The 222635-nt window shown below is 62.0% G+C and carries 212 protein-coding genes, 28 pseudogenes and 2 other annotated features (2 of these 242 running past the window's edge); of the genes and pseudogenes, 116 read left to right on the top strand and 124 right to left on the bottom strand.

From position 1 onward, the window contains the following. From ACG10_RS22705 to ACG10_RS22685, 5 genes are all read left to right on the top strand, one after another. Nucleotides 1–554, top strand: partial view of a hypothetical protein gene (locus ACG10_RS22705; protein WP_157731518.1) — the 3' portion only. The gene continues 91 nt to the left of window position 1, outside the view; only the last 554 of its 645 coding nucleotides appear in the window; its start codon lies beyond the left edge, outside the window; it ends in the stop codon at nucleotides 552–554. Continuing rightward, nucleotides 551–1315 (top strand): PRTRC system ThiF family protein, encoded by a 765-nt coding sequence (locus ACG10_RS22700; RefSeq protein WP_089170130.1) that lies wholly within the window; start codon nucleotides 551–553, stop codon nucleotides 1313–1315. Before ACG10_RS22705 ends, ACG10_RS22700 begins: the two co-directional genes overlap by 4 nt. A 210-nt stretch (nucleotides 1316–1525) precedes the next feature. Continuing rightward, entirely contained in the window at nucleotides 1526–1948 is a 423-nt protein-coding gene (locus tag ACG10_RS22695) for a hypothetical protein (protein ID WP_089170129.1), read from the top strand. A gap of 133 nt (nucleotides 1949–2081) precedes the next feature. Continuing rightward, the gene (locus ACG10_RS22690) at nucleotides 2082–2756 is read left to right on the top strand and encodes a DUF4942 domain-containing protein (protein ID WP_089170128.1); all 675 of its coding nucleotides are present in this window, start codon (nucleotides 2082–2084) and stop codon (nucleotides 2754–2756) included. A 47-nt stretch (nucleotides 2757–2803) separates the two neighbouring features. Next, nucleotides 2804–4165 (top strand): IS701 family transposase, encoded by a 1362-nt coding sequence (locus ACG10_RS22685; protein ID WP_089166638.1) that lies wholly within the window; start codon nucleotides 2804–2806, stop codon nucleotides 4163–4165. Between the two features lie 253 nt (nucleotides 4166–4418). Here ACG10_RS22685 and ACG10_RS22680 read toward each other — a convergent pair whose 3' ends face one another. Beyond that, entirely contained in the window at nucleotides 4419–4985 is a 567-nt protein-coding gene (locus ACG10_RS22680; protein WP_089170127.1) for a TetR/AcrR family transcriptional regulator, read from the bottom strand. A gap of 118 nt (nucleotides 4986–5103) precedes the next feature. On the opposite strand from ACG10_RS22680, the gene ACG10_RS22675 reads away from it, so the two are divergent. Together ACG10_RS22675 and ACG10_RS24635 are read left to right on the top strand one after the other, a co-directional pair. After that, nucleotides 5104–5766: a glutathione S-transferase family protein gene (locus ACG10_RS22675; protein WP_089170126.1), complete on the top strand. Its 663-nt coding sequence runs from the start codon at nucleotides 5104–5106 to the stop codon at nucleotides 5764–5766. 105 nt (nucleotides 5767–5871) lie between these two features. Further along, nucleotides 5872–6374: pseudogene (locus ACG10_RS24635) on the top strand (AraC family ligand binding domain-containing protein); the annotation flags it as partial. 322 nt (nucleotides 6375–6696) lie between these two features. Here ACG10_RS24635 and ACG10_RS22665 read toward each other — a convergent pair. Beyond that, nucleotides 6697–7599, bottom strand: coding sequence for a LysR family transcriptional regulator (locus ACG10_RS22665; RefSeq protein WP_089170125.1), 903 nt, complete (start codon nucleotides 7597–7599; stop codon nucleotides 6697–6699). 374 nt (nucleotides 7600–7973) lie between these two features. Here ACG10_RS22665 and ACG10_RS22660 point away from each other — a divergent pair, with 374 nt between their 5' ends. From ACG10_RS22660 to ACG10_RS22645, 4 genes are all read left to right on the top strand, one after another. Then, complete coding sequence (locus ACG10_RS22660; RefSeq protein WP_232487306.1) at nucleotides 7974–9314, top strand: dicarboxylate/amino acid:cation symporter; 1341 nt, start codon at nucleotides 7974–7976, stop codon at nucleotides 9312–9314. 97 nt (nucleotides 9315–9411) lie between these two features. Further along, nucleotides 9412–10239, top strand: coding sequence for an FAS1-like dehydratase domain-containing protein (locus ACG10_RS22655; protein ID WP_089170124.1), 828 nt, complete (start codon nucleotides 9412–9414; stop codon nucleotides 10237–10239). Between the two features lie 127 nt (nucleotides 10240–10366). Beyond that, complete coding sequence (locus ACG10_RS22650; RefSeq protein WP_089170123.1) at nucleotides 10367–11569, top strand: CaiB/BaiF CoA transferase family protein; 1203 nt, start codon at nucleotides 10367–10369, stop codon at nucleotides 11567–11569. Nucleotides 11570–11583: 14 nt separating this feature from the next. Continuing rightward, the gene (locus ACG10_RS22645) at nucleotides 11584–12408 is read left to right on the top strand and encodes an HpcH/HpaI aldolase/citrate lyase family protein (RefSeq protein ID WP_089170122.1); all 825 of its coding nucleotides are present in this window, start codon (nucleotides 11584–11586) and stop codon (nucleotides 12406–12408) included. A 332-nt stretch (nucleotides 12409–12740) separates the two neighbouring features. Here the strand turns inward: ACG10_RS22645 and ACG10_RS22640 are convergent, their stop codons facing one another. Next, a complete protein-coding gene (locus ACG10_RS22640) occupies nucleotides 12741–14102 on the bottom strand; it encodes an IS701 family transposase (protein ID WP_089166638.1) in 1362 nt (453 codons plus the stop codon). Nucleotides 14103–14351: 249 nt separating this feature from the next. Between ACG10_RS22640 and ACG10_RS22630 the strand changes: the two genes are divergently transcribed. The 4 genes and pseudogenes from ACG10_RS22630 to ACG10_RS24630 all read left to right on the top strand — a co-directional run. Then, nucleotides 14352–15386, top strand: a complete 1035-nt coding sequence (locus tag ACG10_RS22630; protein WP_089167856.1) for an IS630 family transposase — start codon at nucleotides 14352–14354, stop codon at nucleotides 15384–15386. A 204-nt stretch (nucleotides 15387–15590) separates the two neighbouring features. Continuing rightward, complete coding sequence (locus tag ACG10_RS22625; protein ID WP_089170161.1) at nucleotides 15591–16307, top strand: AraC family transcriptional regulator; 717 nt, start codon at nucleotides 15591–15593, stop codon at nucleotides 16305–16307. A 136-nt stretch (nucleotides 16308–16443) separates the two neighbouring features. Then, on the top strand, nucleotides 16444–17382 hold the full coding sequence (locus tag ACG10_RS22620; protein WP_089170121.1) for a DMT family transporter: 939 nt from the start codon (nucleotides 16444–16446) through the stop codon (nucleotides 17380–17382). 161 nt (nucleotides 17383–17543) lie between these two features. Next, a pseudogene (locus tag ACG10_RS24630) lies at nucleotides 17544–17723 on the top strand (zinc ribbon domain-containing protein); the annotation flags it as partial. Between the two features lie 157 nt (nucleotides 17724–17880). Here the strand turns inward: ACG10_RS24630 and ACG10_RS22610 are convergent. After that, the gene (locus ACG10_RS22610; protein WP_089170120.1) at nucleotides 17881–18753 is read right to left on the bottom strand and encodes a LysR family transcriptional regulator; all 873 of its coding nucleotides are present in this window, start codon (nucleotides 18751–18753) and stop codon (nucleotides 17881–17883) included. A gap of 130 nt (nucleotides 18754–18883) precedes the next feature. Between ACG10_RS22610 and ACG10_RS22605 the strand changes: the two genes are divergently transcribed. Continuing rightward, nucleotides 18884–20110 (top strand): YbfB/YjiJ family MFS transporter, encoded by a 1227-nt coding sequence (locus ACG10_RS22605; protein ID WP_089170002.1) that lies wholly within the window; start codon nucleotides 18884–18886, stop codon nucleotides 20108–20110. 335 nt (nucleotides 20111–20445) lie between these two features. Here ACG10_RS22605 and ACG10_RS22600 read toward each other — a convergent pair whose 3' ends face one another. From ACG10_RS22600 to ACG10_RS22590, 3 genes are all read right to left on the bottom strand, one after another. Further along, nucleotides 20446–20718, bottom strand: coding sequence for an HU family DNA-binding protein (locus tag ACG10_RS22600; protein WP_040107271.1), 273 nt, complete (start codon nucleotides 20716–20718; stop codon nucleotides 20446–20448). Between the two features lie 131 nt (nucleotides 20719–20849). Then, nucleotides 20850–21053, bottom strand: a complete 204-nt coding sequence (locus ACG10_RS22595; RefSeq protein WP_089170001.1) for a hypothetical protein — start codon at nucleotides 21051–21053, stop codon at nucleotides 20850–20852. A 21-nt stretch (nucleotides 21054–21074) separates the two neighbouring features. Further along, complete coding sequence (locus ACG10_RS22590; RefSeq protein WP_089170000.1) at nucleotides 21075–21329, bottom strand: hypothetical protein; 255 nt, start codon at nucleotides 21327–21329, stop codon at nucleotides 21075–21077. Between the two features lie 272 nt (nucleotides 21330–21601). Between ACG10_RS22590 and ACG10_RS24950 the strand changes: the two genes are divergently transcribed. Both ACG10_RS24950 and ACG10_RS24945 read left to right on the top strand, forming a co-directional pair. Then, a complete protein-coding gene (locus ACG10_RS24950) occupies nucleotides 21602–21964 on the top strand; it encodes a transposase (RefSeq protein WP_157731520.1) in 363 nt (120 codons plus the stop codon). Continuing rightward, nucleotides 21877–22176: a transposase gene (locus ACG10_RS24945; RefSeq protein ID WP_408608451.1), complete on the top strand. Its 300-nt coding sequence runs from the start codon at nucleotides 21877–21879 to the stop codon at nucleotides 22174–22176. The genes ACG10_RS24950 and ACG10_RS24945 overlap by 88 nt, the downstream gene beginning before the upstream one ends. On the opposite strand, the gene ACG10_RS22580 is transcribed toward ACG10_RS24945, so the two are convergent. The 3 genes and pseudogenes from ACG10_RS22580 to ACG10_RS22570 all read right to left on the bottom strand — a co-directional run bounded on the left by ACG10_RS22580 (nucleotide 22177) and on the right by ACG10_RS22570 (nucleotide 25186). After that, nucleotides 22177–22992 (bottom strand): IS5 family transposase, encoded by an 816-nt coding sequence (locus ACG10_RS22580; protein WP_157731516.1) that lies wholly within the window; start codon nucleotides 22990–22992, stop codon nucleotides 22177–22179. 170 nt (nucleotides 22993–23162) lie between these two features. Continuing rightward, nucleotides 23163–23867, bottom strand: a complete 705-nt coding sequence (gene treR, locus ACG10_RS22575) for a trehalose operon repressor (RefSeq protein ID WP_089170118.1) — start codon at nucleotides 23865–23867, stop codon at nucleotides 23163–23165. Between the two features lie 125 nt (nucleotides 23868–23992). Then, nucleotides 23993–25186 (bottom strand): annotated as a pseudogene (locus tag ACG10_RS22570) (IS3 family transposase). Then, nucleotides 24793–24908 (bottom strand) — a sequence feature (AL1L pseudoknot). (Overlaps the previous pseudogene by 116 nt.) A gap of 217 nt (nucleotides 25187–25403) precedes the next feature. On the opposite strand from ACG10_RS22570, the gene treP reads away from it, so the two are divergent. From treP to ACG10_RS22495, 17 genes and pseudogenes are all read left to right on the top strand, one after another. After that, nucleotides 25404–26846 carry a PTS system trehalose-specific EIIBC component gene (gene treP, locus ACG10_RS22565; RefSeq protein ID WP_089170117.1) on the top strand — a complete coding sequence of 481 codons (1443 nt, stop codon included), beginning with the start codon at nucleotides 25404–25406 and terminating at the stop codon, nucleotides 26844–26846. Nucleotides 26847–26982: 136 nt separating this feature from the next. Next, entirely contained in the window at nucleotides 26983–28632 is a 1650-nt protein-coding gene (treC, locus tag ACG10_RS22560; protein WP_089170116.1) for an alpha,alpha-phosphotrehalase, read from the top strand. A 225-nt stretch (nucleotides 28633–28857) separates the two neighbouring features. After that, nucleotides 28858–29355: pseudogene (locus ACG10_RS22555) on the top strand (carbohydrate porin); the annotation flags it as partial. Between the two features lie 71 nt (nucleotides 29356–29426). Then, nucleotides 29427–31973, top strand: coding sequence for a phosphoenolpyruvate--protein phosphotransferase (gene ptsP / locus ACG10_RS22550; RefSeq protein WP_089170115.1), 2547 nt, complete (start codon nucleotides 29427–29429; stop codon nucleotides 31971–31973). A gap of 2 nt (nucleotides 31974–31975) precedes the next feature. Then, nucleotides 31976–32278 carry a PTS transporter subunit EIIB gene (locus ACG10_RS22545; RefSeq protein ID WP_089170114.1) on the top strand — a complete coding sequence of 101 codons (303 nt, stop codon included), beginning with the start codon at nucleotides 31976–31978 and terminating at the stop codon, nucleotides 32276–32278. Between the two features lie 103 nt (nucleotides 32279–32381). Further along, nucleotides 32382–32668, top strand: a pseudogene (locus tag ACG10_RS22540) (trehalase family glycosidase); the annotation flags it as partial. 136 nt (nucleotides 32669–32804) lie between these two features. Next, a pseudogene (locus ACG10_RS22535) lies at nucleotides 32805–33020 on the top strand (transposase); the annotation flags it as partial. Nucleotides 33021–33285: 265 nt separating this feature from the next. Beyond that, entirely contained in the window at nucleotides 33286–34677 is a 1392-nt protein-coding gene (locus ACG10_RS24215) for a glycosyltransferase family protein (RefSeq protein WP_232487305.1), read from the top strand. Beyond that, complete coding sequence (locus tag ACG10_RS24210) at nucleotides 34670–35947, top strand: glycosyltransferase family 2 protein (RefSeq protein WP_198319104.1); 1278 nt, start codon at nucleotides 34670–34672, stop codon at nucleotides 35945–35947. The genes ACG10_RS24215 and ACG10_RS24210 overlap by 8 nt, the downstream gene beginning before the upstream one ends. Then, nucleotides 35947–37386 carry a radical SAM protein gene (locus ACG10_RS22525; protein ID WP_089170113.1) on the top strand — a complete coding sequence of 480 codons (1440 nt, stop codon included), beginning with the start codon at nucleotides 35947–35949 and terminating at the stop codon, nucleotides 37384–37386. The genes ACG10_RS24210 and ACG10_RS22525 overlap by 1 nt, the downstream gene beginning before the upstream one ends. Before the next feature lie 12 nt (nucleotides 37387–37398). Beyond that, nucleotides 37399–38205, top strand: a complete 807-nt coding sequence (locus ACG10_RS22520; protein WP_089170112.1) for a hypothetical protein — start codon at nucleotides 37399–37401, stop codon at nucleotides 38203–38205. 132 nt (nucleotides 38206–38337) lie between these two features. Next, a complete protein-coding gene (locus ACG10_RS22515; RefSeq protein WP_089170111.1) occupies nucleotides 38338–39501 on the top strand; it encodes an MFS transporter in 1164 nt (387 codons plus the stop codon). A 109-nt stretch (nucleotides 39502–39610) separates the two neighbouring features. After that, nucleotides 39611–40408: a hypothetical protein gene (locus ACG10_RS22510; protein WP_089170110.1), complete on the top strand. Its 798-nt coding sequence runs from the start codon at nucleotides 39611–39613 to the stop codon at nucleotides 40406–40408. Between the two features lie 337 nt (nucleotides 40409–40745). Further along, a complete protein-coding gene (zwf, locus tag ACG10_RS22505) occupies nucleotides 40746–42215 on the top strand; it encodes a glucose-6-phosphate dehydrogenase (RefSeq protein WP_089170109.1) in 1470 nt (489 codons plus the stop codon). Next, nucleotides 42202–42915 (top strand): 6-phosphogluconolactonase, encoded by a 714-nt coding sequence (pgl, locus tag ACG10_RS22500; protein WP_089170108.1) that lies wholly within the window; start codon nucleotides 42202–42204, stop codon nucleotides 42913–42915. Before zwf ends, pgl begins: the two co-directional genes overlap by 14 nt. 124 nt (nucleotides 42916–43039) lie before the next feature. Next, nucleotides 43040–43192: a hypothetical protein gene (locus ACG10_RS23980; protein ID WP_157731515.1), complete on the top strand. Its 153-nt coding sequence runs from the start codon at nucleotides 43040–43042 to the stop codon at nucleotides 43190–43192. After that, nucleotides 43189–44187, top strand: coding sequence for a glucokinase (locus tag ACG10_RS22495; protein WP_089170107.1), 999 nt, complete (start codon nucleotides 43189–43191; stop codon nucleotides 44185–44187). The genes ACG10_RS23980 and ACG10_RS22495 overlap by 4 nt, the downstream gene beginning before the upstream one ends. A 159-nt stretch (nucleotides 44188–44346) precedes the next feature. On the opposite strand, the pseudogene ACG10_RS22490 reads toward ACG10_RS22495, so the two are convergent. Further along, a pseudogene (locus ACG10_RS22490) lies at nucleotides 44347–44641 on the bottom strand (IS4 family transposase); the annotation flags it as partial. A 430-nt stretch (nucleotides 44642–45071) separates the two neighbouring features. On the opposite strand from ACG10_RS22490, the gene ACG10_RS22480 reads away from it, so the two are divergent. After that, nucleotides 45072–46106: an IS630 family transposase gene (locus ACG10_RS22480; RefSeq protein WP_089170106.1), complete on the top strand. Its 1035-nt coding sequence runs from the start codon at nucleotides 45072–45074 to the stop codon at nucleotides 46104–46106. Between the two features lie 122 nt (nucleotides 46107–46228). Here the strand turns inward: ACG10_RS22480 and ACG10_RS22475 are convergent, their stop codons facing one another. The 3 genes and pseudogenes from ACG10_RS22475 to ACG10_RS22465 form a co-directional block, all read right to left on the bottom strand. Next, nucleotides 46229–47446 carry a maltoporin gene (locus ACG10_RS22475; RefSeq protein WP_089170105.1) on the bottom strand — a complete coding sequence of 406 codons (1218 nt, stop codon included), beginning with the start codon at nucleotides 47444–47446 and terminating at the stop codon, nucleotides 46229–46231. A 499-nt stretch (nucleotides 47447–47945) separates the two neighbouring features. Further along, entirely contained in the window at nucleotides 47946–48926 is a 981-nt protein-coding gene (locus ACG10_RS22470; protein WP_089166808.1) for an IS5 family transposase, read from the bottom strand. A 63-nt stretch (nucleotides 48927–48989) separates the two neighbouring features. After that, a pseudogene (locus ACG10_RS22465) lies at nucleotides 48990–49277 on the bottom strand (PTS transporter subunit EIIB); the annotation flags it as partial. A gap of 171 nt (nucleotides 49278–49448) precedes the next feature. Between ACG10_RS22465 and ACG10_RS23975 the strand changes: the two are divergent. Together ACG10_RS23975 and ACG10_RS22460 are read left to right on the top strand one after the other, a co-directional pair. Next, nucleotides 49449–49549, top strand: a pseudogene (locus ACG10_RS23975) (trehalose operon repressor); the annotation flags it as partial. 217 nt (nucleotides 49550–49766) lie between these two features. Next, nucleotides 49767–50537, top strand: a complete 771-nt coding sequence (locus ACG10_RS22460) for an ISAs1 family transposase (RefSeq protein WP_232487304.1) — start codon at nucleotides 49767–49769, stop codon at nucleotides 50535–50537. A gap of 17 nt (nucleotides 50538–50554) precedes the next feature. On the opposite strand, the pseudogene ACG10_RS23970 reads toward ACG10_RS22460, so the two are convergent. After that, nucleotides 50555–50710: pseudogene (locus ACG10_RS23970) on the bottom strand (IS4 family transposase); the annotation flags it as partial. A gap of 111 nt (nucleotides 50711–50821) precedes the next feature. On the opposite strand from ACG10_RS23970, the pseudogene ACG10_RS22455 reads away from it, so the two are divergent. From ACG10_RS22455 to ACG10_RS22445, 3 genes and pseudogenes are all read left to right on the top strand, one after another. Next, nucleotides 50822–52135 (top strand): annotated as a pseudogene (locus ACG10_RS22455) (IS4 family transposase). Nucleotides 52136–52480: 345 nt separating this feature from the next. Next, entirely contained in the window at nucleotides 52481–53572 is a 1092-nt protein-coding gene (locus ACG10_RS22450; RefSeq protein WP_089170104.1) for an MBL fold metallo-hydrolase, read from the top strand. A gap of 112 nt (nucleotides 53573–53684) precedes the next feature. Further along, entirely contained in the window at nucleotides 53685–55184 is a 1500-nt protein-coding gene (locus ACG10_RS22445; protein WP_089170159.1) for a UvrD-helicase domain-containing protein, read from the top strand. A gap of 4 nt (nucleotides 55185–55188) precedes the next feature. Here ACG10_RS22445 and ACG10_RS22440 read toward each other — a convergent pair whose 3' ends face one another. The 12 genes from ACG10_RS22440 to ssb form a co-directional block, all read right to left on the bottom strand. Further along, nucleotides 55189–56163, bottom strand: a complete 975-nt coding sequence (locus tag ACG10_RS22440) for an endonuclease (RefSeq protein WP_232487303.1) — start codon at nucleotides 56161–56163, stop codon at nucleotides 55189–55191. Between the two features lie 44 nt (nucleotides 56164–56207). Further along, on the bottom strand, nucleotides 56208–56954 hold the full coding sequence (locus ACG10_RS22435; protein ID WP_089170103.1) for a hypothetical protein: 747 nt from the start codon (nucleotides 56952–56954) through the stop codon (nucleotides 56208–56210). Between the two features lie 553 nt (nucleotides 56955–57507). Further along, on the bottom strand, nucleotides 57508–57750 hold the full coding sequence (locus ACG10_RS22430) for a hypothetical protein (protein ID WP_089170102.1): 243 nt from the start codon (nucleotides 57748–57750) through the stop codon (nucleotides 57508–57510). 14 nt (nucleotides 57751–57764) lie between these two features. Beyond that, entirely contained in the window at nucleotides 57765–58115 is a 351-nt protein-coding gene (locus ACG10_RS22425; RefSeq protein WP_157731514.1) for a nucleotidyltransferase family protein, read from the bottom strand. 115 nt (nucleotides 58116–58230) lie between these two features. Continuing rightward, complete coding sequence (locus tag ACG10_RS22420) at nucleotides 58231–58896, bottom strand: hypothetical protein (protein WP_232487302.1); 666 nt, start codon at nucleotides 58894–58896, stop codon at nucleotides 58231–58233. Nucleotides 58897–59031: 135 nt separating this feature from the next. After that, complete coding sequence (locus ACG10_RS22415) at nucleotides 59032–59694, bottom strand: site-specific integrase (protein WP_089170100.1); 663 nt, start codon at nucleotides 59692–59694, stop codon at nucleotides 59032–59034. Nucleotides 59695–59847: 153 nt separating this feature from the next. After that, a complete protein-coding gene (locus ACG10_RS22410) occupies nucleotides 59848–60888 on the bottom strand; it encodes a YqaJ viral recombinase family nuclease (protein ID WP_089170099.1) in 1041 nt (346 codons plus the stop codon). After that, nucleotides 60875–61348: a hypothetical protein gene (locus tag ACG10_RS22405; protein ID WP_089170098.1), complete on the bottom strand. Its 474-nt coding sequence runs from the start codon at nucleotides 61346–61348 to the stop codon at nucleotides 60875–60877. Before ACG10_RS22405 ends, ACG10_RS22410 begins: the two co-directional genes overlap by 14 nt. Nucleotides 61349–61498: 150 nt before the next feature. Continuing rightward, nucleotides 61499–61783, bottom strand: a complete 285-nt coding sequence (locus ACG10_RS22400) for a hypothetical protein (RefSeq protein ID WP_040107235.1) — start codon at nucleotides 61781–61783, stop codon at nucleotides 61499–61501. Between the two features lie 179 nt (nucleotides 61784–61962). Further along, nucleotides 61963–62142: a hypothetical protein gene (locus ACG10_RS22395; RefSeq protein WP_089170097.1), complete on the bottom strand. Its 180-nt coding sequence runs from the start codon at nucleotides 62140–62142 to the stop codon at nucleotides 61963–61965. 135 nt (nucleotides 62143–62277) lie between these two features. After that, entirely contained in the window at nucleotides 62278–63444 is a 1167-nt protein-coding gene (locus tag ACG10_RS22390) for a RecT family recombinase (protein ID WP_089170096.1), read from the bottom strand. Between the two features lie 151 nt (nucleotides 63445–63595). Continuing rightward, entirely contained in the window at nucleotides 63596–64072 is a 477-nt protein-coding gene (gene ssb, locus ACG10_RS22385; protein WP_089170095.1) for a single-stranded DNA-binding protein, read from the bottom strand. A gap of 453 nt (nucleotides 64073–64525) precedes the next feature. Between ssb and ACG10_RS22380 the strand changes: the two genes are divergently transcribed. The 3 genes from ACG10_RS22380 to ACG10_RS23965 all read left to right on the top strand — a co-directional run bounded on the left by ACG10_RS22380 (nucleotide 64526) and on the right by ACG10_RS23965 (nucleotide 67032). Next, nucleotides 64526–65212, top strand: coding sequence for a hypothetical protein (locus ACG10_RS22380; RefSeq protein ID WP_198319103.1), 687 nt, complete (start codon nucleotides 64526–64528; stop codon nucleotides 65210–65212). Beyond that, nucleotides 65206–66024: a DsbA family protein gene (locus tag ACG10_RS22375; protein ID WP_232487301.1), complete on the top strand. Its 819-nt coding sequence runs from the start codon at nucleotides 65206–65208 to the stop codon at nucleotides 66022–66024. The genes ACG10_RS22380 and ACG10_RS22375 overlap by 7 nt, the downstream gene beginning before the upstream one ends. 135 nt (nucleotides 66025–66159) lie before the next feature. Further along, a complete protein-coding gene (locus ACG10_RS23965) occupies nucleotides 66160–67032 on the top strand; it encodes a hypothetical protein (RefSeq protein WP_157731513.1) in 873 nt (290 codons plus the stop codon). 40 nt (nucleotides 67033–67072) lie between these two features. On the opposite strand, the gene traN is transcribed toward ACG10_RS23965, so the two are convergent. The 10 genes from traN to ACG10_RS22325 all read right to left on the bottom strand — a co-directional run bounded on the left by traN (nucleotide 67073) and on the right by ACG10_RS22325 (nucleotide 77300). Beyond that, nucleotides 67073–69694: a conjugal transfer mating pair stabilization protein TraN gene (gene traN, locus ACG10_RS22370; RefSeq protein ID WP_089170094.1), complete on the bottom strand. Its 2622-nt coding sequence runs from the start codon at nucleotides 69692–69694 to the stop codon at nucleotides 67073–67075. Between the two features lie 164 nt (nucleotides 69695–69858). Beyond that, entirely contained in the window at nucleotides 69859–70056 is a 198-nt protein-coding gene (locus ACG10_RS22365; RefSeq protein WP_089170093.1) for a hypothetical protein, read from the bottom strand. A gap of 235 nt (nucleotides 70057–70291) precedes the next feature. Further along, nucleotides 70292–70492 (bottom strand): hypothetical protein, encoded by a 201-nt coding sequence (locus ACG10_RS22360; protein WP_089170092.1) that lies wholly within the window; start codon nucleotides 70490–70492, stop codon nucleotides 70292–70294. A 109-nt stretch (nucleotides 70493–70601) separates the two neighbouring features. Continuing rightward, nucleotides 70602–71018 (bottom strand): hypothetical protein, encoded by a 417-nt coding sequence (locus ACG10_RS22355; RefSeq protein WP_089170091.1) that lies wholly within the window; start codon nucleotides 71016–71018, stop codon nucleotides 70602–70604. 70 nt (nucleotides 71019–71088) lie between these two features. After that, nucleotides 71089–72912, bottom strand: coding sequence for a VWA domain-containing protein (locus ACG10_RS22350; protein ID WP_089170090.1), 1824 nt, complete (start codon nucleotides 72910–72912; stop codon nucleotides 71089–71091). A 79-nt stretch (nucleotides 72913–72991) separates the two neighbouring features. After that, complete coding sequence (locus ACG10_RS22345) at nucleotides 72992–74134, bottom strand: DUF3150 domain-containing protein (protein ID WP_232487300.1); 1143 nt, start codon at nucleotides 74132–74134, stop codon at nucleotides 72992–72994. Nucleotides 74135–74230: 96 nt separating this feature from the next. After that, complete coding sequence (locus ACG10_RS22340; RefSeq protein ID WP_089170089.1) at nucleotides 74231–75226, bottom strand: AAA family ATPase; 996 nt, start codon at nucleotides 75224–75226, stop codon at nucleotides 74231–74233. Between the two features lie 93 nt (nucleotides 75227–75319). Beyond that, complete coding sequence (locus ACG10_RS22335; protein ID WP_089170088.1) at nucleotides 75320–75676, bottom strand: hypothetical protein; 357 nt, start codon at nucleotides 75674–75676, stop codon at nucleotides 75320–75322. 383 nt (nucleotides 75677–76059) lie between these two features. After that, nucleotides 76060–76332 (bottom strand): ATP-binding domain-containing protein, encoded by a 273-nt coding sequence (locus tag ACG10_RS22330; protein ID WP_089170087.1) that lies wholly within the window; start codon nucleotides 76330–76332, stop codon nucleotides 76060–76062. A 77-nt stretch (nucleotides 76333–76409) separates the two neighbouring features. Beyond that, nucleotides 76410–77300 carry an alpha/beta fold hydrolase gene (locus tag ACG10_RS22325; RefSeq protein WP_089170086.1) on the bottom strand — a complete coding sequence of 297 codons (891 nt, stop codon included), beginning with the start codon at nucleotides 77298–77300 and terminating at the stop codon, nucleotides 76410–76412. Between the two features lie 221 nt (nucleotides 77301–77521). On the opposite strand from ACG10_RS22325, the gene ACG10_RS22320 reads away from it, so the two are divergent. Then, complete coding sequence (locus ACG10_RS22320; RefSeq protein WP_089170085.1) at nucleotides 77522–78109, top strand: CGNR zinc finger domain-containing protein; 588 nt, start codon at nucleotides 77522–77524, stop codon at nucleotides 78107–78109. Between the two features lie 29 nt (nucleotides 78110–78138). Here ACG10_RS22320 and ACG10_RS22315 read toward each other — a convergent pair whose 3' ends face one another. Both ACG10_RS22315 and ACG10_RS22310 read right to left on the bottom strand, forming a co-directional pair. Next, nucleotides 78139–78345, bottom strand: a complete 207-nt coding sequence (locus ACG10_RS22315) for a tautomerase family protein (protein ID WP_089170084.1) — start codon at nucleotides 78343–78345, stop codon at nucleotides 78139–78141. Between the two features lie 27 nt (nucleotides 78346–78372). Beyond that, entirely contained in the window at nucleotides 78373–79107 is a 735-nt protein-coding gene (locus ACG10_RS22310) for an SDR family NAD(P)-dependent oxidoreductase (RefSeq protein WP_089170083.1), read from the bottom strand. Nucleotides 79108–79242: 135 nt separating this feature from the next. Here ACG10_RS22310 and ACG10_RS22305 point away from each other — a divergent pair, with 135 nt between their 5' ends. After that, nucleotides 79243–80169 carry a LysR family transcriptional regulator gene (locus ACG10_RS22305; protein ID WP_089170082.1) on the top strand — a complete coding sequence of 309 codons (927 nt, stop codon included), beginning with the start codon at nucleotides 79243–79245 and terminating at the stop codon, nucleotides 80167–80169. Nucleotides 80170–80220: 51 nt separating this feature from the next. Here ACG10_RS22305 and ACG10_RS22300 read toward each other — a convergent pair whose 3' ends face one another. Beyond that, complete coding sequence (locus ACG10_RS22300; RefSeq protein ID WP_089170081.1) at nucleotides 80221–80562, bottom strand: carboxymuconolactone decarboxylase family protein; 342 nt, start codon at nucleotides 80560–80562, stop codon at nucleotides 80221–80223. Nucleotides 80563–80676: 114 nt separating this feature from the next. Here ACG10_RS22300 and ACG10_RS22295 point away from each other — a divergent pair, with 114 nt between their 5' ends. After that, complete coding sequence (locus ACG10_RS22295; RefSeq protein ID WP_089170080.1) at nucleotides 80677–81585, top strand: AraC family transcriptional regulator; 909 nt, start codon at nucleotides 80677–80679, stop codon at nucleotides 81583–81585. A gap of 225 nt (nucleotides 81586–81810) precedes the next feature. On the opposite strand, the pseudogene ACG10_RS24625 reads toward ACG10_RS22295, so the two are convergent. From ACG10_RS24625 to ACG10_RS22270, 5 genes and pseudogenes are all read right to left on the bottom strand, one after another. Continuing rightward, nucleotides 81811–82019: pseudogene (locus ACG10_RS24625) on the bottom strand (transposase); the annotation flags it as partial. A gap of 102 nt (nucleotides 82020–82121) precedes the next feature. After that, nucleotides 82122–82673, bottom strand: coding sequence for a transposase (locus ACG10_RS22285; protein ID WP_089166796.1), 552 nt, complete (start codon nucleotides 82671–82673; stop codon nucleotides 82122–82124). Between the two features lie 29 nt (nucleotides 82674–82702). Then, on the bottom strand, nucleotides 82703–83221 hold the full coding sequence (locus tag ACG10_RS22280) for a helix-turn-helix domain-containing protein (RefSeq protein WP_089166797.1): 519 nt from the start codon (nucleotides 83219–83221) through the stop codon (nucleotides 82703–82705). 55 nt (nucleotides 83222–83276) lie between these two features. Continuing rightward, nucleotides 83277–84722 (bottom strand): 3'-5' exonuclease, encoded by a 1446-nt coding sequence (locus ACG10_RS22275; protein WP_089170079.1) that lies wholly within the window; start codon nucleotides 84720–84722, stop codon nucleotides 83277–83279. Between the two features lie 171 nt (nucleotides 84723–84893). Further along, on the bottom strand, nucleotides 84894–85823 hold the full coding sequence (locus ACG10_RS22270) for a LysR family transcriptional regulator (protein ID WP_089170078.1): 930 nt from the start codon (nucleotides 85821–85823) through the stop codon (nucleotides 84894–84896). Nucleotides 85824–85934: 111 nt separating this feature from the next. Here ACG10_RS22270 and ACG10_RS22265 point away from each other — a divergent pair, with 111 nt between their 5' ends. Together ACG10_RS22265 and ACG10_RS22260 are read left to right on the top strand one after the other, a co-directional pair. Beyond that, nucleotides 85935–86696: an SDR family oxidoreductase gene (locus ACG10_RS22265; protein WP_089170077.1), complete on the top strand. Its 762-nt coding sequence runs from the start codon at nucleotides 85935–85937 to the stop codon at nucleotides 86694–86696. 31 nt (nucleotides 86697–86727) lie between these two features. Further along, a complete protein-coding gene (locus ACG10_RS22260) occupies nucleotides 86728–87330 on the top strand; it encodes an NADPH-dependent F420 reductase (RefSeq protein WP_089170076.1) in 603 nt (200 codons plus the stop codon). Nucleotides 87331–87462: 132 nt separating this feature from the next. On the opposite strand, the gene ACG10_RS22255 is transcribed toward ACG10_RS22260, so the two are convergent. The 13 genes from ACG10_RS22255 to ACG10_RS22200 all read right to left on the bottom strand — a co-directional run bounded on the left by ACG10_RS22255 (nucleotide 87463) and on the right by ACG10_RS22200 (nucleotide 96872). Beyond that, complete coding sequence (locus tag ACG10_RS22255; protein ID WP_089170075.1) at nucleotides 87463–88959, bottom strand: DEAD/DEAH box helicase; 1497 nt, start codon at nucleotides 88957–88959, stop codon at nucleotides 87463–87465. 82 nt (nucleotides 88960–89041) lie between these two features. Continuing rightward, entirely contained in the window at nucleotides 89042–89773 is a 732-nt protein-coding gene (locus ACG10_RS22250; RefSeq protein WP_089170074.1) for a hypothetical protein, read from the bottom strand. Nucleotides 89774–89792: 19 nt separating this feature from the next. Continuing rightward, nucleotides 89793–90194 (bottom strand): histone-like nucleoid-structuring protein, MvaT/MvaU family, encoded by a 402-nt coding sequence (locus ACG10_RS22245; protein WP_052264088.1) that lies wholly within the window; start codon nucleotides 90192–90194, stop codon nucleotides 89793–89795. Between the two features lie 304 nt (nucleotides 90195–90498). Further along, on the bottom strand, nucleotides 90499–90636 hold the full coding sequence (locus tag ACG10_RS24205; RefSeq protein WP_198319102.1) for a hypothetical protein: 138 nt from the start codon (nucleotides 90634–90636) through the stop codon (nucleotides 90499–90501). Between the two features lie 3 nt (nucleotides 90637–90639). Continuing rightward, on the bottom strand, nucleotides 90640–91401 hold the full coding sequence (locus ACG10_RS22240) for a ParB/RepB/Spo0J family partition protein (protein ID WP_198319101.1): 762 nt from the start codon (nucleotides 91399–91401) through the stop codon (nucleotides 90640–90642). A gap of 200 nt (nucleotides 91402–91601) precedes the next feature. Continuing rightward, nucleotides 91602–91883 carry a hypothetical protein gene (locus tag ACG10_RS22235; protein ID WP_193388245.1) on the bottom strand — a complete coding sequence of 94 codons (282 nt, stop codon included), beginning with the start codon at nucleotides 91881–91883 and terminating at the stop codon, nucleotides 91602–91604. A 206-nt stretch (nucleotides 91884–92089) separates the two neighbouring features. Continuing rightward, the gene (locus ACG10_RS22230) at nucleotides 92090–92392 is read right to left on the bottom strand and encodes a hypothetical protein (protein ID WP_040107353.1); all 303 of its coding nucleotides are present in this window, start codon (nucleotides 92390–92392) and stop codon (nucleotides 92090–92092) included. Nucleotides 92393–92408: 16 nt separating this feature from the next. Further along, nucleotides 92409–92678 (bottom strand): hypothetical protein, encoded by a 270-nt coding sequence (locus ACG10_RS22225; RefSeq protein ID WP_089170072.1) that lies wholly within the window; start codon nucleotides 92676–92678, stop codon nucleotides 92409–92411. 160 nt (nucleotides 92679–92838) lie between these two features. Continuing rightward, the gene (locus ACG10_RS22220; protein WP_089170071.1) at nucleotides 92839–93330 is read right to left on the bottom strand and encodes a hypothetical protein; all 492 of its coding nucleotides are present in this window, start codon (nucleotides 93328–93330) and stop codon (nucleotides 92839–92841) included. Between the two features lie 139 nt (nucleotides 93331–93469). Further along, nucleotides 93470–94645, bottom strand: a complete 1176-nt coding sequence (locus tag ACG10_RS22215) for an RNA-guided endonuclease InsQ/TnpB family protein (RefSeq protein WP_040107351.1) — start codon at nucleotides 94643–94645, stop codon at nucleotides 93470–93472. Nucleotides 94646–95215: 570 nt separating this feature from the next. Continuing rightward, a complete protein-coding gene (locus tag ACG10_RS22210; protein ID WP_052264087.1) occupies nucleotides 95216–96064 on the bottom strand; it encodes a hypothetical protein in 849 nt (282 codons plus the stop codon). 196 nt (nucleotides 96065–96260) lie between these two features. Then, nucleotides 96261–96500 carry a hypothetical protein gene (locus ACG10_RS22205; RefSeq protein WP_040107350.1) on the bottom strand — a complete coding sequence of 80 codons (240 nt, stop codon included), beginning with the start codon at nucleotides 96498–96500 and terminating at the stop codon, nucleotides 96261–96263. A gap of 117 nt (nucleotides 96501–96617) precedes the next feature. After that, a complete protein-coding gene (locus ACG10_RS22200; RefSeq protein WP_193388244.1) occupies nucleotides 96618–96872 on the bottom strand; it encodes a hypothetical protein in 255 nt (84 codons plus the stop codon). A gap of 141 nt (nucleotides 96873–97013) precedes the next feature. Here ACG10_RS22200 and ACG10_RS22195 point away from each other — a divergent pair, with 141 nt between their 5' ends. The 6 genes from ACG10_RS22195 (at nucleotide 97014) to ACG10_RS22175 (ending at nucleotide 104713) form a co-directional block, all read left to right on the top strand. Continuing rightward, entirely contained in the window at nucleotides 97014–97454 is a 441-nt protein-coding gene (locus ACG10_RS22195; protein WP_040107349.1) for a LexA family protein, read from the top strand. Between the two features lie 5 nt (nucleotides 97455–97459). Beyond that, the gene (locus ACG10_RS24940) at nucleotides 97460–97585 is read left to right on the top strand and encodes a Y-family DNA polymerase (protein ID WP_408608449.1); all 126 of its coding nucleotides are present in this window, start codon (nucleotides 97460–97462) and stop codon (nucleotides 97583–97585) included. Next, on the top strand, nucleotides 97575–98774 hold the full coding sequence (locus ACG10_RS24935) for a DUF4113 domain-containing protein (protein ID WP_408608448.1): 1200 nt from the start codon (nucleotides 97575–97577) through the stop codon (nucleotides 98772–98774). The genes ACG10_RS24940 and ACG10_RS24935 overlap by 11 nt, the downstream gene beginning before the upstream one ends. A gap of 1871 nt (nucleotides 98775–100645) precedes the next feature. After that, nucleotides 100646–101785: a hypothetical protein gene (locus ACG10_RS22185; protein ID WP_040107348.1), complete on the top strand. Its 1140-nt coding sequence runs from the start codon at nucleotides 100646–100648 to the stop codon at nucleotides 101783–101785. A gap of 698 nt (nucleotides 101786–102483) precedes the next feature. Continuing rightward, complete coding sequence (locus ACG10_RS22180) at nucleotides 102484–103608, top strand: AAA family ATPase (RefSeq protein WP_052264086.1); 1125 nt, start codon at nucleotides 102484–102486, stop codon at nucleotides 103606–103608. Between the two features lie 232 nt (nucleotides 103609–103840). Next, nucleotides 103841–104713, top strand: a complete 873-nt coding sequence (locus ACG10_RS22175) for a ParB/RepB/Spo0J family partition protein (protein WP_198319100.1) — start codon at nucleotides 103841–103843, stop codon at nucleotides 104711–104713. 62 nt (nucleotides 104714–104775) lie between these two features. Here ACG10_RS22175 and ACG10_RS24990 read toward each other — a convergent pair. The 5 genes and pseudogenes from ACG10_RS24990 to ACG10_RS22155 all read right to left on the bottom strand — a co-directional run. After that, nucleotides 104776–104883, bottom strand: a pseudogene (locus ACG10_RS24990) (hypothetical protein); the annotation flags it as partial. A 76-nt stretch (nucleotides 104884–104959) separates the two neighbouring features. Beyond that, nucleotides 104960–105511: a transposase gene (locus ACG10_RS22170; RefSeq protein WP_089169677.1), complete on the bottom strand. Its 552-nt coding sequence runs from the start codon at nucleotides 105509–105511 to the stop codon at nucleotides 104960–104962. 29 nt (nucleotides 105512–105540) lie between these two features. Further along, entirely contained in the window at nucleotides 105541–106059 is a 519-nt protein-coding gene (locus tag ACG10_RS22165; protein ID WP_089170069.1) for a helix-turn-helix domain-containing protein, read from the bottom strand. An 839-nt stretch (nucleotides 106060–106898) separates the two neighbouring features. Continuing rightward, nucleotides 106899–107915 (bottom strand): IS30 family transposase, encoded by a 1017-nt coding sequence (locus tag ACG10_RS22160; protein ID WP_089170068.1) that lies wholly within the window; start codon nucleotides 107913–107915, stop codon nucleotides 106899–106901. A 170-nt stretch (nucleotides 107916–108085) separates the two neighbouring features. Then, nucleotides 108086–109042: a DNA replication terminus site-binding protein gene (locus ACG10_RS22155; RefSeq protein ID WP_040107346.1), complete on the bottom strand. Its 957-nt coding sequence runs from the start codon at nucleotides 109040–109042 to the stop codon at nucleotides 108086–108088. Nucleotides 109043–109301: 259 nt separating this feature from the next. Between ACG10_RS22155 and ACG10_RS24610 the strand changes: the two are divergent. Next, nucleotides 109302–109461: pseudogene (locus ACG10_RS24610) on the top strand (type II toxin-antitoxin system HigB family toxin); the annotation flags it as partial. A gap of 43 nt (nucleotides 109462–109504) precedes the next feature. On the opposite strand, the pseudogene ACG10_RS22150 reads toward ACG10_RS24610, so the two are convergent. After that, nucleotides 109505–110541: pseudogene (locus tag ACG10_RS22150) on the bottom strand (RNA-guided endonuclease InsQ/TnpB family protein); the annotation flags it as partial. Nucleotides 110542–110658: 117 nt separating this feature from the next. Here ACG10_RS22150 and ACG10_RS22145 point away from each other — a divergent pair. Together ACG10_RS22145 and ACG10_RS22140 are read left to right on the top strand one after the other, a co-directional pair. Continuing rightward, entirely contained in the window at nucleotides 110659–111060 is a 402-nt protein-coding gene (locus tag ACG10_RS22145) for a helix-turn-helix domain-containing protein (RefSeq protein ID WP_089170067.1), read from the top strand. A gap of 236 nt (nucleotides 111061–111296) precedes the next feature. Continuing rightward, a complete protein-coding gene (locus ACG10_RS22140) occupies nucleotides 111297–112340 on the top strand; it encodes an IS110 family RNA-guided transposase (protein ID WP_089170062.1) in 1044 nt (347 codons plus the stop codon). 264 nt (nucleotides 112341–112604) lie between these two features. Here the strand turns inward: ACG10_RS22140 and ACG10_RS22135 are convergent, their stop codons facing one another. From ACG10_RS22135 to ACG10_RS22120, 5 genes are all read right to left on the bottom strand, one after another. After that, the gene (locus tag ACG10_RS22135) at nucleotides 112605–113162 is read right to left on the bottom strand and encodes a recombinase family protein (RefSeq protein ID WP_089170066.1); all 558 of its coding nucleotides are present in this window, start codon (nucleotides 113160–113162) and stop codon (nucleotides 112605–112607) included. Then, on the bottom strand, nucleotides 113156–113317 hold the full coding sequence (locus tag ACG10_RS24200) for a hypothetical protein (RefSeq protein ID WP_169531485.1): 162 nt from the start codon (nucleotides 113315–113317) through the stop codon (nucleotides 113156–113158). The genes ACG10_RS22135 and ACG10_RS24200 overlap by 7 nt, the downstream gene beginning before the upstream one ends. Beyond that, complete coding sequence (locus ACG10_RS22130) at nucleotides 113314–113643, bottom strand: hypothetical protein (RefSeq protein WP_089170065.1); 330 nt, start codon at nucleotides 113641–113643, stop codon at nucleotides 113314–113316. The genes ACG10_RS24200 and ACG10_RS22130 overlap by 4 nt, the downstream gene beginning before the upstream one ends. 103 nt (nucleotides 113644–113746) lie before the next feature. Next, nucleotides 113747–114133 carry a HepT-like ribonuclease domain-containing protein gene (locus ACG10_RS22125; protein WP_089170064.1) on the bottom strand — a complete coding sequence of 129 codons (387 nt, stop codon included), beginning with the start codon at nucleotides 114131–114133 and terminating at the stop codon, nucleotides 113747–113749. Continuing rightward, complete coding sequence (locus tag ACG10_RS22120; protein WP_089170063.1) at nucleotides 114130–114420, bottom strand: nucleotidyltransferase family protein; 291 nt, start codon at nucleotides 114418–114420, stop codon at nucleotides 114130–114132. The genes ACG10_RS22125 and ACG10_RS22120 overlap by 4 nt, the downstream gene beginning before the upstream one ends. A 160-nt stretch (nucleotides 114421–114580) precedes the next feature. Between ACG10_RS22120 and ACG10_RS22115 the strand changes: the two are divergent. Next, nucleotides 114581–117557 (top strand): annotated as a pseudogene (locus tag ACG10_RS22115) (Tn3 family transposase). 264 nt (nucleotides 117558–117821) lie between these two features. Here ACG10_RS22115 and ACG10_RS22110 read toward each other — a convergent pair. From ACG10_RS22110 to ACG10_RS22095, 4 genes are all read right to left on the bottom strand, one after another. Beyond that, nucleotides 117822–118865 (bottom strand): IS110 family RNA-guided transposase, encoded by a 1044-nt coding sequence (locus tag ACG10_RS22110; RefSeq protein WP_089170062.1) that lies wholly within the window; start codon nucleotides 118863–118865, stop codon nucleotides 117822–117824. Nucleotides 118866–119185: 320 nt separating this feature from the next. Further along, nucleotides 119186–122359, bottom strand: a complete 3174-nt coding sequence (locus ACG10_RS22105) for an efflux RND transporter permease subunit (RefSeq protein ID WP_089170061.1) — start codon at nucleotides 122357–122359, stop codon at nucleotides 119186–119188. Beyond that, complete coding sequence (locus ACG10_RS22100) at nucleotides 122356–123594, bottom strand: efflux RND transporter periplasmic adaptor subunit (protein WP_089170060.1); 1239 nt, start codon at nucleotides 123592–123594, stop codon at nucleotides 122356–122358. The genes ACG10_RS22105 and ACG10_RS22100 overlap by 4 nt, the downstream gene beginning before the upstream one ends. An 87-nt stretch (nucleotides 123595–123681) precedes the next feature. Continuing rightward, entirely contained in the window at nucleotides 123682–124626 is a 945-nt protein-coding gene (locus ACG10_RS22095) for a LysR family transcriptional regulator (RefSeq protein ID WP_089170059.1), read from the bottom strand. A 131-nt stretch (nucleotides 124627–124757) separates the two neighbouring features. Here ACG10_RS22095 and ACG10_RS22090 point away from each other — a divergent pair, with 131 nt between their 5' ends. Next, entirely contained in the window at nucleotides 124758–125900 is a 1143-nt protein-coding gene (locus ACG10_RS22090; RefSeq protein WP_089170058.1) for an RNA-guided endonuclease InsQ/TnpB family protein, read from the top strand. 220 nt (nucleotides 125901–126120) lie between these two features. Then, on the top strand, nucleotides 126121–127143 hold the full coding sequence (locus ACG10_RS22085) for a zinc-dependent alcohol dehydrogenase family protein (protein WP_089170057.1): 1023 nt from the start codon (nucleotides 126121–126123) through the stop codon (nucleotides 127141–127143). A gap of 448 nt (nucleotides 127144–127591) precedes the next feature. Here the strand turns inward: ACG10_RS22085 and ACG10_RS22080 are convergent, their stop codons facing one another. The 3 genes from ACG10_RS22080 to ACG10_RS22070 form a co-directional block, all read right to left on the bottom strand. Further along, complete coding sequence (locus ACG10_RS22080; RefSeq protein ID WP_089170056.1) at nucleotides 127592–128548, bottom strand: quinone oxidoreductase family protein; 957 nt, start codon at nucleotides 128546–128548, stop codon at nucleotides 127592–127594. A 108-nt stretch (nucleotides 128549–128656) separates the two neighbouring features. Next, nucleotides 128657–129385 (bottom strand): pirin family protein, encoded by a 729-nt coding sequence (locus tag ACG10_RS22075; protein WP_089170055.1) that lies wholly within the window; start codon nucleotides 129383–129385, stop codon nucleotides 128657–128659. Between the two features lie 48 nt (nucleotides 129386–129433). After that, the gene (locus tag ACG10_RS22070) at nucleotides 129434–129856 is read right to left on the bottom strand and encodes a DoxX family protein (protein ID WP_089170054.1); all 423 of its coding nucleotides are present in this window, start codon (nucleotides 129854–129856) and stop codon (nucleotides 129434–129436) included. Nucleotides 129857–131201: 1345 nt separating this feature from the next. Between ACG10_RS22070 and ACG10_RS22065 the strand changes: the two genes are divergently transcribed. Together ACG10_RS22065 and ACG10_RS22060 are read left to right on the top strand one after the other, a co-directional pair. Further along, a complete protein-coding gene (locus ACG10_RS22065) occupies nucleotides 131202–131561 on the top strand; it encodes a type II toxin-antitoxin system MqsR family toxin (protein ID WP_089170053.1) in 360 nt (119 codons plus the stop codon). A 2-nt stretch (nucleotides 131562–131563) separates the two neighbouring features. Further along, nucleotides 131564–131955: pseudogene (locus ACG10_RS22060) on the top strand (type II TA system antitoxin MqsA family protein). A gap of 65 nt (nucleotides 131956–132020) precedes the next feature. Here ACG10_RS22060 and ACG10_RS22055 read toward each other — a convergent pair. Further along, a pseudogene (locus ACG10_RS22055) lies at nucleotides 132021–132305 on the bottom strand (tyrosine-type recombinase/integrase); the annotation flags it as partial. A 148-nt stretch (nucleotides 132306–132453) separates the two neighbouring features. Here ACG10_RS22055 and ACG10_RS22050 point away from each other — a divergent pair. Together ACG10_RS22050 and ACG10_RS22045 are read left to right on the top strand one after the other, a co-directional pair. After that, on the top strand, nucleotides 132454–132999 hold the full coding sequence (locus ACG10_RS22050) for a hypothetical protein (protein ID WP_089170052.1): 546 nt from the start codon (nucleotides 132454–132456) through the stop codon (nucleotides 132997–132999). Beyond that, nucleotides 132992–135361 carry a TOTE conflict system archaeo-eukaryotic primase domain-containing protein gene (locus ACG10_RS22045; protein WP_089170051.1) on the top strand — a complete coding sequence of 790 codons (2370 nt, stop codon included), beginning with the start codon at nucleotides 132992–132994 and terminating at the stop codon, nucleotides 135359–135361. Before ACG10_RS22050 ends, ACG10_RS22045 begins: the two co-directional genes overlap by 8 nt. Before the next feature lie 35 nt (nucleotides 135362–135396). Here ACG10_RS22045 and ACG10_RS22040 read toward each other — a convergent pair whose 3' ends face one another. The 4 genes from ACG10_RS22040 to ACG10_RS22025 form a co-directional block, all read right to left on the bottom strand. After that, nucleotides 135397–136947 carry an ATP-binding protein gene (locus ACG10_RS22040; protein ID WP_089170050.1) on the bottom strand — a complete coding sequence of 517 codons (1551 nt, stop codon included), beginning with the start codon at nucleotides 136945–136947 and terminating at the stop codon, nucleotides 135397–135399. Nucleotides 136948–137043: 96 nt separating this feature from the next. After that, entirely contained in the window at nucleotides 137044–138009 is a 966-nt protein-coding gene (locus tag ACG10_RS22035; RefSeq protein WP_089170049.1) for a tyrosine-type recombinase/integrase, read from the bottom strand. Beyond that, the gene (locus tag ACG10_RS22030) at nucleotides 138002–138235 is read right to left on the bottom strand and encodes an AbrB/MazE/SpoVT family DNA-binding domain-containing protein (RefSeq protein WP_089170048.1); all 234 of its coding nucleotides are present in this window, start codon (nucleotides 138233–138235) and stop codon (nucleotides 138002–138004) included. Before ACG10_RS22030 ends, ACG10_RS22035 begins: the two co-directional genes overlap by 8 nt. A 347-nt stretch (nucleotides 138236–138582) precedes the next feature. Beyond that, nucleotides 138583–139317, bottom strand: a complete 735-nt coding sequence (locus ACG10_RS22025; RefSeq protein ID WP_089170047.1) for an SDR family oxidoreductase — start codon at nucleotides 139315–139317, stop codon at nucleotides 138583–138585. Between the two features lie 446 nt (nucleotides 139318–139763). Between ACG10_RS22025 and ACG10_RS22020 the strand changes: the two genes are divergently transcribed. From ACG10_RS22020 to ACG10_RS22010, 3 genes and pseudogenes are all read left to right on the top strand, one after another. Next, nucleotides 139764–140192, top strand: coding sequence for a DoxX family protein (locus tag ACG10_RS22020; protein WP_089170046.1), 429 nt, complete (start codon nucleotides 139764–139766; stop codon nucleotides 140190–140192). Between the two features lie 60 nt (nucleotides 140193–140252). Beyond that, a complete protein-coding gene (locus ACG10_RS22015; protein ID WP_089170045.1) occupies nucleotides 140253–141176 on the top strand; it encodes an NADP-dependent oxidoreductase in 924 nt (307 codons plus the stop codon). Between the two features lie 178 nt (nucleotides 141177–141354). After that, nucleotides 141355–141843: pseudogene (locus tag ACG10_RS22010) on the top strand (flavin reductase family protein). Between the two features lie 15 nt (nucleotides 141844–141858). Here the strand turns inward: ACG10_RS22010 and ACG10_RS22005 are convergent. The 4 genes from ACG10_RS22005 to ACG10_RS21990 form a co-directional block, all read right to left on the bottom strand. Continuing rightward, nucleotides 141859–142728 carry a helix-turn-helix domain-containing protein gene (locus ACG10_RS22005; RefSeq protein WP_089170155.1) on the bottom strand — a complete coding sequence of 290 codons (870 nt, stop codon included), beginning with the start codon at nucleotides 142726–142728 and terminating at the stop codon, nucleotides 141859–141861. Between the two features lie 137 nt (nucleotides 142729–142865). Continuing rightward, nucleotides 142866–143297 (bottom strand): nuclear transport factor 2 family protein, encoded by a 432-nt coding sequence (locus ACG10_RS22000; RefSeq protein ID WP_332460702.1) that lies wholly within the window; start codon nucleotides 143295–143297, stop codon nucleotides 142866–142868. A 54-nt stretch (nucleotides 143298–143351) separates the two neighbouring features. Next, on the bottom strand, nucleotides 143352–143867 hold the full coding sequence (gene wrbA / locus ACG10_RS21995; RefSeq protein ID WP_089170044.1) for an NAD(P)H:quinone oxidoreductase: 516 nt from the start codon (nucleotides 143865–143867) through the stop codon (nucleotides 143352–143354). Between the two features lie 122 nt (nucleotides 143868–143989). Further along, complete coding sequence (locus ACG10_RS21990) at nucleotides 143990–144898, bottom strand: LysR family transcriptional regulator (protein WP_089170043.1); 909 nt, start codon at nucleotides 144896–144898, stop codon at nucleotides 143990–143992. 99 nt (nucleotides 144899–144997) lie between these two features. Between ACG10_RS21990 and ACG10_RS21985 the strand changes: the two are divergent. From ACG10_RS21985 to ACG10_RS21955, 9 genes and pseudogenes are all read left to right on the top strand, one after another. Then, nucleotides 144998–145919 (top strand): annotated as a pseudogene (locus ACG10_RS21985) (pirin family protein). 176 nt (nucleotides 145920–146095) lie between these two features. Further along, on the top strand, nucleotides 146096–146860 hold the full coding sequence (locus tag ACG10_RS21980; protein ID WP_089170042.1) for an SDR family NAD(P)-dependent oxidoreductase: 765 nt from the start codon (nucleotides 146096–146098) through the stop codon (nucleotides 146858–146860). Nucleotides 146861–146890: 30 nt separating this feature from the next. Next, nucleotides 146891–147187, top strand: a complete 297-nt coding sequence (locus ACG10_RS21975; RefSeq protein WP_232487299.1) for a putative quinol monooxygenase — start codon at nucleotides 146891–146893, stop codon at nucleotides 147185–147187. Nucleotides 147188–147216: 29 nt separating this feature from the next. Continuing rightward, the gene (locus ACG10_RS21970; protein ID WP_089170041.1) at nucleotides 147217–148056 is read left to right on the top strand and encodes an oxidoreductase; all 840 of its coding nucleotides are present in this window, start codon (nucleotides 147217–147219) and stop codon (nucleotides 148054–148056) included. Between the two features lie 63 nt (nucleotides 148057–148119). Next, complete coding sequence (locus ACG10_RS24605; RefSeq protein WP_232487298.1) at nucleotides 148120–148341, top strand: SDR family NAD(P)-dependent oxidoreductase; 222 nt, start codon at nucleotides 148120–148122, stop codon at nucleotides 148339–148341. Next, complete coding sequence (locus tag ACG10_RS21965; RefSeq protein ID WP_232487297.1) at nucleotides 148257–148886, top strand: SDR family NAD(P)-dependent oxidoreductase; 630 nt, start codon at nucleotides 148257–148259, stop codon at nucleotides 148884–148886. The genes ACG10_RS24605 and ACG10_RS21965 overlap by 85 nt, the downstream gene beginning before the upstream one ends. Nucleotides 148887–149063: 177 nt before the next feature. After that, complete coding sequence (locus ACG10_RS23945) at nucleotides 149064–149237, top strand: hypothetical protein (RefSeq protein WP_157731510.1); 174 nt, start codon at nucleotides 149064–149066, stop codon at nucleotides 149235–149237. Then, a pseudogene (locus ACG10_RS24925) lies at nucleotides 149164–149516 on the top strand (Atu4866 domain-containing protein). Before ACG10_RS23945 ends, ACG10_RS24925 begins: the two are co-directional and overlap by 74 nt. A gap of 127 nt (nucleotides 149517–149643) precedes the next feature. Further along, nucleotides 149644–150561, top strand: a complete 918-nt coding sequence (locus ACG10_RS21955) for an AraC family transcriptional regulator (protein WP_089170040.1) — start codon at nucleotides 149644–149646, stop codon at nucleotides 150559–150561. 633 nt (nucleotides 150562–151194) lie between these two features. On the opposite strand, the pseudogene ACG10_RS21950 reads toward ACG10_RS21955, so the two are convergent. Next, a pseudogene (locus ACG10_RS21950) lies at nucleotides 151195–151937 on the bottom strand (IS3 family transposase); the annotation flags it as partial. Further along, nucleotides 151537–151652 (bottom strand) — a sequence feature (AL1L pseudoknot). (Overlaps the previous pseudogene by 116 nt.) A 183-nt stretch (nucleotides 151938–152120) precedes the next feature. On the opposite strand from ACG10_RS21950, the gene ACG10_RS21945 reads away from it, so the two are divergent. From ACG10_RS21945 to ACG10_RS21935, 3 genes are read left to right on the top strand one after another with little or no spacing between them, the layout of a single operon-like run. Further along, nucleotides 152121–152900 carry a DeoR/GlpR family DNA-binding transcription regulator gene (locus ACG10_RS21945; RefSeq protein WP_089170039.1) on the top strand — a complete coding sequence of 260 codons (780 nt, stop codon included), beginning with the start codon at nucleotides 152121–152123 and terminating at the stop codon, nucleotides 152898–152900. After that, complete coding sequence (locus tag ACG10_RS21940; RefSeq protein WP_232487296.1) at nucleotides 152893–153918, top strand: oxidoreductase; 1026 nt, start codon at nucleotides 152893–152895, stop codon at nucleotides 153916–153918. The genes ACG10_RS21945 and ACG10_RS21940 overlap by 8 nt, the downstream gene beginning before the upstream one ends. Further along, nucleotides 153915–154379 carry a heme-degrading domain-containing protein gene (locus ACG10_RS21935; protein ID WP_089170037.1) on the top strand — a complete coding sequence of 155 codons (465 nt, stop codon included), beginning with the start codon at nucleotides 153915–153917 and terminating at the stop codon, nucleotides 154377–154379. The genes ACG10_RS21940 and ACG10_RS21935 overlap by 4 nt, the downstream gene beginning before the upstream one ends. A 69-nt stretch (nucleotides 154380–154448) precedes the next feature. Here ACG10_RS21935 and ACG10_RS23940 read toward each other — a convergent pair whose 3' ends face one another. The 6 genes and pseudogenes from ACG10_RS23940 to ACG10_RS21915 all read right to left on the bottom strand — a co-directional run bounded on the left by ACG10_RS23940 (nucleotide 154449) and on the right by ACG10_RS21915 (nucleotide 159617). Further along, nucleotides 154449–154643 (bottom strand): hypothetical protein, encoded by a 195-nt coding sequence (locus tag ACG10_RS23940; RefSeq protein WP_157731509.1) that lies wholly within the window; start codon nucleotides 154641–154643, stop codon nucleotides 154449–154451. Between the two features lie 89 nt (nucleotides 154644–154732). After that, nucleotides 154733–155171, bottom strand: a pseudogene (tnpA, locus tag ACG10_RS21930) (IS200/IS605 family transposase). Between the two features lie 125 nt (nucleotides 155172–155296). Continuing rightward, the gene (locus tag ACG10_RS21925; RefSeq protein WP_089170036.1) at nucleotides 155297–155536 is read right to left on the bottom strand and encodes a hypothetical protein; all 240 of its coding nucleotides are present in this window, start codon (nucleotides 155534–155536) and stop codon (nucleotides 155297–155299) included. Continuing rightward, on the bottom strand, nucleotides 155536–157182 hold the full coding sequence (locus tag ACG10_RS21920; protein WP_089170035.1) for a glycosyl hydrolase family 28-related protein: 1647 nt from the start codon (nucleotides 157180–157182) through the stop codon (nucleotides 155536–155538). The genes ACG10_RS21925 and ACG10_RS21920 overlap by 1 nt, the downstream gene beginning before the upstream one ends. 805 nt (nucleotides 157183–157987) lie before the next feature. Continuing rightward, nucleotides 157988–158150: pseudogene (locus ACG10_RS23935) on the bottom strand (IS4 family transposase); the annotation flags it as partial. 526 nt (nucleotides 158151–158676) lie between these two features. Next, nucleotides 158677–159617, bottom strand: a protein-coding gene (locus tag ACG10_RS21915; RefSeq protein ID WP_408608447.1) for an IS630 family transposase whose coding sequence is annotated in 2 segments (ribosomal slippage) — nucleotides 158677–159272 and nucleotides 159272–159617 — 942 coding nt in all. Because the reading frame shifts where the segments join, the coding sequence is not laid out codon by codon here. Between the two features lie 205 nt (nucleotides 159618–159822). On the opposite strand from ACG10_RS21915, the gene ACG10_RS21910 reads away from it, so the two are divergent. From ACG10_RS21910 to ACG10_RS21885, 6 genes and pseudogenes are all read left to right on the top strand, one after another. Next, complete coding sequence (locus tag ACG10_RS21910; protein ID WP_089170033.1) at nucleotides 159823–161184, top strand: IS701 family transposase; 1362 nt, start codon at nucleotides 159823–159825, stop codon at nucleotides 161182–161184. 194 nt (nucleotides 161185–161378) lie between these two features. Beyond that, complete coding sequence (locus ACG10_RS21905) at nucleotides 161379–162413, top strand: IS630 family transposase (RefSeq protein ID WP_089168053.1); 1035 nt, start codon at nucleotides 161379–161381, stop codon at nucleotides 162411–162413. Between the two features lie 109 nt (nucleotides 162414–162522). Continuing rightward, nucleotides 162523–163311 (top strand): class D beta-lactamase, encoded by a 789-nt coding sequence (gene blaOXA / locus ACG10_RS21900; RefSeq protein ID WP_089170032.1) that lies wholly within the window; start codon nucleotides 162523–162525, stop codon nucleotides 163309–163311. 96 nt (nucleotides 163312–163407) lie between these two features. Next, nucleotides 163408–163950 carry a hypothetical protein gene (locus ACG10_RS21895; RefSeq protein ID WP_089170031.1) on the top strand — a complete coding sequence of 181 codons (543 nt, stop codon included), beginning with the start codon at nucleotides 163408–163410 and terminating at the stop codon, nucleotides 163948–163950. 15 nt (nucleotides 163951–163965) lie between these two features. Beyond that, nucleotides 163966–164673 (top strand): annotated as a pseudogene (locus ACG10_RS21890) (DUF4942 domain-containing protein); the annotation flags it as partial. A 36-nt stretch (nucleotides 164674–164709) separates the two neighbouring features. Continuing rightward, entirely contained in the window at nucleotides 164710–165171 is a 462-nt protein-coding gene (locus ACG10_RS21885) for a hypothetical protein (RefSeq protein ID WP_089170029.1), read from the top strand. 319 nt (nucleotides 165172–165490) lie between these two features. Here the strand turns inward: ACG10_RS21885 and ACG10_RS21880 are convergent, their stop codons facing one another. Next, on the bottom strand, nucleotides 165491–166693 hold the full coding sequence (locus ACG10_RS21880) for an NAD(P)/FAD-dependent oxidoreductase (protein WP_089170152.1): 1203 nt from the start codon (nucleotides 166691–166693) through the stop codon (nucleotides 165491–165493). Between the two features lie 67 nt (nucleotides 166694–166760). Between ACG10_RS21880 and ACG10_RS21875 the strand changes: the two genes are divergently transcribed. Next, a complete protein-coding gene (locus ACG10_RS21875; RefSeq protein WP_089170028.1) occupies nucleotides 166761–167762 on the top strand; it encodes a GlxA family transcriptional regulator in 1002 nt (333 codons plus the stop codon). Nucleotides 167763–167880: 118 nt separating this feature from the next. On the opposite strand, the gene ACG10_RS21870 is transcribed toward ACG10_RS21875, so the two are convergent. From ACG10_RS21870 to ACG10_RS21840, 7 genes are all read right to left on the bottom strand, one after another. Next, on the bottom strand, nucleotides 167881–168450 hold the full coding sequence (locus ACG10_RS21870) for a thioredoxin family protein (RefSeq protein ID WP_089170027.1): 570 nt from the start codon (nucleotides 168448–168450) through the stop codon (nucleotides 167881–167883). A 2-nt stretch (nucleotides 168451–168452) separates the two neighbouring features. Beyond that, nucleotides 168453–169157, bottom strand: coding sequence for a cytochrome c biogenesis CcdA family protein (locus tag ACG10_RS21865; RefSeq protein ID WP_089170026.1), 705 nt, complete (start codon nucleotides 169155–169157; stop codon nucleotides 168453–168455). 135 nt (nucleotides 169158–169292) lie between these two features. Beyond that, nucleotides 169293–169661, bottom strand: coding sequence for an organic hydroperoxide resistance protein (locus ACG10_RS21860; protein ID WP_089170025.1), 369 nt, complete (start codon nucleotides 169659–169661; stop codon nucleotides 169293–169295). 41 nt (nucleotides 169662–169702) lie between these two features. Beyond that, nucleotides 169703–170209, bottom strand: coding sequence for a cytochrome P460 family protein (locus tag ACG10_RS21855; RefSeq protein ID WP_089170024.1), 507 nt, complete (start codon nucleotides 170207–170209; stop codon nucleotides 169703–169705). A 16-nt stretch (nucleotides 170210–170225) separates the two neighbouring features. Next, nucleotides 170226–171251 (bottom strand): alpha/beta fold hydrolase, encoded by a 1026-nt coding sequence (locus tag ACG10_RS21850; protein WP_089170023.1) that lies wholly within the window; start codon nucleotides 171249–171251, stop codon nucleotides 170226–170228. A gap of 40 nt (nucleotides 171252–171291) precedes the next feature. Beyond that, the gene (locus ACG10_RS21845) at nucleotides 171292–172647 is read right to left on the bottom strand and encodes an epoxide hydrolase family protein (RefSeq protein WP_232487295.1); all 1356 of its coding nucleotides are present in this window, start codon (nucleotides 172645–172647) and stop codon (nucleotides 171292–171294) included. A gap of 68 nt (nucleotides 172648–172715) precedes the next feature. Then, the gene (locus ACG10_RS21840) at nucleotides 172716–173456 is read right to left on the bottom strand and encodes an SDR family NAD(P)-dependent oxidoreductase (RefSeq protein ID WP_089170022.1); all 741 of its coding nucleotides are present in this window, start codon (nucleotides 173454–173456) and stop codon (nucleotides 172716–172718) included. A gap of 275 nt (nucleotides 173457–173731) precedes the next feature. On the opposite strand from ACG10_RS21840, the gene ACG10_RS21835 reads away from it, so the two are divergent. The 10 genes from ACG10_RS21835 to ACG10_RS21795 all read left to right on the top strand — a co-directional run bounded on the left by ACG10_RS21835 (nucleotide 173732) and on the right by ACG10_RS21795 (nucleotide 183541). Further along, nucleotides 173732–174529 carry an alpha/beta fold hydrolase gene (locus ACG10_RS21835; protein ID WP_089170021.1) on the top strand — a complete coding sequence of 266 codons (798 nt, stop codon included), beginning with the start codon at nucleotides 173732–173734 and terminating at the stop codon, nucleotides 174527–174529. A gap of 120 nt (nucleotides 174530–174649) precedes the next feature. Next, nucleotides 174650–175393: a response regulator gene (locus ACG10_RS21830; protein WP_089170020.1), complete on the top strand. Its 744-nt coding sequence runs from the start codon at nucleotides 174650–174652 to the stop codon at nucleotides 175391–175393. After that, nucleotides 175390–176718 carry a HAMP domain-containing sensor histidine kinase gene (locus ACG10_RS21825; protein WP_232487294.1) on the top strand — a complete coding sequence of 443 codons (1329 nt, stop codon included), beginning with the start codon at nucleotides 175390–175392 and terminating at the stop codon, nucleotides 176716–176718. The genes ACG10_RS21830 and ACG10_RS21825 overlap by 4 nt, the downstream gene beginning before the upstream one ends. A gap of 208 nt (nucleotides 176719–176926) precedes the next feature. After that, nucleotides 176927–178549: an ABC-F family ATP-binding cassette domain-containing protein gene (locus ACG10_RS21820; RefSeq protein WP_089170019.1), complete on the top strand. Its 1623-nt coding sequence runs from the start codon at nucleotides 176927–176929 to the stop codon at nucleotides 178547–178549. A gap of 271 nt (nucleotides 178550–178820) precedes the next feature. Further along, nucleotides 178821–179855: an IS630 family transposase gene (locus tag ACG10_RS21815; protein WP_089170018.1), complete on the top strand. Its 1035-nt coding sequence runs from the start codon at nucleotides 178821–178823 to the stop codon at nucleotides 179853–179855. After that, on the top strand, nucleotides 179852–180142 hold the full coding sequence (locus ACG10_RS23930; protein WP_198319099.1) for a hypothetical protein: 291 nt from the start codon (nucleotides 179852–179854) through the stop codon (nucleotides 180140–180142). The genes ACG10_RS21815 and ACG10_RS23930 overlap by 4 nt, the downstream gene beginning before the upstream one ends. Further along, nucleotides 180139–180765, top strand: coding sequence for a histidine phosphatase family protein (locus ACG10_RS23925; RefSeq protein WP_157731507.1), 627 nt, complete (start codon nucleotides 180139–180141; stop codon nucleotides 180763–180765). The genes ACG10_RS23930 and ACG10_RS23925 overlap by 4 nt, the downstream gene beginning before the upstream one ends. A 121-nt stretch (nucleotides 180766–180886) precedes the next feature. Beyond that, nucleotides 180887–182248 (top strand): IS701 family transposase, encoded by a 1362-nt coding sequence (locus ACG10_RS21805; RefSeq protein WP_089170016.1) that lies wholly within the window; start codon nucleotides 180887–180889, stop codon nucleotides 182246–182248. 225 nt (nucleotides 182249–182473) lie between these two features. Next, nucleotides 182474–182923, top strand: coding sequence for a GNAT family N-acetyltransferase (locus tag ACG10_RS21800; protein ID WP_089170015.1), 450 nt, complete (start codon nucleotides 182474–182476; stop codon nucleotides 182921–182923). Nucleotides 182924–182977: 54 nt separating this feature from the next. Next, on the top strand, nucleotides 182978–183541 hold the full coding sequence (locus ACG10_RS21795; RefSeq protein WP_089170014.1) for a GNAT family N-acetyltransferase: 564 nt from the start codon (nucleotides 182978–182980) through the stop codon (nucleotides 183539–183541). A 48-nt stretch (nucleotides 183542–183589) separates the two neighbouring features. On the opposite strand, the gene ACG10_RS21790 is transcribed toward ACG10_RS21795, so the two are convergent. Beyond that, nucleotides 183590–184624 (bottom strand): IS630 family transposase, encoded by a 1035-nt coding sequence (locus ACG10_RS21790; protein ID WP_089170013.1) that lies wholly within the window; start codon nucleotides 184622–184624, stop codon nucleotides 183590–183592. 442 nt (nucleotides 184625–185066) lie between these two features. Here ACG10_RS21790 and ACG10_RS21785 point away from each other — a divergent pair, with 442 nt between their 5' ends. The 6 genes from ACG10_RS21785 to ACG10_RS21760 all read left to right on the top strand — a co-directional run bounded on the left by ACG10_RS21785 (nucleotide 185067) and on the right by ACG10_RS21760 (nucleotide 190668). Then, nucleotides 185067–186026 carry a 2-hydroxyacid dehydrogenase gene (locus tag ACG10_RS21785; protein ID WP_089170012.1) on the top strand — a complete coding sequence of 320 codons (960 nt, stop codon included), beginning with the start codon at nucleotides 185067–185069 and terminating at the stop codon, nucleotides 186024–186026. A 213-nt stretch (nucleotides 186027–186239) separates the two neighbouring features. After that, the gene (locus ACG10_RS21780; protein WP_089170011.1) at nucleotides 186240–186908 is read left to right on the top strand and encodes a class I SAM-dependent methyltransferase; all 669 of its coding nucleotides are present in this window, start codon (nucleotides 186240–186242) and stop codon (nucleotides 186906–186908) included. Between the two features lie 179 nt (nucleotides 186909–187087). Further along, complete coding sequence (locus tag ACG10_RS21775; protein WP_089170010.1) at nucleotides 187088–188122, top strand: IS630 family transposase; 1035 nt, start codon at nucleotides 187088–187090, stop codon at nucleotides 188120–188122. Between the two features lie 175 nt (nucleotides 188123–188297). Further along, entirely contained in the window at nucleotides 188298–188636 is a 339-nt protein-coding gene (locus ACG10_RS21770; RefSeq protein WP_089170009.1) for a hypothetical protein, read from the top strand. Between the two features lie 277 nt (nucleotides 188637–188913). Next, nucleotides 188914–190137, top strand: a complete 1224-nt coding sequence (locus ACG10_RS21765) for a tyrosine-type recombinase/integrase (protein ID WP_089170008.1) — start codon at nucleotides 188914–188916, stop codon at nucleotides 190135–190137. A 180-nt stretch (nucleotides 190138–190317) separates the two neighbouring features. Beyond that, a complete protein-coding gene (locus ACG10_RS21760; protein ID WP_089170007.1) occupies nucleotides 190318–190668 on the top strand; it encodes a hypothetical protein in 351 nt (116 codons plus the stop codon). Nucleotides 190669–190721: 53 nt separating this feature from the next. Here ACG10_RS21760 and ACG10_RS21755 read toward each other — a convergent pair whose 3' ends face one another. After that, entirely contained in the window at nucleotides 190722–191399 is a 678-nt protein-coding gene (locus ACG10_RS21755; RefSeq protein ID WP_089170149.1) for a GNAT family N-acetyltransferase, read from the bottom strand. 22 nt (nucleotides 191400–191421) lie between these two features. Further along, nucleotides 191422–192054, bottom strand: a complete 633-nt coding sequence (locus ACG10_RS21750) for an FMN-binding negative transcriptional regulator (protein ID WP_089170006.1) — start codon at nucleotides 192052–192054, stop codon at nucleotides 191422–191424. 90 nt (nucleotides 192055–192144) lie between these two features. On the opposite strand from ACG10_RS21750, the gene pdxR reads away from it, so the two are divergent. Beyond that, nucleotides 192145–193626 (top strand): MocR-like pyridoxine biosynthesis transcription factor PdxR, encoded by a 1482-nt coding sequence (gene pdxR, locus ACG10_RS21745; RefSeq protein ID WP_089170005.1) that lies wholly within the window; start codon nucleotides 192145–192147, stop codon nucleotides 193624–193626. Here pdxR and ACG10_RS21740 read toward each other — a convergent pair. Together ACG10_RS21740 and ACG10_RS21735 are read right to left on the bottom strand one after the other, a co-directional pair. Then, complete coding sequence (locus ACG10_RS21740; RefSeq protein ID WP_089170004.1) at nucleotides 193619–194182, bottom strand: GNAT family N-acetyltransferase; 564 nt, start codon at nucleotides 194180–194182, stop codon at nucleotides 193619–193621. The genes pdxR and ACG10_RS21740 overlap by 8 nt on opposite strands. Nucleotides 194183–194266: 84 nt before the next feature. Next, nucleotides 194267–195139, bottom strand: coding sequence for a LysR family transcriptional regulator (locus ACG10_RS21735; RefSeq protein ID WP_089170003.1), 873 nt, complete (start codon nucleotides 195137–195139; stop codon nucleotides 194267–194269). A gap of 130 nt (nucleotides 195140–195269) precedes the next feature. Between ACG10_RS21735 and ACG10_RS21730 the strand changes: the two genes are divergently transcribed. Continuing rightward, entirely contained in the window at nucleotides 195270–196496 is a 1227-nt protein-coding gene (locus ACG10_RS21730; RefSeq protein ID WP_089170002.1) for a YbfB/YjiJ family MFS transporter, read from the top strand. Between the two features lie 335 nt (nucleotides 196497–196831). Here the strand turns inward: ACG10_RS21730 and ACG10_RS21725 are convergent, their stop codons facing one another. From ACG10_RS21725 to ACG10_RS21715, 3 genes are all read right to left on the bottom strand, one after another. After that, nucleotides 196832–197104, bottom strand: a complete 273-nt coding sequence (locus ACG10_RS21725; RefSeq protein WP_040107271.1) for an HU family DNA-binding protein — start codon at nucleotides 197102–197104, stop codon at nucleotides 196832–196834. 131 nt (nucleotides 197105–197235) lie between these two features. Beyond that, a complete protein-coding gene (locus tag ACG10_RS21720; protein WP_089170001.1) occupies nucleotides 197236–197439 on the bottom strand; it encodes a hypothetical protein in 204 nt (67 codons plus the stop codon). Nucleotides 197440–197460: 21 nt separating this feature from the next. Next, nucleotides 197461–197715 carry a hypothetical protein gene (locus ACG10_RS21715; RefSeq protein WP_089170000.1) on the bottom strand — a complete coding sequence of 85 codons (255 nt, stop codon included), beginning with the start codon at nucleotides 197713–197715 and terminating at the stop codon, nucleotides 197461–197463. A 270-nt stretch (nucleotides 197716–197985) separates the two neighbouring features. Here ACG10_RS21715 and ACG10_RS21710 point away from each other — a divergent pair, with 270 nt between their 5' ends. Then, nucleotides 197986–198156: a hypothetical protein gene (locus ACG10_RS21710; RefSeq protein WP_232487293.1), complete on the top strand. Its 171-nt coding sequence runs from the start codon at nucleotides 197986–197988 to the stop codon at nucleotides 198154–198156. A gap of 63 nt (nucleotides 198157–198219) precedes the next feature. Beyond that, entirely contained in the window at nucleotides 198220–198492 is a 273-nt protein-coding gene (locus ACG10_RS21705; protein ID WP_089169998.1) for an HU family DNA-binding protein, read from the top strand. Between the two features lie 261 nt (nucleotides 198493–198753). Here the strand turns inward: ACG10_RS21705 and ACG10_RS21700 are convergent, their stop codons facing one another. Then, nucleotides 198754–199227, bottom strand: a complete 474-nt coding sequence (locus tag ACG10_RS21700) for a hypothetical protein (protein WP_089169997.1) — start codon at nucleotides 199225–199227, stop codon at nucleotides 198754–198756. Nucleotides 199228–199525: 298 nt separating this feature from the next. Between ACG10_RS21700 and ACG10_RS21695 the strand changes: the two genes are divergently transcribed. Beyond that, nucleotides 199526–199783: a hypothetical protein gene (locus ACG10_RS21695; protein WP_089169996.1), complete on the top strand. Its 258-nt coding sequence runs from the start codon at nucleotides 199526–199528 to the stop codon at nucleotides 199781–199783. A gap of 90 nt (nucleotides 199784–199873) precedes the next feature. On the opposite strand, the gene ACG10_RS21690 is transcribed toward ACG10_RS21695, so the two are convergent. Next, nucleotides 199874–200620 carry an SDR family oxidoreductase gene (locus ACG10_RS21690; RefSeq protein ID WP_089169995.1) on the bottom strand — a complete coding sequence of 249 codons (747 nt, stop codon included), beginning with the start codon at nucleotides 200618–200620 and terminating at the stop codon, nucleotides 199874–199876. 108 nt (nucleotides 200621–200728) lie between these two features. Here ACG10_RS21690 and ACG10_RS21685 point away from each other — a divergent pair, with 108 nt between their 5' ends. Beyond that, the gene (locus ACG10_RS21685; RefSeq protein WP_089169994.1) at nucleotides 200729–201628 is read left to right on the top strand and encodes a LysR substrate-binding domain-containing protein; all 900 of its coding nucleotides are present in this window, start codon (nucleotides 200729–200731) and stop codon (nucleotides 201626–201628) included. Nucleotides 201629–202041: 413 nt separating this feature from the next. Here ACG10_RS21685 and ACG10_RS21680 read toward each other — a convergent pair whose 3' ends face one another. The 4 genes and pseudogenes from ACG10_RS21680 to ACG10_RS21665 form a co-directional block, all read right to left on the bottom strand. Continuing rightward, nucleotides 202042–202437, bottom strand: coding sequence for a hypothetical protein (locus ACG10_RS21680; protein WP_089169993.1), 396 nt, complete (start codon nucleotides 202435–202437; stop codon nucleotides 202042–202044). A gap of 11 nt (nucleotides 202438–202448) precedes the next feature. Further along, nucleotides 202449–202886, bottom strand: coding sequence for an RES family NAD+ phosphorylase (locus tag ACG10_RS21675; RefSeq protein ID WP_089169992.1), 438 nt, complete (start codon nucleotides 202884–202886; stop codon nucleotides 202449–202451). Continuing rightward, nucleotides 202883–203332, bottom strand: coding sequence for an antitoxin Xre/MbcA/ParS toxin-binding domain-containing protein (locus ACG10_RS21670; protein WP_089169991.1), 450 nt, complete (start codon nucleotides 203330–203332; stop codon nucleotides 202883–202885). Before ACG10_RS21670 ends, ACG10_RS21675 begins: the two co-directional genes overlap by 4 nt. 341 nt (nucleotides 203333–203673) lie before the next feature. Further along, a pseudogene (locus tag ACG10_RS21665) lies at nucleotides 203674–204288 on the bottom strand (ATP-binding cassette domain-containing protein); the annotation flags it as partial. Between the two features lie 354 nt (nucleotides 204289–204642). Between ACG10_RS21665 and ACG10_RS21660 the strand changes: the two are divergent. Beyond that, nucleotides 204643–204894: a hypothetical protein gene (locus tag ACG10_RS21660; protein WP_232487292.1), complete on the top strand. Its 252-nt coding sequence runs from the start codon at nucleotides 204643–204645 to the stop codon at nucleotides 204892–204894. Between the two features lie 28 nt (nucleotides 204895–204922). Here the strand turns inward: ACG10_RS21660 and ACG10_RS21655 are convergent, their stop codons facing one another. The 5 genes from ACG10_RS21655 to ACG10_RS21635 form a co-directional block, all read right to left on the bottom strand. Continuing rightward, complete coding sequence (locus tag ACG10_RS21655; RefSeq protein WP_089169660.1) at nucleotides 204923–206023, bottom strand: alkene reductase; 1101 nt, start codon at nucleotides 206021–206023, stop codon at nucleotides 204923–204925. A 57-nt stretch (nucleotides 206024–206080) separates the two neighbouring features. Beyond that, nucleotides 206081–207136 carry an aldo/keto reductase gene (locus ACG10_RS21650; protein WP_089169990.1) on the bottom strand — a complete coding sequence of 352 codons (1056 nt, stop codon included), beginning with the start codon at nucleotides 207134–207136 and terminating at the stop codon, nucleotides 206081–206083. 64 nt (nucleotides 207137–207200) lie between these two features. Continuing rightward, nucleotides 207201–207842 carry an isochorismatase family cysteine hydrolase gene (locus ACG10_RS21645; RefSeq protein WP_089169662.1) on the bottom strand — a complete coding sequence of 214 codons (642 nt, stop codon included), beginning with the start codon at nucleotides 207840–207842 and terminating at the stop codon, nucleotides 207201–207203. A 74-nt stretch (nucleotides 207843–207916) separates the two neighbouring features. Continuing rightward, nucleotides 207917–208495: a cysteine hydrolase family protein gene (locus ACG10_RS21640; RefSeq protein WP_089169663.1), complete on the bottom strand. Its 579-nt coding sequence runs from the start codon at nucleotides 208493–208495 to the stop codon at nucleotides 207917–207919. Between the two features lie 74 nt (nucleotides 208496–208569). After that, nucleotides 208570–209394, bottom strand: coding sequence for an alpha/beta fold hydrolase (locus tag ACG10_RS21635; RefSeq protein ID WP_039807035.1), 825 nt, complete (start codon nucleotides 209392–209394; stop codon nucleotides 208570–208572). Nucleotides 209395–209744: 350 nt separating this feature from the next. On the opposite strand from ACG10_RS21635, the gene ACG10_RS21630 reads away from it, so the two are divergent. Beyond that, on the top strand, nucleotides 209745–210101 hold the full coding sequence (locus ACG10_RS21630; protein ID WP_157731494.1) for a helix-turn-helix domain-containing protein: 357 nt from the start codon (nucleotides 209745–209747) through the stop codon (nucleotides 210099–210101). Here the strand turns inward: ACG10_RS21630 and ACG10_RS21625 are convergent. Then, nucleotides 210091–211065, bottom strand: coding sequence for a helix-turn-helix domain-containing protein (locus ACG10_RS21625; RefSeq protein ID WP_089169665.1), 975 nt, complete (start codon nucleotides 211063–211065; stop codon nucleotides 210091–210093). The two genes, ACG10_RS21630 and ACG10_RS21625, sit on opposite strands and share 11 nt — an antisense overlap. A 586-nt stretch (nucleotides 211066–211651) precedes the next feature. Here ACG10_RS21625 and ACG10_RS21620 point away from each other — a divergent pair. Further along, nucleotides 211652–214348, top strand: a complete 2697-nt coding sequence (locus ACG10_RS21620; RefSeq protein WP_089169989.1) for a M10 family metallopeptidase C-terminal domain-containing protein — start codon at nucleotides 211652–211654, stop codon at nucleotides 214346–214348. Nucleotides 214349–214413: 65 nt separating this feature from the next. Here ACG10_RS21620 and ACG10_RS21615 read toward each other — a convergent pair whose 3' ends face one another. From ACG10_RS21615 to ACG10_RS21600, 4 genes and pseudogenes are all read right to left on the bottom strand, one after another. Next, nucleotides 214414–214713, bottom strand: a complete 300-nt coding sequence (locus ACG10_RS21615) for a HigA family addiction module antitoxin (protein WP_089169988.1) — start codon at nucleotides 214711–214713, stop codon at nucleotides 214414–214416. 33 nt (nucleotides 214714–214746) lie between these two features. Then, nucleotides 214747–214994 (bottom strand): annotated as a pseudogene (locus ACG10_RS21610) (type II toxin-antitoxin system RelE/ParE family toxin). 94 nt (nucleotides 214995–215088) lie between these two features. Then, nucleotides 215089–216300 carry an RNA-guided endonuclease InsQ/TnpB family protein gene (locus ACG10_RS21605; RefSeq protein WP_089169987.1) on the bottom strand — a complete coding sequence of 404 codons (1212 nt, stop codon included), beginning with the start codon at nucleotides 216298–216300 and terminating at the stop codon, nucleotides 215089–215091. A gap of 551 nt (nucleotides 216301–216851) precedes the next feature. After that, nucleotides 216852–217554, bottom strand: a pseudogene (locus tag ACG10_RS21600) (alcohol dehydrogenase catalytic domain-containing protein); the annotation flags it as partial. A gap of 668 nt (nucleotides 217555–218222) precedes the next feature. Between ACG10_RS21600 and ACG10_RS21595 the strand changes: the two are divergent. From ACG10_RS21595 to ACG10_RS21580, 4 genes are all read left to right on the top strand, one after another. After that, nucleotides 218223–218933 (top strand): gluconate 2-dehydrogenase subunit 3 family protein, encoded by a 711-nt coding sequence (locus tag ACG10_RS21595; RefSeq protein WP_040107340.1) that lies wholly within the window; start codon nucleotides 218223–218225, stop codon nucleotides 218931–218933. Between the two features lie 2 nt (nucleotides 218934–218935). Continuing rightward, nucleotides 218936–220711, top strand: a complete 1776-nt coding sequence (locus ACG10_RS21590) for a GMC family oxidoreductase (RefSeq protein WP_040107339.1) — start codon at nucleotides 218936–218938, stop codon at nucleotides 220709–220711. An 11-nt stretch (nucleotides 220712–220722) separates the two neighbouring features. Next, nucleotides 220723–222069 carry a c-type cytochrome gene (locus ACG10_RS21585; protein WP_089169986.1) on the top strand — a complete coding sequence of 449 codons (1347 nt, stop codon included), beginning with the start codon at nucleotides 220723–220725 and terminating at the stop codon, nucleotides 222067–222069. Nucleotides 222070–222233: 164 nt separating this feature from the next. Further along, nucleotides 222234–222635, top strand: partial view of an OprD family porin gene (locus ACG10_RS21580; RefSeq protein WP_089169985.1) — the beginning only. The gene runs 873 nt beyond the window's last position; the window shows 402 of its 1275 coding nt (coding positions 1–402); the start codon lies at nucleotides 222234–222236; its stop codon lies off the right edge, out of view.

Raw genomic sequence — 222635 nt, 5'->3', positions numbered from 1 at the left:
TGGAAATCCTCAGCGGGAACAAGGAGTCCATCGCCTTCGTCCCCGATCAGGTGCTGGCCCGCGACGGCTCCGGCTTCAACATGGTCTGGTTCACGCCGCCCCAACAGGCCGAGGTGCATTTCCGCGAGGCGGATTACCGCGTGCCGCTGCCCCTGCTGATCTACGCCAAGTTCGAGGGCCAGCGGCTGCGGGTGTTCGCCGCCAAGGGGCGTGCCCGCCCCACGCCGGACACCAAGCTCTGGATCGCGCCGCTGGGCAACATTAACACCAGCGGGACCATGTGCGGCGGCAATGTGAGACAGGAGGAGTTTCGCGGGCGCGACGAGGACCGGGCCGCCTGCGAGGGCTTCGCCGTCGAGGCCCGCGCCACGCATTTGGGCGATACCCCGCCGGTGAAGGGCGTCGGCAGCCAAGCGGCCTACGAGGCGTTCATGGCCAAGCTGCATGAGGAGCAGGCCCGCACCTTCCCGGCCAGCCGCCTGCTGCCGGCCAAGGCCCGCAACGGCGAGCAGCACACCTTGGCCGACCTGATTCGCGCAGGAGGCCGCCCATGAGCGCTCAGGCCCTGCTGGCCCCACAGGAAGTCTGGTTCGAGGCGCCGGAGCGCTGGATGAGCGATGCGGTGCATCTGGTGGTGATCGGCGCCGGGGGCAACGGCAGCGAGGTGGTGGACTGTCTGGCCAGCTTCCATCATGCGCTCATCAGCCTCGGCCACCCCAAGGGCCTGAACGTCACGATCATCGACGACGCCCTGGTGCGGGAACCGAATCTGGTCCGCCAGCGCTTCTGGCCCTGCGACCTCGGCCAGTACAAGGCGGTGGCGCTGGCCAACCGCTACAACCTGATGCTCGGGCTGGACTGGACCGGCCTGCCCTATCGCTTTCCCGGCCCGGAAACCGAGAAGGCCATCGCCCGTGCCGACCTCATCATCACGGCGGTGGACCTGCCCTCGGCCAGACGGGCGCTCGCCCACTACGACGACTATTTCAAGCCGTCCTGCATGTGGCTCGACCTGGGCAACGGGCACCGGCATGGTCAAGCGGTGTTCGGCGCCCTCAGCCCCCGCCACCGGGAGCGCTACCCCTCGGTCATGGAGGTCTACCCGGAGCTGGCCAGCCTGCAGGACGATCCACGCAAGTCCTGCTCGGCCGCCGAGTCGCTGGGCACGCAGGATTGTCTCGTCAACCGCGCCATCACCACGGCGGGCATGGGCATCGTGTGGGAGCTGCTGCGCTATGGGCGCACGGCCAAGCACTGCCTGTCGATCAGCCTCGAAACCGGCGAGCAGATGGCCGCGAGCTTTCCCTCGGCCTAATGGCGGGAACGCCCCCTTCCCAACCAGAAGGCGCGGACTTCGCCTCTCGCCGCCGCGCCGATCCCCAGCGAAATAACCGCCCCTGGCTGGGAAAGCCGCTTCGCTTGGCGGGCTGTCCAACGCACAGCAGAAGCTGGAATTTGGGTTTGCCCAGACGTGGGGCAGCATCGGGGTGTTGCATACCTTCGTTGCCAAAGCAGGAGGCACGACATGACCGCGAAAAATGATTTCCCGAGCGAGCAGTTTGCACTCGAACTACCGCAGGCGGAGGATGAAAGGGCCGGGGATAATATGCTGGCCTCGTACTTCCGCCTGAAAGTTCCTTGTATCGAATGCCCACTGCTCAAGACTCGGCAGAATATAATTCCCCCCAAGGAGTTGGAGAAAATGATTGCCGATCTGTTGGCGCACGATTTCTCGACGCGGCAGTGTCAAAGAATCCGCCACTTCAGGGAATATGCGCTCTTGAACAAGAAGGGGAATTTTTCCTCGGATGCGGAGGCCATGTGTGCTGGCGCTGCCGCGTTCTTGCTCAAGCGCAATAGTCCGACGCTGGGGATGCGGGTGGCTATATCCACCGAAGCCATCCCGCTCGATCATTGGGACGAGGCCAAGCCTCTGGTGATCGACTGATAATTGCAGGGAATAAACTTTCCCTGGAAATAGATGCGGCAACTATCGACAACAAGTTGCAGGGATTGCATTGGCCGGCTTGGGATTTGTCGAAGGGATGAGAGTGTAGGGACATTCCCAGGAGGTTTGTCCCATGCAACTTTTCGAGCAAGACCGCAACAACTCCCAACCCATCCTCGGCGATATCGTCGATCAGTTCTTCGCACCGATACAGTTCGACACCCTCACCCAGCTGGCCAGCGAGTACCAACGGCTGAAGGCCCGTATCGTCGAGGTCCACGGCATCGTCACCGAGGAGAAGGTATCCGGCGTGATGGGCTATTTCTTCTCCGGCAACAGCTCGGACCAGTACGGCCACAGCGCCATGCTGCGCCACACCAGCTCCTTCGACGAGATATTCAACCTCGATGGCGCGCTGAACGACCTCACCGCGACGTTCTGGAGCCGGGCGCTCAGCCTGACCGACCTGCAGGAGCACATGCCCCAGGCCCGCCGCAACCAGTGGCATGAGTGCTTGAACGCCTGGCGCCAGCGCGGCTACCAGCGGGGCAAAAATCCCGAGCTGGACATGCCCGAGTTCAGCCTCGACAACCTGCGCGCCACGATCCAGGGGCTCATGGCCCGGCGGGCGGAATTCCTCGCCGAGCGGGTCGATGGCATTTTCCGCAACCTCTCGCGCTCGCATGTAACCAACACCCCGGAAGGCTTCTCGAAACGGATGATTCTGAGCCATATCTACTCGGATTTCGGGACCACCGATCACGACCGCGAGGGCTACATCCACGATCTAATCTTACTGTGTCACTAAATTGAGCTATCGTCAGTAGATCTTCGGCAGTTCGAAGGAGACCGACGATGGACTCGATGATCCGGTTCGACGAATACCTGGCGCATCTGGCGGCCGGCCTGGGACATGCCGACCGGGAAGCCGGGCTGCGCGGCTATTGCTCAGGCCTGATGCTGCCCTTGGCGCGCAAGAGCGTGGAGCCCATGGCGGCACACCTCGACCCCCTGCATGCCAGTGCCCGGCACCAGGCGTTGCATCATTTCGTGGCCAAGGCCGACTGGTCGGATACCGAAATGCTGCGCCGTGTGGCCCGGTGGGTCCTGCCGACAATGGATCTGTCCGCTGGCAGCTATTGGCTCGTGGACGACACCGGTTTCCCGAAGAAGGGACGGCACTCGGTGGGCGTGGCACGCCAGTACTGCGGGGTGCTGGGCAAGCAGGACAACTGCCAGGTGGCGGTCAGCGTCTCGTTGGCGTGCGAACAGGCCAGCCTGCCGGTAGCCTGGCGCTTGTACCTGCCCCGGGAGTGGGCCGAAGATGCCGGGCGGCGCCGCCAGGCCGGCGTACCCGAGGACGTCCGCTTTGCCACCAAGCCCCAGATAGCGCTTTCGCAGTTGCAGGCGTTGCTCGAAGCCGGGGAACCCCATCATTGGGTGGTGGCCGATGCCGGTTACGGCGTGGACAGCGCTTTTCGCCAGGGGTTGACGGCCATGGGGCTGCCCTATGTGGTTGGGATAACCTCGGTCGTGCGGGTATGGCCGCCCGGCCAGCAGCCGCTGCCGCCCAAGCCCTGGACGGGCAAGGGGCGCCCACCGGTAGCCACGCGGCGCTCGCCGGAGCATCGACCACTGTCGGTGAAGAAGCTGGCCCTGTCGCTGCCGCCCGAGCTCTTTACGGAACTCACCTGGCGCCAGGGAACCAACGAACCACTGAGCGGGCGTTTCGCTGCAGTACGGGTACGCCCTGCCGGCAGCGTGTCGGCAAAACAGCGGCTGCACCCGCAGCAATGGCTGCTGATCGAATGGCCCCTCACGCAGGCCGAGCCGACCCGTTACTGGTTGTCCACGCTCGAGGAGGACACGCCGCTATCGGAACTGGTGCGCATCGCCCACCTGCGTTGGCGTATCGAGCGCGACTATCAGGATCTCAAGCAGGACCTGGGGCTGGGACATTACGAGGGACGCGGTTGGCGGGGATTCCACCACCATGCCAGCCTGAGCATCGCCGCCTACGGTTTTCTGCTCGGGCAGCGCCTGCGCCGTGAGGCCCTGTCCGGACCGGATGGCCAAGGAAAAAAAAACCTCATGGGGTGCACGGTACCTGCGCTTCCCGCGGATTACCGCCCCCGCGGTCGGCCAGCGCGCACAGCGGCATGTGGCGGACTCGATCACGACGCTGCGTCATCAACTGGGTGTCTACCTGATGCTTGAGTATTGCCGGGACCTGTACGGCGGTTTGGGCTATCCACGTTTATGACACAGTAAGAATAAACGGATTTCTGAAACTCGGACGAACGGCCGTTCTTGGATGGCTTCTGCCGTTTGAGGCGGGTCGAAGTTGACTGCGCAATTTCCTGCAATTGCGCACCATGGCTAATGGTCAGGTTTATTCCCGAACACTCGGGATCGGAAAAAAATCCGCATCCGCGGTGCCCTGGGTGGCGTTCGACGGATTCCAGCGATCTCAAGGTTCTATGAGCTGCAAGCACCCGGCTTGGGAGGCCACGAGGATCTCCTCCGCCAGCCGGTCGTCGTCGACAGCGCGGGCTAGGGCTACTCCACCAATCATGGCCACGGCGATTTGCAGCGCCCGCTGCCGCGGGGTCATCGCCGCTGTCGCTGCCAGTCTGCTCTCCAGCCGCGCAACGAATGCCGTCAGAATTCGGGTATAGCTGTCTCGAATGATCTCGTCCTGTCGAGCTGCATCGTTGACCATGAAGGCTAGGGGGCAGTGCATCTGGCTGCCGTCCCGATGGCCCATTCGAAGGTAGCTCTTCACCATTTGTCGCAACCCCTCCGTGCCGGCCCGCTCGAGTAGCGCGCCGCCTGCCCGGGCCGCATTTCGAAGAGCTTCGTTGTAGAGCTCCTTCTTGGAGGCGAAGTGGTGATAGAAAGCTCCGCGGGTCAGTCCGGCATCCTGCATAATCGCGTCGATACTGACCTGTTCGAAGCCCTCCAGCGCGAATAACCGTGCGGCGCTATCCAGAATTTTCTGGCGGGTTGTTGTGCGTCGGGTACTGGGCCAAGACATGTGTTCTTCTCCTCGGGACGAGCGCTAGGCGCCAGTGTGCCAAAGCCCGAGTTTATGTTCTTGAACATAAGGTCATGCCCGTCAGTATAACAGCCTCAACTCCATGGAGGCGTTACCGATGAGCCTGCACATACTCGGTCCGGGATTCAGCACCTTCGTCCGCAGCGTTCGGCTGTATTGCGAGGAGAAGTCGCTGGACTACACGTATGGCCTCGAGATCGACGGCCACACGATCGCCCTGCGCAGCCCTGAACACCTGGCCCTGCATCCCTTCGGCAAGATCCCCGTGCTGCTGCATGGGGAACGGCGCATTTTTGAAACCACCGCCATCTGCCGCTACCTCGACGAGGCTTTTCCCCAATCCTCTCTTCAGCCTCTGGATCTGGCGCGGAAAGTCGAAGTGGACCAGTGGTCTGCCACCCTGGCCTTGTACGTCGACGACCGGTTGATCCGCCGTTACTTATTACTGCTGGTTTCGCCCATGCAGTCGTCACGACCTGTCGACCGGGAGGCTTTGGCCGCTTCCGAGCCCTTGGTCATCCAGACACTGGAGCTTCTAGAGCGGCAGTTGGGTAACTGCGCGTTCTTCTGTGGAGCGGATTACAGCATGGCTGATGCCATCCTCACCCCCATGCTCGACTATTTGCAGCGCCTACCCGACAGCTCGGTATGGCTGGAGCGAAAGCCAGGCCTTCACGATTATCTGCGGCGCATGCGACTGCGTCCGTCGGGGGGCAAGGTATTGGACGAACCGGGTTCCGGCCTCCGCAAGGGGGGATGACGATGCCTCTAGGGCGAGAAGGAAGGCAGCGCGACCGCCTTGGGGGCTTTGCCGTCGATCTGGGCATACTGGCCCGGGCTCCATCGCCAGCGATGCACCATCACCATGTTGTTCGACTCCCTCTATGCAAGCCCCGTTTGCGCCGTATCTCGGGACTACCGGCACGGCGAGCGTGTCGCTCCGCATCGGTACTCCCGTGCGTAGCTCATCCATGCCTTGAGCGGCGTGGTCACGGTCAACACTTCTCTGGGAAGCTGGATCGTACCGCCAGGCCGGGGCGTCTGGGTGCCGGCCGGCGTCGAGCACGACCTGAAGATTGCCGGCAGGGTGCGGAGCGAGCCCTGTTCGTCGATCTGCTAGCCCGTGCCGACCTGCCGCAGGGCTGCCGTGTGGTCGATATCCAGCCCCTGCTGCGCCACCTGATCATCGTCGCGATGGACATTCGCCAGGACTATCCCGCCGGTGGGCGCGACGAGCGGGCTATGGAGCTGATCCTCGAGGAACTGTGCGTCTTGCCGATCCTGGCACTGCATGTCCCTCTGCTGGCCGATGCGCTTCTGGCGAGCCTGTGCCAGGCGCTGCGCGGCGCCTCCCTTGCCGACCGTTCGCAACTCTACAAGGACGTCGCCAGCGGCCCCTTCTTCGGTTACAACCAGCCTGGCGCCAGGCAGCCTCAAGGCTTTCGCTGGCTGCGGCCTGGGTGAGTTGGTCGAGGGTGATGGTCATGGGCGCTTCCGCCTCCGTGTTTGCGCCCAGACTACGCCCGGGGCGCAGCAACCTAAGCGGGCCACTGCGGGGCGCACGATAGGGATTTCGCCGGTACTGCAGGGTTAGGGTTAATACTGGCGCTGAGTGCTCCATGATCCCAGGGACGAACTCGAGCATGTTGGCAGGGGTAAAGCTACCCAGGCATTTTCGCTGGCGGCACCGTTATGGAGCCGCCAACGGCTTCTCCAGGATCACGTTCACGAGGGTGCGGATGAAACTCGGCAGCGCCTCTAGATCACGCACGAGAATGCTGCGCTCGCGCAGCACCCAGGGTTCATCCAACTCGACCACCGCCAGTTGCATAGTGCGCTGGTGGCGCAGCGCCGCGGACTCCGGGAGGATGCCGATGCCCACTCCTGCCTCGATCATCCGGCACATGGCCTCGAAGCCATAGACCTGAATACGTAGGCTGAAGCTGTTGCCAAGTAGTTCGACCTTCTCGCGCAGGAAGTACTGTAGGGTGGCGCCTTCATGCAGGCCGATGTGTGGGTACTCCAAGGTGTCGGCCAGCTTGACACTGCCGCGCCGGGACAGCGGATGGTCGCGTGGAGTGGCCAACACCAGGCGGTCGGTGCTGAAGCGCAGCACCTGCAGACCTTGGGTCTGCACTGGGCCAGCGATGATCCCAAGGTCGGTCGAGCCGTCCAGTACTCCGCGCACGATGTCGCGGGCTAGACGTCGCTCCTGCAGATCGACCGTCACCCCAGGCCGTTCGACGAGGTAGCCAGCGAGGATTTCCGGAAGGAATTCAGTGACTGCCGTGGTATTGGCGAAGATACGCACATGTCCAGCAGCCTCGCTGCCGTAGTCGGTGAACTCGCTCTTCATGTACTCCACCTGGCGCAGAATTCTTCGCGCATGTTGCAACAGCAGATTGCCAGCAGGCGTCAACTCGACGCCGCGGCTGTCGCGGTAGAGCAGACGGCTACCGAGTTCCTCTTCCAGATGCTTGATCCGCGTGCTGGCCGCTGCCGGGGAGATGAACGCCTTGCGCGCGCCCTGGGTCAGGCTGGGTGACTCAGCTATATGCGCAAACAGGCGTAGGTCGGCCAGATCGAAATGCATGGTGGTGTTCTCTGTATGGCGTTAAGCAAATCCGAACGCCTCCTTCCGGAAATCCAGATTCACAGATCGCCCCCCGCTTGGCAATCATGCAATCAACAACAACAAAGCACGGAAAATTGCCGATGAAACACCTCGATTCTTCCTCGCCGACAGCCTGTACCTCAGACATACGCACGCTCTTGGCCGGCGTTCGTGAACTAGTCGCACCGCCGCGTCCTTAGCGCCGCAGAAGGAACGTCGCTCCCCGACGAGCCGCGGGCTCACTGAGCTCGATCTTCTTCCCTCACACAACAGGATTCCCGTGCGCCGCCGTCAGGCTGCGCGCCGTGGAGGCTTTTTTCCGCCGCAAGCGCGGCACCACCAGGGCAATAACAATGACAATCAAGAAGTTAGGGCGCACCCTTTACATTCAGGTAGTAATCGCCATCGTGCTGGGTGTTGCGATTGGCTACTTCTGGCCACAAACCGGTATCGAACTCAAGCCGCTGGGCGATGCTTTCATCAAGCTGATCAAGATGATCATCGGCCCGATCATCTTCTGTACCCTGGTTTCCGGCATCACCAGCATGCAGGACGTCAAGCGGGTCGGCCGGGTCGGCGGCAAGGCCCTGCTGTACTTCGAGCTGGTTTCCACTGTGGCATTGTTTATCGGCCTGTTGGCGGCACACCTGCTGCGTCCCGGCGAGGGCTTCAACGTCGACGTGCATAGCCTGGATGCCAGCGCTATCTCTGGCTATGTCAACCAGGCAGCGCATGGTGAAGGGTTCGTTGGCTTCCTGATGCACACGATACCCAGTACCTTCTTCGATGCTTTCGCCAAGGGCGAGGTCCTGCCGATCCTGATGGTCTCGGTGTTGTTCGGTATCGCCCTGCTGCTGATCGGCGAACCTGCCCGACCACTGATCGAGCTGATCAATCAGGCGTCCGAAGTATTTTTCCGCATTGTCGGCATGATCAGCCGGGTGGCACCGCTCGGTGCGCTGGGAGCCATCGCCTTCACCGTCGGCAAGTACGGCCTGGGTTCGCTGGTGCCTCTGCTCAAGTTGATCGGCACCTTCTACTTCACCGCCTTCCTCTTCGTCGCCTGTGTGCTCGGCAGCATTGCCCGGCAGGCCGGGTTCAGCATCTTCCGTCTATTGGGTTACCTCAAGGCCGAATTGCTGATCGTACTGGGCACCAGCTCCTCGGAGTCGGCACTGCCGCAACTGATGAAAAAACTGGAAGACGTCGGTTGTTCGAAAGGCGTGGTCGGCATCGTGGTACCCACCGGCTACACCTTCAACCTGGACGGCACCAACATCTACATGACCCTGGCGGTGCTGTTCCTGGCCCAGGCCTGCAACATTCCGCTGACCCTGGAACAGCAACTGACCCTGCTGGTGGTGACGATGCTCACCTCCAAGGGAGCGGCCGCGGTGGTCGGCGCCGGTTTCGTGGCCTTGGCCGCAAGCCTGGCCACAGTGCCGACGGTGCCGGTCGAAGCCATGGTGCTGATCCTGGGCGTAGACCGCTTCATGGCCGAATGCCGAGGACTGACCAACTTCATCGGCAATGCGGTGGCGGGAGTGGTGGTGGCCGCCTGGGAAGGCGAGCTGGATCGCTCACGGATGGGGCCGATCGCCCTGAGGCGCGACCGCCACTCACCGGCACCGACCAATGAGACCGAGCTTACCCGGAACACCAGACAGAACGGGTCAGAGGCCACTCGGCGTTAAGTCAATCAGAACGCATCCATACAGAAACTCGGATTCCAGATCTGCCATCGCTGGCGATCGTGCATACAAAAAGCGACATCTCTACGGAGTACTACCCATGAGTCAGATCGACCTTTCTACCTGGATCGGCCGCAGTGAAGAGATCCATGACCAGTTGAGCCTCAATCTGGTCAAACGCATCGCCGCAACCCTCGGCACACAGACGCCAGCCAGTGGCGAGCCGCTACCGCCCTTGTGGCAGTGGGCGTTCTTCCAAGAGCCGCTGCCCGAAGTTGGCCTCGGTACGGACGGCCATCCGGCACGCGGCGGCTTCTTGCCGCCAGCGGACAACCGCAACCGCATGTGGGCCGGCGGCCGCTTCGAGTTCTTTGCGCCGCTGCGGGTTGGCAGCGAGGCCACCTGCGTGTCGACCATCGCCCAGGTCGAGGAGAAGGTCGGCAAGACTGGCGCCCTGTTGTTCGTCACCGTGCGTCATGACTACCTGCAGGACGGCCGCCTAGCCGTGCGTGAGGAGCAGGACATCGTTTATCGCGAGCCCAGCCCGCCGAAGACCCGCAACGACGAGGCGGTGCCGCCGGGTGACTGGCGCGAGGCGGTCGAGCCGACCTCCACCTTGCTGTTCCGCTATTCGGCGGTGACCTTCAACGGCCATCGCATTCACTACGACTGGCCCTACGTGACCGGCACCGAGGGCTATGCCGGTCTGGTGGTGCACGGTCCGCTGATCGCCACCCTGGTGCTGGGCGCCTTCTGCCGTGCCAATCCTGCTGCGCGCCTACGGCGCTTCGCCTATCGCGGCCTGCGCCCGCTGATCGCGCCGGACGCCTTCGAGATCGGCGGGCGTATCGTCGCGCCGGGGCACGCCGAGCTCTGGGCCGGCAACGCCAACGGTATCGCCCAGAAGGGCGAGGTCTACTTCGACTGAGGGCCGGCTCCTGCGGGAGCCCTGCGATGTCGCGGCGCTCGACATGGGCGCCGCTCTCCACCAACCCGATCCTGTCCTGTGCGGCCGAGCACCCGCTCGCTGCCGCTCGCCTCTTGAGGAATCCGCTATGACAACCGCACCATCGTCCCGCCCGCTCGACGGCATCACTGTGGTCAGTCTCGAACACGCCATCGCCGCGCCCTTCTGCACCCGCCAGCTAGCCGACCTCGGCGCACGGGTGATCAAGATCGAACGCCCCGGCACCGGCGACTTTGCCCGTGGCTACGACGAGCGGGTCAAGGGCCTGGCCTCGCACTTCGTGTGGACCAACCGCTCCAAGGAAAGCCTGAGCCTCGACCTCAAGCAGAACGAGGCCGGGGAGATCCTCGACGCCCTGCTGGGCAAGGCCGACGTGCTGGTGCAGAACCTCGCGCCGGGCGCCGCGGCACGTCTGGGGCTGTCCTTCGAGGCGTTGCACGAACACTTTCCGCGGCTGATCGTTTGCGACATCTCCGGCTACGGCGAGGGCGGCCCCTACCAGGACAAGAAGGCCTACGACCTGCTGATCCAGAGCGAGGGCGGCTTCCTGTCGATCACCGGTGGGGCCGGTGACGACGAGATGGCCAAGGCCGGCTGCTCGATCGCCGACATCGCCGCTGGCATGTACGCCTATAGCAACATCCTCTCCGCCCTGCTACTGCGCGAAAGAACAGGCGAGGGCAGCCACATCGACCTGTCGATGCTGGAAAGCCTGGTGGAGTGGATGGGCTATCCGTTGTACTACGCCTTCGACGGTGCCACGCCGCCGCCGCGTGCCGGGGCGGCGCACGCCACCATCTACCCCTACGGCCCATTTCCGGTGGGTGACGGTGGCACCGTGATGCTCGGCCTGCAGAACGAGCGCGAGTGGCGGCTGTTCTGCGACAAGGTGCTTAGGCGCCCGGAGCTGGCGGACGACGAACGCTTCGACGGTAACTCCAAGCGTTCGGCTCAGCGCGAGATGCTGCGCGCGATCATCCTCGACTGTTTTGCCGCGCTGAGCACCGAAGAGGTCATCGCCCGGCTGGAGGCCGCACCCATCGCCAACGCCCGGGTCAACGACATGCAGGGTGTCTGGGAGCATCCGCAGCTCCAGGCGCGCCAGCGCTGGAGCGAGGTCGGCAGCCCGAGCGGCGTGCTGCCCGCCCTGCTGCCGCCTGGGCGCAACAGCGCCTTCACCCCGCGCATGGCGCCGATCCCGGCGCTGGGCGAGCACAGCGAGGCGCTGCTCGGCGAACTAGGCTACGCCCCGGCCGAGGTCGCCCGCCTGCGCGACGCCAGCGTGATCTGAGGGGAGATGCGCATATGAACCAAGCGATCATTCGCAGTGCCCTATTCGTCCCCGCCAGTTATCCCGAGCGCATTCCCAAAGCGCTGGTCAGCGGTGCCGATGCGGTTATCGTCGACCTTGAAGATGCCGTCGAGGAGACGCTCAAAGAACAGGCACGGGCCAACCTGGCTGCCTTCCTCGCCGCCCATCCCGAGGCACGGCTACTGGTACGGGTAAACGCTGCCGGGCATCCCGGCCACGCGGCCGACCTCGAACTCTGTGCTCGCCAGCCGGGGGTCTGTGGCGTACTGCTACCGAAGGCAGAAAGCGCTGAGCAAGTGGTGCGAGCTGCAGTCACTGGCAAGCCGATCTGGCCAATCATAGAGAGCGTGCGCGGCTTGCTCGCGCTGCCGGAAATCGCAGCCGTCAAGGGGATCGAGCGGTTGTCTTTCGGTGCCCTCGACCTCGGTCTGGACATCGGCTTGGCCAACGGTAGCGCTGCTGCCGGTCGCCTGCTCGACCAGGCGCGCTACGCTATTCTGCTGGCCAGCCGTGATGCCGGGCTGGCTCCCCCCTTGGACAGTGTGTTTCCGTCTATCCAAGATCTTGACGGACTTCGACAAGCCGCTCGCGACGCCCGCGATATGGGCTTCGGCGGTCTGCTATGCATCCATCCCGTACAAGTGCAGGTAGTACACGCGACTCTGATGCCAAGTGCCAGCGAGTTGGACTGGGCGCAGCGCGTGTTGAGCGTCGGTAACGGCAGCGGGGTATTCGTGGTAGACGGAGAGATGGTCGATGCGCCGGTACTCGGCCGCGCCCGTCGCTTGCTAGAGCAAGCAGGTCAGATATCCGCCTGAAAAACGCGCTGCCGCTGCGGCGGCAGCGCGTGACACAGTGTTTCACAAAGCAATAACCAGAGAGGGAGTCCCCTATTCATGAAGATTGGGCCCTCATTTATGCACTACATCTCACTAATCGTCGCCAGTCCGATTCAAGCCGCTGAAGCGGTTAAGTATCCAGAACATAAGGAACGCCAAGTCATAGCGGTTCCGCGATCGCGGCACCTTCATCTTGCACGTGGAAGACGAGCATCGTCACCGCTGACTATTCCCCCGGCCTGCGCCATCTCCTAGTCTTACTGTGTCATAAACGTGGATAGCCCAAACCGCCGTACAGGTCCCGGCAATACTCAAGCATCAGGTAGACACCCAGTTGATGACGCAGCGTCGTGATCGAGTCCGCCACATGCCGCTGTGCGCGCTGGCCGACCGCGGGGGCGGTAATCCGCGGGAAGCGCAGGTACCGTGCACCCCATGAGGTTTTTTTTTCCTTGGCCATCCGGTCCGGACAGGGCCTCACGGCGCAGGCGCTGCCCGAGCAGAAAACCGTAGGCGGCGATGCTCAGGCTGGCATGGTGGTGGAATCCCCGCCAACCGCGTCCCTCGTAATGTCCCAGCCCCAGGTCCTGCTTGAGATCCTGATAGTCGCGCTCGATACGCCAACGCAGGTGGGCGATGCGCACCAGTTCCGATAGCGGCGTGTCCTCCTCGAGCGTGGACAACCAGTAACGGGTCGGCTCGGCCTGCGTGAGGGGCCATTCGATCAGCAGCCATTGCTGCGGGTGCAGCCGCTGTTTTGCCGACACGCTGCCGGCAGGGCGTACCCGTACTGCAGCGAAACGCCCGCTCAGTGGTTCGTTGGTTCCCTGGCGCCAGGTGAGTTCCGTAAAGAGCTCGGGCGGCAGCGACAGGGCCAGCTTCTTCACCGACAGTGGTCGATGCTCCGGCGAGCGCCGCGTGGCTACCGGTGGGCGCCCCTTGCCCGTCCAGGGCTTGGGCGGCAGCGGCTGCTGGCCGGGCGGCCATACCCGCACGACCGAGGTTATCCCAACCACATAGGGCAGCCCCATGGCCGTCAACCCCTGGCGAAAAGCGCTGTCCACGCCGTAACCGGCATCGGCCACCACCCAATGATGGGGTTCCCCGGCTTCGAGCAACGCCTGCAACTGCGAAAGCGCTATCTGGGGCTTGGTGGCAAAGCGGACGTCCTCGGGTACGCCGGCCTGGCGGCGCCGCCCGGCATCTTCGGCCCACTCCCGGGGCAGGTACAAGCGCCAGGCTACCGGCAGGCTGGCCTGTTCGCACGCCAACGAGACGCTGACCGCCACCTGGCAGTTGTCCTGCTTGCCCAGCACCCCGCAGTACTGGCGTGCCACGCCCACCGAGTGCCGTCCCTTCTTCGGGAAACCGGTGTCGTCCACGAGCCAATAGCTGCCAGCGGACAGATCCATTGTCGGCAGGACCCACCGGGCCACACGGCGCAGCATTTCGGTATCCGACCAGTCGGCCTTGGCCACGAAATGATGCAACGCCTGGTGCCGGGCACTGGCATGCAGGGGGTCGAGGTGTGCCGCCATGGGCTCCACGCTCTTGCGCGCCAAGGGCAGCATCAGGCCTGAGCAATAGCCGCGCAGCCCGGCTTCCCGGTCGGCATGTCCCAGGCCGGCCGCCAGATGCGCCAGGTATTCGTCGAACCGGATCATCGAGTCCATCGTCGGTCTCCTTCGAACTGCCGAAGATCTACTGACGATAGCTCAATTTAGTGACACAGTAAGATTATGCTCTGTCAGGCCCGAACGCCAGGACGACCTGGTCGACAAAGCTGCGCAGCTTCGGCCAGGAGCTGCGCGACAAGACCTTGCCACTTGCACAGCACTCGGAGCTTGGCTCCACCGGGTGGCTCGGCCTGCCGAACTACTAAGTCTATCGAAAGTATTGTCATATTGAGAGACAATACCCCGATGAAATGCAAACGAAACTCCGATGGTCGGGCAATCGACCACCACTCCCTCCAGGTCATGCGTCAACAGGCGATCAAGGCCGTTCGCGAAGGGCAGACCGTCCAAAGCGTGGCGGCCGCCTTCGGCGTCAATATCCGCAGCGTCTTTCGCTGGCTGTCCGACTTTGCCAATGGCGGACAGAACGCCCTGCTCGCCAAGCCGGTTCCCGGACGTCCGCCCAGGATCACTGCCGAGGAAATGCGCTGGCTGGCACAGGCCGTTCGGGACCACTCGCCGCTGCAATACCGCTTCGAATTCGGCCTGTGGACCCTCTCGCTGATTGCCGAACTGATCCGCCGCCAGTTCGGCAAGACGCTGTCACTGTCCGCCGTGAGCCGAGTCATGAAGCTGCTCGGCTTCACCGCGCAAAAACCCTTGTATCGCGCCTGGCAGCAGGATGCGGCGCTGGTGCGCCAGTGGGAAAACGAGACCTACCCGGCGATTCGGGCCGAGGCCCGTGCAGCGGGGGCAAGGATCTACTTCGCGGACGAGTCGGGCCTGCGCTCCGACTACCATGCCGGCACGACCTGGGCACCGCAGGGGGAAACGCCGCTGGTCGAGGTGACCGGCCGACGCTTCTCGGTGAACATGCTGTCGGCGGTCGGGACGCGCGGCGAGTTCCGCTTCATGCTGCACGACGGGACGGTGACGGCCAGCGTGTTCCGCGAGTTTCTCAAGCGCCTGCTGATCGGTGCCGAGCAGCCGGTCTTCGTGATCGTCGATGGCCATCCGGTGCACAAGGCCCGGCTGGTCAGGGCGTTCGTCGAAGAACAGGCGGGGCGCCTGAAACTCTTCTATCTGCCCCCGTACTCGCCACAGCTGAACCCGGACGAGCAGGTCTGGGGGCACGTCAAGCGCAGTGTGTCCAGGCGTCTTGTGCAGAACCGGGAGGAAATGAAGAAGTTGGCCCTGGGCGCGCTGCGCAGAATCCAGAAGTTGCCGGAGCTGGTGAAATCGTTTTTCCGCCACCCGGACTGCCGATATACAGCAGCATGACATTACTTTTTAAAAGATTAGTATGTGCGCGAGCTGGTTGCTCATCGGAACTACATCAGTATCACAAGCGCTGCTTCGAGCAGACACCGTGAGGAGCCAGCGACTCCTTGCAGGCCCTTGAACGACCGCAATACGTGGATTTCCGTTTTGGCAAAAAGTATAGATAGGCGCGACTACGAAAGTGCAGATCGCCCCATCGTGGTCATGGCGAAGGACTATCCAGCGGGACATGTCGTGCCGCGGCACACCCATGCTTGTGGGCAGCTCATCTACGCAGTTTCCGGGATCATGGAAGTTCGCACGGACAGCGGCCTGTGGCTGGTGCCGCCGCAACGCGCCTTGTGGATGCCCGCAGGGATCGCCCACGCCATGCGCACACGAAGCAGCCCGGTGGCATTGCGCACGGCATATGTTCGAGTGAATCGGTGTCCCGCCGATGCACCTGAACAACCCAGCGCGGTACAGGTTTCGAACTTGCTGCGGGAACTCGTCCTGCGAGCAGCCGCGATTGCCCTTGACTACCCCGAGGACAGCCGGGATAGCCGCATCCTGGGTCTGATCCTGGAGGAAATCACTTGGTCGCCGGAACAGAGGCTGCATTTGCCCACGGGCCGGGATAGGCGGTTGGCAGCGATCTGCGAAGCAATCCTGGCCCACCCGCAGGACAACCGCACCTTGGACGACTGGGCCAGTCAACATGGCGCAACGGCGCGCACCCTGTCGCGCCTGTTTACGGCTGAACTTGGCGTGCCGTTTCGGGTATGGCGGCAGCAGGCGCGCGTCATGGCAGCGCTACCACGCCTAGCCGCCGGCGACCCCGTGACGGTCGTGGCGCTGGAGATGGGCTACGACACGCCAGGCGCATTTTCCTCCATGTTCAAGCGGCTGTTGGGGGAGTCGCCCAGCCGCTACTTCCCATAGGCAGGCTGGTAACGCCTTTGTCCTGTTCGGCGTAATTATTGTCTTTCCGAGCGAAGCTCGATGAGCTGCAGGGAAACACACTATCTGGTGATTCGGCGGCATACCGCCTACCACCATTCCAATAGGACCTGACTTCATGGATCCGCGTGTAGCGCAACGCCGCTATCTCCTGCTGATACTCTGCTCCACCTTTCTGCAAGGCTCGTCCTTTGTCGCCAGCAAGGTCGTCCTGACCGAGCTCCCCCCCGTGTGGTTGGCCACGCTACGTTTTTTCGTAGCGGCCCTATCGCTGCTGCCTTGGCTGTGGTTGCGGCACCGCAACCGTGTAGCTGCCGGCATCGCGGTTCCGATCACCGCCATGCCCTGGCTGCGGCTGGCTGTCATCGGCCTCCTGCAGACGGCAGGCGTCATGGCGTTCTTGACGACGGGTCTGACGCAGACCACTGCCTCCAAAGCGGCGATCCTGATGGCCAGTAATCCACTGCTGGTGGCGTTGCTGGCCGGCATTCTGCTCAAGGAGCGGGTGCGCCCCCAAACCTGGCTGGGCCTGCTGCTGGCCTTTGCGGGCGTGGTGGTCTGCATCGGTGTGCAGTCGGTGATGAGCGGCGCCATCGGCCATGGGGAAGTACTGGTCATGGCGGGTTCGGCCTGCTGGGCGTTCGCCACGTTGGCCTGCAAGCGCTTTCGCTTGGCCATCGACACCTGGACGCTGGCGTTCTGGCAAATGCTCATCGGCGCGGCCGCACTTACTCTGCTGGCAGCTTGGCGTGGCGAGCCGTTCGTCTTGCCAACTGATACGGCGGCCGCCTTCCTGTGGCTGGCCATTCCCGCCTCGACGGGCGCCATGGGGTTGTGGTTCGCTGCGTTGCATGCGGGTGGTGCTGTCCGCACCAGTGGCTTCCTGTTCCTGTGTCCCTTCTTTGCTGCACTCATCGCCTTTGCCACCGGGGGCGAAATGCTCTCCACCCACGAATTGCTGGGTGGTGTGATGATCGCCGTGGGCATTGTCCTACTGTCCCGGGCACCAGCCGCGAAGCCGGCTCATCAAGCGGCTTCCCTGGAGAACATGCCATGACGGGTTCTGTCGCAATAGCGCGGCCAGGTAAGCTGAACGCTCGAAACGAAACCGACCGAGGCGCCGATGACCCTGCTCAGCCCAGCGACGGCTCGCGCCCATGTCTCCACCGACCGCCTCATCAAGGCCTCGAAAGGCAAAAGACCTTGAAAGGGGGGGCCTCCCAAGCCTGTTCGAATTGTGGCTGTCTGCCCGATTCGAGGCCGAAAGGTATCGCAGGACTTGGAGTAAGGGAGTGGACTTGCAGTGAGTGTGGTGTCACTCACGACCGCGATGTGAACGCGGCCAGGAACATTCTCGCGGCCGGGCATGGCCGTCCAGTAGTGAGAATCCCCTTCCTTTCCGCCCTTGGGCGGCGAGCGTCAGCGAGAGGGAGGGGAGGATGTCAAGCGCTGAAGTGTTGAAGTTAATGCGTATTGAAGCAACCGAGCACTCACGCAAAGCCAGCCGATATTTTCTGCCTCGATCCGGTATAGCTGGCAGCCGGGTGACGAAGGCTCAGCCGGATACTGCAGCGAATGCTTTGGCGATGATGTCGATGACCGCACGGACCCTGGCGGTATGGCGCACGTCCTTGTGGGTCACCAGCCAGATGTCATAGGGCGGGCATGCGCGTGCGGGCCACAGACGCACCAGGCCGTCGGCCGCGCCGAACGGTAGCGGGATCTCGCCGATGCCCAGGCCGTTGACCAGCGCGCGGCGTACCAGCAAGCCGGAGGTGCAGGTCATGGCGATGCGGCCATGGGTGATCGGTTCGGACCCCAGCGTCACCTCCTTGCCGCTGTCCAGATACGGCTGATAGAGCACCAGGTCATGCCCGGCGAACGCCGTGCCGGGCTCGGGCACACCGCGGGCTTGCACGTAGTCCGCCGAGGCGAAGATGGCACTGCTCCAGCGCGCGACGCGGCGCACGATCAGATCGGGATTCTCCGGCTTGAGGGTGCGCACCGCGATGTCCGCTTCGCGCTTGCTCAGGTTGAGCATCTGGGTCGAGGCCTGCAGTTGCACCTCGATGCCGGGCTGCGCCTGGTGCAGGCGGGCGATCGCCGGGATGACGACATCGATGGCGAACGAGTCGGTGGTGGTGACCCGCACCACGCCGCTCATGCGGTCATCCATGCCGAGGATCTGTCGTTGCAGCTCGGCGGCCGAGGACTCCATGTTCAGCGCTGCGGCCATCGCCACTTCGCCAGCGGCCGTCAGGCTGTAACCGCCGGAGGTGCGCAGGAACAGGGTGGCACCCAAAGCGTGCTCCAGGGAGGCCAGACGGCGCCCGACGGTGGCCTGGTCGACGCCCAGCGCCCGGGCCGCGCCCCGCAAGGTCTGCTCGCGGCACAGGGCGAGAAAGATCCGCGTATCGTCCCAATTCATGTCGATCCCCCTGTGATGCAAATCTGCATCTGTACGAATGAAACTCGCTGCATTATTTCACTGCTCAGCGCTTCTATGATTCCCCCCATCGCTACCGAACGGCGCTTCTCGACAGACGCAAGGGGTCATCATGAATGCCGAATGCTCCAGCCTCACGGCCAACCGCACCTCCCCATGGCTACCGATCTGGGCCGGCCTGTGCGCCAGCCTGGTCGGCATCGGCCTCGCCCGCTTCGCCTACACCCCCCTGGTGTCCGCGCTGATCGACGCGCACTGGTTCTCCCCGTCGGCAGTGGTCTACCTGGGGGCGGCCAATCTCGCCGGCTACCTCATCGGAGCGCTGGGAGGACGGCCGCTCGCCGCCCGCGGGTCGAGCACCGGGGTGCTGCGCGCCATGATGGTACTGGTGGCCCTGTCGTTCTTCGCCTGCACCGTACCGCTGTCCATGGCCTGGTTTTTCGGCTGGCGGCTGCTGTCCGGCATCGCCGGCGGAGTGATCATGGTGCTCGCGGCAAGCGCCATCCTGCCGCATGTCGCGCCGAACCGTCGCGGCCTGGCCAGCGGCGCGATCTTCCTCGGCGTCGGCCTGGGCATCGCCGGCTCGGGCAGCCTGGTGCCGTTCCTGCTCTCCTTCGGCCTGTCGCAGGCCTGGCTGGGTCTGGGCGGGGTGGCGCTGCTGCTGACCGCCACCAGTTGGTTCGGCTGGCCTCAGGAGAGCCCGCATGCGCCGGCCAGCTCGAGCGCCGCCGACGTGCGTGGCTCGGCGGGCCTCTACGTGCTGTTCGCCCAGTACGCCCTGATGGCCGCCGGCCTGGTGGCGCCGATGATGTTCCTGGTCGATTACGTCAGCCGCGGCCTCGGCGCCGGCAGCCACAGCGGCGCGCTGATCTGGACGCTGTACGGGGTGGGCGCCATCGCCGGGCCGGTGGTATATGGTTTCCTGGCCGACCACTGGGGCGCGCGCTCGGCGATCCGCCTGGTGCTGCTGGCCCAGGCCGGTGCTCTCGCGGTACTGGCGACGGTCGCCGACCTGCGCCTGCTGGCCGTCGCGGCGCTGGTGATAGGGTCGTTTCCGCCCGGCATCGTGCCGCTGGCGCTGGCCCGCGTACATCAGCTGGTTGCCGACCACCACCGGCAGAACGCCACCTGGAGCCGTGCCACCGTGTCCTTCGCGAGCTTCCAGGCCCTGGCCGGCTACGCCTATTCGGCGCTGTTCTCCGCCAGCCACGGCCAGTACGCGCTGCTGTTTTCCGTCGCCATGGGCGCCATTGGCCTGGCCCTTGCCTTGGATCTGCTGCTGGTGTTCAAGGAAATCTTCCGCCCCTCCACTGGAGCCGACGTGGCACCGGAGCCATAAGAGGGCGTTCTGCCGCCGTTTTCCGGCCTCACCCTTGTTTCCACGTCAGTCCGGAGCCAATGGTGCACCGGTGCTCGCCCCCTACCGAATCGAGCCGAAAAATATCGGCTCGGTTTATCGGGCCACATGCATGCTTCAATACGCATTGGCTTCAATGCTTCATTACTTCAACGCGTGAGCGCTTCAACACTTCAATATCATGGGGTCGCAGCCAGAGTGGTAACCGACCTTTCTCGCCCGCCTGGCCCTTTCTGTTCAAGCCCGCCCTTCCCATCCAGGGATGGATGTCCCCGGTTGGGCGCCAGCACTCAATGCAGGGTTATGCCGGCAGGGAGTCAGTTCAGGGCGTCTTTCAGGCCCTTGCCTGGCTTGAAGCCCGGCAGCTTGGCGGCAGCGATCTGGATCGCGGCCCCGGTCTGCGGGTTACGACCTTCGCGGGCGGCGCGCTCCTTCACCTCGAAGGTGCCGAAACCAACCAGGGCGACATTCTCGCCCTGTTGCAAGGTGCTGGTGATAGCAGCGGTGAAGGCGTCCACTACCGCGGTGGCAGTCGTTTTTGGCAGATCCGCAGAGGCAGCAACGGCGGCGATCAGCTCAGCTTTGTTCATTATTCAATCCAGGTTGGAATTCGGCCCGCGAGTATAACCGGACAGGAAAGCGTCTTCTCGCAGACGTGAAAGCGAGCCTTCCCATCCAAGGCTGACTCCCCTCCCGGAGGGCGCCAGCGATCAATACATAATCACGACACCGACCCCATCAGGCTCACGGCACGGTGCCAGTGCTGGATCGCGTCGGCGAGCCGCTGCTCCCGTGTTCTCTTGGTGAACTCGACCAGATCGAGCGGAGCAGTACCTTTGTGCCCAAGGAAATCCAGGGCGAAATCGATTGCTCCATATTGGCTCTGGCGGGGGACCTGGCCGAAGACCACAGCACGATCGCACAACTCGAAGCTCCCCCACTGCTGTTAGGCATCCCGATAAATCCAGCAGATATTTTCCGCCTCGACTCGGTAGGGAGCGAGCAGCTTGCAGACATAGCCTGCGAACGACAACGCACCATCGGCGACGGTGATCTCAGTGCCGAGGTCGACCAGCATGGCCACTGCTTTGCGCTGGCGCTTCCAGATGAAGGCATCGGCCGTTGGGTCCTTGAGCGATTCCAGCACCGGGCCGGCCAGCGAGTAGAGTTTCAGGTAGGTGTGGAGTTGATTGGGGTTCATCGGGTGACCTCCTGGTAGTGGCGCATTCAGGATGCCAATAGCCGGGAAAATCCCAACCTGGCCATCAATCAACGCTTCAAATCAAACGCCCACGATCTCGCCGGCGGGCCACCAAGCGCCAGCTTGGGATTTCCTTAGCCCGCGATACCTTGAGTTTGTACCTGCTGCCGCGAGCCCAATGGCAATGCCGGAGCAGCATGTTAGGTTCCGTTGACGTAAGCCCATCGTTGAAACTGTGGCTTTTGCCATGACTGACAGAAGCCGTCTGAGCGATACCAACCCCAAGCCTGCCGAGCACCACGAAGGGCATTCGGCTGACCCGTACGTACCCTCGGCTGTCGCCGCTTTGTCGAGGGGGGCTCTGGATACTGCGCAGCGGCGCTCAATGGCGGATGCTGCCTCGCTGCTTCGGCTCATGGAACAGTGTTTTCAAGCGCTTTGCCCGCTGGGGTCGACTCGGCGTCTGGGACCGGCTTCACTCGGTATTGATCCGGAACGCCGGCCTTCAGCACGTCTGTATCGACAGTTCCATCGTTCGTGCCCATGCCTGTGCAGCCGGGGCGGTCAAAGCACAGCCGCCCAGGAGGCGCTGGGGCGTTCGCGAGGGGGCTTTGGTAGCAAGATCCATGTGCTGACCGATGCGTTGGGGTTGTCGATTCGTTTTATCCTGATGCCAGGCCAGGCGGCCGATATCACCCAGGCAATCCCTCTCATGGCGGGGATCGCTACGTCGGCAGTGCTAGCGGACAAAGACTATGATGCCAACCGGCTTCTCGCATGGCTGAAGGGACACCAGATCCAGGCCGTCATTCCACTAGAGCCTGTTATTAACCCGTTCGTTTCTTGATCAGTCTGGTGCTGCCAAGGCCTTGAGAGCAGTCGGCAACATCAGGCAAACAAAGGCTATGAAGTGAAAGCCTGCCAGCGTCGAGGCCAGCCGCTCGTAGTCCCGACTCAGCCGTCTGAAGCGGGCCATCCAGCCGAAGCTGCGCTCGACCACCCAGCGACGGGGTAGCAGGACGAAGCCTTTCTTCGCTTGCGTGTGTTTGATCACTTCCAGCCGGATGCCATGCGCCTCTGCCTGTCGGGCCGCCGACTCGCCACTGTAGCCCTGATCGACGAAGGCAATCTCCACCGACTCCCCCGTCACCCGCTGCACCTGTTCAGCAAGGGCTGCCACCTGGGCGCGGTCCTGTTCGTTGGCGGGCGTCACCTGCAGGGCGAGCAGTTGCCCCAGCGTATCCACGGCCATATGCACCTTCGAGCCCTTGCGGCGTTTGGCCCCGTCATAGCCGGCCCGTGCGCCGCTTTCCGGCGTCGATTGCAGGGTGCGGCTGTCGAGGATCACGGCGCTGGGCTGGGCCTTGCGCTTGTTGGCCACCCGGATCAACTCGCGCAAATCATGCAGCAGTTCTTCGAAGACGCCGGCCTCGATCCAGCGTCGGGTCTGCTGATACACCACCTGCCAGGGCGGCAGATCATGCGGCATCTGCCGCCAGAGCAGACCGCCGCGGGCGATGTAGCGCAGGGCATTGAAGACCTCGCGCAAGCTGTGGACGCGATGGGCGGAGGATTCGGGCATCAGCGCCAGATAGGGGGCCACGAAGGCCCACTCCTCATCGCTGACATCGGTGGGGTAGGGTTTTCGGGTTATCGTCTGCATAACTGCAAACGATAACCAAAGCAGTGGTTAATAACAGGCTCTAGGGACGATTCAATTCGATTGATCATCAAGTGGTTGTGGGATCTAAAGATCGACTCTCGTAAAACGTCGAAGGCACCTGTGGTGCTCTCCGGCGGTTTTGACCTGCCTGTGTCTGGTTTCTCGGCGTTTCAGCGCCTAGCCACATCCGAGAAATAGAACTTGTCCAGGGTGTGCCGCGACTCGGTGTACTCGAACTGCCGCCCATCCTGCAGAAAAGTCTGGTTACTGACCACGATCACATGGCTTTGGCCCTCAAGGTCCAGGTGCTGCTGGTCGTCCTTGCTTCGCGGGACGGCTTCGATGGTTCGTTGTGCGTAGCTGATCTGTAGCTGCAGCACCTGTTCGATGAAGGCATAGATCGAGTGTTCGGCGATTTCGCGATCAAGTCCCGGAACCAACTCGGCGACGAAGTGGTTGATGTCGAGGATGACCCGTTTGCCGTCGATTCGACGTACCCGCTTGATCCGCGTGATCAGGCTGCCTTCTTCGGCTTTGAGGTGTTCGAGCAGGGCGCCTTCGAGCGGTATCTGGCTGAACTCCACCACTTCGGTGCTGACGTCGTCGCCCAGCCGTGGGTAGGCTTCCTGGAAGCTGACGATGCCGCCGAGCTGGAATTCGATCGGGGGGGACGACAGCACGAAGGTGCCTTTGCCATGGACTTTTTGTGCGAAGCCGCGCTCCTGCAATTGTTCGATGGCCTTGCGCACGGTGCCGCGGCTGGTCTGGTAGCTGTCCATCAACTCGGTTTCGGAGGGCAGACGGGCACCGCGCTCCAGACGTTTGGTAGTGATGCTGGCAAGCAGATCGCTGTAGATCTGGTTGTATTTGCTCATGGGAATGGCTCAATGCCGGGTTGTGCTCAAGTCGGGAACCTTAGGGCGCGCGTGACGATTTGTCTATTGTGCACAGATGACGGGGTTGAACCGCCCCGGGAATCTCGGAGGCTCTTTGGTGTGAGTCATGCCGCCAAGGCTGACTCGTCGAGTTGTCGATAATACGTCGCTTCAGCTTCCGCCGGCGGGATGTTGCCGATCGGTTCCAGCAGTCGACGATGGTTGTACCAGTCCACCCAGGTCAGCGTGGCCAGCTCCACGGCCTCGCGGTTCTTCCAGGACTGGCGATGAATCACCTCCGCCTTGTACAAGCCATTGATCGTCTCGGCCAGGGCGTTGTCGTACGAGTCACCCACACTGCCCACCGACGGCTCGATGCCAGCCTCTGCCAGGCGCTCCGTATAGCGGATCGAGACATACTGCACCCCTCTGTCACTGTGATGGATCAGCCCGCCCTGTACCGGCTGACGGGCATACAGCGCCTGCTCCAGGACATCCAGCACGAAGTCGGTACGTGCCGAACTGGAGACCTTCCAGCCGACGATCCGCCGGGCGAAGACGTCGATGACGAAGGCCACGTAGACGAAGCCCTGCCAGGTCGACACATAGGTGAAATCCGATACCCACAATGCATTCGGCCGGCTGGCCTGGAACTGGCGATTGACATGATCCCGCGGGCACGGTGTCGCGCGGTCGCTGACCGTGGTTCGAGGCGTCCCAATCTGCGCATCAGCCGCTCGGCCGTGCAGCGCGCCACCTCGAAGCCTTCCCGGCGCAGCTGCCTCCAGAGCTTGCGCGCGCCATAGACCTGAAAATTTTCGTTCCAGACACGCTGACCATGCTCGCAGAGCAGTTCATCCCGGCGTGCTCGGGCTGACTGCCGTGCAGGGACGATTTTCCGGGCCACATGCTCATAGTAGGTCGACGGGGCAACGGCAGTACCTTGCAGATCGGCTCGACTCCGTAGACTTGGCGGTGATCGTCGATGAAAGCCTTCATCGCTTGAAGCGGCGGTCGAGCTCCGCCTGGGCAAAATACGCCGAGGCCTTGCGCAGGATCTCGTTGGCCTGGCGCAGCTTACGCACCTCCCGCTCGAGCGCCTTGATCCGTTCACGCTCGGGCGTCGTCTGCCCCTCACGAAGTCCGGTATCTCGTTCGGCCTGCCTTACCCAGCGGCGCAGCGTTTCGGCCGTGCAACCGATCTTCGCCGCGATGGAGTGGATCGCCGCCCACTGCGACTCGTGCTCGTCCTGATGCTCGAGCACCATGCGAACCGCCCGTTGCCGGACTTCAGGGGAGTACTTCGTTGCTGTCTTCATGGCTCCATCCTCTCAAAGGTTGGAGCCTCCGGGAAACCCGGGGCGGTTCAGGGTCGCCCTGGACGTCGGAAATGTCGCCATTTGTCTGGTCGTGGATAAGTAAAGTCAAACTCGTCTATACGAGTTGTTGATTTAACTCGTATAGACGAGTATTTTTCACTTCGGCATGCTGCCAATAACACTCTCCAAAAACAAAAGTCCCAAAAGGATAAAAAGCATGAGCCATGATTATTCGGCAATCGCTAGCGAGCTGCTGCACAGCCTTGGTGGCAGCGACAACCTTGAACAGGCCGCGCATTGCGTCACGCGTCTGCGCCTGGCCCTCAAAGACCCGGATCTAGTCGACAGCGCGACGCTGAACCAGATCGATCTGGTCAAAGGCTCGTTCTTCACCGGCGGCCTGTTCCAGGTGGTCATTGGCCCCGGCGAAGTAGAGAAGGTCTACGCCGCGTTGCGCCAGCAGACTGGTCTTACTGCCTTGACCATTGCCGACGTGACGCAAAAGGGCGCCGACAAGACCAATGCCATGCAACGGCTGGTGCGGGTGTTCTCTGATGTGTTCATGCCGATCCTGCCGGCGCTGATCATTGCCGGCCTGCTGATGGGCGTGAACAATCTGATTGGCGCCAAGGGCATGTTCATCGCGGGCAAGACTCTGCTTGAGGCCTATCCGACGCTGGATGGCGTCTGGAGCCTAATCAACCTGATGGCCAACACCTCGTTCGTATTCCTTCCGGCACTGGTCGGCTGGTCGGCGGCGAAGCGCTTTGGCGGCAGTGAAATCCTTGGCATCGTGCTGGGCTTGATGCTGGTTCACCCGGATTTGCTGAACGCCTGGAGCTACGGCAAGGCTGTGGCCGGTCTGGAGGGTCAGAGCCTGCCGTACTTCGATATTTTTGGTTGGTTCAAGATCGAGAAGGTCGGTTACCAGGGGCAAATCCTACCTATCCTGCTGGCGGCCTACATCATGAGCGTCATCGAAAAATGGCTGCGCGCGCGAGTGCCGAACGCCATTCAACTGCTGGTGGTGCCGATTACCACGATCGTCGTGACCGGGGTCTTGGCGCTGGCTGTGATCGGCCCGGTGACCCGCCATCTGGGGATTCTGATCACTGAAGGCGTGGTGACCTTGTTCGACCTGGCGCCGATGGTCGGTGGGTCGATTTTCGGTCTGCTCTTTGCGCCGCTGGTGATCACCGGCATGCACCACATGTTCCTCGCGGTGGACCTGCAGTTGATCTCGACCCAGAGCGGTACGTTCATCTGGCCGATGATTGTCATGTCCAACCTTGCCCAGGGTAGCGCCGCGCTGGCTGTGTTCTACATGACCCGTAATGCGCGGGATAAAAGCATGGCCTCAACCTCGGCGATTTCCGCCTATTTCGGCATCACCGAACCGGCCATGTTCGGCGTCAACCTGCGCTACAAGTATCCGTTCTACACCGCCCTAGCCGGCTCGGCGCTGGGCTGCATGTTCTTGTCGCTGAACAAGATCCAGGCCTCGGCGATTGGCGTCGGCGGCTTGCCCAGTTTTGTCTCGATCATTCCGCAGTTCATTCCGATGTTCATGGTCGGGATGGTCATCGCCATGGTTGTACCGTTCGTTTTGACCTGTGGCTTGACCATGAAGATCGTTAGACCGGGTTACCGCGTTGCCTGACAGATCGCTTTCGCGAGTAAGCCAAGTCCGCTCCCACAGTTGACCGCATTCCAATGTGGGAGCGGGTCGGACGGCGTTCCGATGCTCGCGAAGAGGTTCTCAGAGCCAGTACAAAACCAATTGAAGGAGTTGCGCCATGCAAGACTGGAAGTGTTCGGTGATCTACCAGATCTACCCGAAGAGTTTTCACAGCCACGCCGGCAACCCCACGGGCGATCTGCTCGGGGTGGTGGCCAAGCTCGATTACCTGCAATGGCTGGGTGTCGATTATCTGTGGATCACCCCGTTCCTGCGTTCGCCGCAGCGCGACAACGGCTACGACATTAGTGACTACTACGCCATCGATCCGAGCTACGGGACCATGGCTGACTGCGAGTTGCTGATCGCCGAGGCCGGTAAGCGTGGGATCAAGTTGATGCTCGATATCGTGGTTAACCACACTTCCACCGAGCACATCTGGTTTCAGCAGGCGTGCAGCAGCCTCGATAACCCGTACCGCGACTTCTACATCTGGCGCGATCAACCGAACAACTGGGAATCCAAGTTCGGCGGTTCGGCCTGGGAGTACGAGGCGCAAACCGGGCAATACTTTTTGCACCTGTTCGACCACACTCAGGCCGACCTGAACTGGGACAACCCACGGGTGCGCGCTGAAGTGTTCAAGATGATGCGCTTCTGGCGTGACAAGGGCGTGGGTGGTTTCCGGCTGGACGTGATCAACCTGATTTCCAAGCCAGCAGACTTTCCCGAGGATGCCAGCGATGGTCGGCGCTTTTATACCGACGGCCCGCACGTCCACGAATACTTGCAGCAAATGCACCGCGAAGTCTTCGAAGGCCATGACCTGATCAGCGTGGGCGAGATGTCCTCCACCAGCCTTGAGCACTGTATCCGTTATTCGCGGCCCGACTCGAAAGAGCTATCAATGACCTTCAATTTTCATCATTTGAAGGTTGATTATCCGAACCTGCAAAAATGGATTCGCGCCGATTTCGATTTCCTCGAACTCAAGCGTATTTTCTCCGACTGGCAGACTGGGATGCAGGCCGGTGGCGGCTGGAACGCGTTATTTTGGTGCAACCATGACCAGCCGCGAGTTGTATCGCGGTTTGGCGATGACGGCGAATACCGTGTGGTTTCGGCGAAAATGCTCGGCACCGCGCTGCACTTTTTGCAGGGCACGCCGTTCATCTATCAGGGTGAAGAGTTGGGCATGACCAATCCGGGGCTTGAACATATCGCGCAGTACCGCGATGTCGAGACCCTGAACATCTATCGCCTCAAGCAGGAAGCGGGCGAGCCAGAGGCGGCGATCATGGCAGCGATCATGCAGAAGTCCCGCGACAACGGGCGTACGCCCATGCACTGGAATGCCCTGTTGAACGCCGGTTTTAGCAGTGCCGAGCCGTGGATCGGCGTGCCCGCCAACGCCGCGCAGATTAATGTCGAAAACCAGCTCGACGATACAACTTCGGTGCTGCACCACTATCGCCAGTTGGTTGCCTTGCGCCGCCGCGAGCCGCTGATTCAGGATGGCGTGTATCGCCAGATCTTGCCCACGCATCCGCAGGTCTGGGTATATCTGCGTGAAGGTGAGGGCGAGCGTCTATTGGTGGTGAATAACTTCTATGGCTCAGCCTGTGAAATCGAGTTGCCGGAAGGGGTGATCGACGATAGCCGCTTGCAACGTCTGGTGATCAGCAACTACTCCGATTGCGAGCCGCGCAATCGGCAGCTGTTCCTGCGGCCTTACGAGTCGTTCGTTCTGCACTTGAGCGACCACTAACAACACCGCTTCCCCGCAGGCTGTGATCGTTTGATCTTTGCACCCACACTGGAGCTTAAAGATTGCAGGCTTCGCCAGCTCCTGCAGGAATTGTTTTGCCCGCAAATAAACTCAAGACAATAAAAGATAATGGGATGGCTCTTGAAAGCAACAATAAATCACTGCCTTGCAGCATCCAGCGTGTGCCTGGTATTGCCGTTCTCGGCCCAGGCGTTGGAGTTCGCCGAACTGGCGCTGCCATATGGCGAAGGGCCCGGTACCGGGCTGGGCTATACCGGCGATGTGGGGCTGGACGACAGCAACAAGAACTACCGGCTGGTGGAGTTCTTCAATTGGCAAGTGACGCCGCGTTTTAGTGGTCAGGTCGAAGCGATCTATCAGAAGGACATCCGCCCGGACGGTAACGGCCAGAACTGGATTTCCTTAGGCGTTCGCCCTGCATATGCGATCACCGAGCAATTCAAGTTGGTGACTGAGCTGGGTCACGATCAGGTCGAGGCCCCAGGCGGTACGCGCAAGTTGAGCAAATTCACCTTTGCCCTGACCTGGTCACCAAAAGGCCCGGGTTTCTGGGAACGTCCCGAGGTGCGTTTGTATTACATCTATGCCAGCTGGAACGAGGCGGCCAAGCGTGCGGCCAATGAACTGGCACAAGGTTCGGCGTTGTCCGATACCGGCGCGTTCGGCACGGCGCTGCATGGTGCGAACGTCGGATTGCAGGTGGTGGAAATAAGCGATGCTGTTGGAGCTCGCGCTCCATCGGCACTTCAAAGAACAAAACCGCAGGTGAAGTCATGACCATAACCCAACCATTGCAATTGCTGGCGCCGCTGTCCGGGGTGCTGGTGTCACTTGATCATGTACCGGACCCGGTATTCAGCAGTCGGACGATTGGCGACGGCCTGTGCATCGATCCGACCTCGCAGACCCTGTGTGCGCCGTTGGCCGGTGTGGTCAGCAACCTTCAACACAGTGGCCATGCGGTCAGCATCACCGATGAGCGCGGTGTGCAAGTGTTGCTGCACATTGGTCTGGACACTGTGAATCTGGCGGGGAAGGGATTTAGCGCCTTGGTTGAGCAGGGCCAGCATGTCGAGGCCGGGCAGCCGTTGATCGAGTTCGATGCCGACTATATTGCCCTGCATGCCCGCAGCCTGTTGACCTTGATGCTGGTGGTCAGCGGCGAGCCTTTCAGTCTGCTGGCACCGGATAATGGACGGGTGGCCTGTGCCCAGCCCGTGTTGCGCCTGAGCCTTGGCGATTCGCGGGCCAATGTGGCTCAGGAGGAGGGCGAGGCGCTGTTCTCCAAACCGGTCACTCTGCCCAACGTCAATGGTCTGCACGCACGGCCAGCGGCCATCTTTGCGCAGGCGGCGAAGGGTTTTGCGGCGAGCATTCACCTGCACAAGCAGCAGGATCGCGCCAACGCTAAGTCGCTGGTGGCGATCATGGCGTTACAGACGGCCCACGGCGATACGCTACAGATCAGTGCGGTGGGTGAAGATGCCGAATTGGCAATCAGCACGTTGACCCAATTATTGGTGGACGGCTGCGGTGAGGCAGTTGCGCCGGTTGCCGTCGTCGCGCCGGTGGTTCAGCCGGCGGAGCTGTCGAGCAAGCTGTTGCGCGGCGTCTGTGCTTCGGCGGGGTCGGCCTTCGGGCAGGTGGTGCAGGTGGCGGAGAGCACTCTGGAGATACCGGAGCTTGCGGCGGATCAAGGCGTGGAACGTGCGGCGCTGGAACGTGCGCTGAGCAATGCGACGCTGGCCCTGCAACGCTTGCGTGACACGGCGGCCAGCGAGACTCAGGCGGACATCTTCAAGGCGCATCAGGAGTTGCTGGAAGACCCGAGCCTGTTGGAGCAAGCCAAAGACCTGATCGCGGAGGGCAAGAGTGCGGCGTTTGCCTGGAACCGAGCCACTGAAACCACTGCTACGCTGTTCAAGACACAGGGCAGCACACTGTTGGCCGAGCGGGCGTTGGACCTGCTGGATGTCGGCCAGCGTGTGCTCAAGCTGATTCTCGGGGTGCCGGACGGTATCTGGGCGTTGCCGGATCAGGCGATTTTGATTGCCGAACAATTGACGCCATCGCAGACTGCTGCTCTGGATACCAGCAAGGTGCTGGGGTTTGCCACCGTAAGCGGCGGGGCCACCAGCCATGTGGCGATCCTCGCCCGAGCCTTGGGGTTGCCGGCGGTATGTGGTTTGCCGGTGCAGGCGCTGTCGCTGGCCAATGGCACTCAGGTGCTGCTCGATGCGGACAAGGGTGAGCTGCATCTGGAGCCGGATCCGTTGGCGATCGAACAGCTACACGCCAAACGCCAGCAGCAACAGCAGCGGCATCAGCGCGAACTTGAGCAGGCTTCGCTGGCGGCCTGTACCCGTGATGGCCATCACTTTGAGGTGACGGCCAACGTCGCCTCGCTACTTGAGGCCGAACAGGCGATGGCGCTAGGCGGTGAGGGGGTGGGGCTGCTGCGTTCGGAGTTTCTTTATCTGGAACGCAACACTGCGCCCAGCCATACCGAGCAAGCGGAGACCTACTGCGCCATTGCCCGGACCCTTGGGCCAGAGCGCAATCTGGTGGTGCGCACACTGGATGTTGGCGGCGACAAACCGCTGGCCTACGTGCCAATGGACAGCGAGGAAAATCCGTTTCTGGGGATGCGCGGGATTCGCTTGTGTCTGGAGCGCCCGCAGCTGCTGCGTGAGCAGTTCCGGGCCATTTTAAGTAGCGCAGGGTTGGCCCGTCTGCACATCATGCTGCCGATGGTCAGCCAGTTGTCGGAGTTGCGCCTGGCGCGGCAGATGCTGGAAGAGGAGGCGTTGAGCCTCGGGCTCAAGGAGTTGCCGAAGCTGGGCATCATGATCGAAGTCCCGTCTGCGGCTTTGCTGGCCGATCTGTTTGCCCCCGAGGTGGATTTCTTCTCCATCGGTACCAACGACCTGACCCAATACACCCTGGCCATGGACCGTGATCACCCGCGTTTGGCCAGTCAGGCCGACAGTTTTCATCCCTCGGTGCTGCGCTTGATCGCCAGTACCGTGAAGGCCGCCCATGCCCATGGCAAGTGGGTCGGGGTGTGTGGCGCGCTGGCGTCGGAGACCCTGGCGGTGCCGCTGTTGCTGGGGCTGAGGGTGGATGAGTTGTCGGTCAGCGTGCCGCTGATTCCAGCGATCAAGGCCGCGATTCGCGAGGTCGAGCTCAGCGACTGCCAGGCCATCGCCCATCAGGTGCTCGGGCTGGAAAGCGCTGAGCAGGTCCGTGAGGCCTTGGCTTTGCAGCAACAGGCGATGGTTGAAACGGCGCTCGAAACCACCCCGGTGTTGGAGAACTGAACATGTTTGAGAAAATACAACGTGCGTTCTGGAAGGCATTGACCCCGGATCTGCTGGTGGATGAGCCGAAGGAGACGGGGGCGGCCAAGTCGCCTGCGGACCTGCCGGCAAGCGTAGTCGCCGCGCTGGGCGGGCAGGATAACCTAGCATCGCAACAGCGCGTGGCGATAACCCGCGTGCGGGTCCAGTTGCGTGATGTAAGCCGACTGGACGAACCGGCTTTGCGGGCGGCGGATGTGCCGGGGGTGATGGTGCTGGCGGATGGCGTGGTGCATGTATTAACGCCGGCGCCCAAAATGGACTAACTGTCTGCGCGTGATCCGCGTAGGTGACCGATGCCGAGCAGCGAGGATCCTCTATCGATCAAAGCAGAGGTGCTGCGGTCGGCCTGTTGCCAGGGGGAGGCGTCTAAACACCTCGCAGATCGACACTGGCCAGCAGTTGGACGTCCCCAACGGCTGCAATGGATCGGCGTATCCGGCCTGCGCCGCTACGGCCAGGATCAGTTGGCGCAGACCATCGCCCAGAACTTCCCTGCCCAAGTGCAGGCGCTGTTCGACAAGAAGCACAAGCTAGTGGAGAAATATAGCGTGGAAGGGGAAAACCTTGGCGGTAGTGGCGGCGAATACAAACTGCAGGACGGCTTCGGCTGGACCAACGGTGTCGTCTTGAAATTGCTGAGCCTCTATCCATAGGAGAAGACTGCACCCTGAGAATTGATTTAGATTATCTAGGCACAGACACCGGACTAGAAAAATTAAATAAATAAGGTAATCCCCCGGCTAAGCCGGGGGACTCCTTGAGGTTTGACCGTGTGATACGGTCATCGGGAGCCTGTCGTATGTGGTGAGCTACATCAAGGGCAGGAGTGCGATTTCGATAGTTCGGCGTTTTATGGGAAAGACGAAGAACTTCACGGGTGAGAATTTCTGGGCTCGGGGATATTTCGTTTCAACCGTGGGGCTGGACAAGGAGGTGGTACGTGCATACATCCTGAACCAGGAAAAGGAAGACGAACAGTACGACCAGCTCAAATTTGGCCTGTAGCGATAGCCGCCTTCATGCGGCCAAACTACTTGCCCCTTTGAGGGGCGCTAACAGAATAAAGCCCCCGGCTTTGCCGGTGGATACTTACTTGACGAACTGCAAGCTAAAGTTGAGCTTTAAATATCTCTCCCCCATTTTTTGTAGTCAGTTCAATATTTTTGAATAAAGTATTCGGCGATCAGATACTCAATGTCTCACACCCTGCGAGAGGGTGGCTGTATCCATAAAAAGGATTGAATACCATCTATTTTTGAGATATATGGACATGCATACCGCAGCTATATTTATATCATTTGACGCAGTCGCCGTATCAGGCATTACAGTTGAAGCGTCAAAGGTAGCTAAAAGTCTTGAGCAGCATGGGGTCAAGTCTTATCTTGACGTTGGTTATGACATAAAAATTGACAAAGGCAATTTTAACAAGCCTTACGATCACGAAAAAGATATTTATCAGGGTATATTTACCCTGGTTCGCATCGATGATATTGATGCCGTCCCCCACTACAATGTCTATTTTATAGAGCATTCGCACAATGTTCTAATAAGTCAAAAGATATCCGCTTCTCCCGAAGAACAGGAAGAGCTTTTAACTGCAATTCGAGAGTCGTCACAGGAGTTGGCTCATCGAATTGTTCAGTTATGGGAAAAACTGAATATCAGTTATGTGATCGTTGAAAATGGAACACTCCCGGAAAATATTATTTATACCAAAGCGTTGTACCTGTCGATTGAAGCCTACGGGAAACGTCATAACTTGGGAAATTTCGTAATCTGGCGTGATCACGACCTGATGTGGAATAGCGAAAAGACTGTGATGAAATACGGTCCGGAGCCGTATCCCTACGCCATCAAGCCTGTTCAATCCGACCACATCACCTACGTTACACTCAATAATCACTTAAAAAACAAGCTCGAAGAGTGGTGTCATCACGAGGTTGAAATCAAGGTTAAGAAGAACACTTATGACTTCACTGGACAAGGCATCTATACGAGCATCAGGGAAAACCTGGATATCCGCGACAGCGACATCCTAATTGCCCGCACGACCCGTATTATTCCGCAAAAGCGGCATGATAGGGATATTTACTTGGTACAAAGGCTGAACCAGCTTTTTATTCAGAACGGTATTTATCGGAAAGTTTTTCTAGTCGTAGCTGGAGATCCACATGAAGACCACACATATTATCAGAAGCTGAATGAATTATCCAGAAAATTGAATGTTGAGCAATTTATTAAATTTATCGGATCACTTCCGCATGAGTATATGCCGTCGAAGGAGAAGTCCATTACCATTGAGGATTTATATTACTCGTGCGATCTGGTTTCTTTTCTTACCTCTTGGGATTACGACAGCTACGGGAATCCTGTAGGAGAAGCGATTAGCAGCCAACGCTGCTACATCACTACCAGCTACGAGTATTATCAGGAGGTCTATGGCCAGCATGGATTTGAAGCGCCGATTATGTCGATTTCAGAAGAACAGGATGATCTGCCTGATGACGTATTTATTAACGACATATACCAGCTTCTCAATAATAAGAAACTGATGAATGAAATTGCTCAGAGAAACTTTTCCATTGGCAAGCAGATACTTTCCAATAACGTAATTGATATGCTGGGATTGAGTTATTCTAAAGGAAGTATGTGTGATGCGTGACACTGTTTTTGTATCAGTTGTGCTGCCGGTTTACAACGAAAGCGACCGTATTTATGATGTATTAGCCTCTATATTTAATCAAAAAACATATAACGGCATGATTACTCATGGCAGTTATGAGTTGATTGTTGTGGATAATAATTCCACGGATAACTCAGTGGAAAAAATTAACGCCTTCAAAGCTAAAAATCCGTCCATGGATATTCATATTATCCAGGAGGCCATTCAGGGCGTGTCGTCTGCCAGAAAGCGCGGTATGGATTACGCCTCTTTGCGCTCAAAAACCCGCGACAGCCGTCTGGGTGTTAAAAACAAACACTACATTGTTTCCGCCGATGCGGACTGCACCGTAGACAATTACTGGTTGCACGCGCTGATTGAAAAAATGGTGGAGGAAAACGGGGATCTGGGCACCTGTAATTACTACTACAACGAAGAATCTTTTCGCAAACGCCCTAACCTGTTCAATGAGATCCAGAAAACCCTGCGCTGTCGCGACATGTCGTTTTCGCTGTTTGGCGGCTTTCCGGACGGCAAAGGTTTTGCCGTTGAGCGAGGCATCTACGACAAAGTGGGCGGCATCGAAATTTTCTACCAGCTGAACAACGGCCGCTTTGTGGAGCACCTCTCCGATGACTGGGATTTTGGGATCCGGGTTATCGCCTGGGGCGGCAAACCGGTTTACGCCCGTGATTCCCGCGTTGAGATTAACAGCCGTCGCGTGGATACCATCCTGGAAGAGGTGATCACTGGCATCGCCTACGGGCAAGACGGAATCATCATCATGAAAGACGTGCGCCCGGACGTGGAAGAGCAAACGCCAACGCTGTGCGACACCACACCCGAGCAGTCGCAGCAAGCCTGGGGCTACTCCATCAAAGACTTCGTTCCCAAAAATATCGTGCTGCCGGCGCTGCTCAACCCGCAGATTTTGCTGGAGAGCCCGGCGGTACGTGAGTTCTTTACCGGGCCGGTGGCTGACCGTTTGTACCAGCGTATCCATGAAATTAAGCACGAATCCCGCATCATCGACTTCAAACCGATTCACGCTTACAAAACCCCGGCCTATCGCCTCTATTTCGAGTTCCGCGAGGAAATTTTCAGCGCCATGCGACGCGCCGTTGGCGAGGGTATCGGCTTCCCGCCGCCACTGCCGAAGTGCTTCGATGTGGTCAAACCGGAAGATTTCGAGCGCTTTGTCTACTACTTCTGCGAAGACCGTGAGTCCGGCGAAGCCCATAACTACTTCGCGAACGGAGGGGTATTCTGATGAACAGCGAAGCTATGAACTCCCTGAACGATATTGATCCGAACTATCCGGTGCCGCGGGTATACGATTTTCTCTCCCGCCCGGAGAGCAGCGCATTTCTGGATTATGTATTTAAAGATCCGTTCGGCTGCCACGTTTTCCCCGGTGATATCTCCGATTATCCGCTCGCCTCTTTTTTTGAGGACATGGATCGCGATATCAAACAGGCAAAACAGATCCACCTGTGGGCCTATATTCCCACCTGCCGCTACCGCTGCCATTTCTGCCAGTATCCGACAGTTATCCTGAACCCACAGGCCGCCTCGTCGCAGGAGGTGTTCCGAGATCTGGTGGATTACAACATCAAAGAGGCCACCATGTGGCTTCAGAAAGTCCCTAGCCTTGCTCAGGCCGAAGTCGGCGAATTTAACATCTTCGGCGGCACACCATCGCTGCTGCCGGAGCCAGAGCTGCGCCGCCTGATGGATTTTTACCTGAGCCATTTTAATTTCTCTGCCGCCACCATGCGCTTTGAAGGTGAACCGGGCACCCTGACCAAAGAGTACCTGCGGTTGTTAAAAGAGCAGGGCTTTACCAAAATCAGCTTCGGCGCCCAGTCCTTCGATGACCGTATTATCTCAGCCTGCGGACGTATGCACTCCGCCGAAGAGTGCGTAGAAACCATCTATAATGCGCGTGAACTCGGCCTCGACTGGGTCAGCGTCGACCTTATCTACGGCATGCTCGGCCAGAGCGTGGATGATGTGAAATACGATATGGAGAAGACCCTCGAGTTGGAGCTTTCTCACGTGGTTTGCACCAAGCTGCACATGGAAGAATTTATGAAAACGCGTACCGGCGTTTCCGGTGAGCGACAAAGCCTGTGGCAGAAAAAAGGGCTGATTAATATCAATAACATGACCTTCCCGGGGCTGGGTAAGCAGTATCAAATGCGCGAGCTGGTCGAGCAGTACCTCTCATCCGGCTATCGCGAACACCCGACTATGTACTTCCACCAGAACCATCAGCAGCCGGAGAAATGGAAAGGGATCATCACTGATCTCGATAAACAGTACCCGGAAGTATCGATCGGCCTCGGTGGCAGCTCGAAATGTACTCGAGCCGAAGCCATCAACATCACCGGCTACAAAAAGTACAAAGAAGCGCTTGATGAAGACCGCCTGCCAATCGAAGGAAGCCGGGGCGTCTCGCCGCTTCAGCGCGAAGTAAACGCCTTCAAAATGGCGCTTTCCACGCTGATTCCAGTGGATGACAACGTATTCAGACAGCGTTTTGAAGGCAGAAGCTTTTTCGACAATCCGATTATCAGCCGCACGCTCAAAACGCTGGTTGATAAAGCGCTGGTCACCGCCGATGGGGACGTGGTTACCCTGACGCCCAACGGCATGACGCTGGTCGAAGCCGTTATTAACACCCAGTTCGTGACACCGGAAGCCTGAGGGGTACACCAGATGGAACAACAATACGCCTCATCCGCGCCGGTCTTCAGCCTGTACTACATTGCTATCGATACTGAAGCCGGTGTGACGCCGGAACAGTTCGAAACCTTTGTTCGTCAGAAAGGCGTGCATATTCCCTGCTATCCAGGCTGGTGCTGGACGCTGCTGCGAGGTCTGCGCGGCGAAAGAGCTGGGCAATACCTGATGCTGTTTGAAATCGACAGTGCCGAACAGCGCGATCGCTATCTGGCCGCGGACGGCAATAAAACGGAGTTGGCTCGCCAGTTCTGGCGCGAACATCCCGAAGCGTTGGACATTCTCAGTGAATGGGAGCGTTACGGCACCTTCAGCGAACTGCCAACAATTTACACCGACTTCCGGTTGCTGTCGGAAAATAAGAAAAGCACAGTGCCATATGGCCCGCGTTATCAGGAACGACCGGGTGAGGAGTCTGTCGCCCGGGTTATCGGCATCCACAATCTTGCGCTGCGCCCCGATGTCAAAGCGGAAACCTTCGAGACCTTTATCGCGGAAAATCACCACCGCATTGAGGACTATCCGGACTGGAAATTCCGCTTGCTGAAAGGCGAGCGGGGAAACCGTCTGGACCAGTACGTGGTGCTGATGGAGATAGCGAGTCTGGAGGCGCTCGATGTGTTTTATCCGGAACCGGATATCGCCACCGATGAGGCGGCGAAATTTGCCCGGGCACACAGGGACACCAAGCAGATGTACGAAGAGTGGAAGCAACTGGCCTCGTTTTCCGGCTCGCCGCAGATTTACACCGACTATCTGTCGGTGGCGGAAAGCCTGAACTGATCCGAAGCGGGGAATTTACCCTGTCCGGCGATAAACGCGGTGGCCAGAACCGCACTCCAGCCACGCTGGCCGCCGCTTCACGATGCTTCCGGCTCAGAGCGCCCTGTTGATAACAAGAAAGGTAATATTCCTGTGAATATAAATTTATCCCGCCCGCATGCCGGTTCGAATCTTCGCGAGCAGCACGCCACCCGTAGCATCTTTTTTATTGCCGGGCTGGGAATGGCGTCCTGGGCGCCGCTGATTCCGTTTGCCAAATCCCGGCTCAATATTGATGACGGCACACTGGGCCTGCTACTGTTCTGTATTGCGGCGGGTTCCATGCTGGTGATGCCGTTTACCGGACGCTTAATCGCAAAGCTCGGCTGCCGGAAGCTGATCCTCGCCTGCGCGCTTATCTTCTGCTTCGACCTCCCGTTCATGATGTACGTCACTTCTCCCGTGGAGATAGGAGTCGCATTACTCATTTTTGGCGCGGTGAACGGCCTGCTGGACGTGTCGATGAATGCCCAGGCGGTGATTGTTGAACGGGAGAGCGGGCAGGCTAGAATGTCCGGCTTCCACGGCTTTTACAGCCTCGGCTGCATCGCAGGGGCGGGGGGCATCAGCCTGCTGCTGTGGGCGGGCGTCATGCCACTGCACGCCATTCTGCTGATTGTGCTGCTTATCGCGCTTATCGTGATGCAGGCTTCCGGTCACCTGCTGGCAAAGCGTCCGCAGGAAGCCGGCGAGTCCGGAGGCACGTTACAGGCGCTCTCGCATCCCGGGCCTCTGTTTATTGCCCTGCTGTGCTTTTTCATCTTTCTGATTGAAGGCGCCATGCTGGACTGGTCAGCCGTCTTCCTGCACACGGAGCGCGGCATGGAAAAAAGCCAGGCCGGTTTTGGCTACACCTTTTATTCCATCGCCGTCGCGCTGGGCCGATTGTACGGCGATCGCCTCGTCAACGCTATCGGACGGCAGCGCATGCTGATGCTGGGCGGTTTTTGCGCCGCAGCCGGGCTGCTGCTTATCGTCTCAGTCGATCTCACTGGCGTCTCCCTCGCCGGATTCATTCTGGCAGGCATTGGTCTGTCCAATATCGTACCGATTCTGTTCACCGCTGCAGGCAACCAGCCAGATGTCCCGTCGAACTTCGCGCTTTCGGCAGTGACCCTTATCGGCTACGCGGGTTTGTTAAGCGGCCCGGCGCTGATTGGGTTTGTCGCCCGCCAGTTCAGCCTGACGGCGGCTTTTAGCGCGGGTGTCGTGATCCTGCTGCTGGTCGGCTCCAGCGCCCGACGAATCACGCGTTAAGGCACAGCCTGGTCTGCTTTTCTGACGTTACCGCCCCGGGAGCTTACGTCCCGTTTGAGGCAAAAACATGTTCATTCTGTCCCGATCTTGTCAATAAAATGGAGTCATTATGAGTCAATCACCCGGTCCGATTTTTAACCTGCACTATATCGGTCTCAATTTAAAAAAAGGCATTACGGCTGAACACTTCGAAAATTTCGTGCGCGAACACGGCGTCAGGATCCCGGCTTATCCGGGCTGGCGCTGGACATTATTAAAAGGGCTGCGCGGTGAGAGGGAAAATCAGTATCTGATGCTGTATGAGGCACCAGACGCAGAGCAGTACGCCCACTATATTGACCGCAACGGCGATCAGACCGCCCATGCACGGGATTTCTGGCAGCAGCATCCGCAGGCATGCGATCTGATTGCCGAGTGGAAAACCTTCTCCACCTTCGCCGAACTACCGACCATCTTCTCGTACTACTCACTGGTTGCTGAGAACACCAACAGCTCACTACCCGAAGGCCCGAACTATCAGGTCACTCCGGGTCAGAAACCGGTGGCCCGCGTGGTGGGGATCCACAATCTGGCCCTGCGCTCCGGCGTGGCGCCGGAAACCTTCGAAAACTTTATTACCAGCAATATTCACCGCGTGGAGGACTACCCGGGCTGGAAGTTCCATATGCTCAAAGGCCAGGGCGGTAGCCGCCTCGACCAGTACGCCGTTATGCTGGAAATTGAGAGCTTGGAGTCCCTGAACTCCTTCCACCCGGAACTGGACGTTTCAACGGAAAAAGCGCTGACTTTCGTACGCGAACACCAAGACACCGAACGCATGTACGACAAGTGGCGTGAGCTGGCGTCTTTCTCCGGCGCGCCGCAAATCTACACCGACTACATCACTATTGCGGGAAACGGACAATGACTGTAAGCGTCCAACCCGGAGACCCTTGCCATCACGTCTGGCGTAGTGGCAGCAACTCATCGAGCCGGCTGCTAAGCCAGGTCGGCAGCTTTTCCAGCGTGTCATTAACCGCTTAGTGTAATTGGCTTGTGAAGACTGGCATCATTTATAAATATCTCGCCTTACATAAGTAAAGTCTTCAAGAGACGATGATAAATCTAGGCAATGTTATTTAAGTGCTGCATTTTGTATTTATGGCCGCCATGTTTCATGCGGTTTTTTGAGTGCAATATCATTGCCAGTCTGATCGTTGTAAATATTTTGTCCTTATCTTAAATTTTAAGAAAGAATAGACCTCATGACATTAATAACAATTAATTCTTGTACTTTCACCATTTTTGGTGCACTGGGTGACCTGGCCTTGCGCAAGCTGTTCCCTGCTCTCTACCAACTGGAGCGTGCCGGCCTCCTGCATGCCGACATGCGCATTCTCGCCCTAGCCCTCGACTCTGGTGAGGAGTCCCGCCACCTCGCCACCATTGCCGAGCATCTGCGCCGCCACGTGCCGGGCGCGGAGCTGGAGGAGGGCGTCCTGCAGCGCTTCCTCGCTCGCCTGGACTACCTGTCGATGGATTTCCTCAACGCGGGCGACTACGCCGCGCTGGCCGACCGGGTCGGCGAGGCACAGCGGCTGATCGCCTACTTCGCCACCCCGGCGGCGCTCTACGAGCCGATCTGCGCCGGGCTGGCCGAGGTCGGCCTGGCCGAGCGCACCCGGGTGGTGCTGGAGAAGCCGATCGGCCATGACCTGGCGTCCTCGCGCAAGGTCAACGACGCGGTGGCGCGGCACTTCCCGGAAGACCGCACCTACCGGATCGACCACTACCTGGGCAAGGAGACGGTGCAGAACCTGATCGCCCTGCGCTTCGCCAACAGCCTGTTCGAGACCCAGTGGAACCAGAACCACATCTCCCACGTGGAAATCACCGTGGCCGAGCAGGTGGGCATCGAGGGTCGCTGGGGCTACTTCGACAAGGCCGGCCAGCTGCGCGACATGATCCAGAACCACCTGCTGCAGCTGCTCTGCCTGATCGCCATGGACCCGCCGAGCGACCTGTCGGCCGACAGCATCCGCGACGAGAAGGTCAAGGTGCTCAAGGCGCTGGCGCCGATCGACGCCGCCCAGCTGAGCCAGCAGGTGGTGCGCGGCCAGTACGTGGCCGGCAGCATCCTCGGCAAGCCGGTGCCCGGCTACCTGGAAGAGGACAACGCCAACGCGCAGAGCGACACCGAGACCTTCGTCGCCCTGCGCGCGGAGATCCGCAACTGGCGCTGGGCGGGGGTGCCGTTCTACCTGCGCACCGGCAAGCGCATGCCGCAGAAGCTGTCGCAGATCGTCATCCACTTCAAGGCGCCGCCGCACTACATCTTCGCCGCGGAGCAGCGCCCGTTGATCGGCAACAAGCTGATCATCCGCCTGCAGCCGAACGAGAGCATCGCCCTGCAGGTGATGACCAAGGAGCAGGGGCTGGACAAGGGCATGCAGCTGCGCAGCGGTCCGCTGCAGCTGAATTTCTCCGACACCTACCGCAGCGCGCGGATCCCCGACGCCTACGAGCGGCTGCTGCTGGAGGTGATGAAGGGCAACCAGAACCTGTTCGTGCGCAAGGACGAGATCGAGCACGCCTGGCTGTGGTGCGACCGGCTGATCGCCGGCTGGCGCCTGCAGGGCGAGGCGCCCAAGCCTTACGCGGCGGGCAGCTGGGGGCCGCTGTCTTCGATTGCACTGATCACCCGCGACGGGAGGAGCTGGTATGGGGATTTCTGAACTGGAGCTGCCCGCCGGGGTCGTGGCCCGACAATTGGCCGACGGCACCGCCCTGGCCGAGGGGCTTGCCGAGCATGTGGCCGAGGTGTTGCGCCAGGCCATCGAGGCCGACGGCCAGGCCAGCCTGCTGGTGTCGGGCGGGCGCAGCCCGATCCCCTTCTTCGAGGCGCTGTCCGCGCGTGAGCTGGACTGGCAGCGGGTGCAGGTCGGTCTGGTCGACGAGCGCTGGGTGGCGCCGGACCAGGACGGCAGCAACGAGGCGCTGGTGCGCCGCCATCTGCTGCAAGGCCCGGCCGCCGCGGCGACCTTCCTCGGCCTCTACCAGCCGGCGGCCAGCCTGGAAGAGGCGGCCCGCCTGGCCGGCCGGGCGCTGGCGGCGCTCAAGCGGCCGATCGATGCGGTGGTGCTGGGCATGGGCGAGGACGGCCACACGGCTTCGCTGTTCCCCGGCAGCCCGAACCTCGCCCTGGCGCTGGCCGGCACCTGCGCCGAGCCGTGCATGGCGATGCTCGCGCCGGTCGCCCCGCACCCGCGGATCAGCCTGACCTGGCCGCTGCTGGCCCGGGCGCGCCTGCGCTGCCTGGCCATCCAGGGCCCGGCCAAGCTGGAGACCCTGCGCCAGGCCCTGCGTGCCGATCCGCTGCGGATGCCGATCCGCACCTTCCTCGGCGACGGGCTGGAAATCCACTGGAGCCCCTGAAGGGGCTCGCGAGCAAGACAGACTGACACGAAGGAACGCCCCGCTCCGGACGCGGACTGCCAATCGGGATGGTCCTATTAGCCATAGGACAAGACCAAGACAACCCCTAAGGAAGCCGTACTCCATGAACCGCTACCCAAAAGCATTCAACGTCACCGACCTGATCGGCGACAGCCATAATAAGCCTTGGCGCAGCAATAGCGCCGGCTTATTGAAGCGACCAAGCGCCTGCGGAGTGTTTTCCTTACATTCATTATTTACGGAGGAGCTGAAATGAAACTGGCATTGGTCGGTGATATCGGGGGTACTAATGCGCGCTTCGCCTTGTGGCGCAATGAACAGATAGAGTCGGTGCAAACGTTGGCGGCTGCCGACTTTGCCAGACCGGAACTGGCGATAGAGCATTACCTGTCCTCCCTCGGGCTGGCGACAGATAGCCTCTCCAGCCTGTGCCTAGGCTGCGCCGGACCGGTATCCGGTGAAGACTTCCGCTTCACTAACAACCATTGGACCCTGAACCGCACTGTTTTTCGCCAGGCTATGGGGTTGGAAAATCTTTTGCTGATCAATGACTTCACCGCCATGGCGCTGGGAACGACGCGCCTGCGTGAAAACGAGCGTATCCAGATCTGCCCCGGCGTGGCGGAATCCGACCGACCGGCGCTGGTGATAGGCCCGGGCACCGGGCTCGGAGTCAGTACCCTGCTGCCCGACGGTAACCAGGGCTGGCGAGTGCTGCCCGGCGAGGGCGGGCATGTCGACCTGCCGATCGGCAGCCTGCGCGAGGCGGCCCTGTGGCAGCAGCTGTTCGTCGAGCTCGGCCACGTGCGCGCTGAGGATATCCTCAGCGGCAGCGGCCTGGTAAGGCTCTACCGCTCGATCTGCGCCCTGGACAACTATGCGCCACGCCTGAGCACGCCTGCTGAGATTAGTGCAGCTGCCTTGGCAGGGGATCCGGTCGCGGAGGAAGTGCTGAGTCTGTTCTGCGTTTGGCTTGGCCGGGTCGCAGGCAACGGCGTGCTGACCATGGGCGCTCGTGGCGGTGTTTATATAGTCGGTGGTGTGATTCCACGCTTTACCGCCTTCTTCCAGTCCAGCGGCTTCGCCGGCAGCCTATGCAGCAAGGGCTGTATGAGCCACTACCTCGAGGGTGTGCCGGTCTGGCTGGTGACATCCCAATATCCCGGCCTGGAAGGCGCTGGTGTTGCACTGCAGCAAGTACTGGGGCCAGCCAACGATCTCTCTCGCAGAGAAATCGTGTCCAAGGTTTAAATATGGGGTTGTCTCAGAACCTGTTATGACCCGAGCGACATTAGTCGCGAACAATTTGTATGCGTCCAGCCCAGACACGGGGGAGCAACGACAATCCGTACTCGGAATCCCTGTTTCGAACCCTGAAATACTGCCCGCAGTGGCCTCGGGACGGTTTTGCCAATCTGGAGGCCGCCCGGGGTGCCTTAGCGAGCCCAGCAGGGCTGCGGAGCATGACCCAGTAGAACAACCCCTGCTCGGTCTGCAGCTTCCAGTTGCCGAGCAGGCGGTCGACCCGCTTGATCGCATGCTTGGGCCAGGCCGAGCAGGGCATCGAACGGCCCAGCGCGGTCAAGCTCAGGCAGCGGCCCTGCAGCAGGGCGGCCACCGCCGCCATCAGGGCCTCGAGACGTCGGGCATGGATCGTGGGGAGTGCCTCGGCGAAGGCGGCGTGCAGGAATTGGACGATCTGTATGGGTAGGGGGATATCGGTGTGTTTGACGACAACCAACGTGCCCGCCCATGCAGCCCTCTTCAAGACCTACATATTTGATTTTTCTGGAAAATTTCTGTAGATCACTCAGGGTTTGAGGATATTTCAACTACCACGCCGTGCCGGGAAACCTGATACGTCTTGACGGTTTTCGGGTAGCGGTTTGCCGTCTTTGGCGGCAAGCCCTCAAACGGCGCAGCCAGCGTAACCGGCTCCAGTGGTCACGCTATGGACGCCTTGCAGACCTCTATATACCAAGACCCAGAAATACACATCCTTACCCCGAGGAGCGCTTCGCGTCATGTACCTGAGGCAGGAGCCGTATGCGGTAGTTCCGCACGCACGGATCTGTGCGGGGGTGGCAGGTACTAAGTCTATCGAAAGTATTGTCATATTGAGAGACAATACCCCGATGAAATGCAAACGAAACTCCGATGATCGGGCAATCGACCACCACTCCCTCCAGGTCATGCGTCAACAGGCGATCAAGGCCGTTCGCGAAGGGCAGACCGTCCAAAGCGTGGCGGCCGCCTTCGGCGTCAATATCCGCAGCGTCTTTCGCTGGCTGTCCGACTTTGCCAATGGCGGACAGAACGCCCTGCTCGCCAAGCCGGTTCCCGGACGTCCGCCCAGGATCACTGCCGAGGAAATGCGCTGGCTGGCACAGGCCGTTCGGGATCACTCGCCGCTGCAATACCGCTTCGAATTCGGCCTGTGGACCCTCTCGCTGATCGCCGAACTGATCCGCCGCCAGTTCGGCAAGACGCTGTCACTGTCCGCCGTGAGCCGAGTCATGAAGCTGCTCGGCTGCACCGCGCAAAAACCCTTGTATCGCGCCTGGCAGCAGGATGCGGCGCTGGTGCGCCAGTGGGAAAACGAGACCTACCCGGCGATTCGGGCCGAGGCCCGTGCAGCGGGGGCAAGGATCTACTTCGCGGACGAGTCGGGCCTGCGCTCCGACTACCATGCCGGCACGACCTGGGCACCGCAGGGGGAAACGCCGCTGGTCGAGGTGACCGGCCGACGCTTCTCGGTGAACATGCTGTCGGCGGTCGGGACGCGCGGCGAGTTCCGCTTCATGCTGCACGACGGGACGGTGACGGCCAGCGTGTTCCGCGAGTTTCTCAAGCGCCTGCTGATCGGTGCCGAGCAGCCGGTCTTCGTGATCGTCGATGGCCATCCGGTGCACAAGGCCCGGCTGGTCAGGGCGTTCGTCGAAGAACAGGCGGGGCGCCTGAAACTCTTCTATCTGCCCCCGTACTCGCCACAGCTGAACCCGGACGAGCAGGTCTGGGGGCACGTCAAGCGCAGTGTGTCCAGGCGTCTTGTGCAGAACCGGGAGGAAATGAAGAAGTTGGCCCTGGGCGCGCTGCGCAGAATCCAGAAGTTGCCGGAGCTGGTGAAATCGTTTTTCCGCCACCCGGACTGCCGATATACAGCAGCATGACATTACTTTTTAAAAGATTAGTAACTGCCATTCCTACCGCGACCGTTCGCTTTATATCTGGGATTGTCGCCGCATCTCTGTCAACCTGCCAACAACGTTGGCAGTACCGCTCCCGGAGCGGCTCACTTCCACCAATATTCAGCCTGTATGCCGAAGTTAGAGCCATGGCGATTAGAGCCGAAAGCACCGGTGTCGGAGAGCGTGGAATCGGGGGCAGCTGCCCGCTGTGCCGCCTCGTTCCAGGCGGCATAGGTGTAGTAAATACGAACTTCCGGACGAGCCCAAAAGGCCGGTCCGGATGGCGACCAAGCCGGAGCGATAGTGAATTTTGTCAGTTTGCGAGTGCCGCCGGGTGCCTTGATCTGATCGCGCCCTACCTCGACGGCCAGCTTGAAGTGCTCGGTGAAAGCGTAGACCGGTCGCACGCCAAGAGACAGCCATCGCGAATCGTCTCCATCAGGGCGGATATCCTTCTGATAGACGGCCATGAGCTGACCACCGAAGCGCGGCGTCACCTGCCAATCCAAGTTATTAACTAGGCGCCAGCTCTTATTGTCATTGTCCATGGTGGGATCGCCTGTGTAGCCTAGGCCTGTACCCGGGCCTTGGCCGTACTGCAGGGCCAGGGCGTTGTTCCCGCCGAGAACGCCCTTTTGTTTGTGCTGCACGGTTACTGCCCAGCCAGAATGAGCATTACGGCTGTCCGGCTCTTGAAGGTAGCTCAGGCCCACTTCCACTTCGCCAGCGGGATTTGTTTTAAAACCAGCGACATTGAAGTCGTGACGATTTATATAAGGATCCTGCCAGTAGTTATCCTTGCGCGAGAAGACGTAGCTGTAGCGGAGGTCGCCAATAGGTACCTCGTCGAAACCAAAACCAGTGGAGGTCTGGTTCCAGTAGTAGAAGTCAGCGATATGAATGTCATTCCGCTTGTAATAGCGTCTTCCTGCCCAGAAGTTACCACCGTTGAGTACCGACATGTGCTCCCATTCGACGAATAGCTGGACGATTCGTGTTGCGCCACCACCATGCTCGTTCGAATCATGAAATTTTGGCATATGACCAATGGGATTGTAATGACTCGTCATTCCCTCGACGCTGATCGTTGAGCCATCAGCAAGCCGGGCCACCTCTTGGCGCAGTCCAAGCTCAATATACTGTTCGCACTCGTTGCCGAGTCGGTATTTCGAGGGGGCGCCGGGCAGCTGGAAACAGGATTGTGTACTTCCCTTGCTAGATCCGCCAACACCCATACGGTAATATCCTTTGAACTGCCAGGCTTGAACTGAAAGAGGAGCGATGAGACAAGCACAAGAAATTGAAAGAAGTATTTTTTTCATGGTGTTCAATCCTTTTTATTTTTATGGATACAGCCACCCTCTCGCAGGGTGTGAGACATTGAGTATCTGATCGCCGAATACTTTATTCAAAAATATTGAACTGACTACAAAAAATGGGGGAGAGATATTTTGAGTTGTATTTAAGTATGATAAGCAGGGCAACCCAGCCTAGCTGTAGAGCTACAGGCCAACCTGGAAGAGCTGCAAGAAAAAGCTCAACTTTAGTTTGCAGTTCGTCAATTTAATTTTTCTAGTCCGGTGTCTGTGTCTAGGTGATCTAAATCGATTCTCAGGGTGCAGTCTTCTCCTGCGGATAGAGGCTCAGCAATTTCAAGATCAAGACGACACTTTGGGATGGTCTGAAGTAGTCATGTATTTCTGGCTGACTTCAGCCCCCGCCGACTTTGAAAGCGGAGAATCGATCAAAAACGATCGGATCACCCGCTCGTTTCTGCGTTTTTTAGCCACCGCGAGCACGTCGCAGCGACCGTTTCCCGCATTACAGGCGCACCTCTCCTGCATTCGCCAGTAAATGTCGGCGCGCCATCCACAGGTTCGACAGCGCGAAAAGCGTCACCAACTGCGCGGTGTTCTTGGCCAGGCCCCGGAAGCGTACCTTCACGTAACCGAACTGGCGCTTGATCACCCGGAACGGATGCTCGACCTTCGCTCGTACCTGCGCCTTGGCTCTCTCGATCTTGCGGATCTGCTGGTAGAGCACGCTGCGCTTGCCATGTTTCTTGTAGGTACTGCGCCGAGCCGCGACCTGCCAGATGACCTGACGACCTTCATGCTCGGGGCGCTTTTCGACCCCGGTATAACCGGCATCGGCACAGACCACGTTTTCCTCGCCATGCAGCAGTTGGTCGACTTGGGTGACATCTGCCACATTGGCCGCCGTGACCACCACGCTGTGCACCAGGCCCGATTCATCGTCGGCACCGATGTGCGCTTTCGCGCCGAAGTAGTACTGGTTGCCCTTCTTCGTCTGGTGCATCTCGGGGTCGCGCTTGCCGTCCTGGTTCTTGGTCGAGCTCGGCGCATGGATCAGCGTGGCATCGACGATGGTGCCCTGGCGCAGCGACAGGCCCCGGTCACCCAGGTAGCCATTGATCACCGCCAGAATCCCAGCCGCCAGCTCATGCTTCTCCAGCAGACGACGGAAGTTGAGGATGGTGGTTTCGTCAGGGATACGCTCCAGGCTCAATCCGGCAAACTGGCGCAGGAGAGTGGTCTCGTACAGCGCCTCCTCCATCGCAGGATCGCTGTAACCGAACCAGTTCTGCATCAGATGCACGCGCAGCATCGCCATCAGCGGATACGCCGGACGACCGCCTTCACCCTTCGGGTAATGCGGCTCGATCAGGGCGATCAGCCCAGACCACGGCACCACCTGATCCATCTCGATCAGGAACAACTCCTTACGGGTCTGCTTGCGCTTGCCGGCGTACTCGGCATCGGCAAAGGTCATCTGCTTCATCGGGAAACTCGGGCAACGGGATCGGCGTATTTCACCAGATTCAGAAAGTCTTCTTCAGGGTTTCCTTTGCGTCACGTCGGCAATGGTCAAGGCAGTAAGACCAGTCTGCTGGCGCAACGCGGCGTAGACCTTCTCTACTTCGCCGGGGCCAATGACCACCTGGAACAGGCCGCCGGTGAAGAACGAGCCTTTGACCAGATCGATCTGGTTCAGCGTCGCGCTGTCGACTAGATCCGGGTCTTTGAGGGCCAGGCGCAGACGCGTGACGCAATGCGCGGCCTGTTCAAGGTTGTCGCTGCCACCAAGGCTGTGCAGCAGCTCGCTAGCGATTGCCGAATAATCATGGCTCATGCTTTTTATCCTTTTGGGACTTTTGTTTTTGGAGAGTGTTATTGGCAGCATGCCGAAGTGAAAAATACTCGTCTATACGAGTTAAATCAACAACTCGTATAGACGAGTTTGACTTTACTTATCCACGACCAGACAAATGGCGACATTTCCGACGTCCAGGGCGACCCTGTACAAAAAGCCCATGGCAAAGGCACCTTCGTGCTGTCGCCCACCCCCAGCTCGGTGGCATCGTCAGCTTCCAGGAAGCCTACCCACGGCTGGGTAACGACGTCAGGCTTGGGGCACGTCCAGTGTGCATGGTTGAGTGCGGAGGACATCGGCGATGAACAAGCTTATTGCAGTGGATTTGGCCAAGTCCGTTTACCAGGTTGCCGAGAGCGCTGTGCCGGGCAGGTGAGTCAGCGCAGGGCAATCGCATGAAGGTCCGACCGTTGAGTCGATGCGACACAGGCAGGCATTCTGAAGCATTCGTTACTGTGGTTGCCCTCCATGTCGCATCACCTCCCCATTTCCGATGTATTCGTCTCGCTCAACGATCCGCGCCAGCAAGGCAAAATTCGCCATGATCCGGTCGAAACCCTGGTCGTTGCCGTCTGTGGCGTACTGGCTGGGGCTGATACCTTCATTGAGATCGAGTTATGGGCCGAGCAGCGGCTGGACCGGTTTCGCCGCTTTCTGACGCTGGCCCATGGCATTCCTTCGCATGACACCTTCGGACAGCCGTTCGGCCTGATCGATCCCGACGAATTCGAGGCGGCCTTTCGACGCTGGGTAGAAATGATCCTGCCCAGTCTTTCGCCTCGAGTCGTCGCTCTGGATGGCAAGACCCGTCGTCGATCCGGCAAGGCTGGGGGGCACCGCTGCATCTGGTCAGTGCTTTTGCCGCCGAGGCCGGTGTCGTGCTGGGGCAGCGTGCCACTGCCGAAAAGTCCAACGAAAGGACGGCAATCCCCGAGCTGCTGGCCACACTGGCGCTCGAAGCGCTGCATCGTGACGATCGATGCCATGGGGACGCAACCGAGCATTGCGCAGGCCGTCCGTGACCGTCAGGCCGACTACCTGCTGGCAGTCAAGGAAAATCAGCCGCGTCTGGCAGAGTCGATCAAAGACTTTTTCGAAACCTTCCTGAACGCATATCCCGACAAGACGCCGCATCGGTTCGTGCAGCAGATCGACAAGGATCATGGTCGCTTGGAAATCCGTCGCAGCCATGTGTTCGAGCAACTCCAGTGCCCGGCACAGCCAGAGCGCTGGCCCTGAACGATCCCCACAAACTCACCAAACTCCTGCGCTTGCCGGTGGACCTCCCGCCGCAGGGCCAACTCCAGCTCCCGCAGCCTCTCCCGGAAAATGTCCGCATAAGTGCGCGCATACTCCGGTCCCAGCCGCCACAGCGACAGCACGTGCTTGTCCTTGACGCTGTTGCTCTGAAAGCCAGCCCTTTCAAGGTGTTTGCGTAAACTCTCCCGATGATCAGGCGGGAGGGCAAGACGATGTGGGATGCGATTCTGGCGCGTTTCGAGAAGCAGGCACCGGCCAGCGTCATGGCACGGCTGGCGCTGGAGCGGGCGATGCCGGCCGCCTGGGTCGACGAAGTGTTCGAGACTCACCGGCAACGCCAGTATCCACGCGAACTGCTGTTTTCCACGGTGGTCGAACTGATGTCGCTGGTTTCCCTGGGGTTGCGCCCTTCGCTGCATGCCGCCGCGCGCCAGATGGACAACCTGCCCGTGTCGCTGGCGGCGCTGTACGACAAGGTCAAGCGTACCGAACCGCCCTTGCTGCGGGCCCTGGTACAGGGCAGCACCCAGCGCCTGGAGCCGGTCGTCTCGGCCCTGGGCACGGCGCCCTGCCTGCCCGGCTGGCAGGTGCGCATCGTCGACGGCAATCATCTGCCGGCCTCGGAGAAACGCCTGGCGCCGCTGCGCAACCAGCGCGCCGCCGCGCTGCCGGGGCATTCGCTGGTGGTCTACGACCCCGACCTCGACCTGGTGACCGATCTGGCAGCCTGCGAGGATGCCTACGAGAGCGAACGTACCGGCGTCCTGCCGCTACTGGACAGTGCCCGGCCGGGACAGCTGTGGATGGCCGACCGGCATTTCTGCACCCGCACGATTCTCCAGTCGCTCCAGCAGGGCCGGGCCGACTTCATCGTGCGCCAGAATGCCAGGCATCCGCGCATCGTTCATCAGGGGCCCTGGCACGACCGGGGCCGGGTGGAAACCGGTTGGGTCCTCGAACAGGACATCCGCATAGACGAGGGCCAGGCGCCCTGGCGGCGCATCGAGTTGCGCCTGGATCGGCCGACGGAGTCGGGCGAATCCGTGCTCTGGCTGTGGAGCAGTCTGCCGGCCGGGATCGGTGCGCAGCAGATTGCCGACCTGTACCGTCGGCGTTGGCGTATCGAGGGGATGTTCCAACGCCTGGAATCGGTCCTGCAGAGCGAGATCCGCCGCCTGGGCCATCCTCGGGCAGCGTTGCTGGGGTTTGCCGTGGCGGTGCTGGCCTGCAACCTCCTGGCCGTGCTCAAGCGCAGTGTCGAACAGGCCCATCGCGAACAGTTTCCCGAGGGCTGGGAGGCGTCCCCCTACCACCTGGCAGTCCAGGTCAGAAGCCGTTACGAGGGGATGCTCGTCGCACTGCCGGTGGAGCACTGGCCAACGTGGGCCGACGGTTCGGCCAGCACACTGGCGCAGCGCCTGCTGGAGTTGGCACGGCACATCAAGCCCGGCCAGGTGGCCACCAGCAAGCGTGGCCCCAAGGTGAAGAAGACCCGGGAGTAGGTCGATAGCGCCGCAGCCCGCGCTCATGTGTCTACGGCCCGTGTAATCGAGGCCTCGAAAGGTAAGAGACCTTGAAAGGGCTGGGTGTGAGAAGCCCTCCCAACCAGCAGAAGCCTGTTCTAGCCCGCCCCGTGCGGGCTTTTGCTGGCACGTTGGAGCAGGGCGGCGACTTGGGAGAGGCACCTGTGCGGCCCTTCCTTCCCCTCGCCTACCCGCTGCGACGGTACGGGGAGGCCCAGTCCCTGCCCAGCGGGCAAGCCGGTCGGGATACTCCGAGCGGGGCTGGCGCTGGCGCAGAGGTCCAATCCGGAACGCAGGAAATTATTCCCGCTCCGCCTGGCTGGGATGGCTGGGACACACGCAAACTTTCCCTTTCGAGCGGAAAACCCGGCTCGAACACCCCTTCACAGGAGATCTAGGATGGTTTTTTCGGCCCGACGTGCCAACGGATTGAGGCTGGAACGCATACAGGCTTCCAGACAGTATGCCGACGGCGGTTTCATGAACACCTACCAGCCCAGCGTACAGCGCGTGCCCGAGGGCCGGCCGACGCTGGCCGACTTTCTGTTCCGCGGCGAGGGCCGCACGCCGGCGAACCCCCACCCCATCATCGACCCACGCGCCAGCTGGGCCAGTCCCGTCGAAACCGGACTGCGGGCCACCTGGCTCGGCCATTCGACCGTGCTGCTGGAAATCGACGGCCACCGCATCCTGACCGATCCGGTGTGGGGCGCTCGCGTCTCGCCGCTGCCCTTTCTCGGCCCCAAGCGCTTCCATCCGATGCCGGTCGATATCGCGGCCCTGCCGCCGCTCGATGCGGTGCTGATTTCCCACGACCACTACGACCATCTGGACTACCCGAGCATCCGGGCGCTGGCCAAGCGGCGGGTGCCCTTCGTCACCTCGCTCGGTGTCGGCCTGCATCTGGAGGCCTGGGGCGTGCCGGCCGAGCGCATCGTCGAGCTCGACTGGTGGGAGCGCACCGTGCTGCCGGGAGGCCTGGCGATCACCGCCGCGCCAGCACATCACTACTCCGGACGTGGGCTGCGCGACCGTAACGTGACCCTCTGGTCGTCGTTTGCCCTGCGCGGCGAGCACCATGCGGTGTTCTTCAGCGGCGACACCGGGCTCTCGCCGGCCTTCGCCGACATCGGCCAGCGGCTCGGCCCCTTCGATCTGGTGATGCTCGAGGTCGGCGCCTTCCATCCGGCCTGGGGGAATGTGCACCTGGGCCCGGACAACGCCCTGCAGGCCTGGGCACAGCTGGGCAGCGGGCGTTTCCTGCCGGTGCACTGGGGCACTTTCAACCTGGCGATGCATCCCTGGGCCCAGCCGGCGGATGTGCTGCTGGCGCACGCCTCGGAGGGGCTGGTCATGCCGCGCCTGGGCGAGCCGGTCGAGCCGGCCCGGATCGAGGCGGTGGAGCCGTGGTGGCGTGGGGTGGCCGAGGGCGATTGGCAGGACGATGCGCCGCAGGAAGCCGGGCCTCTGGTGCAGCCCGTCCAGGACTAGCCGCACCGCGACACGCGCCCAAGGCGATGCCCGGCCAGCGCCTTGGGATTTTTCGGCTGGCAGGTAGCATGGCCTGCAACCACCATTGCAGCGCATGCGCGAGGCCAGACACATGCAATTCACCCACGAACAGGAGCCGGCGATCCGATCGCTGGCCAGAATCATCAAGCTCATCGCCTTCGCCGGCACCGGCAAGACCACGACCCTGGTCGGCTACGCCCAGGCCCGCCCGGAGGCCCGGATTCTGTACCTCTGCTACAACAAGAGCGTCGAGGTGGCCGCCAAACAGAAATTCCCCCTCAACGTGACCTGCAAGACCGCTCATGGCCTGGCCTACGGTGCTGTCGGTACGAAGTACAAGCACAAGCTCGGGAACCTGCGCCTCACCGACATCGCCCGGGCCATCAACTCCCAGAACTGGGAACTGGTCCGCAGCGTTCAGGACACCCTGAACAACTACCTCGCCAGCGCGGACGAGAAAATCGGACTGTTCCACTTCCCCGCAGAAAAACTGCAGAACGAGCGCATGCGGCGGGCTGTCGACAGTATCGTCGAAGCCACCCGCCGGCTCTGGGCGCAGATGTGCGACGTGAACAACCACGCCACGCCCATCCCCCACGATGGCTACCTGAAGCTCTGGGCACTGTCGAAGCCGAACCTGAGCACCCGCTTCGACATCGTGCTGGGCGACGAGGCCCAGGACATCAACCCGGTGATCGCCGGCCTCCTGGCGCAGCAGGCAGCCTACGGCATGGGCGTCGTCATCTGCGGCGATGGTCACCAGATGCTGTACCGCTTCCGGGGCGCCGTCGACGCCCTCGATGCCCCCTGGCTGGCCGACGCCGAGGTGCACTATCTCACCCAGTCCTTCCGCTTCGGACCGGCAGCGGCCCACGTCGCCAACATGCTCCTGCACTTCAAGGGCGAGCGCCGGCAGTTGGCAGGCCTTGGGCAGCAGACGCGCATTGCCAAGGCCCTGCCCGCCGATCTGGAGCACCGGGCGATCCTTTGCCGCACCGTGGTCGGTGTGATCGAGGAGGCACTGGCCTGGGTCGAAACCGGGGCGAAGATTTTCTGGGTGGGGGGAATCGAAGGCTACAACCTGCAGGACCTCGAAGACCTGCATGCCCTGTCGAAGGGCTGGCGCGAGCGAATCAAGGGAAAAAAACTCCTCCAGGATTACCCCGACTACGACCAGTACAAGGATGTCGCCTTCGAAAGCCAGGACTCGGAGATGACCCGCTCGGTCAAGATCGTCGAGCAGTACAGCCAGAACCTGCCGGAGCTGTTCGCCAAGCTGCGCCGCAATGCGGTCACCGACGAGCTGGAGGCCAGTATCACCCTGAGCACCGCGCACCGGGCCAAAGGGTTGGAGTGGGACGCCGTTCAGCTCGCCGAGGATTTCTCCTTCGAGCCGTTCGACCCGGACAACGACCCGGAGGCCTGGGTGGACGAGATGAACCTGCTGTACGTGGCCTGCACCCGGGCCATGCAGGTGCTGGCTGTCAACTCGACCGTACTGGAGATCATGAAGGAGTTCGTCGACCGCCGCGACGGCAGGAAACCGGACGCGCCGCTGGCCTTCCAGAAGAAAGCGCCAGCAGCGGCGTAATTGCCTATCGGCAGTTCCCAGCCCGGCGGAACCCGGCAGCCTCGGCATCCGCCGCCGACCCAAACGAGACACGATTTTTCTCCTGCACTTGCTCGTAGCTCGGGCAGCCGACCGGCAGGTGGTAGACCTTGCTGGCGCTGTTGCCGATCACCGGGGCGCTGCCGCTCTCCTCGGCAACCTGCACCGGCTGCTCTACCTGCCGGCGGGCGGGCGTAGACGTGCCCTGCCCGGCCAAGCCTTCCCGGCTCGGCTTGTGCCCCAGCGTCCAGGTGCGCTCGCCCGTCACGAACGGGTTGTGGTGTCCCATGACCTGCGCAATCCGCTGATCCCGCTCGCGCTCCCAGGCGTTGGCCGGGTACATGCGGTTCCAGGCCATGAACAACTGCTGCTGCTGGCGCGACATCGACAGCCCGTAGCGGTCGTGCATGTAGAACTGCACCCGGGCAACCAGGCCCTTCACCGCGTCTCGGGGCTCGGTCACCCGCTGCTTGAAGTCCGTCCTGGTTGGGCAGGCCCCGTACTGCGCCGGCGTCGAAGGCAGCATGCCGTAGCTGTAGTTGCTGCGGTCCGCGTTCACTTCCCCAATCGTGGGCGACAGGTTATGCATGTCCGCCTCCATCACGCGAAACACCGGATCGCTGGTCTTGCAGTTCTCCCTGCCGCCCTTCTGCCAACACTGCCGCTGGTGCCCAAGCACCCAGGCCGGAACGATGTGCTCCCACTCGATGCGCTGGGCGCGGTTGCTGTCGGCCCGGACTTCGTAGCCGCAGGACTTTAGGTCGATACGGCCACCCGAGCGCCCCATCCATGTCCATCGGCAACCGCAATACAGGTCCCCAACGTCGGATGTTTGCCGGTCGAAGTAGACTTTCTCGCGCAGGGCGATCTTGGCTTTCTCGAACGACTCCGGGGCGCCTGCCAGAACATGCTGGCCAGTCATGGCAATAACTGAAGCGAAAAACAGGACAATCTTTTTCACTGGATTTCCTTGGAAGTGTTGAATACAGAAGTGCTGTCGGGCACTCAATACCGGGCGCGATAATGTGATTGGAAAAGTCGTCCCATCCCTTCTACTAGGCAGCGCCACAATTCCGTGAGAAAGGTATATCCGGTGATCGGGTCCTCGATAGTGAGGCCTATACCATTTTCACCGTTCTCATTGCCTCTTTGAAGCCAGTCGTAAATCTGGGCCAAAAAGATATCCTCGACTTCTCTTTGGCTGAGATTGAAGTTCTTGATGGCTGGCGCAGAAGGAGATTTCCAAGCCAATCCTTTAATGGCTGGCATACCCAGGAGTTGCCATTGGCCGCCGACGATTTCTTTGAGGTGGCATTGGTAGCGCTCTTCATCTTCAGGCCTCCACCAATCGTGATATTTCAACGAGGCGCAAAAACTGTCGAATTCTGACTTGAGAGCCCACTCGAACTCCCCTCGCTCTTGGTCGCTGCTGGACTCCACCCACACCACTTCAGCACCCAGCAAGTCGAAGCGCAAAGCCGCTCGCATCAGCGCGGACTTGGAGTCCGCCAGGAAGATGGTTCCGTTCTGGCCGAGTCGGATCACATCACTCTCATTGGCGAGAACGACGGCCATATAGGGCTTGCTTTTGAAATGCGGGGCGATCAACTCCTCGCAACGGGAGGCCGATTCCAGAGAAAAAAGCTTGTCGCCCAATACGTAGTCGCTGGCCGGAATCATGACCGCATGGTCACTCACCGACGGCGGCAAGGGCAGTACTGCGATGGACGAAGCGAGAATAGGTGCGGGCATGAGTGGGCTTCCTGTGCCGTTTGGGAGGCCTTGACGCTACCTGCTTCTCGGCACGCTGTGCGTCGCTTTCCGGCGCTTTTGTGGCCGGAAAAGAGGCTGCTCGTGCACCACCTGGTTCGAGCGCCATCCCGGCCTCCAGTGATGCACGCAAGCGCAGTGAGGTGATCTGTCCTACGACGAGGGCCAAGCCGCCAGGAGGATGACCAGTTGCGTTTGGCCATAGGGGAAGGGGTGGCCTGTAGCGCCTTCGCTACTGCCCGGTGAGCTGGCTACGGGCTTGAGGACTTGGCGGCGGGAGGCACACCGCTCAAGGCAGAACTCGCCGGCCCTCCCTCGCAAATTTGCGATCCCCCTGCGCTCTGGTCAGTTTTTGACCACCCCATGCTGGCGCGCATCACGCGAGAGGCCGGCCGTGTTTTCCTCGATCTGTTTCGTGGTGGGTTCAGCCTCTCACGGGTTGCCGGAAACCCAAGGTCATCATCGGGCCTGCCAGCGCGTGCTACCAACCAAGGCGACACGGTGTTCCTATGGGCTCAGCCCCAAACCTCGGAGTTTAGGTGTCGCGGGCTTTTCCTTCTGTCTCCTCATCTTCAACAATAACCACCCCGGCGAACGTCAGAAGAAAATAGGTCAATATCCAAGCAGCCGGGAAGAAGGCGAGTGGTATCCACCATATAAATTCATCCCTATGTTGGAAGTACGTGCCAATAGAAGCTAAAAGACTCGTTAGAGTTGATATGACCAATTCCCAAAAGAGGAACTTTTTACCACTCCAAAATCTTTCTTCGTCATTCATCACATTTTCCATGATCATTTTAATTCGAAGGTGGGGTCTGTTGGATCAGAGTCATAAACCACTCGACTTCCGGCTTGAAGGCCCGCATGAACGCATGGCGTTTCATCAGCGCCTCCATACCAATTAAGATCAATGGCTACGGAAACAATTTGAGCAATAGAGTCTTTGAGTCGTTGCGCCTCCCTGTGCCAAGTAACGCCTGAATCTTCCTCACCAGACAAGGGCAAAAGCTCGATAGCAACGTCAAGATCGCTGTCCGGCCGATTAGTACCCTTCACCCGACTTCCGAAGATATATGCCTTCCGTACAAGCGGCTGTGATCTCGCCCACTCCTTCACAGCCATCGACATTAGTTCAATATCCACGCTGGCATCCTCTGGAGTTTGTTTCCTCGATCTGTTTGGTGATGGGCTCAGTGTCTCACTAGCTGCCTGAAACCCAAGGCCATCATCGCTATTACCCTACCTTCGTTGCCCTACCTCATGGTCGCGCCCCAAGCAGCTCGCGCACCGTCTCAACCTCATCCATCCAGGCCGCCGTTCGCGGACAGCGCCAACCAACGAGCCTTGCGATCCTGGCGTAATCGGCGGCCAGGTTTCGTTGAAAGATCGGCTCGTGGTGAGCAATCCGGTTTCGCAGCCCGCGTACCTTGTCCAGCTCTTCGTAGATCATCTGTCGGCATTGCTGAACCGGGAGCCCTGCCGGGAGGCCGTGAAACGCTCCGCGCAAGTGCGGCAGCCACAAACGACTGTCGAAGCGCTGGGTGAACAACTTTCCCCAGAACGCAAATTTCAGCTCTGGAATCACCTTGTTGGTATTCCCGGCAGGGGCCTTGCCTCTCGCTGAAGACAGCTCTTTCCGCAAGCTGAAGCCGAACTTTGGGTCTGGAAGGCTCCGCTCGAAGCCGAGTGCCCAAGGCCACTGGTGCCCGTACACGGCCTCTAACACCTCTCCTGCAGCATTGCGAATGGCTACCTCGCATATCTGCTGGGGAAGCATGAATGCACCTGCCACCTGGGCGTTCCAAGCGTACAGGTCAAGAGTCCTGCGCGCATTGCGCATACCTAGCGCCCCAGCATAGGTGCTGAGCCGTTGCCTCGTGATCACGCGCTCTATCGCCTGAATGTCTGCTGCCGATGCCAGCACGCTTTGACTCCTTGACTTCATCAATTCTGAGCAATACGATTGCTTCACTAGCTCTGGGACTTGTTGGCGAAAGCCTCCCCCCGGAGACACGCGAGAAGAAGGGCTCACCGTAAGGTGGGCCTTTCTCGTTTCTGGCTAGATGATCCTCTTCACGATCTCGCCCAGCCGGGCCGGATCGCCCGCACAGAGCCGCTTGACGGCCTCCAGACTCTCGATGCCCAGGATTTCGCTGATGTGCCGTAAGTCGATCCCCCGGCGCCTGAGCTTCACCGCCAGCGTGCGGCGGCCTGACTGTGCGCTCGCGCCCTCGATGCCGGCCTGCTCGAACAGCCGGGTGAACAGTCGGCTGAGCTGAGTCGCGCTGTAGTAGGTCTTGCCGTCCCGCTTCTTTGCGCTCAGCTTGAGCCCTTCGCCGGTACGCCCGGACACGAACAAAGGGGACTCAGAATCAAGGCCACGATAGGCCGCCTTCCGCGCCGACACCCCATGCCCGCGCTCCAGGCGCTCGGCCAGATGCGCGTCGATGGCGTTGGTCAGCTTCTTGTTCGTCCAGCACAGCGGGCGCGGCTTGCCGTTGTACGCGATCTCAGCGCGCACCAGGGAGTCGTGTAGAACGCCCCCGTCTTCGGCCAGATAGTCGCTCACCCGAAGCAAGCACAACTCGGTCACGGTCATCCCAGTGCCAAAGCACGCGAGCAGCAGCGCAGCATCGCGAGTGCCATTCTCGGCGCTGCTGATCTTGGCGACTCTCACCGCATGTTCGAGCTGGTCATCCTCCACAACGATGGCCTTCGACATATGTCACCTTTAAAGAGATATAGCTATCAATCCTGACATAGTAAAACAAAGAAAAGACCGGGGAAATACCCGGCCTCTCGCTGCTACTGGTGTTCACGGAAACTGAATAGCCAAAAAAAACCCGGCACGAAGGCCGGGTTGAGAGGTTGTGCATCAGAACCAGAAACCGGCCGCAAAGGGCGGCTGTTCCTCCGGTTCGGGTTGTGCCGGCTTGCGGATGCGAAGCACCGGTGCCGGCTGGTTCGGGTCAAAGCTGGGATCTACCGTCATGCGCGTCCGGCAGCCACTGTCGCCCTGGTGTTTCTGGATCAGGTCCGCCGGAATTTCCTTCCCTTGGGCCATCTCCTCGGCAATCGCCTTCCAGTCGACCGTTCCTGCCGTCTCGTAGACGGTGATCTTCACTCCGTAGGCGTCGGCCCGGCGGAACCCTGCCGCTCTCACGAGGAGCTTGAGCTGGGTGTCCAGCTCGCCGGCCTCCTTCTGCAGCGCGTTCAGCTGCGCCTTGAGGGCGACCACTCTGGCCTCCTGCTCGCGACGCTTTTCCGCCAACGCCTTCCAGGCGGCTTCGTCGGTCTGCTCCATCGGCAGCACATCCCGCAGGGGATCGGCTGCCGGGGGCGTCCCGGTTTCCACCTTTTTCCAGAAGATTTTTTCTGCCTCGATGATCCGCTGGATGAGCAGGTCATCCCGCTCGACCACCAGGCAGCACGGCTCGTGCTTCGGCGACCAGAACCACAGGTACCCGCGCCGCGCGCCGCAGACGATCAGCTGGTGCATGACCTGCCAGCGATAGAGCTGGAAGGCCGGGCTCTTGTCCCCCAGCGCCAGCACCTGCAGATGATTGTCCTCCGCGAGATTCTTGATCTCGACGGGGGCACCCTCACCCAGCAGGCCATCGAAGGAGGCCCGAATGAACGGGTGCTCCTGCGACTTGGCGCAGATCGGCAAGCCCAGCTGGCCGTATTTCTCCTCGAACATCTGCAGGGCCAGCGGCTCGAACTTCTGGCCACGCCTTACCTGCGGAACAACCGACAGGTCGGGCGGGGTCATCAGTCCGACCAGCTCCTTCCAGAGCTCGAGGGGCGTCTTGTCGGGGTGCTGCCCCATGATGACCGCGCAACTGGTTGCGCTGACACCTTCCTGACGCCATTGCTGCCACGCCGGGGTCCGCTGCTCGAGATCAACGACCTTCATCGTTCACCTCCTCGTCAACGAATCCCAGGCGAGCTTTTTCGTCTGGATCGAGGCTGAGGCCACCCGATCGGTACAGGTAACACCGTCTCAAATCCTCCGAGAGCACCTTTGGCTCCAGCCCCGAGGTCTTGTAGAACCCCCTGGCGAAGCGGTTGCCCTTCTTCAGCAGGCCACCGACCAGCCCGAACCCGTCGAGCTTGTTCTTGCGGGTCCGGCTGGCCGTGTCGAGCACCGCGGCGAGCCGCTGGTCGATGGGCCCCGGAAGGCTCAGGAACTCACGACCGGCCTGTTCGCCGAGGGCCTGCAAGGCGTTGAACAGTTGCGCATCGGTCGCCTCACGCAGCGTCTCGGTCTTCTCGCGGAAGGCCGAAGGCTTCATGGATGACGCGCCCAGCAACATCGACTCCTGTTCATGCCGCGCCAGGAGGTAGGCCTCTTGGCAGATGTCAAAAGCTTCCATTTCGTTCTCCTTTTCGAGTGCACCGCCCAGGCTCAAAAGCCCAAGCGGTCCCCTCGAGGCGAACGAGTCCCCCAGAGGGGCAGGTTCGCCCCTCGGGGAATTTTTTCTGGCTGGAAGGCCAGCCGTCATGCCGGTCTCAGAGCGCGACGTTCATCGCGCTTCAAGCCCGCACCAGTTGAGCAGTTCGGTTCTGTTCAAGCCGGAGCTCTCGTAGAAGCCTTCTGCAAACGGCCCCTCGTCGAACAGGCAGACATACCGCTGCCCATCGAGACGAACCCGGCGTGCCGCTGCACGGCTCAACGCCTCGATCACTCGCCGGTCCACCGGCAGCGTGCAGCTGAGCAGCAGGTCGTTGCCCGCCTGTCGTCCCAATGCCTTGAGCGCATCGAACGCGCTCGACTGGCCCTCGATCACACAAGCCATGCTGGATCGCATATCCGTTCTCCTTTTCGGTCATCCCGTCGAGGCGAACGAGCCCCAGGGGGCAGATTCGCCCCTCAGGGAATTTTTTTTGCTGGAATTCCAGCGCTCAGCCGGTATCAGCGCGCAGTGCGGCTCAAGTACCTGGCATTGATTTCATTTCCGGTCAGTCCTGCAGCGAAGCCTTCAGACGCTCAGGTGTCGATGGGCGCATGGTTGTGCCCCTCCTTGAACGCAGAACGCAGTGCCGCAAAAAAGCCGGGATGCTCCTTCTCGGCCATCTTCATCGCTGCCGCGAAGGTTCTGGCCCGACACCGAAACGAAACCCGCTGCCGGGTGCTCATGTCGGTGACGCTCAACAGGTAAGTCCGCATGGTGTGATTCCTTTCTCTCCCCGAGAAAGGCACACCCCCGGAGAGGGACATGCCCCCTCAGGGTGGGTTTCAAATGGCTGCAGGCCTTACGGCAACAGCAGCAACAGGATGGTCGCGATCAGATCGGCCATGGGTTCACTCCCCTTCGCTCGCCGCCAGGTATTCGCCGGCCTTGAGCTGTTGAAGCGCGTATTGCCGTGCTTCTTCCGGCCACGTGGAGACGTACTCCTTGGCCGCGGCCCAGCAACCCTGGTCCCGGGCACGGCGAACCAGTTCCGCCACCTTCTTCACCACCTTCTCAGGCAGTTCGGCAGGCTTGGGTTCCGGCTCTTTCGCGGGCATCACCTCGCCTTCGACGGCCTGCGGCTCAGGATCGGCAGCAGGTGCAGAATCGGCGGCAGGTTCGGCAGCAGGCGGGTCAGCCCTTTCAGGTTCACGATCGGCTTCCTCCGCCGGTTGAGCGGCGGCAACCGGCTCGTTCGCAGCCTCCTCCTGGTTGGAAGTGGGCAGCGGCTCGACCGGCTCGACCTCATCGTTCGCCCCGATCACCCGCTCGACGACTGCCAGCGGCACGTCTTGCGAAGCGAACCCCTCGCCACCGTTGGTGTTGAGGTACTGGATCAGTTCATCCAGCTTGGGTCCCGACTGAGGCCAGTATTTCCTGGCGATCTTGATGGCGCTCTTTTTCGCCATGGCGACGAAGAAGTCGACCCAGGGGCCTTTCTTCTTCCGCTTCCACAGCTCGGAAGCCTCGCGCGCCGCGTAGATTTCCTCGGCGGTGACGGCCTCCACATGGACACGCCCATCGGGCAGCAAGGCCTCGACAAAGGCCCCGACGAACTCCCCACGGTCGGCCTTCTTGTCGAAGGGGTTGAACGTGTGGCTTGGACTTTGCCGCTTGCCTCGATAGACGAATTCGTCGTTCGCGTAGACCAGCTCGACGATGCAGTCCTTGATGGCGCAATCGTTCACGGCCGCCTTGATCATGCCCCGGTAGGACACATCGAGGATGACCTGCCCCTCGCGAGGCACCAGGTACGCGAAACCCCGGGCGGGATTCAACGTCAGACCGCACGCGGCTACCTGGCTGAACGCATTACGCAGACTCAGCGAGTTGCTGAGCGCCACCTTGCAGAGATAGTCGTTATTCATCATCGCCTGCGAGGCATATAGCAACTCATTCTTGAAGGCGACATCCGTATTCGATGTCTTCACCAGCTCAATGAACTTGTCTTCAAGTTTGACCATGATTGCCACTGCATTTTGAAACTCTTTTTGAGTGTTTTTTTGAACTTCGCTCATAACCGTTCTCCTTTCAGAATATTCCTTCAGGGCGAACGGCCCCCAAAGGGACAAGTCGCCCCTCAGGGTTTGGATAGTGCCGGGAGTATTTCCGACGCTGGTTTTGTTTTACAGATCAGGAAGCGGGCATGAGTTCATGTCCGCCCTTTATTTAAAAAGGATAGTCGTCATCGGAAGCCGGCTGAGCAGCCGGAGTTGACTTGTCTCCTTGATTTTTGGATTTACGCGGGTTTCCGCTTTCACGCGGCTGAGGCTGCGGGGATTGCCCCTCACCTCCGTCTCTGCGCCCGCCCAGCAGTTGCAGGGTGCCATTCATGTCGACCACGATTTCCGTGGTATACCGGTCCTGACCGTCCTGCCCCTGCCACTTGCGGGTTTGCAGTTTGCCCTCGATATAAACCTGAGCGCCTTTCTTCAAATATTCTCCAGCGATTTCAGCAAGCTTGCCGAAGAACACTACGCGGTGCCATTCGGTGCGCTCCTGTTGCTGGCCAGTTTGCTTGTCTTTCCAGCTCTCGGAAGTTGCCAGCGTGATGTTGGTCACCGCATTGCCGTTGGGCAGGGAGCGAGTTTCCGGATCACCGCCGACATTGCCGAGCAGAATGACTTTATTGATACCGCGTGCCATAAGATTCTCCTTTCGAGATAATACGGGGCGGCATTTTCCCCAAGCGGGAGTCTGCGACCCCGATGGGTTGGTTTTTTAAGAGCATTTTTAAGGTGATTTATGAGACGGCACCACCCGTCCGCGTAATCACTACGCGACTAAATCAGCAGACACACGTCTGCCAATTTAATGGGGGGAATTCTTGACGGCTTTATTCATTCAGCCGATTAAGCCACCAGGGCTTGAAGGGCACTTGCCGGAGTTCCGGCAGGCCTATTTAGCGCCGCACAAGGGCGTGGCTGGAGTCTGCAACAGTCCGACGCCTATTGCAATCGAGCCTCCGCACGCAAATTTGCGGTCGTCCTTCGGTCTGTTCAGACCATCCAAAATCAAGCCATAAAGTGGCGCGAAATGGCCACACAGGAGCGGATTGGCTTTTCACAATGGGGCCGAATCCACCCATGAGGACTCCCCATGAAACATCCCAGTTTTCTGCTGGCGCTGACCCTCAGCGCGATCGCCGTCGCCGGCTGCTCCAAGGACAAGAAGCCGGAGGCACCACCCGTTCCCACCGGGCCGAAGTTCGCCGTCAGCGAATACGAGCCCGATCTGCGCGACTACCACACCAGCTGGGGGCACCAGGGCCGTGGCGGAGCGGCCCTGCGCAAACCCGCCTACCAGCACACGGTGAGCCCCCATGACCAGCTCGATACCCGTGCGGGCCGCCTGCACCCGGAGCTGCAGGTCGCCAGTACAGCGCCCCTGGCCATGGTCGCGGTCCCGTCCTCCACCTATGCCAGCAACTGCCAGCACGCCGGCACCCCCGTGGCTTACGCCGCTTCCGGCTACGCGGTGAACGCCTCGGCCCGCGAGGAAGTGAACGACTACATCCGCGTGCGCAACAAGCTGTGCCAGGGCCAATCGCGGCTGTCCTACGACGAGTGGCTGGTGCTGGTCAACGGCACGCCCAAGGACTTGCCGATGGCCATCCAGGCACGCCCCCCTGTCCGTGTTCCTGCCCACCCCATACAGCCCTTGCCCCCCGTCCGCATTTCCGCACAGCCCATACAGCCCTTGCCTCCCGTGCGCGTCCAAGCGCAGCAGGCGCCGGCCGTCTCGAAAACCCAACCCGAGGTCGAGGTCGAGGTCTTCCCATGGTGATCGCCAACACCCCCAGGCTGCGCTGCTACGCCAAGAAAGCCTTGTTCACTACGCTCGTCATGGCTGTAACGCTCGAGATCGCCCATTTTCGGGCGCAGTCCCAGATCGACGAGGCCCTGGCCGAGCGCCTGCCCGAGGCCATGAAGCAGATCCAGGCCGAGCAGGAAGAAGCCGCCCTGAAAGCGGAGCGCGAAGGCGTCCTGGCGTCATGGGCCGCGGCCCCGGTACAGGTGCCCGAGGGCCGACATATCTACGGCAATCCCAGCGCTGAGTTCACCCTTGTCGAGTTCGGCGACCTGGAATGCCAGTTCTGCAGGCGTTTCCACGAGATCCCGAAAACCCTGGTCGACCAGTCTGGCGGGAAAGTGAACTGGGAGTGGCTGCACTACCCGTTAGGCTTTCACAGCCTCAGCGCTGTACTTGGCGCGCAGTCCGTTGAATGTGTTGCCGATTTGGCGGGCAACCGGGCGTTCTGGGTCTTTATCGGTGAATGGTTCAAGCGCACCCAGAACGGAGGAAAGGTCGAGAATGTGGAGCAGTTGACCAGCTTGGTCGATGTCCCTGTCGACAAGCTCAAGCAATGCCTGGACGACGGGAAATACGAGGCCAAGGTCAACCAGCAGATGGCTAAGGGAAAGGAGTTGGGGGTCACCGGCACTCCCACGACCTTCGTCATCGACAACCAGACGGGTAACCAGATGATAGTGCGTGGTGCACAACCACCAAAAGCGTTGTTGAAGGCCATGAAGCAGCTGATTGGCATGCGCGACTCCAACCAAGACAAGCCGCCGGCGCAGACCGAAACCCATTGACCCGAACTCAAGCCCCCGTCGGGGGCTTTTCTTCTCAGCGCTGGCTATGGTCATGCCCCCAGGGAATTTCTCCTGCGCTTGGGGGCAGGGCGACAAGCCGGTACTCTTTTCCCCGATTTTTAAAGGGAATTTCATATGCTGGAACTGAAACACATCAACCGCCTGCTCTGCACTGCATTGGCCGCCGCCCTTCTGGTTGGGTGTGCGAGCAAGGAATCGCAGGGGCCCCAAATCACGCTCCAGGACCCGGAGCAGACGCCGCGCGAACGGTGGTCAGATGCCATGAAGATCCTGCGCGACGACCTGAACATCAAAGGCCAAAAAGATGTACCGGCTGAAACAGCCCGCCAATATGGCTTAATTACCGGAGTAGGTGAGCCAGCCAGAGGTAATCAAGGAGGACTCGATAAACTTGTGACAGGGATATCTGGCTACAACTCCCCACCAACTGGATTTAGCTCAGGTGCTGCATTAGGTATGGGCGTTTTTCTATTTCTGACTCCAACCGGAGAGGTAACACAGCCTTGGCAGGTACATCAAGCTGCCGCATGGGTTCCTGCTGAGAAAGCCAACAGTATGGAAGATGCAATTCAGTTTGTAATGAAAACTTGGAATGAATCAAGAGGTAGTACCTTCAGTAAGGCTACAACGATTAAAGTGTACCCCAGTATTGTTGCTGATTTCGCCAGGGGGCAATATGCCAACCCGAAGGATATGCTATTAAAGACGCCAATTCCTCCTTCAGGCATGCCAGTGGACGGCCCAAGTTTTGCTCCAAAAGGGAAGTATTATGGCCCTATTTTTCTAAGTGGACTTCAATCTCAATTGACGGTTGATGCATCCAAAAGTAGCACCGATAAAGATAAGGCACTCAGATTACTTAGTTCTAAATTACCTGACTGGTTTGTAATTTATAATTCAGGACAGCCAAAATTCGGAAGAAAAGTTAAACCATTCCCCCCATCAATTTTGGTTGCGGGGAAAGAGTATTTTTTCATTGGAAACTGATATTTTGAAGGAAAAGCCCCGCTTCACGCGGGGCCTTTAGTTACTGGAAGATATTTCCTTTGATCTCTTTTTCTGCTTGAGACTTTATCTGGTCGACATCGACGCCATCCAGTCGCTCCATATTCCGATTCAAGCTGTTCTGCCGTGTCGTATTATCAAATACATTTCCGAGCGAGCTACCGGAGCCTGTAAGGTTTTCCAGCGTGGCGGTATCGGGAGTATCGAGATGCCCCGTCGTATAAAGCATGCCTATCCACTCGGATAGATCGATTCGACTCCAATCGATCCGGCCCAGTTGCTCAACAGTCAACGCCTCGCAAACAGGGTTTTCGGGATCTCCGAAGTCCAAGCCCAGTTGGGGCCGCCCTTGCTCCTGAATGATGCGGCCAACGACAGAACTGAAGCAGCAGTAGGCTTCCCTCTTTTCCACGCAAGTGCCTAACACTTTGGAAGCACAGTAACTACCGACATAGGAGCACTGGCGGGTTTCCTTTTTCGCCCCGAGCTCGAACTCTTTTTTCTCGCACTCCCAGATGACTTTGATCATCATGTCTGTAACGACATATGCCGTATAGACCATGCCGACAAAGTTCACGAATGCTGTCGCTTGAGAGGTGAGCTGCATTCCGCCTTCAGCAGCAGGCTGAAAGACAACACTAGCCGCTTCAGTAGCTCCCATCTCTAGCATTGCATTATAAGTCTGTTCGTATAACCAACTCTGAATCGCTCCTACGGTATATTTACCCGTTACAGTGTTCTCAAAAGCCCCAGAAGCAGCATCAAGCACAGATCCCCATTCACCTTTTATTAGTTTTTCTGCGCCTGAAAAAACTGCATCTTTTGCAGCTTCCCAATATCCAGCACTAATAGCTCTACCATCCGACAGTGCTTCTACTGCAGAGGCCATCTTCAGAGCGCTCATGGTTAAATTTACATAGTCGAAGATACTGACTCCATCGGGTGCTTCACAGCAGTCGACATACCCGCCCAGGGCTTTCTTGCACTCCATGCCTTCGCCCTTGAAAACTTTGCAGGTATTGGATTCCGATACATCCGTTCCGTCCCCTCCGCATTCGAGGTCATGCTCGGCAAACTGGGCAGCCTGAAGCATGGCCACGGCATAGGCGAAGTCGGTGCTTTTCGTGTTGCTGGTATCGAAGCACTCGCCGCCCATGCAGTTCACGGGGCCGGGGCAATCGTATTTCACGCCCGTGTTGACCAGCGTGGGCACGGAAACGTCGTAACCGCAGTCCCAGACTTCTTCAAAGGCGTAACACTGCCCCGATGGCCCCTGAGCACCCTCGATGCACTTCTGCGAGATGAAGCCGCAGGAGGAGTTCTGTTCGTATTCCCGGCAGGTGTTGAGGTTGCCGCCGTCGTTCTGTGGGCACCTCTGAACACCCTGCGCGTCGGTGTAGCAGGCCATCTGCCCCTTGTAGAACGAACACTCGGCACTCACCGTGGCCCGCTTGCAGAAGGGATCGATATCCGGATGCGGCGAGGCCGGCATGTTTCCGGGGCAGAGCAGAACGCCGTTCTCCGTGATGCAGCCCTGCGCATCTTTCTCCGGCATGGAGGTACAGGCCATCGACGTGTTGCTGCAGAAGCCGTCGTTGATCATGCCGAAGATCGGCAGGCGGTCCTGCGGCCCCCAGCCGTTGTCGACAAAGGCCTTGGTCGGATCGTAGGTGATCTTGATGCGCGCATAGCCCTCGCCTTTGCGCGTGACCGAAGTGCGCGTTTTGAAGGTTATATATTCGCCGCCATTTTTGATTACATTGGTGACATCGGTGTTGGGGTTCACTTTCCAGCTGGTATTGCGCTCGCACTTGCCCTTCGTTTCCGGCGGAAAGACACCCGGCGTATGCGTCCAGAGCATCTGGTCGTTGAAATAAACCTCGAAGTAATCGTCGAACGCAGCATATTCAATCACGGCAGACTGGATCGCTTCTTTCGCAACTACTCGAAATCGCGTGTACTCCTCGAAGATGCTGCAGTTACCGTTCCAGTAGTTGTCGCCGACTGTACCCACCCACACATACAGGCAGCCTACGCCGCATGATTGATAGTTCGGCTGGCCGGAGTCATATTCGACAACCCCAGCACTGTAATCGTGGATGAACTCGACGGTTCCGCCCTGATCGACCAGGCGCTCGCAGGTCCGATACTTGGCGATGTGCGTGTCCCGCGTAGCGTTTTCGAAAATTTCCTGACTCGTGCAGTCGCCAAAGAATTTCTTGAAGGCGGACATGTAACTGGTGGAGCGTACTTCATCGGCCTGGCGAAACACCGGGTCGTTGGACAGGTCCGGCGACACGCGGTTGGCGCTCTGAATCATGGTCCGGTAGGCCTCGCCTTCTTCGGACTGCTCATCCTTCAGCCGAGCATTGGCCTCGAGCCCCAGCTGGATGGTCGCGGTGTCATTTCCGAATACCTCCTCAAGGGTCGCCGTAGAGCCGGTGCCCGGGAAGATGTCCTGCAGGGTTTTGTGCGGCTGGCTGTCCGGGAAGGCCTGGAGGACCTGCCTGCCGAGCTGCTGAGCCTGCGCCGCGCTGTCCGAAACAGCATCGGCCCAGGCGCTGTGGGACAGCAGGTTCAGGTGCAGGCCGATCAGGCCCACACAGAGCCAGCGGGCCAAGCGGGGGGAACGGAGGGTTTGCATAGGACGGTATCTCGTGATGGGGATACCGCGATGCTAGAAAGCCGGATAGGGGGTTGTGTGGGCTTTTCCGGCGATTTTATGGCTTGATTTGGCCTCTTGAAACGCGAAAAACGAAAGGCCCCGGCTGGAAATCCAGACCGGGGCCTCGGGTCTCTATCTGCTGCTCACGCCGACTGCAGGACGGTGACCTGCGCATGGGCCGGAATCAGGCCGAATATCACCGCCCAGGACTTCACAAATTGCGTGTCGGGCGCGTTGGCGCTGACCGTCCGTGCGATCTGCGGGGGGACCTTGAAGATCCTCCCCGAATCGATCATCAGCTCGTCGCGTTCGCGGCAGAAGATAGCGTGTACTGCATTCATGGGGTCTTTTCTCCTTAGGGTGATCCCCGGAATCCTCCCATTCGGAAGGACTCGGGTGGATCACCCCAAGGGGTGACCTCAATCAGGCGTCAGGCGCAGCCGGGCTGCGCCTGAACCGATTTATTTGTTTTCGGTCCCGTACTTTTTATCCAGCCAAATTGCAACCCTGTAGCCAATGGCTGCAACTATGCCGAGTGTCAGTACCACAGCGAAAACGGCTGTCTCCAGAGTCATGTCAGTCTCCTTTCGGAATAGCCTTCACTATAGAGACTACCAGATCCCCAACGATCATCATCACCCCCAGAACGAGGATGGTGACAACCTGACGCGGATTGGTATCCGGGGTGATTAAGCCCACGAAAGCCGTAGCCAAAAGGCTACAGCCGACTCCAATTAGGCATGACTGAAACCACCGGATCAGAATGTTCTTGAACATATATTCTCCTGTGTGAACAACCCGACAGGAGAATCCCCAACGGGATTTTCCCGTCAGGGGTTATGGGCGAAGAAACAGCCCGGCAGGAAAGCTTCCCGCCGGGGCTGGTTCAACGGATGTGTTTGCGCATGATCGCCAGGACGCCCTCGCGAACGTCTTCGTGATCGGCCTGCAAGGCCGCGCAGCACACTCTGAAGCTGAAGGGGTGCACTTCGTCCGACATCACCCATTCAACCGCTTCAAGCCGGTGCAACTCGCTCACCTGGGGGTGGACGAGCTGCCTCAGCGTCAGTTTCAGCAGGTACTCCCGCAGCCACTCGACGTACTCATCCGAGATGTCGTCGTGTACCCGCAGTCGCTCCAGCGCCTCGTCCGACATCTCGAGGATGTCGAGGAACCCCAGCTGGACCGGCTCCTGTCGTGCAGGGGCCGGCTTGCGCACGGGGCGCCGCTCGAACCAGCGGCGCCGAAGGATCACCTCCTCGCCGAACAGATCGAGAGGCAGTACTGCCAATGCCGTTTTCATTTCAGGCCTCCTCAAACCGACGGAGGCCGCCCGGTAGGGGAAGGCCCCTATCGGGTTGATTGGTGGTGGATCAGGCGACCAGGACTTCGCGCACGAGCTCGAAGAGCGTCTGCTTGAGTCTGGATACCTGGCCCACGGCACGGAACCGCGTGAACGTCCGGCTCAGGAGGTCGGCTGTCGCCCCTCCAAAGCCCAACGCGATCACGTCGATGCCGCTGTTTTCGCAGCGCTCGACCATTTCCTGGGCCAGCCAGGGACTGTCCGGCTCACCGTCGGTGATGACGAACAGGATCTTGCGCTCGCCCTTGGCCCTGAGCAGTTCGACTGCCGCCGGCCACAAGGCTTCTCCCAAGGGGGTGCAACCCTGGTGCATGGCACCGAAGCCCCCCAGTCGTACCGCCTGGTGCAACCGCTCCTTGTGCCCCTTGATGAGGGCGCAACGAGTGACGTCATCCACCCCTCTTTCGGGGAAGGCGAGCGCCCCGGTCGATACCAGCGGCAGGTTTTCCACGGCATGCAGCACCGCGTACAGTGCCGCCTCGGCCTCGTCCATCGCCGCCCGCATACTCCCCGACTTGTCGAGAAGGAACTGGATCGCGGCGGACTGGCGCTCGGCCCGGGCCTTGCTCCTGAACACCCGCGTCTCGCCCGCCTTGAGCAAGGCGATCCGTGAGGTATCCAGGCGCTTGCCCTGGCGCTTGAGGCTGACCCGGCAGTCGACCTGCGCTTGCAGCAGCCCGTTGAGGCACTGCCGCAGCCCGGAGGACTGCTCGAGACCGAGCTGAACCCGGCGCCTACTGGCCGCATCGCTGCGCAAGCAGGAGCGCCCAGCCAGGGAAAGCAGCCGTCTGGCGCAGGGATCGCGCCTAGCTTTCTGGCTCAGCAGCTCGGCCGCCTTGTCGCCCACCTCGGAGATCAACCCTTGCAAGTCGCCCGCGGTGGCTTGCATGGCCTGCTCGCGCAGGTCGTTCGCCTCCTGGCTGGGGTGATCGCCTGACTGGCTACCCGAATCACCGGCAGTATCGTCGCCTTCAGCCTCGGCCGGGGTGTCACCACCCTGGCTGCGACTGGAGCCGCCGTCCTGCCGATCGTCCTGGCCGTCACCGGCCTGATCCCCAGCGGAGTTTTTCGGCTCGGAATCGGGTTGCCCCGCTTCTTCGCCCTGGCTCTGGCCTTCGCCTTCGTCCGAGTCGGCCTCCGACGCCGAAGCGTCATCGCCCTCCTGCGGCTGGTTTTCTTGCTGCTCCTGATCCTGCTCGCCTTGTTCCTCCTCGTCCTGCTGGTCCTCCTGCGAGGGCAGCAGCGCAATGATGGCATCGGCCAGCGCGAGGACTTCCCGGGTGCTGTGGCACTGCAGGACCTCCCCGACCTTTTGCATGATCCGGGCACTCAGTTGAGCGCCCAGCAGCTTTTCTTGCGCCTGGAGCATCACCGTTGCCGGCTGCTCCAGATCCTGGCCGAGCATCTGCCAGCGGCCCGCCAGCAGCAGCGTGTCGTGAACGACATGCAGCGCCGGTTTTCGGGCCACGTCAGCCGGATCGAGCCGGTCGCCGAGAACAGCCTTCGCCAGATGGTTCAGGTCGCCTTCGGTGCCCGGGTACTGATCCATGCTCAGCCGCTCGATGCGGATGTCTTCGAGGATGTTCAGCACAGAGAGCCGGAACGGCACCGCCTGCGCCTCGCCGAAGTACTGCATGTCGGTGTTGCGGACATGCGAGCACTCGTGGGCGACATACCCGAAGGACAGCTCGGGATCGGTCTCCGTGAAGGGAACGACCACCTTGGTCCCATCCGTGTAGGCCTGGGAACCCTCGACCAGCACCTTCACGCCGGTCTGCTCGCTCAGGTGTTGGGCATAGACCGGCAGGGAACCCATCAGGGTTTTCTTTTGCATCGCGATTCTCCTTTCTCACACAGCGGAAAAAGGGAATCCCCCCACGCGGGAGGGGACTCCCGCAGGGGGTTGATGGGCGTTAGAACCAGAAGCCGGCAGCCTGGGGCAGCGGTTCGGGTTCGGTTTCTTCAGCCGGCGTGGCGACTTCCGGCTCCGGCGCAGGCTCTGGCGAGACTGCAACGGGGCTTTCGGTCACCTCGGCAGGCGTGTGGACGATTTCGGCCATTACCGGCTCGGATACCGGAGCATCCGGGCTGGCTGGGGCTTCTACCGCTTGTTCGACGGCCTCTACAGCTTCAACGACAGGCTCCTGGGGAGCCGCCGGCTCGGTCGGCCACTGAACCTCCACCGCCGGCGCGACAGCCTCGTCGGAGCCATTGGCGATGTTCAGGTGCTTGATCAGGCGCTTGATCGACTCCTCGGTCGAGAGCGACGAGATCAGCGTCACGACGGCGCCGTACTGCACGCCGTTGACCACGCCCGAGGTGGGCAGCGCCGCGAGGGTCGCCTCGATGTGATCGGACAGGCCTTTCACCTCCGAGGAGAGGAACATCAAGCCTTTCAGCTTGGCGTTCATCTTGCGCACCGTATTGAGCGTGTTTTGCGTGACATGGCCACGAGTGGCCAGGCCGGTTTCCAGCAGGCGTTCCGCCGTGTCGGCCGTCTCAGCGAAGAGCTGATCCGCCAGGCCACGGACTTGCCCGCCCAGCGTGCTGGACAGGTGCTTGTCGCCGTCCGGCGCCACGCGGCAGGCCGCGTAGCCGAACTGCAGGCCGGCATCGACTTCCGCCTTGGGCGTCGCCGACGACCGGATGGCTTCACGCCATTCGATTTTCTCCCAACCTTGGTTCACCCAGTCGCTGACCCAGCGGTCATAGTTGGGAAGAAAGCTGCTCTTCAGGTCGTAGAATTGCGTCTTCAGGGCCTCCAGGTGGTCGACGACCTCCTGGATCTTGTCCTGCGAAACGGCATAGCCGCCCAGGAACTTGACCCCGCACTCCTCGACGGCCTTGATCGCCTGCCGCTTGATCTTCTCGAACGGCTTGAGCCTCTCGGGGTCGATGACGCGCATCGAACCCAGCGAAGCCAGATCGGCCGGAGGAATCTTGCCCTCCAGCATTTCGGCCTTCAGTTTTTTCCGAGCTGTCCACAAATGGATGGCGGACAGGTCGACCAGCAGAATCTGATCCAGAATGCGGATCTCGTTCGTTTGGATGGTCATGGGTGATTCTCCTTTCTCGATAGCGAAATCAGGAGGAATCACCCCCACAGGGGAATGATTCCCCCTGAGGGTTTAATTGAAACTTGAAGTTAAAATTCAGAACGGGAGGCTATCCGGACTGCCATTCTGGATTTTCCAGTCACCGCCGAAGACGCTCTGGGCGATCTTCGTGATGGCCAGTTTCTGAGTCTTGTCACAGCGATTGAGCAGCGACTCGTTCAATGCATCCTGGATGGGATTCTTGCTGGCACCCAGTTGGGTGTAGCCGCAGGCGATCCGCGCCCAGCGCAGCACGGTCCGGGTGGACAGCGTGACGCTGAGGTAGTTACCGCCCAGTCCCTGGTGCTGACTGCGAACCGAGTTCGCGACCTGCACCATCCGCTTCGCCATGTCCTCCGGCAGTTGCGGAAGCGCGGACACGATGGTCTGCACTTCGTGCTCAGCCGCCAGATAGGGCACTTCCCAGACGCGGAAGCGATCCAGGGACGCCAGGTTCTGCTGCATCGTTGCCGTGTAATTGCCGTTGTCGTCACCCTGCCCTGCCGTGTTGCCGCAGGCGACAAACCGGAAGTTCGGGTGTGGCGGCACCACTTCGCCACCATTCTCCGCGATGACCAGAGGGCGTCCCTCCAGAACCGCATGCAAGCCCACCGTCACCGCCGGATCGAGCGTGTCGTACTCGTCGAGCACGAACACGAAGCCATGGCGCATGGCTCGCGTCAGCGGCCCGTCCACGAACTTCGTGTTCAGGTCGCCACTCACCGGGTCGGTGACCGGCAGGTTGTAGCCGGTCAACTCCGGCATCTCCATCCGGCTGTGCGCCGAGACGGTGAGGCAGGGCCAGTTCAGGCGGGCCGTCAGCTGCTCGACGAGCGAGGACTTGCCGGAGCCCGTAGGCCCGACGAGCAGAGCGCTATCCCCGCAGGGGGTATAGAGCCAGTTCATCAGCGGCCTCAACAGCTCCTGGCGGAAGAAATAATCCTTCTTGGGAGCCACGTATGGCATGAACTCGTGTCCGGCCTCGAAGGCGGGCGCTTGCGCGCTCGAAGCAAAACCGAACTCGCTCATGCTGACTTTGGCATTGAATTTCATGATGTTCTCCTTTCTCAAATGCGAAGCCCGAAAAAGGAGAATCCCCATAGGGGAATATCTCCCCCAAGGGCAGTTTTTAAGTTGATTATTTAATTAAGCAGCGTTGACCAGCGAAAGAACGGTCACGCCTTTATCGTTGTTGCTTTTCGTGAAGGTCACCACTGGCTGGATATTGAAATACAACAACTCCTTGCACAGCGGCGACAACATCCAGGGCGGGCAACTCACCAATACCTGAGTCGCGCCCGTTTTCTTGGCCTCGCGCAGGGCAATAGCCGTCAAGCGCTCGACGCGCTGATCGATTTGCTCTTTGGTCGGCGGGTCGGGGTAGTACAAGAGACCTCGAATCTCCTGAAACTCCCTCCAGTTGCTCAAGTCGTGCACACCGAAACTGGCGAGTTCCGGAGTGACCTTAAATTTCGTCAAGTTAATGACGGGTTCGGTTTTCATTTCTCGACTCCAATTGCTTGAAGCGAAGAAATCCCCAGACGGGGAAATCCCCGCAGGGTTTAAGTTTTTTTGAATTACCAGTTTTTAGGCTGAAAGTGTCGTCAGCCAACGACCCGTGCCGAGCACGGACAAACATCAGCGCACACGCGCGGATGAATGATTCTTTGGAGAAAGAGTGACATCGGTTGGATGCACTCTTTTTAGAAATAACGCCCTCATATTAATGAGCGTTATTTGGAAACAACGCCGTGGCATTGTTCGAGGATTTTTAGGCTGTAGAGCGTACAGCCAACGCACCTATCGGTGTGTCCAAGGATGCCCAATCGGACGGGGGCCTGCAAGCCTGGGCCTGCACGCAAATTTGCGAGCTCCCTTTCCACAGGCTAGCTATTGGCTGCCTTTGCCCTGGAGTGCGCCATCCGGACGATGGCCTGAACGATCCCGTTGACGACCAGGTGCAGCCTGGCCCGGGTGGTGGCCACGTAGAGCAGGTTCAACTCGTCGACCCGCTGCTCCGGGGAGATTTTCTCGTCGTCGAAGAGGTCCGGGAAATCCTCCTCCAGCACCACGATGTCCCATTCCAGTCCCTTGGCCCGGTGCACCGTGCTGACGGTGATGTCCGCCTCGTTGGGGTCATTCGTGGAATGGCGGCGCACTAAGCAGTATCGCGACCATGCGTCGTCCGTCCAATGAAAAGCGCCCCCTACGTGATGGCTTCGTTGGGCGCGCGTTGTTAGTGGGTCGAGTTCCCCACTACCTCATGGATACGTTTGGCGATGTATTCCACGTGGGTTTCAAGCGCGAAATGGCCGGTGTCCAGCAGTTCCACCACGGCGTCGGGGTTGTCGCGCTTGAACGCTTCGGCGCCTGGCGGAATGAAGAACGGATCGTGCCGGCCCCAGATCACCAGGGTCGGAACCCGGGTGTCGCGGAAGAACGCCTGGAAATCCGGGTAGCGCTCGAGGTTGTTGGCGTAATCGAGGAACAGGTCCAGCTGGATGTCCTTGTTGCCGGGGCGCTCCAGCAGCAGAGCGTCGAGGGTATAGGCCTCGGGGGCGACGAGCGCTGGATCGTCAACTCCGTGCAGATACTGCCAGCGGGTGCCTTCCAGGTGAAGGATGGCGTCGTGGATGACCTGGCGGTTTTCCGGGCTGGGCTCGTTCCAGTAGGCCCTGATCGGCGCCCAAGCATCACCCAGGCCCTCCAGGTAGGCGTTGCCATTCTGCGAGACGAGGCCGGTGACGCGCTCCGGGTGGGCCACGGCCAGGCGTAGTCCGGTCGGCGCGCCGTAGTCGAACACATACAGGGCGTATCGCTCCAGGCCGAGCACGTCGACGAAGGCGCCGAGGGTCCGGGCGAGGGCGTCGAAGCTGTAGCAGTAGTTGCGTTCGACCGGCACCTCGGTGAAGCCGAAGCCGGGCAGGTCCGGGGCGATGACGTGGAAGCGGTCGGCTAGCAGCGGAATCAGCGTGCGGAACTGATGGGACGAACTCGGAAAGCCGTGCAGCAGAAGCAAAACCGGCGCGGCGGGATCGCCAGCCTCACGATAGAACACTCGGACGCCGTCGGCATCGGCGAACTGGTGGCGGATGGCGGTTGCGGTGCTGAAGGGGGTGGTGGTCATCTGGGCGGTCCTGTGTAACTTTTTAAATTGCATTTAAAGGGTTACTGACGGGTTCATTCTGGCTCTTTTTTGTAACCTGTCAATTAAATTTTTATGGTTACATTGCCCTCGTCGTTTTTCCCCGCCAGCGGCGAAGAGAGCCGATGCTGGCTCTCGCCTGCATCGCGTAACTTGAAAAACGATGTATGAAGGTTACGATGGGCGTTGCGATGGAGGACGAAATGACCTCAAAACCTGGCGATACCTCGGCCGAGCCCTATGTCCTGGCCGACCATCCCGTGCTCGACATGCTCAATACCGTGGCCTGCGTCGACGGTGTTCCCCATGACTTCTGGCAATCCGACACGGATGTGCTGCGCTGGCTGGAACGCCTGGGAATAGCCGCCGCGAGCGAGGTGCCGAGCCTGCCGCCCGGAGCCTTGCTGGAAACGGCGCGAGCGCTGCGCGAAGTCGTTCGTGGCCTGGTCGAGCGGCGCAAGGCAGGCCAGCCCGGCGACCCAGCCGAACTCAACCGCTTCCTGAAGCAGGCTGCCAGCTACCGCCAGATGTGCTGGGATGTCGATGAAGGCCCCCGGCTGGAGAGGGTCGGCGAGTGCAAGTCCGCCGCCCAGTTCCTGGCGCCTCTGGCCGAGCAGGCGGCCGAACTGCTGTGCGCGGGCGACTTCTCGCTGATACGGGTCTGCGAGCACCCGCAATGCACCCTCTGGTTCTACGACCGGACCAAGTCCCACCGCCGGCGCTGGTGCAGCATGGCGCTGTGCGGAAACCGCTCCAAGGTGGCCGAGTTCCGCAAGCGCAAGCAGAGCTGACGACGGCGAGCCTCACCCGTTCCACTGCGTCATTCCGGTGTCCTGCCACGGTATTCCGTGGTGGTCATCCCCGCGTAGCCCCAGTTGTCGGTGTCGACTTCCTCGATGAGGATGTGAGTGAGCTCGGGGCGCTTGTCGAGCACCCGTTGCAGGGTTTCGGTGATTTCCCGGATCACCTGGGCCTTCTGTTCCCGGGTGATGCCGTCGCGGGTGAGGCGGATGCTGACGAAAGGCATGACGGATTTCCTTTGTCCTGAAAGGGCTCACCACTTGCCCGAGCTCATGCCGCCATCCACCGGCAGCACCGCGCCCGTGGTGAAGTCGGCGTCGGTCAGGTAAAGCACGGCGGCGGCGATCTCCTCGACCCGGCCGATCCGGCCGGCCGGTTGCAGGCCTTCGAGAAAACCCCGGGCTTCCGGATCGTGCATTGGCGTATCGACGATGCCAGGGGCGACGGCGTTGACCTTGATGTTGTGGGGCGAGAGCTCCAGCGCCAACGCCCGGGTCGCCTGGTTGATCCCTCCCTTGATCAACACCGGTAGGAGGGCGGGTACGCTGATGTTCGCTTGCAGGGCGACGCTGGCGGTGATGTTGACGATATGGCCCTGCCGGCGCGGGATCATGTGCCGGGCGGCGGCCTGGGAGGCATAGACGAAGCCCTTGAGATTGGTGGCCAGCAGGCTTTCGAGGTCCTCCTCGCTGTACTCGGTGAACGGCTTGGGCAGGAAGATGCCGGCATTGTTGATCAGGATGTCGGCCTGGCCGAAGCGGCGCACCGCCTGCTCGAAGAGGCGCCGGGAGGTTTCCGGCGCAGCGATGTCGCCGGCGACCCCGAGGAAGCGTTCGGGGTAGCCCAGGTCGGCGCCGACCTGGGCCAGGCGTTCTTCGGAGCGGGCGTTGCCGACGACGTTGAAGCCGCGGTCCAGATAGGCCTGGACCAGGCCCAGGCCGATGCCGCTGGAGGCGCCGGTGATGACGGCGGTGCGCGAGTTGTTCATGACGAATGCTCCTGTGGGAAGTGGGAAAGGTCAGCGGGCCGGAGGCATCGCGCTGATGGGAGCGACTTTATTTGTGCCCTTGTTTGGGATAAATACGGTGTAATGCACTTAAGTAATTACATGGTGTAATGAATCATGCGGCGCCATTTCGACGACATCCAACTGGGCAGCATCGAGCTGTTCTGCCTGGCGGCGGAGGCCGGCGGCTTCACGGCGGCGGCGCTCGCCGCCGGAGTGACGCCAGCTGCGGTCAGCCGGTCGGTCGCGCGGCTGGAGGAGCGACTGGGCATCCGACTGTTCGTCCGCACGACGCGCAGCATCCGCCTCACGGAACAGGGGCGCGCCTACTTCGAGCAGTGCCGCGAGGCCCTCGCCCAACTGGTGGAAGCCGAACGCGAGGTAACGGGCCAGCAGCTGGAACCGTCCGGGGTGCTGCGCATCAGTATCCCCACCACTTACGGGCACCACCGGATACTGCCGCTACTGCCGGCGTTCCGTGAGCGTTTCCCGAAGGTGAAGGTGGATATCCACCTGAGCAACCGCAACATCGATTTCGTCGACGAGGGCTACGACATGGCGATCCGCGTCCGCGCGCAGCCGGACTCGACGCTGATCGCCCGCCCGCTCGAGGATGCCGCGCTGGTGGTGGTCGCCGCGCCGGGCTATCTGGCCCGCGCCGGAGTTCCGCAAACGCTGGATGACCTCGCGCGTCACGAATGCATCCAGTTCGAGCTGCCCAGCAGCGGGCGGCGCATCGCCTGGCTGTTCCGGGAGGTGGGGCGGGACCGGGAGATCCTCGCCGATGGCGGCTATGTCTGTTCGGACGATGTGCTGGGTGGGGTCACCCTGGCCAGGCACGGCGCCGGGTTGTTCCAGACCTATCGCTTCATCGTGGAAAGAGAACTGGCCGAAGGCTCGCTGGTGGAGGTACTGCAGGCGTATGGCGGACGCTCGCGTCCTTTCACCCTGCTTTATCCGCACGGCCGGCACCTGCCGCTGCGGTTGCGCGCCTTCATCGATTTTCTCATGGAGCAGCGGGCACGCTGGGGCCGCGCCACCTGAATGGCCAGGCTGTCGGCAGGCGCCAGGCGGCACCTGCCACTCTTCGGCCGGTCAGGTCCGGTTCTGCTCGAAGGCTTCCAGGGCGCGCAGCGAGTAGACGTAGGCCGCGCCGGCGTTCATCGAGATGGCCGTGGCCAGCGCCTGGGCCACTTCCGCTTCGCTGGCGCCGGCCTTGTAGGCGGCTTCGGCGTGCACGCCGATGCAGCCGTCGCAGCGGGTGGTGACGGCCACCGCCAGGGCGATCAGCTCGCGGGTCTTGGCATCCAGTGCGGCGTCGGCGCTGGCGGCCTCGCCCAGCGCTTGGTAGGCGGCGAGCATCTTCGGATGGGTCTTGCCGAGCTTGCCGAAGGCTTGCTTCACGGCGGGAACGTATTCGGACCAGTTGAACAACATGATATTTTCTCCTCGCGTCGGATGATGGGCTGGCGGCGCCAGTGACACCAGTCTGTCCCGGAAGAGCGGGAAGGATTGCTCCGATCGGCCCGGTTTCTTGTCCCGAAGTCCCGAATGAATGCCATCGACAGACTGATCGGCCTGGCCGGTCTCAAGGGTACGCTCGACCTGCATTGCCGGCTCGAGGGTGACTGGTCCCTGGACCATCCGCCGCTGCCTCCCGGCGAGGCGGCCTATCACATCGTCCTGCGCGGCGAATGCCGGCTGGAGCTGCCGGACAGCTCCGTCCGGCACCTGAGCGCCGGGCAGATCCTCCTGCTGCCGCACGGCATGGCCCATGAGTTGCGCGGGGGGAGCGGGCGGGGCGAGGTGCTACGGGATACTTCGGGCTGGCTGCCGCGGCTGCGCCTGGGACGCCCCGACGAAGGGCTGGACATGCTCTGCGGCCGCTTCCTCCATGCACCGGGCGCCACGCTATTCGCCGCCTTGCCCGAACAGGTGCTGGTGCAGTTCCCGGCGCCGGGCGACGGTGACCCGCTGGGCGCGCTGGTGGGATTGCTGCGGGGTGAGGCCGAGGAAGAACGCCCCGGCACCGGTGCCGTCATCGACGCGCTGTCGTCCGCCCTGTTCACCCTGATACTCCGCGCTTACCTGGCGCAGCAGCAGGATCTCTCCGGCGTCGTCGCGCTGCTGCTGGACCGACGCCTTGGCCGGGCGGCGAGCGCCCTGCTCGAGGACCTGGCACGGAACTGGACTGTCGACGAACTGGCCCGGCAGGCCCGCATGTCGCGCTCCACTTTCATGCGCCGCTTCGCCCTGCTGGTGAGCATGTCGCCCCTGGCGCTGCTCACCCGGCTGCGCCTGGAGCGTGCCCGGGCGCTGCTGCTCGGCTCGAGCCTCGGCGCTGGTGCCATTGCTCTGGAGGTCGGCTACCAGTCTCAAGGCTCGTTCACCCGGGCGTTCCGCCAAGCGTTCGGCGTGGCGCCGGGGCAGTTTCGCCAAGCCGCCCGGACAGTCCGCTGAGTCGAGCATCCTTCCAAAACCCGGCCTGCCTCCCCCAGTGGGAGCCGAAAGCGTACCCTCCCGTCGTATTGGCCTCGACACTTGCACTCACTCAGACTCACTCAGGCCACCGTGGCCTGGCGTGCTGGGCGATCCGTTGGAGAGGGGCTGGCAAAGCGGCGAAAGCACCGCATGCGGTTTGCCGGGAGGGAAAGAGCAGCCCACCGGGCTCTGTGGAGTAAGCAAACCCGCCGACGACCAGGCATTGAAGCGCTTGTAGACCCGGTTCCAGCATTCGAAGGCGCTGGGCAGGTCTCTCCAGAGGCAGCCCACGCGCATCCGGTAGATGCATGCCCTCGACCATCATGCGCAGATCCAGTTTTGGTAGATGGATTGCTGAAGCAGTACTTTTTCCAGCTTCGACAAAGTTCGCCACTGAGCATCAATCGGGGCATTGCCAACCTGCAGGGTTATCGGTGTGGGAACTCCGATCCTGCAGGTTTGCCTTTCCTCATCGCCCCCTCTGGCTCGAAACGTCAACAGCCCCTAGTGCAGTTTCAACCAACATCCTGTTCAAGTGGCGGGAGCTGTTCACAACCGTAATAGGTGCAGACTCGCTCCATCACCTCAGCGCTGGTCAGCGGGCGTTCGGGTTCATGGATCGCCCGCTTGCCATGCACCCAGCGGGGCTCGATCCGGTTCAGCCAGGGGCTCTTGCTCGGCAGGCGGCAGGTTACGATCCGTACGCCACCCTCGGCCCTGGCCCGGCGGTTGTGCGCCCCGATCCAGGCCCGCACCCGGTGGCTGATATGCCAGCTGGCGTTGTCCCAGATCATCAGCAGCGCCTTCTTCCCCTCGCTCGCCAGGCGCTCGCAGACCCACTCCAGGAAGTCCTCGGTCACCTGGCTGACCGGGCGGCCCTTGACGAAGCGCAGCAGCATCTGCCCCGTGTCGGCGCGCAGCAGGCCATAGCAGCTCAGCGCCTTGGGTTCGGCATCCTGCGGATCCACCGACAACTGCTGCAGGCGCAAAGCCGGACCCGCGCTCCAGGCCTTCAGGAACGGGCGCGCGAAACGACTCCACCAGACCTCGTCCTGAAAACCCAGCACCCAGTCCGGGTGCGTTGTGGCCAGTTCGATCAGCCAGTCGCGTCGCTTTTTTTGCGCGCATAGTGCGGATCCGGACTGGTGATCCAGGTCTTGGCCCGCTTCCAGCCCACGCCCAGGCGCATCAGGGCCTGGCGGATCGACTCGTGGCTCAGCTGCCGTTCGGTCAGCCCCTGCTCGAAGGCCACTTCGGCGGCCAGGCTCAAGGTCCACAAGCGGGTGGGCTTGCCGAAATCGCGGGGGCTGCGATGCAGCAAGGCGCGCAAGCGCTCGGCCTGCGTGCCCGCAAGCAAGGGACGGACACGTTTGGGCCGATGCGACTTCTCCGTCAGGCAAGACACCCCCTCGGCGGCAAAGGCCCGCAGGGTGTTGCGTACGGTTTGCGTGGCGCAGCCGAACAGAGCGGCAATTTCCGTGGCGGTCTTGCCGTCAGCGCTGGCCAGCAGGATCTGGCAGCGCCGCAGCGTGAAGGCTTCCCGGGCACGCAAGCCAACCTGCAGGGCCTGCCGTTCCTCGGTAGTCAAAGGGCGAACGAATAGAGGTGCTTTCATGGGGCATAGCATCGCCTGATGCCATAATTTCCACAACTTCATCTATGAAACTGCACTAGCCATTGGCTGCCTTTGCCCTGGAGTGCGCCAGCCGGACGATAGCCTGAACGATCCCGTTGACGACCAGGTGCTGCTTGGCCCGGGTGCTGGCCACGTAGAGCAGGTTCAACTCGTCGACCCGCTGCTCCGGGGAGATTTTCTCGTCGTCGAAGAGGTCCGGGAAATCCTCCTCCAGCACCACGATGTCCCATTCCAGGCCCTTGGCCCGGTGCACCGTGCTGACGGTGATGTCCGCCTCGTTGGGGTCATCCGTGGAATGGCGGCGCAGCGCGGCGATCAACCGCGGGATGTCGTGGTGCTCCTCGAGGAGGCGGAGCATCCGCTTCATCTCCGGGTCCTTACTCTCCTCCGCGGCCTCGGTGAAGTCGGCGAAGGCCTTGAACTGCGTCAGCAGCCGCTTGTTGCGAATCCGGTCGACCTGCTCCTCCCGAAGGTAATGGACATCCTCCAGGTCGGAAAGCTGGTAGGCCTCGATTCCGCCGTTCCAGTACACGGCCTTGCCCAGGCTCACCGCGCCGATGGCGGTCATGATCACGCCCACCACCGTCCGGTTCAGCACCGTGTAGCGCTCGCACCCGAACGGCAGGCGCGTCGTCACCCGATCGCGCGGGCCGAACCCCAGCAGGGGGCGTGTCTCGCCCTGCAGCGCGAGGATGGCGTTGGCCACGCCGGCGATCAGCGGCCCGAAACGGAAGGACTGGGTCAGATAGAGGACATCGGCGCCCTCCTCGATCTGCCGGTCGAGGGCGTTCTCAGCACCGCGCCAGCGATAGATCTGCTGCCACTTGTCCCCGACGAAAATCTTCCGTGCCGATTGCCCGGCGACCAGGGCAGCAGTGACCGGGTTCGAGTCCTGGGCCTCGTCGAACAGGATCACGTCGTAGGGCAGCGTCGGCCGGCTCAACTGGTAGAGCTTGAGGTAGGCGTCGTGCTGGCAGGGAAAGCTGTGCTGGGGATCGATCATCGCCTCCCACAGCCGCTGGGCCGAGCCGATGGTTCGCTCGATATGGGCGTCCCCGCCGGTGGCGAAGCTCTCCCCGTCGAGTCCGGCGAGCGCATGGGCCAGGCCGATCTCCCGGTCGGCGCTCGAGAGATAGGCGGTGAGCACGGCCAGGGCATCACGCACACTGCACCAGTGGCGGGTCTCGAGCAGGCCCGCGGCATCGGTCAGACGGACGTTGCCCAGCTTGTGCTGGTAGCGCTGGCCGAAGCCAGGCCAGGCCAACTGGTGGGAGGTCTTGCAGACCACGTTGCGCGGGAACTTGGCCGCGCCCTCGTCGCGGATGGCGCGGTTGTAGGCCAGGTACAGCATGCGCAGATGGCGGTGCTGCTCGGCATAGGCCACCAGGGTGGTGGTCTTGCCGCAGCCGGCGTAGGCCTTCACCACCAGATGGTGGCCCTCGTACTGGATCACGGGAAGTTGTTCTGCTGTCGACTTCATCGGGGCGTTCCATGTTCTGCGATGTGGGGTCAACGATGGTGGCAAGCCTGGCGAGCGCTGTGTGGCCATTTCCGGCCAGTTTCTGGCTTGAATTCGGGGGGCGGCTCGCAGCCCTGCCCCCGCTACGGCTTCAAGTACCGTACTGGGCGTGGCTCTTGGCCCAGCGGATGTTTATCCGAGGCTTCCGGCAAACCGTTCGGCCAGGCGCTCGCGCTGGAACGCCTCGACGACGAAGTCGATGAAGGCGCGGGTCTTGGCCGGCATGAGGGTGCGGTTCGCGTAGTAGAGCGAGATCGCGCCGGCATCGGCGTACCAGCGGGGCAGCAGCCTCACCAGTTCGCCCCGCTCGATCCACGGCAGCACGTCCGGCACGGCGAGCAGCGTGACGCCGAGGCCGAGCAGCGCCGCCTCGCGCAGGGCGGCGGGGTCGTCGAGGGTGATCGTCTCGGCGAGCCTGGCCGGCATTTCGGCCCCGGCGGCGTCGCGCAGCGTCCACTGGCGCACCCGGCCGGTACGGCTGGAGCGCATGACGATGCCGGCGAATCCGCTCAGGCCGGCCGGGTCCGCCGGCGGCGTGCGTCCGGCCAGGTAGGCCGGCGAGGCGACCGCGACGATATGGGCGGGGGCGAGCGTGCGCGACACCACGCCCGGGGCGAGTTCGAAACCGCCGCCGATCGCCGCGTCGTAGCCTTCGGCGATCAGGTCCACCGGGCGGTTCTCGAAATGCCAGTCCGGGCGGATCAGCGGATGGCGGGCGAGAAAGTCCGGCAGCAGCGGCAGGACATGGGTGATGCCGAAGGTCGGCGGCATGCTGACCTTGAGCACGCCGGCCGGCTCGTCCCGCTCCGTCGCCAGCGTGGCGATCGCCGCCTGCAGCGCGTCGAGATTGCCGCCGATGGCTTCCAGGAAGCGCTCGCCGGCCTCGGTCAGGGTGAGCTTGCGCGTCGAGCGCTGGAACAGCCGCACGCCGAGGTTGCGCTCCAGCATGCCGACGTTGCGGCTGACCGCCGCCGGCGTCAGGGCGAGGCGGCGCGCGGCGGCGGAGAAGCTGCCGGTTTCGGCGCTGCGAACGAAGGATTCGAGGTTGGCGAGAGTTTCCATGGGTGAACTTTATACGGATGCTTGAAAATGATTCAAGCCATTGCCGGCTAATCAAGAGGTAATGACTGGGCCACCATTCACTCCACCGACAACGACCCCGGAGTGAATCCCATGACCACCTCTCCCACCGGCACTACTCCCCTGAGCGGCAAGACCGCCCTCGTCACCGGCGGCTCGCGCTCGATCGGCGCGGCCATCGCCAGGCGCCTGGCCGCCGACGGCGCGGCGGTCGCCCTCACCTACAGCGCCTCGCCGGAGAAGGCCGCCGAGGTCGTCCGGGCCATCGAGGCCGCCGGCGGCCGGGCGCTCGCCATCGCCGCCGACGCGGGCGATCCGGCTGCCGTGCGCGCCGCCGTCGCCGCGACCGTCGAAGCCTTCGGCGGCCTCGACATCCTGGTCAACAACGCCGGCCTGGGCCTCGGCGGGGCGATCGAGGAAATCGCCTTCGAGACCTACGAGCGGATGATCGCGGTCAACGTCACCGGCGTGTTCGTCGCCACCCAGGAGGCCGTGCGCCACATGCAGGCCGGCGGGCGCATCGTCCATATCGGCTCGTCGATGACGCGCTACGCGGCCTTTCCGACCGCCTCGCTGTACACCCTGACCAAGGGCGCGGTCGCCGGCTTCAACCGCAGCCTGGTGCGCGACCTGGGGCCGCGCGGCATCACGGTCAACACCGTGCATCCCGGCCCGACCGACACCGACATGAACCCCGACGGCGGCCCGGTCAGCCGGATCGTCGGCCCCGGCATCGCCCTCGGCCGCTACGGCCAGCCGGACGAGATCGCCAGCGTCGTCGCCTTCCTCGCCGGCCCGCAAGCGGCCTTCGTCACCGGCGCCGAGATCGTCGCCGACGGCGGCTTCACCGCCTGATCCAGCCCATCCCGACAACAGGAGCAGCAGCATGAACAGCATCGGTATCATCGGCGCCGGCGCCATCGGTTCAGCATTCGCCCGGGCGCTCGCCCGGCAGGGCATCCCCGCCGTCATCGCCAACAGCCGCGGCCCGGAGTCGCTGCAGGAGCTGGTTCGCGAACTCGGCCCCTCGATCCGGGCCGGAACCCGCGAAGAGGCGGCGGCGCAGGACATCGTCCTGGTCGCGGTCAACTGGTCGAAGCTGCCGGCGGCGCTCACCGGCCTGCCGGACTTCGGCGGACGCATCGTGATCGATGCCAACAACCCGATCGAGGCGCCGCTGTTCAGGCCGGTCGAACTGCACGGCCGCACCTCCAGCGAGGTCTTCGCCGAACTTGTGCCGGGCGCCCGCGTGGTCAAGGCCTTCAATCACCTTCAGCCGCAGCTGGTCTCCGGCGCGCCGGGAGCGGAGGGCGGCCGGCGGGTGCTGTTCCTCTCCGGCGACGACGCCCGCGCCAGGGTGGCGGTGGGCGCGCTGATCGAGCGACTGGGCTTCTTCGCCATCGATCTCGGCCCGCTCGCCGTCGGCGCCCGCCTGGTGCAGTTCCCCGGCGGCCCGCTGCCGGCGCTCAATCTGGTCAGGTTTGGCTGACAGGCCGGAGGAGACCCCATCCGGAGGCACAGTTCAAGCACTTGGCGGCCTCACATTGTCAGATCACATCCGTCCTACCCCTCCTGTGAAGTGGCTGAAGAGCAGGCCATATGAGTCACTGCCCAGTAGGCCTCAAGTACCGTACTGGACGTGGCTCTTGGCCCGGCGGATGTTGTAGCCCTTGATCCAGTCGCGCATCTCCGGCGTCAGGGGCTTGGACTGCAGGGAGCTGCTGCGCCAGGCGCGATCCGGCGGCTCTTTCAGGAAGGCCTGGTAGGCGTAGTAGGCCCAGCCCTCTTTCTTGCCCTTGGCGCGGGCATAGCCCAGCAGCTCCCGGTAGATGTCCTGCTTGCAGGTCGGCCCGAGCACCTTGCGGCGATCGTCGAGCTTGGCGAGCTTGCCCGGCGCCACAGCCACGCCATCGGGCAGCAGGATCTCGTGGGCGCATTTCGGGCAGCGCAGACCGCTGAACACGAAGCCGCAGTGCGGACAGGCCTTGGTCTTTTGCTCGTGGTCCTGCTTGGCCTGCTGGCGCCGATCGGCAGGCTCCCCCTCCCCCGTGTCGAGCCGGTCCGGCAGGGTGTCGGTGGGGCGGCCGTTGAGCAGCAGGTTGCCGGCATGGTCGATGATGACGCAGTTGGCCTTGTCGGTTTCCGGAGAGGGGCGCAGCCCACGGCCGAGCATCTGGTAATGCAGCATGAGTGACTGGGTGGGGCGGGCCAGCACCAGGCAGGCAATCTCCGGGTCGTCGAAGCCCTTGATGAGCATGGCCACCGAGACCAGCACCTTGATCCGGCCGGCCTTGTAGAGCCGCAGGATCTCGTCGACTTCGTGCGGCGGCATGTAGCCATCGATATGCGCGGCCATGACGCCGGCGGCGAAGAAGGCTTCCGCGAGGCGTTTCGAGTGCATCACGTTGCAGGCGAAGACCAGGGTCTTGCGGTTCTCGCCCAGCGCCTTCCAGTGGGACACGATATCGCCGAGTAGCTTGGCGTCACCCATCACCTCGGCCAGCTCGTCCTCGATCCAGTCGCCGTTGGCCTTGGTGCCCACGCCCTTGAGCGAGGGCACGAACGGGGCCCAGCACTGGGTCGGCACCAGATAGCCCTGCTCCGTCAACTCCTCGGTGGTGATGCAGCTGACCAGCCGGTCGAAGATCTTGCCCAGGCCGCGGCGAAACGGCGTGGCGCTCAGGCCGATCACTGGCACCCGGTTAGCCCGGCACCAGTCGATCAGCTCGAGGTGGGGCTTGTGGAGGATGTGCGCCTCGTCGATCAGCACCAGGTCCGGCGGCTGCGCGGCGAGCAGGTGCTGCAGCCTGGGCCGCAAGCTCTGCACCGTGCAGATCTGGATGGGCTTGCCGTAGTCGGTGCATGGGTGGTCCGCCTGAATGGCGCCGGCATACAGGCCGCTCTGGTGAAAGCGGCTCAGGGCCTGGTCAAGCAGGCTCACGCTGTCGACGACGAACCAGGCCCGGCGCCCTTTCGCCTGCGAGCCGGCGATGATGGCCTTGGCGACTTCGGTCTTGCCCGAGCCCGTGGGACTCATGAGCATCTGGACATACTGCTTCGCGGCAATGCCTTGCCGAAGCAGGTGAAGTTGGTCGTTCTGATAGGGGCGAAGTTGCATCGGTGTCCTCCTGCACGTTGTGCATTCAGGAAAACACCGCCGCCGAAAATCCCAAGCGAAGTCCCGGGCTAACTAACCAGCTTCAACTTTCCGGCATGGTCTGGGTCATTCTGATCAACTCGACCAGCGAGGCCGCATTCATCCAGGGGCAGGCCTTCTGAAGTTGCCGGATGAACAAGGCCGACACGAAGAAAAGATCGGCGGGAATGATCGGGACAGCTTTCACGCCTTGCTCCCTGGCGAACACCTTGACGTACACGCGACCGCCTTTCTGCCGCTCCAGCGAAAAGCCCTTGTCCTTGTCCTGGCCGTGATTCTTGAACTCGCATCCCGGCAATACGCCGAGCAACACAGCCGTCACGACAGGCATCTCGGCCCGGGTCAGTTGCAGGCGGATCTTCTGCGACCAGTTGTACTGCATGGGGCCGTCGGCGTTGGTCGCATCGAGCGCCACCGTAGGGAAGCCTTGGCGGGTGGTGTCGGCCTCGAAGCACAGCGCGAACCGGCCTCCGTAGACGTGCACGGCGGCATTGTCCATGCGAGGGTCCGGCTCTTCCGGCGCCGGGTTGGACGCTGTGTCGATGGCCGCTTCCGAGCCGATACCCGCAGCGCTCAGCACGTCGGCCAGAAAACGCCGGGCCTCCGCATCCTGGGGTGCCCGATCGATGGCGGCAACGATTCGCGCTCGGTCCTCGACCTGGAGAACCGAGGCGATTTTTTCCTGTGGGATTCGCGGGAGCCCGAGCCCGACCAGTGCCGCGTTGATCTCGGCCAGGGTGGGTCGGGCGGACAAGGCGCTGGGATGCGGCGGCATGACGAGCTACAGGCCGGCGTCAGCCGGCACTGGCCAGCGGCTCTTCTTGTTGCGCGCCTTCAAGCCAGCTCTCTACCACTTCGGCGCCGAACTGCTCCTTCCAGGCCTTGAGCGTGCGCTGGTTGCCGCCCTTGGTGACCACGACCTCATGGGTATAGGGGTTGCGGTAGCGTTTCGCCTCGCGCGGCCGGCGCGATTGCTGCGGCCTCTGGGAAGCTTGAGCAGCCTGCTGATACGTCTGCGGATCAAGGATCAAGTTGATGTCGCGCAGGGTCTTTCCATGCTCCTGCATCAACTGGCGGAGCTTTTGCTCGAACTCCAGCTCCTCTTGCAAACCCTGATTCCCCTTCAAGGCATCGAGTTTGGCTTGCAACTCGATGATCGCTTCTTCGGTAGCCCGAAACTCCAGGATCTTGGACATCTCAATTCCCTCGTCGATTAATTATGCCTGACGGCAACATATTACTACTGCTGTTGCCTCAAGCAAATAAAAGCTCACTTGATTATTCCACTGAGCTGCAACAGCAAGTGTCCCACGACATAGCCCGCACTGGGCCAGCCCAAATACCAGGCTATTGTTTTCAGGCGCTCGTACATGGTGTTTCTCCTCGAGGTCGATATTTTTTAAGCCGCTCACTCTGGCAGGGAACAACGCCTGGCCAAGAGTGAGCCCGTGAAGTCCATTTCAATGCAGGTTCGACAAAACCCAAATCCACATCGGCCTATCAATCCCGGGCTGTCACTCGGTCGCGAAGATGGATAGCCACCTCGATCGTGAAGATCAGGCGCTGGTGGTCGATGCCCTCCTCCAGCTCGGCCAGCAGCGCCTCGGCTACCGATTCCGGCTCGCGCCCTTCCTGCATCGCCTAGTCGGCCAGCTCGAACAGTTTCAGCGCGGTCGGTTTCTTGGCCAGTGCGTGCGCGGCGGCTGGTTGCGGGGCGGTTTGCTCGACCAGGAGCATGTCCTGCAACGTCGGAGTTGCGGCGGGTGCAGAGGGCATTTTGGCTGGCGCTGAGGGTTTGTCCTTCAGGCGGATCTCGCGGGCGGCCTTGGACAGGGCTCGTGCTCCTTTCGCACAGATCTCCTGCTGGAGCGTCCGGTCCAGCTTGGAGACGTGCTCGGCGGCGGACACGCTCACCTTGCCATTTCGCACCGCATCGACCAGCTCAGGGGCGCCCTCTCGGACGACGCGGCTGGCGGAGGAGACGGAACGCGGGCTGATCCCCAGCAGCTGGGCAGCCTGCTCTATCCCCATGGCGCTATCGTGCGAGGTCTCTCCCGGGGCCGAGGACTTCGCTTCTGCCTGAGCGATCTGTTCGCGCAGCGCGGACAGATCGGCGGCGATCACCGCCCGCTGGGCGATGGTCAGCTGCCGGCGGCGCAGGTTGAGGCTGAGCACGAATTCGAGGGCGTCGGCGCCTTCGAACGGGCGTGTGTCGGGCTCTCGGCCCAGCTCCAGGCAGGCTCGATAGCGGTTGCGGCCATCGAGGATCCGGCCTTCGAAAAGGATGATCGGTTCGCGCTGGCCGTGGAGTTCTATGTCTTTGGCGAGGTTGGTGAAGTCCTCGCCCTGCAGGAGCGGAAAGAGATTGGAGAATGGGTGAAACTCGAGTGCTTGAAGGTCCATGCCGGATGCCCTGAAGGAGCCTGGCTCGGGACAGCGTGCTTTAGGGCGCGCGGCCAGGCCAGACAGTGGATGTCGAATGCTCTGGCAGGACGTTAAACAAGAACGTTCGCGGTGTGTGGGCGTTTCAGGCCACAAAATGGCTGGAAATTAACTTTGGCAGGCCCCAAAAGCAGAAAGGCCACCGTGGGGTGGCCTTTCGCTTAGCACTGGCTTTCCAGGTGCTGGATCAGTTTTTCGAGATCTCTCTTGTTGGGGGGCTTACGGACAAAGCGGAGCGTATTGTCGGAAAGAACTTCCATGACCCCCCATTCGATATCCCGGAAGGTTTCATGAGGCTCGGGGGGAGCAACCCAGTAGGGGACGCTACGCACCACGTATACAGAGTCTTTCATAATCAAATTCCCTTTCTCAGCGGTGTCTGAGGAGGATGCACCATTTTCAGCGGTTTTGATGTGAGCGTCGTCATTGTACGGTTTGGTCATGTGGAGACCCCCGTCTCGCCCGTCATTTATTGTTCACTCGGTTAACAAGAAAGGCTGCCAATTACAGGCCTCCTTGAGAATTGTCGCAAATAAATTAAATGCACATTGCTACTGTTTCAATAGCCTTATGCTTGCCCTGGCAAGCTCCAGTGATCGGTTTAGCTTAACATGGCACTGAGGCGATAAGGAAAATCCTGCGGGCTAGGCTAGACGTGGTGCGGGGGTTGTTTCGGCATGAGCCACAGAGCAGTCCGGGCTGCGTTCAGGGCTTCGGCAAGGAAGGGTACATTGTCCAGGCTACCGCAGATCACGGGCTTCGCGCCTTCACGATCCGAGGGCAGCGTGAGGGTGACGTCCTCGGGAGCGTCCAAGTCGACGGTGAATGGGTAGTGAGGCAGAGTCGAGAGGACCACCGTTGCGATGGTTCCAGCAAATGTCACGGTCGCTTCAAAATGGCGCCTCTGGTGCTTGAAACGCACCTTCAGCACTTTTGCACCAGAGGCATCCATTTTTCAAACCTCCCCGTCAGTTCAAACGCACATTTGCGATCGTGCTCTGTGCTGTTTCCGCTGTCTGGCTCTGCTGGGCTGCCTCGCTGATGAGAGGCACCTGAGCCGACAGCAAGGCTTGCCGCGCACACTCCGCACACTTGCTCCACAGCGCGGTGGCAATCACGTACCGAGCCAATACATCCAGGTTCTCCAGATCGGACTTCATGATGATCGTCTGGTGGGAGACCGCAATGATACGCAGATCATAGACTTTGCTGGGTTCGACGTTATTTATCATTTCCATGGTTTTATCCTTAAATTTCCATGCAAGGCATTGCACATGGTGCAATGATCCTCTTCCAAAATTCTACCAATATTCAAAGAGTGTCTGAACAGGCGGACGGATCGGCTAGATAACCGCCTGTCCAATTCGAATGCCAGGCTTACGTTCCCTGTATTTTAAATTAGTCATGAAGTGCAAGGCAATAATCACTATTGTTTATCGCGCAGGTATAAGCTTCACGGGCTCGTTTGAAAGCGGGGCTGGTGTAACTTAGAAAACATGAACTGCCGGGTCTTTGAGGATCGAGGGTGATCTCGATAGGACCATTGCTGAAAATGGCTATGAAGTTGCCCTGGAGACTATCGCGCTGACTGACCCATGTGAAAACATTTTGCAAGTATTCCAACAGTGACGGGTACTGGACCTTTTCGAACTGGAAGTAGAGAGCGTCCAGACAATCGTTGTGGTTGAACGCCAGTTCCGCACCGAGAATGCCTAACTCTCTTAGTTCATAGGCAGCGACCCTGAATAGCGGTCCGCCTGTGTAGGAATGCCCAATCATTGAGTCCAGCGATTTGAACGTATTTCTGATGTCCGAAAGTGTTGCGCCAATATCCAGTCCGATTACCGCCGGGTTGGATAGGACACTGAAGCTCGTGCTCAGTGGGGTCACGGGGGGCTCCTTGATCTCGATTACGAGCCCTGAGTGTGCATGTCGATTTCGGCCGTGTGCGGTCATTTCAGGCCATTTTCTGGCTTGAATTCAGTGTTTGTGACTGCTCCCCGCCCTATCGGGCGAGGCTTCCCACTTCTCAGGCTGCAACCGGCGACACACCGGATTTATGCAAGCCTCGATGGGCAGAGACGGACAGTCCTTCCGCCTTCAACTTCAAAATGCCTTGCCGCTTGATGTTCAGAGCAGCATTGACGTCTCGGTCATGATGGCTGCCACAATCGGCACACTGCCATGCACGGACACCCAGCGGCATCGACTCTGCCTTGTAGCCGCATACGTGGCAGGTCTTCGAGCTGGCGAACCACTGGTCGATCTTGGCCAAGTGTCTGCCCTGTGCCTTGGCCTTGTACTCCAGCTTGATCAGCAGAGAGTGCCATGCGGCATCGGCAATGTGTTTGGCCAGCTTGCCGTTTTTCAGCATGTTCTTGACTTGCAGGGTCTCGACGATCACCGCTTGGTTGTCGCCAACGATCGTGTGAGACAGCTTGTGCTGGAAGTCATTTCTGGCGTTGGCCACGCGCTCGTGAGCCCTGGCCAGCTTGAGGCGAGCTTTCGCCCGATTGGAGCTGCCCTTCCGGCAGCGCGACAGCGCCTTCTGCTTGCGCCGAAGGTTCGCCCTGGCACGCCTGAGAAAGCGCGGGTTGTCGATCTTGGCACCGTTGGAGTCGATCAGCAGGTGGGTCAGACCCACATCGAGACCCAGCACCTTGCCTGCGTCGAGCGTCGTCAGCGGCGCCGGGGCTGCCTCACCGGTATCCACCAGGAGGGAAGCGTAGTACTGGCCGGTAACGGTGCGGGTCAGCGTGATGCTTTTCAGCTTGCCGCCCTGGGGCCGATGAATCCGCGCCTTGATCGGCCCCAGCTTGGGCACCTTGATCCAGTCGTCACCGACCTTCACCCCCACGCAGTGATAGCTGGACTGCTTGCCGCGTTTGCTCTTGAAGCGCGGATACCGGGCCTTGAGCCTGGGGTTGAAGAAGTTCTGGAAGGCCTTGTCGAGGTTGAGGCACGCCTGTTGGAGCGCCATCGAATCCGCCTCTTTCAGCCAGCCGTACTTTCGGGAGGTCTTGGCGACCGGCAGCAGCTTCTTGATGTCGTGTCTGGCACTCAGGGACTGGCCGTGGTGCTTGTAGCGGTGGGACAGGATGCGAAGAGCGCTGTTGTACACGAACCGCACGGCACCGAACTGGCGATGCAGAAATTCCGCCTGTTCGGAGGTCGGGTAGAGGCGTACCTTGGTGGCCTTCAGCATGATTCACACCAGAAAGCTGGATAAATATATAGTATTCAGCCCAACGGCTCCGTCAACCCTTGCGTCCCTCAGGCGTGCCCTGCACGCCCCGCTTTCCTCCCCGCCCGAATGGGCGAGGGTTCTCGCGGATTTTTGCTGAACGCTTCGTTTTTTGGCGGCTCGGTGCTGAGGGTCGATCGCCGATCCCCGATCAGCTTCTCCTGGTTGGGAGAAGGGGCCGAACCGTTACGCGACGGTGGCGAACGAGCGCAGTGGCTGTTTGGGAATGCTGTTCGATCCAAGGAAAAGGCTTTTCAACCTGAAAGGTTGGTACTGGAGGCTATTTAAAATTCGACTTATCGACGTGCCGTTTTTCGTGTCGCCGGTTTGTGCGCCGAGCGACCGGCTCGATGGGCTGGAATGGGGCTGTTCGGGGGCCGGTTGGAAGCCTTGCTGGCGGCTCTTTGGCCTTGGGGAGGGGGGAAAGGCGGGCTGTTCGATCGCCGGGTTTCCGCCAGGCACGACAACGCCTCGCCAGGCACGACGATAAAGGTGGGGGAGGTAGAGCCTTTTCGGTTTTGCCGGCGAGCGCTATCCGGCGCCGGAAAGGATGGCGTCCGCCATGGCATTCAGCTCGGCGGCCGGGAGCGAGGGATGCTCGGACTTGAGTTGGAGAATGAGGTCAAGTCGCAGCAACTGTTCGGGCATCCTGCTGTCGTCGAGGGGGGCGGTTCGGACCCGGAGTCTGTCGCTGAGCGCCGCCGCCGCTCCGCCCTGCCCTCGTGGGTTGCTCCTCCTGGCCGGCGTGCGGGCGGGGGCGGTTTGAGCCTTGGCGAGTTCGAGGGCATGCAGCGTGCGCAGGCGTTTCTTGCGTGCCGCTTTCCTGGATAGGGTATGGGCAAGCGAGAGTCGGAGGTGTCGCCAGAACAGGTCGGTGAACCTGATCATCACCCGGGTGCGCACGAGCTGGGTGCCATGCTCGCGAACTGCGATGCGTTCGAGCCGTCGGGTGAGGTAGCCGGTTTTTTCCAGCAGCTTGAACAGCCGGTTCAGGGTGGCGGGCTGAAGACCGGCGTCGTGGGCCAGGCCTTTCTGGTTGTTGAGGCGGAAATTCCCCGTCTCGTCGAGCCAGCCGAGCACGCCGGTGGCCAGATCCAGGCGGACCAGTATGGGTTCGGCGACGGCCGCCAGGTTTTTGTAGACCTCGACACGCGTGAGGCGCTCGTTGCCGTTGGTGTGGATCAGCCGGGGCAGCAGCTTGAAGCGCGTCTGGACAATCGACTCCAGGCACTCGAGGGCTTTCCGGAAGAACGGCAGCTTTAGCTGGGCCTCGGTGAGCTTTCGACGCGGCCCGTCATAACCCGGGTTATGACGGGCCGCTGCGGAGAGTCCGGCGACAGGCGTTGCGGGGTGTCGGAGTTTGTGTGCTGGTTTGCTCATCGTTCCCTCGCCGGCTTGGCAGCGAGGACAGGCGACGCTTCAAACTTGCACAAAATTTTGGGCGCAGTCATACTCAACTCACCAAATGGCTGGTTGTGTCATTGGGGGTAGGGACTCGTTCGAAAAAGTGACCTACCCATTGTTCTGGCAGAAGGCCCGGTTTCGCAGACCGGGCCTTCTGCTTTTCTGCGTTCGCTTAACTCATCAGCACTGTTACCTTCTTGATTCCCACGGCGTGAACATCGGTCAAGGCCGCATCGCAGTTCTTGTATGTTTTGACACAGGTTCGGCGTGCATAGGTCAGGCAATCCTTGTCGCCATCCACGCGTGCAAACTCGAGCACCCACGCCTCTTGATCGTCGGCAGGGCGGATAGTGGCATCGGCAATAAAACCAGCGCTGACGTGCGCTGATACGACCGTCCGGTCGAAGACCATGGCGCTCACTCCTTGAGTCTCGAAAGATGACGTTGAATCAATCTTGTCGATGATGCGTCATTTATAACCGTCAGTGCAAGATCACATCTTTTTTGTGCAATTTCGTACATAAAGCGGTTAGAAATTAACAAAATCGCCACTATTTTGCCTGCACGCCTCCCAATGCAGCGGGCGTAGCTGGGCTGCGTCCAGGTGTTCGGCTTCGAGAATGGCCTGTTCTTGGCTATTCCAGACGGCTTCCGAATGGCGCTCTACGCCGTTCTCCACATCGAGAAAGACGAGATCGAAGGTCGGCGCGCCGTAATGCGACGACAGGTCGCGGACCCGAAAACGGCGCCCAGAGGTGGATGGAACGGAAGGTGAAGACTGCATCAGGTTGCTCGTGGTGTGTGAAAGACGAATCCGTTCTCTCACGAGTTAGAGAAAACCCAAGCGAGCCTGCCGGTGGGCTTCACTGGCTGTGAATCTTGGGTTAGATTTTTTACTGTATAAAAATACAGTAAGCCATGGAAGATGAACGCCTCCTTAATCGCCAGCCTCTCCCAAAGCCTGCAACCTCAGCCTCTGCTGCTGGGCGGCCAAGCCAGCTGTGGCTTCCCCTCGCCGGCGGCGGACTACCAGGTCCCCGATCTGTCCCTTGATGAGCTAGTGGGTATTCGCCCCTCGTCCTCGATTTTCCTGCTGCGTGCCTGGGGCGAGTCCATGCAGGGCGCCGCTATCCATGACGGAGACATTCTCGTTGTCGACAAAGCCCGGCAGGCCCAGCCAGGGGATGTGGTGGTTGCGGTGATCGGCCCCGAATTCGTGGTGAAGCGTCTGGCTCTCGATGAAGAAGGCCGACCGCTGCTGTTGGCTGAGAACACGGGCTACGAGCCGATTCGCCTGGGCGAAGATGAGCCTCTGGAAATCTGGGGGGTGTGCATCTGGGTGTTGCATGACTTGGTGGGCCGGTAGGCGCCATGGCCATAGCGTTGATCGACGCCAACAGCTTCTACTGCTCGGCGGAGCTGCTGTTCCAACCTTGGCTTCGCAACAAACCAATAGTAGTGGCCATCGAACAACGATGGCTGCGTGGTGAGCCGTAACGACTCTGCGAAGGCCTTGGGCATCAAGATGGGGCAACCAGTGTTCGAGTTGCGTGTGCTGTTGGCACGAAACGAGGTGAAAGTTTTTTCCTCCAATTATGAGCTCTACCAGTCGCTCAGCAACCGGCTCATGGCCATCTTGGAGGAACTGACGCCTGGCAAGCTGTCCATCAACAGCATCGACGAGGCCTTCGCCGACCTGTCCGGGGTTCCTGACCCCGAGGTTTGGGGGCGATATGTGCGAAACGAGATCCAGCGCCGCCTCGGCTTACCGGTCGGAATCGGTATCGGTATCGGTTCGACAAAAACCCAAGCCAAGCTCGCCAACTGGGCTGCCAAGCGCTGGAAGGCCAAGACCGGTTGCGTGGTAGATCTGCGCGATCGCATACGCTTGGAGAAACTGCTCCGCTACGCCCCGGTGGGTGAGGTCTGGGGCATAGGGCCGCGCCTGAACAAGCGGCTGGCCGATGAGTTTGGCATCACGACTGCCTGGCAGCTGGCTAGTGCAGATCCCAAGCTGCTGCGCCGGCGTTTCAGCGCGACAGTGGAACGCACGGCCCGGGAGCTGCAGGGCATTGCGTGCTTTCCGTTCGCCGATGGCAGCCCGGAGCGCAAGCAGATGATCCTCTGTTCACGCTCTTTCGGAGAGAAAGTTTTTGTCCTTGAGCAGCTGGAGAGAGCAGTGGCCACATTCACTGCCCATGCTGCGGTCAAGCTGCGTCAGCAGGCGAGCCTCGCTAACTGCCTGCAGGTGTTTGCCCGGACCAGCCTGTTCAGCCCGGTCGACCCCTTCAGCGGCTCGCGAGTCATCGCCCTGCCCTATCCCACCGACGATACGCGCGATCTGGTTCAGGCAGCCATTGGAGGCCTGCGAGCGTTCTATCTATCTGGGCCTGCCTATGTGAAGGCAGGGGTCGTTCTTTCCCAGTTCGTCGAGCGGGGTGTAACCACAGGCGATCTTTTCGCCCCGAAACCGAGATCCAACAGCGAGCCGTTGATGGGTGTGATGGATGCGATCAACGCTAAGCATGGCCGTGGGACGGTGCGTTTCGGGAGGGAGAATGCTGAGGGATCCTGGGCTATGCGGCGGGAGCTGCTAAGCCCTGAGTACACCACCTCCTGGCAGGGATTACCGAGGGCAAGGTGTGGAAGTGGGAAGGTGTCCTTGCTTGGTGACCTTGGCATCTGACGGAACCGCAGAATCCCCTGAGCTCCAGGACACAATTCATGCCTTGGAAACGGATCCTGCCCTACGGGGACTCTGAGGCGGGAGATCAAAGCCCCGAAAGCGGCCAGTGGTCTCGCAGACTGCTGGCTGCGGAAGACGAAATGGCCAAAAACTCCTAGACCTAGGATCCGTGGGAACGCTTTCCCTGCTTAATAGAAGGAAAAGGATTAAAAGGATAAAAGCATTTAAGTTTAACTAATTGTTTTATAAGGATTTATCTCTTGGTTATGCCTGGTCTATCTCCCGCCTTTCTCGTGATTTATCTCCCACGTTTATGCTATTTCATCTCCCAAACGATGCGGCTTACTGCGGTTTAATCTCCCGCCTGATCACGTTTCTAGGCAAGGCATAGCAGGGTTGCTGTGAGGTTTCTTGGGTTTCATCTCCCAGCTTCTCAGGGCTTTTTGGGGGTTTATCTCCCACTGTAGAGGCTTTTGGGTGTGGATAACTCTACCTTTGGGTGCTCCAATTGGTTAATTTTTGACTTACTAGTGTTTCATCTCCCATTTGGTATCTGCCCTACCCTGCCTGTCACTGCCCGATCAAGGCAGTGACAATTGTCGGTGTGACCGGGCCATAGGGCTTGAGGCGGTTCAAAATGGCAAAAACTACCAGGACCTGCAGCCGCCGTGGGAGATGAAACCGCAGAATCCCCGAACTCCAGGGCACAACGCCTGTCCTGCTGAGGAAGTCCTACAGGGACTCCGGGGTGGGAGATCAAAGCCTCGAAAGTGGCCCGGAGCCTCGCAGACCGCTGGCTGTGGGAGACGAAACGGCAAAAGCAGCAGGGCCTGCAGCCGCCGTGGGAGATGAAACCGCAGAATCCCCCGGGCTCCAAGACACAACTCATGCCCTGGAGACCGAGCCAGCCCTATAGAGACTCTGGGGGCGGGAGATCGAAGCCTCGAAAGTGGCCCGAAGCCTCATAGACCGCTGGCTGTGGGAGACGAAACGGCAAAAGCAGCAGGACCTGCAGCCGCCGTGGGAGATGAAACCGCAGAATCCCCCGGGCTCCAAGACACAACTCATGCTCTGGAGACTGAGCCAGCCCTACAGAGACTCTGTGGCGGGAGATCAAAGCCTCGAAAGTGGCCCGGAGCCTCGTAGACCGCTGGCTGTGGGAGACGAAACGGCAAAAGCAGCAGGGCCTGCAGCCGCCGTGGGAGATGAAACCGCAGAATCCCCCGGGCTCCAGGGCACAACTCATGCCCTGGAGACTGAGCCAGCCCTACAGAGACTCTGTGGCGGGAGATCAAAGCCTCGAAAGTGGTCCGGAGCCTCGTAGACCGCTGGCTGTGGGAGACGAAACGGCAAAAGCAGCAGGGCCTGCAGCCGCCGTGGGAGATGAAACCGCAGAATCCCCCGGGCTCCAAGACACAACTCATGCCCTGGAGACTGAGCCAGCCCTACAGAGACTCTGTGGCGGGAGATCGAAGCCTCGAAAGTGGCCCGAAGCCTCATAGACCGCTGGCTGTGGGAGACGAAACGGCAAAAGCAGCAGGACCTGCAGCCGCCGTGGGAGATGAAACCGCAGAATGCCCCGGGCTCCAGGGCACAACTCATGCTTTGGAGACGGAGCCAGCCCTGCAGAGACTCTGGGTCCGGGAGATCAAAGCCCCGAAAGCGGCCTGCAATCTCGCAGATCGTTGGCAGCGGGAGACGAAACGGCCAAAAACTCCTAGACCTGCAACATCTTGGGGTATGAACCGTTCTGTGAAGCTCGAGGGGAGTTCTGTTGTTTTATCTCCCACCCTAGTTGCATAGATGAGGCGTCCAAAATATTGTTCTTGGCTTCCCTGAGGCTTGATTTGCGTGCTGCCAAGGAGTGTGTCATGCCATCTGCTGTGAAAACGGAAGAGAAGATTTTCCTCTGGGGGCCTGCCGGGTGCTTCGAGCCTGAGATTGTGCCACCTGGACAGCGGGACTTGGAGGCACTCCGATTGTTTCAGTCATTCCTTTGCAACAATGAAACGGAGCGGACTGGGTTGTCGAATGTGATCATGCTGTGGGAGCAAATCCCGAAGTTTTCGGCAGAGCACCTGAACGATAAATCCGGGATCGTCCCAAACGATTACAAGGTTGACTTCACCATAGCTGGTCACCCCTTCCGGTTGACCTTGTTCCCTGGTACTTACTATCCAAAGGTTTGCAAATCGGACCCGAAGCGCCGATTTCCAGGTGCACGCGAGCAAGCGGTAGAGCAGGCACTGAATCACATTGCATGCGCTCAAGCGGAAACGCATGAGGTCAATGGTGAGACTTTGTACCGTGTCTGTTTCACGACGCGGGAGGTTGCTCGCACGCTGAAAGGCATGGGCAGCACTCTCAGTCATGGCCAGATACGTGAAGCACTGGAAGTGCTTTCGTCAACGACCATGACCATCAGCTCCCGCTCTGAGGATGGGATCAAGCATGAAGCCCGGAGGCCAATTCTTCCAAGCTTCGAGCGGACCACAACGGATTCCGACATGGCTGTCGGGAAGGACGTGTGGTCAGCGCATCTCCATCCGCTCGTATCCAACGCAATCCGCAACGTCACTTACCGGCAGTACCCTGTTGCGCACACCTTGGGATTCGCACCATTTGCCGCATTCCTGATTCGGCAGATGCACTACATGGCGCCGAATATTTCAACCAACCACCCGTTTTCCTTCCGGTTGGTTGCCTTGAAGGAAATGACACCTGGCCTTCATCACAAGCGACTGCGCGATAGCATTCGGGCAATGATTCGCGAACTGGATAAGATGAAGGAGTCAGGCCTGCTGCATGACTACCAGTGTGAAGAGGTGTTTCCCGCTCGTAGGCTAAATGGGCGTCCTGCCCCAATCGATGCTGAGTTCACGCTTTACCCGGGTAAAGACTGGGTCAAGCATGTGATGGCTGGGTCGAAACGCATGTTGGTGGCTGAGAAGTCGCTTGGCTTGCCGCGTAGCCGCCGCAGTGAACGCCAGATGAACCTTCCTCTTCTTTAAGAGCTTCTCGCTCTAGCGATAGCTGCTAACTAGTGCTGGTGTTCACAGGGCATCGCCCTCCTCTTCTGTTTCACCAACACAGGCCCGGCTGGCTGGAGCCGACTCCAGCATCGCTTTCAACTGGCCCTAGCCGGCATTGAGCACCGACTTTGCCATCCTGGTTTGCGCGAGTTTTGCGGACAACACATTGCCCACATGGATTTCGCCGTACTGGTTCACCAGTTGCCGGCTGAATTGATGCAAGGCGTCTCTGTGGCGGTTGGCGATCCTGGTGTGGATCTCCAATTCGAGCTGGCTGCGCGAGGCCTTGCCGAAGCTAGCCGCCCTGCAGCGCCAGTCGGTGTGGCGCTCTCCGCTAACGGAACTGTCCCAACAGATGAATCGTCTGCACCAGCGGATAGATGACCGAAGCCGTGTTTATTTCTGCCAGCAGACGCCGGTGCCGGTGCCGGTGCTGACGCGGTGCGCTGATAGCCAGCCCTTATGGTGCTGCAACCCAGAGCTTGACCCTGAAGCGCGCTCTACAACCACCGAAGCGGTTTAGTGGAGGGAGAGTCATAGGTGGAGTGCGTCTGGCAAATGGATATGATTCGGTTCAGGAATTTCTATAAAAAACTCATTAAAACCAGAACTTGTCCTTTAAAAACTCAATAACCGTATTATCATCTCAACAACATCCATTCACGACCGAGACCGCAATGAACGTTCAGACTGAAATGCCGGAAGAAGGTGCTAATTTCGTTGATTTCGACTCCCTGCTCTATCCGCCTCAGTTCGCAGCCGAATGCTTTGGCCTGACGACCCGAAGGTTAAAAGACATTGAAGAAGAAAATGGAATCGAGATTCGCCGGGTACCTCGTGGCACCGCCACGGCCAGGGCCTATACGCTCGATGACATTTTCACAATCGCGGCCCTGCGCCGGGCAAAGGGGTATGCCAAAGGCTTGCAGAGGCAGATCGTGGTTTCCACTTTTGTTCAGAAAGGTGGTACTGGGAAAACCACTACGGCAGTCAACTTTGCCATTTATCTTCAGCTGGCCGGCCTGAAAACGCTCATTATCGATAATGATCCCCAAGGCGACTCGTCGTGCATGCTTGGCTACGACCCAGATTTGAGTGATGCAGACCTGAAAGTCATGGGAATTCCTGCTGACCGCCTTGTCGATGGTCATCTCGGTAACCTTGTTAGCCCTCTGCTTCGAATGCGCCCATTCCCAAGCAAGACCCTCAATGAGGTAATTAAAAAGCCCTTTGGTGAAAACGGTGTTCACCTCATTCCATCCGATGGTTACTTGGACGATCTTGGCGTTGCCCTGGATGCCGCGAACAATAGCGACTTCTGGTATGCGCAATGGATTGAGGCTGGCAACACAGGAGGACTGCCTGACTGTGATCTTTCCATCTACGACGTCATCATCTTTGACAATGCGCCTGCTGCATCCAGGTTAACCAAGAACTCCGTCGCTGCCTGCGACCTTCTGCTGTGTCCTATTCGTATGGACAAGTTTTCCTTCCGTGCGTTGATGCGATTACACGATTGGGTGGTTCGCTTTGCGCAGGACTATAAGCGCTCTCCTGCGCTTGCGGCTTTGCCGACAATGTTTATCAAAAACCGTAGGCGCCTTCTCGAGAACCTGGTGCTTCTCAATGAGCTTTTCCCTGATCGGGTTACGGACGAAAGGCTCTACTTTTCCGAGGATTACGGTAAAGCCCTGGACCAAGGGGTTCCATTGCTTCTCTGGAAAGGGGCGACATCCAAAACATTCGAATCTGCCAGGACTGTCTTCGGTGAGATTCTCGAGCGTATGCGAGCGATAGCATGATCCAGGGAGCGTTCAAGGTGTTGCTTGAAGCGACGCTGTTAGCCCTGTCGGGGTGTTGCTTGAAGCAACACCCTTACCCCCGAGTGACCTGTTGCTTCAAGCAACAGCTGGACATGGAGAATTTTGAGTGAGATCTGACGACTATCCAGGCCGTAAAAGAACGGCAGGAATGGTGGGGCTAAGGATGCCAGCAACTGCACCGCAACCGACGGAGCAGGTATCAAGAGCTCAAATGCTTGCCATGAGCAAAGAGGATGATGGCCCTGCTGAGACTGCTGTAGAGCTCGTGGCCAAAAGTGAGTCACAAACGACTTTGGTTGAGCTCCCTGTCGAGGCGATCAAGGCATCCCCCTACCAGCCACGTCTGACACTCAATGAGGCTGCCATCGAGGAGCTGGCGAACTCGATTCAATCCATCGGCCTGGTCAAGCCTTTGATTGTTCGCCCCATCGAATCGGGTGAGTATGAGCTGATCGGTGGAGAGCGGCGTTGGCGAGCCCACAAACTTGTGGGGCTCAAAACGGTGATGGCTTACGTTCGTCCAATGAGCGATGCCATGGCGAAAATTCTGGCCCTCACGGACAACGAGGGGCAGGAGCCACTGACAGAATATGAGCGTGGCCGCAGCTACGCTCATATTCTGTCCTCTGGGGATGAGTCCAGTCAGCGTGCCTTGGCTAGGCGGTTGGGCGTGAATGTTTCCATTGTCAGCCGTTGCCTGCTTCTTATGGAGTTGCCAGAGGAAGCACGCAAGATTCTGGACAAGAGCCCTGGCCTGATCGGCGGCCTGAAGGCCAAAGATTTCATTGAGTTTGGAAAAACTCATCCTGAATTACTGCTGGAGGCGATCACCTCGATGCGCGATGAGGGCCTCAGTCAGGTGCAGGCCCTACGCTGGATCAGCAAAAAAATTTCCGAGCAGCAGGGTAATCCGGATTTGTCTAAAGTCGTATCGAAATCATTCACTGGGCTCGGGACGATGAAAATTGACGGGCGGAAAATGGAGTTTCGCTGCGAAAAGAATGTGAACATGGAAGCGTTCAGTGAACAGCTGGCCGCGTTCCTGGAAACGATCAAGCCGGATAATCTTCAAACCAACGAATAGACGTTCTTGCCAAGAAAAGGGTTGTCGGAGATCGCGGAGAACCCTTTGAGATTCTCCCCGCCTTAAAAGGCGGGGGCTCCCAGGATTAGACGGCCATGGCAGGCTGCGATAATCTTCCTGGCCGCGTTCACATCGCGGTCGTGAGTGACAGCACACTCACTGCAGATCCATTCCCCTACTCAAAGTCCTGCGACACTCTTCGATTGGAACTCGAATCGGTGTAGCTGGGGTATTCCTAGTGCAGTTTCAATCAACATCCTGTTCAAGTGGCGGGAGCTGTTCACAACCGTAATAGGTGCAGACTCGCTCCATCACCTCGGCGATCGTCAATGGGCGTTCGGGCTCATGGATCGCCCGCTTGCCATGCACCCAGCAGGGCTCGATCCGGTTCAGCCAGGGGCTCTTGCTCGGCAGGCGGCAGGTTACGATCCGTACGCCACCCTCGGCCCTGGCCCGGCGGTTGTGCGCCCCGATCCAGGCTCGCACCCGGTGGCTGACATGCCAGCTGGCGTTGTCCCAGATCATCAGCAGCGCCTTCTTCCCTTCGCTCGCCAGGCGCTCGCAGACCCACTCCAGGAAGTCCTCGGTCACCTGGCTGACCGGGCGGCCCTTGACGAAGCGCAGCAGCATCTGCCCCGTGTCGGCGCGCAGCAGGCCATAGCAGCTCAGCGCCTTGGGTTCGGCATCCTGCGGATCCACCGACAACTGCTGCAGGCGCAAAGCCGGACCCGCGCTCCAGGCCTTCAGGAACGGGCGCGCGAAACGACTCCACCAGACCTCGTCCTGAAAACCCAGCACCCAGTCCGGGTGCGTTGTGGCCAGTTCGATCAGCCAGTCGCGTCGCTTTTTTTGCGCGCATAGTGCGGATCCGGACTGGTGATCCAGGTCTTGGCCCGCTTCCAGCCCACGCCCAGGCGCATCAGGGCCTGGCGGATCGACTCGTGGCTCAGCTGCCGTTCGGTCAGCCCCTGCTCGAAGGCCACTTCGGCGGCCAGGCTCAAGGTCCACAAGCGGGTGGGCTTGCCGAAATCGCGGGGGCTGCGATGCAGCAAGGCGCGCAAGCGCTCGGCCTGCGTGCCCGCAAGCAAGGGACGGACACGTTTGGGCCGATGCGACTTCTCCGTCAGGCAAGACAACCCCTCGGCGGCAAAGGCCCGCAGGGTTTTGCGTACGGTTTGCGTGGCGCAGCCGAACAGGGCGGCGATTTCCGTGGCGGTCTTGCCGTCGGCGCTGGCCAGCAGGATCTGGCAGCGCCGCAGCGTGAAGGCTTCCCGGGCACGCAGGCCAACCTGCAGGGCCTGCCGTTCCTCGGTAGTCAAAGGGCGAACGAATAGAGGTGCTTTCATGGGGCATAGCATCGCCTGATGCCATAATTTCCACAACTACACCTATGAAACTGCACTAGCGATCGCTGAAGACGATGCCTGCGCGAAAGCACTTCGACTACAGCCGGCTCCTGTATCGACTGGACAGTCCAGGTATGAACTCCACCACACCCTATGAGAGCACCAGCTTCCGGCTGATGTCGTTTAAGAAATCGTGTGGGCGGATGGTTACTTGTGTAGGGGCCCTTTGGTATGAACCTGCTTGCTGGTGCTATGGATGGGAAGATGGGAAGGCTTACGGCAGGCAAACAGCAAAACGCATTGGGGAGCTGCCTGCTCTGCATTGGGAGGCGAAACGCAAACCATCAAGAGCTTAGCTCGGCCATGGGAGATGAAACTGCATAACTTCTTGAGTTCGTCGGCATAGAATTACGTCTGCAGGCGGAGCCACTCCTAAAGAGACTCATGATGGGAGATCAAGGCGATAGTCCTGCAGGAGAGCCAATCGCGGGAGATGAAATAGCAAAACCATCGGGTCTTCCAGGGGGCTGGGAGATGAAGCCCAAAAAACTCACAAGTACCACAGATCCTCAGTGCATGGTCCTGGTGGCCATAGCTGTTCCCATGGCAAGAGAACTCTGGGAAATCAAAGCTTCAAAAGTGGCCGGTAGGTCTGCCGGACGTCTGACAGCGGGAGACGAAACAGCAAAACCACCAGAAATTCCAACCTGCTCTTGGGAGATGAAAGTTTAGAAACCCTTCGTCGACCACAGAGCTGCCTATACCGTGAGAGCTACTCCGATACTATTTAGAGTCGGGAAAGAGTAGAGGGGCGGTTGCAGAAGCTGAGTGCAACACGGTTACTGGATTGAAGCAGGCACTTCATGCTGCTTCGCCATTACTTCCGTCATGACTTCGATCGGACATTTGAAGTCGAAGCGTTTGCGCGGTCGGATGTTCAGCTCATAGGCAATCGCATCCAACTGCTCCTGGCTGTAGATCGACAGGTCCGTGCCTTTGGGCAGGTACTGGCGGATCAGGCCGTTGATGTTCTCGTTACTGCCGCGCTGCCAGGGGCTGTGCGGATCGCAGAAGTAGATCGCCACGCCGGTTTTCTGCGTGATTTGCGCATGGCGCACCATCTCCCGCCCCTGGTCGTAGGTCATGCTCTTGCGTACGGCCAGCGGCAGGCGGTTCAGCGCGGCGCTGAAACCTTCCACTGCCGAGGTCGCCGTCGCATCGTTCATCTTCACCAGCATCAGATAGCCGCTGGCGCGCTCGACCAGGGTGCCGACCGCCGAAGCGTTGGCCTTGCCCTTGATCAGGTCGCCCTCCCAGTGACCGGGCATCAGGCGGTCCTCGACCTCCGGCAGACGCACGTGGATGCTGACCATATCGGGGATCTGGTTGCGCCGGTCCACCCCACCGGAGCGCGGCTTGCGGGTTGTCTTGCCCTGGCGCAGGCAGATGATCAGCTCCTTGCGCAGTTCACCGACCGGCAGAGCATAGACTGCGTTGTAAATAGTCTCGCGGCAGACGTAGGCGTCTTCGAACTGGGGAAATTCCATGGAGCGCAGCTTGCCGGCAATCTGTTCGGGCGAAAAGCGTTTTCGCAGCAGGTAAGCCACCAGCTCGAACAGCTGATTGCCAGGCACCAGCTTTCTGTAGCGCCGACAGGCCTGGCGGCGAGCCGACATGGACTGTTGGGCCTCATGGGTGACGTAGTGCCCATGAGCTGTGCGGTTGCGCCGAATCTCGCGGCTGATGGTGGAGGGGCTGCGATTCAGCAGGCGGGCGATCCTGCGCTGGCTGAATTTGTTCAACAAACCAATCTGGATCGTGGCGCGCTCGGCGACGCTGAGTTCGTGATAGGACATGGCAACACCTTACCGAAACGGTCAGGTGTTGCACTCAGCTTCTGCAACCGCCAGGTCTGAAGCTGCAGAAGTTCGTCGAGCAGCACTGATAATCCAAGTCCAGAGGTTGAGCCGGTTCAGTCGAGAGGGAAAGGTGGGAGATCAAAGCCTCGAAACTGGTCGATAGCCATTCAGTATTCGGTGTTCCGATAGGTTGAGGCGACATTGGCTTCATCGACCTTATTGGCTGTAATGTCCTCGGTCTCCTTCCGACGACTGGATAGGAAGAGATCCCGGTTGGGTAAAACCTCTATCCGGCGCTTTTCATCAGGTCGCTTGGCTTGACGAGCATATCGGTCGAAATTTTTAAGCTCCCTTACTTCCATACCGTTGCCTCCAGCCTTGATGAACAGGGGGAGGTTGGCGTGGATCATTGCGTCATACCGTGACTCTTCAGTGAACCACAGCATGGCCCGCGGGTGAGGGGCTACCGATTTTCGCTGGGTAAGCATCTCGGTGTCGGCCATGTTCACCAGAGTGCGCAACTCTAGGAATTCTGGGGTTTCTTCGAGCTGTAGTCCTTCGCGACTGGCTCTAGCTTCGGCACTTGCCTGAAGTGTTTCGCGTACCTTGGCGGTGGAGACCTTGCCAGTGGCAGTGGTGTGGCCTGCCCAGGTGAAGGTGATCAGCCGCGGGGTTCCCTCAAAGCATTGAATGTGCCGTAGAAGCTGCTTGGTGTTGAACTTGGCGCCCAGTGCTCGGCGCATGAGGCGGGGGCGGGCGGCCGGTACGAGATTCAGCTCGATGCGCAGTTTTTCGATGGCTGTGGCCACTTCATCCTTGAGTCCATTGATCTGGCGGATCCGTTCCAGCAGCGATTTGCTGACTGCGAAGTAGCCTGGCAGGCGCATGACGGTTCCGGCGGCCTGGCCGATGTCGCGCTCGAATTCAACCAGTGCCATTTGCGTTGCGGCCACGGCTTCTTGCCCAACTAGGCGTTCGACCTGGATGGTATCGGGGGTCCGCTGTTCGGTGAGCAAGGGGAGACGCCAGACCATACCTGAGACAACGTGGTCGGGCCAGATGAGGTTGAAGTCGTGCAGTGCGCCGCGCAGTCGGGCAAATGTGCTCTGGATCTCTTCGTACATGGAGGGGCTCCTTGGCTGATAATACCATCCCTTCATATTCAATCTTAGCATGTCCCCTCACGCCTGATCCGTTTGGCTGTTCTTCTTGCTTGGCCAGCTTTTTTCTTGCTTCTTTCTCTTCTTTCTTCTTCTTTTTCCTTGAGTTGGGGCGTTGCTGTGGAGGAGGGGAGGCTGGGGGTATTACCCTTAATAGGCATATAGGGATGGTATTATAAGATAATGAAATCTCTTCCGCTCAGGTGGCCGTGAGCTGCTACAAATCCCTCAGGGTAGAAGCATCATCTGGGATGCCAAGGCCAAGTGGCCACATGCTGCCACCTTGGTATCGCTTGATCAAAGCCAGTGCTCCGCAGGACTTCGCGGAGATGAAGCGTCTGTTTCCAGCAACAGACAAGGTGGGGCCGCAGCATGTGCTCGATCGTGTCGAATACGACAGAGTTGACATCCTCCCCGCCCAACTGGACGGCCATGCCCGGCCGCGAGAATGTTCCTGGCCGCGTTCACGTCGCGGCCGGGCGTGACACCGCACGCACTGCAGGTCCACTCCCTCATTCCAAGTCCCGCGATACCTTTCGGCCGCGAATCAGGCAATGCGCCGCAATTCGAACAGGCTTGGGTGGTGTAGCGCTCGTCGACCACCTTGAAGACGATGCCTGCTGTAGGCTAGCATCGTCTTCAGTTGGCCCCAGCCGGCATCGAGCACCGACTTGGCCATCCGGGTCTTCACGAGTTTCGTGGACGACACGTCGCCCACCAGGATTTCGCCGTACCGGCTCACCAACTGCCGGCTGAATTTGTGCAGGGCATCCCGGCGCCGGTTGGCGATCCTGGAGTGGATCGCCCGGACGCGGGCCTTGTTGCCGGCCCGCTGGGCGGCGGCCAGGGCCGGCAACAAGGCCGCGGTAGAAGCGGCCGTTCTTCAGCCGGGTGCCATCGCTGCAGGTGGCCACGTCCTTGAGGCCAAGGTCGATACCGACCGCCCCCTGTCCGAGCGACGGCTGCAGCTCGACCTCGACGACGACATTGAAATACCAGCGGCCCCGGCTGTCCTCGCTGAAACTGCCCGAGCGAAACCGGTACCGGCCCAGGCCGTGGCTGTCCCAGACCTTGAAGTAGCGACCGTTGTGGTAGACCTGCCCGTGCTTCCAGCTGGCCGCTCCGGACTTGAATGGAATCCAGCCGAGCGAGCGCCGGGTGCTGCCCGACCTGCGCCAGTTAAGCCGGGCTTTCCCGAATTGCTTGCGGCGGGTGGCGTATTCCCGCGATACCTCTTGCAGCGTTTGCGAATGGAGCCCGAGTTCCTTGTTGGCACCTTTGGTGTAGCGATCCATGTCGTAGGCAGACAGGAAGACTCCACGCTCGCGGATCGAGCGATGGCTGAATTCGTTCAGGTAGTTCCAGACAAGATTGACGCTGCGGGCCATTTGCCGGAGCAGCGGAGCATGCTTGTCTCGAACGCGAACGCGAACGCGAACGCGCAGGGTCTTGGTGTGCTTCATGCAGTCAGGTTGCCATGGATTTTGGAAAACCCAAGGGCCGCTTCGCGCCCGTGCTCTACATCCCCGCACTCAAAGTACGGGGCTTTCCGCGCTTTTTGGTAAATGGAGGGAATAACCATGTCTATGCTGATCAAACAAGCCAGCGAGCACTGGCGCTATGTGGCCCCCTTGCTCACCAGGCCGGCCAACGAAGACGATTACGACGCCCTGGTCGAGGCACTGGACGAGTTGCTGGTTATCGTCGGCGACGACGATAACCACCCCCTTGCCACCTTGGCCTCACACATCGGCGATCTGATCGAAGCCTACGACGAAGCGCACCACCCCATGCCGAAGGTGAGTGGCGTGGAGATGCTGCGCTACCTGATGCAGGAACACGGCCTGACCCAGGCCGACCTGCCGGAGGTCGGCGCGCAGTCCGTCGTTTCCGAATTGCTCAGCGGCAAGCGCCAGCTCAACGTGCGCTATATCCGTGCTCTATCCGAGCGCTTTGGCGTGCCAGCGGATGTTTTCTTGTGACTGCTCCCCGCCCTATCGGGCGAGGCTTCCCACTTCTCAGGCTGCAACCGGCGACACACCGGATTTATGCAAGCCTCGATAGGCAGAAACGGACAGTCCTTCCGCCTTCAACTTGGGGTCGTCTCAAAAAACGGATCGCAAAGTAATGCAATGGACTCCACCCACCCTGACGCCGGAGCACACTCCGTCGACGGGTGACGAGGGTGTCACTCTCCATCTGAGACGAGGAGTCCGTCATGAATTGTGTAGCTACGGTGATTGGCCTGGACATTTCGAAAAACGTATTCGTTGCCGTGGGTCGTGACGATCAGGGTCGGGAGGCGTTCAGAAAGAAGTTTTCTCGACACCAGGTACTGGCCTTTTTCGCGAAAGCGGCACCGGCGAAAGTCGGCATCGAGGCGTGTGCCAGTGCGCATCATTGGGCACGGGCGCTTGCCGGCCAAGGTCATGAGGTGCGTCTGATCGCCGGGCAGCATGTCAAAGCGTATCTGACTGGGAACAAGAACGACGCAAACGATGCGGCGGCTATTGCGGAAGCACGCTCTCGCGCAATGACCAAATACGTTCCAGTAAACACTGAAGCGCAGCAGGATCTGCAGATGATGCATCGGGTCCGACAAAGTTTGATCGAGCGCCGAACCGGCGTTATCAACCAGGCTCGTGGCCTGCTTGGCGAGTATGGCGTTGTGATTGCCACTGGCGCACGAACCTTGCGCCGGGAATTGGTGGCCATACTGACCAGCGATGCGCGTGGTTTGTCGGCCACAGCACTGGATACATTCCGGGATCTGTCCCAACAGCTGGACGACTTGGAGGCTCGCATTACTCGATACGACGAGCGCATCCTGCAAGCAGCACGTGCTGACGAGCGCGCTCAACGCTTGATGGAGGTGCCGGGCGTCGGCGTCCTGACCGCAACGGCGCTGCTGGCATCGCTCAACGATGCGTCACACTTCGGCAATGGCAGGCACTTCGCCGCCAACCTCGGCCTGGTGCCCCATGAGCACAGCACAGGCGGCCGGCAACGCCTGTTTGGTATCAGCAAACGAGGTGACCGCTATCTGCGCATGCTGTTGATTCACGGCGCACGAAGTGCCCTGCAGTGGGCACACAAGCGGACCGACAACATCCTTCGTTGGGCCGCTGACCTTCAGCAACGCAAAGGCACGAACGTGGCTGCCGTTGCGTTGGCGAACAAACTCGCCCGCATCGTCTGGGCGCTGCTTGCTCACGGTCGCCGGTATGAGCCGATGCATATCACCAGTACACTGGTGCACTGAACGCCACGGCACAACGTTTTAACCTTCTACCGAGGTTGCGAAGGAACGAGAGGAAGATGCACCACTGGTAAGACCGACGTTGGGAAAATCCGATTAGCGTACTGGTACTCGAATGCCGTTATCGTATTTGGAACCCAACGCGCGCACTGCATTGTGGCCCGAGCATTCTGATGCTCACGCGAAGGCCGGATAGATACGTGCAACCTTTATCCAGTTGGTCACCGAGGATCGTTTCTTGCAAAACGGGTGGAGTCCATAGATACGCTAAGCGTGCGCTGAGGCCGGTATCCAGCGGTACAGCGTAGGAATGGACACACCCAGGTTCTTGGCCACGTCCTTGGGTGGGACGCCGCTGGCCAGCAGCTTCTTGGCCGACTCGATCTTGCTGTCGGTCATCTTGGGCTTGCGGCCGCCTTTGCGGCCGAGCTGCCGGGCGACTTCCAGCCCGGCGCGGGTGCGCTCGACGGTCAGCTCGCGCTCCATTTCGGCGAGGCTGGCCATGACGTGGAAGAAGAACCGGCCTGATGGCGTGCCGGTGTCGATGGCGTCGGTCAGGCTCCTGAACTGCACGCCTTGCTTGTGCAACTCGCCAACCAGATCGACCAGTTGCTTGACGCTGCGGCCCAGTCGATCCAGCTTCCAGACCACCAGGGTATCGCCTTCGCGCAGCATCTCCAGCGCCCTGGCCAGGCCGGGGCGATCGGCCCGCGCGCCGCTCACCTTATCCTCGAAAATCTTCTGGCATCCGGCCCTGGTCAGGGCTTCGCGCTGCAACTCGAGGTTCTGGTCCTGCGTCGAGACGCGCGCATAGCCGATCAACATGGCTGGTCTCTCGCCCGGTCGATGTGTGCCTGCATCGCTCGCATTACTTCTTCGTGCCTGTATGACCGGGCGTTGGGATCGTCGGCTTCCTGCAGGGCTTCCTCGGCGAGCTGTGACCAGGCGCTGGCCAGCGCCTCGATGCTGGAGGTGCTCATTTGCTCATCCACTTGCGCAGCAGGCGCTTTTTCAGGGAGGCGCGCTCTTGCGGGTTGCATCCCTTGCGGTTGGCGATGCGATCCGCTGTTGCGACCTGACGCTTGACGGGCCAGTAGGAGCGGCCGTCCTTGCCCATCGACCAGACATTGCTGACCTGGTTTTCCAGCAGGGGCAGATGGGCGTCCAAAGCGTCCTCCGGCGATGCGCTGGCCAGCGCAGTGCGTTCGTGGGTTCGCCAGCGCTGATGCCAGAGCTTCTTGTCCTCGCGCTCGCTGCGGCAGGTCGTGTGGCCCACGATAGGCGTTTTGCGTCGGCTACGGCTCATGATTCGGTGCTCCCTCACTCATTCAGGACTGGCCCCATGCCTCGATGGTAAGCACTTGGTCGGGCAGACAGGCGGCGATCCTGTCAGGGGGAAGATGAGCCAGTTACAGTTCCATCCCATAATCGTTACGGTCTTCGTCGTCGGCATCTTGGCGCACGGCGGGCAGTTGCTTCAGCAGCTCCGGCAGCGCCGCTTGCACGGTGTCCCACACCACATCGAGGTTGATGTCGAAATAGCCGTGGGCGATGCGGTTACGCATGCCGCGCATGTTGCGCCACGGTACTTCGGAGTGGGCCTGCACAAACTCGGCGTAGCCGTCCATCACCTTCGTCGCGGCCTCGCCGATGATGATGAGGCTCATGATGACGGCCTGCTGGGTGCGCTTGTCCTCGAGGAACTCCTCCTTGGCCAAGCCCTCTACGAAGCTGCACGCATCGGTTGCGGCCTGCTGCATGTGGTCAAGGTAGTCAGGCAGACGGTTCTCGCTCATACCGGCCGAGCCTCTGCGAGTACCTTGGCCCGGAACTTCGCTGGCAGGTCGGCGGGAGTGAGCAGATCGACGTGGACGCCGAGCAGCGATTCCAGCTCGTCTTGCAGGCCGCCCAAGTCAAACAGCGTCGCGCCGGGCAGCGCATCGACCAGCAGGTCGAGGTCGCTGCCGTCCCGGTCGGTGCCATGCAGCACCGAACCGAAGACACGCGGGTTGGCCACCCGGAAGCGGCTTGCCGCTTCGCGGACGGCACTTCGCTTGAGCTCAAGCACGAGCGATGGGCGCATGGGCATCTTTCCGTTATCGAAACTCGTTGAGATGCTAGGTTATCGAGAATAGTGTTTCAAGAAACATTTTCGAGAATGGCAATGCCTTGATTTCCCGTACTGTGCCGGAGGTCTTGGCGGGCTTGTCGCAAACCTACGTTTTCAAGAAGAAGGAGACTGCATGCCCCGCCGTTCGATCCTGTCCGTCACCGAGCGCGAAAGCCTGCTGGCGTTGCCGGACACCAAGGACGAGTTGATCCGTTATTACACGCTTAGCGAAACCGACCTCTCCATCATCCGGCAGCGACGAGGCCCCGCCAACCGGCTGGGCTTCGCTGTGCAGCTCTGCTACATGCGTTATCCCGGTGTGATGCTCGCGGTGGATGAGGAGCCATTCCCGCCGTTGCTGCGCCTGGTGGCCACGCAATTGAAGGTGCCGCCTGAAGCTTGGGGAGATTACGGCCAGCGGGCCGAGACTCGCCGTGAGCACCTGCTGGAATTGCAATCAGCCTTTGGCTACCAGCCGTTCACCACGCGGCACTATCGACCCAGCGTATACAGCCTCGATGAACTGGCATGGCAGGCCGACAAAGGCATCGTGCTGGCCACGGCTTTGGTGGACAGCCTGCGCCGTAAGGGCGTACTCCTTCCTACGCCTGGTGTCATCGAGCGCATCTGCGCCGAGGCAATCACCCGCGCCAACCGGCGTATCTACGAAGCATTGTCCGAACCGTTGTCGGACGCGCATCGCCGTCGCCTCGACGATCTTCTCAAGCGCCGCGACAACGGCAAGACGACCTGGCTGGCCTGGCTGCGCCAGTCGCCCGCCAAGCCGAACTCCCGGCACATACTCGAACACATCGAGCGCCTCAAAGCCTGGCAAGCGCTCGACCTGCCTTCTGGAATCGAGCGGCTGGTACACCAGAACCGACTGCTCAAGATCGCCCGCGAGGGCGGCCAGATGACGCCCGCCGATCTGGCCAAGTTCGAGTCGCAGCGCCGCTACGCCACTCTGGTAGCGCTCGCTGTCGAGGGCATGGCTACCGTCACCGACGAGATCATCGACCTGCACGACCGCATCCTCGGCAAGCTGTTCAACGCCGCCAAGAACAAGCATCAACAGCAGTTCCAGGCATCCGGCAAAGCGATCAATGCCAAGGTGCGCCTGTTCGGCCGCATCGGCCAGGCTCTGATCGAAGCCAAGCAAAGCGGCGGCGATCCGTTCGTTGCCATCGAGGCCGTCATGTCATGGGACGCCTTCGCCGAGAGTGTCAGTGAGGCGCAGAATCTCGCGCAGCCAGAGGACTTCGATTTCCTGCACCGCATCGGCGAGAGCTATGCCACGCTACGCCGCTACGCGCCGGAATTCCTCGACGTGCTCAAGCTGCGGGCCGCGCCAGCCGCCAAGAACGCGCTCGACGCTATCGAGGTGCTGCGCGGCATGAACGCCGACAACACCCGCAAGGTGCCCGCCGATGCCTCGACCGACTTTATCAAGCCGCGCTGGCAGAAACTGGTCATGACCGACACTGGCATCGACCGGCGCTACTACGAGTTGCGCGCGCTATCCGAACTCAAGAACGCCCTGCGTTCCGGCGACATCTGGGTGCAGGGTTCGCGCCAGTTCAAGGACTTCGAGGACTACCTGGTGCCGCCCGAGAAGTTCGCCAGCCTCAAGCAGTCCAGCGAATTGCCGCTGGGCGTGGCCACCGACTGCGACCAGTACCTGCATGACCGGCTGACGCTGCTGGAAACGCAGCTCGCCACCGTCAACCGCATGGCGCTGGCCAACGACCTTCCGGACGCCATCATCACCGAGTCGGGCTTGAAGATCACGCCGCTGGATGCCGTGGTGCCCGACACCGCGCAGGCGCTGATCGACCAGACGGCCATGATCCCGCCCCACGTCAAGATTACCCAAGATTACCGAACTACTGCTCGAAGTCGATGAGTGGACAGGCTTCACCCGGCACTTCACGCACTTGAAATCCGGCGACCTGGCCAAGGACAAGAACCTGTTGCTGACCACGATCCTGGCCGACGCGATCAACCTTGGCTTGACCAAGATGGCGGAGTCCTGCCCTGGCACGACCTACGCCAAGCTCGCCTGGCTGCAAGCCTGGCACATCCGCGACGAAACCTATTCGACGGCATTGGCAGAACTGATCAACACCCAGTTCCGGCATCCCTTCGCAGAGCACTGGGGCGACGGCACCACGTCATCGTCGGACGGCCAGAACTTCAGAACAGGCAGCAAGGCAGAAAGCACCGGCCATATCAACCCGAAGTATGGAAGCAGCCCAGGACGGACTTTCTACACCCACATCTCCGACCAGTACGCGCCGTTTCACACCAAGGTGGTCAACGTCGGCGTGCGCGACTCGACCTACGTGCTCGATGGCCTGCTGTACCACGAATCCGACCTGCGGATCGAGGAACATTACACCGACACGGCGGGCTTCACCGATCATGTCTTTGCCCTGATGCACCTGCTCGGTTTCCGCTTCGGGCCGCGCATCCGCGACTTGGGCGACACCAAGCTCTACATCCTCAAGGGCAATATTGCCTATGACGCGCTCAAGCCGATGATCGGCGGCACGCTCAACATCAAGCACGTGCGCACCCATTGGGACGAAATCCTGCGGCTAGCCACCTCGATCAAACAGGGCACGGTGACGGCCTCGCTGATGCTGCGCAAGCTCGGCAGCTATCCACGCCAGAACGGCCTGGCCGTCGCCCTGCGCGAGTTGGGGCGTATTGAGCGCACGCTGTTCATCCTAGACTGGCTGCAAAGCGTGGAGCTGCGCCGCCGCGTGCATGCCGGGCTGAACAAGGGCGAGGCGCGCAACGCCCTGGCTCGCGCGGTGTTCTTCAACCGCCAGGGCGAAATCCGCGACCGCAGTTTCGAGCAGCAGCGCTACCGGGCCAGCGGCCTCAACCTGGTGACGGCCGCCATCGTGCTGTGGAACACGGTCTACCTGGAGCGAGCTACCCACGCCTTGCCCAACCACAGCCAAACCGTCGATGACACCCTGTTGCAGTACCTGGCACCGCTGGGCTGGGAGCACATCAACCTGAGCGGGGATTACCTCTGGCGTAACAGTGCCAAGATCGGCGTTGGTAAGTTCAGGCCGCTACGGCCGCTGCAACCGGCTTAGCGTATCTATGGACTCCACCCGTTTTGCAAGAAACGATCCTCGGTGACCAACTGGATAAAGGTTGCACGTATCTATCCGGCCTTCGCGTGAGCATCAGAATGCTCGGGCCACAATGCAGTGCGCGCGTTGGGTTCCAAATACGATAACGGCATTCGAGTACCAGTACGCTAATCGGATTTTCCCAACGTCGGTCTTACCAGTGGTGCATCTTCCTCTCGTTCCTTCGCAACCTCGGTAGAAGGTTAAAACGTTGTGCCGTGGCGTTCAGTGCACCAGTGTACTGGTGATATGCATCGGCTCATACCGGCGACCGTGAGCAAGCAGCGCCCAGACGATGCGGGCGAGTTTGTTCGCCAACGCAACGGCAGCCACGTTCGTGCCTTTGCGTTGCTGAAGGTCAGCGGCCCAACGAAGGATGTTGTCGGTCCGCTTGTGTGCCCACTGCAGGGCACTTCGTGCGCCGTGAATCAACAGCATGCGCAGATAGCGGTCACCTCGTTTGCTGATACCAAACAGGCGTTGCCGGCCGCCTGTGCTGTGCTCATGGGGCACCAGGCCGAGGTTGGCGGCGAAGTGCCTGCCATTGCCGAAGTGTGACGCATCGTTGAGCGATGCCAGCAGCGCCGTTGCGGTCAGGACGCCGACGCCCGGCACCTCCATCAAGCGTTGAGCGCGCTCGTCAGCACGTGCTGCTTGCAGGATGCGCTCGTCGTATCGAGTAATGCGAGCCTCCAAGTCGTCCAGCTGTTGGGACAGATCCCGGAATGTATCCAGTGCTGTGGCCGACAAACCACGCGCATCGCTGGTCAGTATGGCCACCAATTCCCGGCGCAAGGTTCGTGCGCCAGTGGCAATCACAACGCCATACTCGCCAAGCAGGCCACGAGCCTGGTTGATAACGCCGGTTCGGCGCTCGATCAAACTTTGTCGGACCCGATGCATCATCTGCAGATCCTGCTGCGCTTCAGTGTTTACTGGAACGTATTTGGTCATTGCGCGAGAGCGTGCTTCCGCAATAGCCGCCGCATCGTTTGCGTCGTTCTTGTTCCCAGTCAGATACGCTTTGACATGCTGCCCGGCGATCAGACGCACCTCATGACCTTGGCCGGCAAGCGCCCGTGCCCAATGATGCGCACTGGCACACGCCTCGATGCCGACTTTCGCCGGTGCCGCTTTCGCGAAAAAGGCCAGTACCTGGTGTCGAGAAAACTTCTTTCTGAACGCCTCCCGACCCTGATCGTCACGACCCACGGCAACGAATACGTTTTTCGAAATGTCCAGGCCAATCACCGTAGCTACACAATTCATGACGGACTCCTCGTCTCAGATGGAGAGTGACACCCTCGTCACCCGTCGACGGAGTGTGCTCCGGCGTCAGGGTGGGTGGAGTCTATTGCATTACTTTGCGATCCGTTTTCTGAGACGACCCTAAGGGCGGGACACGCCCGGTTAGCCTGTGAAGTGAGCGGTGCGGTCAGGCCGCCAGCAGCAGGAACCCGCCGAGGTGAGTCAGCCCTGTCGGGCTGAACACGGTAGGAACCCCCTTCCTTTCCGCCCTTGGGCGGCGAGCGTCAGCGAGAGGGAGGGGAGGATGTCAACGGACTCCAGACTGACGGCGCGTTATAGTTTCACTCCCGCGCTACAAGTGCCTGCCGGCTCCCCCGAGCCTCGCGTCGTTCGACAAAAGCCCGTACTAACACAAAGAATACCGGGGTCAACAGCAGGCCGAAGAGCGTCACTCCGATCATTCCGGAGAACACTGCCACCCCCATGGCATGGCGCATCTCGGCACCGGCCCCGGAGGACAGCACCAGCGGCACCACGCCCATGATGAAGGCAATGGAAGTCATCAGGATTGGCCGCAGACGCAGGCGGCAAGCCTCCAGTACGGCGGCGATACGGTCCCGGCCCTCCGCCTGCTGGTCCTTGGCAAATTCGACGATGAGGATGGCGTTCTTGCAGGCCAGCCCCACCAGTACGATCAGGCCGATCTGGGTGAAGACGTTGTTGTCTCCGCCCGCGATCTTGATCCCGACGATGGCCGACAGCAGGGTCATGGGCACGATCAGGATCACCGCCAGTGGCAGGCCCCAGCTCTCGTACTGGGCGGCCAGTACCAGGAACGCCAGCAGCACGCAGAGCGGGAAGACGAAGATGGCGGTATTGCCGGCAAGGATCTGCTGGTAGGTCAACTCGGTCCACTCGAACGTCATGCCGCCCGGCAGTTCCTCACGCAGCAGCCGCTCCATCGCAGCCTCGGCTTGGCCGGAGCTGTAGCCGGGGGCGGCGGCGCCGTTGATCTCGGCGGTGAGGAAGCCGTTGTAGTGCATCACTCTATCGGGACCGGCGCTGCCTTCGATCCTGACGAAGGTCGACAGCGGCACCATCTCGCCACGGTTATTGCGCACCTTGAGCTGGCCGATCTGTGCCGGCTCCAGGCGAAACTGCTGCTCGGCCTGGACATTGACTTGATAGGTGCGGCCAAAGCGGTTGAAGTCGTTGGCGTACAGCGAACCCAGATACACCTGCAAAGTGTCGAAAATATCGCTGATGGCCACGCCGTGGATCTTGGCCTTTTCCCGGTCGATGTCGGCGTCGACCTGCGGCACGTTCACCTGGTAGCTGGTGAACAGGCCTGCCAGCTCTGGCACAGTGCGGCTCTTGGCGATGACGTTCTGCACCTGCCGATACAGCTCCTCGTAGCCGAGGCCACCACGGTCCTGGATCTGCACGCGGAAGCCGCCGATGGTGCCGAGGCCCTGCACCGGCGGCGGCGGGAAGATAGCGATGTAGGCGTCCTGGATTTCGGCGAACTGGCGATTCAGCTCGGAAGCGATGGCATCAGCCGACAGCGACGGATCCTTGCGTTCCTCAAAGGATTTGAGGGGGGTGAAGACGATGCCGCTGTTCGGACTGTTGGTGAAGCCATTGATCGACAGGCCGGGGAAGGCCACGGTGTCGGCCACCCCCCGATGCCGGCCGGCGATCTCCGACATACGCTGGATCACCGCATCGGTACGGTCGAGGGTCGCGCCGTTCGGCAACTGGGCGAAGGCAACCAGGTACTGCTTGTCCTGCGGCGGTACGAAGCCTGTCGGGGTGCTGGAAAAGCCCAGCCAAGTCAGGCCCATCAGCCCGCCGTAGACCAGCAGGGCGATGGCACTGCCTCGCAGCACGTGGCGCACGGTACCGACATAGCCGTGACTGGCACGCTCGAACAGGCGGTTGAAGGGGCCGAACAGCCAGCCACCGAGCAGTTTGTCGAGCACGTGGGAGAAGCGATCCTTGGGGGCATAATGGTCCTTGAGCAGCACGGCGGCCAGGGCCGGCGACAGGGTCAGCGAGTTGAATGCCGAGATTACTGTAGAGATGGCGATGGTCAGGGCGAACTGCTGGTAGAACTGCCCGGTCAGGCCGGAGATGAACGCCGTCGGCACGAACACCGCACAAAGCACCAGAGCGGTAGCGATGATGGGGCCGGTAACCTCCTGCATGGCCTGGCGGGTCGCCTCCAGAGGAGGTTTGCCGAGGGCGATGTTGCGCTCGACGTTCTCCACCACCACGATCGCATCGTCCACCACGATGCCAATGGCCAGCACCAGGCCAAACAGCGACAGGGCGTTGAGCGAGAAGCCGAACAGGTGCATCACCGCGAAGGTGCCGATCAGCGACACCGGTACCGCCGCCAGGGGGATGATCGAGGCGCGCCAAGTCTGCAGGAACAGGATCACCACCAGCACCACCAGGATGATCGCCTCGAACAGGGTGTGCACCACCGCCTCGATGGAGCCGCGTACGAACACGGTCGGGTCGTAGACGATGGAGTAGTCGACGCCCTGCGGAAAGCTCTGCTTCAGCTCGGCCATGCGCGCGCGCACGGCGTTGGAGATGTCGATGGCGTTGGAGCCGGGTCGCTGGAAGACCGGCATGGCCACAGCCGGCCGGTTGTTCAGTTGCGAGCGCAGGGCGTACTGGCTGGAGCCCAGCTCGATGCGGGCGATGTCCTTCAGGCGGGTGATCTCACCATCCTCGCCCGTACGAACAATGATGTTTTCGAACTCCTCCTCGCTGACCAGGCGGCCTTGGGTGTTGATCGACAGTTGAAAGCCGGTGTCGCCCGGTGCCGGCGGTGCGCCGAGGGAGCCGGCGGCGACCTGGCGATTCTGCTCGCGGATGGCGTTGACCACGTCCATGGCGGTGAGGCCGCGCGAGGCCACCCGGTGCGGATCAAGCCAGACGCGCAGGGAGTAGTTGCCGAGGCCGAACAGTTGCACGTCGCCCACGCCGTCGAGACGCGCCAGCTCGTCCTTGACGTTGAGCGCGGCGTAGTTGGACAGATAGAGCATGTCGTAGCGCTCGTCCGGCGAGGTCAGGTGAACCACCATGGTCAGGTCCGGCGAGGCCTTGTCGACGGTCACGCCGAGGCGCTGCACCTCGGTGGGCAGGGTCGGCATGGTGCGGGTCACGCGGTTCTGCACCTGCACTTGGGCGTTGTCCAGATCGGTGCCTAGAGCGAAGGTGATGGTCAGAGTCAGCTTGCCGTCAGAGGTTGCCTGGGACGACATGTAGAGCATTCCCTCGACGCCGACGATGGCTTGCTCCAACGGCGAAGCGACCGTTTCGCCAATCACCTTGGGGTTGGCGCCCGGGAAGTTGGCGCGCACCACTACAGTAGGGGGCACCACTTCTGGGTATTCGCTGATCGGCAACTGGAACAGTGCGATAGCGCCGCCGATCAAGGTCAGCAGCGAGAGCACGGCGGCGAAGATCGGCCGGTGGATGAAGAATTGCGAGAAGTTCATGGGCGTCCGTCCTTGACTGCGGTCGTGCGACTTGCCACATGAGATGCGGCATCGCCCTCTACCGCCTGACGCTGGCGGGCCAGGACGGCCAAGGTATCTGCATCGGCCATAGGCACGTCCTGCGCTTCCACGGTGACGCCGGGCAGGGCGCGCTGCAGGCCGTTGACCACGATTCGCTCGCCTTTGGCCAAGCCCTGGCGGACGATGCGCAGGCCTTCCAGCTTCGGCCCCAGCTCGACAGCACGGTAGCTCAGGGTGTTGTCCTCGCCGAGGACCAGGACGAATTTCTTGCCCAAATCGGTGCCGATCGCAGTGTCCTGGATCAGGGCGGCGGCGTAGGTGTCGCTGCCGACCAGCCGGATGCGTGCATACAGACCGGGCGTGAAGCGGCCATCGGCATTCTCGAACACCGCACGGCCGCGGATAGTGCCGGTGCGCGAATTGACCTGGTTGTCAAGAAAGTCCAGCCGCCCCAGGTACGGGTGGCCACTCTCGCCGGTCAGGCCAAGGTACACCGGTGCGGCGGCGCGGGCATCGCCGCCGTTGCGCCGGGCCCGCTCGGCATATTTGAGGAAGATGCGCTCATCGGCATCGAAATAAGCGTAGATACGATCGGTGGATACCACCGTGGTCAGCAGGGCCTGGCCGGCGTTGACCAGGTTGCCGGCGGTGATCTCGGCACGACCGACGCGGCCGTCGATAGGCGCGACGACACGGGTGAAGCCGAGGTCCAGACGGGCGTTGTCCAACTGTGCCTGGATCGCGGCGAGCACCGCGCGAGCCTCTTGGGCGGCGCTGGCTCGAGCATCGGCCAGCTCGGTGGAGATGGCCTTGCTGGCACGCAGGCGTTCGCCGCGCTGGGCCTCCTTGGCGGCGCGGGCAAGGCTGGTACGGGCCTGCTGCAGTTCGGCTTCCAGACGCTTGACTTCAGCTTCGAAGGGACGTGGGTCAATCTGGAACAGCAGTTCGCCTTTCTTCACCAAACCACCTTCGGTGAAGGCTACCCGGTCGATGTAACCGGACACCCGCGGGCGGACCGCCACCGATTCCGGCGCCTCGAGGCGTCCCGAGAGCTCGTCCCATTCGTTGATCGGCTGTTCGATGACCTCCGCGACGCGGACCTTGACAGGCGGCGCCGACGGGACGGTTTCCGGGGCCTTGCGGCAAGCGTTCAGGGTCAAAAGGGCAATGATGGCCAGAGCGAGATGCCGGGGCCGGGATAGGAACGGTTCCATGTATGATTCCGCCGGTCGTATGTATGCGTGTGCGGAGTCTGGGACGCGTGTCCGGCGGCGACGAATCGAATGTCGCGAAGTTGATTATCAGTCGGAGTGATGGGGCGGGTCTGTTTGGGTCAAACTGTCTGGATCGCCGCAGAAAATCTGGATACGCGAGCGCAGCCAGCGCTCGGCCGGGTCGTTGTCCTGAGCGCCCCGCCAGACCATGTGCAACTCGAAGGCGGGCGTCGCCAGGGGCAGCGCCTCGGCACGCAGACCGCCGACAGCGGTCAGGGCCGCGGCGGTGTAGTCGGGCACGCTGGCGACGATGTCGGTGCCGGCGAGCAGAGTGCCCAGACCGTTGAACTGGGGAACGGCCAGCACCACGCGGCGCGTACGGCCCAGTTTGGCCAACTCGTCGTCGATGAAACCGCAGAGGTCGCCGGCGAAGGACACCAGCGCATGGGGCCGCGCGCAGTAGTCGTCCAGGCTCAGCGCGCCGGGGATGGCATCGGCCCGCAGCAAGCGCGGCATGCTCCGGCGTAGCACCCGGCGTTTGGCATTGGCCGGCAACGCCTCCGTGTAGCCGACCCCCACCGAGATCTCGCCCGAAGCCAGTAACTGCGGCATCAGCAGGTAGTTGGCACGGCGCACCACCAGAGTGATGCTAGGTGCTTCGGCGCGCAGGCGGCGCAGTAGCGGTGGCAGCAAGGCGAACTCCACATCATCGGAGAGACCGATGCGAAACACGGTCGTACTGGTCGCCGGAGCGAAGTCGGCCGCCCGGCTGACGGCAGTGGAGATCGAGTCGAGAGCAGGGGAGAGCAGGGCGAAGATTTCCACGGCCCGGGTGGTCGGCTCCATGTTGCGGCCGGTACGGACGAAGAGCGGATCGTCGAACAGGTTGCGCAGGCGGGCCAGGGCTGCACTGATCGCCGGTTGGCCGAGAAAGAGCTTCTCCGCCGTGCGGGTCACACTGCGCTCGTGCATCAGCGTCTCGAAGACGATCAACAGGTTCAGATCGAGGCGACGCAGATCATTACGGTTCATCTGATTTTGCACGGGAAACCCCGGACTTCTAGTCCGGGGAGGGATAGCGCGGCGCTCGCAGAGCGCCCCTGTTCCCGCTTCCTCCGTTTCGGTGTGGCCATCTTCATATTGCGGATGGCAACATGTGATGCATGCACCGTGCGTACAAATACCGTTTCTACCCGACACCTGAGCAGGCGCAATTGCTGGCTCAGACGTTCGGCTGTACGCGCTTTGTCTATAACCATGTCCTGCGCTGGCGAACCGATGCATTCTTCCAGCGGCAGGAGAGGGGCGGGTATCTGGAAGCCAATGCGGAACTCACCAGGCTCAAGCGCTCCGGCGAGTTGCCGTGGCTGAACGAGGTGTCGTGCGTCCCGCTGCAGCAATGCCTTCGCCATCAGCAGGCCGCGTTCAGGAACTTCTTTGCGGGCCGCACGAAGTACCCGGCATTCAAAAGCAAGAAGCATCGCCAGTCCGCCGAGTTCACCCGGTCGGCGTTCAGCTACCGGGACGGCAAGCTGTACCTGGCCAAGTCCAGGACGCCGCTGGATATCCGCTGGAGCCGGCCGCTGCCTGGCGAGCCGTCCACCGTCACCGTTTCCAAAGACTCTGCAGGCCGGTACTTCGTGTCCTGCCTGTGCGAGTTCGAACCTGAGGCCTTGCCCGTCACGCCGCAGATGATCGGCATCGACCTGGGCCTGAAAGACCTGTTCGTCACCAGCGAGGGCGAACGCATCGGCAATCCCCGCCATATGGCCAGATACGCCACCCGGTTGGCCCTGGCGCAGCGCCGGCTGAGCAGGAAGAAGCTCGGCTCGAAGAACCGCGCCAAGGCCCGCCTGAAGGTGGCCCGTATTCACGCCAGAATCTCCGATTGCCGCATGGACCGCTTGCACAAGCTGTCCCGCAGACTGATCAACGAGAACCAAGTGGTCTGCGTCGAATCCCTCGCCGTGAAGAACCTGATCCGCAACCCGAAGCTGGGCAAAGCCATCGCCGATGCCGGCTGGGGCGAGTTCGCTCGCCAGCTGGAATACAAGGGTGGCTGGGCTGGAAGGCAGGTGGTCGGCATCGACCGCTGGTATCCCAGTTCCAAGCGTTGCTCGTGTTGCGGGCATATCCTTGAGCGACTGCCTCTGCAGGTCCGCTCCTGGAGCTGCCCGGAGTGCGGAACCGAACACGACCGCGACGTGAATGCCGCGATCAACATTAAAGCCGCCGGGCTGGCGGTGTTAGCCCTTGGAGAGAATGTAAGTGGCATTGGTCAAGTACCGCTGTCCGGTTCTCGGTGAATTGGGAATCCCCTTCCTTCAGGAAGGGGAGCAGTCAATCGTTTTGTCCGTTGGCTGGGGCAAAGGTGCAGGCCGGACCGCTACACGTCAAGGGTGGGGCCCGCCGGCACGGGGAGGCTGTGAATCAGCGGCGTGCATGTCGACTATCGAGGCGGGGTAGGTGGAGTTGCCTGGCCAGCCCGGCTAGAGTCGGGGTGATGACTTCGAGATGAGGTAGGCGATGTCCCGCATGATCCGTTTCCACGCGTTCGGCGATGCCGACGTGCTGCGTCTGGAGGAGTTGCCGACCCCGCGGCCGGGACCGGGCGAAGTGCTGGTGCAGGTGGAGGCGTTGGGCCTTGGCTGGCAGGACGTGCTGTGGCGGCAGAACCTCGCTCCGGAACGGGCGCGACTGCCGGCCGGCCTGGGTTATGAACTGGCCGGGCGCGTGGCGGCAATGGGCGAAGGCGTTGTCGATCTTGCGCTGGGCATGCCGGTCGCCAGTTTCCCGGCACACTCGCCGAACCGTTATCCGGCCTGTGGTGACTTGGTACTGATGCCCCGTACCAGCCTGACGGTCTATCCCGAGGTACTCTCGGCGCGAGAGGCAGCGGTGCACTACACACCTTACCTCTATGCCTACTTCGCCTTGGTCGGCCTGGCCCGGCTGCGCCCCGGCCAAAGGCTGCTGGTCACCGAGGCCGGACACTGCCTGGCGCCACAGGCAGTGCAACTGGCCAAGGCCCTTGGTGCCGAGGTGATCGCCGCCACCAGTAAGTCCGCGAGCCGGGAGTTTATCCGCCGGATGGGGGCCGACAAGGTCATCGTCACCGAGGAGCAGGATCTGGTGATGGAAGTGCAGCGCCATACGTGTGGCACGGGTGTCGAGGTGGTGCTGGACCAGTGTGGCGGGCCGCAGATGAAGCTGCTCGGTGATCTGGCTGCGCTGCGCGGCAAACTAATTCTCTATGGGCTCAATGGCGGCAACGATGCGAGCTTCCCGGCCTGCGCAGCCTTTCAGAAGCACCTGCAGTTCTTCCGCCACTGCATCCTGGATTTCACCGGCCATCCGGAGCTGGGCATAGAGCCCGACCGCGAGACCGTCCGGACGGCATTGCAGCAGCTCGACGAGCTGACTACGCAGGGATTGCTGCGGCCGCCCATCGATCGTGTATTCGCTTTTGAGGATTTCGTTGCAGCATATCGCTATCTGGAAAGCTGTCCTGATCGTGGGCGTGTGGTGCTCGAGTTGCCAGTTGGATGACTGCTCTCCGCCCTGGAGGGCGAGGCTTCTCACTTCTCAGGCTGCTGCAACCGGCGACACATCGGATTGACGCAAGCCTCGATGGGCAGAGACGGACAGTCCTTCCGCCTTAAACTTCAAAATGCCTTGCCGCTTGATGTTCAGGGCAGCAGCAACGATTCGCTTTGGTCCACGACCAGGTCGCCAACCTCCATCCTCGCGCGCCACATTTTCGGTCGGCTGCACATCAACAACGTGACAGTAGAGACATTCAGGCACCGCATCAGACTCATCACACGGCGCGTCGGCAGTCACAGCATGGCCCAGGCTGAACCGCCCCGGGTTTCCCGGAGGAAGAGAGGGGCTCCCGGGTTTAGGGGCAACGCCTTTACGCTCCGGTCGGCAAGCGCCTGCGCCGGGCCCGCGAAGCGCCTCGCAGGCCCGGCGGCGAGCGCCAAGCGGTCCTGGTTCAGGGAATCAGGATCACCTTCTCGCTGCGCCCTTCGTCGACGTCGGCATAACGCGCCGGGCCCTCGGCGAGGGAGGATTCGATCAATCCATCCGGAGCAGGCAGGGTACCGTCGTCGAAATGCCGGCCAAAGCGCTCCAGCATCCGCGCACATTCGGCGCAGCCATAGAGCAACGAGTTGACGCCGACCACCGAGCCGCCACGGCGATACAGGTCCAGCGCGGGCAACTGCACCTGGCCGTCGACCGGCGCCGCGATAATCGCGACGCGGCCAAAGGTCGCCAGCGCCGGAACCGCGGCGGCGAGCCAAAAGCCGGTGGTATCGAAGATCACCTGTGCGCCGCCCTCGAACACCTGTTCGACCTGGCTGGGCAGCGCTTCCGGAGTGGTCAGCGGCAGCGCTTCAAACCCCTTGGCCTGCAGAGCCCGCCGCTGTTCCTCACGGCGCGCCGCACCCAGCACGTGCGCACCACGCACCCTGGCCAGTGCCAGGGCCGCACGGCCCACCGCGCCAGCGCCGATCACCAGCAGCCGCGTGCCACGGCCCACGCCGCTACGTTCCAGGGCATCCCAGGCGGTGGTATAGGGCACGCCGAGGCCGGCGGCCTGGCTGAAACTCAGGGACGCAGGTTTGAGCGCCACGCCGTCGGCGGGCAGCTTCACGTAGGCGGCGTGGGCACCGTCGTTATAGAAGCCCAGCTCCTTGCCCGTCCCCCACACTGCTTTGCCCAGCAGATGCTGCGGACCTTGCACCACGACGCCGGCAAAGTCCCGGCCGGGAATCCGGGGCAGGGTGGTGTAGGGGAAACGTCCGAGCACGTTCTTCACGTCGCTCGGATTCAGTCCGCTGGCTCTGACCTCCACCAGCACCTCGCCGGCGGCGGGGACCGGTGTCGGCAGGTCGAGATAACGCAGCGCAGACAGATCGCCGGTTCGGGAAAATTGCAGTGCTTTCATGAGGACTCCTTCACGCTTCAAGGGGGCAGTGAGCGATGGGTGGCCGTTCCGGTTTTCGCCGGGCGCGGTATACCCGGCGCTGCCCGCAGGGGCCACTGTGGGTATTGTTCAGGGCATCCGCGGCAGTTCGTTGGGGCGCAGGTCGAAGACCAGCACCTCGGCCCGTTCGCCGTCGGCGAACTCCAGGCGCTCGGCGTGGCGGACGCGCAGGCCGTCGCCGGCTGCCAGGCGCTGGCCGTTGACTCTCAGCGCGCCGCGCGCCAGGTGCACGTAGGCGTGGCGCTGCCCGCCGAGTTCCAGGCTGGCCCGTTCCGCGCCGTCGAACAGCCCGGCGTAGACCCGGGCGTCCTGGTGGAGGCGCAGCGAGCCCCGCTCGCCGTCCGGCGAGAGGATCAGCCGCAGCCGGCCGCGCTTGTCCTCGGCGGCGAAGCGTTGCTGTTGATAGCCCGGCGTCACGCCCCGGACGGCCGGGACGATCCAGATCTGCAGGAAGTGCACCGGCTCGCGGGGCGAGGGGTTGTACTCGCTGTGGGCGATGCCGGTGCCGGCGCTCATCAGCTGGATGTCGCCCGGGCGGATCAGCGAGCCGTTGCCCAGGCTGTCCTGGTGCTCGAGGGCGCCGTCGAGCACGTAGGAGAGGATCTCCATGTCCCGGTGTGGATGCCGGCCGAAGCCCTGGCCGGCGGCGACGCGGTCGTCGTTGATCACCCGCAGGTCGGAGAAGCCGACCTGCTCGGGGTCGTGGTAGTCGGCGAAGGAGAAGCTGTGGCGGGATTGCAGCCAGCCGTGGTCGGCCTGGCCGCGCTCGCTGGAGCGGCGCAGTTCGTGGGTGTGCATGGCGGATTCCTCGGTCGGTGCGGCCCGGCCGGAGCCGGGCGGGAAGCTTCAGGCGTGGGCGATGCGGCGGCTGCGGTAGGCATCCAGGCTCAGGGCGCCGGCGCCGAAGGCGGCCACCTGCAGCAGGCCCCCGGCGATCGCCAGGTTCTTCAGGAAGTGGATGAACTGGTTCTGGTCGCCGAACTGGTTGTGGAAGGCCAGGGCTGTCGCCACCGTGAAGCCGGCCATCACGACGGCGACGAAGCGGGTGCGGTAGCCGAGCAGCAGCGCCGCGGCGAAGCCCAGCTCGATCAGCAGCGCGGCCGCCAGAGCCAGCGTGGGGAAGGGCATACCGGTGCTGCCGATGTAGCCGAGGGTGGCGGCCGGGGCGGCGGCCTTGCCCAGGCCGCTGACGATGAACAGCGAGCTCAGCAGGGCGCGGCCGGCGAAGGCAGTGGCGGTGTGGGTGGCGGTCGGGGTCGAAAGGGTCATGTCCGTGTCTCCGGGTAGGTAGGGGTGCCTTGTTCAGCACCATGAGCACAGACTAGTGTCTCCTCGCGATCCGATTAAGAGGCTGAAAAGTGCAATATTGTCCACTTAAAAGAGATAATAAGCCCGCGCGAGGACCTGTGCCGATTCGCCGCCGTGGCCGGGATGCGGGAGTGGGGACTCGTTTCGGCATGCGGAAAAACGGCCTGTCGAAGGCGAGCCGGGCTCAGGGGCTGGGGATGTTGGGATGGTGTCGGCGGCCCTGCCGTCTGGTTTTTCTTGTCAACACTCTTCTCGATGCAGCCGCCGTCCGTGGTCGGCCTGCGTCGTTCCGTCGACGCCTTGGGTCGGTTCAATCTGCCTATTGGGCGAACGCTCGATCTGCGGTAGGCGATGGCTGATGGATAGGGGCGCGCGCGTCCCGATCAGCGTTCAATCAGGGTAATCAGAAAGAGAGTCATCACCAGGCCAATGGGAAGGACGAGGAAATCCATAGCAAACCTCAACAGGTCCGCAACCATCGTTAATCATGGCCCCTCGTCGGCAGTGCGTCAGGCACGCCCCGTACAGCATGTTCGCGGCCCGCCGCCGCGAAGTACTTTTCGAGCGCGCACAAACAAAAACGGCGAGGGATCGCCTCGCCGTTCGTGTTCTTCCTTCCCTGAGCTCGTCATCCTGACGAAGTAGCCGCTTATCCTGCGACTGTCCCTTGGCCGCCATCCTGGTCAGCCTGCGTCGTTCTGTCGACGTCTTTGGGTGAGTTCAATCTACGCCGGTAGCCGTTTCGCGCCTATTGGGCGAATGCTCGATCTGCTGTAGGCGATGGCTTACAGGGCGCGCGGCTGGGCTGCTCACCAGCTTGCAGTGGCATTTTGCGATGCAAAAAAATCCCTCCGCATGAGGAGGGGAAAGGGTACTCGTGCAAGCCATGCACCTTCAATAATATGTATTTTATAGGGCATGCAGGCCGCGCTGGCAAATATTCAAAATATTTTTGCTATGCAAAAAAAATATCTATCTTTCCACCTCCTGGGTGGAGAGGCTGCATTAGCGAACGCACAGGCATGGTACTGCAACCGAAGCGGTGTTTACTCGCGACGCCAGATGCGAGTAATGTGCTCTGGCGTTCAGTAGCCGTAGGGAAACCTGTGCTGCCACGCCGTTGGGGCCCCCGGTTCTGTCGAAAGGCTGGCCGGGGGCTTTTCTTTTCAGTAGATGGCGTGAGCGGAGAGGCCGATGCACCGCCCCCGAGTAGGTGCAACGATCCTGGGGGGCCCGCAGAATGCGGACAAGATTGTTCGCCAAGGCAATTGGCCAACTTGCCAGATATATAACCTATTAGGTTAATTTGCGGTTATGGAGAAAAGAACGCCCCCACTGCAAGCTATCCGCCATCAAAGCTTTGATCGAGGTGGGCAAGGTACGTACCACGCATGCTGCGCGAGTTGGTGCGAATGAGTTGGGGCTTGGGCTTGGGCTTGGGCTTGGGCTTGGGCTTGGGCTTGGGCTTGGGCTTGGGCTTGGGCTTGCCGACATGCTGGCCGTGGTGATGGCGCTTACGCCAGCGGATTTCTACAAGAGCATGACCACTCACGCCGATCACACGGTCTGGCAAGACGTGTACCGCCCAAGTACGCAGGCCGGCGACGTATATCTGAAGCTGACGGTCATTGATGACGTGCTGATCGTTTCCTTCAAGGAGCTATGAACATGAAATGTCCCTTCTGCGGCGCGGCGGAACTGATCCACGACACCCGCGACCTGCCCTATACCTATAAGCCGTCCTTGCTGCGGTGACGGGCGATTTCTGCCCGGCCTGCGCCGAGCCTGTCCTGGACGCTGTAGAGTCGGATCGCGTCATGCGCGAAATGCGCGCTTTCTCGAAGCAGGTCAATGCAGCCATTGTCGATCCTGGTTTTATCGCTGCTGTGCGCAAGAAACTCGCGCTCGACCAGCGTGAAGCGGCCGAGATTTTCGGCGGCGGCGTCAATGCGTTCTCGCGATATGAGACTGGCAAGACCAAGCCGCCATTGGCGTTGGTAAAGCTGCTCAAGGTGCTTGATCGTCATCCGGAGCTACTGAACGAAGTCAGAACGGCATAAGTCATTTGCCCGGTTTAGGTACACCCTAAGCGGATGGCCTGATCATGGCCAGTACGCTGCTCTGTTCAGTACCGTATCTTGAAGGTGGGCGAATCCTCCGCCCGCATGTGCCGGCGGTTGTAGAGCCGGGTGGTGCTGATTTTGGCGCGGCCTAGCCACTGCTGGACCTTGGCGATGTCCGCCTCGTGCTCGAGGGCGGCGGTGGCGCGCAGGCCGTGGCCTTCGTCCGTGATGCCGGGGACCCAGGCGTAGGCGCCGACCAGGGCATAGATACCCTCGGCAGAGCTCCTGGCGCCGGTCCTTTTCCCGCGCAGCGGCAGGAACAGCGGCGCTTTGGGGTCCATGAGATGCGGGCAAGGTATCGGCCGAGATCATGCCGAGAGCGAGTTCGAAAAGTACCGCATCGTGCAGGACCGCTTGTGCGAGAGCGACTTCGACCGGGCGATCAAAACAGATTGAGGGTGGGAGCCCAGCCCGCGACGAGGGGGAATAACACCCATGGCCACCAAGAAAACCGCCCCGAGTTGGAGCGACGTTAAAGCCAAACTGGCCGATTTCGACCGCGCCGGACTGATCGGACTCATACAAGACCTGTACGCCGCCAACAAGGACAACCAGGCGTTCTTGCACGCGCGCTTCGCACTCGGCGGCGATGTGCTCAAGCCTTACAAAACGACTATAGCTCGCTGGCTGTGGCCTGATGTATTCAAGAATCAGGACACCTCGGTGGCCAAGGCCAAGAAAGCCATTTCGGACTACAAGAAGGCCATCGGCCCATCAGAGGGCTTGGCGGAGCTGATGGTGTTCTATTGCGAGCAAGCGGCCGGTTTCAGTAGCGACGTGGGCCTGCAGGACGAGGGCTATTTCAATGCGCTGGTGCTGATGTTTGAGCAAGCGCTGACGATCATTGCGACTTTGCCCGATGGGCAGCGACCAGCCCTTTGGGGGCGGCTGGATGAGGTGAGGCACATCAGCCACGATTTTGGCTATGGCGTCGGCGATGACATGGACAAATTGCTGATCGAGCACGGAGTCGATGGCTGAACAGGAGACGCTCGCAGCCGTGCTGGCCGAGAACGCTCGCCTGATCGCGCTGCTTGAATCACACGGCATCGAGTGGCGCCTTTCGCCGTCCCAGCCGGCTCCAGGGGTAGCAGCACCGGAGCCGTCCAGGCTGTCCACCACTGAAAAGGTGACCCTGTTCCGGCGACTGTTTCGCGGGCGCATGGATGTGTATCCGGTTCGCTGGGAAGGCAAAACCTCGGGCAAGTCGGGCTATGCGCCAGCCTGCGCCAACGAGTGGCGTGCCGGTGTGTGTGAGAAGCCCCGTATCAAGTGTGGTGACTGCGGCAAGCGACTGCTGATCCCGCTGTCCGACGCGGTGATCTATGACCATCTGGCCGGTGCGCACACGGTCGGCGTCTATCCGCTGCTGGAGGACGACACCTGCTACTTTCTGGCGGTCGATTTCGATGAGGCCGACTGGAGAGATGACGCGCGTGCTTTCATGCAGTCCTGCGAGGAGCTGGGCGTGCCGGCTGCGCTGGAAATTTCCCGCTCCGGGCAAGGCGCGCACGCATGGGTATTCTTCGCCAGCCGCGTTTCTGCCCGCGATTCCCGGCGACTGGGTACGGCCATCATCAGTCACACCTGCACGCGCACCCGGCAACTGAAGCTGGAGTCCTACGACCGGCTGTTCCCCAACCAGGACACTATGCCCAAAGGCGGCTTCGGCAACTTGATCGCGCTGCCGCTGCAAAAGTGGCCCAGGGAGAGCGGCTTCAGTGTGTTCGTTGATGCCGATCTGCGCCCGCATCCTGACCAGTGGGCTTTCCTGGCGGCGATCCGGCCGATGCCTGCTCACGACATCGAGCCGACCATCCTGCGTGCTACCGGTGGCGTCCATCCCTTGGATGTCACCTTCATCGACGATGAGGATCTGGCTACGCCGTGGAAGCGCGAGAGCGCATCGCCCAAGAAACTATCCGGTGCGATGCCGCCATCGCTCACGGTGACGTTGGCGAACCTGATCTATTTCGAGAAGGCGCAACTCCCCCAAGCGCTGGCCAATCGCCTGATCCGGCTGGCCGCCTTCCAAAACCCCGAGTTCTATAAGGCCCAGGCCATGCGCATGTCGGTGTGGGGCAAGCCGCGTGTCATAGGCAATGCTGAAAACTTCCCCCAACACATTGCTCTGCCTCGCGGCTGTCTTGATGCAGCAATGGACTTGCTGCGCGACAACAGCATCGCCTGCGATCTGCATGACGAGCGATTTGGCGGCGAGATCATCGATGTGGTCTTCGCTGGCACCTTGCACCTTGACCAGGAAACTGCCGTTTCGGCCATGCTGCATCACGACACCGGGGTCCTGTGCGCGCCAACAGCATTCGGCAAGACCGTTACCGCCGCCGCGCTGATCGCTCGCCGGGGCGTGAACACCCTGGTGCTGGTGCACCGCACCGAGTTGTTGAAACAATGGCAAGAGCGCCTGCAAGTCTTTCTCGGCGTAGGCAAGGGCGTGGTCGGCACCATCGGTGGTGGCAAGGCCAAACCCACCGGGAAGATCGATATCGCTGTGATGCAGTCGGTATCCCGGCAGGGCGAGGTCAATCCGCTGGTTGAGCACTACGGGCAGGTGATCGTGGACGAGTGCCATCACGTTGGCGCCGTGTCATTCGATGCCATCCTGAAGCGAACCAAGGCGAGGTTCGTGCTCGGCCTTACGGCAACCCCAATTCGCCGCGATGGTCAACAACCGATCATCTTCATGCAGTGCGGGCCGATCCGGTACACAGCAGCTAAGCCGGCAGGTGCACCCCATGACTTAGAGGTGCTGCCGCGAACACGTTTCTCACGGATCGACTTGCCGCACGAGGCGGGCATCCAGGATGTGTTCCGGCATCTGGCCGATGACCAGGCCAGGACCGAAGCTATTGCCACCGAAGTCCGTGACGCGTTTCAGCAGGGTCGCAAAGTGCTGGTGCTGACCGAGCGTACCGAACACCTCGACGCTATTCGGATTGCACTGGAAAAACAAATACCGGAGCTGTTTATGCTGCACGGCCGGATGTCCAAGAAACAGCGTGCAGCGCTGATCACGGCACTGGACGCCTTACCGCCCGACGCGCCGCGCGTACTGCTGGCCACGGGCAAACTGGTCGGCGAAGGCTTTGACCATCCGCCCCTCGACACACTGGTGCTGGCGATGCCCGTCTCCTGGAAAGGCACGCTGCAGCAATACGCCGGTCGTCTGCATCGAGAGCACGCCTGCAAGACCGATGTGCGCATCATCGATTTCGTCGATACTGGACATCCGGCACTGCTGCGGATGTGGGAGAAACGTCAGAGCGGGTACCGGGCGATGGGGTACCGCATGGGGATGGGAGCCGACCAGTTGGACAGTTGACCACTTGCCGTCTGGAGTGAGTCCCGCACAGAAGGTTACTTGTCCTGTTGTACCTCGAAACCCACCACGCTGCGCTGCCGATGGCTGAACTCCACGCCGATCAGATAGATCGGCTCGCCGCGGGCGCGGTACTTCTCAGCATAACCACGCTCTTGGATCTGCTGCAGCGCCTTGCCCTTGGCTACCAGTTCTACCACCTTGAACTCGAAGAGGTAGACGCTGCCGTTGAACAGCACCGTCATGTCGATGCGTCCGTGGCTGGTGGTGTCCTCCAGACGGATGTCGAGCCCCAGCGCAGCGAAGTGGCTGTAGAACACGCTGGCCCAGTAGCCCTCGAACTGGGCGATGGGGCTATTGCGATACCAGTCATGGGGAATGCTGGCGAAGAAGGCGGTGAACAGCTGCTGCAAGCCGGTGAAGTCGTTGGCCAGCAGCAGGCGGTAGAGCTGTCCGGTCTGTCGCCCAGGAAGTGAAGGGTCTCCGGTCAGTCCCTCCAGCAGGGCGCCGTTCAGGCTGGCCTGTACCTCGAGGTTGGGGTACTTCAGGGTGTACTCGGTGCGCGCGCCCATGGATAGGAGGCTGTCGACCGTCAGGTAGCCGGTCTGGAACATCAGGGCCTCGACCGGCATGCAGTCGACGTCAAAGCTGGAGAGCAGCGTTTCCATCGCCACCAGCCGGCCCAGGTCGGGAGAAAAGACGCGCTTGGCCAGCAGCTGGTCGATCAGGAAGGTCGGTGTGCCGGTCTCGAACCAGTAGGGGTGGAACTGGCGTTTCTGGAACAGCAGCAGAAGATCGAAGGGGTTGTAGACCGAGGTGCCGGCCCAATTGTAGCCGTTGTACCAAGTGCGGATCTCGTCGCGGTCCAGCCCTGCCAGCTCGGGGGCGAATACGGTATCCACGTCCTCGTCCGTGTAGCCACAGATCGCCGAGTAGCCCCCGTCCAGGGTGATGTCGTTGAGATTGTTTAGCCCGGAGAACAGGCTGACCTTGCTGAACTTGGACACGCCGGTGAGCATGGCGAAGCGGAGGTGCGCATCGCTGTCCTTGATCACCGAGTAGAGGTTGCGTAGGCCATCGCGCATCTCGCGGGCTGTCTCGGGCCGGGTGAAGTTGTCGAGAATCGGTTTATCGTATTCGTCGACCAGTACGACCACGCGCTGCCCGTGCACCCGCTCGGTTTCGCGGATCAGTTCGGCGAAGCGACTGGGGATGTCCGTCGCCTTGAAGGTAGCCAGCCCGAGGCGTTGGGCGTTGACCTCCAGCAGGTTGCCGATGCGGGTCTCCAGCGCGGCAAGGCTCTGCAGAACGCCCCCACCAAAGCTGATACGGATCACCGGGTAACGCCGGTTCCAGTCCCAATGCTCATGGATGGCCAGGCCACGAAACAGCGGTTCATTGCCGGCGAACAGCTCGGCGAGAGTGTCGAGAAACAGGCTCTTGCCGAAGCGCCGTGGGCGGGAGAGGAAGTAGTACTTGCCCTCATCGAGCAGCTGCTGGGCAATGCCGGTCTTGTCGACGTAGTAGTAGCCCTCCTCGCGAATCTCGCGGAAGGTCTGGATACCGATGGGCAGCTTCTTGCGGGACATGACAGGCAACCTGAAGACAGATGTGGCGATTGTAGACGCTGGAGGGCGACGGAGGTTGTCTGCGTCCCTGCCAGGAGAGCGCTTCCGCGGGCGTACTCAGTACCGCACCTTGAAGGTAGGCGAATCCTCCGCCCGCAGATGCCGGCGGTCATAGAGCCGGGTGGTGCTGATATTGGCGTGGCCCAGCCACTGCTGGACCTTGGCGATGTCGGCCTCGTGCTCGAGGGCGTTGGTGGCGGCGGTGGCGCGCAGGCCGTGGACGCCGAGGCCCTCGACCGTGATGCCGGCGGCCCTGGCGTAGGCGCCGACCAGGGCGTAGATGCCCTCGGCGGAGATCCCCACCCCGGTTTTCTTGCCGCGCAACGGCAGAAACAGCGGCGCCTGGGGTTCCACGCGGTGGTGTCCCGAGGCCTCGAGGTAAAGATGGATCCGCTCGGCGGCGACCGGGTGCAGCGGCAGGTAGCGCAGCTTGCCGCCCTTGCCGTGGACGCGCAGGTGCTTGAGGCCGCGGCGGTCCTGGAGGTCGTGGACCGCCAGGCGGGCGGCTTCCTCGCGGCGCAGGCCGTGATAGAGCAGTACGGCGAGCAGCGCCCGGTCGCGCTGGCCCTTCAGGGTGGCGGGATCGGGGGCGTCGAGCAGGGCGCGGGCCTGATGGTCGCCGAGAGCCGGAGTCTTGCCTTCATTCGTTTCGAGCTTAGGCCGCTTGACGCCATGCACTGGATTGCCGCCGGCGACGGCGTTGCAGTCGAACAGGCTGGTGAGGGCGGCGAGCTTGCGGCGGATCGTGGCTGCGGACAGACCGCGCGCCTCCAGGTGCTTGCGCCAGGCGAGGACATGGGCGCGGGTCACCTCGCGGAATTGCTCCGGTGCCTGCAGGCCGACGAAGGCGCAGAAGTCGGCGAGGTCGCCCCGGTAGGCGCGGCGGGTGCGCGGGTTGTCGAGGTTGGCGAACCACTCGGCGGCGGACGGCACCGTGGCGAGGCCCTGGAACTGGGCGGCGGTGAGGCGGCGTTCGGCCGGCGTGACGGACGACAGGCCGGTTTCGGGGGGCAGCTTATTCATGCCGGTCGTCCTTTTCGGCGCGATCCCATTGCTCGAGCAGCTCGTCGAGCCGGTCCGGAAGCTTCGGCGTCCTGGAGAGGACCCAGCAGCGGGTGGTGCCGACATACTCCTCGATCAGGTACAGCGAATCGCCGACATCCACGCCCAGTTCCTGCAGCGCCTCATCCGGGAGGCGGATGGCTCCGTCGCCGTCCCAGTCCTCGATCACAATCCGGCGGGTGTCCATGCGCTGCTCCTGGGACTGAAAAATTCACGATAAACGGTTTTATCACACATAGCCGGAGCGGCAAGCGGGGGGACGCGCCGGCCGGCAGAAGCGGGGAACGGGGACGCGGCAGGTGAGAAGGGCGTTCCGCCTTCGTCCTCCAGGAGTGAGAAGGATGCTTCAGCCCAAGCGAGGCGGCACCGTCCCAGACTCCGCAGCGGGCAGGAAGCGGCCCAAAGCGGACGTCTGGCTTTTAAGCATGTCTTCTTTATCTATGCTGGGATGCCGAGTAGACCGCCGCCCCTGCCGTTTCTTTGGAAGCGGCTTCCTGCCTGGCATGAGCGGTGAGGCACGGGTCGAGAGCGGTCTCAATGCGGACTCGCGGTAGGCCGAACCACGATTTCGCTCACATCCACGTCGTTGGGCTGATCGATTGCATAGACAAGCGCCCGCGCAATCGCATTCGGGGTCAACGCAACTCGGCGGAACGCCTTCATTTCCTCGCGCGCCGCTTCGTCGGAAATCGAGTCAGCCAGCTCGGACTCGACCACGCCCGGGCAGACTACCGTTACGCGGATTTTGTCTGTTTCCTGCCGCAGGCCATCCGAAATGGCTCTTACGGCGAACTTGGTGGCGCAATACACCGCGGCGGTAGGAAATACCGTGAGCCCGCCGATCGAAGAAATGTTGATGACCTGACCGTGCCCCTGGGCTTCCATCGTCGGCAGCACAGCGGCAATGCCGTGCAGCACGCCGCGGACGTTTACGTCCAGCATCCGGTTCCATTCAGCCACCTTCAGGGATGAGAGCGGTGACAGCGGCATGACCCCGGCGTTGTTGATGATGACGTCGATCTTGCCGAATTCTGCCTTGGCGAAATCGGCAAACGCCTGCATGTCGGTATGATCAGTGACATCCAGGGCGCGGCATCTCGCCGAGCCACCTTGCGCATTGATATCCGCCACAAGCATCTCCAGCCGATCGGTACGGCGCGCGCCTAGCACGACATGGGCGCCCTTGGCGGCGATGAGCCTTGCAGCAGCCTCGCCAATCCCGCTGCTTGCACCTGTGATCAATACGACCTTGCCTTGAATGTTCGACATAACCGGATCTCCTCGCTTGAAATCATCACTGTGGGCTCAGCTCCTTCCTCCTGCGCGATGTGCTGGTGGATCGAACTGAGTACGGTGCGATGCTAGGGAAGAGCGGCGAACGGGCGAATGCCGATACCTCCACGGCGCTTGCCTATTTCTGCCTGGCCGGTTGCTGGATAGCGAGGTGTCGGGGGCAGTGAGGCCAATGAACCAGGCGTGAGGGGCCTGCGTATCGTGCCGTCAGGTCAGCCTGTATGGGGTTGTGGGCCCATGCTGGATCGGATCTCTTGCAGTCCGGGTGGGGTCGTGCGAAAGCGAGTGTCGGGCCCTCTGCTAGTTCGAATTAATCGAATCTACTCTTCGATATTAGCCGTCTATTTAGATAAGAGAACTGCGCGCAGAATTCTCCTCATTGCGGCTCACCAGGGGGGTGAGTCCTTGAAGAGGAAACAGCCATGACGCAATCCATTGCACTCTCCAGCGCCACCGACAGCTCTGTCACGCTCTCCGCTTCGGTCTCACTTGCCGGTCGCGTGCTGCTGAGCGCCATCTTCGTGCTCTCGGGAATCTCCAAGGTCAGCGCCCCTGCTGGCATGATCGGCTATATCGAATCGGTCGGCCTGCCGTTTCCGACCCTGGCCCTCGCGATTGCCATCCTTGTGGAAGTGGTAGGCGGCATCGCCTTGATCCTGGGTTACCGCACTCGCCTGGTTGCCGCGGGGCTCGCGCTGTTCAGCGTCGCCACCGCCCTCGCGTTCCACAACGAGCTGGCCGACCAGAGCCAGTTCATCCACTTCTTCAAGAACATCGCCATGGCCGGTGGGCTGCTGCAGGTGGCCGCCTTCGGCGCCGGTCGTTTCAGCCTGGATGCACGTCGCACCTAATCCTGCGCCGGCTCCTGTTACCGGCTCCTTCAAGCAGCTCTCAACTTTTCGAGGTGACACATGAAAGCGATTCGCGTAGCGCAATACGGGCAACCAGAGGGTTTCGTGTTCGAGGAACTGCCTTCGCCGGTGCCGGGCAAGGGTGAGGTACTTATCGAAGTGGCAGGCAGTGGGGTCAATCCGATCGACTGGAAGGTTCTCTCCGGTGCAATGAAAGCCTTCATCCCGCTGGAGCTGCCCTACACGCCGGGCGTCGAGGTAGCCGGTCGAGTGGCGGCGGTAGGCGACGACGTTCGCGGCTTCTCCGTGGGTGACGAGGTGTTCAGTTTCATCAATATTGTCGGTGGTTACGCCACCGAGGTTCTGGCCAGCGCGGACCGTCTCGCCCATCGACCGGGCCGGTTGTCGGCCCTGCAGGCAAGTGGCGTTCCGGCTGTGGCGCTGACCGCCTGGCAAGCGCTGCATGAGCATGCGCAGATCAAGCCAGGGCAGACGGTGCTGATCCACGGCGCCGCTGGCGGGGTCGGCAGCATGGCGGTGCAGATGGCGCGGATCGCTGGCGCCACCATCATTGCCACGGCCTCGGCGCGCAACCATGAGTACCTGCGGGAGCTAGGTGCCTCTCAGGTGATCGACTACACCCAGACGCCGTTCGAGACCGTCGTGGACTCGGTCGATGTCGTGCTGGACCTGGTTGGTGGCGATACGCAGACACGTTCATGGTCGGTACTGAAACCTGGGGGTGTACTGGTTTCCCCAGTGAGCCCGCCTGACGCCGCACAGGCAGAGGCGGTCGGCGCAACGGGCAAGCATTTCGCGGCACGCTCCGATGGCGCTCAGCTTCAGAAGATCGCCGCGTTGTTCGAGACGGGCGACCTGGTGATCGAAGTGGAAGTGTTGCCCTTATCCCAAGCCGAAGGCGCGTTGCGCAAGAGCTGGGGGCGGCACACACGTGGCAAGCTGGTCCTCGATGCCAGTTTGTAAACGCGGCGCGTCGCAGACAGCTGGCCAAGCCGGGCGATTGCCCGGCTTTTTTCGTCCGCAATTTCGCGACATCGCCGGCAGGCCCGCAACAGACGGCAGGTCGAGCCTGCGAGAGACTGACCCTCATCGCGGGCCGCAAGGCGAACCGCGATATCCACGACGCGAGAGGAGATAGCTGATGTCCAGACTCGAAAAATCCGATTACCCGCTGACTGAGATTCGCCGCCATCTCGAGACCGGCCCCATCGTGCTGGTCACCTCCGCCTGGCAGGGCGAAACCAACATCATGACCATGGGCTGGCACCTGATGATGCAATTCAGCCCTGCGCTCTTTGACTGCTACATCTGAGAAGGCAACCACAGCTACGAGTTGATACGCCGCAGTCGCGAGTGCGTGATCAACGTGCCCACGGCTGACTTGGTCGATGCGGTCGTTTGCGTCGACAACAGCTCGGGAAGGTCGTCGAACACGTTCGAGACGTGCGGATTGAGCGCAGCGCTTGCCAGCCGTGTGGATGCGCCCCTGATCGAGGAGTGCTATGCGAATTTCGAATGCCGCTTGGCTGATGATCGGCAGATAGACGAGTACAGCCTGTTCATCTGGGAATTCCGGGTGGCCGGTCAGGTGCTAGCTCTGAGCGAGCGCTTCAGGCCGCAGAACCTGTAAGGCCCGGGGCGAGCATCACGCCTGGCGATAGGCCCTGGGCGTGACGCCCACCTCGCGGCGAAATACCTGGGAGAAATGGCTCGGGCTCGAGTAGCCGACCTCCATTCCGATGTCGATGATGCTGCGGTCCGTTTCGAGCAGCAGATGGCGGGCGCGCGCCATGCGCAGGCGGATGAAGTACTGCGAGGGCGACAAGCCGGTGGCGCGCTTGAACATCCGGCTGAAGTGGTACTCGCTCAGATCCGCGATTTCGGCCAGGTGTGTCAGGCTGAAGTCGTCGGCCAGGCGCTCACTCATCGCTTCGATGACGTGCCGCAGCTTGTACGCCTGCAGCGCATTGCCGCGCCTGGCAACGCTGTGCGGATCAAGGTAGGTGCGAACCAGATGCACGGCCAGCGCCTGCGCCAGGCTACGTGCGAACAGCGGGCTGGGCTGGCGCTCGCTGATCAGCTCGATGCGCAGCTGATCCAGCATGAACCTCACCCGTTCATCCCGTGCACCGGACACATCGAGAAAGGTCACCGGGGTGGCGTGTTTGCCCAGCAGATCCCGTGCAGCCTGATCGATCAGTGGCAGGCCGAGATACAGGTGCATCACCTCGAAGATATCGCCGTCCTGTGTTTGCCAGCGCATCTCATACGGCTCGCTGGTGTTGGTGAGGAAGAAATCGCCGGCCTGAACGTTGGCGGCTTCCCATTCCCCGCCGAGGGAGCGTTCTTCGATGTTGGCGGCGCCGGCCAGCACCAGCACCAGCAGCGGTTCCACCACGGCGGGAACCAATATCGGCTCGACGATGGTGTGATGGGTGAACAGCTGCACCACCACATCCTGCATCTGCGGGCGCGGCGGCAAGGCCTGCTGCTCGCCAGGCAGATAATGCAGCATCGATTCGGCGGTGATGCGTTGGGCATCACTCAGTGGCGGTACATCCGGTTCGGTCTGGTACACAGCATGCTCCCATCGGCAAAGCCCTCAAGCGAGGGCTGCGATCGATAGGGTAGCGCAGGGATGGGCAGCCTCGATTAGGTCGACCCGACCAGTGCAGGAATAGGCGCATCCAGCGCAATGGCGGCCCGGACCGGGTCGAAGTATTCGCGGATGAAGGCCAGCTTGCCGTTTTCGACGCGGACGAACAGCACGTAGTCCTGCTGGTAGAGACGTCCGGTCGGCTTGATCAAGCCCTCGGCCTTGACCTCGGCGCTCGCCTCGGAGGGGGCCGCGCCGGGGTGCACCTTCAGGTCATGGAAGCGGAAGTTCTCCACGGCGCCGACAAACCAGCCGACGTGGCCGAGCACCTGATCGCGCCCACTGAGGCGGGCCGGATGACCGAGCGCAGGCGCGAACGGCAGCTCCCACACCAGGTCGTCGGCGATCAGCGTCTTCCACCGTTCGTGGTCATCGACAAAGGTTTCGAAATGCAGGTGCAACAGCTGCTCAGCAGTATTCATGGTCATCGCTCGTTTCAGTAACAGAAGGGAAAGGGCTCGCCATTGGGCAAGTTTCGACCATCAGCCGAACAGCTTGGTGGCGGTCTTGGCGATCAGTTCACCCTGGTGGCGGGCGCCGGCCAGTTCGGTTTCGCTGGGCTGACGGGAGCCGTCGCCGCCGGTGATGGTGGTCGCGCCATAAGGTGCACCGCCGATCACTTCGGAAACGCCCATCTGGCCCTGGTGGCTATACGGCAGGCCGACAATGGTCATGCCGAAGTGCAGCAGGTTGGTGATGATCGAGAAGAGCGTGGTTTCCTGGCCGCCATGCTGGGTGGCGCTGGAGGTGAACGCGCCACCGACCTTGCCATTCAGCGCGCCGCGCGCCCAGAGCCCGCCGGCCTGATCGAGAAAGGCCGCCATCTGGCTGCTGATGCGACCGAAGCGCGTGCCGGTGCCGACGATGATCGCGTCGTACTGTTCCAGCTCGGCGACCGTCGCGACCGGCGCCCCCTGGTCCAGCTTGAAGTGCGCGCCCTTGGCGATTTCCTCGGGCACCGTTGCCGGGATGCGCTTGACGTCTACAACCTTAGCCATGTGATGCCTCCATTTAGGTAGTTGCCAACGGCGCCGTCGCCGAGATGGAGGCAATGTCGCACGGCAATATGATCGACAAAAGGCGACTAATTTCGACCGTTACGTTCAGCTTTATCGAACGGTCAGTATCCCGCTGTCGCTTGTGCCTTGAACCGCTCGATCAACCAGTTGGCCGCAGGACCGGGTGGCGTGTCGGTGCGGTAGATGATGTCGAACACATAGTCACCGCCGACGCAGTCGGGCAGGTCGAGACGCACCAGTCGGCCGCTGGCCAGATCGTCGCGCACCATGTCGATCGGCATGTTTCCCCAGCCGATGCCTTCGCGAAGCAGCATGTGCTTGGCGCCGAGATCGGCCAGTCGCCAGGTGCGAGTGCCAACGATGGCAAATTCCTGATCCTCAGTGAGCTTGGAACGATCGGTGAGTACCAACTGTACGTGCTCGCGGCCGGCGCCGGGCGCGTGCGGCCCGTGCTGGGCCAGGGGATGGTCGGGCGCGGCTACCGGTATCAACGCCACCTTGCCCACGCCGATGCGTTCGATGCCGTCGATGCTCGTGGTCAGCGGGCCGCTGAGCCCGAGGGTCGCGCCGCGTTCGAGCACCCGTTGCGTCACCGCGCCGAGGGCCTCGATATGCAGATGCAGCGACACGGTGGGGAACTGCTCGCGAAAGGCCTTGAGCGCATCGACCACCCGCTCACTGGGCAACATCACGTCGAGTACCAGGTGCACCTCGGCTTCCAGACCATGCAGCAGCCCGCGAACTTTGGCCCGCAAGCCGTCGATACCGGTGTATATCGTCCGGGCCTCGGCCAGCACCGTGCGCCCGGCGTCGGTCAGTTGTGGCTTGCGTGTGGTCTTGCGGTCGAAAAGGCTGACGCCCAACTGCATTTCCAGATTGGCGATGGAATAACTCACCACCGACGTGGCGCGATGCAGCTTGCGCGCCGCACCGGCAAAACTACCGATGTCGACCACCGTGAGAAACACGCGCAACTGGTCCAGCGTAGGGGTACCCGGCTCTGAAACCATTTCGAATTCCTCGAACGTTTCGGTGCATATTATCCGGGTTTTTCCGATAAGACAGCGGGCCTAGAGTGACGGCACTTCACTCATTCAGCGAGACCCGCCGTGACCGTCCAGACGTCCAGCCCCAGCGCTATCGAGCAGATCATTCTTCCCAACGTGCGTGACATCGGCGGTTTCGATGTGCGCCGTGCGCTGCCCTCGGCGCAGCGGCGGATGGTGGGGCCGTTCATTTTTCTCGACAGCTTTGGCCCGGTGGTCTTCGGACCGGGAGAGGGCGTGGACACCCGCCCGCACCCCCACATCGGCCTGTCTACCATCAGTTATCTGCTGCAGGGCGAGATGCTGCACCGCGACAGCGCCGGGCACATCCAGCAGCTTCGCGCCGGGGAGATCAACCTGATGACGGCTGGGCGCGGCATCGTCCACTCCGAGCGCTCCAGCGATCCGGTCCGGGCGAGCGGCGGCAGGCTAAAGGGCTTTCAAGCGTGGGTAGCGCTGCCCGAAGCGCACGAAGAAACCGACCCGGGCTTTCAGCACCTGCTCGCCGAGCGCATCCCGCTGATCCAAGGGGACGGTGCTTCGCTGAGCCTGCTGGCCGGATCTCTCGAAGGCGTCCAGTCGCCCACCCAGACGGTTTCTGATCTGTTCTACGCCGACCTCCAGTTGCAGGCGGGCGCGTGTTATCGCTTCGGCCGAGCACATTGAGCGCGCCCTCTATATGGTGAGCGGCGAGGTCGAGGTGATCGGTCAGCCGGGGCGCTTCGGCGCTGATCGTCTGGTGGTGCTTCGCCCGGATAGCGAGGTGGTGCTGCGCGCCGTCGGGCCCACCCGGCTCCTGCTGCTGGGTGGCGAGCCGCTGGAAGGTCGCCGACACATCTACTGGAACTTCGTCTCCAGCCGGCCCGAGCGAATCCTGCAGGCCGCCGAAGACTGGCGTGCCCGGCGCTTCCCTGACGTACCGGGCGATGACGAATTCATCCCGCTGCCCGCCGATTCGCAGGTGCGGTGGCGATTCAAGGCGTGATCGTCACGTGCTGACGCCTCGGTGATCGCACTTTCGCGCAAAACTCCGACAGTCTGGGCAAGCCCCCGAAAGCCCGGCGCTCCCCGTTGCGAGACAGTGCACTCGTCGATAACGACAGCGCCCGCGGGCGCAGGGCCAGCGAATGTCTCGTCTGGCTCGCCCAGGAGGAGACCACCATGACTGATATCAAGCACAGCATTCCCCAGGAAGTCGAAGGCAAAGTCGCTCTGGTCACCGGCGCTGCCAGCGGCATCGGCAAGGCCATTGCCCTGTTGCTGCATGCGCGCGGCGCGAAGGTCGTCGCCGAAGACCTGAACCCGGCGGTCGAGGCGCTCTCGCGCCCCGGGCTGGTGCCACTGGTAGCCAACATTACCGAGGACGGCGCCGCCGAGCGTGCGGTGGGCCTGGCTGTCGAGCAGTTCGGCCGGCTGGACATTCTGGTCAACAACGCCGGGATCATCATCAACAAGCTGGTCATCGACATGACCCGTGAGGATTGGGAGCGCATCCAGGCGGTCAACGCCACCGCTGCCTTCCTGCATTCGCGCGAAGCGGTCAAGGCGATGATGCCCAACAAGTCGGGGGCCATCGTCAACATCGCCTCCTACGCCTCGTATTTCGCCTTCCCGACCATCGCCGCCTACACCGCGTCCAAGGGCGCCCTGGCGCAGCTGACCCGCACGCTGGCGCTGGAGGCCATCGAGCATGGGATTCGCGTGAACGCCATCGGCGTCGGTGACGTGGTCACCAACATCCTCAACGACGTGGTCGACGACGGCCCGGGCTTTCTTGCCCGGCACGGCGAAGCCGCACCCATCGGCCGCGCCGCGCAGCCGGAAGAGATCGCTGAGGTGGTCGCCTTCCTCGCCTCGGACCGCGCCAGCTTCATGGTCGGCTCGGTCGTTATGGCCGACGGCGGCATGACCGTCATCGCCGGCTGATCGACCCATCACTCAGACAGGAGCCCCCTCATGAGCATGCTGACCAATGTGGCTTTCTTCACTGCACGCGATGCCCTTGGCCAGCGTCTGCTGGCGCTGGTCGGGCCCACCCGGCAGGAGCCTGGCTGTGTCCGTTACGACATCTACCGGGCAAGCGACTCGGCCGAGCGCTGGTTCGTTTATGAGGACTGGCGCTCGCCCGCCGACTTCGACGGGCACATGCAGACGCCCTACGTGCAGGCCTTCATGAAAGACCTCGACGCGCTCTGCAGCGAAGCCCCCGATATCCGCACCTTCAAGCGTCGCTCCGGAGCGGCTGAGCGCTGAACCTGACCCATTCACAGGAGGACCACCTCATGAGCAAGCAGAACACCTGGCTGGTAACCGGCTGCTCCACCGGTTTCGGCCGCTACATCGCAGCCCATCTGCTCGAGCGCGGCGAGCGCGTTGTCGTCACCGCACGTAAGACTGAGCAGGTGCAGGATCTCGCCAAGCTCGGCCAAGCCCTGGTGCTGCCGTTGGATGTCACCGATGCCGAGCAGGCCAAGGCCGTAGTAGCCGAAGCCGAGCGTGCGTTCGGCTCGGTGGATGTGCTGGTCAACAACGCCGGCATCGGCTACTTCGCCGCGGTCGAGGAGACTGACCCGCAAGCGGCGCGCCGCCTGTTCGAGGTCAACTTCTTCGGTACCACCAACATGGTCCACGCGGTGCTGCCTGGCATGCGCCAGCGGCGCCGGGGCATGATCGTCAACCTGACATCCATCGGCGGCCTCGCCGGCTTTCCCGCGGTGGGCTACTACTGCGCGAGCAAGTTCGCTGTCGAGGGGCTGTCGGAAACCCTGCGCGCCGAGGTCGGGCCGCTGGGCATCGGCGTCATGACGGTAGAGCCCAGCGCGTTTCGCACCGAATGGGCGGGCTCGGCGGACGAGGTGCCGGAGCCGATCGAGGACTACGATGCTACCGCCGGAGAGGCGCGTCGTGCCTATCACGCCTCGGTCGGCAAGCAGGTGGGCGACCCGGCCCGTGCCGCCGCGGCGATTCACACAGCGGTCACCGCAGCCCAGCCACCGCAGCGCCTGCTGCTTGGCAACAGGGCCTTCGATGTGGCGATGAGCAAGCTCTCGGCCATGCAGATTGAGTTTCGCGCCTGGGAAGCCACCGCTCGCGGGGCCGACTTTCCCGAAACCCAAGATTGATAGACCGGTCGGCGGCTCGCCGCGCGGGCTGCCGTCCGACAGAGATATCTGGAAGATCGCATTATGACTGACTATCAGAACAAGGTCGCACTTATCACGGGCGGTGGTTCCGGTATCGGCGCCGCAGCCGCCCACCGGCTCCTGCACGAGGGCGGATCGGTCGTTGTTGCCGGGCGCAACCGGCCCGGTTGGACGCCTTCGTGGCCGGCCTGCCGGCCAACCGCGTGTTGGCTCACGCTGCGGACGCTTCGCAGCGCGATGCCTGCAATGAACTGGTGCGTCTGACGATCGAGCGCTTTGGGCGTCTCGACACGCTGGTAAACGCGGCCGGCATGAACCTGGTCGTCACCCTCGACGAGACCTCGGACCAGGACTGGAGAGCGTGTATGGGCGCGGACCTAGACAGCGTGTTCTTCCTGTCACGCGGGGCAATGTCACATCTGAAGAAGACGCGCGGTTCGATCGTCAATGTCAGCTCGGTGTCGTCGCTCGGCGGCGGCTGGCCCCATACCGCGTACTGCGCCGCCAAGGCTGCGGTCGCCAACCTTACGCGCAGCATCGCCTGCGACTACGGACGCGACGGCGTGCGCGCCCACACCGTCTGCCCGGGGCTGACCATCACCGAAATGACCAAGACGATCATGGAAGACGAGGCGCTGCTGGCCAAGGCCTGGGAGCACATCCCGCTGCGCCGTGCCGGCACGCCCGACGAGGTGGCGGATGCCATCTATTTCCTGGCCAGCGACCAGGCAGCCTTCATCACTGGTACGACGCTGGCAGTCGACGGTGGGCAGACCGCGGCCGACAGCGGTCCCGAGTGGGGTAAGTGAGCCGTGTCAGCCGACAGGGAGGTCGGCACCGCCGCGCAGGATCAGGCAAACCCGCGGCACTTTCGACGTAACGGCCGAACCGCCCATCTCCCTAACCTGAACTCACGAAACGGATGACATCGATCTGGCCCGAAAAGGCCATCCCGAACCCGCTATTCGACTTGTGAGGAAACCAACATGAAAAACTTCAGCCACCTGTTGATCGGTACTGTATTGAGCGCCTTCATCGTTTCCGCCGCCAGCCTGTCACCGGTCGGCGCGTCCTGCGCCGAGGAGGGTGCCGAGCGCACTCCGGACTTTCGTGTCGCCGAAGACGGTTCCGACTGCACCGCGATTGGCCGCCCCGGCTGACCGCCCTGTTCATGGAGAGCCGCACATGCAAAGCTGTCAGATCACCGCCGGCAGTCACCCCTATGTCGGCATGTGGGTCACCGCCGATGAGTACATTCGCCACGAGCTGTTGCCCAATGGTCGGCGTGCGGTAGCTGCAAGAGCGCTTATCAGGGGCGCTATCGCTATGAAGTGGAGGTCGACTACATTCGGTACTGGAACGGCACCGGCTTCATCGCCGACAGGGAGTTTCATGACGGCATCCTGTATCACGCCGGCATGGTGCTGTACCGCCGCTGAATGCCCCGACTCGACAGAGATCCGGCCCCACGGTGGCCGGGCTTTTTTCGTCTCTGTTTGCAGCGGCGGGCTGCATGGCAACTGCCGTCCCTTTTGCTAATCTCCGACCACCAGCGAGAGTCTCCACATGGATGCGAACAACGCTCCCAGCCTTCAGGACACCGCTGCCTACCGGGCCGAGTTGGCGCGGATACTGATGCAGCGAATACCAGCCCCTGGCACCTACGAAACGGCCATCGCGCCGCTGCACGTCATCCGTTGCGACGCACCGTCCGAGCCCTTTCACGGCATGCACCGGCCGGCGCTCTGCCTGATCGTTCAGGGGCGCAAGGAGGTAGGGCTGTGGGACGAGCGGTACCTTTACGACCCGCTCAACTACCTGGTGGTGTCGGTGACGCTGCCGGTCTCCGGGCGGGTGATCGAGGCGAGTCCGGACGCGCCCTATCTGTGCATTCGCCTGGACCTCGACCCGGCGGAGATCGCCCAGCTGATCGCCGATGCGCCACCTGCTGGCGTTCCGGGCGAGCCGACGCGGGGCCTGTTTCTCGACCGGATCGACGCACCGCTGCTCGAGACCATGCTGCGGCTGGTGCGCCTGCTCGATACGCCGCGTGACATTGGCATGCTCGCGCCGCTGGCTTTGCGTGAGCTCTATTACCGACTGCTGCGCAGTAGCGAGGGCCGTCGGCTCTACGAGATCGCGCTCAGCAACACGCAGACGCACCGTGTGACGCGGGCGATCGACTGGCTGAACCGGCACTATGCCAAGCCACTGCGGATCGAGGAGCTCGCTCGCCTGGCCAACCTCAGCACCTCCACGCTGCACCATCGGTTCAAGGCTGTCACCGCGATGAGCCCGCTGCAGTACCAGAAGCAGCTGCGCCTACAGGAGGCGCGTCGGTTGATGATCAATGAAGGGCTCGACGTTTCGAGCGCCTGCTATCGTGTCGGCTACGAAAGCCCATCGCAGTTCAGCCGCGAGTACAGCCGCCACTTCGGGTGCCCGCCATCAAAGGATGTGAACCGGATGCGCCACATCGCTTGATGCACCGGTAGCGATTGTTCTCCAACAGGCCGGACGAGTTTTTGCCCAGAAAACAGCTCGGCAAGCGAAGGGGTAGAACTTCTGGGTGTACTCAAGTGGCGTTCGGCCAATGAATTTCCGATTATAGAACGAAGCCGAGTACATACTGCCCGGTATCATGCGTAATACACACCGAATCGACAGTCAACCTCCGGTGCGGGGACTGGCGGGCTTGCCCTTGATAAGGGCGCCTTATCCGTGGTGAGGGACAAAACCGCCGGATTGGCGGCGGCACTCCCGACGCGCAGGTGTACCGCGGCCGCTCCGCTTTATAGGGACAAGTCCAAGCCGAAAAACCCCGGACTGCACCGGGGGGGTGTTTGTGCTGTGCGGTGCCTGCGGGTCAATCCACATTTCGACACAGCGACGGGATCCGTGATGCCAAAAGGGCAGGGCAAGATGGGGGTCGCCAAGACTGCTATTTAACATAAGATAGATTATGCGAAGCGTTAGCTCAAGCCGAAGGCGAGGGCAGCGAGGGCCATTGCCTCGAAGAAAGCCAGATACCCCGGTGCAGTGGGCGCGGCCGGAAAGGCGAAGTCAGGCCACGTACTGCCACACGCCACCTATTGCAGGCAGATTTTTTCCGTCCGACGTTCGATCCGATACCCACAATGCATTCGGCCGGCTTGCCTGGAACTGGCGATTGACATGATCCCGCGGGCACGGTGTCACGCGGTCGCTGACCGTGGTTCGAGGCGTCTTGCCGCGCACCACGCCCTGCAGGCCCAGTCTGCGCATCAGCCGCTCGACCGTGCAGCGCGCCACCTCGAAGCCTTCCCGGCGCAGCTGCCTCCAGAGCTTGCGCGCGCCATAGACCTGAAAATTTTCGTCCCAGACACGCTGAACATGCTCGCAGAGCAGTTCATCCCGGCGTGCTCGGGCTGACTGCCGTGCAGGGACGATTTTCCGGGCCACATGCTCGTCGTAGGTCGACGGGGCAACGGCAGTACCTTGCAGATCGGCTCGACTCCGTAGACCTGGCGGTGATCGTCGATGAAGGCCTTCATCGCTTGAAGCGGCGGTCGAGCTCCGCCTGGGCAAAATACGCCGAGGCCTTGCGCAGGATCTCGTTGGCCTGTCGCAGCTTACGCACCTCCCGCTCGAGCGCCTTGATCCATTCACGCTCGGGCGTTGTCTGCCCCTCACGCAGTCCGGTATCGCGCTCGGCCTGCCTTACCCAGTGACGCAGCGTCTCGGCCGTGCAAACCAGCGACACCAGCTCGACCACCGTGGAAAACAGCAACTCGCGTGGATACTGGCGTTGCCGGTTGGCCTCGAACACTTCGTCAACCCAGGCGGCCTGGTATCGCCCGCTCCAGTCTCAGATGCGCCATGACACTGGCCGGTGCCTGCTTCTCGAACCGGGCCAGAGCCGCATCCCACATCGCCTTATCCTCCCGATCGATTATCGGGGGTTACGCAAAAGCCTTAAAACAGCTGAAACCCAGAGCGTTTGACCAAGGCATTTCAATCAATATATGCTTATAACCACTTACAATAACGTATTTTAACTTAGCATGATTACCGTAACTCAGGAAGAGCGACTCGATGTCATTGCCGGACTGCTGGAGCAGCAGCAGCGCATTACCTTGGACGAGATCTGCCAACACTTCGGTATTTCCCGTGATTCGGCCCGTCGGGATCTGATCAGACTGACTGAGCAGTCCCGCTTTCAGCGCATTCGGGGCGGGGCAAGATTGCTCGAGCCTGCCGTGGAACCGCTGCCCTTTCTGCAGCGCCCGCGCAATGAAATCAAAACAGCGCTCGCCCAACGCACCCTAGAGGTGCTGCAGCCGGGCACCAGCCTGTATCTGGACAGTGGCAGCACGCTGCTGGAGCTGGCCCGACTGCTGGCTGCACAGTCCCGGCCCTTCAGCTTGGTCAGCGCCGCGCTGGATGCGCTGCAGGTGCTGAGCCAGAACCCGGCGCTCAGCCTCCATGGCCTGGGCGGGGAGTTCGATCCGCTGCAGCGCATGATGCTGGGAGCGGAAACCGAACGGCAGTTGGGACAGTTCCGGCTGCAACACGCCGTCATGGGGATCTGCGCCCTGAACGAGTATGGACTGAGCGCCCCGACGGCCGCCGAAGCCGCGCTGAAACGTCGGGCGATCATCCAGTCCGAGCATCTGATCGCAGTCGGCGGCAGCGACAAGTTCGATCAGCAGCAGTTGCACCAGGTCTGCGACCTGGCTCGGCTGGATCTACTGATCTGCGATGCATTGCCCGCAGGGCCGCTGCACCAGGCACTCACCGATCTCGAGATTCCGATTGTCATACTGGAGGCTTCCGTTGATTAAGACCGCGGTTATCGGCTACGGGCTCTCAGCCCGGACTTTCCATCTGCCCTTTATTCAAAACCAGACGGAACTGCAGCTAGTGGCCATCAGCAGCTCCCAGGAACAGCTGCGTCAGGACCATCCGCAGCTGCAGCATTACCTGGATGGCAGCGAGCTGATCGCCAATAGCGATGCCGATCTGGTGGTCATCACCTCGCCGAACCACAGTCACTTTTCCTTGGCCCGGCAAGCCTTGCTGGCCGGCAAGGATGTGCTGGTGGAGAAGCCCTTTGTTGTTACCTCGCAGGAAGGCGAAGAGCTGATGGCCCTAGCCGCTCGGCAGCAGCGGGTTCTGGCGGTCTATCACAACCGCCGTTTCGATGGAGACTTCCTGACCCTGCAACACCTGTTGCGCAGCGGGCAGTTGGGGGGCATCCACTATTTCGAGTCTCACTTCGACCGCTTCCGCCCGACGCCAAGGACTCGCTGGCGCGAGCAGGCCGGCCCCGGCGGCGGCATTCTCTACGACCTCGGCCCCCACCTGATCGATCAGGCGCTGGTGCTGTTCGGCCTGCCCGAGGCGATCAGCGCCCGCTGTCGCGAATTGCGCAGCGGCGCCGAGGCCACCGACTATTTCCATCTGCAGCTGCATTATCCGGACAAGGAGGTGGTGCTGCATTCGAGCCCGTTCTGCGCCGCCCCCACCCTGCGTTTCGTGCTGCAGGGCACCCTGGGCAGTTACCATAAGTCCGGGCTAGATCCCCAGGAGGATGCGCTGCGTGCCGGCGAGTTGCCGGGCGGCCCAGACTGGGGGCTGGAACCGGCGAGCCACTATGGCATCGTCCACACGGAGCAGGAAACCCGAACGCTGACGACCTTGGCCGGCAATTACCAGCTGTTCTACCAGCAACTGGTGCAGGCCCTACAGCGTCGCCTGCCGCCGCCGGTCAGTCCCGCGGATGCCCTGCAGGGCATCCGGCTGATCGAACTGGCCTGCCGCAGCCATCAAAAGGGCCGAACCCTGGAGGTGACCCGATGACCCCGTCCGAGCTGCTGGAGCAGGAAGCGCACTTGCAGCTGCCCGCTTTCGATCTTGCCGCGGCCTGGCAACTGGGCCAACAGCTGTATCGGCTCGCGGCCGCCACCCAGGCCCCGGCCGTTCTGGAGATCCACGCCTATGGCCAAGTTGTCTTCAGCGCCGCCCTGCCGGGCTCCTGTGCCGACAACCATGACTGGATCCGGCGCAAGCGCAATACAGTGCTACGCTACGGGCACAGCTCGCTGTATCTGGGGGAGTACAACCGCGACAAGGGGCGGGAGTTCGAAACCCAGCCCCATATCGATGCGCGGGAGTATGCGGCCCACGGCGGCAGCTTTCCGCTACGCCTGAGCAACGGGGAACTGATCGGGGCCCTGACCCTGTCGGGCCTGCCGCAGTGGGAGGATCACGGGCTGGTGGTTAAGGCGCTGCAGTCCTGGCTGGAGGCGGACAGGGCCTGATCCGGAAAGGCTATGTCCAAGGGTACTGTCACGTTGTTGGCCAGGGCAATCGCACGAAGCCAAGCATTCTCATTTGAGTCCCAGCAACTCGGCCCGATAGTTATCCGAGGTGCTGGCGATGAGCCGACGAGTCTTGAGACTGCCTTTGCGCTGGCTGAGCCCTTGGCTGAACCGGATCGAACCCTGCTGGATGCAGGGCAAGCGGGCGATCCATGAACCCGAACGCCCATTGATGATCACCGAGGTGATGAAGCGAGTCTGCACCTAGTAAGTATCCCCCGGCAAAGCCGGGGGCTTTATTCTGTTAGCCCCTCAAAGGGGCAAGCAGTTGGGCCGCCTGAAGGCGGCCGTCGCTATAGGCCAAACTTGAGCTGGTCGTAATGCTCGTCTTCCTTTTCCTGGTTCCGGATGTATGCACGTACCATCTCCTCGTCCAGCCCCACGGTTGAAACGAAATATCCCCGGGCCCAGAAATTCTCACCTGTGAAGTTCCTCGTCTTCCCCATGAAACGCCGAGCTATCGAAATCGCACTCTTGCCCTTGATGTAGCCCACCACATACGACACCGAGTGTTTGGGCGGGATGCTGATGCACATGTGAACATTGAACATGGTCAGGCATCAAATGGCCCTCCACTATCCGGCACTCCCTCTGCCTCGCCAACTCATGCAACAGCTCGCCAAGGTGCTTGCGAATTGCCCCGAAGATCGCCTTTTTGCGCCTCTTCGGGATGAAAACAACGTGGTACTTACAGTCCCACTTCGTGTGCGCGAGACTCTGATAGTCTCTCATCGGGTACCTCCTATCTCTTGGTCGAGACAGAAGGCTCCCGATGACCGTATCACACGGTCAAACCTCCAGGAGTCCCCCGGCTTAGCCGGGGGATTACCTTATTTATTTACGGTTGTGAACAGCTCCTACTGCTTGAACAGGATGTTGGTTGAAACTGCACTATTAATCAGGCCCTTAAATTCACACCATGCATAGCGTGCTGCAGGATGCCGGAAATAGGCCATGACCTTGTCGGGCAAGGTGCCGAGTGTGTTCATGAAAGCCATCGCTTTGTCCAGCAGGCTGGCCTTGTCCTTGTCATGGCTGACCGGGCCGCTACGCAGCGCCGTCTTGAAATCCCGGTCAGGTACTGGCGGTGGAGGCATCAGGCGATCTGGTCGCTCTGAGAGCCGCTGCCGATCACCTCGAGCCCCGTGGCGCTGCCACTCTCGCCGAAAACGAAGCTTGCTTCGCTCAAGGCGGCATGGTTGCCGTCCAGGGCGACCTCGAAACGCTTGCCCTGCTCATCGGCCTCGTAGCTCTTGAGGTAGGTGCGTGTGCCGGTGCCGTTCAGCTGCACGGCCAAGGTGCCGTCGTAGCCGTCGCCCAAGCCGGAGAAGCTCAGCGCCGACAGGTCGATCAGGTCCTCGCCGGCATCGAAGTCGAGGATCAGGTCGGCCAGGCTGGAACTGCTGGTGCGGTAGCTGTCCTCGCGGGCGGAGAAGACGAAGGTGTCGGCGCCCGCGCCGCCGGTCAGCCGGTCGCGTCCGGCGCCGCCGTCGAGCACATCGTCGCCGGTCCCGCCGTCCAGGCGGTCGTCGCCGGCACTGCCGAGGAGCTGCTCGTCGGCATCGCCGCCGACCAGCACATCGTTGCCGTCGCCTCCCTGGATGAGCTTCGAGGACGAATCGGACACCGTCGAATGGGTCCCGGAGAGCTGCACCGCGGCGATCTTCCCGCCGCTGATGTCGTTGTCCTGGAGCGTGGTGTAGTCGCTGCCGTCGTTGCGCTCCTGCACGGCGTAGTCGGCGTTGGCCGAGGCGTCGATGACGTTGCCCTCGATCCAGGTGTTCAGGGTTTCGTACCGCTCCCCGGTGACCTGGCTGTCGTCGAAGGCTTGCAGCAGGACCTCCGGGTAGCTGCCGTTCTGCGAATTGCCGTGGATCCGGTTGTCGAGGATCTGCACGTCCTTCGCGCCGGAGAGGCGCACGCCGGAGGCGCCGTTGCCGTAGACCTCGGTGTTCTGCAGGGTGACGTCGTGGGTCATCTTGAGCAGCACGCCTTCCAAGGCGTTGTCGTGGTAGGAACCGCCATCGATCAGGATGTTGGCCGGCTGGGCGATATCCTCCATGCCCCGCTGGATCGCCAGGCCATTGCCGCCGTTGCTGTAGGCGACGTTGTTGGTCATGGTGAAGTCGTGGGTGCTGGTGACCACGTTGAAGCCGTGGCGGTCGTTGTTGTAGGAAACGTTGTTCTCGAAAGTGCTGTCGATCAGGTAGTCGGCGACGAAGCCGTCGAGGCCGTTGCCGTGGGCCAAGCTGTCGCGGATCGTCAGGTTGATGGTCTGCTCGTGGGGATCGAAGCCGTAGCCGGACATCTCGCGGACCTCGACCCGCTCGACGGTGACGTTGCGGTCGGCGCCGTCCTCGCCGGGGATGTAGCCGGTATAGAAGCCGTCGATCCGGCCGCCGGTGTTATCGCGGTTGCCGTCCAGGGTCAGGTCGCTGATGCCGTAGTCGTGGGTCTGCTCGCCATTGGCCGAGCGGATCATGCCGGTGACGTTCTGATCCCAGCCATCGACCAGCTTGATCACCGTCTCGCCCATGCCGGCGCCGACCAGGTAGACGTTGTTCTTGATCATCAGCGCGCCATCCGAAGACTTGTCGCCGCCGCTGACCCGGTATTCGCCGGCCGGCAGGTAGACGGTCCCCCCTCCGGCCTTGTAGGCGGCGTCGATCGCCGTCTGGATGGCATCCGTGTCATCCGTCCTGCCGTCGCCCTTTGCCCCGAAATCCTTGACGTTGAAATCCATTTGCTTCGCTTCCGTATCCAGAATGCGTACTTGGACGCAATGTGAGGGAGGGGGACGGAAACAGCCGACTGCCCGAACAAGCCATCCCGGCCCGTGACATCGTCGTGATTACCTGAATGTTATGTTGCACTTCCAGTGCGCGTCGAAGGCTTCCTTCCTTAGAGAAGCTTGGAAAGCGCTTCGGAGAAGCAGCCGACCTGCTGCCGCTTTCTTCCGACGGTCAGAAAGCGCCTGGGTTCTGAGGAGGTATCGGCGTAACTACAGCAGAATAGTAGCGATCCGGCGACAGTGGGCGGCTACCCATGGGGCAACCAGGATCTGACAGTCCAGCGGACCGTCACCCTGGGCGGGTGGCCTTTCAGTGGGCCATAGACGCGCTTTCTCGATCGCCCTATGGGGGGGTTGACCAACAGCGCGCTCTGCGGCCTCCTGGTGGCCTTGGTGCGATGCCTGCGCCCGAGCATTGCACAAGACACTGGCCGGCCGTTCCGCTGCCTGAGTGTTGCCGGCCTTATGCAGGGCGCGAAAGGCAGCCGGTGCAGCCCTTCCAAGACAAAGTGCCGGTTCTGGCTTACTCCTGATCGGAGTCGTCGCAGAAAACATCGTACGTTTAGCCTCAAACCGTCAGGTTGAGGCCATAGACCCAGATGCAGTTGCGTCAGGAAACATCAAAATGAGCCCTAACCTGACGCTGCTGGCTGGTCACGGCTGACATCCGGCGAGGTGTGCTCCAGCCAAACAGCCCAAGTGTGCTGCGGCCTCCAGCCAGTAGCGTACGATTTTTTCCGAACTCTGCGGGCTCCCTCAGCAGGGCGCGAAGCATAGCCCAGTAGAACAAGCCGCGCTCGGCCTGAAGGTGCCAGTTGCCGAGCAGGCGGCGATCCGCTTGATCGCATGCCGGGACCAGGCCGAGCGCCGGGCATGGAGTGCCTCAGTGCGGTCAGACTCAGGCGGCGACCTTGCAGGAGGAGTTGCAGGAAAAGCCCCCGGGCCTGCCTTTCGACAGAACCGGGGGCCCCAACGGCGCGGCAGCACGGGTTTCCCTACTGAACGCCAGAGCACATTACCCGCGCATTGAGTCGCGAGTAAACATCGCTTCGGTTACTGCTCCATGACGCAGCCAGGGTTTTGTACACAGGCCAAGATTACCGGTCCGCGAATAACCGGGGGGCGGTAACCCACGAGCCAGGCACTCGAGCAAAGTTGGTGGATCGCCAGTCCTACCGTTCTTCCCCACATCCGGGACGACTGGCGCCTCATCTGGATCACATGCGCTTCACATCAGCAACGCTCGGGAAGCGGCCTGAACGTAAAAAGCCCCCGGCCGACAGGCAGCGGCAGCGGGGGCACACAACGGCAGCAGCAACTGGCGTCCTGCCAGTTACAGCGGCAGGAACCCTAACACCATTTCGCCGCTTCGTTTACCGCACACCGGCTGAGCGGTCGCGCCTGGAGGATGGGCGGTTCGAATGGCGAACCTAGAGCATTTTTACCTTATCCCGATTCATATCCGGCTGCCTCGAAGTAGTGCCTGCAGTCCTGCGCCGAGAACTGCCCGATTGCCTCGCCAATGCTCTGCCACAGCTCCGGCACGGTCCGCGCCGCCGCCTTTCGCAGCAGCGCCTTGAGCTTGGAGAAGGCCATCTCGATCGGGTTCAGGTCGGGGCTATAGGGAGGCAGGTAGCGCAGTGTGGCTCCTACGCCTTCAATGGCGTACCCCGCGACCTTGTGGGCCGGCAGGTTGTCCATCACCACGATATCGCCGGGCGTCAGCTCGGGAACCAGGACCTGCCCGACATAGGCCAGGAAGGCCGGGCCGTTCATGGCGCCGTCGAGCACCAGCGGAGCAGTTAGCCCGTCCACGCGCAGGCCGGCGGTAAAGGTCGTGGTTTTCCAGTGACCGTGAGGGACCGCGGCCAGGCAGCGCTCGCCGCGAGGGGCCCAGCCTCGTAGGCGGGCCAGGTTGGTCGCGGCGGCGGTTTCGTCGACGAAGATCAGCTTGCGCCAGTCGAAGCCGGGTTGTTCCTCGAGCCACTCCTGTCGGGCTGCCTGGACGTCCGGCCGCTGCTGCTCGGCCGCATGCGCGGTCTTTTTTTGAATGTCATGCCGTGCCGGTCGAGAAACGTCCATACCGTCGCCAGGCTGACCCGAATACCGCGCTCCCGCTCGAGGGTTGCGGCGAGCTCGGCCAGCGTCAGGTCGGGAGTTTGCTTGAGCAGGCCGAGCAGATAGTCCGCATGGGGATCGAGCCGCAAGCCCCGGGGCTTGCCCTGTCGGCGGGCGACGAGTTCCCCGTCTTCCCGAAAGCGCCGCACCCAGACGATCGCCGTCGCCGTGCCGACGTCGAATCGCTCGGCGGCCTGCCGAGCCGACAGCCCGCCCATGGCCGCCTCGACGACGCGCCGGCGAAGATCCGCACTGTATGCCCGAGCCATTCTGGTCTCCTTGTTCGAGCGGGAGAGGAGGACCGAAATGACCGGGAAGAGCAACCCCTGTATGTCGAATTCGTGTTTTCAAAAAATGCTCTAGCTGGCGAGCGGCATGTCGGCCCAGCGCATACTACCGCCAGTGCCTATTCTTACTGTGTCATTAAATTGAGCTATTGTGAGTAGATCTTCTGCAGTTCGAGGAAGATCAACGATGGACTCCATGATCCGCTTCGACGAGTACCTGGCGCATCTGGCGGCCGGCCTGGGACATGCCGACCGGGAAGCCGGGCTGCGCGGCTATTGCTCAGGCCTGATGCTGCCCTTGGCGCGCAAGAGCGTGGAGCCCATGGCGGCACACCTCGACCCCCTGCATGCCAGTGCCCGGCACCAGGCGTTGCATCATTTCGTGGCCAAGGCCGACTGGTCGGATACCGAAATGCTGCGCCGTGTGGCCCGGTGGGTCCTGCCGACAATGGATCTGTCCGCTGGCAGCTATTGGCTCGTGGACGACACCGGTTTCCCGAAGAAGGGACGGCACTCGGTGGGCGTGGCACGCCAGTACTGCGGGGTGCTGGGCAAGCAGGACAACTGCCAGGTGGCGGTCAGCGTCTCGTTGGCGTGCGAACAGGCCAGCCTGCCGGTAGCCTGGCGCTTGTACCTGCCCCGGGAGTGGGCCGAAGATGCCGGGCGGCGCCGCCAGGCCGGCGTACCCGAAGACGTCCGCTTTGCCACCAAGCCCCAGATAGCGCTTTCGCAGTTGCAGGCGTTGCTCGAAGCCGGGGAACCCCATCATTGGGTGGTGGCCGATGCCGGTTACGGCGTGGACAGCGCTTTTCGCCAGGGGTTGACGGCCATGGGGCTGCCCTATGTGGTTGGGATAACCTCGGTCGTGCGGGTATGGCCGCCCGGCCAGCAGCCGCTGCCGCCCAAGCCCTGGACGGGCAAGGGCCGTCCGCCGGTAGCCACGCGGCGCTCGCCGGAGCATCGACCACTGTCGGTGAAGAAGCTGGCCCAGTCGCTGCCGCCCGAGGTGTTCACGGAGCTCACCTGGCGCCAGGGAACCAACGAGCCGCTGAGTGGGCGTTTCGCTGCCGTACGGGTACGCATTGCCGGCAGCGTGTCAGCAAAACAGCGGCTGCACCCGCAGCAATGGCTGCTGATCGAATGGCCCCCCACGCAGGCCGAGCCGACCCGTTACTGGTTGTCCACCCTCGAGGAGGACACGCCGCTATCGGAACTGGTGCGCATCGCCCACCTGCGTTGGCGTATCGAACGCGACTATCAGGATCTCAAGCAGGACCAGGGGCTGGGACATTACGAGGGACGTGGCTGGCGGGGATTCCACCACCATGCCAGCCTGAGTATCGCTGCCTACGGTTTTCTGCTCGGGCAGCGCCTGCGCTGTGGGGCCCTGTCCGGACCGGATGGCCAAGGAAAAAAAAACCTCATGGGGTGCACGGTACCTGCGCTTCCCGCGGATTACCGCCCCCGCGGTCGGCCAGCGCGCACAGCGGCATGTGGCGGACTCGATCACGACACTGCATCATCAACTGGGTGTCTACCTGATGCTTGAGTATTGCCGGGATCTGTACGGAGGCCTGGGGTATCTGCGCTTATGACACAGTAAGAATAGTCCGACGCTGGGGATGAGGGTTGCTCTATCTACCGAAGCCATCCCGCCCGATCATTGGGACGAAGCCAAGCCTCTGGTCATCGACTGATACTAAGTCTATCGAAAGTATTGTCATATTGAGAGACAATACCCCGATGAAATGCAAACGAAACTCCGATGGTCGGGCAATCGACCACCACTCCCTCCAGGTCATGCGTCAACAGGCGATCAAGGCCGTTCGCGAAGGGCAGACCGTCCAAAGCGTGGCGGCCGCCTTCGGCGTCAATATCCGCAGCGTCTTTCGCTGGCTGTCCGACTTCGCCAATGGCGGACAGAACGCCCTGCTCGCCAAGCCGGTTCCCGGACGTCCGCCCAGGATCAGTGCCGAGGAAGTGCGCTGGCTGGCACAGGCCGTTCGGGATCACTCGCCGCTGCAATACCGCTTCGAATTCGGCCTGTGGACCCTCTCGCTGATTGCCAAACTGATCCGCCGCCAGTTCGGCAAGACGCTGTCACTGTCCGCCGTGAGCCGAGTCATGAAGCTGCTCGGCTTCACCGCGCAAAAACCCTTGTATCGCGCCTGGCAGCAGGATGCAGCGCTGGTGCGCCAGTGGGAAAACGAGACCTACCCGGCGATTCGGGCCGAGGCCCGTGCAGCGGGGGCAAGGATCTACTTCGCGGACGAGTCGGGCCTGCGCTCCGACTACCATGCCGGCACGACCTGGGCACCGCAGGGGGAAACGCCGCTGGTCGAGGTGACCGGCCGACGCTTCTCGGTGAACATGCTGTCGGCGGTCGGGACGCGCGGCGAGTTCCGCTTCATGCTGCACGACGGGACGGTGACGGCCAGCGTGTTCCGCGAGTTTCTCAAGCGCCTGCTGATCGGTGCCGAGCAGCCGGTCTTCGTGATCGTCGATGGCCATCCGGTGCACAAGGCCCGGCTGGTCAGGGCGTTCGTCGAAGAACAGGCGGGGCGCCTGAAACTCTTCTATCTGCCCCCGTACTCGCCACAGCTGAACCCGGACGAGCAGGTCTGGGGGCACGTCAAGCGCAGTGTCTCCAGGCGTCTTGTGCAGAACCGGGAGGAAATGAAGAAGTTGGCCCTGGGCGCGCTGCGCAGAATCCAGAAGTTGCCGGAGCTGGTGAAATCGTTTTTCCGCCACCCGGACTGCCGATATACAGCAGCATGACATTACTTTTTAAAAGATTAGTAATTGCAGGAAATAAATTTCCCCTGGAATAGCTGCTGACAGCCATCGTCAACAAACCTGAACCTGAACATTAGGCAAAAGGAACAATATGAAACGCCTACTCACACTTACAGTTTTCCTATGTGCTCTCCAAGCTCAAGCTAGTGAATGGATAAAAAGCTCAGAAATAGAAGAGTTATTCAAAGCCGCACACGTTCAGGGCACATTTGTCCTTTATGACGTCGAGGCCGACCAATTTGTTGGCTATGACCGAATTCGTGCTGAGACAAGATTTGTTCCAGCCTCGACTTATAAAATTCCAAACACACTTATCGGGCTTTCAGTCGGTGCTGTTGACAATGTCGATGAGGTCCTTCCCTACGGCGGGCAACACCAGCCTTTCAAAGCATGGGAAAAAGATATGGGGCTGCGAGATGCCATTGCCATATCAAACGTTCCAATCTATCAGGAGCTTGCTCGACGGATTGGGCCCGAGCGCATGAGGGAGGGCGTCTCGAAAATTGGCTATGGAAATCAAGATATTGGCCCGAATACGAGTATTGGCACTTTTTGGTTGGTCGGGCCGCTCAAAATCAGCGCTCTTGAGCAAACCAAATTCCTTGCCAAGTTGGCTAAGGAAACATTGCCGCTCCCCCAGGATCAGCAGAAAAAAGTCCGTGAAATTATCACTTTAGAACAAGGTGATAACTGGAAGCTGTATGGAAAAACGGGGTGGGAAAATGTTCCAGACGCTGGCATTGGCTGGTGGGTCGGATGGGTTGAGAAAGACAATCGTATTTATCCTTTTGCATTGAATATAGATATTCGAGAAGCATCCGATGCAGCCAAACGTTTAGAGCTTGGTAAAGCAAGTCTCAAGGCGTTGAAGATACTTTGAAATTGAGCGCCTAATAGCCTCATCGAAGTTGAATCTGTCGGCTTGGGATTTATCGCAGCCATGAGAGCGTGGGGACATACCCAGGAGGTTTGTCCCATGCAACTTTTCGAGCAAGACCGCAACGATTCCCCCGTGATCCTCGGCGATGTGGTCGCCCAGTTTTTCGCGCCGGTACAGTTCGCCGCCATCACCCTGCTGGCCAGCGAGTACCTGCGCCTGAAGGCCCGTATCGTCGAGGTCCATGGCATCGTCACCGAGGAGAAGGTATCCGGTGTCATGGGCTACTTCTTCTCCGGCAACAGCTCCGACCAGTACGGCCACAGCGCCATGCTGCGCCACACCAGTTCCTTCAACGAGATTTTCAACCTCGATGGTGCCCTGAACGACCTTACCGCGACCTTCTGGAGCCGCGCGCTCAAGCAGACCGACCTGCTGGAACACATGCCCCAGGCCCGCCGGAACCAGTGGCACGAGTGCTTGAACGCCTGGCGCCAGCACGGCTATAAGCGCGGTACCAATCCCGAGCTGGACATGCCCGAGTTCAGCCTCGACAACCTGCGCGCTACGATCCAGGGGCTGATGGCCCGGCGTGCGGAGTTTCTGGCCGAGCGGGTCGACGGCATCTTTCGTAACCTCTAGCGCTCGCACGTTACCAACACGCCCGAAGGCTTCGCCAAGCGCATGATTCTGAGCCATATCTATACGGATTTTGGGACCACCGATCATGACCGTGAGGGCTACATCCATGACCTCCGGCTCGTTATCGCCAAGTTCATGGGGCGAGACGAGCCCAAGCGCGACACCACGACGACCCGTCTGCTCAACCTGGCCAAGGCCCACCGGGGCGAATGGATCGAGGCCGACTGCGGCAGCCTGCGGGTACGGGCCTACAAGGTGGGCACGGCGCATCTGGAGGTCCATCCCGACCTGGCCTGGCGTCTGAACGGCATCCTCGCCTTCCTGCACCCCATGGCCATCCCGGATAGCTTCCGCACCCGGCCCAAGCGTGCGAAGGCCTGCGGCTTCAAGAGCAAGGCCCTTTTCGACCGGCCGATTTCCAATGCGGCGGCCGGCGTCCTCGCCGCCATGGAGCAATATTTCACGCTGGAACCGTCCACCAGCTTCCGTCGCGAGTACGACCGCAAATTCGTGCCCAACACGCTCTGCGTGCGCTACGGCTCGGCCGAGCTGTCCAAGCACCTGCTCGACGAGGTAAGCGGAGTACTGGAAGCCCTGGGCGGCGTTGCGTGCAACGGCGGCAAGCACAAGAACCTGCGCTACTGGCAGTTCGACTACAACCCGGAGCAAGTCGTCAAGGAAGTGGCCGTGAGCGGCCAGCTCCCGGACGCCAAGTCTCACTAGTTCTATCCCACGCCGGCCCCGGTCGCCGAACGCCTGGTGCAGTGGCTGGACATCCAGCCGACCGAAACCTGCCTCGAACCGCAAGCCGGCCAGGGCGGCATCGCCGACCTGTTGCCGAAGGACCGGACCCTATGCGTCGAGGTCAGCCCGCTGCACAGCATGATCCTGCGCGAGAAAGGCCATACCGTGATCGAGGGAGATTTTCTCGCCTGGAATCCCGGCACCCTATTCGACGTGATCGCTTGCAATCCTCCATACAGCGAAGGCCGCTGGCAGGCGCACCTGCGCTACGCCGGCACCCTGGTCGAGGCAGGCGGCAGACTCGGCGCGGTGCTGCCGCTGAGCGCCCGCCAGCAGGCGGCCGAGCTGCTGCCGGGCTTCGATCTGGAGTTCTCCACCCCCATCGACAACGCCTTTGCCAGCACCTCGATCAGCGTCCTGCTGCTGAAGGCCACGAAAGCCAGGCCGAAAGACGTGCAGATGGGCCTTGGCCTGTAGGACGCCCGGTCTTCCGTGACTGCGCCGAGTTTGCGGGTATGGCTCGGCGCTGGCTCAAAGTGAGCCTGTCCCTCCCCCCTTGAGCGCCCTCCTTGCCGCACTGGACGCTACTCCTGTCGACCATCGCGAAATGATGTCTCGACCGGCTCAGAACGACCCAAAGCAGCTGGTGGTGGCCAGCAGAGATCGGCCACTTGCAGCCGGCCGCACACGCCCCACCCGATCAGTGAGCGGAGAAGTCTGTTATCTCTTTGCGTGCTGGCGGCCAGGACTACTCGGCAAACGCTCCTCTGGCCGTCATCACGGATCGGCTATCTCCTCAAGCCACCGGGATCGACGGGTCGGCGGCCGCCAGCGCCACGGCACGGTCCGCTGCCGGAGGGTAGATCCACTGGGTGTTGATCTGCGTTTTCAGCGTCTTGGCTTCGGCACCGATCAGTTTTTGTTGGCGGTCCCAACCTTCGGTGTACACCGCGCCCCAAGCTCCCAGGTCAAGGCAGGTGACATACTTGGGCTGGCTGTAGACCTGAGGCGCCACGCCGATCAGATCGGCAGCAGCGTTATTGCCGGCGTGTCGGCCTAGCGGAATGGCGTGCTGGCAGGACATGACGCTGAAGTTGCCCAGTTCGTCGGTGGCGGCGCGGGCGGTATCGCCGGCAGCATAGATGTCGGCCATGCCCTCGACCTTCAGGTAGCTATCCACCTGCAACCGGCCTGAGGCGTCACGCGGGGCGGAGATCTGTTCAGTGAGGCCGCTGGCGTGAAAGCCGGCAGTCCAGATCACTGTGCCAGCATCGATGCGCTGGTCGTCATCAAGCACCACACCCTGGGCGTCCACCGCAGCGACCGACCGCCCCAGCCGCCATTCGATGCCCAGTTCGCGAGAGGCCTCGAGGATGGCGGGGCGAATGTCATCGCCCAGTGCCGCGCCGACCTGCGCCCCGCGATCGATGACGATGACCCGGACTTCGGCATCGTCGCCCAAAATGGCGCGCAGGCGCGCAGGAAGTTCGGTGGCGGTCTCGATACCGGTGAAGCCGCCGCCGGCGACCACCACTGTATTACGGGAAATGGATTCTGGTTGACTGGCCAGGGCAAACAGATGCTGCTCGAGGCGCGCGGCCTGTTCGATCTGATCGACGTCGAAGGCATGCTCGGCAAGACCCGGCACCGCCAGGCGGAACAACTGGCTGCCTGAAGCGAGAATAAGGCGGTCGTAGCCCAGCGCGGCTTCGTCACCCTCGGCATTGCGGTAGGTAACCTTGCGCCCTTCGGCATCGATGTTCAACGCCAGCCCCTGGACGAAACAGACGCCGGTGACGGCAAACAAGTCCAGCAGTGGCGCGCGCATACCGTGTACGTTGGGTTCGTAGAAGCGCGGACGGATGCGCAGTTCGGCCTGGGGCGCAAGCAGTGTCACGCGTACGTCGGTACGGTCATGTTGGTCGAGCAGACGTACGGCACTCAATGCACTCCACAGCCCGGCGAATCCAGACCCTATGATCAATATGTTTTGTTCCATGATGGCTCCCGGCATGCGCCCGCTTCGTTTGATGGAGCCATGCTAAAACCGAAAGAATTTTCCAAAAATGACAGATAACCCTGAATTCATGCCAGCTACGCCGCGCACCATTCTGTTCATCGCTTACCCGCAGGTGGGCCTGCTGGACCTGACCGGCGCACAGACAGTGTTCTGGGCCGCCACCAAGGCCATGCACGAGCGCAATCTGCCGGGCTATGAACGGCTGACGGGCACCCTGTCGGGCGGCCCCGTGCAGACGGCGGAAGGCCTGACGGTGGAGACACAGCCGCTTTCCGGCTTCGCAGCAGATGCCATCGACACGCTGATCGTGCCGGGCTCGCCGGAGATTGAGCAGGTGGTGGACGAGTCGGGCGAATTGATTCAGTGGATCGCCGATCACTCCAGGCTAGCGCGGCGCATCGCGTCGGTGTGCAGCGGCACCTTCCTGCTGGCCGAGGCCGGGCTGCTGGAGGGCAAGCGCGCAGCAACCCACTGGGCCATGTGTGATCGGCTTGGTGCGCGTTTCCCGTCCATCGAGGTGGACAACGATGCGATCTTCGTCCAGCAGGACAGCGTCTGGACCTCCGCCGGCGTCAGCGCGGGGATCGATCTGGCTCTGGCCCTGGTGGAAGCCGACTGTGGCCGCGATGTGGCGATGCAGGTGGCACGGGAACTGGTGGTGTTCCTCAAGCGATCGGGTGGGCAGGCGCAGTTCAGCGAGTTGTTGAAGTCTCAGACTAGGGATGCGACGGTCTTCGACGAATTGCACCGCTGGCTCGCCGACAACCTTGGCCGCCCGAACCTCGGGGTGGAGGTCCTGGCCGATCGGTGCCACATGAGCCCGCGGAACTTCTCCCGGCTGTATAAGCAGAAGACCGGCCGCTCACCGGCCAAGGCGGTGGAGATTTTCCGACTGGAAGCGGCGCGTCGGTTACTGGAAGACTCAGAGCATAATATCGACCAGATCGCCCAGCTGTGCGGCTTTGGCGACGAGGAGCGGATGCGCGCGACCTTCCAGCGCCATTTGGCGATTTCACCCCGGGATTACCGCAAGCGCTTCTCGCGGTAGCTCCCGGGGAAGGTACTTCAGGAGAGTTTATTCTCCTCTTCACCGTCCACTTCAGGTCGCTCTTTACCAGTCACCACCGGCACAGCCCGACCCAAGGCGGACATCACTTGAGCGGTCCTTATCGTTTCTGAGCCGAATCGCTATGTCCGCGGGCCAGCAGCTGTCCGATCTTGGCCTCGGTAATCTCGTAGTCTCCTTCACCGAAATGCTGGTAGACAATCCGGCCTTCCTGATCGATCAGGTACAGCGCCGGCCAGTACCGGTTGCCGTACGCATTCCAAGTCCGATAGTCGTTATCCTGCGCTACAGGGTAAGTGATTCCGAAGCGTTTGACTGCCGCCTGCAGGTTGGACAGCTGCTTCTCGTAGCCGTATTCGGGCGTATGCACACCTACGACGACCAGACCCTGGTCGCGGTACTTCGCGTGCCACTGCTTGACGTGGGGCATGACGCGCACGCAGTTGATGCAGGAGTAGGTCCAGAATTCCACCAGTACCACCTTGCCGCGCAACTGGCTCAGTGTCAGCGACGGGCTGTTGAGCCAGTGGCCGATACCCTTGAACTCCGGTGCGACCGGTGCGGGGGACGTATGGGTGAACTCTACAGGATCGGCGGGCAGGTCCGGGGAGCAGGCGGCTGCGAACAGGCAGGCGGCCAGCAGCGTGAAGGCGGGTTTGATCAGGTTCATGGTCAGAGTCCTTGCGAGATGGGGGGAAGCCACTGCGTGGCCCAGGCCGATACGAGCACCTCGTACTGGAGCAGTTGCAGCACGGCGACGCCGACCGTCAACGCCCCGAAGACCTGCCGGAACAACGCCGCGCGGCGCTGGAGGAACGACAGCCGGGCGGTGACCCAGGCGCCACCGTAAGCGACGAGCAGCATCGGAATGCCGGCGCCTACTGCATACAGGCCGAGCAATGCGGTCGCCTTGCCAGGCGCTTGCGCGCTGGCTGCCAGCGACAGCACCGAAGCTAGCACCGGACCCGCGCACGGCGTCCACGCCAAGCCCAGCGATGCGCCGACCAGCACGGCGCCCACCATGCCGCCCACAGGCCGCCGAACAGGAACGGCCGTCGCGTGCGCTGCACGCCATCGACGCCACTGCAGTACCAGATGGTCGAACGGTGCCGGCCAGAAGCAGCTCAGGCCGGCCATCAGCAGCACTACGATCGAGGCAGTACGGATGGCGCCCTGTAACGCGCCGGAAGACGCAGACAGCGCGCCGATCAACAGGCCGCCTGCCGCGAACGTGGCCGCGAAGCCCGCGATCATCCACAGCGGCCGGGCTCGCCCGCGGCCGGCGCTGGTCGCCAGCACGATCGGCAAGACGGGCAGGATGCAGGGGGAGAGGATGGTGGCCATGCCGGCGGCGATGGCCAGTGCGTACTCGATCATGGTCGGGCCTGCGATGCGGTGGAGTGGCGGCCATTCCAGCGCGCGCACGTACCGGGAATGTGTGCCCGCACGCGGACTCCTGTAAGCGCGATCGTCCGGATGCGGGGATGGCAACACTTCGCTACAAAGCGGGCGTCACGCCACGCGGATCTGCACATCGATGTTGCCGCGCGTGGCCTTGGAATAAGGGCACGTGCGATGCGCCTCGTCGACCAGCGCCTGCAACTGGTAGCCGTCGCCGGTCAGGCCCAGATCGACCTCCGCATCGATGTCCGCATCCTTGGGGAAAGGAATCTGCAGCTTGCGCGCCGCCAGCCCCATCGCGCCCTCGAAGCAGGCCGACCAGCCGGCGGCGAACAATTGCTCCGGGTTGGTGCCGGGGCGGCCGCTGCCCGGCGGCGACAGGGCGATGTCGAGCTGGCCGTCGTCGCTGCGCGCGCGGCCTTCGCGGCCGCCGACGGTGCGGGTCTTGCCGGTGTAGAGGATCTCGTCGAGAGCAGTCACGGGAGTTTCCTTCTGTAGGTCGTGGGAGAGAGGCCCGGCGCTCACGGCGCCAGGCGGGTGAACACGTAGTCTCGGCCTTTCACGCGTCCGGCATGGCAGGCATGGCAGGTGCGGTGCTGCGCTTCGTCCACGGGCTGGCCGTCGATGAAGCGTCCGTAGCCCCAGCCGCCGGTGGCGGCGTAGCGCTTGGAATCCTTGACCATCACCTGCACGGTGGTGGCGTCGCCGGGGATGGACGCCGGCGCGAAATCGGGAGACGGCACATGCTTCCAGGCGCGCTTGACCAGCACCGTGCCATCGGGAAACGGCCGCACGTTGTCGCGGTAGGCGCGCACGGCCACCGGATTGCCGACGACGACACGCAGCTCGTCCAGCGGCGCCGCCTCCTGTGCCGGTGCGATCAGCGGCCAGTCCTCGTGGCCGACGGGCAGCTTGACGCCGTAGACCGGCGCGGCCGGCCGCCAGTCCTCGTCGTCACGGGCGGCGAAAAAGGCCAACCCCAGGGCGGCGGCTGCCGATGCCAGCACGATGTAGCGAATGCGGTTCATGGCCGGGCTTCCTCCGTCAGAGCCGCGTGGCGTCGACGACCGCTTGGACGAACTCGCGCGGCGCCTCCTGCGGCGGGTTGTGGCCGATGCCGCCGTGGAAGGTGCGGTGCTCGTACTTGCCGGTGAACTTGCCGGCATAGCTTTCCGGCGACGGATGCGGCGCGCCGTTGGCGTCGCCCTCGATGGTGATCGTCGGCACCGCGATCACCGGGGCCTGCGCCAGGCGCTGCTCGAGCGCGGCGTATCGGGGCTCGCCTTCGGCCAGGCCGAGTCGCCAGCGGTAGTTGTGCACGACGATGGCGACGTGGTCGGGATTGTCCAGCGCGGCCGCGCTGCGGTCGAAGGTGGCGTCGTCGAACTTCCAGGTCGGCGAAGCCAGCCGCCAGATCTGCTTGGCGAAATCGTGCGTGTACTGCGTGTAGCCGGCACGACCGCGCTCGGTGGCGAAGTAGTACTGGTACCACCATTGCAACTCGGCCGCCGGCGGCAAGGGCTTCTTGCCGGCTTCCTGGCTGCCGATGAGATAGCCGCTGACGGACACCAGCGCCTTCACCCGCTCGGGCCACAGCGCGGCGACAATGGCCGCGGAGCGCGCACCCCAGTCGTAGCCGGCGAGCGTGGCGCGTTCGATCTTCAGGGCGTCCATCAGGGCGACGACGTCCGCGGCCAGTGCCGCCGGTTCGCCGTTGCGCGGCGTGTCGGCCGAGCGGAAGCGCGTGCTGCCGTAGCCGCGCAGGTGCGGCACGATGACGCGATAGCCTCGGGCTGCCAGCAGCGGCGCCACTTCGGCATAGCTGTTGATGTCGTAGGGCCAGCCGTGCAGCAGGATGACGGCCTCGCCCTTCGCCGGCCCCAGTTCGGCATAGCCGACACTGAGATCGCCGGCGTCGATCCGCTTGTTCGCTACCAGCGGCGTGTGGTCGGTGGACGCGCTGGGCGTGGTCATGGGCTGTGCGGCACCGGCGACGCCGGCCAGCGCGAACTGCGCGGCCAACAGCCAGGGCGCCAGGCGGGCGACGGTACGACGGGCATGTGCTTGCATTGACGTTCTCCTCGGTCGTGTGGTTGAGGTGTAAGCGGGATCACAGCGCCCGGCGCAACGGCCGGAAGGCGGCGCGCAACTCGGCACTGAATAGTTGTGGCTGTTCCCAGGCGGCGAAGTGGCCGCCCTTGTCGGCCTCGTTGAAGTAGTACAGGGTGGGATAGGCTCGTTCGGTCCAGCTGCGCGGCGCGCGGTAAATCTCGCCGGGGAATACGGACACCGCCACCGGTACGGAGATCAGCGCGGTCTTCTGCGCGGCGGCGCTGAAGTTGTTGTTGTTGTTTTCCCAGTAGAAGCGGCCGGCCGAGGTGGCGGTGCCGGTGAGCCAGTACAGGCTGATGTCGTCCAGGATGGCGTCGCGGCCCAGCACGCGCTCCGGTACGCCGTCGCTGTCGGTCCACTGTGCGATCTTGTCGTACATCCAGGCGGCCAGGCCGAGCGGCGAATCGTTCAGCGCGTAGCCGATCGTCTGGGGACGCGTGACCATCATGGCGCCGTAGGCGGCATTGCGGCCGAAGAAGCGGCTCAGCGACTCGAAGGCGTCATGCTCGGCCGGCGCCAGTCCGGCGGGCGCGGGGGCTCCGCTGTTGATCGCACCCACCAGGTCACCCGGCACGGTCGCCGGCATGGTCAGGTGGATGCCCAGCAGGCCGGAGGGCGCCTGCCGGCCCATCACGTCGGAGATGACCGAGCCGTGATCGCCGCCCTGCGACACGTAGCGGTCGTAGCCTAGTCGCTGCATGAGCACGTGCCAGGCGCGACCGACGCGGTCCGGCCCCCAGCCCAGCTCGGACGGGATGCCAGAGAAGCCATAGCCGGGAATCGACGGGATGACGACGTCGAACGCATCCTCGGCGCGGCCGCCGTGCGCCGTGGGGTCGGTCAGCGGGCCGATGGCGCCCACGAACTCCAGGATCGAACCGGGCCAGCCGTGCGTGAGGATCACGGGCAGCGCGTTGCGATGCTGCGAGCGGACGTGGATGAAATGGATGTCCACGCCGTCGATCGTGGTGACGAACTGCGGCAGCGCGTTGAGCCTCGCTTCCAGCCGGCGCCAGTCGTAGCCGTTGCCCCAGTAGTCGGCCAGTGCCTTGAGCCGGGCCAGCTGCAGGCCTTGCGCTTCGTCCGCGACGAGTTCGCGGTCCGGCCAGCGTGCGGCCTGGATGCGCCGCCGCAGCTCGGCTAGGTCGCGCTCCGGCACGTGGATCCGGAAGGGGCGGATCGCGTCGCCGCCGCTGCCGGTTTCACGCTCATCGGTGAAGGCGCGTTCCAGGGCGGCGGACGCGCGTGCGGGCAGCATGGCCGACAGGCCGGCACTAGCGGCAGCCAGGACGGTCGCGCCGAGCAGGCGGCGGCGCGTGCGGTCGAAGCTGTCTTGCGAAGCAGAGGTTGACATCGTGTTCTCCCTGGGCGCAGCGCGCCGCACCGGATCGGAAGGGATCGGAAGACGTGCAGGGGACGGCGTCACACTACCCAGCCGCCGTCGAGGGTCAGGCTGGCGCCGGTCATGTAGCCGGCCTCGTCGCCGGCCAGGTAGGCCACCAGCGCGGCGACTTCTTCGGGACGGCCGACGCGTTTCATCGGGCTGCGCGCGGCCAGCATGTCGAGGAGATCGGCGGTGATGTCGGTCTCGATCGGGCCGGGCTGCACGTTGTTGATCGTGATCCGGCGCGGCGCCAGGTCCAGCGCCAGCTCGCGTACCAGCGTGGCCACCGCCGACTTGGTCATCGCGTAGACGCTGCTGCCGACGATGCCGCCGCGCACGGCGGCGTTGCTGCCGATGGTGACGATGCGTCCGCCGTCCTGCATGCGGGCCGCCGCCGCCTGGATCGCCAGGAACACCCCGCGCACGTTCACCGCGAGCATCTTGTCGAGCGTTTCCAGCGGGAATTCGTCGAGTGGGCTGCCACGATAGAGGCCGGCGTTGACCACGGCCACGTGCAGCGGGCCGAAGGCATCGGCGGTCTGTCCGACGGCCGAGGCGATCGCGCCGGCGTCGGCGCTGTCGGCCTGGATCGCCAGCGCCCGGCCGCCTTCGGCCTGGATCGCGGCGACGACGTCAGCGGCCTTGTCCGGACGCGATACATAGGTGAGGGCGACGGCGTGGCCTTCGCGGGCCAGCCGGCGGGCGACGGCGGCGCCGATGCCGCGGGAACCGCCGAAGACCAGGGCGGCATTCTTGGGGCTTGAGGATTCGGTGTGCATGGCATTCCTTCGAGGACGCATGCCGACGGGGTGTCGGCGACGGCGCCATTGCATGCCGCGGGCGTATCCGCCGTGTGTCGCCGACCGCGGCGATTTGTCAGCGAGCGGCAGGAAAGCCGCTGCGGATACAGACGCTTACAAACGGGGCCCTTTTGTATCGGAACGTACGCCCGGCGGACGCGGATGCGATCGGATACGAAGCCAGCCGTGCGGCGACAACAAGCCGATACATCGCGCCGGTGCAATGGGGCTCCACCCGACAAGGAGCTCCTTCCATGCTGCGTTCTTCCTTCCTGACCATGCTGATCGCCTTCGCCTCGCTGCCCGCGGCGGCCGACGCGCACGATTCCCGCACCAGCCCAGACGCCCCGACGGTCGTCCTGGTGCATGGCGCCTTCGCCGATGCCTCCAGCTGGGACAAGGTGATCGCACGCCTCCATAAGCGTGGCGTCCCGGTCGTCGCCGTGGACAACCCGCTGACCTCGCTCGAGGACGATGTCGCGGCCACGAAGCGCGTTATCGCCGCGGCACCGGGGAAGGTCGTGCTGGTGGGCCATTCCTGGGGCGGCACGGTCATCACTGAGGCCGGTAACGATCCCAAGGTGAAGGCGCTGGTGTACGTGGCCGCATTCGCACCCGACGTGGGACAGACATCGGCGCAGCAGGGCGAGCATTTCCCGGTCGCACCGGGCCTGCAACGGCTGCAGGAACACGATGGCTTCCTGTCTCTTTCGCAGGACACCATCGCCTCCGACTTCGCGCAAGACCTGCAGCCGAGCGCGGCACGAGAGGTCTACGCGCGACAGCTGCCGTTGAAGGCGAGCGCGCTGTCCGAACCCGTGACAACGGCCGCATGGCGATCACGGCCCAGCTGGTACGTGGTCTCGCGCAAGGACCGCATGCTGTCTCCCCAGCTCCAGGTGGCCACGGCGCAGCGCATCGGTGCCGAGCTGCGCTCGGTAGGCGCCAGCCATGCCTCGCCGCTGTCGGCACCGTGCGACGTCAGCGATGCCATCCTGGAAGCCAGCGGCCTGAAGCCGGTCGACCATCCGTCTCCGTCGGCCGGTAGTTGATGGCGAACTCCCCGTGTGCGCGCCGGCTTTTCCCGAGAACTCGCAAACGGATAACAGCGAGCGCTAACATCCTGTGTATCGGCCGGACTGCACCCGCAGTCCGCATGCCCGGAGATGAAGATGACGTCCCATGTAGACCACATCCTGATCGTCGACGACGACCGCGATATCCGTCAGATGGTCGGGGACTATCTGCGCCGGAACGGCCTCCGTGTCAGCCTCGCCGCGGATGGCCGGGAGATGCGCGCGGCGTTGGACACCAGCGACATCGATCTCATCGTGCTGGATGTGATGATGCCCGGAGAGGATGGCCTGACCCTGTGTCGCAACCTGCGCGCGGGCAAGCATCGCGCCGTGCCGGTGGTCATGCTGACCGCCCGTGACGACCAGACCGACCGGATCATCGGCCTGGAGATGGGCGCGGACGATTACGTCATCAAGCCATTTTCCTCGCGCGAGTTGCTGGCGCGCATCAACGCGGTGATCCGGCGCGCGCGCATGCTGCCGCCCAACTTTCAGGTGAGCGAGGCCGCGCGCCTGCTCGGTTTCGGCCAGTGGAAGCTCGACACCAGCGCGCGCCATCTGCTGGACGAGAGCGGCACCGCCTATCCCCTAAGCGGCGCCGAGTTCCGGCTGCTGCGCGTGTTCGTCGACCATCCGCAGCGCGTGCTCAGCCGCGACCAACTGCTCAACCTCACCCAGGGACGGGATGCGGAGGTGTTCGACCGCTCCATCGACCTGTTGGTCAGCCGCCTGCGCCAGCGCCTGGGCGATGGCGCGCGCGAGCAGACCTACATCAAGACCGTGCGCAGCGAGGGCTATGTATTCTGCCAGCCGGTCGTGCTGATCGGGGACGAAGCGTGAGCCCGGATGCGCCAAGCCCGGTGCCGCGCCTTCTGCCGCGGACGCTCGGCGCGCGTGTTCTGCTGATCCTGGCGGCTGGCCTGCTACTGGCGCACGGGTTGTCGTTCGCGCTGCTGTTCTACGAGCGCGCCGTGGCCACGCGCTCGATGATGCTGACGAACCTGGAGCAGGACATCCCGCTGAGCGTCGCCTTGCTCGAACGCCTGCGGCCGGAAGAGCGCATGCAGTGGCTGTCCCAGCTGGAACGCCGCACCTATCGGTATCTCCTACGCCCCGCCAGGCCGGGCACGCTGCTGCCCAGCGATCGTTCTCGGCAGGTGACGGCACTGATCGACGACTCCTTGCGGCATCGTTATGCGCTGCGGCCACGCGCCGTCTCCACCTCGCCCGAGCGTTACGAGGTGGAACTGACGCTGGCCGACGGGCAACCGGTCACCATTGAGGTGACGCCTTCGCTGTTGCCGATCGCGCGGTGGCTTCCCTGGGTACTGACGGCCCAGATCGCCTTGCTGCTGGCATGCGCCTGGCTGGCGGTCCGCCTTGCCACGCGACCGTTGGTGCGACTGGCCGAAGCCGCCGAACGGTTGGATCCGGCGCAGGCAGGCGAACCTTTGCCGCAGGACGGCCCGGTCGAGGTGGCGAAAGCCGCACGCGCGCTCAACGCGCTGCAGCAGCGCGTGTCGGCCCATGTCGCCGAGCGCATGCAGATCCTGGCCGCGATCTCGCACGACCTGCAAACGCCCATCACCCGCATGCGGCTGCGCCTGGAGGCCATGGACGAGAGCCCTGCCCAGGCGCGCCTGCTGGATGACGTCGGCCATATCAGCCAGTTGGTGCGCGAGGGCGTGAACTACGCCCGCAGCGCCAATGTGGCGATGGGGCCGTCGGCACGCCTCGATCTACGGGCCTTCCTCGACAGCGTGGTGGGCGACTACCAGGACATGGGCAAGTCCGTGCAGCGCGTCGAGGGCGACATCGCTTCCCTGCTGACCCATCCGCAGGTGCTGCGCCGCGTCGTGCAGAACCTCATCGACAACGCGCTGGCCTACGCGGGCAGTGCCGAAACGATGGTCCGAGTGGATGCCGAAGGCCGCGCGTGTATCGACGTGCTGGACCGCGGCCCCGGCATTCCCGAGGATCAGTTGGAGGCGGTGCTGCAACCGTTCCGGCGACTGGAGTCCTCGCGTAGCCGTTCCAGCGGTGGCACTGGCCTGGGGCTGGCTATCGCCCAGCAACTCACGCAGGCTCTCGACGGGCGTCTGCGCTTGAGCAATCGCGAGGGCGGCGGCCTGCGGGCGACGGTCGTGCTGGGCGCGAGGGCATAGGCCACTCGATCATTCATTCCGTAGCGCGGAACCATCTGTTACGATCCTGCCCTTCTTTCTTCCTGGCCGAGATCTCCGGACGTGTGAGCAAGGCGTTCCCCCCGTAGAACTTAGGACCGGCTCCTGATGCGGCTGAGCGCGCACGGACCGGTAGGTATCCGCACGCGGGCGTCCCATGCCCGGCGCGCGACCGACGGAGGAACCCCGCATGTCCGGAACTCGCATCAGCGTTTCCCAACTTTCCTTTTCCTGGCCGGACGGAACGCCCGTGCTGTCCGATCTTTCATTCAACCTGGGCGCGTCGCGCATCGGCCTGGTCGCGCCGAACGGCGCGGGCAAGAGCACATTGCTGAGACTCCTCGCCGGCGAACTTCAGCCTGTGTCCGGGTCGATCCGGTTGCATGGCGCGGTGGGCTATCTACAGCAGAATCTCGTTCTGGACGAGGATGCGAGCGTGGCCGACGTGCTGGGCGTGGCGACCAAGTTGCGTGCATTGGACGCGATCCTCGCCGGCGAGGCGGATGTGGCCGAATTCGACTTGCTGGACGGCGACTGGAACCTGCGCGAACGCATTGTCGCGGCGTTGGGGCGGCTGGGCATGGGCGAGGTATCGCTGCAACGTCGGCTGGCGACGTTCAGCGGTGGCGAGGCAATGTCGCTGGCACTTGCGGCGAAGCTGCTGCAAGGCCCGGACGTGCTGCTGCTCGACGAGCCGACCAACCATCTCGACCGGGGAGCACGCCGGCGTCTGCGGGATGCGCTCGCGAAATGGCCCGGGTGCGTGCTGGTCGCCAGTCATGACCGGGAGTTGCTGGATGACATGGACCAGATCGCGGAGCTGGAGCCGTCGAGCCTGCGGCTGTATGGCGGCGGATTCGGGCTCTATCGCCAGGCCGTCGAGACCGAACGGCAGGCTGCGGAGCAGCGGGTGCACCATCTGCGCGGCGAAGTGCGTCGCGAGAAACGGGAGATGCAGCAGGCACGCGAGCGCGCCGAGCGGCGTGCCGGCACCGCGTCGCGTAGCCTCGCCGATGCCGGTCTGGCGAGGATCGTGGCCGGCAACCGCGAGCGCGCCGCACAGGTCTCGGCAGGCAAGGCCGGGGAAATCCATGCGCGTCGACTAGCGCAGACACGCGCCCGTCTGCTCGATGCGGCGCGCTCGATCGACTCGACATCCATCCCGGACCTGTCGCTGCCTGCCACCCGTGTTCCGCTGGGCCGGTTGCTGATCACCTGCGAGGGGCTGCGCGTCGCCCATGGGCAGCGATCGCTCTTCGGCAGCAGCGGCGTATCGCTGTCGATCCGTGGACCGGAGCGCATCGCACTGCTAGGCGCCAACGGCGCCGGCAAGACGACCTTGCTCAGGATCCTGGCGGGGGAGGCGGTTCCCTTCGAAGGCACGCTGCGGCATGGCCCGGGCCGGGTCGCCTACCTGTCGCAACGGCTGGAGTTACTCGATCCTGCACGCTCCGTGGCGGAGAACTTAGCCGAGTCCGCCCCGAGCATGCCGGCGCACGAGCGTGCCGACCTGTTGGCGCGCCTGCAATTTCGCGGGTCACGCATGCACCTGCCGGCAAGTCAGTTGTCGGGTGGGGAACGCCTCAGGGCGGTGCTCGCCTGCGTGCTGCATGCAGACCCGGCACCGCAGTTGCTCCTACTCGATGAGCCGACGAACAACCTCGACCTGGGCGCGATCGGTCAGCTGGAACAGGCGCTGGGTGCCTACGAAGGGGCAATGGTGGTGATCAGCCATGACCAGGCATTTCTCGATGCCATCGGTGTGACCCGAAGGCTGATGCTGTCGCCTACCGGAATCCATGAAGTCGCCTGAGGGTGGAGGTCCGCTCCTGGCCGGCAGCCGCCCGTCGTTGCCTGATAGATCTACCCCCCTCCGATGCTGTAGTGCAGTCGGCTTCTGACATTCAGTGCCGCCATCTTCTGAAAACGACAGCTGAAGAGTCCTACGCGGCCGGCAGCTTCCAGCAATGGCATATATGTTTCAGCGTCCATTTTCGCCGCTATCCATTGGGATTCTGGACGCTCCGCTACTCGCAGTTACTAAGCCTATCGAAAGTATTGTCATATTGAGAGACAATACCCCGATGAAATGCAAACGAAACTCCGATGATCGGGCAATCGACCACCACTCCCTCCAGGTCATGCGTCAACAGGCGATCAAGGCCGTTCGCGAAGGGCAGACCGTCCAAAGCGTGGCGGCCGCCTTCGGCGTCAATATCCGCAGCGTCTTTCGCTGGCTGTCCGACTTTGCCAATGGCGGACAGAACGCCCTGCTCGCCAAGCCGGTTCCCGGACGTCCGCCCAGGATCACTGCCGAGGAAATGCGCTGGCTGGCACAGGCCGTTCGGGATCACTCGCCGCTGCAATACCGCTTCGAATTCGGCCTGTGGACCCTCTCGCTGATCGCCGAACTGATCCGCCGCCAGTTCGGCAAGACGCTGTCACTGTCCGCCGTGAGCCGAGTCATGAAGCTGCTCGGCTGCACCGCGCAAAAACCCTTGTATCGCGCCTGGCAGCAGGATGCGGCGCTGGTGCGCCAGTGGGAAAACGAGACCTACCCGGCGATTCGGGCCGAGGCCCGTGCAGCGGGGGCAAGGATCTACTTCGCGGACGAGTCGGGCCTGCGCTCCGACTACCATGCCGGCACGACCTGGGCACCGCAGGGGGAAACGCCGGTGGTCGAGGTGACCGGCCGACGCTTCTCGGTGAACATGCTGTCGGCGGTCGGGACGCGCGGCGAGTTCCGCTTCATGCTGCACGACGGGACGGTGACGGCCAGCGTGTTCCGCGAGTTTCTCAAGCGCCTGCTGATCGGTGCCGAGCAGCCGGTCTTCGTGATCGTCGATGGCCATCCGGTGCACAAGGCCCGGCTGGTCAGGGCGTTCGTCGAGGAGCAAGCGGGGCGCCTGAAACTCTTCTATCTGCCCCCGTACTCGCCACAGCTGAACCCGGACGAGCAGGTCTGGGGGCACGTCAAGCGCAGTGTCTCCAGGCGTCTTGTGCAGAGCCGGGAGGAAATGAAGAAGTTGGCCCTGGGCGCGCTGCGCAGAATCCAGAAGTTGCCGGAGTGGGTGAAATCGTTTTTCCGCCACCCGGACTGCCGATATACAGCAGCATGACATTACTTTTTAAAAGATTAGTAAAACCGGAGGGAATTTTTTGTGCTGGGGTTAATTACGCCTGGAGCGACTTGGGTGCCATATCCACTATCAATGACACGATCTGGATTCACAGCGAAAAATATTCGTCTGGGGGTTTGCGGTTCAAGGAGCATCCATTTTACCTGATTGATCCTTTTGGCGAGCGCTTCGATTATATCCATGGCTACCGGGCGGCCTGGTGTTTGGTGAACCGGGTAATGTATGAGCAGCAGCTTGCTGAGAGTGGCAAGAATGTTTTGGCATGAAAATGTGTCGCGAAGCGGATGATTATCTAAATCCCTGCAGGTGGTTAATGAGGATGGTGATGAGAATTGTGTTATTAAGACATGGCCGGCCGCATGTTCCGAATTATAATTTACTGAAGGCAGGCCAAGTCGGTCAGTGGATTGAAGCATATAATGCTGCTGGATTAACACCAGACCATAAGCCGCCTCAAAGAGCCATTGAAATAGCAGCCGCTTGTAATGCGGTGGTGTGTAGCGACTTGCCTCGCTCTATTGAGTCAGCAAAAGCGCTTGGAGTGAAGGAGATAAATATTATTGAGCCAGCACTCCGGGAAGTGGGTTTGCCATTTGGAAGTCTTCCGGCTCTTAAGATGCCGCCTCAGGCGTGGGCAGTTTTTTTCAGACTTGCTTGGTTTTGTGGTTATGCTTCAAATAGCGAATCAGTGTGGGAGGCAAAAGCAAAAGCATCTAGTGGGACCGCTAGGCTGAAAGATTTAGCCGCGACTAATGGAACCGTTCTTTTTGTCGGTCATGGGTTCCTGAATAAGTTTCTTGCAACGGAATTGCTGTCAAGCGGCTGGAAAGGCCCGAATAACCCAGGAGCGAAATATTGGGATTTCGGCACTTATGAATACGCAGAATAAAAGACTTTCGGTTTTTTATTAAGTGCTGTGGAGTCCTATTTTCGAGAGTGGCAATAGTCTTACTGTGTCATTAAATTGAGCTATTGTGAGTAGATCTTCTGCAGTTCGAGGAAGATCGACGATGGACTCCATGATCCGCTTCGACGAGTACCTGGCGCATCTGGCGGCAGGTCTTGGGCATGCCGACCGGGAAGCCGGGCTGCGCGGCTATTGCTCCGGCCTGATGCTGCCCTTGGCGCGCAAGAGCGTGGAGCCCATGGCGGCACACCTCGACCCCCTGCATGCCAGTGCCCGGCACCAGGCCTTGCATCATTTCGTGGCCAAGGCCGACTGGTCGGATACCGAACTACTGCGCCGCGTGGCCCGGTGGGTCCTGCCGACAGTGGATCTGTCCGCAGGCGGCTATTGGCTCGTGGACGACACCGGTTTCCCGAAGAAGGGGCGGCACTCGGTGGGCGTGGCGCGCCAGTACTGCGGGGTGCTGGGCAAACAGGACAACTGCCAGGTGGCGGTCAGCGTCTCGCTGGCCTGCGAACAGGCCAGCCTGCCGGTGGCCTGGCGCCTGTACCTGCCCCGGGAATGGGCCGAAGATGCCGGGCGGCGCCGCCAGGCCGGCGTACCCGAAGACGTCCGCTTTGCCACCAAGCCCCAGATAGCGCTTTCGCAGTTGCGGGCATTGCTCGAAGCCGGGGAGCCGCATCATTGTGTGGTGGCCGATGCCGGTTACGGCGTGGACAGCGCTTTTCGCCAGGGGTTGACGGCCATGGGGCTGCCCTATGTGGTTGGGATAACCTCGGTCGTGCGGGTATGGCCGCCCGGCCAGCAGCCGCTGCCGCCCAAGCCCTGGACGGGCAAGGGCCGTCCGCCGGTAGCCACGCGGCGCTCGCCGGAGCATCGACCACTGTCGGTGAAGAAGCTGGCCCAGTCGCTGCCGCCCGAGGTGTTCACGGAGCTCACCTGGCGCCAGGGAACCAACGAGCCGCTGAGTGGGCGTTTCGCTGCCGTACGGGTACGCATTGCCGGCAGCGTATCGGCAAAACAGCGGCTGCACCCGCAGCAATGGCTGCTGATCGAATGGCCCCTCACGCAGGCCGAGCCGACCCGTTACTGGTTGTCCACGCTCGAGGAGGACACGCCGCTATCGGAACTGGTGCGCATCGCCCACCTGCGTTGGCGTATCGAGCGCGACTATCAGGATCTCAAGCAGGACCTGGGGCTGGGACATTACGAGGGACGTGGCTGGCGGGGATTCCACCACCATGCCAGCCTGAGCATCGCCGCCTACGGTTTTCTGCTCGGGCAGCGCCTGCGCCGTGAGGCCCTGTCCGGACCGGATGGCCAAGGAAAAAAAAATCTCATGGCCTGCACGGTACCTGCGCTTCCCGCGGATTACCGCCCCCGCGGTCGGCCAGCGCGCGCAGCGGCATGTGGCGGACTCGATCACGACGCTGCGTCATCAACTGGGTGTCTACCTAATGCTTGAGTATTGCCGGGACCTGTACGGTGGTTTGGGACATCCACGTTTATGACACAGTAAGAATAGTGTTTTGGCGTGAAACTCTTTCGCAAGGCAGAGGGCTGTTTAGTAGGCAGTTACAAACTGCCTAGGTCTGATTTTATTAAATGTGCTGGCATGATTTCATGCTATAAATTTTTATATTTATCGAGAGCTTTTGTGGTTTGGGCTGACCTTTAAAGGGATTCATGTATGGAAGAGATTTGTGAGGTAACAGAAAGCCAGTTTGAAAGGCTTACGGATGTATGGGAGGCATCTGTTAAAGCAACTCATGATTTTTTAACTGAGCAGGATGTTTTATCTCTTCGGTCGAAGGTTTTAAATGTTTACCTTGCGGCAGTTACTCTGCGCGCATACAAAGATGAGCAAGGGGCGCTTCAAGGGTTTGTTGGTGTCTCGAATGGTAAAGTCGAAATGCTTTTTATATCCCCAGAATATCGAGGGCTGGGCATTGGAAAATTATTGCTGAACTACGCAATCAATCATTTAGGTGCTACAGAGCTTGATGTGAACGAGCAAAATCCCTTAGCGATTGCTTTTTACAAGCATATGGGCTTCAAAGTTATTGGTAGGTCCTTGGTTGACAGCCTGGGCAACCCTTTTCCATTGCTTCACATGAAGTTGGAGGTCTCTTATAAATAAAGGCAACAGAGCTAAAATATTCTGGCGGATTAGCATATCGAAAGGGGGACGCTTGTGACTGAGTTGATTCAGGTTGAGACTGGCCGCCTATTTCTTAGGCAGTGGAGATCTTCGGATCGCCTGCCGTTTGCAGAGCTCAATGCAGATCAGGAAGTAATGAGATATTTTCCGTCCACGCTTAGTCGACAGGAAAGCGACGCAATGGCTGATCTATGTGAGTCACTTATTGAGCAGCGTGGTTGGGGCTTCTGGGCTGTTGAAGCGAAAGCAGATAATTGCTTCATTGGCTTTGTGGGCTTGCATGTCCCAACTGCTGAGTTGCCTTTTTCGCCATGTGTTGAGATCGGTTGGCGGCTTTCATCGTTCTACTGGGGAAGGGGCTATGCCACTGAAGCGGCAAATGCCGCGCTTCAAGTTGGATTCGAAATGCTGAAACTACCAGAAATAGTAGCCTTCACGGCAGTCGGAAATTTTAGATCGCGTGCTGTAATGAAGCGTCTCGGTATGATTGAGAGAACTTCGACTTTTAAACACCCAGCAGTTCCAATTGATAGTTGGCTCCAAGAGCATTGCCTTTATCGAATTGCTCGTGAGCAATGGATAGCCAGAAATTCATAATAAGCTTCTTGGGCTCGAGCACTTTTACTAATCTTTTAAAAAGTAATGTCATGCTGCTGTATATCGGCAGTCCGGGTGGCGGAAAAACGATTTCACCCACTCCGGCAACTTCTGGATTCTGCGCAGCGCGCCCAGGGCCAACTTCTTCATTTCCTCCCGGTTCTGCACAAGACGCCTGGAGACACTGCGCTTGACGTGCCCCCAGACCTGCTCGTCCGGGTTCAGCTGTGGCGAGTACGGGGGCAGATAGAAGAGTTTCAGGCGCCCCGCCTGTTCTTCGACGAACGCCCTGACCAGCCGGGCCTTGTGCACCGGATGGCCATCGACGATCACGAAGACCGGCTGCTCGGCACCGATCAGCAGGCGCTTGAGAAACTCGCGGAACACGCTGGCCGTCACCGTCCCGTCGTGCAGCATGAAGCGGAACTCGCCGCGCGTCCCGACCGCCGACAGCATGTTCACCGAGAAGCGTCGGCCGGTCACCTCGACCACCGGCGTTTCCCCCTGCGGTGCCCAGGTCGTGCCGGCATGGTAGTCGGAGCGCAGGCCCGACTCGTCCGCGAAGTAGATCCTTGCCCCCGCTGCACGGGCCTCGGCCCGAATCGCCGGGTAGGTCTCGTTTTCCCACTGGCGCACCAGCGCCGCATCCTGCTGCCAGGCGCGATACAAGGGTTTTTGCGCGGTGAAGCCGAGCAGCTTCATGACTCGGCTCACGGCGGACAGTGACAGCGTCTTGCCGAACTGGCGGCGGATCAGTTCGGCAATCAGCGAGAGGGTCCACAGGCCGAATTCGAAGCGGTATTGCAGCGGCGAGTGGTCCCGAACGGCCTGTGCCAGCCAGCGCATTTCCTCGGCAGTGATCCTGGGCGGACGTCCGGGAACCGGCTTGGCGAGCAGGGCGTTCTGTCCGCCATTGGCGAAGTCGGACAGCCAGCGAAAGACGCTGCGGATATTGACGCCGAAGGCGGCCGCCACGCTTTGGACGGTCTGCCCTTCGCGAACGGCCTTGATCGCCTGTTGACGCATGACCTGGAGGGAGTGGTGGTCGATTGCCCGACCATCGGAGTTTCGTTTGCATTTCATCGGGGTATTGTCTCTCAATATGACAATACTTTCGATAGACTTAGTAATATTTGCAAGGTTTGGCAATAGGCAGTTGGATTGAATGCTTTTTCACCCACCAGTTCAATGAGGCTTTATCCCCAGCCGTGGTGAATAAGGCTGTGGAAAACGCGGCCGGCCTCACGTGGGATGCGCGCCAGCATGGGGCGGTCAAAAACTGAGCAGGGGGCAGGGGATCGCAAATTTGCGAGGGAGGTCCGGCGAGTTCTGCCTTGAGCGGCGGCATGGCATCCCAGCCTCCATGAGTGGCAGAGGCTTTGCCAACCACGTAGCTTGCGCCTCGACTGCTCTGCCGCGCGTGGTGCCGTCTATGCAAAGCGGTGACGGCAGGGGCGATGGGAGGGCATGCTATCAGTCGTCGTTTTGCACTCACCCTTGCAATCGCTCCCAACGAGAAACCTCCATGCAGCCCACCATTCTCCTTGCCTCACGTGTTTCCGAGCCATTTCATGAACACCTCAAAGCCCGCTTCAGGGTGATCGAGGCGGAGACCGCCGACTTCGACGCGGCGATCGCCGCGCTGCCGCCAGAGCTGGCCGGGGACATCCGCATCGTCGTCGCCTTCGGCTCGACGCGCATGCCGGCGGCGGCGCTGGCCCGGCTCCCGCGACTGGGACTGATCTGCTGCCTGGGCAGCGGCTACGACGGCATCGACCTGGATCACGCCAGGGAGCGCGGCATCGTCGTGACCAACAGTCCCGCGGCGAACGCCAGAAGCGTGGCCGATCTGGCGATGGGCCTGCTGATCTCGAGCATCAGGAACCTTTCCTCCGCCCGCGAATACCTGGAGGCCGGGCGCTGGCAAGGCAACGCCGGCGAGCGTATGCAACCCGTGCGCGGATTGACCGGTCGCAGGCTGGGCATCTGCGGCCTGGGCGCCATCGGCCTGAACGTCGCCAGGCGCGCCGCGGCCTTCGACATGGCGGTCGGCTACCACGGCAGGAAGGCCCGCCCGGAGGTTCCCTACCCGTATTTCGACTCCATCGTGCAACTGGCCACCTGGGCGGATGTGCTGGTCGTGTCCATGCGGGCAGACGCCAGCACCTACCATGCGATCGACGCTGCTGTGCTGCAGGCACTGGGCCCGCAAGGATTTTTGATCAACGTTTCTCGCGGGACGACCGTGGACGAGAGGGCCCTGGTGCATGCCTTGAAAACCGGCCAGATCGCCGGCGCGGGACTGGATGTCTACGAGCATGAGCCCTCGATACCCAGCGAACTCTTCGAGCTCCCCCACGTGGCCCTGACGCCGCATATCGGCGGCAGCACCCTCGAGGCGGCGCAGGAGCAGGAGGCCTGTGTCCTGGCCAATATCGAGGCGTTTACGGCAGGGCAGCCGCCGCATACTCCTGTGCTCTTGTAGTCACCCTCAGCCCGCCCTGGGCTGCAACTTGAAACAGGCCGGAGGCGCATGCGGCTTATCGGCCAGGGCAAACGCAACTGGCCGGCTCTCAAGAAGTGCGCTGAGCCTGTGCTCTTGTTGCCAAGTCCCGCTCGCTGTGGTTGCCTCACAGAGTAGGATTGGGGCTCTAAGAGATCGCAACCACCTTGATAGAGACGTGATGAGCATTAACCCTTGAGTGACCATAAAATCATCGACTCGTGGGAGCGCAATGCCTCACCTTGGGTGGAGGCTGTGCGCGGCGCTGAAATCGAGAGCCGCCGCTTGGTTACGGACCGCGCAATCACTGATGCCGTTCTGGCCTGCATGCCAGAGAGTGTCATCGACTTGGGCTGCGGTGAAGGCTGGCTCTGCCGCAAGCTGCGCAGCCACGGGATCAATACGCTAGGTGTCGATGCAGTAGGGGCGCTAGTGGAGGCCGCACGTCAAGCTGATCCAGGTGACTACCGCTGGTTGTCATACGAAGAAATTGCAGCAGGGTGCTTAGACGCACGCGCAGATGTCGTTGTGTGCAACTTCTCGCTGTTTGGCGACGAATCTGTGGATGGGCTGATCCGAAGCGTGCCGAATCTACTCCAGCGGCAGGGAACATTACTGGTGCAGACACTGCATCCTCTCGTCGCTTGTGGTGATGCCCCCTACGTCGATGGCTGGCGACCCGGCTCTTGGGCTGGATTCAGTGATGCCTTCAGCGACCCTGCGCCTTGGTACTTCAGAACGTTAGAAAGCTGGATCAAGCTTCTTTTGGCCAACGGCCTGTGCCTGTCGAGGCTTGTCGAAACAATACATCCACAACGCGGTAAACCAGTATCGCTAATCCTGGCCGCACAGACCGCCGCCTGATCTGCGGCGCTATGAGTGCTAGTGGTTTAAGTGAGTCCCCAACAAATATGAGCAAAACAGCAATTGTTCGAGCTTACAGCGATAAAGAGTTGATCAAAGAAGGTGAGTCGCCGGTAAAAATACAGCTGAACATTACTAAGCCTATCGAAAGTATTGTCATATTGAGAGACAATACCCCGATGAAATGCAAACGAAACTCCGATGGTCGGGCAATCGACCACCACTCCCTCCAGGTCATGCGTCAACAGGCGATCAAGGCCGTTCGCGAAGGGCAGACCGTCCAAAGCGTGGCGGCCGCCTTCGGCGTCAATATCCGCAGCGTCTTTCGCTGGCTGTCCGACTTCGCCAATGGCGGACAGAACGCCCTGCTCGCCAAGCCGGTTCCCGGACGTCCGCCCAGGATCAGTGCCGAGGAAATGCGCTGGCTGGCACAGGCCGTTCGGGATCACTCGCCGCTGCAATACCGCTTCGAATTCGGCCTGTGGACCCTCTCGCTGATCGCCGAACTGATCCGCCGCCAGTTCGGCAAGACGCTGTCACTGTCCGCCGTGAGCCGAGTCATGAAGCTGCTCGGCTTCACCGCGCAAAAACCCTTGTATCGCGCCTGGCAGCAGGATGCAGCGCTGGTGCGCCAGTGGGAAAACGAGACCTACCCGGCGATTCGGGCCGAGGCCCGTGCAGCGGGGGCAAGGATCTACTTCGCGGACGAGTCGGGCCTGCGCTCCGACTACCATGCCGGCACGACCTGGGCACCGCAGGGGGAAACGCCGGTGGTCGAGGTGACCGGCCGACGCTTCTCGGTGAACATGCTGTCGGCGGTCGGGACGCGCGGCGTGTTCCGCTTCATGCTGCACGACGGGACGGTGACGGCCAGCGTGTTCCGCGAGTTTCTCAAGCGCCTGCTGATCGGTGCCGAGCAGCCGGTCTTCGTGATCGTCGATGGCCATCCGGTGCACAAGGCCCGGCTGGTCAGGGCGTTCGTCGAAGAACAGGCGGGGCGCCTGAAACTCTTCTATCTGCCCCCGTACTCGCCACAGCTGAACCCGGACGAGCAGGTCTGGGGGCACGTCAAGCGCAGTGTGTCCAGGCGTCTTGTGCAGAACCGGGAGGAAATGAAGAAGTTGGCCCTGGGCGCGCTGCGCAGAATCCAGAAGTTGCCGGAGTGGGTGAAATCGTTTTTCCGCCACCCGGACTGCCGATATACAGCAGCATGACATTACTTTTTAAAAGATTAGTAAACTCGCACGGACAGCGAGGGCGTCAAAGTGTTTCACCTCATTATCAGTAGTTGCACCAGTTCGGTGCTTCGCCAATCGGTTGAAGTCCTGCATTTATGGAGCTGGTTATACTCCGCATGATATTTCCATCGGTACGGGTATTTGCGAACAGGTGCTCGCCGATTATGCCAATGGATCGACTCAGCCCATCCTTCCCGACATTGAAAAGATTGCCCGCTTTATTCAAGTAAATCCGGCCTGGCTGGCCTTTCGCATCGGTGAAAAGAAACTTCCGAGCGAGGTCGAGTTGATGACCCCCTATTTGAAAGATGCCGGCCTGACTGCCGAACAGTTGGAAGACAAGTACCGGCAATCCGGAAAAAACGAGCATCCGCTGTTCAACAAGACGACCTGGGCATTCTCGATCGGCGAGGACGATACGGTTCTCGACTACTGGGCCTGGGTGGCATTTCGGCTCGGCCGCGCCCTCGGCAAGCGCTCGCCCCACTGACCGAGGAGACCAGCTGGGAACCGGCTCCTCCTCCTGGTTGGGTGCCTGGCTCGCGCCAGCGGGCCGGCCCCGATGGGGGAAACCCAGCGTGGGGGAAAGTGTGGGACTGCCCTGCAGGCAGCGGATAGAATCTCAAGTTTCTAAGGCCTACAGGCGATTTGTACGCGGATAAAGGATCTGCGTACAGTACGCTGGGATCTGCGCCAGCCACCAATAGGATTTCCTGCAAACCCGTTCTCCACCGATTGCCATCGCCCACCAGCCCGGTTGAATCATCATGAGCAAACTGACACCGAAGCTCGTCAAGGAAACCAACAGTCCCGGAACCTACCAGGACGGCCGGGGCCTGTTTCTGAAGGTCACCGCCGGCGGCACGAAAAGCTGGGTGTTCCGCTACAGCTTCCAGAGTGACCGCCGCGACATGGGCCTGGGTTCCTTCCCGGCGGTCTCGCTGCGCGATGCCCGACTGGCCGCGGATAAAGCGCGCCTAGAATTGGCCCAAGGCATCGACCCGCTCGGCAAGCGTCACCAGTTGCAGCATGAGGCGCGGGCGAAGCGGCGCAAGGGCACGACCTTCAAGACCGAGGCCGAGCTGTTCCTGCGCACCCACGCCCCGTCCTGGAGCCCACGCCATGCCGTGCAGTGGCGCAACAGCCTGGGCACCCACGTCTACCCCCGGATCGGCGAGCTGCCGGTGGCGCAGGTCGACACCGACCTGGTGCTCGATGTGCTGGCGCCGATCTGGTCGACGACGCCGGTCACCGCCACCCGGGTGCGCAACCGCATCGAGCTGATCCTCGATGCCGCCAAGGCCCGCCAGCTCCGCACGGGAGAGAACCCGGCGCGCTGGCGTGGCCACCTCGACAAGCTCCTGCCGCGCCACAAGCGCAGCACCCTGCCCTTCCCCGCCCTGCCGGCCGAGCAGGTACCGGCGCTGCTGCACCGGCTCGATCGGATGCCGAGCCCGGCCGCCCGTGCCTGTGAACTGCTGATCCTCACGGCCACCCGCAGCGGCGAGGTGTGCGGCGCCCGCTGGGAGGAGTTCGATCTGGACGCCCGGATCTGGACCATCCCGGCGCAGCGGATGAAGGCCAAACGCACTCACCGGGTTCCGCTCACCGAGGCCATGCTCGAGGTCCTGGAACAGGTGCGGGGCAATCACCGGGATTTTGTTTTCCTCAATGCGCGGCGCACCGGCCCCCTCCCGGGCAACGCCCTGCGCCGCGTGCTCGATGCCGCCGGGGCCGAGAATTGCGTGCCCCACGGCTTCCGCTCGACCTTCCGGACCTGGGCCGCCGAGCAGACCAACCATCCGCGCGAGGTCTGCGAGATGGCGCTGGCGCACACCCTGGAGAGCAAGGTGGAGGCGGCCTACAACCGCGGCGATCTGCTGGACAAGCGCCGGGCGCTGATGGAGGAGTGGTCCGCCTTCCTGGGCACCTTCGAGCGCGAGGTGGTGTTCAAGGCGCTGTCGGTATCGGAGCCCGCCGGCGGCGAGTGAGGACAATCTTTCCCGCTGGCGCAGGCTCCACTACTCGAGCGCCAGCAGCACCAGGCCACCTGCCGGCCGCCCTGCGCGCCCAAGCCGGGCCGGGTGAACAGGCCCGACTTGGGTTCTCCCGTGACCATGGCAGCTTGAAGGCCTGCAGCAAGTGGCTGCCACTCACGAGGAGCGCAAGCGATGTACCTGATCAGCGAATCCGGCCTGAACGATAAGGCCCCCTACGATCCCGCCCTGCTGGCGTTCTTCCACCAAAGTGTCGAAATCCGCAATCCCTACCTCTCCCCCTGCGGCGGCTACGAGGTGGATCCTGCTGTCTACGGCTTCGGGGAAGTCTGGACCGGCGGTGACTGCAGGGCGCTGGACCTGACCCTGCCGGATGGGTGCGTGCTGCGCCTCACCAACGAGGACGGCCTCTGCATTCCCGATCCGGACGCGTGGGAAAGCGCAATCATCGGCCGCCTGAGCAGCGATCACGCCGAAATCGCCTGGTGCGTACTGGGGGAAGTCCCCTTGGCGACCGGCCAGTAACAGACACCCGCCACCGGGCTGGTGCAGTGCCGCCCGGCCATCCAAGGCTGTTCTCATTTACGCAGATCTTCCAGACGCCGCTTCTGTCGGCCCTTGGCATCGAAGTTGTCGGGGGCCAACCAACGCTCGAAAGCATTTCGGCAGCGTGGCCATTCTATGTCGAGGATGGAAAACCAGGCCGTATCACGGTTGCGCCCCTTGACCACCATGTGCTGGCGAAACAGCCCTTCGTAGACGAAGCCTAAACGCCTGGCCGCTCGCGTGGAGCGGTTATTGAGTGCGTTGCACTTCCATTCCAAGCGTCGATAACCCAGCTCCTCCATGGCGAGGCAAGCCAACAGCCAGATCGCCTCGGTGGAGCCTGGAGTGTGTTGCATAGCCTGGCCGAAAGCGACATGGCCGATCTCGATACTGCCATCCTTGGGGGCGATGCGCAGGAGGCTGAGCAGCCCCATAGCACGCTGTCTGGCAAGGTCGATGACGCTGAAGAACAGCGGATCGACACTAGATTGGTTGGTCGATAGCCAAGCGTCGAAGGAGATGCGCTCGGAGAAGGGACCGTAGGGCAAGTAGTTCCACAGCAATGGGTCGGAATCCGGCCCCTGCAGAGCCTGCCACAGGTCTCCACCATGGCGTGCGACATCCAAGGGTTCTAGCCGCACGTACAGGCCACTCAGGGGTGCACGGGAAGGGGCGCGCGCGGGTTGCCAGTCGAGTTGGGGCTCTTGAATCATAGCGATATCGTCGTGTTGTTCAGTGATCGATAGCCATGTGCCGAGCCAGTTCGCGGTCGCGTTCGTCGGAGCTGGCGCCTAGTTCTTTCCATACTCCCTGGCGGTCGACATCAGGGCGGTTCTGGCTGAGCTTCCACTTGCCCTCCAGGCGCCGGATCGGCAGGGCGAAACCGACGATGGCGCGGAGCATGCCGTCTAGGTAGTCGCTCGGGGCGTCATCGATTGCCCAAGGGTGCGGGCGGGCAGCCTCATGGTGGGCGCTGAGACGGCCAAGTAACTGCAGCAGCTGCCCAGGATCGTCGAACACCTCAGCCTGGCCCTGCGCGTGCACAGCGATATAGTTCCAAGTCGGCACCACCTTGCCGTGCTCGGCCTTGGTCGGATACCACGACGGGCTGATGTAGGCGTCCGGGCCACTGAAGATCACCAGCGCCTCGCTGCCTGTAGCCAAGTCGCACCAGTGCGGATTGGCCTTGGCAAAGTGGCCGTAGAGCGTGCCGTACTTGCCTTCGTCGGCGACCAACAGCAGCGGTAAGTGGCTAGCCTGCAGACCACCTGGGCCATGGCTGACCACAGTGGCGAGTCGGCTGTTAGTGATCTGTCGATGCAACTCAGTGAGGTCATCCTGGCGGAAGGCGGCGGGCAAGTACATGCTGGTTCTCCTGGCAAGCATGGAGCCATGCTAGACAGGATATTGGCCTGTTGTAAGATCCATTTACTGTGACTTTGATGGGTCCAATCCATGCCGCCTTCCCCGCCGTTGCCAGTCGATCTCTCCGGTATCCAGCTTGATCCTGGCGGCGGTCTGGCACGTCAGCTGTACCAGGCCCTGCGCGAGCGCATTCTCGATGGCCGTCTGCCGGGCGGCACACGGCTACCGGCAAGCCGCGACCTTTCGCAGCTGCTGGGTATTTCACGCAACACGGTAACCCGCGCCTTCGACCAGCTGTATGCTGAGGGCTATATAGAGGGGCATATCGGTAACGGCACCTATGTCGTTGAACTGGTCAGCGTGATTCGCCCAACTCCTATCCAGGCTCTCAGTCCCACACCGAGCAAGGCCCTGCAACGTCTGCAGGTGCACCATCTTCCCGCGCCTGCGGAGGGAGCACCCAGGGCCTTCCGCGTAGGGATTCCAGCCCTCGACCTATTTCCCTTCGAGATCTGGGCGCGGCTCTCGGCACGCTTCTGGCGCAAACCTTCACCGGCGCGCTTGGGCTACGGAGACCCAGCCGGGGATCCGCAACTGCGGGAGCTGATCGCCGCCTACCTGCGCAACAGCCGTGGCCTGCACTGCGACCCGGCACAGATAGTCGTGACTTGCGGGGCCCAGCAGGCCATCAGCCTATGTGCCCAATTGCTTGTAGAACCAGGCGATCAGGTGGCTATCGAGAATCCCGGTTACCGCGCGGCCGGGCATGCTTTCGCTATGGCTGGCGCACAGCTGAAAGGCATCGCAGTGGATGCCGAGGGATTGGATACCGCGGCTTTGGCGCAGGTCGGTAGCTGTCGCCTAGCCTATGTCACTCCTTCACACCAATACCCCACGGGAGTCACCCTGTCCCTGGCACGGCGCCTGGAACTGCTGGACTGGGCAGAGCGTGACAGCTGGATAGTCGAGGATGACTACGACGGGGAGTACCGCTACAGCGGCACCCCCTTAGCCCCATTGGCTGCTCTCGACCGCCAAGGCCGAGTGCTCTACGTTGGCACCTTCTGCAAGATTGCTTTTCCTGCGCTGCGCTTGGGCTATCTCGTGTTGCCTCTGGCCCTGGCACCACTCTTTGCCCGCCGCCGTGCTCTGGATATGCGTCATTCGGAGATCGGTACCCAGGCAGTGATGGCCGAATTCATCGCCACCGGGCATTTCCAGCGACATATTCGTACCATGCGCCGCGCCGCACGCAGTCGCCGCGATGCGCTGTTGGCCGGCTGGCCTGAGGACGTCCCCGGCTGTGCGCCAGTGCCGGCTGTGAATGCCGGCCTGCATCTCTGCGTACGGGTCGATAGCTTGGCACGAGAGCGCGCACTGATCGCCGCTGCGAACCAGGTAGGGGTGGAGTTGAACGGCTTGAGCAATTATTGGTTAGCCGACAGCGAAACGCCGTTGGATGATCGGGCCGGCTTGGTACTGGGCTTTGCCTCCGTGCCAGAGCCCGATATTGCCAAAGCTTTGCGGATGCTGCGCCAGGCTTGGGGAGCCAATCAGCAAGTGCTCAGTTGAGGAGGGCCGCGTCGTACCCTGACATCGGCTGGAGGGGCATGCCTTGCAGCTCACTCCACTCGTCCTGGGTCATGCGATACACGCGCACAGGCTTTCCATGAAACACCATCTCCTGGAAACCATGAAAACCGGCCTTCTCAGCGACTCGCAGTGAGGCAATGTGCTCAGGTTCGATAATTGCCACCACCGACCGGAACGCTTTAGTTCCAAACGCATAGGCGAGAGTAGCGCATGCTGCCTCCGTGGCGATGCCGATCCCCCAGTACCGCCGTGCAAGCCGATATCCGAGATTGATCTCCTCCGCATTTCCTACGCGCTCCGGCCCTACCCCGCAGAATCCGATGAGAGTGGACGATTCCTTTTCGATAAGAGCCCATGGACCTACGCCATGTGATTCGTAGCAGTCCAAGCACCATTCTACGAACCTTCGAGTGGCCGCCTCGTCACAAACCCCGCGCACGGAATGCTTCATAACCTCCGGATCGCTGAGAATCTCCGTCAGCGCAGACACGTCATCCAATGACAACGGCCTGATTAGTATTCGTGCTGTCTCCATTACCACTCCTCCTGTCTATCCCGATAAACCCAGCCGATATTTTCTGCCTCGATCCGGTATAGCTGGCAGCCGGGTGACGAAGGGTCAACCAGATACTGCAGCGAATGTCTCGGCGATGGCGTCGATGACCGCACGGACCCTGGCGGTATGGCGCACGTCCTTGTGGGTCACCAGCCAGATGTCGTAGGGCGGGCATGCGCGTGCGGGCCACAGACGCACCAGACCGTCGGCCGCGCCGAACGGTAGCGGGATCTCGCCGATGCCCAGACCGTTGACCAGCGCGCGGCGCACCAGCAGGCCGGAAGTGCAGGTCATGGCGATGCGGCCATGGGTGATCGGTTCGGACCCCAGCGTCACCTCCTTGCCGCTGTCCAGATACGGCTGATAGAGCACCAGGTCATGCCCGGCGAACGCCGTGCCGGGCTCGGGCACACCGCGGGCTTGCACGTAGTCCGCCGAGGCGAAGATGGCACTGCTCCAGCGCGCGACGCGGCGCACGATCAGATCGGGATTCTCCGGCTTGAGGGTGCGCACCGCGATGTCCGCTTCGCGCTTGCTCAGGTTGAGCATCTGGGTCGAGGCCTGCAGTTGCACCTCGATGCCGGGCTGCGCCTGGTGCAGGCGGGCGATCGCCGGGATGACGACATCGATGGCGAACGAGTCGGTGGTGGTGACCCGCACCACGCCGCTCATGCGGTCATCCATGCCGAGGATCTGTCGTTGCAGCTCGGCGGCCGAGGACTCCATGTTCAGCGCTGCGGCCATCGCCACTTCGCCAGCGGCCGTCAGGCTGTAACCGCCGGAGGTGCGCAGGAACAGGGTGGCACCCAAAGCGTGCTCCAGGGAGGCCAGACGGCGCCCGACGGTGGCCTGGTCGACGCCCAGCGCCCGGGCCGCGCCCCGCAAGGTCTGCTCGCGGCACAGGGCGAGAAAGATCCGCGTATCGTCCCAATTCATGTCGATCCCCCTGTGATGCAAATCTGCATCTGTACGAATGAAACTCGCTGCATTATTTCACTGCTCAGCGCTTCTATGATTCCCCCCATCGCTACCGAACGGCGCTTCTCGACAGACGCAAGGGGTCATCATGAATGCCGAATGCTCCAGCCTCACGGCCAACCGCACCTCCCCATGGCTACCGATCTGGGCCGGCCTGTGCGCCAGCCTGGTCGGCATCGGCCTCGCCCGCTTCGCCTACACCCCCCTGGTGTCCGCGCTGATCGACGCGCACTGGTTCTCCCCGTCGGCAGTGGTCTACCTGGGGGCGGCCAATCTCGCCGGCTACCTCATCGGAGCGCTGGGAGGACGGCCGCTCGCCGCCCGCGGGTCGAGCACCGGGGTGCTGCGCGCCATGATGGTACTGGTGGCCCTGTCGTTCTTCGCCTGCACCGTACCGCTGTCCATGGCCTGGTTTTTCGGCTGGCGGCTGCTGTCCGGCATCGCCGGCGGAGTGATCATGGTGCTCGCGGCAAGCGCCATCCTGCCGCATGTCGCGCCGAACCGTCGCGGCCTGGCCAGCGGCGCGATCTTCCTCGGCGTCGGCCTGGGCATCGCCGGCTCGGGCAGCCTGGTGCCGTTCCTGCTCTCCTTCGGCCTGTCGCAGGCCTGGCTGGGTCTGGGCGGGGTGGCGCTGCTGCTGACCGCCACCAGTTGGTTCGGCTGGCCTCAGGAGAGCCCGCATGCGCCGGCCAGCTCGAGCGCCGCCGACGTGCGTGGCTCGGCGGGCCTCTACGTGCTGTTCGCCCAGTACGCCCTGATGGCCGCCGGCCTGGTGGCGCCGATGATGTTCCTGGTCGATTACGTCAGCCGCGGCCTCGGCGCCGGCAGCCACAGCGGCGCGCTGATCTGGACGCTGTACGGGGTGGGCGCCATCGCCGGGCCGGTGGTATATGGTTTCCTGGCCGACCACTGGGGCGCGCGCTCGGCGATCCGCCTGGTGCTGCTGGCCCAGGCCGGTGCTCTCGCGGTACTGGCGACGGTCGCCGACCTGCGCCTGCTGGCCGTCGCGGCGCTGGTGATAGGGTCGTTTCCGCCCGGCATCGTGCCGCTGGCGCTGGCCCGCGTACATCAGCTGGTTGCCGACCACCACCGGCAGAACGCCACCTGGAGCCGTGCCACCGTGTCCTTCGCGAGCTTCCAGGCCCTGGCCGGCTACGCCTATTCGGCGCTGTTCTCCGCCAGCCACGGCCAGTACGCGCTGCTGTTTTCCGTCGCCATGGGCGCCATTGGCCTGGCCCTTGCCTTGGATCTGCTGCTGGTGTTCAAGGAAATCTTCCGCCCCTCCACTGGAGCCGACGTGGCACCGGAGCCATAAGAGGGCGTTCTGCCGCCGTTTTCCGGCCTCACCCTTGTTTCCACGTCAGTCCGGAGCCAATGGTGCACCGGTGCTCGCCCCCTACCGAATCGAGCCGAAAAATATCGGCTCGGTTTATCGGGCCACATGCATGCTTCAATACGCATTGGCTTCAATGCTTCATTACTTCAACGCGTGAGCGCTTCAACACTTCAATATCATGGGGTCGCAGCCAGAGTGGTAACCGACCTTTCTCGCCCGCCTGGCCCTTTCTGTTCAAGCCCGCCCTTCCCATCCAGGGATGGATGTCCCCGGTTGGGCGCCAGCACTCAATGCAGGGTTATGCCGGCAGGGAGTCAGTTCAGGGCGTCTTTCAGGCCCTTGCCTGGCTTGAAGCCCGGCAGCTTGGCGGCAGCGATCTGGATCGCGGCCCCGGTCTGCGGGTTACGACCTTCGCGGGCGGCGCGCTCCTTCACCTCGAAGGTGCCGAAACCAACCAGGGCGACATTCTCGCCCTGTTGCAAGGTGCTGGTGATAGCAGCGGTGAAGGCGTCCACTACCGCGGTGGCAGTCGTTTTTGGCAGATCCGCAGAGGCAGCAACGGCGGCGATCAGCTCAGCTTTGTTCATTATTCAATCCAGGTTGGAATTCGGCCCGCGAGTATAACCGGACAGGAAAGCGTCTTCTCGCAGACGTGAAAGCGAGCCTTCCCATCCAAGGCTGACTCCCCTCCCGGAGGGCGCCAGCGATCAATACATAATCACGACACCGACCCCATCAGGCTCACGGCACGGTGCCAGTGCTGGATCGCGTCGGCGAGCCGCTGCTCCCGTGTTCTCTTGGTGAACTCGACCAGATCGAGCGGAGCAGTACCTTTGTGCCCAAGGAAATCCAGGGCGAAATCGATTGCTCCATATTGGCTCTGGCGGGGGACCTGGCCGAAGACCACAGCACGATCGCACAACTCGAAGCTCCCCCACTGCTGTTAGGCATCCCGATAAATCCAGCAGATATTTTCCGCCTCGACTCGGTAGGGAGCGAGCAGCTTGCAGACATAGCCTGCGAACGACAACGCACCATCGGCGACGGTGATCTCAGTGCCGAGGTCGACCAGCATGGCCACTGCTTTGCGCTGGCGCTTCCAGATGAAGGCATCGGCCGTTGGGTCCTTGAGCGATTCCAGCACCGGGCCGGCCAGCGAGTAGAGTTTCAGGTAGGTGTGGAGTTGATTGGGGTTCATCGGGTGACCTCCTGTGTAGTGATGCTCCAAGGATGCCAGCGGCCCGGAGAATCCCAAGCACGCAATACTTCAATACGTACTCACATCCACGCATCAATGCACGCTCGCTTCAATACTTCAACGCGCAAGCACTTCATTGCTTACTTGCTGGCCTGAGTCCATGCCTCTGGCTGCCCGTCTTGTGGTTCGGTTGCGACTCGAAGGCTCGAAGCCCTGGGGCTTGCGCCCGCCAAACCCGTACCCGCCAAACCCAAACAGCGTCCCTCCTACATGCAGGTAGAACTGAGTGTTCGCAAATGCAGCGGCGGCCCAACCTTTTGCTTCGAGTACCAATCACGCTCGCTCAGCACGCTGGAGGCCCAGCTCGAAGCCGAAAAGATCGTGCGCAAAAAGGGCTGGGAGGTATGGGCCGTGCTGGACGTGCGCCAAGTTTCCGAATAACCCTCACCGAATAACCCCGCGCCCCGCTCTTTGGGCCTTCACATCCCTGCCATGGACCATGCCATGAACAAAGCCGAACTCATCGACGTCATCTCGATCGCCACCGACCTGCCCAAAGTCACTGCTGCCCGCGCTCTGGACGCTTTCACCGCCAGCATTACCACGGCTCTGCAACGGGGTAACGGGGTCTCCCTGGTGGGGTTCGGCACCTTTACCGTGAAGGCTCGTGCTGCCCGCGAAGGTCGCAACCCGCAGACCGGGGCCGCGATCCAGATCGCTGCCGCTAAGCTGCCGAGCTTCAAGCCAGACAAGGGCTTGAAAGACGCCCTGAACTGATTGAAGCAGCTGATCTGCAAGCCGATAGTCAACGAGCGCTGCGCGTAGTCTGCCGATTCGAGCCGGAAATATCGGCTGGCCAATACTTCAATACGTGCGTACTTCATTGCGTGAGCGCTTCATTGCTTGAACGCATAAGCGCTTCAGTAACGTAAGCGCCGCGGCCAGGCTGGTAACTGGCCGCTCCTGTTCGCCTGGCCCTTTCTGTTTCAAGCCGCCATTCCCATCCAGGATGGGGACGCCACCAGGATGGCACAGAGGTCAACGCAGGTGCAGGACTACGGCGAAGAGCCAATGCTGGTTCACCTCGGCAAGCCGCTGCTCCTGTCCTTTCATGGCGAGCCCAACCAGATCAATCGGGGCAGCGCCTTTGTGCCCAAGGAAATCCATGGCGAAATCGATGGCTCCATATTCGCTCTGACGGGGAACCTGGCCGAAGACAACGGCACGGTCACGCAATTCGAAGCTCCCCCACTGCCCCTCGGCATCCCGATAGGTCCAGCAGATATTTTCCGCCTCGACTCGGTAGGGAGCGAGCAGCTTGCAGACACAGCCCGCAAGCGACAACGCACCGTCGGCAACGCCGATTCCCGTGCCGAGGTCGACCAGCATGGCCGCCGCTTTGCGCTGGCACTTCCAGATGAAGGCATCGGCCGTTGGGGCCATGAGCGATTCCAGCACCGGGCCGGCTATCGAGCAGAGTTTAAGGAACGTGTGGAGTTGATCAGGTTTCATGGAATGACCTCCTGTGCAGTGTGCACCCAGGATGCCAGCGGCCCGGAGAATCCAAATTCAACACGTCAATGCTTCAACGAAGCAACCCGCGAGTACTTCCTTGCTTCAGCGCTTCAATACGTCAACGCTCACGACATCATCGGCTAGCCGCACCATCGCCGGCACTCGTCACAGCTTGGGATTCCTTCAACACGCGATAGCTTGGCTTGTACCTGCTGCACGCACGGCCAAACCGAATACCGAGCAGCACTCATCGCCACGTTCAACAACCGTTAAGCAAGCTGAAGGAGAAGAGCCAATGACCCACGAAACCACCGCCCCTGTGCAGAGCCTGGTGGATGATGCACTGATCGAGCTTGAGAGTCTGGTCGACGACTTAGGCGAGCAGGCAGCGCCCGCCCAGCCTGCCTCTCAGGTGGCCACAAGGCGCGAACACTACAAAGCTGCACTCGAAGATATCGCCGCGGTGCTGGGCCAGTCGCCAGAGTGGGGTGCGGACCAGTTGAACGAGATTGTCGCCATCCTCGGTCGCGAAGGGATACCTGTTTCAGAGTGAAGCACTTAAGTGCTTGCGCATTGATGTATTGAAGTATTGATTGATTTTCGCATGGCTCCCTGGCTGATGCCTTCGACCGTGTGGCGAGTTTCAGACCATGCCGCCGTTGGCGCGGATGACTTGGCCATTGATCCAGCCGCCCTGCGGGCCGGCAAGGAAGGACACGACCGCGGCGATGTCGGCCGGCGTGCCCAGACGTTCGAGCGGGTTCATTTTGGCCATCCGTTCGATGAGCTCGGGCGACTTGCCTTCCAGAAACAGGTCGGTGGCGGTGGGGCCCGGCGCTACGGCGTTGACAGTGATCGAGCGCCCACGCAACTCGCGGGACAGCACAGTGGTGAGCGCTTCCACCGCCGCCTTGGTGGCCGAGTACGCGCCGTAGGTTTCCAGGCGCAAGCCGATCACGCTGGAGGAGAAGTTGATGATGCGGCCGCCGCTACGCAGGCGATGCGCTGCCTCACGCATGCCGTTGAAGCTGCCCTTGAGGTTGATGGCGACCAGTCGGTCGAAGGCGGCATCGTCGACCTGGGCGACCGGCGCCAAGTCCATGACACCGGCATTGTTGACTAGCACGTCGACACCGCCGTAGCGGGCCTCGGTGGCGTCGAACAGCCGCTGCACCGCGACCGGATCGCTGACGTCGGCCTGTAGGGCGACGGCCTCGCCGCCTTGGGCAACGAGGCGGCTCGCCAAGGCCACGGCGTCGTCGCGCCGGCCGGCGTAGTTGATGACCACTGCGTAGCCATCGACGGTCAGGCGTTCGGAGATGGCGGCGCCGATGCCGCGCGAGCCGCCAGTGACGATGGCGACCGGACGGGAATGCGTTTGCGTGTTCATGAGGGAGGTCTCGAGTGGACCGCCGGATTGGCGGCGGAGAGACCTTATCCATTTGTGACACTCGGATAATCTGGCAGAATCCGTGAACACCATTCGGAAATCCGGACAATGGACCGCTTCGACGCCATGCGGGTCTTCGCCAGGATCGTGGAGCGCCGCAGCTTCACCCGGGCTGCGGACGACTTGGCGCTGCCACGGGCGACGGTCACTGATGCCATCAAGGCGCTGGAGTCGCGCCTGGGCGTGCGGCTGCTGCAGCGGACCACGCGCCAGGTCACGCCTACGCTGGAAGGCGAGGTCTTCTACGGCCGCTGCCTGCGTCTGATTGCCGATATGGAGGATGCCGAAGGCGCCTTCCGCGATACGCGCCCACGCGGGCCGTTGCGTATCGAGGTGCACGGCACGCTGGCGCGCCTCCTGCTGTTTCCCCGGCTTCCCGCGTTCCTGGACGCCTATCCGGACATCGAGCTGGACGTCAGCGAAGGCGATCGCTATGTCGACCTGGTGCGTGAAGGCGTGGACTGCGCCGTCCGCGTAGGCAAGTTACGCGACAGCGACCTAATCGCACGCCGCCTGACGCTGCTGGCCGAGGCCACAGCAGCCTCGCCGGACTACTGCAAACGGCACGGCACGCCGACGGACATCGACGCCCTCCAAGGGGACGGCCATGTGATGGTCGGCTTCAAATCCACCGCCATCGGCGCGTTGCTGCCGCTAGAGTTCCAGCACGAAAGGCGCGTCCGCCACGTCACCTTGCCCACGCGCGTGCGGGTCAGCGGTGCGGATTCCTATGTCGGTGCTGCGTTTGCCGGCTTCGGCATCATCCAGGCTCCGCGCTACCGGCTGGATGACTACTTTGCTACTGGCAAGCTCATCCCATTGCTGGAACTCTTTCCGCCATTGCCCAGCCCGGTCAATATTGTGTATACGCGTACCCGGCTGCCGTCCCCTCGGTTGCGTGCATTTATCGAATGGGCAAGCAACACATTTGCTGCAGAAGATAACTGAACCAACGCCCGCGTCAGCCGCGCGCGGGCCCGGGAGACATCTTGGAATTCGTCGACCATCACCAGCTCGTAGGGGGAAACCCAGCGGCGGGCTTCCTGATGCTCCTTCTGCTTGCTCGCCGGCCGGCGAAATCTGGCTGCGGCCATGTCACGGCGTTTACAACGTATCACAAAGGAGGCTGAAGATACTGCGCCCTGGCGAATCGAGGCAGAAAATATCGGCTGGGTCTGGCTCTGTCAGAACACGTAAATGCTTCAATGCTCGCGCGCTTCAACACGTCAATGCGTAAGCGCTTCAATGCTTCACAATGGTCAGGCCGGTCACGCTGCGCCGGCGGCCGCCTCGCTGCCAGTTTGGAATGAGAAAGAAATCCTCTCACGCGCTTCTCGGGGCCAATTGGCCGGCACCCGGACTCACCCATTCTCGTCTGGGGCGCCATCCGCTTCCTTGGCTTCCGCCAGGCGCTCCCCGCCCAACTCCAGCGCATCCTCAAAGGATCGCAGCACCAGATCCTCGGCATCGAGGGCCAAGCCAGCTGCCTCCGAGCCAACCTCGGCCCGTACTCCCAGGTCGATGAGTTGGATCAAGACCTCCAGCGCCCGGGCCGGTATCGGGCTAATCCAAGCCTCACCGGACAAAGCACAGCGCGTCACAAACTCGGCAGCGCGCTCCAACGCCTCGATGGACTCCAGTGCTTCGGTGACCATCGTCACCAAGGCATCCTTTCCGAGGATGCCGTTGCTGTAGTCGGCAGGCTGATCTTCGAGCCAGCGTAGGTGCTCGCGCAGGAGTTGCAAATGGCTGCTCATAGGGGCCTCGGTCAAAGGAGACGGGAATCGAGGGGGAATTTTTCTACGTGAATGCTCGCCCCGCTGGCCTCGGGGTGCGCCGGGTTGAACAGGTAGTTGGTCGTGCAAGGGATGATGGCGCTCGGCACCGGGAGCAGCAGAGCGCTCCGCCCATCCAGAAAGTGGTCTCCCAAGGCGCGCGTGACTTCCGGGTCAGACTTCCAGTGCTCCGGCAGCGGCGGAAGCTCGGCCCGCGAAACCGGGTCTGGAAGCTCGATGCGGATCAACTGGAGCGTTGTGGGGAAGTCCTCGGGGTCGATTTCCAGGTGGACCAGTACCTCCAGCATCGCACCGGCAGGACTGTCCGCCGCGTAAACGACCGGCCTGCCAAGGTGGTGCCACCGGCCACTGGCGCGCAGGCCACCGATTCCGCTGAGGTCCGCGTAGGCGCTGATCCGCCACAGAATCACAGGGCCAGGCCTTCGACGATCTGCAGCAGCATTTCCTCCACCTGGCTGGTGCCCTGCTGGGTGGTGAGCATCTGCATGGGCGTCAGGCCGGAAAACCGCTCCTTGGGCTTGGAGAGCCAACGTTTGGCCTTCTCGCGGTCGCCGAAGACAGCCTCGGCCATTGCCGTGATATGGGCAGCGCGAAAAAACCGGTCGCTTTCCTCCACGGTCAACGGCTGATCGCGCTCGATACGGCTCTTGAGGGTTCTCAGGGGGATGATCTGATCGCGCTCGAGCGGCGTGACCACCCCGGCCTCGGTCAGTTGCACCAGGCGGGTCGCAGGAAAGCCCTTGGTGATTCGGGTGTGGATTTCAAAGTCGGTTGCCGACTCCGGGATGTCCAGCAGGCTTTGAAGACGTGCCCGGTATGCGGTGTAGCCATGGTCACGCAGGACTTCAGCAAGCATGGGGGTAGCCTCCTAATTCGGTATTTACCGGATTGTATCCGGCATTTACCGAAAGAAACAACAGCCCCAACTGCCATACCATCCCGAGGCGATTTTGCCTGCTGGGAATGAGCGCCCGCAGGCATTTGCCGGCAGCAGCAGGGAGAAATTTTCTCCTGCGTTGGGCCGATCCGGCCGAGAATCTCCCATCGGCGCGTCCTTCCTCCGTGCTGACACCACCTGCCAGCCACAGTCCTCCTCGTCCCAGTCCTGGCCATCGCCGATCATGGCGAACGAGCTGATCGCCGTGCGCCATTCGTGCGGTATACCCCGAATGCGCTTTCCTCTGGGGCTGTAACCAGAACAGCGGCCAGCAGCGATTTTTTATGGCTGACCACCAGCAGGCCATTCGGCCAGCGCTGCAATTGCTCGATCAGTGCCTGGCGGTTCGGACGGTCGAGATGGTTGCTGGGCTCGTCGAGAATCAGAAAATCGGCGTCCGAGAGAACGGCTCCAATCAAGGCGATATGCATGGCCTCGCCGCCGCTGAGGGTGCTCGCCGGAGACTGGGGATTCAGATGCCCTAATCCATTTCGCTCCAACTCATGCTGCAGGCGCTGACGAACATCTCAACAATCACCCACGGCATCAAAATCAATCTGCGCCGTGCTACCGGCCTCGATGCGCTCCAGCGCATTCAACGTGGCCTGTACACCCGCTAGGCTGGCGACGGAGACATGATTCAGGCGGGAAACCTGCTGGGACAGGTAATGTACGGTGCCAGAGCGCAAGCAGCGTCCGGTGGCGGATTCCAGCTCTCCGGCCAAGATGCGCGCCAGCACGGTTTTGCCGATGCCATTGCGCCCGACCAAGCCAGTGGGCTGTTGGTCGAATTGCTCGGTGAGATTGGAGAAAAGCGTTCTGCCATCGGACAGAACGTAGGAAAGGCTGTCCAGCGCCAGATAAGGATTCATCATGCGTCATTCCAGGGATGCCAAGATCTCCCCCTGCTTGTAGGGGTAGGTAGAGACAGGCCGTCATACAGACGGTGGCATCAAAGGCGCATTGGATGAATACCTCGTGAGTTTTGGCGATTGGCGTCGAGTATAGAAAATCGTTTGAGATAGAAAATCGTTTGAGACGGATGCAAACAGAGCATGCGAGGCCGTGCCAGCGTTGGAATGCTATCGACCGATGGCTCTATCAGATGGCGGCAAAAGACCGCTCTTGGCCGACTCTGTTGAAAAACGGATTTGCGGTAGGCATGTTGCGGCGAACCGGTTGGGGGCGCGGCACCACGCCTGTGCGCACGCCCTCTACATCGATTCAGGATGAAACTCAATTTTCAATCGCTGCGGATCTTCGAGCTGGCAACGTACGCCAGTGGTAAGCGGTACAACTGTGACCTCAACGCCAGCTACAACATCGCGGTCCCCTATTGGGCCTGGAAACTCAAGCTGACCCGCCGTAAGGATGGGCAGTTGCCGGAGGACAGAAGCTCCCTTGGCAAACCGGGAATGCCGGTCACGCTCTCAACGCTCTGGCTGCGAGAGCGGGAAGCCTCTCATCAGTGCGCAGCATGATGAGGGGAGCATTCACAGGTAACCGAGTTCAACCAGCCCAAGCCGGATAATCGGTATAGCCTTCGGTGCCACCGCCGTAGAAGGTCGCCTGATCCGCCTCGGCAAGGGGCGCCCCCTGGGCGAAGCGCTGCACCAGGTCGGGGTTGGCGATGTAGGGCCTGCCGAAGGCCACTGCGTCGGCCAGCCCGGTTTGCAGCAGGGCTTCCGCGCGGGCCGCGGTGTAGCCGCCGCAGACCACGATGGCGCCGGGGAAGCGGGCGCGGACGGCTTCGCGAAAGCCCTCGGGGTAGCCCGGCACGCCCATCCATTCGGCCTCGTGCAGGTGCAGGTAGGCGAGGCCGCGCCGGCCCAGCTGCTCGGCCAGGTACAGCGCCATCGGTCCGGCTTCGGCGTCCTCGATGTCGTTGTAGGGCATCCAGGGCGACAGTCGGATGCCGACCCGTTCGGCACCCACCGCGGCGACCACCGCATCGACGACTTCCAGCACCAGGCGCGCGCGGTTCTCCAGGGAGCCGCCGTAGGCGTCGTCGCGCCGGTTGGTGGCGGTGGCGAGGAACTGGTGCAGCAGGTAGCCGTTGGCGGCATGGATCTCCACCAGGTCGAAGCCGGCGGCGATGGCGTTGCGGGCGCCCTGGGCGTAGTCGGCGACGATGCCGGGGAGTTCCTCGCCGCGCAGGGCGCGCGGCTCGTCGCATGGCGGATGGGCGGGCGTGCCGTCGGCCTGGATGATGAAGGTCTGCATGTTGGCACGGATCGCCGAGGGCGCGACCGGCTGACCGCCGCCGGGCTGCAGCGAGGCGTGGGAGATGCGCCCCACGTGCCAGAGCTGCAGCGCGATGTGCCCGCCCTGGCGGTGCACCGCGTCGGTCACCCGGCGCCAGCCGTCGATCTGCGCGCCCGAGTAGATGCCCGGGGTCAGTGCATAGCCCTGGCCCTGGCGGGAGATCTGCACCGCCTCGGTGACGATCAGCCCGGCGCCGGCGCGCTGCGCGTAGTACTCGGCGTTGAGGGCGGTCGGCACGTCGCCCGGCTGGGCAGCCCGGGAGCGCGTCAGCGGCGCCATGACGACGCGGTTGGGCAGGGTCAGCGTGCCGAGGCGGAGGGGGGACAGCAGCTTGTCGATGGCCATGCTTGCTCCTTGTCGAGGTCGACGGATGTTTCGATAAGTGATGGAGGCGCAGGTTGCTCAGGCGACGGGAATGGTTGGCATCCGGAAATCCGGGTGGCCGCCCAGGACGGCCGGGAGCTGCCCGGCGATCTGCTCGTGGGGCGTTCCCGGGGCGACGGCGCTGGCGGCCTCCAGGCGGGCGAGCTGTTCCGCGCTCGGGGCGAGCTGCAGCGCGCCGAGGGTCGCGTCGAGCTGCTCGCGGGTGCGCGGCCCGAGGATGGGGATCAGGCTGGTGCTCGAGCGGGCCGCCCGCTCGCGCAGCCAGGCGATGGCCACCTGGGTCGGCGAGGCTTCCAGTTCCGTGGCCACCGCCTGCAGGGCATCGAGGATCGCCGTCTCGCGCGGCGAGTTCTCGGTACGCACCAGGGTGCCGAGGCCGCTCAGGCGGCCTTCCGTCGTGCCCGCACGGTACTTGCCGGTCAGCAGCCCGCCGCCGAGCGGCGACCAGAGCGCCGCGCCCAGGCCCAGCGCCTCGGCCATCGGCAGCAGTTCGCGTTCGGCGCTGCGCTCGGCCAGGCTGTACTCGAACTGGATGCCGGCCAGCGGCGCCCAGCCGCGCAACTCGGCCAGCAGGTCCGCGCGGGCGATGCGCCAGGCGGGAAAGTTGGACAGGCCGGCGTGGAGGATCTTGCCGGCGCGCAGCAGATCGTCGAAGGCGCGGAGGATTTCCTCGAGCGGCGTCACGCCGTCGGCGGTATGCGCCCAGTACAGGTCGAGGTAGTCGGTGCCGAGCCGCTTCAGGCTGTCCTCCAGCGAGCGCACCATGTTCTTGCGGCCGTTGCCGGTGCGCGAGACTCCGGCGTCGGGCGAGGCGCCCAGGCCGTACTTGCTGGCGACGACGAAGCGCTCGCGGTCGCTGGCGATGAACTCGCCGAGCAGCGTCTCCGCCTGGCCGAACTGGTAGATGTCGGCGGTGTCGATGAAGTTGCCGCCGGCCTCCACGTAGCCGTCGAACACCCGCCGCGCCTCGTCGCGCTCGGTGCCGTAGCCCCAGCCCGTGCCGAAGTTGCCGGTGCCCAGCGCCAGCTCGGAAACGCGCAGGCCGGTGTTCCGGCCGAAGGTCATGTAACGCATGCAACTCTCTCCCTGATTGTCGGCACACCGGGGCGCGCCTGCATTTATATTGCGATCATGATTTTTAAAACCGGGATGCTGAATCCTGGTGCAATGCGGCAAGAAGCTCGGAAGTGCTGACAATCGCGTGAGCGTAGGTCGGTCCGTTGATCTCATGGGCGGCGTGCATGGCTTCGGCGCTGAATGCCGCCGTGGCGTCGCGAACCAGGGTCACGTGATAGCCCAGCTCCGCCGCGAACTTGCCGGTGGACTCGATACAGGTGTTGGCCAGCATCCCAACCACCACAACCTTCTCGATGCCATGCTGCTTTAGCTGGAAATCGAGGTCGGTATTGGCGAAGCCGCTTGCGCCCCAGTGCTCATGGACCACGATATCGCCCGGTTGGGGCTGGAAGTCCGGATGCCACTCTCCGCCCCAGCTGTCGACCGCGAACACCTGTGCATGACTCGCATTCAGCTGGTAGGGGCTCGGATGCTTCCAGCTCTGCAAGTCGTTGGGCCGGGCCCGGTGGTGCGGCACATAGAAAATCCGGATGCCGGCCCGGCGCATGGCGTCGACCACCGCGCGCAGGTTGGCCAGCGTACCCACGGCATCGGCGACCGGCTTGGCCAAGCCGTTCAGCTTGCCGCCATCGCTGAGAAAGTCGTTATAGGGGTCGACGAGCAGCAAGGCTGCGTCGTCTCTGGAGTAGAGGCTTGCGGTCATTACGCGCTCCTGCAAGTAGGGTAAGGGACAGCAGCCCCTGGGTTCGTCCTTGGCGCTCCCGATGGCCGTTGGGGTCAGGTCGCCGGACACGATGTCCCGCATATCTTCAGATAGTCGGCGGTGGACACGACCGAGGCGTAGCCGAAGGCGAGTGCAGCCATGAAGGCGGCATGCACCTGGGCCGCCGGAACTTTCACGCCATTGAACTCCAGGTCGAGCGTGGCGCAGGCGTCATGCAGCACTGTGGTCCGGTAGCCGAAATCGACCGCCGCACGGGTAATGCCATCCACGCACATATGGCTCATGTTGCCGACCACCACCACTTCATCGATGTCATGGCGGTCGAGCACTTCCTTGAGGTCGGTCTCGCGGAAGGAGTTGATATGGTGCTTCAGCACCACGTGCTCGCCCGGGCGGTTGAGCACACTGGGATGGATCTGCGCACCTTCGGACCCGGGCCGGAAGAATGGCGCATCGTCGCTGGGGAATTCGTGGCGTATGTGCACCACCAGGTTTCCGCTTTCCCGGAAGGCATCGATCATCAGCGCCGCTTTGCCGGCGGCCTGCTCGACATGGCTGAGCGTCCATCTGCCGCCGGGGAAATAGTCGTTCTGGATGTCGACGACGATCAGTGCCTTCCTGCTGGCGTTCATGCTACTCATGACCTTCTCCTGCTGCTGAGGGGCCGATGGACAAGGCTATCGGCACGAATGGAAGGCAGGGATATTCAACCCTGCAGGAACGCCAGCATGTCGGCGTTGAGCTTTTCCTTGTGCGTATCGGTGATGCCGTGCGGCGCACCCGGGTAGATCACCAGTCTGGCATGACTGACCAGCTTTGCTGCGGCCCGGGCGGCCGCATCCACCGGCACGATCTGGTCATCGTCGCCATGCAGGATCAGAGTCGGAATGTCGAACTTCTTTAGATCTTCGGTGAAATCGGTCTCCGAAAATGCCCTGATGCAGTCGTAGGCATTCTTGTGCCCGGCCATCATACCCTGCAGCCAGAACGCATCGATCACGCCTTGGGAGGGCTTGGCGCCCGGCCGGTTGTAGCCGAAGAAGGGGCCGCTGGCGACAGCCTTGTAGAGCTGCGAACGGTCGGCAAGAGAGGCGGCACGCATCTCGTCGAATACCGCAATGGGCAGCCCGCCGGGATTGGCCTCGCTCCTGACCATCAGCGGCGGCACGGCGGAAATCAGCCCCGCCCTGGCGACACGTCGGGTTCCATGGCGGCCGATGTAGCGGGCCACTTCGCCGCCGCCGGTGGAAAAGCCGAACAGCGAGGCATCTTCGACGTCCAGGGTGTCGAGGAGTTGCGCCAGGTCGTCGGCGTAGGTGTCCATCTCGTTGCCGTTCCAGGGTTGACTCGAGCGTCCGTGCCCGCGCCGGTCGTGGGCGATCACGCGATAGCCGTTGGAGGCCAGGAAAAACATCTGGGATTCCCAGCTATCGGCGTTCAGTGGCCAGCCATGACTGAGGACGACCACGGGACCCGATCCCCAGTCCTTGTAATAGATCTGCGTGCCGTCGCGGGTGGTGATGGTACTCATGATCTTTCTCTCTCCATTGCGTCGTTGAGGAGCGGGAGTGGGAACGGCTGTTCCATACCCCCCAGAGTGCCGATTGACGATGCAGCGAATAGCGAGCCGTGGGGGATTCTTGCGGAGACTGCTGCCCAGCGGCTACGTAAAATCGGCAAGCGAATGTCATGGTCTGGGCTGGGCACCGGGCGGTTCAAACGTTCCGTATGCCTCTGGTCGGTCATCTCTTCTCTTTGCCTGTTTTACGTAGTGCGCCAAGCAGGCTTGGCGCAGCCTGAAGGCCTATACCAACCCACCCGATCAAGGACATGACCAAGGCTAAGGTTCCGTTACCTCGAACCAGGCTTACCCCATCCCGCATGAGCAGACGCCACCCCTCGCGGGAAGCGATCATTGGCAAGGTGCTCGAGCTGCTTCCAGACAGGGAAGGCAAACCCTTGCGACTGGCTGACCTGTGCAAGGCGACAGGCGTCAGCGAGCGGACATTGCGTTCGGCTTTCAGTGAGGCTTTTGGCATGGGACCTAGCCGCTACTTGAGGCTGCGTCGCTTGCACCTGCTACGAGCCGCGCTCGCCGTTGCCGATCACCGGCACGACACTGTGATGGCGATAGCCATGCGCTTTGGCTATTCGGATTGTGGTCGCATGGCCTCGGAGTACTATGCCCTCTTCGGCGAGTACCCCAGTGCGACGCTTCTTCGCGGTGTCAACGGATAATGGAATGGAGGGGAAGGGTGCCAGCCGTCCGCAGCCGGCCATGCAGCGATTGCGAGGGGAGCTCTCCGAAGTAGGTTCTGTAATGGCCGGCGAAGCGGCCGAAATCCCATACTCCGTATTGCGCACAGATGTCGGTGATCGTGTCCCCGGGCCTCGCCTGAAGGATTGCGCCGCGTATCGTGTGCAGCCTGTGCATCATCAGGTAGCGATGCGGACTCATCCCGAGATAACGGTTGAAGACATTGCGCAGCGTACGTTCCGATGCGCCGGCCGCGACGCACAAGTCTTCCATATGGACCGGGGCCTCCTTGATCGACGCCAGCAACTCCAGAGCCTTGCGCAGAATCTGCTGGTGATCCAGGCGAGCGCGCGGTGTCCGGCCTGGCGTTGCAAGCGGGAGCAGCGTGCGGAACACCCGGTCCATCAACTCTGTCCGGGCGGCGTGCTCGGCGGCAGGGTTGTGCAAGTCCTCCGGCGCCTGCTGATCGATGCGAAACAGGCGGCGTGCGAGCCAGATGAGTGGCGCGATATCCCTCTGGGCGACATTGACCAGGTTGCGCGACAGTATTGAAGGATCGAACTCGTCCTCGTGCACCTTTGCCCAGCGCAGCACCAGTTCGCATGACATGGCCACCGTCATCCAGGTCGCCGGTTGGCTGGCATCGATGTGGAACATCGCATCGGGAACCATCCAGGCCAGCAGGCGGCGATCGAAGCGATGCCCGTTCACTACGGTGCATTCGTGTCGATTCAGCGGCAGAAAGATATTGAAGAAGCCGGGAAGACCGACGCCGCTGTAGACGGTCCCGGCACCCTCCCGGCCGAACATCAGGGCAACCCCGTTCAGTTCTACGACCCGCAGCCGCCAGTCGCGCTGCTGCCGTGAACGCAATACATAACGTCCCTGCACGCCATACAGCGCTTCTTCGAACTCGTCGAAGTCCGCACAGACAAGCCGGCTCATTGGCAATCCCCTGAAGAAAAAGTGCTCATCTTTCCTTGGGCCGAAGTTCGAAAGCGCGCTTCAGGCATAGAAGATCATGTGAAGAAGCGGTGCTCAAGGACAAACGAAAGGTCAGGCAGTGTTCCGCCCTGTCCGCAAATATCTACTCAAGTGCGACACAAGTCGCGATAGGTACAGTTGCTGGCACAAGCCTCGGAGGAGCTGGTGATGCCGCGCCTCGGCGAGCCGGTCGAGCCGGCTTGGATCGGGGCGGTAGATCCCTGTGGCGAAGGGAGCCGGAGGCGACTGGCGGGACGCTACGGAGCAGGACGCCGAGCTTCTGGTGCTTCCCGTGAAGGAATAGGTTCTGCTGGCGCAAGCCCAGTGCCGAATCGGGCTTTTGCCATGAACAACAAAGGCCGTTTGAACAATACCGAGGGTCTTACATACACAGCCTGCAGAGCACCACAAAAAGCATTCGGCTCACAAGAACTCTCACCTCTTGCCATTTAAAGCTTTGTTCTTTTCCCTCTGTCTGCAACAAAGTGGAAGCGGATCGCCTCTAAAACGCTCGTTAAAACGCCCCAAAACCCAAAAGGATTGTTGAATGGAAACCCCGACACCGAGCAATGACGCGCCAAGCCCTACTTCCCGCACAGCCACAGGCAAGATGCTGATAGACATAGCAGGGCATAGCGATCTCAACTATGACTTGGCCCCGCAACCGGACGGCAAGATCCTGCTGGCCGGACAGAGCTATAACCCCGCCAGCAGTAATGATGACTTCAGCGTGGCCCGGCTGAATGCTGACGGCACTCTCGATACCAGCCTCGATAGCGACGGCAAGGCCATCGTCGATATCGGAGGAAGCAACCAAGGCCGTAGCCTGACCGTGCTGCCCGACGGCAAGATCCTGCTGAGCGGCAGCAGTAATGGCGACTTCAGCGTAATCCGGCTGAATACCGACGGCAGTCTCGATACCAGCTTCGGCAGCGACGGCAAGGCTACCTTCGATCTCGGGAGGGACGATTACGTCTATAGCATGGCCATGCAGCCCGACGGCAAGATCCTGGTGACTGGACGGAGCGATAACGGCAGCGATGACAACTTCGGCGTAATCCGGCTGAACGCCGACGGCACCCTCGACACCAGCTTCGGCAGCGATGGCAAGGCCATCTTCGAGCTCGGATATAGCGACGACCAGGGCCATAGCGTGACCGTATTGCCCGACGGCAAGATCCTGATGGCGGGATCCAGCTATGACTATTCCGAGAACAGCACCTATTTCGACCTCAGCGTGATCCAGCTGAACGCCGACGGCACGCTCGATACCAGCTTCGGTAGTGGTGGCGAGGCCACCGCCGATATCGATGGGAACGACGATCTCGGCAATAGCCTGCTCGTGCAGCCCGACGGCAAGATCCTGGTGGCCGGACGGAGCTATAACCCTGACTATGACACCGAATTCAGCGTGGCTCGACTGAATGCCAACGGCAGTCTCGATGCCAGCTTCGGTAGCGACGGCAAGGCCAGCTTCGCTCTCGGGAAAGGCTACGCCCAAGTCAATAGCCTGGCCCTGCAACCGGACGGCAAGATCCTGCTGGCTGGACAGAGCTATAACCCCGACAACGCTACTTACGACTTCAGCGTGATCCGGCTGAACGTCGACGGCTCGCTCGACACCGGCTTCAGCGGCGACGGCAAGGCCATCTTCGATATCGCGTGGGGCAACGATGAAGGGCACAGCCTGACCGTGCAGCCCGACGGCAAGATCCTGGTGTCGGGATATAGCTATAATCCCAGCGGCAATGGTTACGACTCGAGCAGGTACGATTTCAGCGTGATCCGGCTGAACGCCGACGGCACCCTCGATAAGACTTTTGGGGCACTGCCCGAGGATTTGCTCTTAACGCTCGAGGGCAACCACGACAACAACGACGTACTGATCGGCAGCGACGCCTACGAGCGGCTCCTTGGCAAGAGCGGCAACGACGTCCTCGATGGCGCCGCCGGGCGCGACAGCCTGAGCGGCGGCAGCGGCGCCGACCTGTTCCGCGTCTCGGCCCGCGACGACAGCTACCGCACCGACAGTGAAAACCTCAGCGACCGGATCATCGACTTCGATCCCAGCCAGGATCGGATCGATCTTTCGGCGCTGGGCTTCACCGGGCTGGGCGACGGCCACGACGGCACCCTGGCCGTGCAGGAGAACAGTGCCGGCACCCTCACCTACCTCAAGAGCTTCGAGGCGGATGCCGAGGGACGACGCTTCGAGATCGCCCTGCAGGGCAACTTCGCCGGCCTGCTCGACAGCGGCAATCTGATCTTCGAGCCTGTCGCTCTTGAGGGCACCGAAGACAGCGACAACCTGCAGGGCAGCCCGGTGGCCGAGATCCTCGCTGGCAAGGACGGCGACGACCGCCTGCATGGCGCCGGCGGCGACGACCTGCTCGACGGCGGTGCCGGGCGCGACACCTTGAGCGGAGGTACGGGCGCCGACGTGTTCCGCTTCTCGGCCCGCAACGACAGCTACCGCACCGACAGCGAGGGTTTCAGCGACCGGATCCTCGACTTCGATCCCGGCGAGGACCGCATCGACCTCTCGGCGCTGGGCTTCACCGGCTTTGGCGACGGCCACGACGGCACCCTGGCCGTGCGGGTGAACGAGGCCGGCACGCGCACTTACCTCAAGAGCTTCGAGACGGATGCCGAAGGACGGCGTTTCGAGATCGCCCTGGATGGCGACCTCGTCGGTCGGCTCGACAGCGACAATGTGCTCTTCGCACCGGTGGCCATCGAGGGCACCGAGGCCGGCGACAGCCTGATCGGCAGCGCGGCGGCGGAAAGCCTCGCCGGCAGGGACGGCGACGACTATCTGCATGGCGGCGCCGGCGACGACAGCCTCGACGGCGGCCTCGGGCGCGACACCCTGGCCGGAGGCAGCGGCGCCGACCTGTTCCGCTTTTCGAGCCTCGAGGACAGCTACCGCACCGATAGCGAAGGCTTCAGCGACCTGATCCTTGATTTCGAGGCCGGCGAGGACCGCATCGATTTGTCGGCATTGGGCTTCAGCGGCCTGGGCGACGGCCACGGCGGCACCCTGGCGGTGCAGGTGAACAGCGCCGGCACCCTCACCTACCTCAAGAGCTTCGAGGCGAATGCCGAAGGACAGCGCTTCGAGATCGCCCTGCAGGGCGATTACGACGATCAGCTCTCCACCGATGCTTTCCTCTTTACCCCGGTGGGCAACTCGACCGGCCAGCTCCAAATCATCGGCACCACGCAGATCGAGCAGGTCAGCTGAAAGTGTAGGGCGCTGTCCGTTAGAAGCAGAAGCGGATAGCGTTCCTGTCACTCCGTTGCCAGTTTTCAGGCGGCATGCCTGGGGATTCCGTCGTAGTCTACTGCCCGACGGGCTTCCTCCAGATCGTAGGCATTCTGCAAAGCCAGCCAGTAGCCTTCACTAGTACCGAAGAAGCGTGATAGGCGCAGATCGGTGTCCGCCGTGATTGAGCGGGAGCCACGCACAATCTCGCCGATACGATTGGCCGGAACCCCGATGGCTGTCGCCACCGCGTTCTTGGTCAGCCCCAGCGGCTCGATGAAATCCTCCATCAGGATCTCGCCCGGATGAATGTTCGGCAACAGTTCGCCGGTTGCCTCGGCCATCAAATCTTCACGGACCCTCATGCTCCACCTCACTTAGTGGTAATCCACTATTTCAACGTCGTGTGCATTACCATCGACCCAGCGGAAGCAGATCCGCCATTGATCGTTGATGCGAATGCTGTGCTGCCCCTCACGATCCTCGTGCAACGCTTCCAGCCGATTTCCTGGCGGTATCCGCAGGTCATCAGAACCTTGGCGGCACCGAGCTGGCGAAGCTTGCGTAGAGCAGCCCTCTGCATGTCTTGCGGCAGCTTCCGGGCCGCCAGCCCATTCGCTATCACTTCCGTCTGCTTGTCCTTGTAGCTTTTGTTGACATCCTCCCCGCCCTCTCGCTTCGCTCGCAGCCAAGCTGGAAGGACGGGGATTCCTACGGCGCTAGGCGGCTTTCGCCGCGTCGTCGCTTCGGCGGGTTCCTGCTGCTGACGGCCTGACAGCACCGTTCACTTCACAGGCGAACCGGGCATCGTCCTGCCCTTCGAGCGTTTTCAATCCGCGCTCACGGATGTTCCTTGCCGCAACCCGGTCGGCGTTCTCGCTGTGGCCGCAGGCCACACAGAGAAACAACGATTGGGTCTGGCGATTGTCGGCGTCAGTATGTCCGCACTCGGGGCACTGCTGGCTGGTGTGCTGGGGCGGCACGGCCACCAGCCAGCCACCGGCCCACTGAGCCTTGTAGTCGAGCTGGCGGCGAAACTCGCCCCAGCCCTGGTCCAGGATCGAGCGGTTGAGCCCGGTTTTCTGCCGGACATTGCGCCCTGGTTGCTCGGCGCTGCCCTTGGCCGACCGGCTCATGTTGCTGACCTGCAGGTTTTCGACACACGCCAGCGCGTGGCTTTTGCTGATGGCGTGTGACGCTTTGTGCAGGTAGTCGTGGCGGGCGTTGCCGATCTGGCGGTGGAGACGCCGGACCCGAGCCTTGGCCTTGAGCCAGTTGCGGCCGAACTTGTTCTTGCGGGCCATCTGCCGCTGTGCCCTGGCCAGCCGATGCTGGTGCCGGGCGAAGCTGCCCAGCGGTTCCAGCACGGTTTCCTTGTGGCCGTCCCAGAGCGTGGCGAAGCGCACCACGCCCAAGTCGATGCCGACCGCCAGCCGAGAGGCGTGGAGCGGACTCGCTACCTCGCGTTCGGTCTGGATCGAGACGTACCAGTGGCAGGCGCTCAGGCTGACGGTGACGTTCTTCAGCGTCCCGCGCACGGGCCGGCTGTGGCGGTAACGCAACCAGCCCAGCTTCGGGAGGAAAATCCGGCGGTTGCCCTGGTCGAGCTTGATCTGTTTCGGGAAGCGGGGAAAGTCGGCGCGTTTGGCGAAGAAGTTCTGGTAGGCCCGGTCGAGGTCTTTGAGGGCGTGTTGCAGTGGATGTACTGGAGCCTCTTTCAGCCACGGCGTTTCATCGCTGTTGCGCCAGGCCGTGAGCTGCTTGGCCATCGGGACATAGCCGATGTACTTCTCGCCGGCCTCTCGGTTGGCCTGCTGGAGTGCCAGCGCCTTGTTGAACACGAACCGGGTCATGCCTGCGAATTGCCGCAGCTTGCGCTGCTGCTCGCCGGTTGGCTCGATGCGGAACTTGAAGGGTTGGCGTCTAAGCATGAAAAATACTGGCTCTGCGTACAGGGCAGAGTATAGGGCCGCTTCGCAGCCGCGCTATCCTTCCCCGCACTGAAAGTACGGGGTTTGTCACGCTACTGGATCATCACGCAGGCTTGCTCAAGTTTGAGTAGAATATAACGCGATACGTCATATGACGCAATACGTCATTATAATCGGCGCGGGCGGCGGCAGCGGCTCAAGCCAGCTCTTCCCCTGCCAGGGATAGGGAGGCTCCCGACTGATAAGGTGCAACCGGCGCTGATTACTGGCACTCAAGCCAAGAGCCTGGGTGCAGCTGGGCAGTGGGCGTTTCCTTCCGGTGCACTGGGGCACCTTCAACCTGGCGATGCCCTCTGGTCCCAGCCGGCAGATGTGGTGCTGGCGCAAGCCTCGGAGGGGCTGGCGATGCGGCAGCTGGGCGAACCTGTCGAGCCGTCCCGGGTCGAGGCAGTAGAGCCATGATGACGTGGGGTGGTCGGGGGCGACTGGCAGGACGCTACGAAGCAGGATGTCGGGCTTCTGGTGCTTTCCGGGACCAAACAGCTAGGCTCCGCCGGCACCAGCTCGCCGGCCGGCGCGTAGAGGATCGCCGCATCCAGCGGCTCGGGCGACAGCTGGTCCGAGCCGACGGCCCAGAGCGTGCCGAGCGAGCGGGCGAAGTCCTGGCGGCGAGGTCGCCCGGCCGGCTGAAGGCGTACGCCGCGCGGCCCTGCCAGCGCGCCACCTGCATGACGATGTGCGCCGCGGCGCCGAAGCCGTAGAGGCCCAGGCGCCGGACCGGGCCGGCCTTGACCAGCGAGCGCCGGCCGATCAGTCCAGCGCAGAGCAGCGGCGCCAGGGCCACGTCGTCGCCGTCCTTGCCCAGGCCGAAGGCGAAGCGGGCGTTGGCCACCCCCCGTTCGGCGTAGCCGCCGGGACGAGTGTAACCGGTGAACTGCGGCGCGTCGCAGAGGTTTTCCGCGTCGTGCCGGCAGTACCAGCACTGGCCGCAGGTGTGCCCCAGCCAGGGGATGCCGACCCGCTGGCCGAGCGCGAAACCCTCGACGCTCGGCCCGACGGCGTCCACCCGGCCGACGATCTCGTGGCCGGGGATGACGCGCACCGCCGGCAGTTCGCCGTCGACCACGTGCAGGTCGGTGCGGCACACCCCGCAGGCGGCGCCCGCACGCGCAGCTCGCCCGGCCCCAGCTGCGGATCGGGCAGCTCACGCAGTACCAGGGGTTGATCGAGCGCTTCGAGCAGCATGGCGCGCATCGGCGATCGCCTCCCTTCTTTTCGTTCTCATCAGCATAGGGGGATGGGCAGGCCACACGGCAGCTTTGCAGACGATCGCTACCCAAAGGCTGTATTCCGAGCATTTTTCAAAGACAGCGCTGTCTTGGCTGTGTAGGGCGGCACATCCGCCGATTTATGCGCGGCATGCCGATCTTGGCAAATTTGTTGCTTGGTAAATCGATTTATTGTTCAATGAAATCGGTTTCAATCCTGGACGAAGCCTCCGCTGCCAGAAAGAAGAGGCTCAGATCCATGCACGATCATCGCCTGTTCGTCTGCGGCTAGAGCGCTTTTGGCGACGCGGCATCCGCCACGGCCCGCTGCGGATGCTGTACGGCCCACTTGGAAAATCCGTTTTCGCCCCCGGCTATCGGCACGCTCGCGGCGAGAACCGCGCAGCAGCGCTGCGGCGTGCCGTGGGCGAGCTAACCGACGGGGCCTCCGGGCCAATCCGTTCCTTCCAGAACGAGCGTCGCGCGGCGGAGCTACCAAGGATCTCTATCGGAAACAGTGCGCACGCGGTCAGCGGGCCGCGCCGCGCCGTTTCCTGGCTGAAACCTTTCGTCATGCAGGGATGCGCAACGAGTTCGTTCAACTTGACCAGTCCAGACCGCGACTGGGATTTACCGCGAGCAATGAGGTGTCCCATGCCCGACGACAAAGCCTTCAATGGCCGACGCGACTTCCTGCGTAAAACCCTGGCCGTGATTCCGGCGATCACCGTGGCCGGCTATGGCGTAGCGACGACGGCCGCCAGCCAGGCCGCCCCCACCCTGCAGAACCCTTACCGGCCGCGCTTCTTCACCGCCGCCGAGTGGGCCTTCGTCAACGCCGCAGTGGCCCGCTTGATTCCCAGCGATGCCAACGGCCCCGGCGCAGTCGAGGCCGGCGTGCCGGAGTTCATCGACCGCCAGCTGGAAACCGCCTACGGCCACGGCAACCTCTGGTACATGCAGGCGCCCTTCTCCGCTGACGCCGCGCCGGAGTTCGGCCACCAGTTGAAGCTGGTGCCGCGTGACATCTACCGCATCGGCATCGCCGCGCTGGATCGCTGGTGCCAGAGCCAGCACGGCAAGGTCTTCGCCGAGCTGGAGCCGGCCGGCCAGGACGATCTGCTGCGTCAGCTGGAAGGCGGTCACCTCGACCTGCAGGATCTGCCGTCCACCCTGCTGTTCAGCCAGCTCTGGCAGAACACCCGCGAGGGCTTCTTCGCCGACCCGATCCACGGCGGCAACCGCGGCCTGGTCGGCTGGAAGCTGGTGGGCTTCCCCGGCGCCCGCGCCGACTTCATGGACTGGGTGGACCGTGGCGAGAAGTATCCCTTCCCGCCGGTTTCGATTTCCGGAGAGAGGGGCTGAACATGGCGACGACACTCAAACCCGTGAACGCCGTGGTGGTCGGCTTCGGCTGGGCCGGCTCGATCCTCGCCAAGGAGCTGACCGAGGCGGGCCTGCAGGTGGTCGCCCTGGAGCGCGGCCCGCACCAGGACACCTATCCCGATGGCGCCTACCCCAACACCCTCGACGAGCTGACCTACAACAGCCGCGGCAAGCTGTTCCAGGACCTGTCGAAGAGCACCGTGAGCATCCGCCACGGAGTCAACGACACCGCGCTGCCCTATCGCCAGCTCTCCGCCTTCCTGCCCGGCAACGGCGTCGGCGGCGCCGGCCTGCACTGGTCCGGCGTGCACTTTCGCATCATGCCGGAGGAGCTGCGCCTGCGCAGTCACTACGAGGAGCGCTACGGCAAGGGCTTCATCCCCGAAGGCATGACCATCCAGGACTACGGCGTCAGCTATGAGGAACTGGAGCCGCACTTCGACTTCGCCGAGAAGGTCTTCGGCACTTCCGGCACCGCCTACAAGGTCAAGGGCCAGGTGGTCGGCGATGGCAATCCCTTCGCCCCGGACCGCTCCGACCACTTCCCGCTGCCCGCGCTGAAGGACGTCTACTCCGCCCAGCTGTTCCGCAAGGCGGCCGAGGAAGTCGGCATGCGCCCCTACGCCATGCCCGCGGCCAACGCCTCGGGTCCCTGGACCAACCCCTACGGCGTGCAGATGGGCCCGTGCAACTTCTGCGGCTTCTGCAGCGGCTATGCCTGCTACATGTATTCCAAGGCCTCCCCGAACCTGAACATCCTGCCGGCGCTGAAGCAGAGCGAACTGTTCGAGCTGCGCGTCAACAGCAACGTGCTTCGGGTCAACCTGGACAGCGACGGCAAGCGCGCCACCGGCGTCACCTACGTCGACGCCCAGGGCCGCGAGATCGTCCAGCCGGCCGATCTGGTGATCGTCAGCGCCTTCCAGTTCCACAACGTGCACCTGATGCTGCTATCCGGGATCGGTAAGCCGTACGACCCGCGCACCGGCGAAGGCGTGGTGGGCAAGAACTTCGCCTACCAGAACATGGCCACCATCAAGGCCTTCTTCGACCGCGATGTGCATACCAACCCCTTCATCGGCACCGGTGGCGGCGGCGTGGCGGTGGACGACTTCAACGCCGACAACTTCGACCACGGCCCGCTAGGCTTCGTCGGTGGTTCGCCGTTCTGGGTCAACCAGGCCGGCAGCAAGCCGATCCGCGGCCTGAGCCTGCCGCCCGGCGCGCCGAGCTGGGGCAGCGGCTGGAAGCAGGCGGCGAAGGACGCCTATACCCACACCCTGTCGATGGACGCCCACGGTAGCAACATGAGCTACCGCGACAACTACCTGGACCTCGACCCCACCTACAAGGACGCCTACGGCCAGCCGCTGCTGCGCATGACCTTCGACTGGAAGGAAAACGAGTACAAGATGACGCGCTACGTCACCGAGCAGATGCGCAAGATTGCCGAGGCGATGAATCCCAAGGCCATCGCCGTCCACGTCAAGAACTTCGGCGACCACTTCAACACCCGCGTCTACCAGACCACCCACCTGCTCGGCGGCGCGATCATGGGCAGCGACCCGAAGACCAGCGCCGTCAACCGCTATCTGCAGAGCTGGGACGTGCACAACGTCTTCGTCATCGGCGCCTCGGCGTTCCCCCAGGGCACCGGCTACAACCCCACCGGCCTGGTGGCGGCGCTGGCCTACTGGTCGGCTAAGGCGATCCGCGAGCAGTACCTGAAGAACCCCGGCCCGCTGGTCCAGGCGTGAGGAGCGCGACGATGAAACTGACCCCATACCTGTTCGGCCTGTCGGCCCTGTTCACGCTCGGTGCCGCGGCCGCCGAGACGGCCGACCCGGAACTACTGAAGAAAGGCGAGTACCTGGCCCGCGCCGGCGACTGCGTGGCCTGCCACACCGCCAAGGGCGGCCAGCCGTTCGCCGGCGGCCTGCCGATGGAGACGCCGATCGGCATTCTGTATTCCACCAACATCACTCCGGACCGGGAGAGCGGCATCGGCGCCTACAGCTTCGAGGACTTCGACCTGGCGGTACGCCACGGCATCGCCAAGCAGGGCTATACCCTCTATCCGGCCATGCCCTATCCGTCCTACGCGCGGGTTACCGAGCCGGACATGCGCGCGCTCTACGCCTACTTCATGCAGGGCGTCGCACCGGTTCGGCAGGCCAACAAAGACAGCGCTATCCCATGGCCGCTGTCGATGCGCCTGCCGCTGACCTTCTGGCGTTGGGCCTTCGCGCCCGCGGTGAAGGACTTCGTGCCGGCCGGGGGCCAAGGCGCGGCGCCTGCCAAGGGCCAGGACCCGCTGCTGGAGCGTGGCGCCTACCTGGTCGACGGGCTCGGCCACTGCGGCGCCTGCCACACTCCGCGCGGCATCGGTATGCAGGAGAAGGCCCTGAGCGCCAGCGACGGCCCGGACTTCCTGGCTGGCAGCGCGCCCTTGGAGGGCTGGATCGCCAAGAGTCTGCGCGGCGACCATCGGACCGGCATCGGCAGCTGGAGCGAGGCCGAGCTGGTGCAGTTCCTGCGCACCGGGCGCACCAACCGCACGGCGGTGTTCGGCGGCATGTCCGAAGTGGTGGTGCACAGCATGCAATACATGACCGATGCGGACCTCACCGCCATCGCCCGCTACCTGAAGTCGCTGCCGGCGAGCAATCCCGGCGAACCGGCATACGCCTACGACGACAAGGTGAGCAAGGCGCTGTATCACGGCGACGACAGCAAGACCGGCGCGGCGCTCTACGTCGACAACTGCGCAGCCTGCCACCGCACCGACGGCCAGGGCTACGTCCGGGTGTTCCCGGCGCTGGCCGGCAACCCGGTGGTCAACGGCGACGACGCCACCTCGCTGATCCACATCGTGCTCAAGGGCGACACCCTGCCGGCCACCCATCAAGCGCCCTCGACCTTCACTATGCCGCCGTTCAGCTGGCGGCTCAACGACCAGCAGGTTGCCGACGTAGTGAACTTCATCCGCACCAGTTGGGGTAACCAGGCGCCGCCGGTGAGCGCCGAGCAGGTCGGGTATCTGCGCGAGGAGCTCGACGTGCCGGCCTTGGGGCAGATCCCCGATCCCCATACGGCGCTAGCGCCGCAGCACTGAGGCGGCTTCCGGGCGTCCGGCCGGGCGTCCGGAGCGCTTCGCGCTCGACCACGGCTCCGGCAGCAACTGTCGGGCCTTTCCCTGCCGCACAACATATCCGCCACCGCGGAGGGGATCGCTCGAGCTTTTTTTCGTCATCGAACCCGCACTGGAACATCACGATAATGCTGAAGAACAGGAATGACTCCTCGCGCTCCGGCCTCCTCGCTTCCGCACTGCTCTTGGTTATCGCTGGCTTGCTTCCCGGCGAGCCTGTCCAGGCCGACTTCCTGGAAGACGGCCAGGGCACCCTGACCCTGCGCAATTTTTATATTCATCGTAATTTCGTCGAAGACAGCGCTACCCGCAGCAAGGCCGAGGAATGGACACAGAGCTTCATCCTCGACCTGCAGTCGGGCTACACCGAAGGGCCCATCGGCTTCGGCATCGACGTGCTCGGCCTCTGGTCGGTCAAGCTCGACGGCGGCAAGGGCACCAGCGGCACCCAGCTGCTCCCCGTCGGCAAGGACGGCGAGCCAGCCGACCAGTTCGGCCGCCTCGCCGTGGCCGGCAAGCTGCGCTTTTCC

The sequence above is a fragment of the Azotobacter chroococcum genome (assembly GCF_002220155.1).
GTDB lineage: Bacteria > Pseudomonadota > Gammaproteobacteria > Pseudomonadales > Pseudomonadaceae > Azotobacter > Azotobacter chroococcum.
The sequence above is the reverse complement of the archived record's forward strand: the minus strand, read 5'-3'. Positions and strand labels throughout refer to the sequence as shown.

Excerpts from the sequence above, each read along its gene's own strand:
- ACG10_RS22700 (WP_089170130.1), top strand. The coding sequence starts at position 551 with ATGAGCGCTCAGGCCCTGCTGGCCCCACAGGAAGTCTGGTTCGAGGCG.
- ACG10_RS22695 (WP_089170129.1), top strand. The coding sequence starts at position 1,526 with ATGACCGCGAAAAATGATTTCCCGAGCGAGCAGTTTGCACTCGAACTA.
- ACG10_RS22690 (WP_089170128.1), top strand. The coding sequence starts at position 2,082 with ATGCAACTTTTCGAGCAAGACCGCAACAACTCCCAACCCATCCTCGGC.
- ACG10_RS22685 (WP_089166638.1), top strand. The coding sequence starts at position 2,804 with ATGGACTCGATGATCCGGTTCGACGAATACCTGGCGCATCTGGCGGCC.
- ACG10_RS22680 (WP_089170127.1), bottom strand. The coding sequence starts at position 4,985 with ATGTCTTGGCCCAGTACCCGACGCACAACAACCCGCCAGAAAATTCTG.
- ACG10_RS22675 (WP_089170126.1), top strand. The coding sequence starts at position 5,104 with ATGAGCCTGCACATACTCGGTCCGGGATTCAGCACCTTCGTCCGCAGC.
- ACG10_RS22665 (WP_089170125.1), bottom strand. The coding sequence starts at position 7,599 with ATGCATTTCGATCTGGCCGACCTACGCCTGTTTGCGCATATAGCTGAG.
- ACG10_RS22660 (WP_232487306.1), top strand. The coding sequence starts at position 7,974 with ATGACAATCAAGAAGTTAGGGCGCACCCTTTACATTCAGGTAGTAATC.
- ACG10_RS22655 (WP_089170124.1), top strand. The coding sequence starts at position 9,412 with ATGAGTCAGATCGACCTTTCTACCTGGATCGGCCGCAGTGAAGAGATC.
- ACG10_RS22650 (WP_089170123.1), top strand. The coding sequence starts at position 10,367 with ATGACAACCGCACCATCGTCCCGCCCGCTCGACGGCATCACTGTGGTC.
- ACG10_RS22645 (WP_089170122.1), top strand. The coding sequence starts at position 11,584 with ATGAACCAAGCGATCATTCGCAGTGCCCTATTCGTCCCCGCCAGTTAT.
- ACG10_RS22640 (WP_089166638.1), bottom strand. The coding sequence starts at position 14,102 with ATGGACTCGATGATCCGGTTCGACGAATACCTGGCGCATCTGGCGGCC.
- ACG10_RS22630 (WP_089167856.1), top strand. The coding sequence starts at position 14,352 with ATGAAATGCAAACGAAACTCCGATGGTCGGGCAATCGACCACCACTCC.
- ACG10_RS22625 (WP_089170161.1), top strand. The coding sequence starts at position 15,591 with ATGGCGAAGGACTATCCAGCGGGACATGTCGTGCCGCGGCACACCCAT.
- ACG10_RS22620 (WP_089170121.1), top strand. The coding sequence starts at position 16,444 with ATGGATCCGCGTGTAGCGCAACGCCGCTATCTCCTGCTGATACTCTGC.
- ACG10_RS22610 (WP_089170120.1), bottom strand. The coding sequence starts at position 18,753 with ATGAATTGGGACGATACGCGGATCTTTCTCGCCCTGTGCCGCGAGCAG.
- ACG10_RS22605 (WP_089170002.1), top strand. The coding sequence starts at position 18,884 with ATGAATGCCGAATGCTCCAGCCTCACGGCCAACCGCACCTCCCCATGG.
- ACG10_RS22600 (WP_040107271.1), bottom strand. The coding sequence starts at position 20,718 with ATGAACAAAGCTGAGCTGATCGCCGCCGTTGCTGCCTCTGCGGATCTG.
- ACG10_RS22590 (WP_089170000.1), bottom strand. The coding sequence starts at position 21,329 with ATGAACCCCAATCAACTCCACACCTACCTGAAACTCTACTCGCTGGCC.
- ACG10_RS22580 (WP_157731516.1), bottom strand. The coding sequence starts at position 22,992 with ATGCAGACGATAACCCGAAAACCCTACCCCACCGATGTCAGCGATGAG.
- treR (WP_089170118.1), bottom strand. The coding sequence starts at position 23,867 with ATGAGCAAATACAACCAGATCTACAGCGATCTGCTTGCCAGCATCACT.
- treP (WP_089170117.1), top strand. The coding sequence starts at position 25,404 with ATGAGCCATGATTATTCGGCAATCGCTAGCGAGCTGCTGCACAGCCTT.
- treC (WP_089170116.1), top strand. The coding sequence starts at position 26,983 with ATGCAAGACTGGAAGTGTTCGGTGATCTACCAGATCTACCCGAAGAGT.
- ptsP (WP_089170115.1), top strand. The coding sequence starts at position 29,427 with ATGACCATAACCCAACCATTGCAATTGCTGGCGCCGCTGTCCGGGGTG.
- ACG10_RS22545 (WP_089170114.1), top strand. The coding sequence starts at position 31,976 with ATGTTTGAGAAAATACAACGTGCGTTCTGGAAGGCATTGACCCCGGAT.
- ACG10_RS24215 (WP_232487305.1), top strand. The coding sequence starts at position 33,286 with ATGCATACCGCAGCTATATTTATATCATTTGACGCAGTCGCCGTATCA.
- ACG10_RS24210 (WP_198319104.1), top strand. The coding sequence starts at position 34,670 with ATGCGTGACACTGTTTTTGTATCAGTTGTGCTGCCGGTTTACAACGAA.
- ACG10_RS22525 (WP_089170113.1), top strand. The coding sequence starts at position 35,947 with ATGAACAGCGAAGCTATGAACTCCCTGAACGATATTGATCCGAACTAT.
- ACG10_RS22520 (WP_089170112.1), top strand. The coding sequence starts at position 37,399 with ATGGAACAACAATACGCCTCATCCGCGCCGGTCTTCAGCCTGTACTAC.
- ACG10_RS22510 (WP_089170110.1), top strand. The coding sequence starts at position 39,611 with ATGAGTCAATCACCCGGTCCGATTTTTAACCTGCACTATATCGGTCTC.
- zwf (WP_089170109.1), top strand. The coding sequence starts at position 40,746 with ATGACATTAATAACAATTAATTCTTGTACTTTCACCATTTTTGGTGCA.
- pgl (WP_089170108.1), top strand. The coding sequence starts at position 42,202 with ATGGGGATTTCTGAACTGGAGCTGCCCGCCGGGGTCGTGGCCCGACAA.
- ACG10_RS23980 (WP_157731515.1), top strand. The coding sequence starts at position 43,040 with ATGAACCGCTACCCAAAAGCATTCAACGTCACCGACCTGATCGGCGAC.
- ACG10_RS22495 (WP_089170107.1), top strand. The coding sequence starts at position 43,189 with ATGAAACTGGCATTGGTCGGTGATATCGGGGGTACTAATGCGCGCTTC.
- ACG10_RS22480 (WP_089170106.1), top strand. The coding sequence starts at position 45,072 with ATGAAATGCAAACGAAACTCCGATGATCGGGCAATCGACCACCACTCC.
- ACG10_RS22475 (WP_089170105.1), bottom strand. The coding sequence starts at position 47,446 with ATGAAAAAAATACTTCTTTCAATTTCTTGTGCTTGTCTCATCGCTCCT.
- ACG10_RS22470 (WP_089166808.1), bottom strand. The coding sequence starts at position 48,926 with ATGAAGCAGATGACCTTTGCCGATGCCGAGTACGCCGGCAAGCGCAAG.
- ACG10_RS22460 (WP_232487304.1), top strand. The coding sequence starts at position 49,767 with ATGTCGCATCACCTCCCCATTTCCGATGTATTCGTCTCGCTCAACGAT.
- ACG10_RS22450 (WP_089170104.1), top strand. The coding sequence starts at position 52,481 with ATGGTTTTTTCGGCCCGACGTGCCAACGGATTGAGGCTGGAACGCATA.
- ACG10_RS22445 (WP_089170159.1), top strand. The coding sequence starts at position 53,685 with ATGCAATTCACCCACGAACAGGAGCCGGCGATCCGATCGCTGGCCAGA.
- ACG10_RS22435 (WP_089170103.1), bottom strand. The coding sequence starts at position 56,954 with ATGCCCGCACCTATTCTCGCTTCGTCCATCGCAGTACTGCCCTTGCCG.
- ACG10_RS22430 (WP_089170102.1), bottom strand. The coding sequence starts at position 57,750 with ATGAATGACGAAGAAAGATTTTGGAGTGGTAAAAAGTTCCTCTTTTGG.
- ACG10_RS22415 (WP_089170100.1), bottom strand. The coding sequence starts at position 59,694 with ATGTCGAAGGCCATCGTTGTGGAGGATGACCAGCTCGAACATGCGGTG.
- ACG10_RS22410 (WP_089170099.1), bottom strand. The coding sequence starts at position 60,888 with ATGAAGGTCGTTGATCTCGAGCAGCGGACCCCGGCGTGGCAGCAATGG.
- ACG10_RS22405 (WP_089170098.1), bottom strand. The coding sequence starts at position 61,348 with ATGGAAGCTTTTGACATCTGCCAAGAGGCCTACCTCCTGGCGCGGCAT.
- ACG10_RS22400 (WP_040107235.1), bottom strand. The coding sequence starts at position 61,783 with ATGCGATCCAGCATGGCTTGTGTGATCGAGGGCCAGTCGAGCGCGTTC.
- ACG10_RS22395 (WP_089170097.1), bottom strand. The coding sequence starts at position 62,142 with ATGCGGACTTACCTGTTGAGCGTCACCGACATGAGCACCCGGCAGCGG.
- ACG10_RS22390 (WP_089170096.1), bottom strand. The coding sequence starts at position 63,444 with ATGAGCGAAGTTCAAAAAAACACTCAAAAAGAGTTTCAAAATGCAGTG.
- ssb (WP_089170095.1), bottom strand. The coding sequence starts at position 64,072 with ATGGCACGCGGTATCAATAAAGTCATTCTGCTCGGCAATGTCGGCGGT.
- ACG10_RS22380 (WP_198319103.1), top strand. The coding sequence starts at position 64,526 with ATGAAACATCCCAGTTTTCTGCTGGCGCTGACCCTCAGCGCGATCGCC.
- ACG10_RS22375 (WP_232487301.1), top strand. The coding sequence starts at position 65,206 with ATGGTGATCGCCAACACCCCCAGGCTGCGCTGCTACGCCAAGAAAGCC.
- ACG10_RS23965 (WP_157731513.1), top strand. The coding sequence starts at position 66,160 with ATGCTGGAACTGAAACACATCAACCGCCTGCTCTGCACTGCATTGGCC.
- traN (WP_089170094.1), bottom strand. The coding sequence starts at position 69,694 with ATGCAAACCCTCCGTTCCCCCCGCTTGGCCCGCTGGCTCTGTGTGGGC.
- ACG10_RS22365 (WP_089170093.1), bottom strand. The coding sequence starts at position 70,056 with ATGAATGCAGTACACGCTATCTTCTGCCGCGAACGCGACGAGCTGATG.
- ACG10_RS22360 (WP_089170092.1), bottom strand. The coding sequence starts at position 70,492 with ATGTTCAAGAACATTCTGATCCGGTGGTTTCAGTCATGCCTAATTGGA.
- ACG10_RS22355 (WP_089170091.1), bottom strand. The coding sequence starts at position 71,018 with ATGAAAACGGCATTGGCAGTACTGCCTCTCGATCTGTTCGGCGAGGAG.
- ACG10_RS22350 (WP_089170090.1), bottom strand. The coding sequence starts at position 72,912 with ATGCAAAAGAAAACCCTGATGGGTTCCCTGCCGGTCTATGCCCAACAC.
- ACG10_RS22345 (WP_232487300.1), bottom strand. The coding sequence starts at position 74,134 with ATGACCATCCAAACGAACGAGATCCGCATTCTGGATCAGATTCTGCTG.
- ACG10_RS22340 (WP_089170089.1), bottom strand. The coding sequence starts at position 75,226 with ATGAAATTCAATGCCAAAGTCAGCATGAGCGAGTTCGGTTTTGCTTCG.
- ACG10_RS22335 (WP_089170088.1), bottom strand. The coding sequence starts at position 75,676 with ATGAAAACCGAACCCGTCATTAACTTGACGAAATTTAAGGTCACTCCG.
- ACG10_RS22325 (WP_089170086.1), bottom strand. The coding sequence starts at position 77,300 with ATGACCACCACCCCCTTCAGCACCGCAACCGCCATCCGCCACCAGTTC.
- ACG10_RS22320 (WP_089170085.1), top strand. The coding sequence starts at position 77,522 with ATGACCTCAAAACCTGGCGATACCTCGGCCGAGCCCTATGTCCTGGCC.
- ACG10_RS22315 (WP_089170084.1), bottom strand. The coding sequence starts at position 78,345 with ATGCCTTTCGTCAGCATCCGCCTCACCCGCGACGGCATCACCCGGGAA.
- ACG10_RS22310 (WP_089170083.1), bottom strand. The coding sequence starts at position 79,107 with ATGAACAACTCGCGCACCGCCGTCATCACCGGCGCCTCCAGCGGCATC.
- ACG10_RS22305 (WP_089170082.1), top strand. The coding sequence starts at position 79,243 with ATGCGGCGCCATTTCGACGACATCCAACTGGGCAGCATCGAGCTGTTC.
- ACG10_RS22300 (WP_089170081.1), bottom strand. The coding sequence starts at position 80,562 with ATGTTGTTCAACTGGTCCGAATACGTTCCCGCCGTGAAGCAAGCCTTC.
- ACG10_RS22295 (WP_089170080.1), top strand. The coding sequence starts at position 80,677 with ATGAATGCCATCGACAGACTGATCGGCCTGGCCGGTCTCAAGGGTACG.
- ACG10_RS22280 (WP_089166797.1), bottom strand. The coding sequence starts at position 83,221 with ATGAAAGCACCTCTATTCGTTCGCCCTTTGACTACCGAGGAACGGCAG.
- ACG10_RS22275 (WP_089170079.1), bottom strand. The coding sequence starts at position 84,722 with ATGAAGTCGACAGCAGAACAACTTCCCGTGATCCAGTACGAGGGCCAC.
- ACG10_RS22270 (WP_089170078.1), bottom strand. The coding sequence starts at position 85,823 with ATGGAAACTCTCGCCAACCTCGAATCCTTCGTTCGCAGCGCCGAAACC.
- ACG10_RS22265 (WP_089170077.1), top strand. The coding sequence starts at position 85,935 with ATGACCACCTCTCCCACCGGCACTACTCCCCTGAGCGGCAAGACCGCC.
- ACG10_RS22260 (WP_089170076.1), top strand. The coding sequence starts at position 86,728 with ATGAACAGCATCGGTATCATCGGCGCCGGCGCCATCGGTTCAGCATTC.
- ACG10_RS22255 (WP_089170075.1), bottom strand. The coding sequence starts at position 88,959 with ATGCAACTTCGCCCCTATCAGAACGACCAACTTCACCTGCTTCGGCAA.
- ACG10_RS22250 (WP_089170074.1), bottom strand. The coding sequence starts at position 89,773 with ATGCCGCCGCATCCCAGCGCCTTGTCCGCCCGACCCACCCTGGCCGAG.
- ACG10_RS22245 (WP_052264088.1), bottom strand. The coding sequence starts at position 90,194 with ATGTCCAAGATCCTGGAGTTTCGGGCTACCGAAGAAGCGATCATCGAG.
- ACG10_RS24205 (WP_198319102.1), bottom strand. The coding sequence starts at position 90,636 with ATGCAGGAAGGGCGCGAGCCGGAATCGGTAGCCGAGGCGCTGCTGGCC.
- ACG10_RS22240 (WP_198319101.1), bottom strand. The coding sequence starts at position 91,401 with ATGGACCTTCAAGCACTCGAGTTTCACCCATTCTCCAATCTCTTTCCG.
- ACG10_RS22235 (WP_193388245.1), bottom strand. The coding sequence starts at position 91,883 with ATGACCAAACCGTACAATGACGACGCTCACATCAAAACCGCTGAAAAT.
- ACG10_RS22230 (WP_040107353.1), bottom strand. The coding sequence starts at position 92,392 with ATGGATGCCTCTGGTGCAAAAGTGCTGAAGGTGCGTTTCAAGCACCAG.
- ACG10_RS22225 (WP_089170072.1), bottom strand. The coding sequence starts at position 92,678 with ATGGAAATGATAAATAACGTCGAACCCAGCAAAGTCTATGATCTGCGT.
- ACG10_RS22215 (WP_040107351.1), bottom strand. The coding sequence starts at position 94,645 with ATGCTGAAGGCCACCAAGGTACGCCTCTACCCGACCTCCGAACAGGCG.
- ACG10_RS22210 (WP_052264087.1), bottom strand. The coding sequence starts at position 96,064 with ATGAGCAAACCAGCACACAAACTCCGACACCCCGCAACGCCTGTCGCC.
- ACG10_RS22205 (WP_040107350.1), bottom strand. The coding sequence starts at position 96,500 with ATGGTCTTCGACCGGACGGTCGTATCAGCGCACGTCAGCGCTGGTTTT.
- ACG10_RS22200 (WP_193388244.1), bottom strand. The coding sequence starts at position 96,872 with ATGCAGTCTTCACCTTCCGTTCCATCCACCTCTGGGCGCCGTTTTCGG.
- ACG10_RS22195 (WP_040107349.1), top strand. The coding sequence starts at position 97,014 with ATGAACGCCTCCTTAATCGCCAGCCTCTCCCAAAGCCTGCAACCTCAG.
- ACG10_RS24940 (WP_408608449.1), top strand. The coding sequence starts at position 97,460 with ATGGCCATAGCGTTGATCGACGCCAACAGCTTCTACTGCTCGGCGGAG.
- ACG10_RS22185 (WP_040107348.1), top strand. The coding sequence starts at position 100,646 with ATGCCATCTGCTGTGAAAACGGAAGAGAAGATTTTCCTCTGGGGGCCT.
- ACG10_RS22180 (WP_052264086.1), top strand. The coding sequence starts at position 102,484 with ATGAACGTTCAGACTGAAATGCCGGAAGAAGGTGCTAATTTCGTTGAT.
- ACG10_RS22175 (WP_198319100.1), top strand. The coding sequence starts at position 103,841 with ATGCTTGCCATGAGCAAAGAGGATGATGGCCCTGCTGAGACTGCTGTA.
- ACG10_RS22165 (WP_089170069.1), bottom strand. The coding sequence starts at position 106,059 with ATGAAAGCACCTCTATTCGTTCGCCCTTTGACTACCGAGGAACGGCAG.
- ACG10_RS22160 (WP_089170068.1), bottom strand. The coding sequence starts at position 107,915 with ATGTCCTATCACGAACTCAGCGTCGCCGAGCGCGCCACGATCCAGATT.
- ACG10_RS22155 (WP_040107346.1), bottom strand. The coding sequence starts at position 109,042 with ATGTACGAAGAGATCCAGAGCACATTTGCCCGACTGCGCGGCGCACTG.
- ACG10_RS22145 (WP_089170067.1), top strand. The coding sequence starts at position 110,659 with ATGTCTATGCTGATCAAACAAGCCAGCGAGCACTGGCGCTATGTGGCC.
- ACG10_RS22140 (WP_089170062.1), top strand. The coding sequence starts at position 111,297 with ATGAATTGTGTAGCTACGGTGATTGGCCTGGACATTTCGAAAAACGTA.
- ACG10_RS22135 (WP_089170066.1), bottom strand. The coding sequence starts at position 113,162 with ATGTTGATCGGCTATGCGCGCGTCTCGACGCAGGACCAGAACCTCGAG.
- ACG10_RS24200 (WP_169531485.1), bottom strand. The coding sequence starts at position 113,317 with ATGAGCACCTCCAGCATCGAGGCGCTGGCCAGCGCCTGGTCACAGCTC.
- ACG10_RS22130 (WP_089170065.1), bottom strand. The coding sequence starts at position 113,643 with ATGAGCCGTAGCCGACGCAAAACGCCTATCGTGGGCCACACGACCTGC.
- ACG10_RS22125 (WP_089170064.1), bottom strand. The coding sequence starts at position 114,133 with ATGAGCGAGAACCGTCTGCCTGACTACCTTGACCACATGCAGCAGGCC.
- ACG10_RS22120 (WP_089170063.1), bottom strand. The coding sequence starts at position 114,420 with ATGCGCCCATCGCTCGTGCTTGAGCTCAAGCGAAGTGCCGTCCGCGAA.
- ACG10_RS22110 (WP_089170062.1), bottom strand. The coding sequence starts at position 118,865 with ATGAATTGTGTAGCTACGGTGATTGGCCTGGACATTTCGAAAAACGTA.
- ACG10_RS22105 (WP_089170061.1), bottom strand. The coding sequence starts at position 122,359 with ATGAACTTCTCGCAATTCTTCATCCACCGGCCGATCTTCGCCGCCGTG.
- ACG10_RS22100 (WP_089170060.1), bottom strand. The coding sequence starts at position 123,594 with ATGGAACCGTTCCTATCCCGGCCCCGGCATCTCGCTCTGGCCATCATT.
- ACG10_RS22095 (WP_089170059.1), bottom strand. The coding sequence starts at position 124,626 with ATGAACCGTAATGATCTGCGTCGCCTCGATCTGAACCTGTTGATCGTC.
- ACG10_RS22090 (WP_089170058.1), top strand. The coding sequence starts at position 124,758 with ATGCACCGTGCGTACAAATACCGTTTCTACCCGACACCTGAGCAGGCG.
- ACG10_RS22085 (WP_089170057.1), top strand. The coding sequence starts at position 126,121 with ATGTCCCGCATGATCCGTTTCCACGCGTTCGGCGATGCCGACGTGCTG.
- ACG10_RS22080 (WP_089170056.1), bottom strand. The coding sequence starts at position 128,548 with ATGAAAGCACTGCAATTTTCCCGAACCGGCGATCTGTCTGCGCTGCGT.
- ACG10_RS22075 (WP_089170055.1), bottom strand. The coding sequence starts at position 129,385 with ATGCACACCCACGAACTGCGCCGCTCCAGCGAGCGCGGCCAGGCCGAC.
- ACG10_RS22070 (WP_089170054.1), bottom strand. The coding sequence starts at position 129,856 with ATGACCCTTTCGACCCCGACCGCCACCCACACCGCCACTGCCTTCGCC.
- ACG10_RS22050 (WP_089170052.1), top strand. The coding sequence starts at position 132,454 with ATGGCCACCAAGAAAACCGCCCCGAGTTGGAGCGACGTTAAAGCCAAA.
- ACG10_RS22045 (WP_089170051.1), top strand. The coding sequence starts at position 132,992 with ATGGCTGAACAGGAGACGCTCGCAGCCGTGCTGGCCGAGAACGCTCGC.
- ACG10_RS22040 (WP_089170050.1), bottom strand. The coding sequence starts at position 136,947 with ATGTCCCGCAAGAAGCTGCCCATCGGTATCCAGACCTTCCGCGAGATT.
- ACG10_RS22035 (WP_089170049.1), bottom strand. The coding sequence starts at position 138,009 with ATGAATAAGCTGCCCCCCGAAACCGGCCTGTCGTCCGTCACGCCGGCC.
- ACG10_RS22030 (WP_089170048.1), bottom strand. The coding sequence starts at position 138,235 with ATGGACACCCGCCGGATTGTGATCGAGGACTGGGACGGCGACGGAGCC.
- ACG10_RS22025 (WP_089170047.1), bottom strand. The coding sequence starts at position 139,317 with ATGTCGAACATTCAAGGCAAGGTCGTATTGATCACAGGTGCAAGCAGC.
- ACG10_RS22020 (WP_089170046.1), top strand. The coding sequence starts at position 139,764 with ATGACGCAATCCATTGCACTCTCCAGCGCCACCGACAGCTCTGTCACG.
- ACG10_RS22015 (WP_089170045.1), top strand. The coding sequence starts at position 140,253 with ATGAAAGCGATTCGCGTAGCGCAATACGGGCAACCAGAGGGTTTCGTG.
- ACG10_RS22005 (WP_089170155.1), bottom strand. The coding sequence starts at position 142,728 with ATGCTGCATTATCTGCCTGGCGAGCAGCAGGCCTTGCCGCCGCGCCCG.
- ACG10_RS22000 (WP_332460702.1), bottom strand. The coding sequence starts at position 143,297 with ATGACCATGAATACTGCTGAGCAGCTGTTGCACCTGCATTTCGAAACC.
- wrbA (WP_089170044.1), bottom strand. The coding sequence starts at position 143,867 with ATGGCTAAGGTTGTAGACGTCAAGCGCATCCCGGCAACGGTGCCCGAG.
- ACG10_RS21990 (WP_089170043.1), bottom strand. The coding sequence starts at position 144,898 with ATGGTTTCAGAGCCGGGTACCCCTACGCTGGACCAGTTGCGCGTGTTT.
- ACG10_RS21980 (WP_089170042.1), top strand. The coding sequence starts at position 146,096 with ATGACTGATATCAAGCACAGCATTCCCCAGGAAGTCGAAGGCAAAGTC.
- ACG10_RS21975 (WP_232487299.1), top strand. The coding sequence starts at position 146,891 with ATGAGCATGCTGACCAATGTGGCTTTCTTCACTGCACGCGATGCCCTT.
- ACG10_RS21970 (WP_089170041.1), top strand. The coding sequence starts at position 147,217 with ATGAGCAAGCAGAACACCTGGCTGGTAACCGGCTGCTCCACCGGTTTC.
- ACG10_RS24605 (WP_232487298.1), top strand. The coding sequence starts at position 148,120 with ATGACTGACTATCAGAACAAGGTCGCACTTATCACGGGCGGTGGTTCC.
- ACG10_RS23945 (WP_157731510.1), top strand. The coding sequence starts at position 149,064 with ATGAAAAACTTCAGCCACCTGTTGATCGGTACTGTATTGAGCGCCTTC.
- ACG10_RS21955 (WP_089170040.1), top strand. The coding sequence starts at position 149,644 with ATGGATGCGAACAACGCTCCCAGCCTTCAGGACACCGCTGCCTACCGG.
- ACG10_RS21945 (WP_089170039.1), top strand. The coding sequence starts at position 152,121 with ATGATTACCGTAACTCAGGAAGAGCGACTCGATGTCATTGCCGGACTG.
- ACG10_RS21935 (WP_089170037.1), top strand. The coding sequence starts at position 153,915 with ATGACCCCGTCCGAGCTGCTGGAGCAGGAAGCGCACTTGCAGCTGCCC.
- ACG10_RS21925 (WP_089170036.1), bottom strand. The coding sequence starts at position 155,536 with ATGCCTCCACCGCCAGTACCTGACCGGGATTTCAAGACGGCGCTGCGT.
- ACG10_RS21920 (WP_089170035.1), bottom strand. The coding sequence starts at position 157,182 with ATGGATTTCAACGTCAAGGATTTCGGGGCAAAGGGCGACGGCAGGACG.
- ACG10_RS21910 (WP_089170033.1), top strand. The coding sequence starts at position 159,823 with ATGGACTCCATGATCCGCTTCGACGAGTACCTGGCGCATCTGGCGGCC.
- ACG10_RS21905 (WP_089168053.1), top strand. The coding sequence starts at position 161,379 with ATGAAATGCAAACGAAACTCCGATGGTCGGGCAATCGACCACCACTCC.
- blaOXA (WP_089170032.1), top strand. The coding sequence starts at position 162,523 with ATGAAACGCCTACTCACACTTACAGTTTTCCTATGTGCTCTCCAAGCT.
- ACG10_RS21895 (WP_089170031.1), top strand. The coding sequence starts at position 163,408 with ATGCAACTTTTCGAGCAAGACCGCAACGATTCCCCCGTGATCCTCGGC.
- ACG10_RS21880 (WP_089170152.1), bottom strand. The coding sequence starts at position 166,693 with ATGGAACAAAACATATTGATCATAGGGTCTGGATTCGCCGGGCTGTGG.
- ACG10_RS21875 (WP_089170028.1), top strand. The coding sequence starts at position 166,761 with ATGACAGATAACCCTGAATTCATGCCAGCTACGCCGCGCACCATTCTG.
- ACG10_RS21870 (WP_089170027.1), bottom strand. The coding sequence starts at position 168,450 with ATGAACCTGATCAAACCCGCCTTCACGCTGCTGGCCGCCTGCCTGTTC.
- ACG10_RS21865 (WP_089170026.1), bottom strand. The coding sequence starts at position 169,157 with ATGATCGAGTACGCACTGGCCATCGCCGCCGGCATGGCCACCATCCTC.
- ACG10_RS21855 (WP_089170024.1), bottom strand. The coding sequence starts at position 170,209 with ATGAACCGCATTCGCTACATCGTGCTGGCATCGGCAGCCGCCGCCCTG.
- ACG10_RS21850 (WP_089170023.1), bottom strand. The coding sequence starts at position 171,251 with ATGCAAGCACATGCCCGTCGTACCGTCGCCCGCCTGGCGCCCTGGCTG.
- ACG10_RS21845 (WP_232487295.1), bottom strand. The coding sequence starts at position 172,647 with ATGTCAACCTCTGCTTCGCAAGACAGCTTCGACCGCACGCGCCGCCGC.
- ACG10_RS21840 (WP_089170022.1), bottom strand. The coding sequence starts at position 173,456 with ATGCACACCGAATCCTCAAGCCCCAAGAATGCCGCCCTGGTCTTCGGC.
- ACG10_RS21835 (WP_089170021.1), top strand. The coding sequence starts at position 173,732 with ATGCTGCGTTCTTCCTTCCTGACCATGCTGATCGCCTTCGCCTCGCTG.
- ACG10_RS21830 (WP_089170020.1), top strand. The coding sequence starts at position 174,650 with ATGACGTCCCATGTAGACCACATCCTGATCGTCGACGACGACCGCGAT.
- ACG10_RS21820 (WP_089170019.1), top strand. The coding sequence starts at position 176,927 with ATGTCCGGAACTCGCATCAGCGTTTCCCAACTTTCCTTTTCCTGGCCG.
- ACG10_RS21815 (WP_089170018.1), top strand. The coding sequence starts at position 178,821 with ATGAAATGCAAACGAAACTCCGATGATCGGGCAATCGACCACCACTCC.
- ACG10_RS23930 (WP_198319099.1), top strand. The coding sequence starts at position 179,852 with ATGACATTACTTTTTAAAAGATTAGTAAAACCGGAGGGAATTTTTTGT.
- ACG10_RS23925 (WP_157731507.1), top strand. The coding sequence starts at position 180,139 with ATGAAAATGTGTCGCGAAGCGGATGATTATCTAAATCCCTGCAGGTGG.
- ACG10_RS21805 (WP_089170016.1), top strand. The coding sequence starts at position 180,887 with ATGGACTCCATGATCCGCTTCGACGAGTACCTGGCGCATCTGGCGGCA.
- ACG10_RS21800 (WP_089170015.1), top strand. The coding sequence starts at position 182,474 with ATGGAAGAGATTTGTGAGGTAACAGAAAGCCAGTTTGAAAGGCTTACG.
- ACG10_RS21790 (WP_089170013.1), bottom strand. The coding sequence starts at position 184,624 with ATGAAATGCAAACGAAACTCCGATGGTCGGGCAATCGACCACCACTCC.
- ACG10_RS21785 (WP_089170012.1), top strand. The coding sequence starts at position 185,067 with ATGCAGCCCACCATTCTCCTTGCCTCACGTGTTTCCGAGCCATTTCAT.
- ACG10_RS21775 (WP_089170010.1), top strand. The coding sequence starts at position 187,088 with ATGAAATGCAAACGAAACTCCGATGGTCGGGCAATCGACCACCACTCC.
- ACG10_RS21765 (WP_089170008.1), top strand. The coding sequence starts at position 188,914 with ATGAGCAAACTGACACCGAAGCTCGTCAAGGAAACCAACAGTCCCGGA.
- ACG10_RS21760 (WP_089170007.1), top strand. The coding sequence starts at position 190,318 with ATGTACCTGATCAGCGAATCCGGCCTGAACGATAAGGCCCCCTACGAT.
- ACG10_RS21750 (WP_089170006.1), bottom strand. The coding sequence starts at position 192,054 with ATGTACTTGCCCGCCGCCTTCCGCCAGGATGACCTCACTGAGTTGCAT.
- pdxR (WP_089170005.1), top strand. The coding sequence starts at position 192,145 with ATGCCGCCTTCCCCGCCGTTGCCAGTCGATCTCTCCGGTATCCAGCTT.
- ACG10_RS21740 (WP_089170004.1), bottom strand. The coding sequence starts at position 194,182 with ATGGAGACAGCACGAATACTAATCAGGCCGTTGTCATTGGATGACGTG.
- ACG10_RS21735 (WP_089170003.1), bottom strand. The coding sequence starts at position 195,139 with ATGAATTGGGACGATACGCGGATCTTTCTCGCCCTGTGCCGCGAGCAG.
- ACG10_RS21730 (WP_089170002.1), top strand. The coding sequence starts at position 195,270 with ATGAATGCCGAATGCTCCAGCCTCACGGCCAACCGCACCTCCCCATGG.
- ACG10_RS21725 (WP_040107271.1), bottom strand. The coding sequence starts at position 197,104 with ATGAACAAAGCTGAGCTGATCGCCGCCGTTGCTGCCTCTGCGGATCTG.
- ACG10_RS21715 (WP_089170000.1), bottom strand. The coding sequence starts at position 197,715 with ATGAACCCCAATCAACTCCACACCTACCTGAAACTCTACTCGCTGGCC.
- ACG10_RS21710 (WP_232487293.1), top strand. The coding sequence starts at position 197,986 with ATGCAGGTAGAACTGAGTGTTCGCAAATGCAGCGGCGGCCCAACCTTT.
- ACG10_RS21705 (WP_089169998.1), top strand. The coding sequence starts at position 198,220 with ATGAACAAAGCCGAACTCATCGACGTCATCTCGATCGCCACCGACCTG.
- ACG10_RS21700 (WP_089169997.1), bottom strand. The coding sequence starts at position 199,227 with ATGAAACCTGATCAACTCCACACGTTCCTTAAACTCTGCTCGATAGCC.
- ACG10_RS21695 (WP_089169996.1), top strand. The coding sequence starts at position 199,526 with ATGACCCACGAAACCACCGCCCCTGTGCAGAGCCTGGTGGATGATGCA.
- ACG10_RS21690 (WP_089169995.1), bottom strand. The coding sequence starts at position 200,620 with ATGAACACGCAAACGCATTCCCGTCCGGTCGCCATCGTCACTGGCGGC.
- ACG10_RS21685 (WP_089169994.1), top strand. The coding sequence starts at position 200,729 with ATGGACCGCTTCGACGCCATGCGGGTCTTCGCCAGGATCGTGGAGCGC.
- ACG10_RS21680 (WP_089169993.1), bottom strand. The coding sequence starts at position 202,437 with ATGAGCAGCCATTTGCAACTCCTGCGCGAGCACCTACGCTGGCTCGAA.
- ACG10_RS21670 (WP_089169991.1), bottom strand. The coding sequence starts at position 203,332 with ATGCTTGCTGAAGTCCTGCGTGACCATGGCTACACCGCATACCGGGCA.
- ACG10_RS21660 (WP_232487292.1), top strand. The coding sequence starts at position 204,643 with ATGAAACTCAATTTTCAATCGCTGCGGATCTTCGAGCTGGCAACGTAC.
- ACG10_RS21655 (WP_089169660.1), bottom strand. The coding sequence starts at position 206,023 with ATGGCCATCGACAAGCTGCTGTCCCCCCTCCGCCTCGGCACGCTGACC.
- ACG10_RS21650 (WP_089169990.1), bottom strand. The coding sequence starts at position 207,136 with ATGCGTTACATGACCTTCGGCCGGAACACCGGCCTGCGCGTTTCCGAG.
- ACG10_RS21645 (WP_089169662.1), bottom strand. The coding sequence starts at position 207,842 with ATGACCGCAAGCCTCTACTCCAGAGACGACGCAGCCTTGCTGCTCGTC.
- ACG10_RS21640 (WP_089169663.1), bottom strand. The coding sequence starts at position 208,495 with ATGAACGCCAGCAGGAAGGCACTGATCGTCGTCGACATCCAGAACGAC.
- ACG10_RS21635 (WP_039807035.1), bottom strand. The coding sequence starts at position 209,394 with ATGAGTACCATCACCACCCGCGACGGCACGCAGATCTATTACAAGGAC.
- ACG10_RS21630 (WP_157731494.1), top strand. The coding sequence starts at position 209,745 with ATGAGCAGACGCCACCCCTCGCGGGAAGCGATCATTGGCAAGGTGCTC.
- ACG10_RS21625 (WP_089169665.1), bottom strand. The coding sequence starts at position 211,065 with ATGAGCCGGCTTGTCTGTGCGGACTTCGACGAGTTCGAAGAAGCGCTG.
- ACG10_RS21620 (WP_089169989.1), top strand. The coding sequence starts at position 211,652 with ATGGAAACCCCGACACCGAGCAATGACGCGCCAAGCCCTACTTCCCGC.
- ACG10_RS21615 (WP_089169988.1), bottom strand. The coding sequence starts at position 214,713 with ATGGCCGAGGCAACCGGCGAACTGTTGCCGAACATTCATCCGGGCGAG.
- ACG10_RS21605 (WP_089169987.1), bottom strand. The coding sequence starts at position 216,300 with ATGCTTAGACGCCAACCCTTCAAGTTCCGCATCGAGCCAACCGGCGAG.
- ACG10_RS21595 (WP_040107340.1), top strand. The coding sequence starts at position 218,223 with ATGCCCGACGACAAAGCCTTCAATGGCCGACGCGACTTCCTGCGTAAA.
- ACG10_RS21590 (WP_040107339.1), top strand. The coding sequence starts at position 218,936 with ATGGCGACGACACTCAAACCCGTGAACGCCGTGGTGGTCGGCTTCGGC.
- ACG10_RS21585 (WP_089169986.1), top strand. The coding sequence starts at position 220,723 with ATGAAACTGACCCCATACCTGTTCGGCCTGTCGGCCCTGTTCACGCTC.